This window comes from Roseateles sp. DB2, assembly GCF_051857535.1.
Taxonomy (GTDB): domain Bacteria; phylum Pseudomonadota; class Gammaproteobacteria; order Burkholderiales; family Burkholderiaceae_C; genus Roseateles_B.
Genome location: NZ_JBPZGY010000003.1, coordinates 280,219 through 504,518, shown reverse-complemented (window position 1 = coordinate 504,518; position 224,300 = coordinate 280,219). Strand labels below are relative to the sequence as shown.

Sequence of the window (224,300 nt, the reverse complement as noted above, 5' to 3'; positions counted from 1 at the left end):
CCATGGCGGCGCGCCAGGCGGCCGGGTCCTCGACTGCCCATGCGTCGATCTGGCTGCGACTCATGCCCACGGCCAACACGTCCACCGCAGCCACGGCGCGCAAGTTATGCGCCTCGCGCAACCAGCAGGCTGCGCAGCCCATCCACTCGCCCGCCTCGGCCAGACGGAACTGGCGCCATTCGCCCTGGCTGTCGTGGTGCCCCAGACAGACACTGCCCTCCAGCAGCAGCCACATGGTCTCGCAGTGCTCGCCCTGCTCGAACAGCGGCTGACCGGCCGGCACTCGGCGCCATTGGCCGGCCTCGATGAGCACTTCACGCAGCGGCGCAGCCACGCGTTCGGAAATATGGGGCTGAGCCATCGCGGCGGCACGCCGGCGATGCGTCCTTTCCAGGGCGCCCTCGGGTGCTGGCGCCGCCGTCGATGCGTAGTCGATCGATCCCATGCGGGTCTCCTCGGAGTCGTGCCACTGAATCGTGCACAAGCCGCACTTTGCGGCGCCACTCAGCGTTCGGGTTTGAGCGGCGTCAACGCCACCCCCTTCTGGCTGATCAGCGATTCCCCCAGGCCCCTGCACCACCTGCATTTGCGCGGGCGCAAAACCACGCCCCAATAAGGTTCATACATTCTGCAACTTTAAGAACGCTGGGCTCCGCCCATTCCATTCATGAGCCTGAACAAACCAGAACTGGTGTGCCCGGCCGGCAGCCTGCGCGCCCTCCAGATGGCGGTGGATGCAGGCGCCGATGCTGTCTACCTGGGCCTCAAGGACGCTACCAACGCCCGCAACTTCGGCGGCCTCAACTTCGATCTGGAGCAGGTTCGCAGCGGCATTGCCTATGCGCATCAACGCGGCCGCAAGGTGCTGATGGCCCTCAACACTTACGGCCAATCGCAGGACCTGACCCCCTGGATCGCCGCGGTGGATTGTGCTGCGGAGCTTGGCGCCGACGCGCTGATCGTCGCCGACAGCGCCGTCCTGGCCTACGCGGCCAAGGCCCACCCAGCGCTGCGCCTGCACCTCTCCGTGCAGGCCTCGGCCACCAGCTACGAGGCCATCAATTTCTACCGCGAGCGCTACGGCATCCAGCGCGCCGTGCTGCCCCGCGTACTGACCCTGCAGCAGGTCCAGCACGTGATCCGCCACACCGAGGTGGAGATCGAGGTCTTCGGCTTCGGCAGCCTCTGCGTGATGGTGGAAGGCCGGTGCGCCCTGTCCTCCTATGCCACCGGCCAGTCGCCCAACACGCATGGGGTCTGCTCGCCCCCCTCGGCCGTCCAGTGGCAGGAACGCGGCGATGGCGTCGAGGCCCGCCTCAACGGCGTGCTGATCGACCACTACGCGGCCGACGAAGCCCGCGGCTATCCCACCCTGTGCAAAGGCCGATTCGACGTACAGGGCCGGCGCGACTACGCGCTGGAAGAGCCCACCAGCCTCAACACCCTGGCCCTGCTGCCGCAACTGATCGAGTCCGGTGTACGGGCCATCAAGATCGAGGGGCGCCAGCGCAGCCCGGCCTATGTGTCCCAGGTCAGCAAGGTCTGGCGCGAGGCCATCGACCGCGCCGCCTCCAGCGATCGATACACCGTCGCGCCCGCCTGGCAACAGGCCCTGTCGCATTGGGCCGAGGGCCAGCAAAGCACCCTGGGCGCCTTTGACCGGCCTTGGCGATGAAGCGCAGCGAGTACAGCCCATGACTGATACACACGCACCCACCCTCACCGTCGGCCCCCTGCAGTACTGGTGGCCGCGCCAGACGCTGATGCACTTCTACGCCGAGCTGGCCGACAGCCCTGCCCACACCCTCGTGCTGGGCGAGGTCACCTGCTCTCGCCGCAACGAGTTCTCCCTGGAGGACTGGCTGGCCCTCGCCCGGGAGCTTCAGCAGGCTGGCAAGCGCGTGCGCCTGGCCAGCATGCCGCTTTTGATGTCCGAGGCTGAATTGCGCGGCATGCGCCGCCTGGCCGAGGCGGCCCTCAACGCCGAAACGCCCATGGACTTCGAGGCCGGCGATGCTGCAGCGCTCCGAGTCTGGCACAGGCTCACCTGCGAGCAGACTGCCCTGGCGTGCCGCAGCCAGTTGGTGCTGGGCCCTCACATCAACGTCTACAACCGCCCCGCGCTGGAAGAGCTGGCCAGCCTGGGGGCAAGTATCTGGGTGCCGCCGGCCGAGCTGTCGCTCGCGGCCATCGCGCGCTGCAACCCGGCGCCAGGCGCGGTGCAGGCGCAGGGACGGGCCCTCAGCACGGAGCTCCTGGTCTTCGGCCGCATGACCCTGGCCTTCTCGGCCCGCTGCTTCACCGCGCGCCACCACCGCCTCAGCAAAGACCAGTGCGACTTCCGCTGCCGCGACGACGCCGACGGCCTGCTGCTGCGCACCAGCGAGGGCCAGCCCTTCCTGGCGCTCAACGGCATCCAGACACAGTCGGCCGGCCTGCAGTGCCTGATCCAGGCGCGGACGCAAGTCCTTGCCACCGGCGTGCAGGCCCTGCGCCTCTCGCCCTGCAGCGGCGATTTCGCCCGCGCGCTGGCCCTGTTCGATGCCGTCTACCGGCAGGCGGCCGATGCCGACCAGGCCCTGGCCGAACTGCAGACCCTGGACCTTCCCGGCACCCTGGTCCATGGATTTGCCCACCAGCAGCCAGGCATGCTGGCCCTGGTCTGAGAGGAGATCCTCATGCAAGCCCCCCTGCGCGATCCCGCTTCCCACCCTTCGGCCCCCGCAGGCCTGCACAAGATGCTGCTGGACCACGTCCGCGGCGTGGTGCGGCGCCTGCCGGTGGAGCCGCCTTCCTTCGTTGCCGCGCGCCTGCTGGACCAGTTCCTGCTGCCGCGCCTGGATGCCAGCCAGCGCCAGGGCCTGTCGCACAAGGCCATGGAGCTGGAGCTGTTGGAGCCTGGCATCCGGCTACGCCTGCTGCTGGGTGATGCCGGCTTCACCCTGGCCCCGCGCGAGGCGCCGGTGCTGCTGCGCATCCGCGCCCGCACGCCGGCCCTGTGGCGGCTGCTGCGCGGCGAGGAGGACGCCGACCGTCTCTTCTTCGACCGCGCCCTGGTCATGGAAGGCGACACCGAGTTCGGCCTGATGCTCAAGAACACCCTCGACGCCATTGGGCCCCTGCTGCCCGCCACCGCCTTCGGGCGTCCGCTTTGAAGCCCTGCCGCCCCATCTGTCGGAGCACGCCATGCATCTCACCCAAGTCCTGCTGCAGGCCCTGAAGGCGCGCGGCGCCACGGAGGTCTTCGGCATCCCCGGGGACTTCGCCCTGCCCCTTTTCCTGGAAATGCAGAGGGCCGAAGTACTGCCCTTGCATCCGCTGTCCCATGAGCCCGCGCTGGCATTCGCGGCGGACGCGGCCTCGCGCGCGCGAGGCGGTCTCGGCGTAGCCGCAGTCACCTATGGCGCAGGGGCACTCAACCTCGTCAACGGCGTCGCCAGCGCCTATGCGGAGCGCGTGCCGCTGGTGATCCTCTCCGGCGCCCCGGCAGCGCACGAGGCGGCCAGCGGGCTGTTGCTGCATCACCAGGTCAAGTCCCTGGATAGCCAGTGGCGCATCTTCCAGGAGATCACCGTGGACCAGGCCCGCCTGGACGACCCGCGCTCCGCACCTGCCCAGATCGCCCGCGTGCTGGACTCGGCCTTGCGCGAGGCCGGCCCGGTCTATCTGGAAATCCCGCGCGACATGCCCGCCCGCCCCTGCGAACCCGCGCCTGCCCCTCAGATGCGGCCTGTGGACGCCGAACGCCTGGCCGCCTGCGCCGACGAACTGCTGGCTCGCCTGCGCCAGGCCCGACATCCGCTGATGCTGGTGGGCGTGGAGATAAGGCGCTACGGCATCGAGGCGCAGGTGGCCGAGCTGGCGCGGCGCCTGGACATCCCGGTGGCTACCACGCTCATGGGCCGGGGCCTGCTGCACGACGCCGGTGTCCCCTTGCTCGGCACCTACCTGGGCCTGGCGGGGGACGCGGCGCTGACCGAGCAGGTCGAGAACTCGGACGGCCTGCTGCTGCTGGGCGCCATCCTCAGCGACACCAACTTCGCCGCCGCCCGCCGACCCATCGACTTCCGCCATGGCATCCGCGTCTGGCAGGGCCGGGTCGAGATGGGCCATCACAGCTACCACGACGTGCCCATCAAGGACCTGGTCGAAGCCCTGCTGCTGCGCCTGCTGACCCGGCCGCTGCGGCCCTCCGCGCCCCCCCATTCCCGGCCCTCGCCCGAGCTGCCCGGGCCTGACTCGCTCCTGAGCCCCGGCGCCATCATCGCGGTGCTCAACGAGTTTCAGCAGCGCCACGGCGCCATGCCCGTGGCCAGCGACGTGGGCGACTGCCTCTTCAGCGCGCTGGAACTAGCCCCGGGCGACCTGCTGGCGCCGGGCTACTACGCCAGCATGGGCTATGGCGTGCCAGCCGGCCTCGGGCTACAGGTGGCCACCGGCCGTCGGCCGCTGATCCTGGTCGGCGACGGCGCCTTCCAGATGACGGGCTGGGAGCTGGGCAATGCCCGCGCCCTGGGCGCGGACCCCATCGTCGTGGTCTTCAACAACAGCAGCTGGGAGATGCTGCGCACCTTCCAGCCCGAAGGGCACTACCACGGCCGCGGCGACTGGGACTTCGCCGCCATGGCGCCCGGCATGGGCGGCAGCGGCTATCGCGTCGCCACCGTGGGCGAGCTGCGCGTGGCCCTGGACCAGGCCCTGCAGCAGCGCGACCGCTTCCAGCTGATCGATGCGAGACTGCCGTCCGGCTCCCTATCCCCCACGCTGAGCCGCTTCGTGAAGGCCGTCAAGCGCCTCTCCATGCCTGAGGACTGAGCCCCTCACCAAAGGCCGACGGTCGCCGCCACTTGACCCAGATCAAAAGAAACATTTCAGATGTTGATTTACACCGTTCCGCTCGGCACAATTCCTACATTCAAAATAGAGCTTTAAAGATGAACACCACCACAGCTCCCCACATCCACGTTCCCAGCTTGCCACCGCAGCAACGCCATCCGGCCATCTTCGGCGCCTTCGAGGCCCTGCCTGTCGGCGGCTGGCTGGAGCTCAGCAATGACCACAACCCCGAGCCCCTGCACCGGCAGTTCCAGGTCCTGTGGCCGGGCCAGTTCGACTGGGAAGCCCTGGAATCCGGCCCGGAGCAGTGGCGCGTGCGCATCTCCCGAAAGCCTGCGGGCAAGAGCTGCTGCGGCTGCTGTAGTTGAGCCTCCTGCAGGCCGCACCAGGCTGGAGGCCTGGTCCTTTGGCAGGCGCAAACGCCAAGGCGCTTGTATCCGCCCTCAGTCCCTGAGGGCGCGCCTGCAGGACTGGTGGGGCCATATCCTCGGGCGCCACTCGCTGTGGTCGGCTGACTGCGTTGATTTTTCTTGTGTCGAGCTGGAGCACTGACGCCATGAGTACTGTCCTGTTGCGCCTGGAAGAACCGCCTGTTCGGCGAGATGGCTTTGCCCTGTGGCAGCTGGGCTTCCGGCCCTTCTACCTGCTGGCCGCGCTGCAGGCCCTGCTGATGGTGCCGCTGTGGGCGCTGCAGTTCAGCGGCTGGCTGCCTCATGCCCTGATCAAGGGCGCGGCCTGGCATGCGCACGAGATGGTGTTCGGCTATGCGCTGGCAGTGGTGATCGGCTTTCTTTTCACGGCCGGGCGCAACTGGTCCGGCCAGGCCACGCCCACAGGCCGACCGCTGCAGGCCATGGCCGCCCTGTGGGTGCTGGCACGCCTGGCAGTCCTGGGGCCCTGGGGCTGGGCATCCCTGCTGCTCAATGTGGCCGTACCCTGGGCCGCCGCCTGGGGCCTGTGGCAGGCTCTGCACAAGGCGGGCAATCGGCGCAACTACTTCTTCGTCGGTCTGCTGCTGCTGATGGGCCTGGGCAGCGCACTGCTGCACCTGGGCAGCATGGGCCTGCTGGAGCTGCCCGTGCTGAGCAGCGCCGGTCTGCCACTGGGGCTGGACATCGTGCTCTTCATGATCGCAGTGATGGCCGGACGCGTGGTGCCCATGTTCTCCAACAATGGCGTGCCGGGCATGCAGGCGCGGCGCGAGCCCTGGGTGGAGCAGGCATCGTTGGGCAGCGTGATCGCCCTGCTGGTGCTGGACGCCCTGGGCGTGGGCGGCGGTCTGAGCTTTGCCGTGCTGTGCTTGGCTCTGCTGGCGCACAGCTGGCGCTGGATGCTGTGGCAGCCCTGGAAGACCTGGCGCAATCCGCTGGTGTGGGTGCTGCATGCAGCCTATTTGTGGCTGCCGGTGCACCTGGGCCTGCGCATCGCCGCGCTGCTGTGGCAGTTGCCCAGCGGCCCGGCCACCCACGCACTGACGGTGGGCGTGATCGGCATGATCACACTGGGCATGATCACCCGCACGGCCCTGGGTCACACCGGCCGCCGTCTGCAGGCCGGGCCCGTGGAGACCACGGCCTACCTCTGCATGTTCGCCGCAGCCCTGGTCCGCGTGGCCCTGCCGCTGCTGATGCCGCAATGGCTGATGGGCGCCGCGCTGGCCTCGGCCCTGCTGTGGAGCCTGTCCTTCGCGCTCTATCTGTGGCGCTATGCACCTTTCCTGCTGCGAACCCGTGCGGACGGGCAGCCCGGTTGAGCCCGTCAGGGAGAGAATGCCCCCATGCGCCTCACCACCATGACCGACTATGCGCTGCGACTGCTGATCTACCTCGGCAGCCATCCGGAGCGCCTGTGCACCACCGCCGAGATTGCCCAAGCCTATGGGATCTCGGAGGCCCACATGACCAAGATCACCCACCAACTGGGTTTGGGCGGCTGGATCACCACCGTGCGCGGCAAGGGAGGCGGCATGTGCCTGGCGCATGAGCCGTCGGCCATCAACCTCGGCGCCCTGGTAAGGGCCGTGGAGCCGGACTTCATGCTTGTCGAGTGCCTGGGCGACGACAGCGACTGCCGACTCACCCAGCGCTGCCGCCTGAGCAAGATCTTCCGCGACGCCCTCGACGCCTTCCTGGCCGAGCTGGACCAGCACACCCTGGCCGAGCTGCTCCCGCCGCCGGGCCGCAAGCTGCCCCTGCGTCCGCCCCCTGGCTTCTCCATACGGGCCCTCAAGGCCTGACCCTCTCCATGTCTTGCGCCGAGCCCCCTGCCGCCGACCACGCGGCCCGCCGCGTCATTCCCATCCAGGCCAGCGCCGCGCCGGCCGGCAGCTCGCTCTACGTGGCCGAGCAGAAGATCTACCCGCGCTCCGTCAGCGGCCGCTTCGCCAACTGGCGCTGGGCCCTGGTGGCGCTCACCCAGCTCTTCTTCTACGGCATGCCCTGGCTGCAGTGGGAAGACCGTCAGGCCCTCCTCTTCGATCTGGTGGGCGGGCGCTTTTACATCGGCGGCCTGGTCTTCTATCCGCAGGACCTGATCTACCTGGCCACGCTGCTGGTCTTCAGCGCCCTGCTGCTCTTCTTCTTCACCGCCGTGGCGGGGCGGCTGTGGTGCGGCTATGCCTGCCCGCAGACCGTCTACACCGAGCTTTTCCTCTGGATCGAGCGCCACACCGAGGGCGACCGCCAGGCCCGCATGCGCCTGGACACCTCGCCCTGGAGCCCCGAGAAGCTGGCGCGCAAGTCCGCCAAACATGCGGGCTGGGTCCTGCTGGCCTTGTTCACCGGCTTCAGCTTCGTGGGCTACTTCAGCCCCATCCGCGAGCTGGCTCAGGCGACGCTGCAGCTGGCCCTCTCGCCCTGGGAGCTGTTCTGGGTGCTGTTCTATGCCGGCGCCACCTACGGCAACGCGGGCTGGCTGCGCGAGCAGATGTGCAAGTACATCTGCCCCTACGCCCGCTTCCAGAGCGCCCTGATCGACGCCGACTCCCTCATCATCACCTACGACGCCAGGCGCGGCGAACCCCGCGGCGCGCGCTCGCGCAAGTCGGCCGAGGTGCTGGCCCAGGGCCGCGGCGATTGCGTGGACTGCACTCTGTGCGTGCAGGTCTGCCCCACCGGCATCGACATCCGCAAGGGCCTGCAGAACGAGTGCATAGGCTGCGCGGCCTGCATTGACGTCTGTGACCAGGTGATGGACAAGGTCGGTGCTCCGCACGGCCTGATCCGCTACGCCACGGAGAACGGCGTGTCGCAGGGCCTGAGCCGTGCCCAGATGTGGCGCCGCACCCTTAGGCCGCGGGTGCTGATCTATGGCGGCGCACTGGCCGTGCTGGGCGCGCTGATGGTCTGGCAGCTGAGCCAGCGCAGCGCGTTGCTGATCGACGTCATCAAGGACCGCGGCGTGATGGCCCGCCTGGTCGACGACGGCCAGATCGAGAACGTCTACCGCCTGCAGCTGCTCAACCGCAGCGAGCGCACCCTGCATCTGCGCCTCGATGCGGCCGGGCTGCCAGGCCTGCGCCTGCTGGGCGGCGAGCGGGTGGAGGTTGCACCCGCCGCCATCGTGTCCCTGCCTGTGCAGCTGCGCCTGCCGCCGGGTGTCGCGAACGGGAGCGGTGCACGCCGTGTGCAGTTGCTGGCTCACGACCTGGACCGCCCCGAGGCCACCGCCTTCCAGGCCGAGGCCAGCTTCTTCGTTCCGCGCTGAAGGCGCCAGACCGGAGCCGTCATGGACAGAGCAAGACCTGACCCCGATTCCGAGCATGTGCGGCTGATGGCTGTGCTGCGCCGCGTGGCCGATCCCGAGATCGGCGAGAGCATCGTGGACCTGGGCCTGGTGGACAGCCTCACCTTGGGCCCGGCCAGCGTGGCGCTGCGGCTCGTCCCCACCAGCGCGACCTGCCCCATGGCCGACGTGCTGATCGAGGATGCCGAGACCGCCCTGCGCCAAGCCTGTCCGCCGGACTGGACGGTGGAGGTGGAGGTGGACTGGGACGCCGTCTGGACCCCGCAGCGCATGTCCGTGGCCCTGCGCCTGCGCCTGGGCTGGGCCTGAGCAACACCAACATTGCAGCGCCGCCCGTGAACGCCACCGCCCGCCGCCCCTTGCCGACGGGCCTGCGCCTGGCGCTTCCCCTGGCCCTGCTGAACCTGCTGCTTGCGCTGGCTGGTGGCCTGCAGCGCCTGGGCGGTCTGCCGACGAGCCTGTCCTTCATCCCCCAGCAGGCGCTTCAGCACCATGGAATGCTCATGCTGGGCGGCTTCTTTGCCACCCTCATCTCGCTGGAACGCGCGGCCGCGCTGGGGCGCGGATTCGCGGTGCCGCTGACGTGCGGTCTGGCCGGACCGGCGCTGCTCGCCGGCCAAACCGGCCTGGCACAAGGCCTCTGGGCGGCCGCGGCCCTGGGGCTGTTGGGGCTCTACCTATGGGCAGGGCATTCGCGCGCCTGGTCCCTGCCGCTGGCAATCGAGGCAAGTGCCAGCCTGCCCCTGCTGCTGGCCGTGGCCGCGCAGACGCCGGGGGCAGACTTTGCCTTGCGCTGGAACGGTTCGCTCTTCCTGCTGCTGACCATCGCGGGCGAGCGGCGCGAACTGTGCCGGCTGCTGCCGCTGAGTGCCATGGCCCGCCGCAGCTTCCTGATGCTGTGGGCCGCTCTGCTGGCCACCGGCGCCCTGAGCCTCTGGCAGCCCGGGCTGGCAGCCCGGCTGGCCTGGCCGCTGCTGCTGGCCCTGGCCCTGTGGCTGCTGCTCTTCGACATCGCCCGCCATCAGTGGCGCGCCAAGGCCTGGGCCGGCCACACGGCGCGCTGCCTGCTGCTGGGCTATGCCTGGGCTGCGGCGGCAGCGCTGGCCGGCCTGCTGGGCCTGCCGCTGCTGGCCTGGCACTGGCTCTGGCTGGGCTTCGTGATGGCCATGGTCTTCGGGCACGCCCCCATCATGCTGCCCGCCCTGCTGCGCCTGCAGCCGCGCTACAGCCCCTGGGCGCTGGCCCCCCTGGGCCTGATGGCGATGAGCCTGCTGCTGCGGGCCCTGGGCCAGCAAGGCCTGGCTGCCTCGCTGCTGCTGCCCGGTGCAGCGTGGCTGCACGGGCTGGCCCTGCTGGCCTTCGCCCTGCTGATGGCAGGCCTGTGCCGCAGGCCACAGCGTTGAACCAACGGCCCGTGAGGCCGCTGACGGCGCTCAGGACTGCCCTGCAGGACCGGTGATCAGGGCAAGCGCCGCGGCGGCGCTTCGGCGTGGCAGATGAGCCCGCCGCCTGCCGTCTTGGCCCGGTACATGGCCTGATCGGCGGCCACCATGAGGGTTTCCGCATCCTGACCGTGCTCGGGGAAGCGGGCCACGCCCACACTGGCGCCGGCCCGCAGCTCGCGGCCCTCCCACAGCACGGGCTCGGACAGGGTATCGCGGACCTTGCGGGCGACCACGTCCACATCCTCGGGCTCGCCCACCTGGTCGATCAGGATGACGAATTCGTCTCCCCCGATGCGGGCCACGGTATCAGACTCCCGGACCAGATGCCGCAGACGCAGGGCCAGGGCCTTGAGCACGGCATCGCCGGCGGCGTGGCCCACGCTGTCATTGATTTCCTTGAAGCCATCCAGATCCACGAAGAGCATGGCCAGGCGCCCCTGGTCTCGTCGGGCATGGGCCAGCGCGTGCTCCAGGCGGTCCATGAAGAAACGGCGGTTCTGCAGGCCGGTAAGGCTGTCATGGCTGGCGAGGTGATCCAGCTCATGCTGCTTCTGGGCCAGCTTGGCGAACTGGCCGCTGATCTGCAGCTGCATGTGCTCGATGGAGCGGGCCAGCATGCCGATCTCGTCACGGCGCTCCGTGGGCAACTCATCGCTGCGAAGCCCCCCGACAAAGCCTTCCACCGCACGCACGATCTGCGCCAGCGGCCGGGTCAGGGCGCGGGCCAGCAAGGCCGCCATCAGCACCGCCAGCGCACTGAAGGCCGCCACAATGCGCAGCACCATGCGTCCCAGGCGGTCACTCTCTGAGAGCACCTCGGACAAGGGCTGGGAGAGCCCCAGCACGAAGTCCTCCTCCGCCTTGAGCACCGAGGCCGGCTGGCGCACGAAGGCCGCGACCTGTGCGCCAGCCTCGCTCCCCTCGGAGCGCGTGACCACCGTCTGCTCATCCTGGGCGGGCGGGTTCACCAGCAGCGCCCGCACGCCGGCGAACTCGTCCTGGACCAGAGAGGACTGCCCACGGTCGAAGGCAAAGGTCTTGCTCCGGTCTGGATGGATCAGGTATTCGCCCTGGGCGTTGGCGAGGTAGAGCTGAAGGCCCGGCGGGAGGTCGGCGGCCAACTGGCCGAAGAGACCGTTCAGATCCACATTGATCACGATCACGCCCAGCGCCACGCCCCGGGCGTCCATGACCGGCGCCGACACCTCCAGCGCCGGCTTGCCGTGCCCGGCATGGGCTCCGACCTCGTGGTTGATCACCGCCCGTGACACATAGACCTGGCCGGCCTGCAGGCGAAGGGCCTCGTAGACGTAGGGGTAGTGGCCCTTCTCCTGGAGATCATCGCCCTGAACGCGAGTCACGCCGAGGTCGTCTCGATCCACGCGCACGCGCTCGACGCCGTGGTTGGCGGCGTCCATCAGCCGCATCTGGAAGTACTCGGGATGCGTCTCCAGCATCTGCCGGAACAGCAGCGCCATGGTGGTCTCACTGCGGGCCAGCAGCTCGGGATCGGTGCGCAGCAGCAGGCGGGCAGAACCAGGATGGCCGGCCACCATCTGCACGTCACGGGCGGTGGCGTCCAGGCCCACCGCCAGTTGCCGGACCAGCACGCGGGTGGCAGTCACCAGGCGCCGCTCGGCGGCCGCCACCAGCAGCTGGCGACTGGCGCTGTAGGCGTAGTAGCCGGTGAGTCCGGCGGCCAGCACACCGCTGAGGGCCAAGGCCAGGCCCAGGCGCCAGGAGATGCCGCCCCTCATCGCTGCAGCACCTTGGACGGCCGGTCGCCAGACTGGATGCGGGCCCAGAGCTGCTCGCGCCGCTGTTCGTTCTCCACAGGCTCCAGCCAGCGCAGCGGTACCTGTGACGAGCTGCTCACGGATTCGCTGACGGTATTGGCCAGGCCCTGGCGCGTCACCAGAAGGCTGCTGGCAGGCTCCTCCAGCATGAAGTTGACCCAGGCATGGGCCAGCTCAGGGTCACGGGCGGCCGTCGAAATGGCCCAGCAGTCCAGCCAGGCCAGCGCCCCCTCACGCGGGATCACGTAGCCCACGTCGGCACCCGCCGCCTTCAGCAGATGCACTTGCTGCATGCCGTAATTGGCGTACATCAGCGCCACGCGGTGCCTCAGAAACAACTGCACGGACTCCTCAGGGAGGCTGTAGAAGCCCAGCACATTGCGCCGCAGGGCCACCAGCTTGTCGATGGCCGCCGGCCACCGCGATTCCTCCAGCTGGAAAGGTTGCGACTGGCCCAGGGCCAGCGCTGCCAGAGAGAAGTTGTGCGTGCCGCCAGCGTAGGCCAGGACCTTGCCTTTCCAGCGCGGGTCCCACAGCTCCTGCAGCGAGCTGGGCGGCGCGCTGAACTGGCGGCGGTCGTAGATCAGCCCCATCTCGGAGAAGGTGTAGGGCACGGCGAAGACCTGCAGCAGGCCGTCGCGTCTCCGGCTGAGCCCCGGGATGGCCGTCAGTTCACGGAAGCGCGCGAGCTGGCGCCGGGTATTGGGGATGCGCTGCAGCTCGATGGGCCGGGCCAAGCCCTGCTCGATGTACTGCTGCAACTCGGCCGTATTGAGCGCAAAGACGTCGAAGTCCGCGCCCTTGTTGGCCTGCAGGCGCTGGCGCATGGCCTCGTCGGAACCGACGATGGTGAGCTCTACCCGCGCCCCGGTGCGCTGGCTGAATCCCTGCAGTACCTCGGGATCGGCATAGCCCGGCCAGGCCAGCACGCGCAGCACCTTGGCCGCCGGCTGTGCCGCGGCCGGGCACCACAGGCCCAGGAAGCAGGACAAGACGAGCAAGATGCGCCGCACCATCTGACCATCGTAGAGGATGCGACCAGCCCGCGACCCGGGGCATGGGCGTCCACACCACAGGGACAAGCCTTGATCTGCGACAGATGCCTCGCTTTGAGCCCCTCGACAACCGCCCGGTCTGACACCCTGTCTGGCCGGGAGCCGCAGGGATCCGGAGGGGGTGGCATCGGACCTCCGGCTTCACGGTTTGAGAAAGCGCGCCTGGAGCTCGGCGATGCGCGCATGCTGGCGGGCAAGTTGCCCGCAGACCAGATCGCACAGCACATAGACAGAGGGATCGGCGATGCGGTAGTACACGCTGGTGCCCCGCCCCTCACGGTGCACCAGACCATGGCGCTGCAGCTGCGCCAGATGCCGCGAGATGTTGGCGGCACTGCTGCTGCAGGCCCGTGCCAGATCCCCCACGCACTGAGGCTGCTCTCGCAGCAGGTTGAGCACCCGCAGCCGGCTGGGTTCGGCCAGCATCTGGAAGAAGCCGGCGACCTGGGCCAGCGCTGCGTCAGGGAGATCTCGCATGCCGCAATGGGTGGCCTCAGCAGCCGCTTCCGGGGGCAAGGGCTGGGCGGTCCTGGGTCGGGGCTGGGGCATGGGAAGCTGGCCTGCGTCAGATGCAGCGCTCGCGGATCTGTCTACCGAGCGTCTGCAAATTCATTTGACTATTTGCGTGATTGCGCAAATAATAAACCCAACAAGCATCACATGTCCAGCCGCCAACGCCACACCATGTCCAAGACCCCATTCCCCCTCTCTCCGCTGAAGCGCCGGCCGATGCCTGCATGGCCTCCGGCTGCCACCGCGATGCTCCTGGCGCTGGCAATGGCGGGGCTGCAGGCCGGGTCAGTGTTGGCGGCCGAGCCCGCACTGCCCCACCTCAAGAGCTACACCGTGCAGGCCGGCACGGCTCCCCTGAGCCAGGCCCATGAGGCCCGCGTGGAAGCCCTGCGCCAGACCACGCTGGCGGCGCAGGTGGCTGGCGCCGTGGTGCAGTTGCTGGTCAAGCCGGGCGATGCCGTGAAAGCAGGCCAACTGCTCATGCGCCTGGATGCACGCAGCGCCGACCAGAGCGCCCAGGCCAGCGAAGCGCAAACCCAGGTGGCCCGCGCCCAGCTGGAGCTGGCCCGACGCGAACGCGACCGCCAGCAGCAGCTCTTCCGCCAGCATTTCATCAGCCAGGCGGCCCTGGACCAGGCAGAGGCTCAGTTCAAGGCCACCGAGGCCCAGGTGCAGGCGCAGTTGGCCCAGGCCGGCGCGGCGCGCAGCCAGAGCGACTGGTACCAGCTGCGCGCGCCCTATGCCGGGGTGATCTCGGAGGTGCCGGTGGTCCAGGGTGACATGGCCCTGCCCGGCCGCGGTCTGGCTGTGCTCTACGATCCTGCGGCCCTGCGCGTCACGGCCCATGTGCCGCAGGCCCAGGCACAGGCTGCCCAGGACCGGGACGGTGCCGTGCTGGTGGACCTCCCCACGCTCGGCGTGCAGGGCCTGATCCCCAGCCGCGTGCAATGGCTCCCCACCGTCGACAGCAGCAGTGGCACGGTGGAATTGCGGGCCGAACTGCCGTCCTCGTTGAAAGGCCTGGTGCCAGGCCAGTTGGCGCGCATCCGCCTGACGGGTCCCGCGAAGACGCCGACGCAGCCCGCGACGCTGCTGGTCCCCTCGCAGGCCGTGGTCCGCCGCGCCGAGATGACTGGGCTCTATGTGCTCAATGCCGAGGGCCGCCCCCTGCTGCGCCAGGTGCGCCTGGGAGAAAGCCGAGGCAGCCAGATCGAGATCCTCAGCGGCCTGAAGGCCGGCGAGCGCGTGGCCCTGGAGCCGCAGGCCGCCGCCAGGGTTCGTTGAGCAGGAGGGCCCATGGATTCAATGGACAAGCAGGCGCTGGGCATCTCGGGCCGCATCGCGGCCTATTTCCAGTCCGCCCAGATCACGCCTTTGCTGGCCCTGGTGGCCCTGCTGCTGGGCATCTTCGCGGTGATGGTCACGCCTCGCGAGGAGGAGCCCCAGATCAACGTCACCATGGCCAATGTGCTGGTGCCCTTCCCCGGCGCCTCGGCCAAGGACGTGGAGCAGATGGTGGCCAGCCCCGGCGAACAAGTGCTGTCGCAGATGGCGGGGGTCGAGCATGTGATGTCGGTCTCGCGGCCGGGACTCGCCGTGCTGACCGTGCAGTTCAAGGTGGGCGTGCCGCGCACCGAGGCCCTGGTTCGCCTGCATGACACCGTCAGCAGCAATGCCGACTGGCTGCCCACCGGCCTGGGTGTGCAGCAGCCCCTGGTCAAGCCCAAGGGCATCGACGACGTGCCCATCGTCAGCCTGACCCTCTTCAGCACCCAGCCCGAGACGGGGGCCCATGACCTTGAGCGCGTGGCCCACAGCCTGGAAAACGAGCTCAAGCGCGTGCCCGGCACCCGCGATGTGGTGAGCCTGGGCGGCCCCGGCCGCGCGGTGCAGATCCACATTGACGCCACGCGCATGGCCCGGGCCGGGCTGAGCGTGAGCGAGCTGCGCCAGGCCCTGCAGTCGGCCCAGATGGGCATGCCCCTGGGCGATCTGCTGCAGGGCGGCCAGGCCATCGCGCTGGAGGCCGGCCCCTGGCTGTCATCGGCCCGGGACCTGGAGGATCTGGTCGTGGGTGTGCGCGAGGGCAAGCCCCTGTTCCTGCGCGAGGTCGCCCGCATCGTCGATGGCCCGCTGACGCCCAGCCGCTACGTCTGGCATGGCACTGGCGGCGCGCCGCAGCCCGAAGGCGCGGCCTCCGGCGTGCGCGGTGAGTTTCCCGCCATCACCATCGCCATCACCAAGAAGGCCGGCGAGAACGCCATTGACGTCGCCAACGCGCTGATGCACCGCGTGAACACGCTGCGCAACACCGTCATTCCCGCCGAGGTCCTGGTGCAGGAGACGCGCAACTACGGCGCCACCGCCAACGACAAGGCGCAGAAGCTGATCCAGAAGCTGCTCTTCGCCACGGCCTCGGTAGTCGCCCTGGTCTTCATCGCACTGGGCCGGCGCGAGGCCGCCATCGTAGGCACGGCTGTGATCCTCACGCTGACCGTCACCCTCTTCGCCTCCTGGGCCTGGGGCTTCACGCTCAACCGGGTATCGCTGTTCGCGCTGATCTTCTCCATCGGCATCCTGGTGGACGACGCCATCGTGGTGGTGGAAAACATCCACCGCCACCAGCACCTGCATCCGGGCCGCAGCCTGGCCCAGCTGATTCCGGGTGCCGTAGACGAAGTCGGCGGCCCCACCATCCTGGCCACCCTGACGGTGATCGCCGCCCTGCTGCCCATGGCCTTCGTCAGCGGACTGATGGGTCCCTACATGGGCCCCATCCCCATCAACGCCAGCATGGGCATGCTGCTGTCCCTGGCCATCGCCTTCGTGGTGACGCCCTGGCTGGCCCGCCTGTGGATGAAGGCACTGCCGGCCGGCCAACACACAGATCCTGATGCGCTGCACGGTCTGTCCGCGAAGCTGGCCCCGCTCTTCAGCCGGCTCTTCGCGCCCCTGCTGGACGCGCAGCGCGGCCAACGCAGCCGCCGTCTGCTGGGCTTGGGCATTGCCGGGCTGATCGCACTCTCGCTCGCCCTGCCCGGGGCCGGCCTGGTGATGCTGAAGATGCTGCCCTTCGACAACAAGTCCGAATTCCAGGTGGTGGTGGACATGCCCGCCGGCACGCCAGTGGAACAGACTGCCGCAGTAATGCACGAGCTGGGTGCCTACCTGTCCACCGTGCCTGAGGTGCTGCACTACCAGGCCTATGCCGGCACGGCCTCGCCCATCAACTTCAACGGCCTGGTGCGCCAGTACTACCTGCGTGCCGGCAGCGAGCAGGGAGACATCCAGGTCAACCTGGTCGACAAGCACCACCGCAAGGAGCAGAGCCATGCCATCGCCACCCGCCTGCGACCGCCGCTGCAGACCATCGCCCGACGCTTTGGAGCGAACGTGAAGGTGGTGGAAGTACCGCCGGGGCCGCCGGTGCTGGCGCCCCTGGTGGCCGAGATCTACGGCCCGGATGATGCCGGCCGCCAGCAGCTGGCGCGCCAGGTCCGCCAGGTCTTCGAGCAGCAGGCAGGCCTGGTCGACGTGGATGACAGCAGCATCGCCGCCGCGCCACGCCAACTGCTGCTGGTGCAGCGCGCCCGGGCCGCGCAGTTGGGCGTGAGCCAGGCGTCCATTGTCAGCACCCTGCGCACAGCTCAGGCCGGCGAGGCCGTGATCTGGCTGCATGACCAGAGCAAGTATCCCAACGCTGCCTGGCTGCAGCTGCCGCCCGAGCAGCAGGGCAGCCTGGACGCCCTGCTCTCCCTGCGCGTGCGTTCAGCGCAAGGAGCGCTGGTGCCGCTGCGCGAGCTGGTGACGATCTCCGACACCCAGCGCGAACAGCCCCTCCACCACAAGGACCTGCTGCCGGTGAACTATGTGGTGGGCGACATGGCCGGCCGCGTGGAAAGCCCGCTCTACGGCATGTTCCAGATGCGCAGCGCCATCGCCCGCATCCAGGCACCGGACGGAGCCGGGGTGGACGAGCACTTCATCCACCAGCCCGACGACGCCTACCGAGGCTACGCTCTCAAGTGGGACGGCGAATGGCAGATCACCTACGAGACCTTCCGCGACATGGGCGCCGCCTACGCCGTGGGCCTGGTGCTGATTTACTTGCTGGTGGTGGCGCAGTTTGGCTCCTACCTGACGCCGCTGATCATCATGGCGCCCATCCCCCTGACCCTGATCGGCGTGATGCCCGGCCACGCCCTGCTGGGCGCGCAATTCACGGCCACCAGCATGATCGGCATGATCGCGCTGGCCGGCATCATCGTGCGCAACTCCATCCTGCTGGTGGACTTCATCAGGCTGCAGGTGCGTGCGGGCATGCCCTTCGAGAAGGCCATCCTGCGCTCCGCCGTCACCCGCGCACAGCCCATCCTGCTGACCGGTTTGGCGGCCATGCTCGGCGCCTTCTTCATCCTGGACGACCCGATCTTCAATGGCCTGGCCATCTCGCTGATCTTCGGCATCCTGGTCTCGACCCTTCTGACGCTGGTCGTCATCCCGACGCTCTACTTCGTCGCCTACCGCCATCGCCTGCACCTGCTGCAAGGCCCTGCCTCCACCCCCTCCCCCACTGAAGGAGACTGACATGACCTCCTGGCAAATCGTCCGCATCGCCGCCGGCTTCTTCGTCCTGATGTCCTTGGCCCTGGGCCTGCCGACCAGCCCTGTGTTCCACTCGCAATGGTGGCTGGCCTTCACGGCTTTCGTTGGGCTGAATCTGCTGCAAAGCGGCTTCAGCCGCTGGTGCCTGATGGAGTCCCTGCTGCGCAAGCTCGGGGTGCGCCCGGGCTGCTGAACCAAGGAGCTGTCCATGCATCTGGTCTGTGCCCATTGCGGTGCCACCAATCGCGTTCCCGCCGAGCGACTCCAGGACCAGCCGGTCTGCGGCCGCTGTGGTGCCGAGATCGCGCCGACGCATCCCCTGGCCCTGAGCGACGCCGTGTTCGCCGACTACATCAGCAAGACCGAGGCCCCCGTGCTGGTGGACTTCTGGGCGGCCTGGTGCGGTCCTTGCCGCATGATGGCGCCACAGTTCGAGGCCGCCGCCGCGCAGGCCCCAGGAGTGCGCTTCGTCAAGGTCGACACGGAGGCCTGCCCGCAGACCGCATCGCGGCTGAGCATCCGCAGCATCCCCACCCTGGCGCTGTTCCTCGGCGGCCGCGAGATCGCGCGCCAGAGCGGCGCCATGCCGGCGGCCGACTTGCTGCGCTGGCTTCAAACCCATCTCCCGAAAGGACATGCCTGATGAGCGATGAACTCGTTCGCGTCGACCTGGTCCAACAGGCTGACTACCGCTTCGACACCTGCTTCGGTGGCGAGGTCCCGGCCCTGCTGACGGATGAACCGCCCCCCCTGGGCACCGGCCAGGGCCCCTCGCCCGTACAGCTGCTGTGCGCGGCGGTGGCCAACTGCCTCTCGGACTCCCTGCTCTTCGCCCTGCGCAAGTACAAGCAGGCGCCAGAGCCCCTGCGCTGCAGCGTGGAGGCGCAGGTCGGCCGCAATGCCGAGGGGCGCCTACGGGTGCTGGCCATGCGCGCCCAGCTGCAGCTGGGCGTGCCCGCCGCGCAGCTGCAGCACCTGGATCGCGTGTTGAGCCAGTTCGAGGCCTTCTGCACCGTGACGCAGAGCGTGGGCCAGGGCATCGCCATCACCACCGAAGTGCGGGACGCCGAGGGCGCCCTGCTCAAGCCTGCCACCCCACTCACTCACTGAGCCACTGCCCCGCAAAGGAGAACCTTCATGCAAGCCAATATCGGAACCGTGGACCGCGCCATGCGCGTCATCGCCGGCACCATCCTCATCGCCGCCACCCTGCTGGGCTTCATCGGCGCCTGGGGTTGGATAGGCGTCATCTTCATCGCCACCGGCCTGCTGCGCTTCTGCCCGGCCTATCTTCCCTTCGGCATGAGCACCTGCAAGGCGCCGGACAACAAGTGAAGTGACGGGCCCGATCGCGACTCAGGGGTCAGGTCTTGCCTGAATCCCGGGCGATCTGCTCCTGCACCCAGCGTTGCAGCAGCTCTGACGGATTCGGGCTGTGCTGCAGCTCGTACAGCGGGCCTATGCTCACGAGCTTGCCTTCGGGGTTCAGCAGGGCGAAGGCCGGAAAACTGCTGACACCCAGGGATTGCAGGAAGGGCCTGGCCTGGGCATAGACCGGCCAGCGCAGGCCGTGGTCCTGCACGAAGCGCCGGCTGGTGGTCTCATCGTCGAAGGTGACGGCCGCCAGCCTCAGCTCCGGCATGTGGGCCTGCAGGCTGTTGAGGGCGGGAATTTCCGCCACGCAGGGTGCGCAGGTCGCGAAATAGAAGCTCATCAGCGTGTAGCGTCCCCTGAGCATCTCAGGAGTCAGTGCGGCCTGGTCCAGCGAGCGCAGCGAGAAGGCGGGCATTGACTCGCCGGGGGCCACTTTGAAGCGCCCGATCTCCGGTCTCTTGCCGGCTGCCTGGAGCTGCAGCGTCGCCTCCTGCGCGGTCTTGCGGACGGCAAGGCTCAGCTTGCCTTCGGCGCGGGACAGGCGCTCGTAGAAAACCTCGCGTGTCAGGCTTCGCCCGTCCTCGTCCTGGTACTTGAGCGGCATCTGCGGCGTCACGCCCACTGCAGCCAGGAAGGCCGGTTCATCGGCCGCCGACTGAAGGCGGACTGACGCTGCAGCCTGCGCCAGGTTCATGGCGGCACTGCAGGCCAGGATCGCAGCCAGCAGGGTCGGGCGAAGGCGATGGGTGCTCATGACGCTGATCATGGACGCTAGTGTGCCGCGCAGGGGCTGCACCCTGCCTTAGGAGCGCCTTAAGGCGTGCGGGCGGCACGACGGGTCCCGTCTTGTCGCCTCGGCGTCATTCTGCAGGGGAAGGCCCCAGGGCCCGGACGATGGCCGCTGAGTTAGTGTCCATGCATGAGCAGCACCCCGCCCCGCACCGTCTTCGAGGCCGAATTCACGACCGCCCTGTGCCAGATCTTCGAGGAGCACATCAGCTTCAACAAGGTGCTTGGCCTGCAGGTGACCGCCCTGGAGGCCCTGGCAGCGGAGGCTGCGGTGGCCATGCGCCCCGAGCTGATCGGCCATTTCGCCCATCACCGCATGCATGGCGGCGTCATCTCGGCCACGCTGGACGCCCTGGGCGGCCTGGCCGTGATGGCCGCCATCGGCGACCGGCATCGTGAGGAAGCGCCCGCCGCCCGCCTGCAGCGCTTCAACAAGCTGGGCACCATAGACCTGCGGGTGGACTATCTGCGCCCTGCCATCGGCGAGCATTTCCGGGCCCGCGCCGAGGTGCTGCGCCTGGGCAGCCGCGTGGCCAGCACACGCATGGAGTTCATGGACGCCCAGGGCCGCCTGCTGAGTACGGGTTCGGCAGCCTACATGGTCTCCTGAGCAAGGCCTTCGGGCCCTCGCTCACGAGCGGCGGTCGTGCGTCTGGGCGACGTAGTAGGCCCTTTTTTGCTCGTACATCATCGCGTCGGCGCGGTGAACCGCGGCCTCGATGCGCTCTGTGCCGCGCCACACGGCACGCCCCATGGACATCTCCAGCCGCGCCCCCGCATGGAACTGGTTGTTGAGCTCCAGCAACTCCTCGACCTGCGCCTGCAGGGCCTCCACCGCCGCCTCGTCTGCGCCTGGCAGCAGCAGCACGAACTCGTCCCCGCCGATGCGCGAGGCCGTCATCGGCGGCTCCACGGCCTTGGCCAGCACCTCGCCGGCGCGGCGCAGCACGGCATCTCCGGCCGCATGCCCGGTGTCGTCATTCAGGCGCTTCAGCCCGTTGACATCCAGCAGCAGAATGCCCACGGGCGCCAGGCCGCGGCGCTCCAGGCGATTGATCTCGTCGCTGAAGAAGCTGCGGTTGCGCAGCTTGGTGAGGGCGTCATGCTTGCCCAGGAACTCGAGGTAGGCCTCGGCCTTCTTGCGGGCACTGATGTCGGTCAGCGAGACCTGTACCAGGGACCAGTCATGCTCATGCCCTGGCAACACGCTGAACTGCAGGTGCACGTGGATCAGTTCGCCGTCCAGGGTGTAGTTGACTGTCTCGCGCTGCTGAAAGATCTGGCCGTTCCACAGCTCGATCAGTTGCTCGGTGAAGGGCCGGCGCATTTCGTCCCGGAACACATCGCTGAGGCGCGCCACCAGGGTGGCCTGGTCGGGTGAGCGGAACATGCGCAGAGTCTGGCGGTTGACGCGCAGCACGCGGATCTGGGCCATGCAGCGGTCGACGAAATCCGGGTGCACGTCGGTGAAGGTGCGGAAGTCAGTGATGCCCTGCTCGCGGGCTTCGTCCAGCAGGCGCTTGACGCCGCTGAAGTCCTCCACCCACAGCGAGACGGGCGAATGCTCGAAGAGGCCATTGGCGTAGCGCTCACTGGCCTGCAACTCCCGCTGGGCCTGGGTGCGGGTCGTCACGTCCTCCAGGGACAGCAGCACCCGAGACCAATCTTCCTCATGCCCAGGCAGCACTCGCACGGCCAGTCGCACGTCCAGGCGGCGGCCGTCGAGCGTGTAGTTGACCGTCTGGCTCTCGTAGCTCAGCTCGCCGCGCCACAGTCGCTCCAGGTCCTGCACATGGTGCTCCAGCATGTCGTCGCGGAACACGGCGCCCAGATTGGCCAGCAGATGGCCCTGATCCCGGGCGCCGAAGAGGCTCAGGGTCTTGCGATTGACGCACAGCACGCGGATGCCCTCGGTGCAGATCCGCAGGTCCTGCGGATGGCGCAGCAGGTGCGATCTGAGCTCGCTCACACCCTCCGACCGCAGGCGGCGGAACAGCTGGGCCAGGGCGCTGAAGTCCTCCAGCCACAAAGACACCGGCGCGAGCTCGAAGAGCGCAAACCACTCGTGGGCATCAGCGTGCCGGTCCAGGGCGGCACTGGCATCGGTAGACTTGTCGGCATTCATGGCGGGTCCGGCATCAGGGTTCTCATCCCAGTCTAGCGGTGATTTCCGGCAGGGAGACGACAAGGATTTGGCATAGAGTCCAGCCATATGCAGTACCCGCAGTCCCCGCAGGCCGGCCTCGCGCAAACGCAATCGCCGACGCCGGCCCCTACCGCCTCCGATCCACCGGCTGACGGCGACCGGCTGCTCGCCCGAGCCATCCAGTCCTGGCAGACCGGGGACCTCCTGGGCAGTTGCCGGCAGGCACTGGCCGCCGCCGCGGCCTTGAGCAGCGGTCCGGCCTCCACCGCGCTGCCTCATGCCCTGCGCCAGGCCGCCCTGGCCCTGTGCGAGTTCGGCCTCGCCGCAGAGGCCATGCCGCTGGCCAAGGCCTCCGTGCGCTACCTGGAGCGGGAGCAGTTCCATGAGCCGCTGTCCGCCTGCCTGAGCTGCCTGGGCCATGTGCATGCCCGCATGGGCAACCTGGACCAGGCCGAGTTGCTGCACATGCGTGCGCTGTCCCTGGCCCGTGAGTCCATCGACAGCGCGGATCGCATGAGGGCCTATACGAATCTGCTGGTCTCCATGACAGCCGCCCATGAACAGGCTCTGGAACGCGGCGATGACGAAGGCCGGGTGATGGCCCGGCTCGCCCTGCGCCGTGCCGAGCGCCACCTGGGCGGAGCCCGCTCTTTGGCCCAGGATGGGCGCCTGCATGCGGTCTTCCAGGGCGTGCTCAAGCTGGCGGTGGCACATCTGCTGGTGCTGCTGCATCGGCTTGATGAGGCCGACACCCTGCTGAACCAGCTGCTGGCCCAATGGTCGGTCGACGAGAAGACCCGCTACTGGCGCTGGTCGGCCCAGGAATCCATGGCCGAACTCCTGAATCGGCGCGGACGCCACGCCCAAGCCTGGCAACTGCTGGCCGGGCTGCTGTCAGAACCCGATTTGCAAAGCAATGTGCAGCTGCATGGCTCGGTGCTGCGCCAGGCGCTGCGCAGCCTGCGTGCCCTGGACAGCCCTCAGGCACAGGCCAGCATCAGCGTCCTCGAAGTCGAGCGCGGGCAGTGGGAACAGCGCTGCGCCCAGGCCTCCACCCAGGCGCGCGAGGCATTGGCCCAGGAGCTGCGCCAGCTCGAGCCCTGGCTGCATGCCGTGCTCAGGGGTGAGGACTGATGCGATAGGCACAGCGCCGTCCACCAGCAAGCTGGTGTTCGGTCCTGCGCACCTCTGCCCACGGTGCCAGGCAGCGCTGGAACAGGGCCAGTTCGGAACGACAGAAGCCCTGGCAGGCCTGCGCCGCGGCGCAGATGGGGCAGTGATCCTCGATCAGCAGCCAGTCGTGTCCCGTCCGCTCGATCCGCGCCATATAGCCCTCGCGCTCCCGCTCAGCGGCCAGGACCTGCAGGGCACTGCGCAGGCTGCGCTTGCCAGCCAGGGCGGCCAGGTAGCGGCGCTCGCTGTCCTGCTCGCGCGCATCGATCAGCCTCTCCAGTGCCGGCTCCCCCAGCAGACTTCGGACCTGCTGGATCAGCTGCACCGTGAGCTCGCCATGGCGGTCCGGAAACTGGGCATGGCCCGCCGCACTGAGCCGCCAGACCCGGCGCGGCCGGCCCACGACGCCGGCCTCGTCCCGCCACTGGAGCAAGCCTTCCTCAGCCAGCTGCTGCAGCTGCTTGTGCGCCCCCATGCCGCTCAGGTCCAGGCCGTCGGCCAGTTGCGCCGCCGTCTGCGGCCCCCCGCTCTTGAGCTGATGCAGCAGGCGCTGCCGGGCTTCGGTCTTCATGTTTGGTCTCTCAACTGGCTTTTCTTCTGCACTTCGAACCGTGCCAGGGCCACCAACTGCCAGGCCGCCAGCACGCAGGTCAGGCCGCCCAGCGCCATGATCCAGCGCGAGGACAGCAGGGCAAGACCTGAGCCCAGCAGGGCCACCACGACATTGGCCAGACAGAAGATGGTGGACAGCAAGCCCATCACCCGGCCCTGGCCGTGGCTGGCGAAGCGCTCTGACATCCAGGCCGGCATGACGGCGTTGTAGAGCGCCAGCGGCAGGCCCAGAAAAGCAATCATGAGCAGACCTGGCGTAGCCGGCAGCAGCGCCAGCAGGCACAGCCCCAGTGCCGCAAGCAGGGCCAGCCAGGCTGCATCACGCAGCGGCTGATGGCGCCGTCCGCTACCGAAGCGGCCGGCCAGCACGCTGGCCAGGGTCATGGTGGCGCACTGTGCGGCGGTGACGTAGGCGATGCCGCGGCTGTCCAGCCCGGCCTGCTCCAGCATCCACAACGGTGCGAACTCATACAGGGCCGTCACGCCCAAGGTATAGAGGAACTGCAGCCAGGCCAGGCGCCTCAGCACCGGATCCTCGCGCAGCAGTCCCAGCGCCTGCTGTTCGCGCATGGCCTGCAGCACATTCAAGGGACCAGATGTCCGGCGGCCTGCGGGCACGCCTGCGCTCAGGACCACCAGGCAAGGCAGCATGGCCATGCCTGCAAGCACGAAGGGCACTGGCGCACCCAGCCCCAGGGTCAGGCCGCCAAGCAGCGGCCCCAGCAGCCAACCGGCATAAAGACAGGCGTTGAGCCAGGCCAGGCCGCGGGTGCGGTCAATCTGGCCGTGCAGGTCGGCCACCAAGGCCCGGGCGACCGCCACATTGCCCTCTGTGATGCCGGTCAGGAAGCGTGCCAGCACAAAGACCACATACCAGCGCTGCTGCAGTGCGTAGGCCGTCAGCAGATAGCCCAGCAGCGTGGCCGTCAGCGTGACGCTGAGGGTCGCGCGGCGGCCATATCGGTCGGACAGCGGACCGATGAAGAGGCTGCCCAGCAGGATGCCCAGTGGATTGACCGCCAGAGCCAGGCCCATCAGCAGCTTGGGATCCAGGCCCAGGAATCGGGTGAAGGCATCAGGCGGCCCGTCGACAAAGATGGGGGCCAGGATGGGATAGGGCATGGACACGCCCACCGTGCTCATCAGCGCCAATGCACAGACGGCGCCCAGCACCCAGTAGGGATGGCGGATGCGCAGGGCCTCCGGCTCGGGCAGCGAAGGATTTGGGGTGGCACTCACGACTGGAGGGGCGCCGGCAGGGGCTGTGGCATCGTCATGCCGGCATCATGCAGACGCGCCTCCAATTTATCAACGAATTGTTTATTAACCATGAGCATGTCGCTGACATCACGGGCTGCCGAAGGCACAATTCCGCCATGGCATTCCGCGCACTCGAACTCCCTCCTGACATCAGCGGCCGGCTGTGGCTGCAGTCCATGCCCGGCCGGCTGGAGCCCTGGGGAGCCTTTCTGGACGAAGCCCGCTTGCGCCAGCTCAGCCTGGTCAGCTGCCTGAACCCCATGGATGAGGTGGCGCAGCTTTCACCGCTCTATCACAAAGCCGTCAGCGAGGGCCGCCTGCCTTTTCGCTGGCAGCACCTGCCCATGCGCGATTTCGGCCTGGGCGCCAACCCCGAGGCCTTTCGCCAGGGCGTGGAGCTGCTGGTCCACAGCCTTCGCGTGGGCGATCGCGTGCTGCTGCACTGCGCTGCCGGCATCGGCCGCACCGGCACCGTGGCCGCCTGCGTGCTCAAGGGCCTGGGGATGGACGTCGACGACGCCCTGCAGCGCGTGCGGCAGGCCGGATCCAATCCTCAGTCCGCCGTGCAGAGCGGCTGGGTGGAGCAGTTCTGAGCGCCGGGACTGCCCTGCCGCCGGCGCCGGCCCCCGAGGCCCTGCAGCTGGGCTGGGTGCATGTCGGCCCGGGCTGCGTGGTCGTCGACAAGCCCAGCGGCCTGCTGTCCGTGCCCGGCCGTGGCGAGGACAAGCAGGACTGCGCAGCCAGCCGCGTGCAAGCTCGCTTCCCGGAGGCGCTGGTCGTGCACCGCCTTGACATGGCCACCTCCGGCCTCCTGGTGTTCGCCCGCAGCCTCGAGATGCAGCGCCTGCTCAGCGATGCCTTCGCCACGCGCCAGGTCGAGAAGCGCTATGTGGCCGTGCTGGGCGGCCTGGTCGAGCCGGACGAGCAGGCCATAGCCCTGCCTCTGGTCACCGACTGGCCCAATCGCCCGCGGCAGATGGTCTGCCACCAACGCGGCAAGCCCTCGCAGACCAGGCTGCGGGTGCTGGCGCGCGACGCCGTGCGGCAGCAGACCCGCGTCGAGCTGTGCCCGCTGACAGGGCGATCCCACCAGCTGCGAGTGCACTGCCTGGCCATCGGCCATCCCATCGTGGGTGACGCGCTCTATGCACCGCCAGCCCTGCAGCTGGCCGCCCCGCGCCTGCTCCTGCATGCCTGCGAGCTGGGCCTGCCCGCCCTGGGGCCCGAGCCGGCCCTTCAGCTCCAGAGCCCTCCCCCGTTCTGAGCGGCCCCATCCACGGCGATCCGGCGCGAGAATGCACTCATGAACAGCCCCAAGCGTCACCTCTACATCGTCACCGGCAGCTCGCGCGGCCTGGGTCTGGCCCTGGCGCGCGAACTGCTCGCCAGCCCTGAGCATCAGGTGCTGGGCATTGCCCGGCGGGACAATGAATCGCTCTATGGCCTGGCCGCCTCCACCGGCAGCTCGCTGCAACAATGGCGTCAGGATCTCGCCCAGCCCTTGCCCGTGGCCCAGGCCCTGAAGCAGTGGCTGCAAGCTCAGTCCCTGGACAGCTTTGACACCCTCACCCTGATCAATAATGCCGGCGTGGTAACCCATCCCGGCGCCGTGCAGGACACCCCGCTGGCCGAGCTGTCCAACGCCTTGCGCGTGGGTGCCGAGGCGGCCCTGCTGCTCAGCGCGGCCTTCCTGGACGCCTGCCGCCAGGCGCCGGGCCAGCTCCGGGTGCTGAACATCTCGTCCGGACTCGGGCGGCGCGCCATGGCCGGCACGGCGGCCTATTGCGCGGCCAAGGCGGCCATGGACCACCTCTCCCGGGCCATGGCCCTGGACGAGGCACACCGGGCCAGCCAGGGTCTGGCATCGGCCCGCATCGTATCGCTGGCACCGGGCGTCATCGATACCGACATGCAGCAGCAGCTGCGCAGCGCCGCCCCGGCAGCTTTTCCCGAGCAGCCGCGCTTCCACGCCCTGAAGACCGACGCCCAGCTCAGCAGCCCGGCCCAGACGGCCTCCGCGGTGCTGCGCTACCTGGCGCGGGCGGATTTCGGGGAGCAGGTCATCGCGGACGTGCGCGAGGCCTGAGAAGCCCTGGGCCGGCACGATGGCAGGCCTGCGACAGGCACGCTGCGAAGGACGCAGTCATGCCCTCGCGATCAAGAGGGATCAGGGGGGGCAGAGGGTCATGGGGACGATCAGCCCAGCAGATTGGCCAGCGTGAGCAGGGCCAGCAGGAACATCCACAGCACCACGGAGCGCCAGACCAGGCCCACCACGCTCTGCAGATGGCCCAGGGCGGGTGCCATGCCAGGCGTGGAGCCTTCGGCGCGGGTGGCGTCCATGTCACCGCCGGCCTCGAAGGTCTTGCTGCGGTCTGGCGTGACACCCGGCGCGGCCGAGCCGCCCAGTTGCACGCCCAGGGCGCCAGCGGCCGAGGCCAGGATGATGCCCTCGTTGGGGTGCATCCACAGCCCAGCGTCGCGGCGCCAGCCGTTCACTGCCTCCTCGAAATTGCCGACGATGGCAAAGCCGGTGGCGGTCAGCCGGGCGGGCACATAGTCCACCCAGCCGAAGAACTGGCGGGAGATCTGCATCAGGCGCTCGTTGGTCGGGGCGTCGATGGTGCGGCTCTTGAAGGCCCAGTAGCGACTGGCGAATTCAGCCATGCGGTAAAGAATGGCCCCCGCCGGCCCCAGGCCCACCGTGGACAGCACGATGAACCAGAAGAACACGCCGAAGACATGCCGGTGCGCCGCCAGCAGCGAATGCTCGATCACGTGGCGCAGCAGCTCGGTGCGTGGCAGCTCGGTGGCATCCAGGTGGCGCCATTCGGCCAGCAGGCGGCGGGCCTCCATCTCGTCGGCGCGCTCCAGGGCGTCTCGAATGTCGGTGAAGTAATGACTGAATTGACGGAAGCCCAGGGTGAGGTAGAGGACCAGCACGTCCAGCCCCAGGGCACCCAGCACCGTGAAATGCCGCACCAGGGCATAGAGGCCGGCCGCCAGCAGGGCTGGTCCCAGCACCGTGATGCCCCAGACGACGAGGGCGTGGCGCTCCTTGCCGGCGTCGAAATTGCGGCCGGTCCAGCGCACCCAGCTGATCACGCCCTGATGCACCGCATTGCCATGCGGCAGCGGCTTGAGCTGCTCGCAGATCAGGGCCAACAGGACGGCGAAGAAGTTCATGGGCCCGCATGATAGCGGCCCCGCGCCCCTCAGGCCGAGAGGAAGCGATAGAAGTTGCGCAGCATGGCGGCCGTGGCGCCCCAGATGAAGTACTCGCGCGACACCCCGGCAAGATCTGACCCCGTCCAGGGCATGGACAGGAACTGCCGCTCGCCCTCCTGCCAGCGGAAGACATGGCGCTGGTGGTGGGCCGGATTCATCAGAAAGGACAACGGGACCTCGAAGGCCTCGGCCACCTCGAACTCGTCCAGCGCCAGGTCGAAGTCGGGCTGCACCAGGGCAACGACAGGGTGCACCATGAAGGCCGTCACCGTGCGGTAGATCGGCAACTGCCCCAGCACCTCCACATGGCGGGGATGCAGGCCGATCTCCTCCTGGGCCTCGCGCAGGGCAGTGGCGACGGCGTCTGCGTCCTCAGGTTCGGTGCGACCGCCGGGGAAGCTGACCTGCCCTGCGTGATCCCGCAGATGGGCCGTGCGCTGCGTCAGCAGCACCTGCAGGCCCTCGGGCCTTTGCACCAGCGGCACCAGCACCGCGGCCGAGGCGGGTTCTCGCTGGCTCAGCACCCCGCCGTCCCCCGGCAGCTCGGGCGACCAGGCCGGCGGCGTACGAAAGCGGGCACGCAGGGCCTCGGCAGACAAGGTATCGGCTGGCACGGCGGGCAGGCCCTCATCGCGAGCAGCCACGGGCACGGCACGGGGATCGAGGATGGGCGGGCGAGTCATGCGAGCAGCATAGCGCCACCCCCCTCCCCCCGGCTCGCGCTGGGGCATGCCATAGCCGAGACCGCTCGTGCACTCACCAGCACCAGCACCAGCACCAGCACCAGCACCAGCACCAGCACCAGCACCAGCACCAGCACCAGCACTAGCACTAGCACTAGCACTAGCACTAGCACTAGCACTAGCACTAGCACTAGCACTAGCACTAGCGCATGGATGCTCGCCTACCACGCATTGACGCCCATGCCTGCGTTATGCGGGCGTTTACGTAGGTGACTCCCCTGCGATGGCCTTGCTGGACAGCGTGTGCCGGCTCTTGCCTTGATGTAGGGCGCTTGCAGGAGCCGACGCAGGCTTATCGCGGATGCCATGCGCCCGGTTGACCAAGGGGCTGAGGGGGGTGCTCGGTGTTGCTGCGTGGCGGTGGTGGCGTCCTGGCTGGGCGCCTTGCGTGGCGCCGAGGAGCGCAGGGGGCTGGAGCGGCGCGCGTGAGCGCGCTTTGTTGTCTGACTGGGCGCGTTTGTTTGAGCGCAACGAGCGCAGCGAGTGGAGCGAGTTACGCGCCCGCTCCAGGCCACGAGCACCGCAGGGGAGCCGGCCCGCGAGGGCCGGCCGCCGCGCACTGCGCCCGGCCGGGACGCTGCCACCGCCGCGCTGCTCCGGCCCAGCCCAGCCCAGCCCACAAACAGCATGCGCCCCAAAAAGCAAAGCCCCGTGCATGCCTGCAACGGGGCTTCCTGGTCTTCACCCAGGCCGACGCAAGCCGGCCACAGGGGAAGGATCAACGCTCGGCGATGGGCTTCACGTTGCGGGGCGTCGCGCCCACGAAGAGCTGGCGCGGACGGCCGATCTTGTACTCGGGGTCAGCGATCATCTCGTTCAGCTGGGCGATCCAGCCCACGGTGCGAGCCAGCGCGAAGATGGCGGTGAACAGCGGCACGGGGATGCCGATGGCACGCTGCACGATGCCGGAGTAGAAGTCCACGTTCGGGTAGAGCTTGCGGGCGACGAAGTATTCGTCTTCCAGCGCAATCTTCTCCAGCTCCATGGCCAGCTTGAACAGCGGGTCGTTGTGCAGGCCCAGCTCGCCCAGGACTTCGTGGCAGGTCTCGCGCATCAGCTTGGCGCGCGGGTCGTAGTTCTTGTAGACCCGGTGGCCGAAGCCCATCAGCTTGACGTTGCTGCTCTTGTCCTTGACCTGCTTGATGAACTCGCCGATCTTGGCCACGCCACCCATCTGCTGGATGTCGTTGAGCATGTTCAGGCAGGCCTCGTTGGCGCCACCGTGAGCCGGGCCCCACAGGCAGGCCACGCCCGCGGCGATGGCTGCGAAGGGGTTGGTGCCGGAGGAACCGCACAGGCGCACGGTCGAGGTCGAGGCGTTCTGCTCGTGGTCGGCATGCAACGTGAAGATGCGGTCCATGGCGCGCACCAGCACGTCATTGGGCTTGTACTCCTCGCAGGGCGTGGCGAACATCATGCGCATGAAGTTGCCGGCGTACGAGAGATCGTTCTTCGGGTAGATGTAGGGCTGGCCGATGGTGTACTTGTAGGCCATGGCCACCAGCGTCGGCATCTTGGCGATCAGGCGGATGGCCGCGATCTCGCGATGTTCGGGGTTATTGATGTCGGTGCTGTCGTGATAGAAGGCCGACATCGCGCCCACCAGGCCGGTCATCACGGCCATCGGGTGCGCATCACGACGGAAGCCGCGCAGGAAGAACTGCATCTGCTCGTTGACCATCGTGTGGTGCATCACGCGGTTCTCGAACTCGGCCTTCTGGTCGGCGTTGGGCAGCTCGCCGTTCAGCAGCAGGTAGCAGGTCTCGAGGTAGTCGCAGTTCACGGCCAGCTGCTCGATGGGGTAGCCGCGGTACAGCAGCTCGCCCTTGTCGCCATCGATGTAGGTGATGGTCGAGTTGCAGGAGGCGGTCGACAGGAAGCCCGGGTCGTAGGTGAACTTGCCCGTCTGGCCGTAGAGCTTGCGGATGTCGATCACATCGGGACCCACGGAGCCCTTGTAGATGGGCAGGTCCATGCTGGGGCTGCCGTCGGAGAACGACAGGGTGGCTTTGACGTCAGACGGTGTCATGGGGCGTTCCTTGTGACTTCTTGGAAAAACAGGTCAGGGGCGGTGACAGATCAGAGGGGGGTCCTGAGCATGCCCAGGACCTCCAGGAATTCGGGCGTGGCCTGTTCGCCCTCGGGCTCCTTGCGTACCAGCAGCAGGTCCATCAGATCGTTGTCCGACAGGTCCATCAGCTGGCGCAGGCCTTCGGCCTGACGCTCAGTCAGGCTGGATTCGTAGCGCTTGAAGAACCGCTCAATGAAGAGGTCATTCTCCAGCAGGCCGCGGCGGCAGCGCCACTTCAGTTTGGAGAGTGCTCTCTCGTCAATGAGGGCATCGGTCAAGGTAGTCACGAATGGGGGCCTTTGCAAAGAATCCGAAGGCGGATCGGGTCATCAGACGGCGCGACGCACCATCAGTTCCTTGATCTTGCCGATGGCCTTGGTGGGGTTCAGCCCCTTGGGGCAGACGTCCACGCAGTTCATGATGGTGTGGCAGCGGAACAGGCGGTACGGGTCCTCGAGGTTGTCGAGGCGCTCCGCGGTGGCCTGGTCACGGCTGTCCGCGATGAAGCGGTAGGCCTGCAGCAGACCGGCGGGGCCCACGAACTTGTCGGGGTTCCACCAGAAGCTGGGGCAGCTCGTGGAGCAGCTGGCGCACAGGATGCACTCGTACAGGCCGTCCAGCTCCTCACGCTCCACCGGCGACTGCAGGCGCTCCTTGTCGGGCAGCGGCGTGTCGTTCACCAGGTAGGGCTTGATGGAGTGGTACTGCTTGAAGAACTGCGTCATGTCCACGATCAGGTCGCGCACGACGGGCAGGCCCGGCAGCGGCTTGAGCACCACCACCTGCGGCAGCGAGCGCATGTTCGTCAGGCAGGCCAGGCCGTTCTTGCCATTGATGTTCATGGCATCGGAACCGCAGACGCCCTCGCGGCAGGAGCGGCGGAAGCTCAGCGTGGGGTCCACGGCCTTGAGCTTGATCAGCGCGTCCAGCAGCATGCGCTCATTGCCCTCGAGCTCGATCTCGAGGGTCTGCATGTAGGGCTTGGCGTCCTTGTCCGGGTCGTAGCGGTAGATCTGGAAGGTACGTTTTTGGCTCATGTCTCAGTCCTCAGAAGGTACGCACCTTGGGCGGCACGGATTCCACGGTCAGCGGGGTCAGCTTGACCGGCTTGTAGTCCAGGCGGTTGCCTTCGGAGTACCACAGGGTGTGCTTCATCCAGTTCGCGTCGTCGCGGTTGGGGAAGTCGTCGTGAGCATGGGCGCCACGGGACTCCGGACGGGCGGCGGCCGAGGTCATCGTGGCCTTGGCGGCCTCGATCAGGTTCTCGACTTCCAGGGCCTCGACACGGGCGGTGTTGAAGACCTTGGACTTGTCCTTCAGGCCGATGTGCTTCACGCGCTCGGCGACTTCCAGGATCTTCTTGACGCCTTCGTCCATCACGGCCTGGGTGCGGAACACGCCGGCGTGCTTCTGCATGGTCGAGCGGATGTCATTGGCGACGTCCTGAGCGTATTCGCCATTGGAAGCCGACTCCAGGCGCGCCAGGCGGGCCAGGGTCTGGTCGGCGGCATCCTTGGGCAGGGGCTTGTGCTCGCGGTTCTTGAGGTTGAACTCGACGATGTGCTTGCCGGCCGCGCGGCCGAACACCACCAGGTCCAGCAGCGAGTTGGTGCCCAGGCGGTTGGCGCCATGCACCGACACGCAGGAGCACTCGCCCACCGCGTACAGGCCGTTGATGACCTCGTTCGGGTTGCCGTTCTTGGGCACGACCACCTGACCGTTGATGTTGGTGGGGATGCCACCCATCTGGTAGTGGATGGTCGGCACCACGGGGATCGGTTCCTTGGTGATGTCGACGTTGGCGAAGTTGTGGCCGATCTCGAACACCGAGGGCAGACGCTTCATGATCGTCTCGGCGCCCAGGTGGGTCATGTCCAGCAGCACGTAGTCCTTGTTGGGACCGCAGCCACGGCCTTCCTTGATTTCCTGGTCCATGGAGCGGGACACGAAGTCACGCGGGGCCAGGTCCTTCAGGGTCGGGGCGTAGCGTTCCATGAAGCGCTCGCCATTGGCGTTGCGCAGGATGGCACCCTCGCCACGGCAGCCTTCGGTCAGCAGCACGCCCGCGCCGGCCACGCCGGTGGGGTGGAACTGCCAGAACTCCATGTCTTCCAGCGGGATGCCGGCGCGTGCCGCCATGCCCAGGCCGTCACCGGTGTTGATGAAGGCATTGGTGGAAGCCGCATAGATGCGGCCGGCACCGCCGGTGGCCATCAGCACGGTCTTGGCCTGCAGGATGTGGACTTCGCCGGTTTCCATCTCCAGCGCGGTCACGCCGACGACGTCGCCCTCGGCGTCACGGATGACGTCCAGCGCCATCCATTCCACGAAGAACTGCGTCTTGGCCTTGACGTTCTGCTGGTACAGCGTATGCAGCAGGGCGTGGCCGGTGCGGTCGGCCGCGGCGCAGGCGCGCTGCACGGGCTTCTCGCCGTAGTTGGCCGTGTGGCCGCCGAAGGGGCGCTGGTAGATGGTGCCGTCGGCGTTGCGGTCGAAGGGCATGCCGAAGTGTTCGAGTTCGTACACGACCTTCGGGGCCTCGCGGCACATGAACTCGATGGCGTCCTGGTCACCCAGCCAGTCCGAGCCCTTGACGGTGTCGAAGAAGTGGTAGTGCCAGTTGTCTTCCGACATATTGCCCAGCGAGGCACCGATGCCGCCCTGGGCGGCCACGGTGTGCGAGCGGGTCGGGAAGACCTTGGACAGCACGGCCACGTTCAGGCCGGCCAGGGAGAGTTGCAGCGAGGCGCGCATGCCGGAACCACCGGCACCCACGATCACCACATCGAACTTGCGCTTTGCGAGCGAGCTTCCAACTTGCATTTTTTACAGCCTCCAGAGGACTTGGATCGCCCAACCCGCGCAACCCACCAACCAGACCAGGGTGAACACGTGCAGCGCCAGGCGCAGGCCGACCGGCTTCACGTAGTCCATCCAGATGTCGCGAACACCGACCCAGGCGTGGTACGCCAGGGCGATGATGGTCGCGAAGGTCACGAACTTCATCCACTGCTGGGAGAAGATGCCCGACCACAGCTCATAGCCCAGAGGCTGCTTGGTGAACAGGATCTGGGCCAGCAGCACGATGGTGAACAGGGCCATCAGCACGGCCGTCACGCGCTGGGCCAGCCAGTCGCGCAGGCCATAGTGCGCACCGCTGACGATGCGCTTGGTTCCGTAAGTACTCATTCTTTGCACCTCAATCTAGGTCGGCCGATCAGTACAGGCCAAAGAGCTTGGCACCCAGGGCCAGGGTCAGCAGCACGGACAGGGCCAGGGTCAGCACGGCGCTGGAATGGCCCTGCTCCTTGCTGACGCTGTGGGTCGCGTCCATCCACAGGTGGCGCACACCGGCGATGAAGTGATGCAGATAGCCCCAGATGAGTGCCAGCGCGACCAGCTTGACCAGCACGCCGGGGATGGGACCCAGGCCGGCCACGAAGGCGTTCTTGAACACATCGAAGGAAATCTCGGTGCTCAGGCTGGTGTCCAGCATCCAGATCACGAAGGGCAGCAGCAGGAACATCAGCAGGCCGCTGATGCGATGCAGGATCGAGACGATGCCTGCCGGAGGCAGCCGATAGGACACGATCTCCGTCACGTGGATGTTGCGGAAGACCGGTCGCAGCTTGGTGGTCTGTTTGGTTGTATCTGTCATACCCGACCTTTGGTAATCAATGTGAAACCTGAGGATTTTATTGCAACGCAACAGGGTCAGGCCTTGCCTTTCACTGCAGCGAACCTCTTTCTTTCAGAGGGTCAATTCAGATCGTTGCGATAAAAGTGCGTGGAAGTGTTGTAAAGGCCGCGCCGAAGTTCCACCGGGCGGTCGCCATAGGTGAAGGACAGCCGCTCCACACTCAGCAGCGGCGCGCCAACCTCGACCTGCAGCAGCGCGGCGACCTCGGCATCGGCCGCCACGGCACGGATCTTCTCCTGGGCACGGATCATCTGCACCCCGAACTCGGACTCGAACAAGCCATAGAAAGGACCGCGATGCTGGTTCAGCAGCTCGGTCGTCAAACCCTTGAACAGGCTGCCTGGCAGCCAGATGTCATCCAGCACCACCGGACGGCCCTTGCTGTGCAGCAGGCGGCGCACCTCGACCATGGCGTCGCCCGCACGCATCTGCAGCTGGCGGGCGATCCAGGCCGGCGCACGCTGCCGGCGGCAGTCCAGCAGCTGGCGCCCGAGGCCGGGATCCTGCTCTTCGTCAGGCATCAGGCGCAGGAAGCGGTACTGCTGCTTCTGCTCCGCATGCGTGGCGACAAAAGTGCCCTTGCCCTGGCGGCGAACGAGCAGATTCTCGGCGGCAAGTTCGTCAATAGCCTTACGGACCGTGCCCTGGCTCACCCCGAAGCTGGCCGCAAGGTCCATCTCGCTGGGGATGGCCTCGCCGGCCTTCCAGGCGCCGGCCTGCAAGCGCTGAATGATCAGCCCCTTGATCTGGCGATACAGCGGAGAGAAGGCGGGCGAGGCCTGCCCACCCGCCGATCCGGACGCAGCATCCCCGCGCTGGAGCTCAAGGCCAGGCGTGCTCGGGACTGCAGGTGGATTCGGCATGGGCGGGATTCGAGCACAGGCCACCCCGCGGCGTCGAGAGGAATCCACAAATCCTCTCAAAAATGTCTTCTATAAGACATAAGACAGTCAGTTTTGTGCAAAGGACTGCGCATAATCTCGCCCGAGCGGCTGCAAGTGGGAGCGTCTGCATGGGTCAATAGGGGAAACGCCCGGACTCTGGCCTACACTTGCGGCCTCCGCGCTGCCGCCTGCCCGCCCTTCGGTCTCGCTCGTTACAGGATGACCGCCGTGCACCGCAACCAGTGGCGCCACGAACAGCTTTTTCATCCTTTTCGGAGACCTCCATGAGCAAGAAACCCGTTCGCGTTGCCGTCACCGGCGCCGCAGGCCAGATCGGCTACGCCCTGCTGTTCCGCATCGCCTCCGGCGAAATGCTGGGCAAGGACCAGCCCGTCATCCTGCAACTGCTGGAGATCCCCGACGAGAAGGCCCAGAACGCACTGAAGGGCGTGATCATGGAGCTGGAAGACTGCGCCTTCCCGCTGCTGGCCGGCATCGAGGCCCACAGCGACCCGATGACCGCCTTCAAGGACACCGACTACGCCCTGCTGGTCGGCGCCCGTCCCCGCGGCCCCGGCATGGAGCGCTCGGATCTGCTGGCCGCCAACGCCCAGATCTTCACGGTGCAGGGCAAGGCCCTCAATGCCGTGGCCTCGCGCAACGTCCGCGTGCTGGTCGTGGGCAACCCCGCCAACACCAATGCCTACATCGCGATGAAGTCGGCCCCGGACCTGCCGGCCAAGAACTTCACCGCCATGCTGCGCCTGGATCACAACCGCGCCGCCTCGCAGATCGCCGCCAAGACCGGCAAGGCCGTGGCCGACATCGAAAAGCTGGCCGTGTGGGGCAACCACTCGCCCACGATGTACGCCGACTACCGCTACGCCACCATCGGCGGCCAGTCGGTCAAGGCCATGATCAACGACGAGCAGTGGAACCGTGAAGTGTTCCTGCCGACCGTCGGCAAGCGCGGCGCCGCCATCATTGCCGCTCGCGGCCTGTCCTCGGCCGCCTCGGCTGCCAACGCCGCCATCGACCACATGCGCGACTGGGCCCTGGGCACCAATGGCAAGTGGGTCACCATGGGCATCCCGTCCAAGGGCGAATACGGCATCCCCGCCGAGGTGATGTTCGGCTACCCCGTCACCTGCGAAGGTGGCGAGTACAAGATCGTCGAGGGCCTGGAGATCGATGCCTTCTCGCAAGAGTGCATCAACAAGACCCTGAACGAGCTGCTGGAAGAGCAGAACGGCGTCAAGCACCTGCTGTGATCGCCGCAAGGCCAGCCAGCATCACGAGCTGCCGTTCGTGATACGGTGAAGGGTCGGCACCCGTGCCGGCCCTTTTTCTTTTCCGCCACAGCTTCACGAATCCCGCCCATGAGCACCGCGCCGCACCCCCGCCTGGCCCTTTTCGAAGAGGGCGATGCCGCCACCCTGCTGCCCGTCGTCGACCACTACTGCGGCGTCGAGGCGCGCATGCGCAAGAGCCTGGAGCTTCAGGCCGAGATGGGCCCGGTCTTCGACATCACCCTGGATTGCGAAGACGGCGCGCCAGTGGGCGGCGAGCTTGAACATGTGCTGCTGGTCAATGACGTGCTCAACGACCCGCTGAACCGCCATGGCCGCGTGGGCGCCCGCGTGCATCCGCTCGGGCATGCCGCCTTCGAGGCCGATGTCGAAGGCCTGCTGGCCGGCGGCGGCGACCGCCTGGCCTATCTCATGGTGCCCAAGCCGCAATCCTTCGACGACGTGGATCGCGCCGTAGCCTTCATCGACGCCACCCGGGCTCGCCTGGGCCTGGAGCGCGAACTGCCGGTGCATGTGCTCATCGAGACCCACGGCGCGCTGCGCGACGTGCAGCGGATCGCAGCGCATCCGCGCATTGAATCACTCTCCTTCGGGCTGATGGATTTCGTCTCCGCCCACCGCGGAGCAATCCCGCGCGTGGGCTTGACGGTCGAGGGCCAGTTCAGCCACCCGCTGGTGGTGCGCGCCAAGCTGGAGATCGCCGCGGCGGCCCACGCCCACGGCAAGACGCCCTCGCATTGCGTGGTGACCGAGTTCAAGGATAGCGATGCGCTGGAGATGGCTGCCAGCCGCGCCGCGCGTGAGTTCGGCTACACCCGCATGTGGAGCATCCACCCCAACCAGATCCGCCCCATCATCGAGGCCTTCGCGCCACGCATGGCCGAGATCGACGAGTCCATCGAGATCATCCAGGCCGCCCAGGCCGCCTCCTGGGCACCCATCCAGCACCGCGACACCCTGCACGACCGCGCCAGCTATCGCTACTTCTGGCAGGTGCTCGAACGCGCCCACCGCACCGGACAGGCGCTGCCGGCCGAGATCGAGGCCGCCTATTTCAGCAGCTGAACTCCCCTGGCCGCCATCGAGTCGCCCGGCCCGGCTTTTGCCTTCACGTTTTATTGCAGATGAAGGGATTTCTGGCATAGACAGCCCCCCCTGACCGGGCGCATGCTTGCACCGGTCGTCACCAGGGCACGCCAAAGTACCCACAAATGGCACATTTGCTTGCACAATCAAGCATCTGCACAGGATTTCTCATGCAATACCTTCGCACCGCTCACCTCGCTCTTTGCGCCAGCATGCTGCTGATCGCCGGCCAAGCCCTGGCTGCCGCCAAGGAAACACCGCCTGCGCCCAAGAATCGCCTGGCAGCCAAGCTGAAGCCTCAGACTGCGGTGGCACCCCTGCCTCCGCCGGAGGAGGCCACGCTCACCGACGAGCAATTGGCCGTGGCGCCGCGCGTGCATGCTGGCGATGCTCAGTGCGAGTTCAACCAGCAAGTCCACGTCACCCCCCACCCGGACAAGCCAGGCCGCTTCCGCCTGCAGTTCGGCAAGATGGTCTACAACATGACGCCCGAGCCCACCACCACTGGCGCCGTGCGTCTGGAAGACAAGCACGCTGGCGTGGTGTGGTTGCAGATCCCGTCCAAGTCCATGCTGATGAACGCCAAGGCCGGCCAGCGCATGGTGGACAGCTGCCAGCACGCCGAGCAACGCGCCTTCGTGGCCAATGGCGCTGCCGCGCAGCAGCCGGGAACCGGCATCGGCATCACGCCGGGCACGACCACCAGCAACTGAGCGCCCCTCACCCGAATGCAAAGGAGGCTGCGGCCTCCTTTTTTCATGCCTTCTCGCACCCCTGCCAGCCTGCTGGCGCGGCAAGTCCGAGTACCCCAGTCGGGCTTGGGGAGACGTCGGAAGTACGTACAATCAATACATACTTTCAGCGGCATACCCAAGGAGCATGAGCATGGAAGCGACTGTTGCCGAACGCGGGCAGATCACCCTGCCCAAGGCCGTCCGCGACGCCCTGGGGCTGACCAAAGGCACCACGCTCAAGGTGGAGTTGGACGGCGGTCGCATCATCCTGCGCAAGGATGTGGGGGATGCCTTGTCGCGCATGCGAGGCCGCATCAAGTTGCCTCCAGGCACCAGCTCGGACGACGTCATGCGCGAACTCCGCGGCCGTGCCCCTGGTGATCCCTACCCGCCGCCGGACGAAGCCTGACCCCGCCACCTCCTCCCCCTGACTGGCACCCGAGTCCATGATTGCCGTCGATACCTCCATCCTCGTCGATTACATCGGCGACGGCCCCTTGGCCGATCAGGCCGAGCAGTTGCTGCGCGCGGCGCTCTCCGCGGGGCCCGTGGTGGCCTGCGAGGTCGTGATCAGCGAGGTCGTGGCCGGCCTGGGCCACAGCGACATCGTGCTGGAAACGCTGGAGGCCATCGGCATCAGCTACTCGCCGCTGGAACTCCGCGCAGCGTTGCGGGCCGGTGAAATGCAGCGCCGCTACCGCACGCGCCTTCAGGGCCAGTCCGAGCCCGCCCAGGCACGGCGTTCCGTGCCCGACTTTCTCATCGGTGCCCATGCCCTGCTGCAATGCCAGGGCCTGATCACCCGTGACGCCGGTTTCTTTCGTGACTACTTCAAGGGCTTGCGCGTCATTGCGCCCAAGCCTTGAGAGTCGTATTCCTTTTCTTGTCCCTGGAGTCCCCCATGCTGACTGCCTACCGCCAACACACCGCCGAGCGCGCCGCGCTGGGCATCCCGCCCCTGCCCCTGGACGCCAAGCAGGTGGCCGAGCTGATCGAGCTGATCAAGAACCCGCCGGCTGGCGAGGAGGCCTTCCTGGTCGAGCTGCTGACCCACCGCGTCCCCCCGGGCGTGGACGATGCCGCCAAGGTCAAGGCCAGCTTCCTGGCCGCCGTGGCGCACGGTGACATCGCCGTCGGTCTGATCTCCAAGGCCAAGGCCACCGAGCTGCTGGGCACCATGGTCGGCGGCTACAACGTCAAGCCCCTGATCGACCTGCTGGACGACGCCGCCGTGGCCGAAGTGGCCGCCGCCGGCCTGAAAAAGACCCTGCTGATGTTCGACGCCTTCCATGACGTCGCCGAGAAGGTCAAGGCAGGCAACGCACACGCCAAGGCCGTGATGCAGAGCTGGGCCGATGCCGAGTGGTTCACCTCGCGCCCCGAAGTCGCCCAAAAGATCACCGTCACCGTCTTCAAGGTGCCCGGTGAGACCAACACCGACGACCTCTCCCCCGCCCCCGACGCCTGGAGCCGCCCGGACATCCCGCTGCACTACCTGGCCATGCTGAAGAACACCCGTCCCGACGCGGCCTTCAAGCCCGAGGAAGACGGCAAGCGCGGCCCCATCCAGTTCATCGAGGACCTGAAGAAGAAGGGCAACCTGGTCGCCTACGTGGGTGACGTGGTCGGCACCGGTTCCTCGCGCAAGTCCGCCACCAACAGCGTGATCTGGGCCACCGGCGAAGACATCCCCTTCGTGCCCAACAAGCGCTTCGGCGGCGTGACCCTGGGCGGCAAGATCGCCCCCATCTTCTTCAATACCCAGGAAGACTCCGGCTCCCTGCCCATCGAGGTGGACGTGAGCAAGCTGGAGATGGGTGACGTCATCGACGTGCTGCCCTACGCCGGCCAGATCGTGAAGAACGGCGAGGTCATCGAGACCTTCGCGCTCAAGAGCGAAGTGCTGCTTGACGAAGTGCGCGCCGGCGGCCGCATCAACCTCATCATCGGCCGCAGCCTGACCGGCAAGGCCCGCGAGTTCCTGGGCCTGCCCGCCTCCACCCTGTTCCGCCTGCCCAAGCCCCCTGTGGACAGCGGCAAGGGCTACACCCTGGCCCAGAAGATGGTCGGCCGCGCCTGCGGTCTGCCCGAGGGCAAGGGCATGCGCCCCGGCACCTACTGCGAACCCAAGATGACCACCGTGGGCTCTCAGGACACCACCGGCCCCATGACCCGTGACGAGCTGAAGGACCTGGCCTGCCTGGGCTTCTCGGCCGACCTGGTCATGCAGTCCTTCTGCCACACCGCCGCCTACCCCAAGGCCGTGGACGTGAAGATGCACCGCGAGCTGCCGGCCTTCATCAGCAACCGCGGGGGCGTGGCCCTGCGCCCGGGCGACGGCGTGATCCACAGCTGGCTGAACCGCCTGCTGCTGCCCGACACCGTCGGCACCGGCGGCGACTCGCACACCCGCTTCCCCATCGGCATCTCCTTCCCCGCGGGGTCAGGTCTTGTCGCCTTCGGCGCCGCCACCGGCGTGATGCCCCTGGACATGCCGGAATCCGTGCTGGTGCGCTTCAAGGGCCAGATGCAGCCCGGCGTCACCCTGCGTGACTTGGTCCATGCCATCCCCCTGTACGCCATCAAGGCCGGCCTGCTGACCGTCGAGAAGAAGGGCAAGAAGAACATCTTCTCGGGCCGCATCCTCGAGATCGAAGGTCTGCCGGACCTGAAGGTGGAACAGGCCTTCGAGCTGTCCGACGCCTCGGCCGAGCGCTCCGCCGCCGGCTGCACGATCAAGCTGAATCCGGAACCGATCAAGGAGTACCTGACCTCCAACATCGTCCTGATGAAGAACATGATCGCCGACGGCTACGAGGACAAGCGCACCCTGGAGCGCCGCATCAAGGCCGTGGAAGCCTGGCTGGCCAAGCCGGACCTGCTGGAAGCCGACAAGGACGCCGAGTACGCCGCCGTGATCGAGATCGATCTGGCCGACATCAAGGAGCCCATCGTCTGCTGCCCCAACGACCCGGACGATGCCAAGTTCATGTCCGAAGTCGCCGGCACCAAGATTGACGAAGCCTTCATCGGCTCCTGCATGACCAACATCGGCCACTTCCGTGCGGCCGCCAAGGTCCTGGGCGGCGCCCGTGACATCCCGGTCAAGCTGTGGGTCGCCCCGCCGACCAAGATGGACCAGAACGAGCTGATCAAGGAAGGCCACTACGCCACCTTCGGCACCGCCGGCGCCCGCACCGAGATGCCGGGCTGCTCGCTGTGCATGGGCAACCAGGCCCAGGTGCGCGAAGGCGCCACGGTGATGTCCACCTCGACCCGCAACTTCCCCAACCGTCTGGGCAAGAACACCAATGTGTTCCTGGGCTCGGCCGAGCTGGCCGCCGTGTGCTCCAAGCTGGGTCGCATCCCGACCGTGGCCGAGTACCACGAGGCCGTGGGCGTGGTGAACAAGGATGCCGCCAGCATCTACAAGTACATGAACTTCGACCAGATCGAGGAGTACGCCGACACCGCCAAGGGCGTGAACGTCTGATGCACCTGAGCCGGCCGCCTGATGGCGGCTGGACAGGCCCTCCCACGACGGCTGGCATTACGCCTGCCGTCCCTGCCAGCACCCTGGACTGCAAGCGCAGCCAGGGTGTTGTTATTTGAGCAGCCCGCTCCTGGTGCTGACCTTGCACTGCCGCGCTTGCTGCGCAGCCAGTGAGCCGGGCACGAGCCCGGCCTGAAGCCGTCATGGGCCAGCCGCTGAGCTGTGGGGTACGCATTTGTCACGGTGGCGCTGCAATCCCCGAACTCCATCGGTGTTTTCCTGCTGACTGTCATCGTTCATTTGCGACACTCTGTCGTCCGTACTCATGCGCCCGTTGCCTTCTGCCAGGAGGAGCCCCGGGTGGTCTTGTTCAAGGTCCCTTCTTCCCGCCCCGATGCTCATTGCCGGCTACCGCCAGACCGACGTCATCTACGCCAATGCAGACACCGTGGTGGCTGCTGCCCTGGCGCCGGACGGCCGGCGCGTCGTCCTCAAGTACCCCGACAGCGAGCAACCGGCCCCCGAGTTGCTGGCGCGCTGGCGGCATGAGTTCAATACCCTTCAATCGATTGATTCAGAGTGGGTGATCAAGGCCCTCGCCCTGCATCAGGACGGTCGCAAGCTGGTGCTGGCCATGGAGGCCTTCGCCAGCAGCAGCCTGGCGCAGCTGATCGAGGGCCAGCACCTGGACCTGGGCGAGAAGCTGGGCCTGGCCCTGCAGCTGTGCCGGGCGCTGAGCGACGTGCACGCTCACCGCCTGATCCACGGTGACATTGCCCCCAAGAACGTGTTGGTGGACCTGCGCCAGATGCGGCTCAAGATCTGCGACTTCGCGCTGTCCTCGCCGCTGGATCGCGAGGAGGCACTGCCGGGTCCGGGCCTGCGGGGCACCCTGGACTACATCTCGCCCGAGCAGACCGGCCGCACCAGCCTGGATGTGGATTACCGCAGTGACTTCTACTCGCTGGGCATCACGCTCTATGAGCTGTTCGCGGGCCGTCGCCCCTTCCAGCTGAGCGACCCCATGGCCCTGCTGCATGCGCAGCTGGCCCTGATGCCCACGCCCCTGCATCTGCTGGACGAGAGCATTCCCGAGCCCTTGTCGCTGCTGGTGCAAAAGCTGCTCGCCAAGTATCCGGACGAACGCTACCAGAGCAGCTACGGCCTGCTCCAGGACCTCGAACGCTGCGCCCGCGACTGGGCAGACCGACGCCATATCGGCAGCTTCGAACTGGGCGGTCACGACACGCCAGAGCGCTTCTGCATCACCCAGCGGCTGTATGGCCGCGAGGCCGAAGCCGCCGCCATGCTGGCAGCCTTCGAGCGTGCCAGTGCCGGGCGGGCGGAGCTGCTGCTGGTCAGCGGTGCCTCGGGCATCGGCAAGACCGCCCTGGTGGCCGAGCTGCACCGGCCTGTCCTGGCCCGCCGTGGCTACTTCCTGCGCGGCAAGTGCGACCAGTACCGGCGCAACGAGCCCTACGCCGCGCTGTGCCAGGCCTTCCAACCCTTTGTCGAGCTGCTGGCTTCCGAAGGCGAGGACCGCCGCGGCTACTGGGGCGAGACCTTGCGCCGAGCACTGGGCGACACAGCCGGCTCGATCGCCGCACTGCTGCCGCAGCTGACGCTGCTCATCGGGGAGATCCCTCCGCTGCCGACCCTGCCGGCCGCGGAAAACGAACAGCGCTTCCATTTCGCCTTCGCGGCCTTCGCGCGGGCCCTGGCCAGCAGCGCCCATCCCATCGCCCTGTTCCTGGACGACCTGCAATGGGTGGACTGCCCCAGCCTGCGCCTGCTGCAGCACCTGCTCTCAGACCAGGAAGGCCATTGCTGCCTGCTCGTGGTGGGCGCCTTCCGCGACCAGGAGGTGGACGAGGGCCACCCCCTGCAACAGATGCTGATGAGCTTGCATCAGGCCGGCCATGCCAGCCCCGGCCACCTGCACCTGGACCATCTGCAGCCTGAACATGTCTCGCTGCTGATCGCCGACAGCCTGCACAGCAGCCCGGCGGAGATCAGCCCCCTGGCCGGCCTGTGCCTGGAAAAGACGCGCGGCAACCCCTTCTTCCTGAACCAGTTCCTGCGGCGGCTTCATGCCCTGGGCGACCTCCATTACGAGCGCCGCAGCGGACGCTGGACCTGGGACATCGCCCGCATCCGCCAGCGCGACATGACGGACAACGTCGTGACCCTGATGCTGGACGGCATGCGCGTCCTGGCACCGATCACGCAACACCTGCTGGCCAGCGCAGCCCATCTGGGTGAGAGCTTCTCGCTCAGCGAACTGATGGCCGTCAGCGAGCTTGATGGCGAAGCCTGCGCGCGTGCGCTGTGGCCAGCCCTGCAGGCAAGCCTGGTGCTGCCCCTGGACGAGGGCTACAAGTTCACCGGCACACCCACCCTGCTCGCGGAGGCGCGCTACCGCTTCCTCCATGACCGCGTGCAGCAGGCGGCGCATGACCTGACCCCGGCGCATGAGCTCGCGGCCCTGCAGTTGCGCTGCGGCCGCCGCCTGCTGGCCGCCAGTGACGAAGCCCAGCGCGAGCAGCGCCTCTTCAGCATCCTGGCCTGCCTCAATGCGGGGCGCGGCCTGATCCAGGACCCCGCAGAGCTCACCGTCCTGCGAGGCCTCAACCTGCGCGCCGGCCTGCGCGCCAAGACCGCCTCGGCCCATGCCACCGCGGTGGACTTCCTGCGCCACGCCCATGCGCTCCTGCCCGGTGATGCCTGGCAGCAGGAACCCGAAGGCACGCTGGCCCTCTACAAGGAACTGGCCGAGGCCGAGTACCTGGCTGGCAACTTCCAGGCCGCCGAGCTGCTGTATCCGCTGGCCCAGGCGGCCTGCCCCAGCGCCGAGGGCCGCGCACAGCTGGGCCTGGTGCAGGCGGCGCAGTACCACACCCAGGGGCGCTTCGCCGATGCCGTCGGCGTGCTGCTGCAGGGCCTGGCCGACATCGGCCGCCCCTTCCCGGCCACCGAGGAAGAGGCCCAGGCCCGCTTCCCGGGCGAATTCGCCAGCACCGAGCAGTTGCTGGCCGAGCAAGGCGAGGACGCCATCCTGCGCGCCCCCGAGATGCAGGACCCGCAGGCCCTGCTGGAGATGCGCCTGGGCATGGCCCTGGCCTACTCGGCCTACCAGGCCGGCCGCTTTGCCGCCTTCGCGCTCAATACCTGCCGCATGATGAGCACCACGCTGAGGCACGGCCAGTGCGATCTCAGCTGCGTGGCCTATGTTGCGCACATGACCTCGCGCTCGTTGATGCAGCGCCCCTATCCCGAGTGCTACGCCCTGGGCCGCCTGGCCCGCCAGTTGGCCGAGCAGCGGGACGCCGTCTATTTCCGCATCACCGTCTACCAGTACTTCAGCGCCTTCTACCAGCATTGGTGCGAGCCGCTGGCCCCAGCCATCACGCAGGTCGAGCTGGGCTGGGAGCTGGGCCAGAGCGGCGTCAATCCTGTCGCCGCGGGCTATTGCGCCCTGCTCAGCGCCGTCAACCACTTCGCCCTGGGCACGCCGCTGGAGAGCCTGGAGCTGGCCTGCGAGCGGGGCCTCAAGTTCCTGCACAAGACCCGCCAGCCGGCCACCGAGGCCATGCTGCGCCACGGCGTGCTGCAGCCCCTGCTGGCCCTGATGGGACGGACCGAGGCGCCGCTGAGCTTCGACACCCACAGCTGCCGCAGCAGCGAACTCCTGCAGGCCGATCCCCTTCGACCCAGCATTCCGCTGGCCTTGATGGTCGCCGCGCGGCTGCGTCACAGCTTCCTGCTGGACGACGCCCCAGGCTGGCGCCAGGCCCTGCCCTTGCTGCCCATGGTGGGCCTATGCCTGCCGGACAGCCCGTCCATGGTCGAGGCCAGCTTCTACTCGGCCTTGGGCCATCTGCGCGAGGGCTTCGCGGAGCAGGAGGCGCCCGTCGAGGTCGCACGCCAGTTGCTGGCCCGCTTCGAGGCCTGGGCCGCCCATGGGGAGAGCAACTTCGGGCACAAGCAGTTGATGATCGCGGCCGAACTGGCACGTGTGGAGGGCGACGGCAAGCGTGCCATGGATCTCTACGCCCGCGCCATCGACCAGGCCCAGGCCAGCGGCTTCACGCCCTGTGCTGCGCTGGCCAACGAGCTCTACGCACGCTTCTGGGCGGACCAGCACCAGCACCAGCTTGCCCGGAGCTTCATCCGCGAAGCGCACTACCACTACCGCCAGTGGGGTGCCCTGAGCAAATGCCGCCAGCTTGAGACCACCTGGCCCGGCGTGGCCTTCTCCAGTGCCCGCAGTCCGCAGGGCAGCCAGAGCCGTAGCAGCCCCACCTACCGCGACTCTCTGGACCAGATCAGCCGCATGGACCTCCATTCCCTGCTCAAGGCCAACCAGTTGCTGACGCAGGCGATCCAGCTCGATGCCCTGCTGCCGCAAATGCTGGGCGTGCTGCTGGAAAACGCCGGCGCAGAGCGCGGTGCCATCGTGCTGGACGACGAAGGCCGTCTGGTGGTCGAGGTGATCGGCGGGCTGGACGAGCATCACCGCATGGACTCCAGCCGCATCGGCCGCCCGCTGGATGAACTCAACAAAGGCCCCCAGGCCCTGCTGCCCAGCAGCCTGATCGAGTACACCAAGCTGAGCCGCCGTACCCAGCTGCTCAACCGACCGGCCGAGGATGAGCGCTTTGCCCAGAGCCGCTATCTGCGTCAGTACCAGCCCAAGTCCGTGCTGTGCATGCCGGTGCTCAACCAGGGCAAGCTGGTGGCCGTGATCTACCTGGAGAACCGCCAACTGGAGAACGCCTTCACCCCGCGCCATCAGCAGACCCTGGAGCTGCTGAGCTCGCAGGCGGCCATCTCCCTGGCCAATGCACGTTTGTACGAGCAGCTGGAAGAAAAGGTCGAGCGCCGCACGCAGGAGCTGCGCCAGATGAGCATGCGGGACGGCCTCACCGGCATTGCCAACCGCCGCGCCTTCGATGAGCGCCTGGCCATCGAATGGCGGCGCAGCCAGCGCCACGGCACGCCGCTGTCGCTGCTGATGCTGGACATCGACCACTTCAAGCAGTTCAACGACCACTACGGCCACCTGGAAGGTGACCGCTGCATCAAGACTGTCGCGCAGCTGCTGCAAGGCGTGGCCAGCCGAGGAAGTGACCTGGTGGCCCGCTACGGCGGTGAGGAATTCGCACTGCTCCTGCCGGACACCGACGCTGCCGCCGCCGAGCGCCTGGCCCAGGCCTGCCTGGAAGCCATCGAGGCCCTGGCCATTCCCCATGCCAAGTCCGCGGCAGCGGCGCATGTGAGCCTCAGCCTGGGCTGCAGCACGCTGCAGGCCAGTGAGGCCAGCACCCCCGAGATGCTGCTGAGCCATGCGGACCAGGCCCTGTACCGCGCCAAGCGTGCCGGGCGGCGGCGCTGGACACGTCTCGATCCGCAGGTCTGATCACCGGCCTCAGGCGAGGCCTGCCACAGCGCCCGGACTTCCGGCGGCCGTCCGGCGAGGACGTGCCGTGCAGGGCTTCAGCGCTCCAGTGACGTCTTCAGCGCGTCCAGCAGCTGCTTGACCAGGCCCTGGATGCGCTCATCCACCAGCTCGTTGTGCTCATCGAAAAGTCCTGGCGTGAAGGCACTGCAGAAGACCTCCGGCTTGTTGAGCACGCGGAGATCCAGGCACACCGCCACCTGGCGCAGGTGGTACTGGGCGCGCGAGGTGCCCATGCCGCCGCCAGCGCCCATCAGGGCCGCGGTCTTGCCGGCGAGCAGGTGGTTGTCCTTCTCGCGGGAGGCCCAGTCCAGCGCGTTCTTGAGCACCGGGGCGATGGAGTAGTTGTATTCCGGGCAGGCCAGCAGCAGGCCGTCGGCGGCGCGCAGTTGCTCGAAGAAGCGGGCCACGGGCGGGGGCGGCACCGGATGATCGGCGTTGTAGAAGGGGAACTGGCTGAGGTCCGCCATCTCCAGCTGCAGGCCTTCGGGCGCGTTGCGCAGGGCGTAGCGGGCCAGGGCCGTGTTGCGCGAGGCGGCCCGCAGGCTGCCGCTCATGACCAGGATCTTCTTCGTCATCGTCGTCTCTCCTTGCCATCCGGCCGGGGGCGGAACACCTGCCCCGCCCCGGCGGTCAGCGTCGATCAGATGCTGATGCTATTCGGGATCTGCGACGGCAGCTGGAAGGGGTATTCGACCGGACGCAGGCGGTTACGCTCACGGATCTCGCGCTCGGCCAGGGCCAGGTCGGTCTGGAACTCCGCCACCAGGGGAGCAACGCGCGGGTCCTGGAAGTAAGGATTGCGCGGGTTGTGCTCGTAGTGGCCGAAGGTATCGAACTGCACGCCGGACAGCAGGTACTCGAAGGAGAAGGTGTACAGCGACACGTCCAGCGGTGGGTACCAGCGGATGCAGTCCTGCTCGCTCTGCACCACCGTGCTGCGCGCAGGCGCCGGGTCGTAGAGCGTGCCAGCCACCGAGGGCATGTAGGACATCAGAGGGTACTGCGCATAGTTCACGGACGCATGCTGCGGGCCGGCGATGTAGATGATCTGCGCCACCACCTCGATCAGGTAGGCCAGGCTGTCGATGCGCCAGGGGCGCTTGGCGTCGCCGGTGGGGGTGAGCCCGCGCATGCCCTTGAAGCCGGCGAACTGCGGCGCCGTCATCTCGTGGATCCAGCCCTGCAGCTCGTAGTCCCCGGCCACCTCGGCGTCGCTGCTGTAGTAGACGCGCAGATAGCGCTCGACGAAACGGTGCGTGGCCTGCCACAGCAGCATCGTGTCATCGCGGAAGGGGAACTTGGGCAGGCCGTCCACGCCGCGGATGCGGAAGAGGCGCTCGGGATGGTTGTCATCCCAGCGGTAGGCCTGGTGGGCCTGGGCCAGCACGCCCAGGGTGCATTCGATGGCCGGCCCCACATTGGTGGCCACCACGCCGCCCGGGATGATGAGGCTGTGGATGGCGGAGTCGTTGATGTTGATGGTGAAGCGGAAGTGCGGCGCCAGCAGCTTCAGGATGGGGTGGTTCTCGGCGAGCTGGCGGCGCGCGGCCACCACGATGGGCTCGATGACGAGGTGGCAGGCGCCGAGGTGGGCGATGGCCTCGTGCTGGATGGCCGCGGCCACGTTGACGAAGTACTTGGCGATACGCCACTTGAAGCCCTGGGCATCGTTCGCGTTGCCGGCATCCTTGGGCGTGTAGATGGGCGCGCTCTCGGGATCGTGCTTCTGGGCCAGTTGCACGGCGATGGGCTGCAGCACGCCGTCAGGCAGCGAGGGATAGCCGGCGGGCGGCGTGGTGTTCCAGAAGAAGAGCGCGATGGGCGCGGCCATATAGCGCTGCTCGCCATGCAGGGGATCGGCCCAGGCGCCGTCCAGCAGGGCGTAGTCGCACACGAAGAGCCGGCCTTGCTCCGCCGCCTGTGCCAGGCTCAGGCCGGCCTGGCCGGTTTCCTTCTGCAGCATGGCGTCGGTGACCGGCATCTTGGCCAGCAGATCGGCCAGGGGCATCTTCTGGATGCCTTCCATGGGGTCGTCCACGTCCGGTGCCATGGCCACAGGCACCACGGCGCGCAGCAGCGTGGTGTTGTAGCCAGCGGTCTGCAGCCAGCCGAAGAACCAGTCTTGCTGGCAGGGCTTGCCCTGGCCTTGGGGCATCCAGGGCTGCTGCTGGATGGACAGCATCAGCGGCGTGGGCAGGCTGACGAAGAGGCGCTCGTAGTCCTCGATGGACTGGGCCTGCAGGTAGTTACGGCCGGGCTCTTCGCTGAGCATGTCGAAGAGCGTGGACTTCAGGAAAGCGGTGGGGCCGTTCTCCAGGAATTCCTTGAAGACCGCATCCAGTCCCACGGCCATCTTGGCCAGGTCCTTGGGCAGGTTGCCCAGGGTCTCCAGCGCAGCGGGCAGGCCGGCAAGGGCCTCGAAGAAGTCCTTGAGCTCCTCGATGTCACGCAGCGGGTGGAGGATGCTGAAGTCCTTGAGCTTGGCATAGGCCTCCTCCACACGGCGCAGCGCGGCAGTAGGCACGTCGGCCAGCAGCTCGCGCTCCAGCAACATCATCACCACACGCTTGAAGTTATCGGTCAGCGCGAGGAAAACCTGCACCACCTGCGCCTCGTAGTCCAGGCTGAATTTCTCGGACTCCGGCAGGTCGGCCGACAGGGGCACGCCTTCCAGGTAGCTCTGCATGTAGTTGTACTGCGTCCGCGCGATGGAGAGCTGGAAGGCGCGGGCCTTGCGGGCCTCTGCGTCGTGGTGCTGAGGCAGGCTGGGCGTCTGGGCCGGGCAGGCATTGCCGGCGATGGAGGTGATGATGTCGGGAAGGCTCATCGGCGTCGTCTTGTTGATGCGGCGGCTCACGATGCGAAGACTGCGGGCTCGTGCGCGCGCCAGGGCTGTTGAAATTGGGGCGCGCTCTAACAACTGCCTGGCGCGGCTGGGCAGCACGGTACCACCGAGCGACCGGGCCGAAAGGCAGAAAAATCCCGAGAGACGGCGAATGATCCGTTGATGCTTCACACACCGCCCCTGCACAAGGACGCAGGCCCGGCGGCGTGCCCATCCCTCTTCCGCGGGCACTTGCCAGCCCCACAATTCATACGTACTATCCAAAAAAATCATTTTTTCCTAGTTTTTAGGATAGCAAATGAAGATCTCCAAGCAGCAGCAAGACCAGAACCAGCGTCGCCTGCTCACGGCCGCGGTGGACCTGATGAGCCGCCAGGGCTTCGAGGCGACCAGCATGAAGCAGGTCGCCCGCGAGGCTGGTCTGGGCGACGCCACGATCTACAAGTACTTCCCCAGCAAGGAGAAGCTGGTGCTGGGCTATTACGAGCTGGCGCTGGCCGAGGCGCTGGCCAGCACGGAGCAGACCAGCGGCTTCGAGCGCTACACCCTGCAGGAGCGGCTGCAGCGCCTCGTCGACGCGGTGCTGGAGCGCCTGCTGCCTGACCGCGAGTTCGTGGCCCTCACCCGCCAGCTGGCGCAACAATCGCCGCTGCTGCTGCTGGGCGACGGCCTGCCTGGCAAGAGCGCCCTCAAGCGCGTGGTGAAGGACTGGCTGGCCGCCGCCGAAGCCGCTGGCGAGATCGCCCCCTGCGACTACCAGGGCCTGGTGGCCGGCCTTTTCACCGACGGGCTCTTCGGACTGATCACCTACTGGCTGGATGACGACAGCGAAGGCTTCGCCGACACCACCCAGCTCAGTGAGCTGGTGCTGGGCCTGCTGGTGATGGTGCTGCACAGCGGCGTGATCAACAAGCTAGGCGAGCTGGCCGCCTACCTGCTGCGCAACCAGTTGGCGCGCCTGCTGCAGGGCCAGCGCGGCGATCTGCTCCAGAAGGTTGCCCTGGCCGGACGCGGGATCGGCAAGGCCATGGCCGCCGCGGCCGGTGCATCAGCAGCTCGCACGCCTGAGCCCGCGCCCGCGCCTGAATCGAAAACGAGGCCGAAAGCGAAACCAGCGTCGCCGCCCGCCAAGCTCCGCCAGCGCACGGCACGGAGCAAGCCATGAAGGACCTGCGCATCGCCAAGATCCCCGTCCCGCCCGAAAGCCGGCTGGCGCCGTCCCTGGCCAGCGCCGACTTTGCCGACTGCTACGCCCTGCCCGACCCGCATCCGCAGCAGGACCTGCTGGCGCTGTGGCTGCAGCTGGCGGCCCGCAGCCCGCGCTGGATGGACCTGCTGCTGAACCTGCGCAACCGGGCGGTCCGCCTGGTGGGCCTGAAGCATCTCGGCCGCCTGAAGGCCGATGCCACCAAGCCGGCCGAAGCCTATCGGGTGGGCGACCGCGTCGGCATCTTCACGCTGGAGGGCCTGCATCCGGACGAGCTGCTGCTGGGTGACAAGGACCGCCACCTGCATGTGCGCCTCTCGCTGCGTCGGCTGCCCGCGCAGGACGGGCAGCCCCGGCTGGCGCTCAGCACCGTCGTGCACGAGCACAACCGCCTGGGCTGGCTCTACATGGCCGTTGTGGGCCCGGTCCACTCGCTGATCGTGCCCCTGATGCTGCGCCAGATCAGCCGCCGTCAGCGGCCCGGGGCATGACGGCCGCCGAACGCCCCCCGCGCAGTGGCCGCCTGGCGCGCAGCGCCATCGCGGGCCGCGCCCTGGTCCAGGCGGGCGCGAGCCGGTTGGTCCACAAGGCGCAAGACCTGGCACGCGACGAGGACGAACGGACCGCCGCGCGTGCCGCGCACGAGGCTCAGCTGGGCCGCATCCTCTTCGCCGCCCTGAACCAGCTCAAAGGCGTGGCCTTGAAGGCGGCCCAGATGCTGGCCAGCGAGCCCCAGCTGCTGCCCGAGGGCCTGCGCCAGCAGCTGGCACGCGCCTGCTACCAGGCCACGCCGATGAACCGGGCCCAGGTCGACCGCCAGCTGCGTCAGGCCCTGGGCCACGACTGGGCGGAGCGCCTGCCGGACTTCGACACCCAGGCCTTTGCCGCGGCCAGCCTGGGCCAGGTGCACCGGGCCCGGCTGGCCGACGGCCGTGACGTCGCGATCAAGCTGCAGTACCCCGGCATGGCGGCCACGGTGCGCAGCGACATGCGCCTGCTGCGGCTGCTGCTGGAGGGCCCCTTCACCGGCCTGCTCGACGAGGCCGGCGGCCTGCCGGCGCCCCAGCTCCTGGCCACGCTACTCGATGAGATCGAGCGCAGCCTGGAGGCCGAGCTGGACTATGCACAGGAAGCGGGCGCAATGCAGGCCTTCCGCGAGCAGCTGCGCCTGCCGGGCCTGGTGGTGCCTGCGGCCGTCCCCGAGTTCAGCACGCGCCAGGTGCTGGTCATGGAGGCGCTGGCCGGCAGGCATCTGCAGGAGTGGCTGGGCACCCGTCCCAGCCAGGCCCAGCGCGACCACTATGGCCAACTGATCTTCGACAGCTTCCTGCGCATGATCTTCGAGCTGCGCTGGCTGCATGCGGACCCGCATCCTGGCAATTACCTGTTCATGGCCGACGGGCAACTGGGCCTGCTGGACTTCGGCTGCACCCAGCGGCTGTCGGAGGGCTTCACCACCGGGCTGGCGCAGGCCTGGAACGCGGCCTTGCGTGCGGATGCCGATGAGGCGCTGCACCAGGCCTATCGCGACCTGCAGCTGATCAGTCCCGGGATGACACTGCAGCGCTTCCGCGAGGAACTGCGCCCGGCGCTGACGCCCTTGCTGGACTGGCAGCTCGCGCCCTTCCGCACCCCCGTCTACGACTTCGGACAGGACCGGCGCCTGCCGCGACTCCAGGCCGGGCCGCAGCGCACGGCCCTGCAGGCCCTGCACCAGTTGCCCACCGAGCTGGCCTTCTTCGACCGCAGCTACCTGGGCCTCAACCAGCTGCTCCACTGCCTGGGGGCACGGGTGCAGACCAGCAACCGCTGGATAGGCCCGCCCACCCCCGCACCCATGACCTGAAAGGAACTGCCCATGCCTCCCGCCATCACCCCCTCCGCCCTCGACACGCCACAGCCCCTGCGCCCCTCCCGCTGGCAGGCCTGGGAAGGCCCCTGGCTGCTCGCCGTCGCGGCGGTGCACAGCCTGTTCGGACTGCTCGTCTTCGCTCCGGTGCTGCGCGCCATGGTGGCGCAAGGCTGGTTCGACACCGTAGGCGCCGATCCGCTGCGCGGCGCCGTCAGCTGGTTCCTGCTGTTCGGGCTACCGCTGGCCCTGCTGGCGCTTTGCATCGGACCCCTGAGGCAGGCAGGCCAGGTCCGGCGCCTGCGCCTGATGGGCTGGGGCCTGCTGGGTCTTGGCGCCGTGGGGGCGAGCCTGATGCCCGCCTCTGGCTTCTGGCTCGTGCTGCCGCCGGCGCTGAGCCTCCTGCTGCCGCGAGGGCAAGGGCAGTGAACCCGCGGGCACTCCTCTGCTCGCCCGTGTCACCAGCATCTCAGAGGGATGCGCTGACGGTCCGGCAGCGGGCCAGCCGGGCACGTGCCCGTTCGGACATCAGATGCCAGCTTTCTTCCTCGTTCGACGCCTGTCATGCACAGGAAGGCGCCCTCGCCTTGTCGGGCAGCGAGCGCCGCAGGGCAGTTGCCCTTCGCGCCTCGGCGCCCGGGTGATGGGGCTGCGCCCGATGCCGGAGCTTGCAGCAACCGGCGCGGGTCGGGTCCTGGGTGAAGGGGTGCGCGCTGCCAGGCGCCTGGCGCGGCCGGGTGGCTCGCCAACGGAGGGGCGCCCATCAGCCGCACGGCCCACACGCCAGATCAGCAGGTCGCCCCATGATGCTGGAAAGGCTCAGCAGGGCGTCGCCATCCAGGCCCCTCAGCAGCGCCGTGTCGTCGCAGCCCTCGGGCCATCAGCCCACGGCCCGCACGGCAGGTCGACGGCGCAGGGACAGCACCATCGCGCCCACCCCCAGGCCCAGCAGTGCCAGGCTGCCCGGTTCCGGGACATCGATCACCTCGCGCGAGAACCAGCAGCTGGCGTCTTTGCAGGTGGCGGCAATGACGGGGGTATCGATGCTGGCCAGCCATTCGCCCTTGTCATCGACGCCGGTGAAGTTGAGGCTGATGTGGGTGCTGTACATGTACCAGGTGCCGGTCGAAGCATGCCCACCCTTGGGTGTGAATCGGCCGAACAGAAAGTCCAGGCTTTCCCCCGCAGCGAGGTCCATGCCGTTCTTGTAGATCAGTCCCGGCAGCGTGGGGCTGAAGGTCGTGGCGTATTCGAAGTCATAGGCGGTGGGAAAGCCGGTGGTGAAGCCGCCACCGATGTAGGCCTGATCAATCTGCGCGAAGGGCGCGTTTCGGTAGGTGCCGGTGGCAAAGTCGTACTGCCAGCCCAAGGTCGGCAGGTCCTCGGCCGCGAAGCCCAGCAGCGGGTAGCTGGAGAAGCGCAGGGCCGGGGAGTCTTCATCGAGCGTGAGGCGCAGCCAGACGTCGACGGACTCCGTGGCGCTGATGGTGCCCGACTGCTGCAGGTACTGCAGCTTGCCATGGGGAAGGCCGGCCCAGGCGGCATGAGCGAACAGGCAGGCGGCGGCGCACAAGGCGCGCTTGAGGACGTGGTGCATGGAACTCTCCCTCGGGATCTTGTAGATGGGCTCGGCAGGAGCCGGGGAGGATTATCTGCAGCGCTGCGCCCTGATGGACACGCCCCGTCCTGGGGATAAACCCGCAACCCTGCGGCCTGCTCAGCTCGCCCGCCTCACCAGCCCCCTCATCGGTTTGAGCATCGGCGCCACCACCGGCACCGTCAGCATGGTGCTGCCCACGGCCATCAGCAGCAGGGCGGTGAAGGTCTCGGGGGTGATGATCTGTTTGTCCAGCAGCACATTGGCAAAGATGATCATGATCAGCGCCTTGGTCTGCAACAGCCAGCCGATGAGGCTGGCCTCGCCGGGCGCCCAGCGCAGGATGCGTCCGGCGATCTGCAGACCCAGCAGCTTGCCAGCCACCGAGACCAGCAGCAGCAGACCTGCCACGCCGAACACCGCATAGCCCCCCATCTGCCAGTTGGTGCGCAAGCCGGTGGAAAGAAAGAACACAGGCATCAGCACCATCAGCACGTGGTGGCGCAGCAGGTCCATCTGCGCCTGGTCGAACCAGTCGGCGTCCATCACGGCACCTGCCAGGAAGGCGCCAACCATGAAGTGCAACCCCGACCAGTCCGCACCGAAGGACACCAGGGCCAGCCAGATCAGGCTCACGTACCAGCGGTCTCGCTCGGGCAGGCGCTTCATCAGAATCCGCAGGCCCCAGGTGGCCGCCGCGAACAGTGCCAGGAACAGGCCCTGGCGCCCCACCCGCGCCCAGTCCATCAGGATGAGGGCCAGCACGCCCCAGATGGCGATGTCGTCCAGGCTGGCATAGCGCAGGATGCGCTGGCCCAGAGGCTGGCGCAGGATCTCCAGCTTCTCCATCAGCAGGATCAGGATGGGCAGGGCCGTGACGGCGCAGGACATGCCCACGCCCAGCACGAACTGCCAGCTCTGGGCCTTCGCCCCCATCCAGCCGCCGCCGAGCAGGGCCAGCGCGGCCAGACTGCCGGCGATCAAGGGCGTGCCCAGTGCCAGGCCGGCGGTGATGCCGCTCTCCACGCGGTGCGTCCAGGCCTTCTTCAGGTCCAGCTCGATGCCGGCGATCCACACGAAGAGCATCACCGCCCACCAGGCCACACCGTTGAGCGACTGCACGACCTGCGGGTTGAAGACGAACTGGTAGTAGTCCGGAAACGCGTGCCCCAGCACGCCCGGCCCCAGCACGATGCCCATGATGATCTGCACCACGACCAGGGGCGCCCAGTAGTCGGTGCCCCCCAGGCGCCAGACGAGGTAAGGCACCGTGAAGATGATCGCCATGGCGATCAGGAAGACTTCGGTCGTGTTCATCGCGCCATGATGGCGATGAATCCAGACGCGGTGCAGCGGACTCACCCGGGGCAAGACACACCGGGTTTCATGCTAAGAAAGCGTTTTCATCCAGGCAACACCGGCCCGGGCCTGCCTGCATCAGGCCCTCAGGGCAAGCGCATCAAGGCCACATCCGCACGCCCGCTGGCCGCCGTGATCAGGCCCAGCACCCGGGCATGCTCGCTGTCAAGCATGTCCCAGCGCAGGCGCCAGGCCCAGTTGCCGCCCAGGATGCCAGGCACGTTCATGCGGTGCTCGCCGCCCAGGCCCAGCACGTCCTGCATGGGGAAGACCGCCATGTCGGCGACGGAATTGCAGCAGGCGCGGATCATGGCCCAGTGCACGTCGTGCTCGCCGCAGGCCAGGTAGGTGCCGGCGAAGGCCCGTTCGCGGGCGCTGGCGTTGCGCCACCAGCCCAGCACGGTGTCGTTGTCATGCGTGCCGGTGTAGGCCACGGCGGCGCGGGGCCACATCTGGGGCAGGAACTCGTGCCTGCCGTCGCCGCCGAAGCCGAACTGCAGGATCTTCATGCCGGGGAAGCCGCAGGCATCGCGCAGCTCGTGCACGTCCTCGGTGATGAAGCCCAGGTCCTCGGCCACGATGGGCAGCGGGCCCAGGGCCTGCTCGATGGCATCGAACAGGGCCTTGCCGGGGCCGGTGCGCCAGACGCCCTGCCTGGCGTCGGGGCTGCTGCCAGGAATCTCGTAGTAGCCGGCGAAGCCGCGGAAATGGTCGATGCGGAAGACATCGGCGCTGCTCAGGGCGCGGCGCACGCGGGCCGTCCACCAGGCATAGCCTTCGGCGGCCATGCGGTCCCAGCGGTACAGCGGATTGCCCCAGCGCTGGCCCTCGGCCGAGAGCGCATCGGGCGGCACGCCGGCCACGGTGACGGTCTGGAACTGCTCATCCAGGTCGTAGAGGTCCGGGCGGGCCCAGCAGTCGGCGCTGTCATGGGCCACGAAGATGGGCAGGTCGCCCATGATGCGCACGCCGCGCTCGTTGGCATAGCGCTTGAGGCCGGCCACCTGCCAGTCGAAGCACCATTGCACGAAGCGCCAGAAGGCGATCTCCGCGGCGTGCTCCCGGCGCGCGGCGGCCAGGGCCGCGGGCTCGCGGCGTGCCAGGTCTTGCGGCCACTGCCACCAGGGCTGGCCGCCGCGGGGGCTGCGGATGGCCATGAAGAGGGCGTAGTCCTCCAGCCAGTCCGCCTGCGAGGCGCACCAGGTGGCGAACTCGGCCTGCTCGGCCGCGCTGGCCTTGGCGCGGAAGCCGGCCTCCGCGGCACGCAGCTGCTGCTCGCGCCAGGGCAGCACGCGGCCGTAGTCCACGCGGGAAGCGTCGAAGCCGCCTTCGGGCAGCGGCGGCGCGCTCATCCAGCCCTTCTGCACCAGCGGCTCGAAAGCCACCATCCAGGGACTGCCCGCGAAGGCTGAAACGCCCTGGTAGGGGCTGTCACCGGGGCCGATAGGCGTCGAGGGCAGCCACTGCCACAAGCCCTGGCCGGCGGACTGCAGCCAGTCCACATAGCGGTAGGCATCCGGGCCGAAGTCGCCCATGCCGTGGGGGCCAGGCAGGGAGGTGATGTGCAGCAGCACACCGGCGAGGCGTTGGTTCAGGTCCATGCGCGCAAGTCTCGTACAAAAAGGTGTGGAGGGGAGTGGGCTGGGGGGCGTCGGCTCAGTCGGGCTGGGACTGCAGCAGCCAGAGGCTGTGGGCGGGCACCTCGAAGGCCAGGTCCAGGCTCAGGGCCTGCAGCTGCGGGCGGCCGTCGGCCTGGCTGCTGTCCAGCAGCAGACGCCAGGACCTGCCGCCGCATTCCGCGGGCGCCTGGAAGCGCCGGGGCTGGGCCTCGGGGTTGAACAGCAGGGCCAGCCGCGGCTGGTCGCCCGCGGGCAGAGCCGAGATCAGGCAGGCCAGGGCCTGCTCATGACCCAGGTGCCAGTCCTGCACCTGCATCTCGTGGCCCTGTGGCGAGAACCAGCGCAGCTGCGCGTCGCCCGCATGCGGCGCCCCGCCCTGCCCGGCCGACACGAACCAGCGCTCATGGCGCAGCAGCGGCTGGGCGCGGCGCAGCGCGCTGACGCGGGCAACGAAGGACTGCAGGGCAAGGCTGTCTTGCTGCCAGTCCAGCCAGCCCAGGGCGTTGTCCTGGCAGTAGGCGTTGTTGTTGCCCTGTTGGCTGTTGGCCAGCTCGTCGCCTGCATTGAGCATGGGCGTGCCCTGCGCCAGCAGCAGGGTGGCCAGCAGGGCCCGGCGCAGCCGCTCGCGCACGGCCTGTACCTCGGCCGGAGCGCCCTCACCTTCGTGGCCGAAGTTGTGGGCCAGCTCGCCGTCGCGGCCGTCGCGGTTGTCCTCGCCGTTGGCGTGGTTGTGCTTGCCGCTGTAGCTCAGCAGGTCATGGAGCGTGTAGCCGTCGTGCACAGCGATGAAGTTGACCGAGGCCGTGGGCAGGCGCTGCGCATGGTGGAACACATCGCTGGAGGCACTGAAGCGCCGCGCGAACTCGCCACGGCTGATGGCGTGGCCCAGGCGCGCCTGCGTGGCCTCGGGGCCGATCCAGTAGCCGCGCACCGCGTCGCGGAACTTGTCGTTCCATTCCATGAAGCGGCCGGGGAAGCGGCCCAGCTGGTAGCCGTCGTAGCCGGCATCCCAGGGCTCGGCGATCAGGTGCACGCCGGCCAGCACCGGATCCTGGCGCAGCGCCGTGAAGAAAGCCGCCTGCGGATCGAAGCCATGCGGGCCGCGGCCCAACACGGGCGCCAGGTCGAAGCGGAAGCCGTCCACACCCATCTCCTGCACCCAGAAGCGCAGGGAATCGAGCACGAACTGCGTGACCCGCGGATGCTGGGTGTTGAGCGTGTTGCCGCAGCCGGTGAGGTTCTCGGCGCGGCTGGCGTCGTCCGGCACGGCGCGGTAATAGCTGCGGTTGTCCAGGCCGCGCCAGGACAGGGTGGGGCCGAACTCGTTGCCCTCGGGCGTGTGGTTGTAGACCACGTCCAGCACCACCTCCAGCCCCGCCGCATGCAGGGCCTCGACCATGGCCCGGAACTCCGCAGCCACCAGGGCCGGATCGTGCCGCACGGCACAGCTCGCCAGGCGCGGGTCCGGCGCAAAGAAGCCCAGGGTGTTGTAGCCCCAGTAGTTGTGCAAGCCCTTCTCCCCGAGGTGGGGCTCGTCAATCGCGTAGTGCACCGGCAGCAGGGAGAGCGTGCTCACGCCCAGGCGCTGGAAATGCGCGATGGCGGCCGGATGGGCCAGGGCCGCGTAGCTGCCGCGCAAGGCCTCGGGGATGCCGGGGTGCGTCGCGGAAAAGCCCTTCACATGCACCTCGTACAGCAGCAGATCCGCCGCCGCGTGGCGGGGCGCCGAGGCGCGGGGGCTGGGCTGGCTGGCCGGCGCGGCCACGCGGGCCTTGAGCGCGTGCAAGGCGTTGTCCCGGGTGTCGAAGCTGCGCGCACCCTCGGGGTGGCCCAGCTCGTAGCCGTGGTGCTCGGCCTGCCAGCTGAAGTGGCCGATGATCTCGCGGGCGTAAGGGTCCAGCAGCAGCTTGTGCGGATTGAAGCGCTGGCCGCACTCCGGCGCGTAGGGGCCGTGGGCCCGCAGGCCGTAGACAAGACCTGACCCCAAGCCCGGCAAAAAGCCATGGAAGAGGCCGTCATGCGGGCCATGCAGGCGGTAGCGGCGCAGCTCGCGCTGGCCCTCGGCGTCGAACACGCACAGCTCGATGGCCTCGGCGTGCTCGGAAAAGACGGCCACGTTGACGCCGCCGTCGCGGGCCAGGGTGCCCAGGGGCTCGGTGCGGCCGGGGGCCAGATGGTCAGGCAGGGCGGTCTTCATGCGGCAGCAGCTTCCTGGCGGGCCAGCAGGGCCCGCAGCGGCAGCGCCAGGCGCTGGGCCCAGTGCTGCTCGGTGTGGTCCGCGCCTTCGAAGACGCGGGACTGGGTGAGCGGCGGACGGTGGCCCCGCTCGGCCAGCAGGGCGTCCACACGGGCCTGCGCCTCGTCATAGAGCGCATCCAGGCCGATGGTGCCGCGGTCCAGGTAGAGGCGATGGCTACCCGGCGCGGGCAGCTTGCGTTCGAGGTAGGCCCGCAGCGCGCCGGGGATCTCGGCATTGCGCTCGTACAGGCCGATCCAGTGCGTGCTCAGCGCCGCGGCGCCGCCGAAGACCTCCGGGTACTCGCACAGGCCGTAGAGGCTGATCAGGCCGCCCATGCTGGAGCCCATCAGAAAGGTCGAGGCGGGGCGGGGATCGGTGGCGTAGCGCGCATCGATGCGGGGCTTGAGCACATGGACCAGGCTGTGCAGATAGGCGTCGGACAAGGGCGGATGCTTCAGCTGACCGGCGAGGTAGCGCTGCCCGGCGGCCGTCTGCTCCACGGCGGGCCAGCAGGCCTGCGGGAAGAACTCGGCATGGCGCTGCCCGGCGTGGTTGTGCAGGCCCACCACGATGAAGTCGCGCAGCGTGCCCTCGGCGATCAGCGGCGCGGCGACGGCGTCCACCGCCCAGGCCTGGCGGTTCCAGGTGTGGCGGGCGTCGAAAAGCATCTGGCCGTCGTGCATGTAGAGCACCGCATGGGGCCGGTCCCCGCGGTAGCCCGGCGGCAGCCAGACGTCGACCGGGCGATCGCCCAGCTGCGCATCCTCCAGCACCAGCCGCTCCAGGCGGCCGGCGGACACCTGCGGCAGCAAGGCCTCTTCAGCGCCCACGGCCCCGGCTGCCGCCAGCGCCGCAGCACCCTGCATCAGCTGCCGGCGCCTCATGCGCCCTCCTCCACCGGCGCCAGCATCAGCGTGGCCAGCGGCGGCAGCAGCAGCTGCAGATGGCCGTCGACCACGGGCAGCACCGCCTGCTGGTTGCCCAGATTGCTGCCGCCGTAGTAGCTGGCGTCGGTGTTGATCACCTCGCGCCAGGCGCGCGGGCCTTCCGGCAGGGGAATGCGGTAGCCCTCGCGGGGCACCGGCGTGAAGTTGCAGATCACCAGGGTCTGCTCGCCGCCCGGCTCGCGGCGCAGCCAGGCGAAGACGGAATGGTCGCGGTCTTCGCTGACCAGCCACTGGAAGCCCGCGGCCTCGCAGTCCTGCCGGTGCAGGCTGGGTCGTTCGCGGTAGACGCGGTTGAGGTCGCGCACCAGCACCTGCACGCCGGCATGGGCCGGCTGGTCCAGCAGGGCCCAGGGCAGCTCGGCGTCATGGTTCCATTCGCTGTCCTGGGCGAACTCCTGACCCATGAACAGCAGCTTCTTACCGGGGTGGCCCCACATGAAGCCGTAGTAGGCCCGCAGATTGGCGAAGCGTTGCCAGGCGTCGCCCGGCATCTTGCCCAGCAGCGAACCCTTGCCATGCACCACCTCGTCATGCGAGAGCGGCAGCACGAAGTTCTCGCTGAAGGCATAGACGAGGCCGAAGCTCATCTTCTCGTGGTGCCATTTGCGGTGGATGGGGTCCTCGTGCATGTAGCGCAGGGTGTCGTTCATCCAGCCCATATTCCATTTGTAGTGGAAGCCCAGGCCGCCGGCCGAAGTGGGCGCGCTGACGCCGGGGAAGCTGGTGGACTCCTCCGCCACGGTGATGCCACCCGGCGCCTCGGCGCCGATCACCTCGTTCATGCGGCGCAGAAAGGCGATGGCCTCCAGGTTCTCGCGGCCGCCGTGCACATTGGGCACCCACTCGCCGGCCGGACGGGAGTAGTCGCGGTAGAGCATGGAGGCCACGGCGTCCACGCGCAGGCCGTCCACGCCCCACTGCTCCAGCCAGTAGAGGGCATTGCCCACCAGGAACTGCCGGGTCTCGAGGCGGCCGAAGTGGTAGATCAGCGTGTTCCAGTCACGGTGGAAGCCTTCGCGAGGGTCGGCGTACTCGTAGCAGTGGGTGCCGTCGAACTGCGCAAGGCCATGGGCATCAGCAGGGAAATGTGCGGGCACCCAGTCCAGCAGCACGCCCAGGCCCTGGGCATGGCAGGCCTCCACGAAGCGGGCCAGGCCGCGCGGATCGCCCAGGCGGGCCGTCGGGGCATAAAGACCCAAGGTCTGGTAACCCCAGGAGCCATCGAAGGGATGCTCGGAGATGGGCAGCAGCTCGATGTGCGTGAAGCCCAGGCCCGCGGCATAGCCCGGCAGCGTGGCGGCCAGGGTGTCCCAGTCGACGAAGTCCGAGGGGCCGCCGCCTGGGGGGCGGCGCCAGGACAGGGCGTGGACCTCGTAGATGCTGATGGGCGCGTCGCGCCGGTTGACCGGCCGGCGGTCGACAGGCAGGCGCATCTGGGGCGGCTCCGCGCAGACGATGCTGGCGGTGTCTGGCCGGAACTGGGCCTGGCGGGCATAGGGATCGGCCTTGAGCAAGACCTGACCCTCGGCGCCCAGGATCTCGAACTGGTAGCGATCGCCGGCCTGCACCGCCGGGATGAAGAGCTCCCAGACGCCGGCCTCATGACGGCGGCGCATGGGGTGGCGGCGGCCGTCCCACTGGTTGAAGCTGCCCACCACGCTGACACGCCGGGCATTCGGCGCCCAGACGGCGAAGCGCGTGCCGGCCACGCCGTCCACCTGCTGCAGATGGGCGCCCAGCACCTGCCAGGGCCGCAGATGCTGCCCAGCCGCGAGTTGCTGCAGCTCGGCTTCAGACAGCTGGGGGCCGAAGGCGTAGGCATCGTCCATGCGCTGCCAGGGGCCGCCGGCCTGCCACTGCACGAAGAGGCGGTAGGCAAAGGGTTTGCGGCGGCGCGGGACGATGGTCTCGAAAAAGAGGCCCGGCACGCGCGCCGTCATCGGGCACAGCGCGCGGCCGCTGGCGGCGTCCAGCACCTGCACCGCCTGCGCGCCCGGCAGGCAGGCGCGCAGCCACAGCCGCCCCTGCTCGTCGGCATGCTGGCCCAGCACGGCGAAGGGATCGCCATGCCGGGCGTCCAGCAGGGCCTGCAGGGTGCTGTCGTCGAGCATGCGCGCGCCCTGGGATCAGGCCTTCAGCGAAGCCGGCGACCAGACGCGCTCGACGTACTCGGCAATGGTGCGGTCCGAGGAGAACCAGCCCATGCCCGCCACGTTGCGGATCGCCTGCTCGCCCCAGGCCTGGGCGTCGCGGTAGACGGCGTCGACCTTCGCCTGGGTGGCCACGTAGTCGGCGAAGTCGGCCATCAGCAGGTAGGGGTCGGCGCCCAGCAGCTTGTCGACCAGGGGCTTGTAGCGGGCCGTGTCGCCGCCGCAGAAGTCGCCCTCGGCGATGGCGCGGATCACGCCCTGCAGCTGGCGGTTCTGCTCGACGTACAGGCGCGGGTCGTAGCCCAGGCTCTTGAGCCCGGCCACGGCCTCGGTGCGCAGGCCGAAGACGAACATCTGGTCCACGCCCATGTGCTCGGCCATCTCGATGTTGGCGCCGTCCCAGGTGCCGATGGTCAGCGCGCCGTTCAGCGCGAACTTCATGTTGCCGGTGCCCGAGGCCTCGGTGCCGGCGGTGGAGATCTGCTCGGAGAGGTCGGCCGCGGGGATGATGGTCTCGGCCAGCGAGACGCCGTAGTTGGGCAGGAAGGCGAGCTTGAGCTTGTCCCCCACGCGCGGATCGCTGTTGACCACGCGGGCCACGTCGTGCGCCAGCTGGATGATCAGCTTGGCCATGTGATAGGCCGAGGCCGCCTTGCCGGCGATCACCACGGTGCGCGGCACCCAGCCCTGACCGTCCACGCCTTCGGGGTGGGCGACGATGGCCTGGTAGCGGGCGATGACGTGCAGCAGGTTCAGCAGCTGGCGCTTGTATTCGTGGATGCGCTTGATCTGCACATCGAAGAGGCTGTCCACATTGACGGCCAGGCCCAGCTCGCGGCGGATGCGCTCGGCCAGGCGCTGCTTGTTGGCGCGCTTCACGCTGCGGAAGCGCTCGATCAGACCGGCGTCCTTGGCATGGGCCGCGAGGCCCTGCAGCCTGGAGAGATCCTGGCGCCAGGCCGTGCCGATGGCGCCGTCGATCACGGTGGACAGCGCCGGATTGGCCTGCTGCAGCCAGCGGCGCGGGGTCACGCCATTGGTCACGTTGTGGAAGCGCTCGGGGAAGATGCGGGCGTAGTCAGCAAAGATGGTCTGCACCATCAGCTCCGAGTGCAACGCGGCTACGCCATTGACGCGGTGCGAGGCCACGATGGACAGCGCGGCCATGCGCACCCGACGCTCGCCGCCGTAGTTGCCACCCTCGTCGATCAGCGAGACACGTGCAGCCAATGCATCGTCCCCCGGGAATCGCTGGCCCAGCTCCTGCAGGAAGCGGTGATTGATCTCGTAGATGATCTCGAGATGGCGCGGCAGCAGGGCCTCGAACATGCGCACGGGCCAGGTCTCCAGGGCCTCGGGCATCAGGGTGTGGTTGGTGTAGCTGACGGCCTGGCGGGTGATCGCCCAGGCCTCGTCCCAGGACAGGCCGTGCTCGTCCAGCAGCAGGCGCATCAGCTCGGCCGGAGCCAGGGCCGGGTGGGTGTCGTTGAGATGGATGGCGTTGGTCCGGCCGAGCTCCTGCAGCGAGCCGAACTCGCGCAGATGGCGCGCAATCAGGTCCTGCAGCGAGGCGCTGACCAGGAAGGCTTCCTGCTTGAGGCGCAGCTCGCGGCCAGCCTCGGTGGAATCATCGGGGTAGAGCACCCAGTTGAGCGAATCCGCCGCCACCTGGCGGCTGGCGGCGCCAGCGTAGTCGCCGCGGCAGAAGGCCTGGAAGTCGATGGGCGCGGCCGCCTGGGCATGCCACTGGCGCAGTGTCGAGACACGCTCGCTGTGGTGGGCCGGCACGATGAAGTCATAAGCCTGGGCCACCAGCACCTCGGCCGGCACCCAGCGGCGCGCGCCGCTGGCGTCCACCTCCACACGGCCGCCGAAGCCCACGCTGTAGCGCAGCTCCGGGCGCGGCAGCTCCCAGGGATTGCCCAGGCGCAGCCAGTCATCGGGGGATTCGACCTGGCGGCCGTCCTGGATGCCCTGGGCGAACATGCCGTACTGGTAGCGCAGGCCATAGCCGAAGGACGGCAGGCCCAGCTCCGCGAAGGAGTCGAGGAAGCAGGCGGCCAGACGGCCCAGGCCGCCATTGCCCAGGGCGGCGTCGGGCTCGCGCTCCAGCACGCCGGAGAGGTCCTGGCCCTGCGCCTGCAGCTGCGTCTGCAGCACGCCGTCCAGGCGCAGCGCGGCCAGGGCGTTGCTGAGGGCCCGGCCCATCAGGAACTCCATCGAGAGGTAGTGGACGCGGCGGCAGGCTGCATCGGCGCCGCGCTGGGCGTCAGCCGCCTGCGTGGCAGCCCAGCGCTGGGCCAGCAGCTCGCGGCTGGCTGCGGCGGCAGCGCGCATCAGCTCGTCGCGGCCGGGCGTGGCGCCCACCAGGGCGCGTTGCTGCAGCTCACGTTGCAGGGCCACCGTGAAGGCAGTCGTCAGGGGGGAGGAAGCGGAAGGGGAGTTCATGGCACCTCGCGCCGTGGATTTGGCCGCGTTGAAGAGCGTGGACAACATAGGAATTCATCCCTGGGGGCGGCCAAGGCCGGCCCCGCGCATTCGGCTGCAGACCCCGCGTTTCGGGCCCGCCGCCGCATCAGACACACAGCCCACAGGGTCCGGACCTGTGAGCGCGACGGTGAAAGTATCACCCAGCTCGTTGAATTTGTGTAGTTTCACTACAGCGGGTTAACCCGACATTCACTTTAAGTGGTTGATTTTCAATGAAAGCGATTCAGTGAGTCAGGGTGTCTCATGTTGTATGACTACATTTTGAACTGTATATTCTCTACAAACGAGGTCCTGGCCCCGCACGGACCATCCCATGAGCGAGACAAGCCGCCCTGCCCGCGCAGGCCGGCGGAGGTAGACAAGTGGCGAGCGTGTTGCTGCAGTCCGTGGCCAAGGCCTACGGCGAGACCCAAATCCTGCATGGCATCGACCTGGAGATCCGGGACGGTGAGTTCATGGTCTTCGTCGGTCCCTCGGGATGCGGCAAGTCCACCCTGCTGCGCTCCATCGCGGGCCTGGAGGACATCACCGGCGGCGAGCTGCGCATCGGCGGCCGCCTGGTCAACGACGTGCCGCCGGCCGAGCGTGGCATCGCCATGGTGTTCCAGTCGTATGCGCTCTACCCGCACATGAACCTGTACGACAACATGGCCTTCGGCCTGCAGCTGGCCAAGGTGCCCAAGGCCGAGATCGACACGGCGGTGCGCCATGCCGCGCGCATCCTGCACATCGAGCACCTGCTGGAGCGCAAGCCCAAGGACCTCTCGGGCGGCCAGCGCCAGCGCGTGGCCATCGGCCGGGCCATCGTGCGCAAGCCCGAGGTCTTCCTCTTCGACGAGCCCCTGTCCAACCTCGACGCCGCCCTGCGCGTGCGCATGCGCTACGAGTTCGCCAAGCTGCACGAGGAGCTCAAGACCACCATGGTCTACGTGACCCACGACCAGGTCGAGGCCATGACCCTGGCCGACCGCATCGTGGTGCTGCAGGCCGGCCGCATCGAGCAGGTGGGCACGCCGCTGGAGCTGTACGAGCACCCGTGCAATCTCTTCGTGGCCGGCTTCATCGGCAGCCCCAAGATGAACTTCATCGCAGGCGAGATCGCCGCCATCGAGCCGGGCCATGCCGACGTCCGCCTCGCAGGCGGCCTCACCATGCGCGCCCTGGTGGACGCCAGCCGCGCGCAGGTGGGGGACAAGGTCACCCTGGGCATACGCCCCGAGCACATCCGCACCAGCGGCGAGGGCAACCAGCTGGAGACCACGGTCACCTTCGTCGAGTCCCTGGGCGGCACCACCTTCGCCTATTGCCCCTTCCCCGGCATCGAGGAGGCCCTGACCTGCCAGTTCGAGGGCCGCAACGGCTGCGACCGCCTGCGCAGCGGGGACCAGCTCAAGCTGCGCTTCCCGCCCGAGGCGCTCTACCTCTTCGACGCCGAGGGTCAGGCCTTGCGCCGCCTGGCCGCGCCGGAGCTGGGCGCATGAGGGCCGCGCTGACAGCCTTGGCCCTGCTCGCGGGCGGTCTGGCCCAGGCCGCCACGCCACCCACCCTGCTGGTCTGGATCAACGGCGACAAGGCCTACAACGGCCTGCAGAAGGTGGGCCAGGCCTTCGAGAAGGTCTCGGGCGTCAAGGTGGTGGTCGAGCACCCCGTGGACGCGACGGACAAGTTCCAGCAGGCCGCCGGTGCCGGCAAGGGCCCGGACATCTTCTGCTGGCCGCATGACCGCGTGGGCGAGTGGGCCAAGGCCGGCCTGCTGACGCCGCTGCGGCCCTCGACCCAGCTGCGGGCCGAGATCGAGGAGACCGCCTGGCGCGCCTTCAGCTATCAAGGCAGGATCTGGGGCTATCCGATCGCCATCGAGACCACCGGACTGCTCTACAACAAGGCCCTGGTGCCTGTGCCGCCCAAGACCTTCGAGGAGGTGATCCAGCTGGACCGCCGCCTGCAAGACCAGGGCAAGCGCGCCATCCTGTGGCACTACAACAAGAGCTTCTTCAGCTGGCAGGTGCTGGCCGGCGCGGGCGGGCAGATCTACGGCCGCGATGCGCGCGGCGACTTTGATGCCGGGCAGGTCGGTGTCAACAACGACGGGGCCCTGGCCGGCGCCGAGATGATCAACCGCCTGGTGCGCGAGGGCCACATGCCCAAGGGCGCCAACTATGCCGAGATGGAAAGCGGCTTCGCCCGCGGCGAGGTGGCCATGATGATCTCCGGCCCCTGGGCCTGGGACAACGCGCGCCGCGCCCGCATCGACTTCGGCGTGGCCCCCGTGCCGGGCCTGAAGCCGGGGCAGTACTCCAAGCCCTTCGTGGGCGTGCTGGGCTGCATGATTTCGGCGCCCTCGCGTCAGAAGGACCTCGCCCGCGAGTTCCTGGAGCAGCACCTGCTGCGCCCCGAGGCCCTGAAGGTGCTGGACGCCGACGTGCCCCTGGGCGTGCCGGCCAACAAGGCCTTCTATGCCGAGCTCTCGGTCAATCCACTGATCAAGGCCAGCATGGAGAACGCCCGCCTGGGCGAGCCCATCCCCAACATCCCCGAGGTGGGCCGCTTCTGGACCGCCATGGACGCCGCGCTGGAGGCCATCAGCAATGGCCTGCAGAGCCCCAAGGACGCGCTGGACGGCGCTGCCGCCCGCATGCTCCTGAAGAAGTGAGCCGCGCATGAATTCCAACGCTGCTGCATCCTCCTCCCCGCTCGCCGCGGCCTACGGCACCCTGCCGCCCTCGATCTGGAGCCGCCTGGCCGCCATGCTGCGCTGGCCCGTCGTGGCGGCCCTGATGCTGGGCGCGCTGTACCTTATCTTCTCCATCTACGCCGCGGGCCAGACGGCCTGGGCGGCCGGGGCGCTGGCCCTGTTCGGCGGCGCCTTCTACATCTATCTGCGGGCCGGCTTCGCCTGGCGCTACCTCTTTCCCGGCGTGGCCGGCATGGCGGTCTTCATCGCATTCCCGCTGGTGTACACGGCGCAGATTGGCTTCACCAACTACTCCTCGGCCCACCTGCTGAGCCAGGCCCGGGTGCGGGCCTACCTGCTGGACCAGCACGAGGTGATCGAGTCCGGCGTGATGGGCTTCAGCCTGCATGCCGACGGCCCCGAGTTCCGCGTGGTGCTGAGCACCCCGGGCACGGCGCAGCCGCGCTACGTATCGCCGCCGCTGGCCCTGCGCAAGACCCGTGAGCCGCTCAAGGTCACGATGCAGGCCGCCAAGGACGAGCACCTGCCCCTGCAAAGCCCCCTGCAGGCCGCCCTGCCCCTGCGCGAGCTCGTCGAGCACCGCGAGGCCCTGGCTCAGCTGCAGCTGCTGCTGCCCGACCGCAGCGGCCCCGAGGCGCAGCTGCGCTACCTGGGCCTGCGCGAGTACGGCCCCGTGGCGCCGCATTACGTGGAGCAAGCGGATGGCAGCCTGCTGCGCGTGGCCGACGGCGTGCGCTACGCCCCTGACGGCAAGCTGGGCTACTACCGCAATGAGGCGGGCGAGATCCTCCAGCCCGGCTACAAGGTCCTGGTGGGCCTGCAGAACTACAGCCGCATGCTCTTCGACGCCGAGTTCCGCGGCCCCTTCGTGAGCATCTTCATCTGGACCGTGCTGTTCTCCCTGGCCACGGTGGCGGGCGCGACCTTCATCGGCATGTTCCTGGCCGTGCTGTTGAACTGGGAGGACCTCAAGGGCCGCACGGCCTACCGCACCCTGCTCTTCCTGCCCTACGCCGTGCCGGGCTTCATCTCCATCCTCGTGTTCAAGGGCCTGTTCAACCAGAACTTCGGGGAGATCAACGCCATCCTGGACGCGCTCTTCGGCATCAAGCCGGCCTGGTTCGCGGACCCGATGCTGGCCAAGCTGATGCTGCTGATCGTCAACATCTGGCTGGGCTACCCCTACATCATGATCCTGTGCTCGGGCCTGCTGAAGGCCATCCCCTCGGACCTCTACGAGGCCTCGGCCATCGTGGGCGCCGGGCCCTGGACCAACTTCTGGCGCATCACCGCGCCGCTGATCATCAAGCCGCTCTCGCCCCTGCTGATCAGCGCCTTCGCCTTCAACTTCAACAACTTCGTGCTGATCGCCCTGCTGACCGACGGCCGGCCGGACTTCCTCTCCACCAAGCTGCCGGCGGGGCAGACGGACATCCTGGTGTCCTACACCTACCGCATCGCCTTCCGCGACTCGGGCTCGGACTTCGGCCTGGCGGCGGCGATCTCCACGCTGATCTTCTTCCTGGTGGCGGCGATGTCCTTGCTGAACCTCCGCCTCATGCGCAAATCACAGCAGTAAGGAAACCCCATGGCCATCGTTCGAGGCAAGCAAGCGCGCTGGCGCACCTTCGCGGCCCACGCCCTGCTGTGGGCCTTCCTGGCGCTGACGCTGTTCCCGCTGCTGGCGGTGGTGTCCATCTCGCTGCGGCCGGGCAACTTCGCCACCGGCAGCCTGATCCCCACCGAGATCAGCCTGGAGCACTGGAAGCTGGCCCTGGGCATCCCCTACCAGGGCCCGGACGGCGCCCTGGTGCAGCCGCCCTTCCCGGTGCTGACCTGGCTGTGGAACTCCATCAAGGTCGCCACGATCTCAGCCTGTGCCATCGTGGCCATCTCCACCACGGCGGCCTATGCCTTCGCGCGGCTGAAGTTCCCCTTCAAGGCCGGCCTGCTCAACAGCATGCTGCTGCTGCAGATGTTCCCGCCGGTGCTGGCCCTGGTGGCGATCTACGCCATCTTCGAGACCATAGGCAGCCAGGTGCCCCTGCTGGGCCTGGAGACGCACGCCGGCCTGGTGCTGGCCTATCTCGGCGGTGTGGCCACGCATGTGTGGACCATCAAGGGCTACTTCGAGACCATTCCGACCGAGATCGAGGAGAACGCCAAGGTCGACGGCGCCAGCCACTGGCAGGCCTTCAGCCGCGTGCTGCTGCCCATGGCCCTGCCCATCCTGATGGTGTGCTTCGTGCTGGCCTTCATCGGCGCCATCATCGAGTACCCGGTGGCCTCGGTGCTGCTGCGCGAGGAGAGCAACCTGACCCTGGCCGTGGGCTCCAAGTACTTCCTGCACGACCAGCGTTTCCTGTGGGGCGACTTCGCCGCCGCGGCCGTGCTCTCGGGCCTGCCCATCACCCTGGTGTTCCTGCTGGCGCAGCGCTGGATCGTCTCCGGCCTCACGGCTGGTGGCGTGAAGGGATGAGGGCCCTCGTCCTTGCCACGCTGGCCCTGCTCGCGCCCGCCGCCCATGCCCGCCCCTGCCAGCCCGCGCCCTTCGGCGACACCGTGCTCTACCTGCGCGGCAGCCTCAACAACTGGGCGGCGCAGGACGAGCAGGCCTTCGAGTACCGCTGCGATGGCTACTACCTGAACCTGCGCGCCCAGGGCCCGCAGGAGTTCAAGATCGCCGACGAAGCCTGGACCTCGGACAGCACCCTGGGCGGCGACGCGCAAGGCCGCCTCGCACGCGGCGCGGCGGCGGTGGGCAACTACCGGCTGGACTTCCGCGGCGCCCACACCCTGCGCCTGCGCTTTGGCGCTGCGGGCCAGCCCACGCTGGACCTGGGCCCGCAGCGCTTCAAGCCCTCGCCCCCTGCGCGCATAACGGACGAGGCCGCGCTGAGCACGCACTTCGACTCGCGCTTCGAGGGCTCCAAGACGCCCTTCGGCGCCCAGCCCCAGGGCACGGAGATCCGCTTCTCCCTGGGCAGCAGCCGCCCCGGCCTGCTGCGCGCGACCCTGGTGCTGGAACGCCGCCTGCTCACGGGCAACCAGGAGCAGCTGAGCTACCAGCCCCTGCAACGCATCGCCATGACGCCCGAGGGCCGCGGCCTGGGCACCGGCTTCACGGCGACGGTGCGCTTCGACGAGATCGGCGTCTTCGGCTACTGGTTCGAGCTGGAAACCGACCAGGGCCGCTACGCCCTTCAGAACAACAAGGACACGGTGCACTGGACGCGCGAGAAAGGCAGCATGGGCCCGGCCGTGGTCGAGCGCCTGCCCGCGGACACCCGCCGCATCCGCCGCTACCGCCAGACCATCCACGCGGCCGACTACACCGTGCCGGCCTGGGCACAGGACGCCATCTACTACGCCATCTTCCCCGAGCGCTTCCGCAACGGCGACCCCGCCAACGACCCGCGTCCCGGCGGCGGCCGGGTGCAGGACCGCTACCAGGGCCACGACGTCGAGCGCCACGCCCGCTGGGTCGAGAAGCCCTTCAAGCCCGGCAGCGGCGACGGCTCAGATGGCGTCTACAACAACGACTTCTTCGGCGGGGACCTGGCCGGCATCATCGAGAAGCTAGACCACATCAAGGCCCTGGGCGCCAACACGATCTACCTCACACCCATCTTCCGCGCCGCCAGCAACCACAAGTACGACACAGCCGACTACACCGAGGTCGACCCCGCCCTGGGCAGCCAGGCCGACTTCGAGCGCCTTTGCGCCGAGGCCGCCCGGCGCGGCCTGCGCATCCTGCCGGACACCTCGCTGAACCATGTAGGCGCCGATTCGCTCTACTTCGACCGCTTCGCCCGCTACACCAGCCACGGCGCCTTCCGCGGCGGCCGCATCCAGCCGGACTCGCCCTATGCCGGCTGGTTCAGCTTCGACGCCAGCCAGGCCTCGCCCGAACAGCAGTTCAAGGGCTGGGTGGGCGTCACCGACCTGCCCGAGCTGGACAAGAACAGCCGCGCTTTCCGCGACTTCGCCTACGGCCGCCCCGACAGCGTGATGCAGCGCTGGCTGGACCTGGGCGCCGCCGGCTGGCGCATGGACGTGGCGCCCTGGGTGCCCGACGACTTCTGGCGCGAATGGCGTCGCGCCATCAAGGCCCACCGCCCGGACGCCCTCACCATCGCCGAGACCTGGTTCGACGCCAGCAAGTATTTCCTGGGCGACAGCTTCGATGGGACGATGAACTACATCTTCCGCAGCGCGGCCCTGGACTTCGCCGCGGGCGGCGACGCCCGGCAGCTGGCAGCCCAGTTGGAACTCATGCGCGAGGCCTACCCGCCGCAGTCGCTGCTGGCGAACATGAACCTGCTGTCAAGCCACGACCAGCCCCGCGCCCTCTTCGCCTTGGGCGAGCGGGACAACAGCAGCCCCGCCCAGCGCCGCCTGGCCCGCCAGCGCCTGCGCCTGGCCTGGCTGCTGCAGATGAGTGCCCCCGGTGCCCCCAGCATCTACTACGGCGACGAGGTCGGCGTGGGCGGCGGCGAGGACCCCTACAACCGCGCGCCCTATCCCTGGGCCGAGCAGGGCGGCCAGCCCGACGACAGCCTGCAGGCCGACCTGCGCCGCCTGACAGCCCTGCGCCAGCAGCATGCCGTGCTGCGCCAGGGCCTGCCGCAGGCGCCCCTGCTGGCCACGAAGCAACACCTGGCCCTGCCCCGCCGCCTGGGCGAGGCGCGAGCCCTGACCGTGCTCAGCAACGCCCCCACACCCGCCCGCATCAGCCTTGCGCTGGGCCACGAAATGCCCAGCCGCTGGCGCGACGCCCTCAGCGGTGAAGTCTTCCAGGCCGAGCAAGGCCGCCTGAACCTGCCGCTGCCTGCGCTGGGCGGGCGCATCCTCCTGAACGAATGAACGCTTCCGCCAATGCCCCGTCCCTGCTGCGCCCCTTCGGCCGCAGCGGCCTGCAGCTCAGCGCCCTGGGCTTCGGCGCCATGCACCTCAACGACGAGCGCAGCAGCGAGGCCGAGGCCGGCGCCCTGCTCCATGCGGTGCTGGACCTGGGCGTGACGCTGATCGACACCGCACGCTCCTATGGCCTGTCCGAGGAACGCATCGGCCGCCACCTGGCTCATCGACGTTCGGAGTTCCTGCTCTCCACCAAGCTGGGCTATGGCGTGGAAGGCGTGCCCGACTGGACCTACGACTGCATCGTGCAGGGCGTAGAGCGCGCCCTGCGCGTGATGCGCACCGAGGTGATAGACATCGCCCACCTGCACTCCTGCCCGCTGGAAACCCTCGAACGTGGCGAGGTCATCCGCGCCCTGGACGACTGCCGGCGTGCCGGCAAGATCCGTGTGGCGGCCTATTCGGGCGAGAACGCCGCGCTGGACTTCGCGCTGGCCGAACCGCTCTTCGGCGCCGTGCAGGCCTCGGTAAGCGTGTGCGACCAGGCCTGCGTGCCGGACCGCCTCGCGCGGGCCGCCGAGCGCGGTGTGGGCGTAATCGCCAAGCGCCCGCTCGCAGGCGCCATCTGGCGCCATGCCCATCGCCCGGAGGACTTTGCCGAAGGCCAGTACTGGGACCGCTGGCAGGCCATGGATCTGGAGGCCCTGAGGCAAGACCTGGCCCCCGATATGCCCCCTGACGAGATGGCCCTGCGCTTCGCCGCCTGGCTGCCTGGCGTGGGCTGCGTCATCGCTGGCACGCGGCGATTGGAGAATTTCAAGCGCAACCTTGCCGCCGTCGCCAAGGGACCGCTGCCGCAGGTGCTGCAGCAAGCCCTGCTCGAGCGCTTCGCGCCCCATGCGGCGCAGTGGCCGGGTCTGATCTAAGACCGCCCTCACCACCATCCAGGCGGGGCAAGGGGCGCCAGCCCCAAGAGGGCCGAGCACCGGGCCACACCAAGCCGCGCCCCTGGCATTGATGGCGGCTCGACGCCGCCATCAATGCCCTCCAGGCGGGGGCAAGGGGCGCCTGCCCCAAGGGGCCGAGCGCCGGGCCGCCCCAAGCCGGCCCACTTGGCATTGTTTGCGGCTCGAAGCCGCAAACAATGCCGTCCCCCCGGGGGACCGACCGGACTTGCCCGCGTTCAGCGCGGCAAGACCGGGCGAGGGGCTCACCTCATTCTGGCCAACGGACCGTCTCGCCATCGTCCTCGTAGGCGGGAAAGATGCTGAAGCTGGCAATCACGCCGCCCGCTTCCCAGAAGGCCACACCGGCGTCTGGGCATTCGTGGCAGCGCCCGCCGCCCTCCACGGCCTGCGCGCCCTTGAGACGGCCCAGCTTCAGGCCCTTGACCAGGCCGGGCAGGCGGTCCACCGGGCAGCCGACCACGGCCTCCTCGCCCAGGGTCCAGCGCCCGTCGGAGAACTCGAGTTCACCCAGGCGCCAGCCGTCCGCCTCGAAGAAGGAAGCCCCCACACCCTGTTCGGCGTAGTACCAGTACTCCATGGACTCCTGCTCGCCTTCGGCCGGCAAGGTCTCCAGCGAATCGGGCGTGCCGGCGCTGGCGCGCAGCTGCTCGCGGCTGGACCCCAGCGTGAAGGGGGTGTGGCCAAGATGGATCTGGATGGACGACATGGTGCTTTCCTCGGGAGGGTGCTCGTGAACGGCAGGATCATAGCGAGGCGACGCGTGCAGACAGGCTGGCACGTCAAGCTGGCGTTATGCTGCGCCCTCCACTTCGAGGACCTTCCATGCGCCTGACGCGCCCCGCCTCCGCACTCCTGCCGCCCCTGATGGCCTCCCTGCTGCTGGCGGCCTGCAGCCCGCAGGCATCGGCGCCCACGGGGGTGCCGCAAGCCGCTTCCGCCGGCAGCGAGGCCCAGGCCGCTACGCCCTCCGAGGCACAGATCAAGGCCCAGCTGCAGGCACAGGCCGATCGCTGGGACCAGGCCATCGTGGCCCGCCGCCGAGAAGACATCGCCGCCAACATCGCCGCAGACTTCCGGCAGATCGATGGCGAGGGCACGGTCGAGGACCGCGCCAGCTTCCTGGAAGGCCTTCTGGACCCCAAGCTCCAGATCGACCCCTACACCGTCGAGGACTTCGACATCCGGCTCTACGGCGATGTGGCCCTGCTCAGCGGCCGCACCCGCATGACGGGACGCTACGACGGCAAGCCCTTCAAGACCCACTACCGCTACCTCGACATCTACGTGAAGCGCCAAGGCGCTTGGCAGATCGTCAGCGTGCAGATCAGCAAGCTGCCGCCGGACAGCCCCTGAACTCCCGCAACCCGCAAGGAGATCCCATGAGATACAAAGCCAGCTGCCACTGCGGCCAGGTGGCCTTCACCTTCGAAGGCGAATTCAAGGAAGCCCTGGCCTGCAACTGCAGCATGTGTCAGCGCCGCGGTTCGCTGCTGTGGTTCATGCCACGCGAGCAGCTGCAACTGCTGACACCCGACGAGGCTGCGGCCAGCTACACCTTCAACAAGCACGTGATCCAGCACCGCTTCTGCACGCGCTGCGGCATCCATACCCACGGCGAGGGCAAGGACCCCAAGGGCCAGCAGGTGGCGGCGGTCAATGTGCGCTGCATCGAGGGCATGGACCTGGACAGCGTGTCCGTCCACCATTTCGACGGCCGCGCCCTGTGAAGCCGACGATGCACGACAAGCCTGGCAGGCGGCCTCCGCCGCCACGCCCTCTGCGTCCGGGGCTGCGTCGCGCAGGCCTGGCCCCCTACCTGGAGATCGGCCTGGCTGTCGTCCTGGCGGTCGGTCTGACCCAGGCCGCGCAGGCGCGCCCAGAGCCGCTCGGCAAGGGTGAGTTGCCACCTGCAGAGCTGGGCCAGCAACTGGACGGTACCCCGGTGTCCCTGGACCGCAGCAGCGGCAAGGCCTATGTCATCTCCTTCTGGGCCAGTTGGTGCGGGCCCTGCCGCGAAGAGCTGCCGGTGCTGATCAACATCCAGCAGATCGCCGGTCCCCAGAAGATGCAGGTCATCACCGTGAACATCGAGGAGCGCAAGGCCTACCGCAAGCTGGAGGCGGCCCTCAAGGAAGCCGGCCTGACACCAGCCTACGACCCCGACAAGCAGGTCCAGAAGGCCTACGGCGTGCACGGCATTCCGCACATGGTGATCGTGGGCCGTGATGGCCGCATCGTGGCCGTGCGGGTGGGCTACGCCAAGACCACGCTGGACGGGCTCGCCGAAGACCTCAACCGCGCGCTGGCGGCGCCGGCCGAGCAGCCGGCACAATGAGGGCTTCCTGCCCTCCCCTTCCCATGCTCCGCGATGCCTGCGCGCCTCACCCCTGACGACGTCGACTTCGTGGCCCTGCGCGCCCAGGGGCCGGGTGGGCAGAACGTCAACAAGGTCTCCAGCGCCGTGCAACTGCGCTTCGATGTGGCGGCCTCGGCCCTGCCGGACTGGCTGAAGACCCGTCTGCTCGCCCTGGCAGACCGGCGCCTGAACCAGGACGGCGTCATCGTCATCAAGGCCCAGACCGAACGCAGCCAGGAGCGCAACAAGGCCGAGGCCCTGGCCCGCCTGCAGGCCTTGGTCGATGCGGCCAGCCACGTGCCTGCCGTGCGCCGCGCCACCCAGCCCACCCGCGCCTCGCAACGGCGCCGGCTGGAGGCCAAGACCCAGCGGGCGGGCATCAAGGCCTTGCGGGGGCGTGTGGCGGAGTGATCCCCGCTCCAAGCTGACAGGGCGCGGCACGACTTTCCCCACCCCCAACAGCCCCCTGGGCAACGGCACAATCAGCAGTCCCCACTGCCGAGGAGCCCTCGCATGCCGACACCGCCCCCGATGCATCACTCCAGGCTGCGCCACGCCTGGCGGCTGTGGCTGCCCCTGATCGCCGGCCTGTCTCTGCAGGCCTCGGCACAGACCGCTGTGCCGGTGTCGCCGGCCTCGGCCGCGGCGCCGGGCCTCACGCGCACGACGCAAGACGTTCGCTTTGTCGTCTTCCACACGCCGGGCCCGGCTTGGCAGGCAGACCGCAGCGTGTTCGAGCAGCCGGGCATCCGTGCCCATATCGCGCATTACCGCCAATGGCTGGAGGCTGGCAAGCTGCAGCTGGGCGGCCCGCACCTGGACGCCCGGGGCGGCGGCATGATGATCCCCGCGGCGGGCATCCCCGAAGACGAAATACGCCGCTTCGCCGAAGCCGACCCCGCCGTCCAGTCAGGCCTGCTGCGCGTCGTGGTGCGACCCTGGCTCATCGGCATGGGAAGCTGAAGCATGCGGCTCACCATTGCCAACAGGAACTACTCCTCCTGGTCTCTGCGCCCCTGGCTGCTGCTGCGCATGCTGGAGCTGCCTTTCGAGGAGCGGCTGCTGCCCTTCGCCGCGTCCACGCAGGGGCTGGCCTATGTCGGGCTCACGCCCAGCGGCCGCGTACCCTGCCTGGAGGACGGCGGGCTTCTGGTGTGGGACTCCCTGTCCATCGTCGAGTACATCGCCGAGCTGGCCCCTCAGGCATGGCCCGCGGACCGCGCTGCCCGCGCCTGGGCCCGCAGCGCCTGCGCGGAGATGCATGCCGGCTTCGGTCGCCTCCGCGAGGTCTGCACCATGAACTGCGGCCTGCGCGTGCAGGTGCGGGACTGGACATCTGCCCTGCTGGCCGAGTGGGCTCGCATGGACGCCTTGTGGTGCGAAGGCCAGCAACGCTTCGGCGGCCCCTTCCTCGCGGGCCCGGCCTTTACGGCTGTCGACGCCTTCTTCGCGCCGGTGGCCCTGCGGGTCCAGAGCTACGCGCCGCCGCTGTCCCCCATCGCGCAAGCGTATGCGCAGCGCCTGCTGGCCCTGCCGCCCCTGCAGGACTGGTACCGGGCCGCCCTGCTGGAGCCCTGGCGCGATCCGCCGCACGAAGCCGAGGCCCAGGCCGCAGGCGAGTGGCTGCAGGACCTGCGCGTGCCGCCCGCTCCTTCCCACTCACATTCTTGAGACCGCCATGTACATCGCACTGCTGAGCTATATCCGCCCACTGGAGGAAGTGGACGCGCTGCTGCCCGCTCATCGCGACTACCTGGAGCGACATTTCGCAGCCGGCGTCTTCGTGGCCTCCGGCCGCCGCGAGCCGCGCACAGGCGGCGTCATCCTGGTGCGGGAGCATCCGCGGGCCCTGGTCACCGAGATCCTTGAGCAGGACCCCTTCGTCAAAGCGGGCGTGGCCCGCTATGAGCTGCTGGAATTCACGCCCAGCCGGATGCTGGCAGGCTTCGAGAACTACCTCTGAAAACGGTGCGCCTGCCTCAGGCGTCGGCCAGGGCCGCGCCATGCTCGCGCATCAGTTCGCGCAGCACCGAGCGGTGGCAGCGGGTTTCGTCCTCGCAGTAGCAGCCCATGGAGAAGGCGCTGCCGTGCGACAGTGCCGCCAACAGCTGCAGGCTGCGCTCGGCCTCGGGCTGGCTCATCTCGGCCTTGTACTTCCGGATGAACTGCGCCCATTGCGCGGGTGTCTCTGCGGTCTGGCCCAGCTTCATGGTCTCGACCGAGGGGGCCAGGTTGGGGTACCAGACGTCGTACCAGTCACCCGAGGCAAATTCGCTCCTGGGCACGCCGCGCGGCGGGCGCCGCACGGTGCCGATGCGAAGCCCTTCGTCGGGCGCCCGGGGGCTGCCCAGTCTGACGATGCGCAAGGCCATGGGATCTCTCCTGAAGTCAGCGATCGCCCAGCGAGTGCAGCAGCTGCGGGTGCCGCAGCCGGGCCGGGTCAGGCAGTTGCCGGCGCAGCGTGGCGCCACGCAGCCCTGCCAGGCCTTCGGCCGCCACCTGGGCCATCGCGGCCTCGCTGCGATCACTCAGCAAGAGCACGCCTTGCGGCACTGCCCTTGCTGCCGCAGGTCCAGGATCCAAGGCCTCATAGTGGCCGGCATAGACGATGTCGCCGTCCTGGATACGAAGCCTGACCCGCAGCGGGCGCAGTGAGCGGTCCACGCGGGCTGCATCGCCCGCCTGCTGGACCAGCTCGAAGTCATACAGCTCGTAGTCGCCTGCCGGCAGGGCCAACAGCATGAGCTCGCCCTGACCTTGCGGGTTGCGCCAGGGCCAGGTCTTGCCTCCCCAGCCGGGCTCCGAGGGATAGCGCAGCATCTGCATCGCCTTGCCGCCCCCCTCGACGGGAATCCCCCGCAGAGTCAGGGCACAAGAGCGGTAGGGCCGCTCGGCCCCCGTTCCCAGCCCCAGCAGCAGCCAGCCCGTGCCGGCCTGCGATGCAGCGGTCTGCGGCAACAGCATCGCCAGGGTGCCCGCCGTCAGTCCGCCCAGCCAGTGTCGTCGTTGCAGGAAAGACATTGCATCAGCTCCCGTCTATGGATTTCACCACTGTACGCTGGGACCGGAACTACCCTCGTCGGCGAGCGCATCCTGCAGGGTTCGAAGCAGGGCCAGCATCCCAGCCCGCAGCGCGGCATCCGCCAGCATCGCGGCCTCCGTCGGGCAGCCGCCCAGCAGAGGCAGGCTGAGGCAGGCCTGCCGCAGCAAGCGTGCGTTCATCGTGCACAGCACCTCCTGCAGGCTCTCGAAGGCATGATGGGCGCGCGGCGAAGTGTTGACCAGCACCACCGGCTTGTCCACGAAGCCCTCGAAGCTCACCAGCCAGTCCAGCGCGTTTTTCATCACCCCCGAAATGCCGTGGGCGTACTCGGGGCTGGCAATCAGCAGCACGTCCGCCGCCTGTACCGCCTCGCGCCAGTCGCGCACGCTGTCGGGCAGCGCGGCCTCCAGGTCAGGATTGAACAAGGGTAGGCGACCTGGATGTTCGCTGACCAACACCTGCCCAGGCGCCAGCTGTGCCAGGGCGCGGCAGCAGGCGGCATTGATGGAGGACTGGCGCAGGCTGCCGGGAATGGCCAGCAGCTTCATCGCCTGTCCTGATCCACGTCCCTGATGAAGCGCACCAGGCCCTGGAAGTAGGTCTTCTGGTCGTCGTACATGGACATGTGCGAGCCCTGGGGGCAATGCAGGTAGCGGCCCTTGGGCATCAGCGCGGCCATCTTCTCCATATGTTTGGGATCCATGGTGTCGTGCTGCCCGCCCACGGTCAGCGTGGGCACGGTGATCTTGCCGAGGTCGGCCACACGGTCCCATCTCTCGAGCTTGCCGCTGGAGCTCATCTCGCTCGGGCCCTGCATGGGCACGTAGACCTCGCGGTTGGTCTTGTCGAAGCCGCGCTTCACCGGGTCGGGCCACTGGTCGGCGGGCATGCGCAGAATGTGGTGCACGTAGTAGTGCGGGATCAGGAGCTCCATGTAGCGCGGGTTGTCGAAGTCCTTCTTCGCCTCCAGCTTGAGAATCTCCTTGAGCGCCTGCTGATCCATGGCGGGCATCAGCGTACGCTCGGCATAGCGCACGTACTCGGGAATGCTGGCCATCATGTTGGAGATGACCAGGCCCTTGAGGTGCTGCTGGTGCTTCAGCGCATATTCGATGGCCAGCAGCCCGCCCCAGGAATGGCCCAGAAGGTAGAAGTTGTCCTTGTCCAGCTTGAGAGCCTGGCGGACCTGCTCGACCTCGTCGACGAAGCGGTCCAGCTCCCACAGACTGCCGTCCTTGGGCTGGTCGCTGTAGGCGGAGCCCAGTTGGTCGTAGTAGTAGTACTCGATGCCCTCGCCGGGGAAGTAGCTGTCGAAGGCCTCGAAGTACTCGTGCGTGGCGCCGGGTCCGCCATGCAGCAGCAGCACCTTGATGCGCGGGTTGTGGCCCACACGCTTGGTCCAGACCTTGAACGTGCCCTTGGGCGTGGTGATGGGGATCAGGCGGACGCCGCCGCTCAGCGTGTCCTCGCTGCCGGTGTTGTCGTGATAACTGGCCAAGGTGGGCTGCACAGCCCCGGAGGCAGCCAGGGCTGGCTTGGCGGCACCAGGCACGGCATTGGGAGCGTGGCCAGCCGGCTGGCAGGACTGCAGCAACGGGGTCAAGGCAAGCATCATGAGCAGGCGGGCAGGCAGAAGAGGCATGGAGATCTCCGGGCACGGCAGCCGCCTTTGTAGAGCTTTGGCGGAGTGGCAGCCACCGGGTCTTCACGGTGTAGGCCGCGCCAGGACATGCTTGCCGTGCGCCAGGCGTGCGGGGCCTGGGGACTCAGCCCGGGATCTCCGGCTCCACCAGTTGCGCCAGCAGGACCAGCGACTCCTGCCACCCCATCAGGCAGGCTTCCTTGGGGATCACCGCAGGTATGCCTTCCTGCACCACCTCCAGCTCGGTGCCACAGAACACCTGGCGAAGGCGTATGGTGACCGTCAGCACACCCGGCAAGGCGGGGTCGTCGAACTGGTCCGTGTGGCGGATCAGCGTGGACGGCACCAGCTCCAGGTATTCGCCGCCAAAGCTGTGGCTGCCACCGCTGCTGAAGTTCGTGAAGGACATGCGGAAGCGCCCGCCCACCCTCGCGTCCAGCTCATGGACCTGACAGGTGAAGCCATGCGGCGGCAGCCATTTGCTCAGCGCCCTGGCATCGAGAAAGGCGCGGTAGACCCGCTCAGGCGGTGCGCGCAGGATGCGCTGAAGATGGACGGTATGGGTGTCGGGCATGTGCAGGCTCCTCGTGCAGCGTCTGGCGCATGCTAACCACCCGGCGCCGAACTGCAAGCCTTCAGCCGCGCCTGGAGGATCGGAGCAGGCACAAAAAAACGGCCGGGTGTCCCCGGCCGTCGCAAAAGGCATTGGTGCTTGAAGAAAGATCAGAGCTTGTAGTTCACGCCCAGCAGGGTCTGGCGACCGTACTTCTCCCAGCCGCGGTAGCGATCCTCGCTGCCCGAGAAGGTCTGGAAGGCCGCGTTCGTCAGGTTGTTGACCTGCAGCAGGAAGGACAGGCCCTTGTACGTGCCTTCCTGGATCTCGTAGCCCAGCTGCAGGTCCACCACCGTGTCCGCCTTGATGAAGGTCTTTTCGCTGGTGCCGCCGGGGCCGCCGATGGAGCCCAGGAAGTTGGAGCGATGACGCTGGCTGACACGCAGCGAGTAGCCATTGTTCTCGTAGTAGGCCGTCAGGTTCAGCACGCTCTTGGACAGGCCCGGCAGCGGCAGGCTCTGGTCGCCGAAGCGCGAGTCCTTGACGTTGATGGAGCTGTCGGTCAGCGACAGATTGCCCTGCACGCCAAAGCCCTTCAGCGAGGGGCTGACCATCTCCAGCGGCACAGACAGCGAGAACTCCAGGCCACGCAGCGAGCCGCCCTGGCCATTCTCCGGATGGGTGACTGTGCCAATGGTGGTGCTGGGCTTGATCGGCGTGCCATCGGGCGCGGTGCCGGTCAGCGGATAGTCCTTGAAGTCGAAGGGCGAGGTGACGTTGTAGATGTAGGACTTCAGACGCTTGTAGAAACCCGCCACGGACACATAGCCCTTGCTGCCGAAGTACTTCTCCCAGGACAGGTCCAGGTAGTCGGACTTCCAGGGATCCAGCTTGGGATTGCCGCCGCTGCCGCTGGGCGTGCCCGTGGTGCCGGCCGACAGGCCAACCTGGAAGGAGGCGTTCAGGTCATCCAGCTTGGGACGTGCGATGGACTGGCCGGCACCGAAGCGCAGCTGCTGCTGGTCCGGCAGGCTCCACGACAGGTTCAGGGTCGGCAACACATCGGTGTACTTCTTGCCGTCCTGGATGGGCACCAGCGAAGCCAGCGGCCATTGCAGCAGGGTGTTGGAGGTGGAGCTCTGGTCGGTGTTGACCACCTGCAGGCCGACATTGCCGCGCACCGGGCGACCGAACAGCTCAGTCTCCAGGTTGGCCTTGGCATAGACCGTGCTCACGTTCTCCTTGATCTGCCAGTTCTTGGTGGCACCCCAGGGATTCAGCACAGCCGGGGTGAAGGCCCCGAAGTTGTGTGCCAGCACCTTGTCGATGTCCCAGGCCAGGATGGCGGGCAGGCCCACACGGGACAGGTCGGTCGGCGACAGCAGGTCGGCGCTGGCGAAGTCAGACTTCAGGGCGTTGAAGCCCGTCTCCAGGTGCTGACGGCTCTTCTCGCGGCGCGAGTAGTTCAGGCCGAAGTCAACGCTGGTGATGACGCCGCCGTCGAAGTCACGCGAGAAGTCCAGGCGCACGGCATCCAGCTTGTCGCGGAAGCTGGGCACGTTGACATAGCCATTGCCGAAGGGGCCGCCCAGCTTGACCGTGGCGTTGCTGTCATAGGCCTTGCCGAACTTGAAAGTCGGCACCGGACCGGCGTAGTTGTAGGTGATGGTGTCGGCACCCAGCCCCGAGTTCATCTCGATCAGAGTCTCGTCGTGGTCGGCCGTGGAGTGGCTCAGGTCCAGCACCGCGGTCCACTTGTCGGACACCCACTTGTTGTTCCAGCCCACGGCACTGAGCTTGTCGTCACGCGTCAGGATGTTGTTGCGCACCACTGGCGTGGCCTGCACCGTGCCGGACAGGGCCAGGCCGTTGGTGATGGTGGTCGCGTTGAAGTTGGCACCCGACCAGTTCTCGAAGGGCACTTCCATGCCACGACGGGTCTCGTCGTAAGAGAACTTGGAATGGTAGACATCCAGGGTCGAGGTGAAACTGGTGTTCGGACGGTACTCCAGCACACCCATCACGCCATCACGCTTCTCGCGGCCGGTGTAGTTCAGGCCTTTGAAGCCCTGCGGATACAGGGCGCTGGCGTTGGCCGCACCGGCACCACTCAGGTTGCCGCCGTTCTTGACCCAGTTCCAGGTCTCGAACTGATAGCGGCTGACGGGGTGGTCGCTGTGGGCAAAGCCCAGGGCCACGCCCAGGGTCTTGTCAGCAAACTGGTCGACGTAGGAAGCGCTGACACGGTTGCCCGTCGAGGGAGCGCCGTCGGAGATGGCGCCGTTGGAGTTCTTCTCGCCGCGCACATTGAAGGCCACGGTGCGCTTGCCGAAATTCAGCGGTTTGACGGTCTGCAGGTTCACGGTGCCTGCCAGGCCCTGACCGACCAGGGAAGCATCGCCGGTCTTGTAGACAGTGACGGCGCTCATCAGCTCGGACGGGTACTGGTCGTACTCGACATAGCGGTCACCGCTGGTGCTGACCTGCTCGCGGCCGTTGAGCAAGGCGGAAGACAGATCCGGCGCCGTGCCACGAATGCTGATCTGCTGCGCCTGGCCGTTGACACGCTGGGCTGCCAGACCGGGCAGACGTGCGATGGATTCGGCGATGCTGATGTCGGGCAGCTTGCCAATGTCTTCGGCGGAGATGGACTCCACCACCGACGTGGCGTTCTTCTTCACGGAGATCGCGTCTTCGATGCCCTTGCGGATGCCAGTCACGGTGACCGTGTCCAGCTTGTTGTCACCCTGCGCCTGCTGTGCCTGGGCGCCCGCCGCCAGCATCAGCAGCGCGCAACCCGCCACGACGGGGCTCAAACGGAAAGTGTCGCGATGGACTTGCACTGTCTTCATCCTTGTCTCCTGTAGCTCTTTGAACAACTGCTGCCGCGCCCCTCAGGACGGCTGGGACTGCGGCGCCATGGAACCCTGTCACCGAAACAATTCTGTACTAAAACTAGATTCACACACAACACGAAGAAAACCCTTATCAGCGCGCGTCGATGCCAAAAAGCATCAAAATTTCCCGCAACATCAAGGGTGATTACCTAATTTTCACCACATAACAGGCCCAAATCAGGGTGACTTTGGCCACCCGCATGTAAGTCAACTACATCAATCAGGCGCAGCACTCGCTGAGAAGGGGACAGACTGCTCGATGGCCAGCGCCACGCCCCCCAGGGCGGCCAGCGTGTCAGTGATCAGTGCCGTGGGAATGCCCGCCAAGTAGGGTTGAAAGCGCCCCTTGGCCTCGAAGCGCTCCCGGAAGCGGGACTGAAAGAAGTAGTCCCCCAGGCGCGGCACGATGCCGCCCCCCACATAGACGCCGCCACGGGCGCCCAGGGTCAGCGCCACACTGCCGGCAAAGCCGCCCAGCATGGCGCAGAAGCAGTCCAGGGTGCGCTCGCACAGCGGGTCCTGGCCGGTCAGGCCGCGCTCCAGGATCAGCTCCGGCGTCAGCGCCATCACGGGCGGCTGGCCGGCCAGCACGACAGACACAGCCTCATGCAGGGTGGGCAGACCTATGCCCGAGAGCAGGCGCTCGGCCGAGACATGCGCATGCCGTCCCCGCACATGCGCCAGCAGCGCACTTTCGAAGTCATCGGCCGGCGCCAGGGTGGCATGCCCACCCTCCCCCGGCAGGGCCTGCCAACCCTGAGGCGTCTGCACCACCGCCGCCACGCCCAGCCCGGTGCCCGGGCCAATCACAGCCAGGCAGCCGGAGGCCGTGGGCGCCCCCCCGCCCCAGGCGCGCAACTGCTGCGCACGCAGGCGTGGCAGTGACAGCGCCAGGGCCTCGAAGTCATTCAGCACCCGCAGACCGCGCAACTGCAACGCTGCCTGCAGCTGTTGCCGGGAAAAGCGCCAGCGGCTGTTGGTGAGCACCACCTCGTCACCCGCAACAGCCGTCGCCACCGCCACAGCCGCGTAGCGAGGCGCCGGACAGCGGCGGCCTTGGGCTTGCTGCTCTAGGTCCAGATCCTGCAAGTAGCGCCGCGCCGCCTCCTCCAGACCGGGGAAGTCCTGGACGGCATAGCTGCGCAGCGAGCCCACCGGCGCGCCAGGCCCGTCCACCCAGCCGAAGCGGGCATTGCTGCCGCCGACATCCGCCAGCAGCCAGGGGTAATGATCCAGGGCGCCGCTCATGCAGCCCCCCAGCACCGTCGCAGGCACACAGTGCCCCGCGTGATCTGGGGCACCGGCACCGGCAGGCCCCAAACCGGCGGCCGCATCAACTTGTCTTGCATGGATATCTTTCGTGTCTTGGCAGGCCGGTGAACGACCTGCTGTGCACATGTAGTTTTACAAGCGCATCACATGCAGCGAAAGGTAGCAAAACTACATGTCGCTGACAAGCTATCGCTAGTCCCGCCTTGGTACCCAAGGGCCTGCAGGCGCGCTGCAGACCCTGTGTTGATGAAGAAATCTCAGGCAAGTGCCTGATCTTTCAAGGTTTCGTTCCACAATATGGCAAGCAACCCGCCCATCAAGGGCGATACAGCCGCAAGCAGCGGGCTTGCCCTGGGCATGTACCGATGCCCTCACCCTGTAGTTGCGTTACACCCTGAACCACCCCATGAGTTCCTACGACAGCCCCCGACTGATCGCCGACATCGGCGGCACCTACGCGCGTTTCGCCCTGGAGAGCAGTCCGGGTGAGTTCAGCCACAGCGCCTCGCTGCGCTGCGCGGACTACGCCGATTTCCACGCCGCCGTCTCCGCCTATCTGGACGGGCTGGGCGGGGCTCATATCGAGCACGCGGCCATTGCCATCGCCAACCCGGTGGAGGGTGACCAGGTCCGCATGACCAACTACCACTGGCAGTTCTCCATCGAGGAGATGCGCCAGCGCCTAGGGCTGGACACCCTGGTAGTGGTGAATGACTTCACCGCCCTGGCCATGGCCATTCCGCGACTGGGCCCCGGCGAACTGCACCAGATCGGTGGTGGTGAAGCCCGTCGCCAGAGCGTGGTGGGGGTGCTGGGCTCGGGTTCGGGCCTGGGCGTGTCCGGCCTGATCCCGGCGGGCGATGCCTGGATCTCCCTGGGTTCTGAGGGCGGGCACACCAGCTTCTCACCGCGCGATGAGCGCGAGCTGGCCATCCTGCGCTTTGCCTGGCGGCAGTTCGACCACGTCTCCTTCGAGCGTCTGGTCTCCGGCCCCGGCCTCGAACTGATCTACCGCGCCCTGGCCGACCGCGCTGGCGAGGCCGCCAAGCCCCTGAGCGCCCCTGACATCACCCAGGCCGCCCTGGACAGCCGGGATGCCGTCTGCGCCGAAGCCCTGGAGGTGTTCTGTGCCTTGCTGGGCACGGCAGCCGCCAATCTGGCGGTCACGCTGGGGGCTCTGGGCGGCATCTATATCGGCGGCGGCATCGTGCCGCGCCTGGGCGAGTACTTCGCCCGTTCCCCCTTCCGCAGCCGCTTCGAGGACAAGGGGCGCTTCAGCAGCTATGTGGCAGGCATTCCCACCTACGTGATCACGGCAGAGAACGCCACCTTCAAGGGCGCCTCGGCCATCCTGGAATCCCAGCTGAAGAGCCTGCAAGGCAGTGCTGGTGCCGCCATCCTGGGACAGATCAGGCGCGCACGCAGTGAGTTGTCACCGGCCGAACTGCGCGTGGCCGAGCATGTGCTGGCCCACCCGCGGGACGTGCTGAACGCGCCCATTGCCGACATCGCCCGCGCCGCCCAGGTCAGCCAGCCCACCGTGATCCGCTTCTGCCGTTCCCTGGGTTGCGAGGGTCTGTCGGACTTCAAGCTGCGCCTGGCCTCCGGCCTCACCGGCACCGTGCCGGTGACCCACACCCAGGTGAACATGGATGACTCCATGGTGGAACTGGGCGCCAAGGTGCTGGGCAACACGGCCTCGGCCATCCTGCAGGTTCGCAGCCAGCTCAACCGCGAGATGATTGACCGCGCCATCCAGTTGCTGCTGCAGGCCGGCCGGATCGAGTTCTATGCCGCCGGCCACTACGGCGTGGTGGCACAGGACGCGCAGTTCAAGTTCCTGCGCTTCGGCGTGTCCTGTGCCGCCTATACCGACCCAAGACTGCAGCAACTGGCCGCCGACGTCCTGCGTCCGAACGACGTGGCCGTGGTCATCAGCAGTTCGGGCCGCCTGCCCCAGCTTCTGGATGTGGTGGAACGAGCCCATGCACGCGGCGCCACGGTGATTGCCATCACGGCAAGCCAGTCACCGCTGGCACGCAAAGCCGATGCCGCGCTGATCATCGACCACGTCGAGGACGTCAGCACCCACCTGCCCATGGTGAGCCGCATCCTGCACCTGCTGGTGATCGACATCCTGGCGGTCGGCGTTGCCCTGCGGCGCAACCCCGAAGCCATGCAGTTGATGGACGACGATGACAAGGCCGCCCTCGAACTGCAGCGCGATGCCGGCGCACGCCGGGCCGCACCCGGCGTAGGCGTGGCGGCGCCCCTGGCCAAGCTGACCTCGCACACGCGCTGAGGCCGCCACCGCCTCGTCTGCCGGGCTTCGCACCCACACAGTGAGGTGGCTCGTGGCGGCAGCCGAGGGGCAGAGGCAGCGCTCAGCGGCAGGCGATCAGCGGCTCTTGGTGCCCGTCAGGCCGTTGATCCACGGACCGAGGGTCGCCTCGGCAGACGCCTGCAGACGCGCATCAGCCGGCAGACCGGCGGGATCCAGCACTGCGCAGCTCTGCTTCTTGTCCTTGCTCTCATACAAGAAGGTGATGCGGTGGGGCCCGCGCGAAGAAGTCCAGACAGCCGGCGCCTCGCCAGCCGGCTGGCACAGGGCCACGCCAGAAACGCCCGGCAGCATCCAGCGGAAGGCCCAGGGCAGCAGGCCTTTGATGTCGGTCACCAGGCCGCGCAACTGCGCCTCGGCCCGACCGACCTGCTCGGGCGTCACGGTGCCCACCTTGGGCACGATCTCCAGGTTCAGGCGCAGACCCATGCTGCCCTTGGGCTGGTTGGTCATGAGCTTGGCCGTCGCGGACTGCTCGGGCGCCAGCGGCGGCAGGCTCAGCGTGCCATCCTCGGCCATGCCCACGGGCATTTCCTCCTCGTTGGCCAGTTCCACCACCAGCTTCGTGCCTGGCGCGGGCAGCTTCTGCTTGCTCGCATGGGCCTTGAAATCCAGCCGGATCAACTCGCTGGCATGCTTGCGCGCCACGCCATCGATCATGTAGATGAATCTGGCGGGGATGATGGCCGGATCTGGCGCACGCTTGCCCTGCACGGCCACGGGCGCCAACACCAGTTCGGGCGTCGCAGACGCGGCCGCGGCGGGCGGCGCCGCGCTGGACTCGGTCGCCAGCGCCTTCATGGTCATTGCAGCCAGCAGCAGGCCGGTCAGGCCTAGGCGCACACCCTGACGCGCCCCCAGACGCACATCCACACCCGCGCCTTGGCGCGAAATCCGCAGCACACCGGCAGCACGGCATCCGCCGCAGCCCATTTTTTTATTGCTCATTGATCGCTCCTCGGCCCCGGCCCATGCCAGGCTCCCCGTGTTACGGGCCGCAGTGTAGACAAGGCCCTGGCCCGCCAGGGAGCCGGGGCGACCTGCTGCAGCGACGGGGGATTCAAGTGCGGATCGGCACGATGAGAGGCAGTCCCGTCAACAGGGTCAGGTCTTGCCTGTCGACGCAGGATGGGAGCGGTCGGTCCCCCACGCGCCCGCCAGCAGCGCAGCCAGGCGCTCGCGTGCCGCGCCCTGGGGCCGCCCACTACCGGCCAGCAGCTCAAGCTGACGCCGGCAGAGCCAGCGGTACAGCTGCAGGGCCTCCTCCCCCCGCGCCGCCATCACCCCCAGGTGGGCGGCCAGGACCTGTGAATCGCCCCGAGCGACAGGCCCGGCGACGGCACCGGGCAGGCCTCGCTGCGCGGCCGCATCCAGGGCGCCGCGGGCCAGAGGCAGCAGGGCAGCCAGGGCCTCCGCAGGCCCCAGGCCTAGGTCCTCAAACAGGCCGCTGGCCTCGCTGAGCACAGCCAGCAAGCCGCTCGCCGCGATGTTGGCGGCAGCGTGGTAGGCCGCTCGCTGCCCACCAGAGATCGCCAGCGGCTGCAGACCCAATCGAGCAGCCAGGCGCAGCAACTGTGTTCGCAGGTCCTGGTCCGGCGCCTCGATGGCCACCAGCGAGCCCGCCAGCCGCTCGCGGGCAGACTGGGGATCGGAAAAGATCTGCAGTGGATGAAAGCCCCCCACCATGGCGCCGGCCTGCCGCGCTGCGGACAAAGCCTCCAGCCCGGTGGCGCCGCTGCAATGCACGGCAGCCTGCCCGGCACGCCAGGGCAGGCTGGCGGTCAGCGTGGCGATGGCGTCGTCCGGCGTGCTGATGAAAACCAGATCTGCCTGGGCCACGCACTGCGCGGGCGTCAGGGCATGGCTGCCGGGCAGTTGGGCCGCCAGGCGACGCGCCGAATCTGGATCCCGGCTCGCCACGGCCACGATGGACTCACCCTGTTCAGCCAGGGCAGGCGCCAGGCACTGGGCCAGGCGGCCCGCACCGATGAAGGCAATGCGTGAAGTCATGCCCGCAGTCTAGAGGCTGGCCAGCAAGGCCCCCGACGCCGCCGAGCCCACCCCTCGGGGGCAGACGGCGGCGTGGTGCCGCGCTCAGAAGGCAGCGATGCCAGTCTGCGCGCGGCCCAGGATCAGGGCGTGGATGTCGTGGGTGCCCTCGTAGGTGTTGACCACCTCGAGGTTCACCAGATGGCGGGCAATGCCGAATTCATCGGAGATGCCATTACCGCCCAGCATGTCGCGCGCCGTGCGGGCGATGTCCAGGCTCTTGCCGCAGCTGTTGCGCTTCATGATGGAGGTGATCTCCACCGCCGCCGTACCTTCATCCTTCATCCGGCCCAGGCGCAGGCAGCCCTGCAGCGCGAGGGTGATCTCGGTCTGCATGTCGGCCAGCTTCTTCTGGACCAGCTGGTTGGCGGCCAGGGGCTTGCCGAACTGCTTGCGGTCCAGGGTGTACTGGCGCGCGGTGTGCCAGCAGAACTCGGCCGCGCCCAGGGCGCCCCAGGCGATACCGTAGCGGGCGCTGTTGAGGCAGGTGAAGGGGCCCTTCAGGCCGCGCACCTCGGGGAAGGCGTTCTCTTCCGGGCAGAAGACCTCGTCCATCACGATCTCGCCGGTGATGGAGGCCCGCAGGCCGACCTTGCCGTGGATGGCCGGCGCCGTCAGGCCCTTCCAGCCCTTTTCCAGCACGAAGCCACGGATGGCGCCTTCATCGTCCTTGGCCCAGACCACGAAGACATCGGCGATGGGGCTGTTGGTGATCCACATCTTCGAGCCCGTGAGGCTGTAGCCGCCGGGCACCTTCCTGGCGCGGGTGATCATGGAGCCGGGGTCGGAGCCATGGTTGGGTTCGGTCAGGCCGAAGCAGCCGATCCATTCGCCGGTGGCCAGCTTGGGCAGGTACTTCTGCTTGGTGGCTTCATTGCCGAACTCATGGATGGGCACCATCACCAGCGAGCTCTGCACGCTCATCATGGAGCGGTAGCCGGAGTCCACGCGCTCCACCTCGCGCGCCACCAGGCCGTAGCAGACGTAGTTGAGGCCGGCGCCGCCATAGGTCTCGGGGATGGTGGGGCCCAGCAGGCCCAGGGCGCCCATCTCGCGGAAGATGGCCGGGTCCGTCTGCTCATGGCGGAAGGCCTCCAGCACGCGGGGCATCAGCTGGTCGGAGCAGTAGTCGCGGGCGGCGTCGCGCACGGCGCGCTCGTCGGCCGTCAGCTGCTGGTCCAGCAGCAGGGGGTCGTCCCAGTGGAAGCTTGCCTTGGTGGCCATGGAGATCTCCTGTCTTGTCCTGTCTCGGTCTCGGGTGGCCTCATGGAGGCCACGCCGTGCTGGTCGGCAAGTATTCCGTGTGAGACGATTCGTGTCCAATACTCAGTAGCCATTCAACGATAGGCAATGAATATGGCAACCACGACAGCCGCCGCCGCTCTCTCCCGTGTGGAACTGCGCCATCTGCGCTATTTCCTGGCCCTGGCCGAGGAGCTGCATTTCGGGCGGGCGGCGCAGCGCCTGGCCATGTCGCAGCCGCCGCTGTCAGTGGCGCTGCAGCAGCTGGAGTCGGCCGTGGGCGCGCGCCTGCTGGACCGGGACAGCAAGGGCGTGCGCCTCACCCCCGCCGGCGAGGCCTTCCGCGCCAGCGCGCAGGCCCTGCTGGGCCGCTTTGAGGAAGCCTGCGCCCAGGCCCGCGAAGTGCAGGCCGGCGAGGTGGGCCGCCTGCGCCTGGGCTTTGTGGGCTCCACGGTCTTTCATGGCCTGCCCGACTGGCTGGCCGCCTTCCAGGCCTCCCATCCGCGGGTGGAGGTCGTGGTGATCGAGCTGAATTCCCAGGACCAGATCCAGGCCTTGCTGCAGGAGGAGCTGGACCTCGCCCTGCTCCATACCGACCGCCTGCCCCCTGCCCTCGCCTGCGAGCCGCTGTACGACGAACCCTTCCTCGCCTGCCTGCCCGCCTCGCACACCGCCGCGGGCAAGCGGCGCGTGGCGCTGGCGTCCTTGAGCGACCAGCCCTTCATCCTCTTCTCGCGCCGCGGCTCGCCGGACTACCACGCCCGCATCGTCGAGATGTGCCGCCAGCAGGGCTTCTACCCCCGGCTGCAGCACGAGGGGCGGCACTGGCTGTCGGTGGTGTCCCTGGTGGCGCGCGGGCTGGGCGTGTCCATCGTGCCGGCCGCCTTCCGCGATGCCGGCATCCAGGGCGCGGTGTTCAAGCCGCTGGCAGAGACCATGGAGCGCAGCCGGGTCTTTGCGGCCTGGCGGCTGGATGCGGCACCGGCGCTGAGGGAGGCCTTCCTGGGCGCCCGGCTGGGCCATCGAGGCGCCTGACAGGCAGGCGGCGCGCGGCCAGGACTGCACGAGGGCAGCGCAGACTCAGCCCTGCTGCGGCCTCAGCCACAGCAGCAGCTGCTGGTACACCGAGGCATCAGCCAGCAGGTCCAGGTGGTTGATGCCATAGCCGATCCACTGCCGCTCTGGCGGGAAGTCCAGCCTGCGCTGCGGGTCCTTGTGCAGGCCCAGCGCGCTGTCCAGCGGGACCAGGCCATCGCCCAGGACGCGGTCCTTCAGGTCACCCCGGCGCTGTCCGATGCTGCCGGCGACGGTGTAGCAGCGCAGTTGCGCAGGCAGCGGCAGATGGCGGGTGACGGCCGGCGCGTGGCTGAAGCGATCGCGCCCCTGCCAGTCCTCTTCCAGCAGGCTGGCGTGGCGCAGATCGGTGATGCCTTCGCTGCGCATCTGTCCCAGCTTGGCAAAGGGCGAGGCGTAGGGCGTCTGGCCCAGCAGCAGCTCGAACCAGTGCCCCAGGCGCTCCAGCGGCGCGCCATGGTGCGGCGTGCCCAGGAACACCAGGTCGCCGACGCGCCCAGGCCACTGGTGGCCCGCGGCGGCGGCATAGTGCAGGGCGCTGCGGGCCACCAGGCCGCCCATGCTGTGACCGAGCAGGGTCAGGCTTCTCACCTCGCGGGGCCATTGCGCGACCAGGCTCTCCAGCAGGGAGGCCAGGCCCTGGCCGTTGCGGGCGATGTGCAGCCCGGTGTTGTAGCGAAGGTAGAGCGGCGTGAACCCCAGATCCTGGGCCAGCGACGCCCCATGGTCGTGCCCCGCGCGCAGCCATTGCAGGTCGTTCATGCACAGGCCGTGGAGCATCAGCAGCAGGCGGTCACCGGCTTCTGGAAGGGCCGAGGCCAGCGCCGCCTTCTCCAGGACCAGGGCCGCGCCGCCGTGCCGCACCTGCATGGGCGTGGCCAGGCCGTTGTGTGTGCGCTCCAGGTGGTCGCCCAGCACGCCATTGAGGGCTGCGAGCAGGGCCTCCCCCTGCGGCAGGCGCTCGCCGGGGGCCAATGCAGGCTCCAGCCAGGACAGCAGATCATCGGCCCGCGCCCCGACCAGCTGGGTCACACCGCGTATCGATCGATAGACGAGGCCCGTCAGCCCCCCTGTGCGCCCCGGCCCGTCCGGCCCTGCCCGGGTCGGGCCGCTCAGGACGCGCGCGTGCACCGCCTCGACGAGATCGGCCAGCCCCAGCGTGGCCGTGGTGGTCAATTTCACGAGACCGCGGACCGGATGCCGGGAGCGCGGAGCTTCATCTGCCATTCACGCCGTCCCGTCTGATGGTGTGGGCGCATTCTGCCTCAGGCCGTGGTCAGGACCGTTACAGTGGGCCAAGCCCGCCGCCACAGTCCATCGCCGATGAGCCGGCTGCGGGGCCTTCTTGCCTGGGAGTGGCCATGTCCGGATCCCGTCGACCCCACAGCCGCAGCGATCTCGCCCGCATTGCAGGCGCCGTGATGGTGGAGCGCGGCCTCCAGCCCGACTTTCCCCCTGCGGTCGAGGAGCAGCTGCGGCAACTCAGCGCCCCGGATGTCGACGAGGACCCAGGCATCCTCGACCTCCGCGCGCTGTGCTGGTGTTCCATCGACAACGACGACTCCCGCGACCTGGACCAGCTCACCGTCAGCGAGGTCCTGCCAGACGGTGCCGTGTGCCTGCGCGTGGCCGTGGCGGATGTCGACGCCCTGGTGCCCAGGGACTCACCGATCGATCGCCATGCCTGGATCAACACCACCAGTGTCTACACCTCGGCCCGGCTGTTCCCCATGCTGCCGGAGCGCCTGTCGACGGACCTGAGCTCGCTCAACCCCGGACAGGACCGGCTGGCCCTGGTCACGGAAATGCAGGTCTCGCCGCAAGCCGAGGTGACCGAGGCCCGGGTCTACCGGGCGCGGGTTCACAACAAGGCCCAGCTGGCCTATGACGCGACCTCGGACTGGCTGGTCGGCGAAGCCGCCCTGCCCACGGCCGCGGCCCGGGTGCCCGGCCTGGAGCAGCAGTTGCGCATCCAGGACGAGGTGGCCCAGCGGCTGCGCGCCCGTCGGCATGCACAGGGTTCGCTGGAGCTGGAGACCTTCGAGCCCCGCGCGCTGTTCGACCAGGAGCGCGTCGTGGACATCCGCGAGCAGGTGCACAACCGGGCCCGCCAACTGATCGAGGAGCTGATGATTGCCACCAATGAGTGCATCGCCCGCTTCCTGATCAGCACCGGCGAGGCCTCCCTGCGCCGCGTCGTCCGGTCACCGGACCGCTGGATGCGCATCGTCGAGCTCGCCCGCCGCTATGGCACGCAACTGCCGCAGACGCCCTCCTCCCAGGCCCTGGGCGCCTTTCTCGCGCAGCGCCATCTGGCGGATCCCTTGCGCTTCCCCGATCTTTCCCTGGTCATCGTGAAGCTGATGGGGCCGGGCGAGTACGTGGTGGAGCGTGCGGGACAGACGCCCACCGGCCACTTCGGCCTGGCCGTGCAGGACTACATGCATTCCACGGCGCCCAACCGCCGCTACCCGGACCTCATCACCCAGCGCATGGTCAAGGCCCATCTCGCCGGCCAGCCCCAGCCCTACACGCTGGACGAGCTGCAGGCCCTGGCCGTGCACTGCACCGCGCAGGAAGACGCCGTGCGCAAGGTGGAGCGCCGCATGCGCAAGTCCGAGGCGGCGCTCGTCCTGGAGTCCCGCAAGGGGCAGCGCTTTGATGCCATCGTCACCGGCTGCACGGACAGCGGCACCTGGGTCCGCATCTTCAGTCCACCCGTCGAGGGGCGTCTGGTGGCCGGCACCGAAGGGCTGGAGGTGGGGCTCCGGCTGCGCGTGAAGCTGATCTTCACGGATGTGGAGAAGGGGTATGTCGACTTTGTGCGGGTGGGGTGAGGTGGGAGGGGGGTGGCTATCGACCCATAGCTGTCATCGGTCTGATCGGATTGAGCGACCGAAAGCTGACGCTCGTACCGTCGAGTCGGCGAGGCGGTGTCCGGCGGCCTCAACGGGCCGCGACGACTCCTTAGTGCCGGTTACCATCGCTCGCAAACAAATCTCAGGGAAGTCGCGATGGAAGGATTAGGTTTTGTTCGAGGCGACCACCTCTCGATTGCCGACGGCTGCTTTCTCCCCTACGCCGATCTTTTGGGACTGGTTCAAGCGCGGCTTCACGAGTTGGTCTTCAGGCATCCCGAGCTGAAGAACTATGTTCCGAACATGATGGATGTCGACGTATTCGTCACTTGGGACGGCGACAAGTTCATGCTCTTAATTTCCCCGGAAAAGCGTGGGCATCTTCCGGCCAGAGGCATGGAAACGAAACACCTGCCGAAGCTTCGCGAGCAAGGCAGAGATATCCTTGGCTCGTTGAATGAATTCGCGGACATCAGTGAGATGCGGACAACGAAGGAGATGTTTCAGGCGATGCACTTCACTGAGGGCTTTGGCGCGGCTGGCATCTTCCCTGCGGGTACGTACGATGACAGCTCGAAGGCAATGAAGGAGGCTGCTGGCCTCGCCGTTGCCCAACTCATGATTGCCTGGGCGCAGAAGCGGAGACACGCCATGGAGAACTCGCGGATTTTCTTGAGCCACAAGGGAGCGAACAAGCCCCTCATCGACAAGGTCGATCAGGCGCTCAGGCTGTTGGGTCTCAAGACTTGGTTTGACCGCGATGATCTCGCTGCGGGCGACCCGCTGGTACGGGGCGTCGACAACGCCTTCGTAGAATGCTCTGCAGCGGTATTCTTCCTGTCAGGTCAGTTTGCTGATGCAGGGGTCATTCAACGTGAAATCGACCGCGCGATCCACGAGCAGGCGATGCGTGCCGACGGGTTCAGGGTCATTCCCATCGTGCTGGCCCAACACGGCGGCTCCGACGATAGAGTTCCCGCCCCATTGAAAACGCTTGTCTGGAAGACCGTCGACGACATCGACATCGTGCCGACGATTTTGAAGGCGCTGCCAGAATCCGTGAAAGCACAGATCAAGTACACGCCGCACAAATGACGAAGGGGCCATCGGGCCTCATGACACTTTCGGCCAGACGTGCAAGCCTGGATGGCACGAGGCGCGTAGCCCGAAAGCTGTCATCTGCGACCATCCGCAGATGGCCGGAATCCGCCACCCGCCCCCCCTCACCCCACCACCGCCGTCACCTCAATCTCCACCTTCGCCCGATCCTCCATCAGCGCCGCCACCTGCACCGCGCTCATGGCCACGCCGTACTCGCGGCCCAGGACCTCACGGTAGACCTGGCCCACCTCGCGGCCGCGGGCCAGGTACTCGCGCTTGTCCAGCACGTACCAGGTCATGCGGCAGATGTGCTCGGGCCCGGCGCCGCCCTCGGCGAGCACGGCCTTGATGTTCTGCAGGGCCTGGCGGACCTGGTCGACGAAGTCGTCGCTCTCGAACTGGCACTGCGCGTTCCAACCGATCTGGCCGGCCACGAAGATCTGGCGGCCGCTGGCGGCCACGCCGTTGGCATAGCCCTTGGGCGCGGCCCAGCCGGCGGGTTGGAGAAGGGTCTTGGGGCTTGTGCTCATGGGGTGCTTTCCTGCAGGCCACCCCTGCCGCTCAGGGCAAGCAGGGCGCTGCGAACGTCATCGGGCAGAGGCTGGGCACGGTGCGTCTCCAGGGAGGTGCAGACCAGCGACTGGCGGAACCAGGCCCGGCGTCCGTCCGGGCCTTCGTAGTGATGGAAGAGGCGCAGGGAGCTGCGCCCGAGGTGCTCGAGGGCCACGCGCTGGCGCAGTACGTCGCCCATGCGGCTGATGCGCTCGAAGCCGCTGTCCAGCTGCACCGTGGGCAGGCCCACGCGGCGCACGCCCAGCAGCTGGTCGAAGGGGATGCGAAGGCCCAGGGTGAAGAAGTCCTCCACCACGGCATTGAGCATCTCGTAGTAGCGCGGGTAGAACACGATGCCGGCCGGGTCGCAATGCCCGAAGCGCACACGCTCCTCGCGCTCGAAGATGAATCGGGGGGCCGGTGTCCTGCTGATGTCCGTCTCGCTCATGCCTCGCTCCTCAGACACCCAGGTAGCGCTGCCACAGGGCCGGATCGGCCTCCAGCGCCGCGGAGTCGCCGTTCCACACGAGACGGCCGCGTTCCATGATGTGGTGGGCATCGCCCAGGCGCAGCAGGCGCTGCACGTACTTGTCCACCACCAGAATGGTCTGGCCCTGCGCGCGCAGCTCATGGAGCACGCGCCAGATCTCCTCGCGCACCAGAGGCGCCAGGCCCTCGGTGGCCTCGTCCAGGATCAGCAACTGGGGGTTGGTCATCAGCGCACGGGCGATGGCCAGGAGCTGCTGCTCGCCGCCCGAGAGCTGCGCGCCGCCGTGATGGCGCCGCTCGGCCAGGCGCGGAAAGGCCTCGTAGATACGGGCCAGGGTCCAGGGCTGCTGCAGGCCGCGGCGGTTGGCGGCGAAGGCGACCAGGTTCTCCTCGACACTCAGATTGGGAAAGATCTGCCGCCCCTCGGGCACCAGGGCCAGGCCTTGCCGGGCGATGCGCTCGGGCGCCCAGCCGGTGACGTCCTCGCCACACAGACGAATGCGCCCGGCGCTGGGCTTGAGCCAGCCCATCAGGCACTTGATCAGACTGCTCTTGCCCATGCCGTTGCGGCCCAGCAGGGAGCGGACCTCGCCCTGGCGCACTTCCAGGTCCACGCCGAAGAGCACCGGGCTGCGGCCATAGGCGGCTTCGAGGCCGCGGACTTCCAGCACCAGCTCGCTCATGCGGCCCCCTCCACTGGCAGCGCATCGACCACCTCATCCCCAAGGTAAGCCTCACGCACGCCTGCGTGGGCGCGGACGTGCTCAGGCGAGCCGCTGGCGATCACCCGCCCGCCCACCAGCACCGAGATGCGCGTGGACAGGCGGAAGACGGCGTCCATGTCGTGCTCCACCAGCAGCAGGGTCATGTTCAGGCGCAGCAGCTGCAGCAGCTCCAGCATGCGTTCAGATTCATCCGGCCCCATGCCGGCCATGGGCTCGTCCAGCAGCAGCAGGCGCGGCTTGGCGGCCAGGGCCAGGCCGATCTCCAGCTGGCGCTGCTCGGCATGCGAGAGGCTGCCGGCGGCACGGTCCAGCTGGGCACTCAGGCCGACCTTCTGGGCCAGGGCCTCGGCCTCGGCCAGCACCACGATCTGGCTCTTGCGCGACTGCCACCACTGCCGCGCACCGCCCCGGCGGGTCTGCACGGCCAGCACGAGGTTGTCCAGCACGCTGCAGCGCCCGAAGATGCTGGTGATCTGGTGGCTGCGCACCAGACCGGCCTGCACGCGGGCGGCCATGTCGAAGGGGGCCAGGTCTTGCCCCCGGAAGCGGATGCTGCCGCTGTCCGGCCGCAGATTGCCGGCGATCTGGTGGATCAGCGTGGTCTTGCCCGCGCCGTTGGGGCCGATGAGGGCGTGGACCTCCCCCTCCATGACCTCGAAGCTGGCCTCGTCCGTGGCCCGCAGGGCGCCGAAGCGCTTGACCAGGTTTTGCACACGCAGGAGTTCAGCCATGGGCACCCTCCCCTCGCTGCGCCAGGCGAGCGCGCAGGCCCGCCAGCAGGCCGGCCAGCCCCTGGGGCGCGACCATCACCACCGTCAGCAGCAGCACGCCCAGGGCCATCTGCCAGTGCAGGGTGTAGGCCGACAGCAGCTCCTCCAGCAGCAGGAACACGGCGGCGCCCAGCGGGCCACCCCACAGTGCGCCCGCACCGCCCAGGATCACCATCACCATCAGCTGGCCGGATTGCGACCAGTGCAGCATCTGCGGGCTCACCAGTCCGTTGAGATTGGCCAGCAGCGCCCCAGCCAGGCCGGCCTGCGCCCCGGCCAGGATGAAGGCGCCGCACTGCAGGCCGAAGACGGGGGCGCCCAGGGCGCGCATGCGTCCCTCGTTCTCGCGCAGTCCCTGCAGCAGCAGCCCGAAGGGCGCGTTCAGCAGCCGCTGCAGCAGGCCCATGCACAAGGCGAAGCAGGCCAGCACGCAGAGGTAGAAGCTGTTGTCGTCCTTGAGGTCGACGCCCGGCAGCAGCGAGCGCTGCGGCAGGGGCAGGCCGTCATCTCCTCCATAAGCCTTGAGGGACACGGCCAGGTAATAGAACATCTGCGCAAAGGCCAGCGTGATCATGATGAAGTAGACCCCGCGGGTGCGCAGCGCCACCAGGGCCACGAGGCCCGACGCACAGGCGCTCACCGCCATGGCCAGCGGCCAGGCCACCAGGGCCTGCTGGCCCAGCCCGCCGCCATTCATCAGGGCGCCCACCGTGTAGCCGCCCAGGCCCATGAAGGCCGCATGGCCGAAGCTCACCAGGCCACCAAAGCCCAGGATGAGGTTGAGGCTGCTGGCGGCGATGGCGAAGATCAGCACCCGGGTGGCCACCCCGGTGTAGAACTCCAGGCCCAGCAGCTGCAGCAGCCAGGGCAAGGCCCCCAGGGCCAGCAGCAGCAAGACCTGACCCCATGGGCCCAGACCGGGATGATCCAGCCGCAAGGGCGTGGCCGAGGAAATGGAGGAGGCAGTCATTCAGCGCCGTGCGGGAAAAAGGCCTTGCGGGCGCCAGAACAGCACCGCGGCCATCAACACATAGATCAGGATGGAGGCCAGCGCCGGGCCTAGGCTGGAGGCCAGCTCGGGCGAGGCCAGGGCGCGCAGCGTCATGGGCAGCAGGGTGCGGCTGGCGGTGTCCACCAGCCCCACCAGTAAGGAGCCGATCAGCGCGCCGCGGATGGAGCCTATGCCGCCGATCACGATCACCACGAAGGCCAGGATCAGGATGCTCTCTCCCATGCCCACCTGCACCGCCAGCAGCGGGCCGAGCAGGCCGCCGGCCAGCGCGCACAGGGCGGCGCCCAGGCCGAAGACCAGGGTGAAGAGGCGTCGGATGTCCACGCCCAGGGCCTGGGCCATGGCCCGGTTGGAGGCCCCGGCGCGCACCCACATGCCCACCCGGGTGCGGGTGACGCCCCACCACAGGCCCAGCGCCACCAGCAGGCCCACGCCGATGATCAGCAGGCGGTAGGCCGGATAGAACAGGCCCGGCAGCAGTTCGACAGGCCCCGACAGCGCGGCCGGCGTGTTGAGCATCAAAGGCTGCTCGCCCCAGATCATGCGCACGCCCTCGTTGATCATCAGGATCAGCGCGAAGGTGGCCAGCACCTGCGAGAGATGGTCGCGTTGGTAGAGCCGCCGCAGCAGGCTCAGCTCCAGCAGCATGCCCAGCACCGCCGTGCCCGCCACCGCGGCCAGCAGGCCCAGCACGAAGCTGCCCGTGACCGCGCCCACCGCCGCCGCCAGGTAGGCGCCGACCATGTACAGCGAGCCATGCGCCAGGTTGATCATGTCCATGATGCCGAACACCAGGGTCAGCCCGGCCGCCAGCAGGAAGAGCATGAGCCCGAACTGCAGCCCGTTCAGCAACTGTTCAGCGATGAGTACGAGGTCCATCAGAGGCAGGCACGATCAAGAAGGTGTCCCCAGCGGGGATCGCGGGTCCAGCGCAGTTGGCAAGGAAAGATCCCCTTCCCCGAAGCCGGCCGCCCCGCACGGCGCATGAGGATCCGGCTCCGCCGGTCCTGCATGCGCGCCCCCTCGAGGGGGCCGGCGCAGCCGGCAGGGGGTGGGCCACATCACTTCATCTTGCAGAACGGCGCATAGGCATCCGCATGCTGACTGAAGATCTTGCCCAGGGTCTTGTTGGTGACCCGGCCCTGGGCGTCCTTGCCGATGATGCGCAGGTAGTAGTCCTGGATGGGGTACTGGTTGTTGTTGAACTTGAAGGCGCCACGCACCGAGGTGAAGTGCGCGGCCTTCAGGGCCTTGAGAAGGGCCGGCTTGTCCTCGATCCGGCCCTTCACGTCGGCCACGGCGCCGTCGATGAGCATGGCGGCGTCGTAGCCCTGGCTGGCATAGAGTGAAGGCAGGCGCCCGTACTCCTTCTGGAAGTCGGCCACGAACTGCTTGTTGGCGGCGTTGTCCATGTCATGGGCCCAGTGCGAGCTGTTGAACATGCCCAGCATGGGCTCGCCCACGGCCTTGATCACGTCCTCGTCGGCCGAGAAGCCGGGGCCGAAGAGCGTGATGTCGCGGGAGAGGCCGGCGCCGACGAACTGCTTGATGAAGTTGATGCCCATGCCACCGGGCAGGAAGATGTACAGGGCGTCCGGCTTGGCCGCGCGGGCCTGCGCCAGCTCGGCGGCGTAGTCCAGCTGGCCCAGCTTGGTGTAGATCTCATCGGCCACGGCGCCCTTGTAGAAGCGCTTGAAGCCGGTGATGGCGTCCTTGCCCGCGGGGTAGTTGGGAGCGATCAGCACGACCTTCTTGAAGCCCTTGTCCGTCACCACCTTGCCCACGGCCTCGTGCAGGTTGTCGTTCTGCCAGGCCACGTTGAAGAAGTAGGGGTTGCACTGCTCGCCCGCGTACTGCGAGGGGCCGGCATTGGCGGAGACATAAGGCGTCTTGCTGTCGAAGATGCCCGGGCCCACGGCCAGCATGATGTTGGAGAACACCACGCCGGTCATCACGTCCACCTTGTCGCGCTTGAGCAGACGGTCCGTGGCCTGCTTGGCGGTATCGGGGTTCTGCTGGTCGTCGGCGATCACGACCTCGGCCGGCAGGCCGCCCAGCTTGCCACCCTTGTGCTTGAGCGCCAGGTTGAAGCCGTCGCGGATGTCCACACCCAGGCCGGCTCCGGCGCCAGACAGGGTGCTGAGCATGCCGACCTTGATCTTGTCGGCGGCCTGCGCTGCCGGTGGCAGCGCCGTCAGCACCAGGGCGGCCAGGGCCGCGAAGGCGGGGGTCAGGTCTTGCTTTCGGAACAGGCGGGGCAGGCTCATGCGGGTCTCCATCCGGTCAATGTGGGGCAAGAAACGAGAGGGCGGGCCCGGTTCAGGGCTGGCGCAGCTTGAAGCGTTGCAGCTTGCCGGTCTCGGTGCGCGGCAGGCTGGGCAGGAACTCTATCGCACGGGGGTACTTGTAAGGCGCAATCGTCGCCTTGACGTAGTCCTGCAACTGGCGCACCAGTTCCGGGCCCGCCTCATGGCCGGGCCGCAGCACCACGAAGGCCTTGACGATCTGCCCGCGCTCCTCGTCCGGCTGGCCGATCACGCCGCACTCGGCCACGGCCGGGTGGGCCAGCAAGGCCGACTCCACCTCGGGCCCGGCGATGTTGTAGCCGCCGGAGATGATCATGTCGTCCGTCCGGGCCTGGTAGACGAAGTAGCCGTCGGCGTCCTGCAGATAGGCGTCGCCGGTGAGGTTCCAGCCCTTGAGCACGTAGTTGCGCTGGCGCTCGTCGTCCAGGTAGCGGCAGCCTGTCGGCCCCTTCACCGCCAGGCGGCCGACGGAGCCTGGTGGCAAGACCTGACCCTTCTCGTCCAGCACACAGGCCTGGTAGCCGGGCACGACACGCCCCGTGGCGCCCGGCCGGGCGCTGGACTCGTCGTGCGAGATGAAGATGTGCAGCATCTCGGTCGCCCCGATGCCATCGATCAGCTCGATGCCCGTGGCCTCTTTCCACAGGGCCCGCGTGGCCGCAGGCAGGGCCTCCCCGGCGCTGACGCATTTGCGCAGCGAGGAGAGATCATGCTGCCCCACCTGCCCTGCCATCGCCCGGTAGCTGGTGGGCGCGGTGAAGCAGACGGTGGCGCGGTGCTGGGCGATGGCGCCCAGCAGCACATCCGGCGTGGCCTTCTCCAGCAGCACGCTGGAGGCACCCACGCTCATGGGGAAGAGCACCAGCCCGCCCAGGCCGAAGGTGAAGGCCAGCGGCGGCGAGCCGATGAAGACATCCTCCGCCGTGGCCTTCAGGCAGTGCGGCGGCCAGCAGTGGCAGATGGCCATCACGTCCCGGTGGAAGTGCAGGGTTCCCTTGGGCTGGCCGGTGGTGCCGGAGGTGAAGGCGATGAGGCAGACATCGTCCGAGGCGGTGTCCACGTTCTGGAACTGCGCCGGCTTGGTCGCCGAGAGTGCCTCCAGCCCCTCGGCCGCCTCCGAGTGATAGTGCACGATGTGCTGGAGCACCGCATGCTCGGCCTGCGCCCTGGCCAGCTCCTCGCTCAGGGCCGCATCACACAGGGCATGCGTGACCTGCGCCTTGGCGACGATCTGACCCAGCTCCTTGGCCCGCAGCAGGGGCATGGTGGCCACCGCGATCGCACCGGCCTTCTGGATGGCGAACCAGCAGGCCGCCAGCATGGGCGAATTGCCGCCGCGCAGCAGCACGCGGTTGCCGGGCTGCACACCCATGTCCTGCACCAGCACATGGGCGATGCGATTGGCCTCGGCCTGCAGCTGGGCGTAGGTCCAGCGGTGGCGGGTGCCGATCAGGCAAGACCTGTCCCCCAGGCCCTTGTCCACCCAGGCGTCCAGCAGCGCGCTGGCGCAGTTGAGGCGCTCAGGGAACCGCAGCGCGGGCAGATCGAACAGCAGTTCGGGCCACTGCTCGGGTGGCGGCAGCCGGTCCCGGGCAAAGGTGTCGACGTGGGCACTGCGATGCATGGACGGTCTCCTCGTGTTCTGTATGGTCGTCCGTCAATCGGGGATGGGCCAGTCTTCAGCCGTTCTTGAGCAGGTCGCGGCCGATGATCAGCTGCTGCACCTCGCTGGCGCCTTCGTAAATGCGCAGCGCGCGGATCTCGCGGTAGAGGGACTCGACCACCTCCCCGCTGCGCACGCCGCGCCCGCCGTGCAGCTGCAGGGCAGCATCGATGACCTGCTGCGCCGTCTCGGTGGCCATCAGCTTGGCCATGGCGGCCTCGCGGGTGATGGTCTGCCCCTGGTCGCGCTGCCAGGCAGCGCGGTAGACCAGCAGGGCCGAGCTGTCCACGCCGCAGGCCATGTCCGCCAGCTTGGCCTGGGCCAGCGGCAGGTCCGCCAGATGGCCGCCGAACATGGGCCGGGACTGCGCCTGGCTCAGGCCCTCCTGCAGCGCCCGGCGGGCAAAGCCCAGCGCCGCGGCGGCCACCGAGGTGCGGAAGACGTCCAGGGTCCGCATGGCGATCTTGAAGCCCTCGCCGGGCGTGCCGATCAGCTGGCTGCGCGGGATGCGGCAGTTCGTGAAGCGCAACCGCGCCAGGGGATGCGGTGCGATCACCTCGATGCGCTCGGCAATCTCGAAGCCCGGCAGGCCGGCATCGACGATGAAGGCCGAGAGACCGCGCGAACCCGGCGCCTCGCCGGTGCGGGCGAAGAGCACGTAGAAATCGGCGATGCCGCCGTTGGAGATCCAGGTCTTCTCGCCGTTGATCACGTAGGCGTCGCCGTCGAGCACGGCGCTGCACTGCAGGGCGGCCACGTCCGAGCCAGCGTCCGGCTCCGAGAGTGCAAAAGCCGCCAGCGCCTCGCCGGCGGCCACACGCGGCAGGTAGCGTGCACGCTGCGCCTCCGTCCCTGCCAGCGAGATCGCCCCGCTGCCCAGCCCCTGCATCGCGAACGCGAAATCCGCGAGGCCGTGATGCCGCGCCAGCGTCTCGCGCAGCAGACAGATGGACCGCGTGTCGATCACCTCCGCCGCCCCGCCCAGGGCGGTGCCCGCGACCGCATGCCGCAACCAGCCGCCCTGCCCCAGCGCCTTCACCAGCGCCCGGCATTCGGCATCGACATCCGCCCCATGCCCCGCCTGCAGATGCTCCGCGCACCAGGCCGCCAGGCCCTGGGCCAACTCCCGATGCCGCGCCTCGAAAAAGGGCCAGGCCAGATGCCTCAACGCCGCACGATCGTCATTCATCACTCATCCTTTGCAGTCCACAACTCACCGCGTGGAGACCAAGGATCCGGCTGCGCCGGTCCTCTGGTCTGCCTTGCAGGCCGCGCCGGGCCCAATGGCCCGGCCCTTCGCCAGGCGAAGGGAGTCCACCGGACTCCCTTTGTCCCGGCTCAGCCCCCTTGAGGGAGGTGGCGGAGCCAGCAGGGGGTGGTCCATCAATCGCCTTCAAAGACGGGCCTCTGCTTGGCCACGAAGGCGTGATAGGCCCGATGGAAGTCCTGGGTCATCATGCAGATGGCCTGCGCCTGTGCCTCGGCCTCGATGGCCTCGTCCACGCCCATGCTCCATTCCTGGTGCAGCATGCGCTTGGTCATGGCATGGCCGAAGCTGGGGCCGGTGGCGATCTCCGCCGCCCAGGCCAGGGTGTGTTCCAGCAGGTCGTCCGGCTCGACCAGGCGGTTGTGAAAGCCCCATTGCAGCCCCTCTTCACCGCCCAGCGAGCGGCCGCTGTAGAGCAGGTCCGAGGCTCGCCCCTGGCCCACGATGCGCGGCAGGATGGCGCAGGCGCCCATGTCGCAGCCGGCCAGGCCCACGCGGGTGAAGAGGAAGGCCGTCTTGGAACGCGCCGTGGCCACGCGCAGGTCCGAGGCCATGGCCATGATGGCGCCCGCACCGGCACACACGCCGTCAATGGCCGCGAACACCGGCTGCGGGCAGGCGCGCATGGCCTTGACCAGGTCGCCTGTCATGCGGGTGAAGGCCAGCAGGTCGGGCATGCTCATCTGGGTCAGCGGGCCGATGATCTCGTGCACGTCACCGCCGGAGCAGAAGTTCTCGCCCGCGCCCTGCAGCACGATGGCCTTGACCTCGTCCACATAGCAGAGACTGCGGAACAGGTCGCGCAGCTCGGCATAGGAGTCGAAGGTCAGCGGGTTCTTGCGCTCGGGGCGGTTCAGCGTGATCAGGCCGACGGCGCCGCGCTGCTCCCAGCGGAAGTGCTGGGGGGCATAGCCGGCCAGGCTGATCTTGTTGCCGTTGGCCAGGTGGGAACTGATGGGTTTGCTCATGGGCTTCCTTTGCGGCGCGGGGCCGGACTCGGGGTGGACGCCTTGCCAGGCTTGCCAGGCTTGCCTGCCTTGGGGGCCGGGCGGGCCTGCTCCAGACCCGCCAGATGCAGTTTCAGATGGGCCAGCAGACCGTAGACCTCGCCCTTCTGCGCGGCATTCCAGCCGCCCAGCAGCTCGACCACCCAGGCCTCGTGCGTGGCGGCCATGCGCCGGAAGAGGCGGCGGCCAGAGGGCGTGAGGGTCACGGTGAAGGAGCGGCGGTCGCTGGCGTGGGGCTGGCGTTGTACCAGGGATTCGGCTTCAAGCTGGTCCACCACGCCGGTGACATTGCCGCCCGTCACCATCAGGCGCTGCGAGAGCTCGCGCATGCTGAGGCCTTCCGGGTGGCGCTCCAGCTGGGCCAGCAGGTCGAAGCGCGGCAGCGTGGTGTCGAACTGCTGGCGCAGGCGGTTGCGGATCTGGTCCTCGACGCGTGTGGTGCAGGCCAGCAGGCGCAGCCAGAGCTTGAGGGCCTGGTGATCGTCGTCGACCACGCGGGACTCGAGGTCCGGCCCCAGTTGCGCAGCCTCGCCAGCCGCATCGGCGGTCTGTGCCTCGGCAGGCAGGTCGCTGTGAGGGCGGCTCATGTCACGCACTCGCCACCGTCGATGGCCAGGGCCTGGCCGTTGATGCCGGCCGCGGCAGGGCTGGCCAGCATCAGCACCTGCAGGGCGACCTCCTCGGGCTGGATGAGACGCCCCTGCGGATTGGCGGCGGCCAGTTCGGCGCGGGCCTCCTCGACGCTGCGGCCGGTCTTGGCCTGGATGGTGGCCACGGCGCGCTGCACGATCTCCGTCTCGGTGTAGCCCGGGCAGACAGCATTGACGGTGACGCCCTTGCGCGCCACCTCAGCCGCCATCGCGCGGGTGAGTCCCAGCACGCCGTGCTTGGCCGCGCAGTAGGCCGCCACATAGGCATAGCCCTTCAGCGCTGCGGTGCTGGCCACGTTGATGATGCGACCATGCCGCGCGGCCAGCATGCCCGGCAGCACCTCGCGGCTGCAAAGAAAGGTGCCGGTGAGGTTGACCTGCAGCATCTGCTGGAACTGGGCCAGCGTGGTGCGGGTCAGGGGCGCCGTCTCCACCTGGCCGGCGTTGTTGACCAGGATGTCCACGGCCCCCATGCGCTCCACGACCCGGGCGAAGGCGGACTGCACGCTGGCCTCCTCGCCCACGTCGCAGACCTCCTGGTGCAGGCGTTCCAGCGCGTGCGGGGTCAGGTCTTGCGCGGCGGCGGCCAGGCGCTGTGCATCACGGCCCATCAGCGTCACGCGGGCCCCCGCGGCCAGCAGCTGCCGGGCCACGGCCAGGCCAATGCCGCTGCCGCCACCGGTCACCACGGCGTGGCGGTCGTGCAGGTCCAGTGAGGCGAGCGGTGCCTGCGTCATCTTCAGACTCCCATCGCGCGGTTGGCCTGCTCCAGCGCGGAGAGACCCGACCCCTGCGCCGCCTGGGCACGCTGGCGCTCGTACTCCTTCTCCAGCTGACCCTTGCCGGAGAGATAGGGCCGGGGCCAGTCCAGGCCCGGGCCGGCCACATAGCCGATCTTCGCGGCCTCGTGCAGGGTCCAGGCCGGATTGGCGAGGTGGGGCCGGGCCACGGCGCAGAGGTCCGCCCGGCCGGCCGCGATGATGCTGTTGACGTGGTCCGCCTCGCTGATGGCCCCCACGGCGATGGTGGCGATGCCCACGCGGTTGCGGATGCTCTCCGAGAAGGGCGTCTGCCACATGCGGCCGTACACCGGCTTCTCGGCCTTGCTGACCTGGCCCGAGGACACGTCGATCAGGTCGGCGCCTGCGGCCTTGAAGGCGGCGGCGACCTGCACCGCGTCTTCCGGCGTGATGCCGCCCTCGACCCAGTCATGGGCGGAGATGCGCACGGACATGGGCCGCTCCTGCGGCCACACCTCGCGCAGCGCCGTGAACACCTCCAGCGGGTAGCGCAGGCGGTTCTGCAGAGAGCCGCCGTAGTCGTCCGTGCGCTGATTGGTCAGCGGGGAGATGAAGCTCGACAGCAGGTAGCCGTGCGCGCAGTGCAGTTCCAGCCAGTCGAAGCCCGCGGCGGCGGCGCGACGGGCGGCGGCGATGAAGTCGTCGCGCGTGCGGTCCATGTCCTCGCGCGTCATGGCCCGGGACCAGGCGCTGACGCCGTCCAGGTACTGCTGGGGCGAGGCCGAGACCAGCGGCCAGGCGCCCTGCTCCAGCGGCTGGTCTATGCCCTCCCAGGCCCGGCGGGTCGCGCCCTTGGCGCCCGCATGGCCCAGCTGCATCGCCACCTTGGCGCTGCTGTGCTGGTGGATGTAGCGCACGATGCGGGTCCAGGCGGCCTGCTGCTCGTCGGTGTAGAGGCCCGGGCAGCCCGGGGTGATGCGGCCGTCGGCGCTGGGCGCGGTCATCTCGGCGAAGACCAGGCCGGCACCGCCCATGGCGCGGGCGCCCAGGTGCACCAGATGATGGTCGCCCGGTACGCCGTCCTCGCAGCTGTACTGGGCCATGGGGGAGACCACCACGCGGTTCTTGAGCGTCAGGTCGCGAAGCCGGAAGGGCGTGAACATGGGCGGCACGGCCTGCTTGGGCAACCCCGCGCGCTCGGCCAGCCAGGCCTCGTAGCTGCCGACATAGCTCGCGTCCCGCAGGCGCAGGTTCTCGTGCGAGATGCGCTGCGAGCGGGTCAGCAGCGAGTAGGCGAACTGCTCAGGCGGCAGCTGGGCATGGCGCTCGATGTTCTCGAACCACTCGGTGCTGTTGCGCGCGGCGTTCTGGATGCGCAGGACCTCGATGGAGCGGCTGGCCTGGTAGGCCTCCAGGGCACGATCCAGGTCGCCCTGCGCATCGCCGAGGTCGCGGGCCAGGGCGATGGCATCCTCGAAAGCCAGCTTGGTGCCAGAGCCGATGGAGAAGTGCGCGGTGTGGGCGGCGTCGCCCATCAGCACCACCGGCACGCCGTCCTCGCGGCGATGCACCCAGGTACGGCAGACCACGCGCGGAAAGCGGATCCACTGCGCCGAGCCGCGCAGGTGCGAGGCATTGGAGATGAGCTTGTGGCCGTCCAGCACCTTGGCAAAGAGCTGCTCGCAGAAGGCGATGCCCTGCTCCTTCTCCATGCGGTCCAGGCCCGCGGCCTGCCAGACGCTGTCCGGCGTCTCGACGATGAAGGTGCTGTGCGTGCCGTCGAACTGGTAGGCATGGGCCTGGAACCAGCCCCATTCGGTCTTCTGGAAATCGAAGGTGAAGGCCTCGAAGCGCTTCTCGGTGCCCAGCCAGACGAAGCGGCACTGGCGCAGGTCGATGTCCGGCTGGTAGGTCGCGGCGTACTTGCTGCGGATGCGGCTGTTGAGGCCGTCGCTGGCGATGATGAGGTCGGCCTCGATGCCTTCGTCGTCCGGCTGGTCGTGCTCGTAGACCAGCTCCACGCCCAGCTGCTCGCAGCGCGCCTGCAGGATGTTCAGCAGCTTCTTGCGGCCGATGCCGCAGAAGCCGTGACCGCTGGAGCGCATGGTGCGGCCCTGGATGTGGACGTCGATATCGTCCCAGTGATTGAAGGCGGTCAGGATCTCCTCGGCCGTCTGCGGATCAGCTTCGCGCAGGCCGGCGAGGGTCTGGTCCGAGAAGACCACACCCCAGCCGAAGGTGTCACCGGGCTTGTTGCGCTCCAGCACCCGCACCTGGTGGGCGGGGTTCTGCTTCTTCATCAGGAGGGCGAAATAGAGGCCCGCGGGGCCGCCGCCGATGCAGGTGATGCGCATGATGTCCCGTCGCCTTTCAAGCTGGTCTGCGACGCACTTTAGGCATCGATAGTTTAGGTGTCAATTATTTTTGGAATGTGCCAGACTACGGACATTCCCTGGCCTGACGCGGTTTCAAGCCGACGCTCCGCGCCCAGTGAAGCCTGTTGGAATTAACCGACACCACAGCCCTGCAAAGCCCCTTAAGGTGCGCGCCGTTGACGAAAGACGCCCATGAAAAAGCTTTGGGACATCTCCCCCCTGGTGCACCCTGACGCATCCATCTTCCCTGGCGACGAGCCCTACCGCCTGCAATGGACAGCGCGGCTCTCGCCCCAGTGCCCGGTGAACCTGAGCGCGCTGACGATGTCGCCCCACGTCGGGGCTCATGCCGATGCGCCGCTGCACTACGCCGACGAGGCCCCGGACATCGCCACGGTCGACCTGGACGCCTACCTGGGCCCCTGCCGCGTGATCCATGCCATCGGCTGCGGGCCACTGATCCGCGTGGAGCACCTGGCGCATGCGGCCGAGGGCCTGCCGCCCCGCGTGCTGGTGCGCACCTGCGAGAAGGCCGACACCACCTGGCGCGAGGACTTCACCGCCTACGCGCCGGAGACCGTGGCCTGGCTGGCCGATCGCGGCGTGCGCCTCATCGGCCTGGACACCCCCAGCGTGGACCCCGCCACCAGCAAGAGCCTGGACAGCCACCAGCAGTTGCTGCGCACTGATCTGCGCGTGCTGGAGAACCTGGTGCTGGACGAAGTCCCCGCGGGCGACTATGAACTGCTGGCCCTGCCGCTGAAGCTGGCCGGCGCCTGTGCCTCACCCGTGCGCGCGGTGCTGCGCGAACTCTGAAGGAGCTCTCTTGATGAAGCAAAGACAAGACTGCCAGGCCCTGGACGCGGCCGATGCCCTGCGCCCGCTGCGCGACCATTTCAAGCTGCCCGAGGGCGTGATCTACCTGGACGGCAACTCCCTGGGCGTGCTGCCCGCCGCCACCGAGGCGCGGGTGCAGCAGGTGATCCGCCAGGAATGGGGCACGGACCTCATCAAGAGCTGGAACACCGCCGGCTGGATGGAGCTGCCCCGGCGCATCGGCAACAAGATCGCCTGGCTGATCGGTGCCGGCGAGAACGAGGTGGTGGTGGCGGACTCCACCTCGCTCAACCTCTACAAGGTGCTGGCCGCGGCCCTGCGCATCGCCGCCGAGGACCACCCCGAGCGCCGCGTGATCCTCTCGGAACGCAGCAACTTCCCGACCGACCTCTACATCGCCGAGAGCCTGGCCGCCCAGCACGGCTGCACGCTCAAGCTCTTCGACCATGTGGATGAGCTGCCGGCCCTGATCAACAGCGAGCTGGCCGTGCTCATGCTCACCGAGGTGAACTACCGCACGGGCTACAAGCACGACATGGCCGGCCTGACCCGCCTGGCCCATGCCGCCGGCGCCCTGGTGATCTGGGACCTGGCCCATTCCGCTGGCGCCGTGCCCGTGGACCTCAAGGACGCGGATGCCGACTTCGCCATCGGCTGCGGCTACAAATACCTCAACGGCGGCCCCGGTGCGCCGGCCTTTGTGTGGGCCCATCCGCGCCACGTGGACCGCTTCTGGCAGCCGCTGTCAGGCTGGCTGGGCCATGCCGCCCCCTTCCAGTTCACGCCCAACTACACGCCCGCGCCGGGCATCACCCGCTACATCTGCGGCACGCCGGCCATCCTCTCCACCGCCGCGCTGGAATGCGGCGTGGACGTCTTCCTGGCCAGCGAGCCCCTGGGCGGCATGCCCGCCCTGCGCCGCAAGTCCATCGCCCTGACCGAGCTCTTCATCGAATTGGTCGAGACCCGCTGCGGCATCAAGGCATCAGGGGCCCAGGGCCAGTTCCGCGACCTGGGCGTGCGCCTGGCCTCGCCGCGCGATGCGGCCCACCGCGGCAGCCAGGTCTGCCTGAGCCTGGAGGCCCCGCTGCACGAGGCGGGCTATGCGGTGGTCCAGGCCCTCATCGCGCGCGGCGTGATCGGGGACTTCCGCGCCGGGGACCCCAAGCGCCTCGCCGAGGTCCCGCACATCCTGCGCTTCGGCTTCACCCCGCTGTACATCGGCTTCACCGAAGTCTTCGATGCCGTCGAGCACCTGCGCCAGGTCCTCGCCAGCGGCGAATGGAAGCAGTCCCAGTTCAACCAGAAAGCGGCCGTGACATGACCTGCCCCCACCACTCCCCCTCCGACAGCGCCAACGCCACGGGCAGCGGCAGCACCGGTGAAGCCATCGTCCACGAGGAAGGCGCGCAGCTCGATTTCTCCTCGGACATGAGTTATGGCGACTACCTGAAGCTGGACCAGGTGCTCGCCGCCCAGCATCCGCTCTCGCCGGACCACAACGAGATGCTCTTCATCGTGCAGCACCAGACCTCGGAGCTGTGGATGAAGCTGATGCTGCACGAGCTGCAGGCCGCCGTGCGCTGCGTGCATGAGGACGCCCTGCCCGAGGCCTTCAAGATGCTGGCGCGGGTGTCGCGGGTGATGGAGCAGCTGGTCCACGCCTGGGACGTGCTGGCCACCATGACACCGCCCGAGTACACGGCCATCCGGCCCTATCTCTCCAACAGCAGCGGCTTCCAGAGCTGGCAGTACCGCCAGATCGAATTCATGATGGGCAACAAGAACGCGGCCATGCTGCGCCCGCACGCCCATCGGCCAGACCTGCTGGCCGCCGTCGAGAAGGCATTCACCTCGCCCTCCCTGTACGACGAGGTGCTGCGCCTCATGGCCCGCCGCGGCATCGCCGTGCCCGCCAGCCACACGGAGCGTGACTGGACACAGCCCTATGCCGCCAGCGAGGCCGTCAAGGCGGCCTGGCTGCAGGTCTACCGCGATCCCAAGGCGCACTGGGACCTCTACCAGATGGGTGAGGAGCTGGTCGACATGGAAGACGCCTTCCGCCTCTGGCGCTTCCGACACGTGACCACGGTGGAGCGGGTGATCGGCTTCAAGCGCGGCACCGGTGGCACGGGCGGCGTCAGCTATCTGCGCAAGATGCTGGACACTGTGCTCTTCCCCGAGCTATGGGCCTTGCGGACCGAGCTTTGAGCGCCGGGGCTGGGGCGTCATTCGCCGCCCCGGCTGGCCATTGATCCGCCAGACGGGCCATTCGCCGCAGGAGGGCGGCATGCGCAAGCGCCCACAGGCACATTGCGTTCATCCACCAAGGAGGAACGCCCCATGAGCCCCAAGACCCTCTCCCTGCTGATCAGCGCAGTCTGCACCCTGGCAGGCCTTGCGAGTGGCCTGGCCCCTGCACGCGCCGACGCTGAGTCAGTCGTCGTCAGCATGAAGGCCTCAACCCCCGCGACGGGCTATGCCGCGGCTGCCTTCTCGTCCATTCAGCGCCGGCCTGCCCAGGGATGAAGCGCCGCGCCAGGGCGCCGTTCCAGCCGGCCGATCCGTGCGCATTCCGGCCGCTTGCCGCAGATACGAAGGGCGTTTCGCCCCTGACGAATAGCCGGCGGCTGGCATATCTCTAGAATGCTTGGCTTTCGCGGTGTGCACGACCTGCGCGCCGAGGAATCCCTTCTCGCGCCATCCAGGACCGGCCCATGACGCCGGTCCAGCCTCCGGAGACAGCCATGGACACCCGCACTTCCGAGATCAGCCTGCGCATCGCGCGCGTTCGAGACGAACTCCGCGCAGCCGGCGCCCACGCCCTGCTGGTGCCCTCGGCCGATCCGCATCTTTCCGAATACCTGCCGGAGCGCTGGCAAGCCCGGCAGTGGCTGTCAGGCTTCACGGGTTCCGTCGCCACCCTGGTGATCGGCCTGGACCGTGCCGCACTGTTCGCCGACAGCCGCTACTGGACGCAGGCCGAGGTCGAGCTCGCCGGCACCGGCATCGAGCTGGTCAAGGTCATGAGCGCCGTGTCCCCAGACTTCATGCACTGGATCGGCAACGTCCTGCAGGCCGGACAGACCCTGGCAGTGGACGGGCAGGTGCTGGGCCTGGGCCTGGCGCACCAGCTCCGTGGGCTGCTGGGGGCCAAGGGCATCCAGGTGTCCACAGGCCATGACATCCTGCAGGCGGTCTGGACCGACCGCCCCGGCCTGCCTGCGGCCCCGGTCTATGAGCACCTGCCGCCTCAGGCCACCGTGAGCCGCGCCGCCAAGCTGGCCGATGTCCGCGCCGCCATGGCTCGCCACGGTGCCAGCCACCACTTCATCTCCAGCGTTGACGACGTGGCCTGGCTCTTCAACCTGCGCGGCAGCGACGTGGAGTGCAACCCTGTCTTCATCGCCCACGCGCTGCTGGACGCGACGCAGGCCACGATCTTCATCGCCGACGGCAAGATCCCCGCCGAGGTGGCCGCCCGCCTGGCCGCGGACGGCGTGCAGTTGCGTCGCTACGAGGACGCTGCGAGCGCGCTGCGCGCTCTGCCGGCCAGTGCCGTGGTGCTGATGGACCCGCGCCGCGTCACCCTGGGCCTGCGCGAGGCCGTGCCCAGCGCCTGTGCCGTGGTCGAGGCCATCAATCCCAGTACCCTGTTCAAGAGCCGCAAGACCGAGGCCGAAGCCGCCTTCGTGCGCGAGTGCATGGAGCAGGACGGCGCCGCCATGTGCGAGTTCTACGCCTGGTTCGAGCAGGCGCTGGGCCGCGAGCGCATCACCGAACTCACCATCGACGAGCGCCTCAGCGCCGAGCGCGCCAAGCGCCCGGGCTTCGTGGGCCTGAGCTTCTCGACCATCGCCGGCTTCAATGCCAATGGCGCCCTGCCCCATTACCGCGCCACACCCGCCGCCCATGCGGTGATCGAGGGCAAGGGCCTGCTGCTGATCGACTCCGGCGGGCAGTACCTGGGCGGCACCACCGACATCACCCGCGTCTGGCCCATCGGGGAGGTCAGCGCCGCCCAGAAGCGGGACTACACCCTGGTGCTCAAGGGCACGATCGCGCTCTCTCGCACCGTGTTCCCCCGCGGCACCCTGGGCCCCATGCTGGACGCCATCGCCCGCGCGCCGATGTGGGTGCATGGCCTTGATTACGGCCATGGCACCGGCCACGGCGTGGGCTACTTCATGAACGTGCACGAGGGCCCGCAGAACATCTCCAAGGCCCTGCCTGACCCCAATATGGCGATGGAGCTCGGCATGATCACCTCCATCGAGCCCGGACTCTACCGCCCCGGCCAGTGGGGCGTGCGTATCGAGAACCTGGTGCTGAACGTGCCGTGGGCCACGCAGGAGCATGGCGCCTTTGGCGAGATGCTGGCCTTCGAGACCCTGACGCTCTGTCCCATTGACACCCGCTGCATCGACACCAGTCTGCTCAGTGCTGAGGAAACGGACTGGTTGAACCGCTACCACGCCGAGGTACGCCGCCGTCTGAGCCCGCTGATCCAGGGCCCGGCCCTGGCCTGGCTGCTGGCCCGCACCGAGCCCATCTGAATCGCCGTAAGCGCCGGCTGGCGCCCGTGACTACGCGACTTCCGGGTCGCGTTTTTCATGCGCACCTCAGGACACCGGCACTGGAAGCGCGTCTACCCATGGCCTAAATTCAGACCAGCCCTGCTCCATGCACCGCAGGGCAGGAGCGCATCATGACCAGCAAGTCCCTGCATGAGTTCTCCGACAGCGGCCTGCACACGGCGCTGCTGGTGGTCCTGTTGCTGATGGCTGTGGTGGGCATCGTCGACGCCCTCTTCTTCACGCCGGAAGGCCGGACACCGGTGATCTGGCGGCTCGAGACAGTGGTGGTGGACGGCAAGGCCACACCGCGCTGAACCATCCCCACGGGCGCAGAGGAATTCTGGGCCAGCAGGGCTTGCCGTGCCGCGTCGGATGACGCGGCCGGCCCGGCTCACATCTGCCGGAAAAGATGCAGATAGCTGCGACTGACCGGCAATACCTCGTTGCGCTTCTTCAGATGCAGGTCCGCCGTCTCATTGGGGCCGCGCGTCACGTGGCTGATGGCGTGCAGATTGACGACCACGGAGCGGTGCACCTGCACGAAATACTGAGGATCGAGCTGCTCGATCAGCTCCCGGATCGGTGTGCGGATCAATGCCTCGCCTTCTTCCCACACCACCAAGGTGTATTTCTCGTCCGAGCGCATGAAGAGGATCTGCTCGACCGGAATGAGGCGCAGGGTGCTGCCCACGGACGCGCGGATCCACTGGAGATAAGCCCCCCCCGGGGTCGCGCTGCGCACGCTGCCCAAGGGCAGGCCACTGCCATGGGCCAGGCGCTGCGCCAGTTGCTCTATCACGGCATCCAGGCCCGCGGGTCCGGGGGCCTGCCCCGCGCGCTGCAGGCGTAGGCGATCTTGCAGCCTTTGCACGGTATCCTCCAGGCGCACCGGATCCACGGGCTTGACCACGTAGTCCAGGGCCCCCTGCTCGAAGGCCTGCACCGCATACTGCTCATAGGCTGTGACGAAGACCAGTTGCGCACGCCGGCCGATCTGGCGTGCCGCCTCGACGCCATTGATGCCAGGCATGTGCACGTCCAGAAAGACGATGTCCGGCGCATGGATCTCGAAGAGTTCCACGGCTTCACGGCCATTGCGGGCGGTGGCCACCACCGTCAGCTCGGGCCAGTGCTGCTGCAGGGCCCGACCGAGGCTTTCGCGCAGCAGGGGTTCGTCGTCGGCGATCAGGGCAGTGGCTGCAATCATGGGCTGAACTGGATCTGGGCACGCAGGCCGTGGGGCTGATTCTCGGCCAAATCCAGGGAGGCCGAGGGCCCGTAGAACACCTGCAGGCGCTCGCGCAGATTGCGCAGTCCGGTGCCCGTGCCCATGGACTGCGCCAGGCCGACACCGGTGTCGCTGACCAGCAGCACGACGCCCGCGCCCTGGCGTTCGCCACTGATCACGATGAGGCCCCCTTCCTCGCTGGGGTCTATGCCATGGCGCACCGCGTTCTCCACCAGGGTCAGCAGGGCCATGGGCGGAAAGCGCAGACTGTGCAGCCCGGCGGGCACCTCGATGCTGAAGCGCAGACGGTCCGGCATGCGCAGGTGCATCAGGTCCAGATAGGCCCGCACCAAGCTCAGTTCATCGCCCAGCGTGGCCAGCTCGTCATGCAGGCGGGGCATTGCCGCGCGCAGGTAGGCAATGAGGCTGTGCAGCACCGGTGCGGCCTGCGGCGAGCCGGTCTCCACCAGGGCGCGTACATTGGCCAAGGTGTTGAAGAGGAAATGCGGCTCGATCTGGGCCTGCAACAGGCGCAGGCGCACGTCCAGAGCCCGTCGCTCCAGTTCGCTGCGCTCGAGCTCGAATCGCAGGGCCTGCGAGCGCGCCTCGGCATCACGCTGCCGGTAGAGCGCACCCAGCGCGATCAAGGGGCCCAGCAGCAGGCCGGAACCGACGATCCACTGGAAGCCCAGGATGCGGCCTTCGCTCTGCAGCAGGCGGTCCACGTCGCCCCCCACCGCCGCAAGGTACACGATGGCGGTGCCCACCGGCACGGCCAGCACCACCACCAACACCTGCAGCAGCCAACGCTCGATCCAGCGCGGCAGCCGCCTGGGCCATTGCCCCGCCGCCAGGAAGGCGATCAGCGCCAGGATGGCGACGAACAGCGTCCTGCCCAGCAGGACCGGGAAGGGCGTGATGAAGATGGAATTGAGGAAGCCGGCGGCGACGGCGCCTAGGGCCAGGGCGACCCCGACGCGGCGCGGATTGAGTTCGGCAAAGAACGCACGCCGGGCTTCAGCGTGGCTGGGCACGGGCGGGCTGGTCATCTTCTCCGATTGCATGGAGCGAGACGATAGCCGCCCGACACGCCCTCACCAAGGCACCGGCCCCAAGGAGGCGATGAGCGACGGTATGGCAAGCCTGAAATACGCCCGCCACGCTCGATGACGGCACTCGGCCTGTGGATGTGTGTCCGGACGTGTGCCGCCTGCTCAGGCCACCAGCGCGCCGCAGGGGCGTTGCAAGGAACGGCTGCTCACGGCGCGCTGTCCTTCGCGCACGGCATGGCGCAAGGCCTCGGCCGGCGATGGCCAGCCGTAGCCGCCCGCCATGTTTTCGTCCCTGAAGACCTCCTGATGCGGCCGCCCCTGCTCAAGGCGCATTACCACCACCGCAGCCACGTAGCCGTAGGCACGCGTGCGCTCGATGGCGCCCGCATAGATTCGGTAGTTCCCATAATCGATTTCCTTGAAATGCATGACCCACTCCATCACAGCCCAGGCGGCAGGCTGCAGAACGGACTGTCCTCTCATGCCGTGGCCAGAGTGGGACTCTTTCGGGGGCCCCCGAAAGTGGGATGCCCAGGCGCCACACGTACAGACGCCCGAGGTCAGGGACAGCGGGCCCATGCGACGACGCAGGCCGTCAGGCGCCTGCGGCTGCCTTCGTTCTGCCACAGCTCGTGCAGGAACTGCACGCGCTTGAACTATCTGTCGACAAAGAGCTAGCTGGCGGTATCCGTGCCGTCCAGCTTCGGGACATCAGGCCAAAGGCCGCAAGCGAGACCGACGACCTCACAGAGGCGTCAAAGCTGCTTGGGCATACCAAGGAGCAGATCACTCGCACCGTCTACCGCCAGGTCCGTGAGAAGGCCAAACCGACCAGGTAGCAGTAGTTGCGGAAATGGGTTGCGGAAATGGGTTACGGAAATGGAGGCCGGAAAACAAAGAAGCCCGCTTGCTGCGGGCTTCTCAAGTCCTTGCTAGACAAGGAATTTTGGCGGAGAGGGAGGGATTCGAACCCTCGGTACGTTATTCACGTACGCCTGATTTCGAGTCAGGTACATTCAACCACTCTGCCACCTCTCCTGATTCGGTGCTCGCGTGGTTGTTAGCGAGTAAGCCCACTAGTATAGCGGCATTTTTCGCCCATCCAAGCTTTTTCAGCTTGGGTGAGCGAAATATTCAAGCCTTCAGCAAGGCTTGCCCTCCCAGGTAGGGGCGCAGCGCCTCGGGCACGGTGATGCTGCCGTCGGCGTTCTGGTAGTTCTCCAGCACGGCCACCAGCGTACGACCCACGGCCAGGCCGGAACCGTTGAGCGTGTGCACCAGCTCGTTCTTGCCTTGGGCGTTCTTGAAGCGGGCCTGCATGCGGCGCGCCTGGAAGGCCTCGCAATTCGAGCAGGAGCTGATCTCACGGTAGACGCCCTGCGCAGGCACCCACACTTCCAGGTCAAAGGTCTTGGACGCGCCAAAGCCCATGTCGCCCGTGCACAGGCTCATCACGCGGTAAGGCAAACCCAGTTTCTGCAGGATGGCCTCAGCGTGACCCACCATCTCGTCCAGGGCTTCGTAGCTCTTCTCGGGATGGACGATCTGCACCATCTCGACCTTGTCGAACTGGTGCTGGCGGATCAGGCCGCGGGTGTCACGTCCTGCGCTGCCCGCTTCCGAACGGAAGCAGGGGCTGTGAGCCGTCAGCTTGATGGGCAGTTGCGCTGCATCCAGCACCTGCTCGCGCACGGTGTTGGTCAGGGAGATCTCCGAGGTGGAAATCAGGTACTGCTCCGCAGCCTGGTCGTCACCGCCGCGCAGCACCCAGAACATGTCTTCCTTGAACTTGGGCAGTTGGCCGGTGCCTTCCAGCACCTCGCGGTTGACGATGTAGGGCGTGTAGCACTCGGTATAGCCATGCTCGCTGGTCTGCACGTCCAGCATGAACTGCGCCAGAGCGCGGTGCAGGCGCGCCGCCGGTCCCTTCAGGAAGGTAAAGCGCGAGCCGCTGAGCTTGGCACCGGTCTCGAAGTCCAGGCCCAGCGGAGCACCCAGGTCCACGTGGTCCTTCAGTTCGAAATCAAAGGTCTTGGGCGTACCCCAACGACGCACCTCGACGTTGCCCGTCTCATCTGCACCCACCGGCACCGATTCATGCGGCAGGTTGGGCACGCTCATCAGCATGGCGTGCAGTTCCTGCTGGATGGCGTCCAGGCGCTCGGCGCCGGCCTTCTGCTCGTCGCCGATGCCACCCACCTCCGCCATCTCGGCTGAGGCGTCTTCACCCTTGCCTTTCTTCATGCCGATCTGCTTGGACAGCGCATTGCGGCGCGCCTGCAACTCCTCGGTGCGGGTCTGCACCGCCTTGCGCTCGGCCTCCAGGGCCTTGAAGCGTTCAACATCCAGGAAGGTCTGGGGATTCTTGCGGCTGTGCAGACGCGCGATCACGGCGTCCAGGTCCTTGCGCAACAGGGTCAGGTCAAGCATGGGGGGTCCTCGTCTCAGGGAGGGAATTCTAGGCAGCGGGCCGGCCGACTCAGGCGCGCCCGCTCAAAAAATGGCCTTGGGGCCGATCAGGGAGCAGCCAGCATCAAGATCGGGAAGCGGCGTGCTCGGCCATGGACTTGTCGCCCAGGCCCAGGGGCAGCGGGAAGCGCACGTGCTCCTCCACACCCGGCAGGCTGCGCACAGTGGTGGCCCCCAGGGCCCGCAGCCGGGTGATCACGGCCTGCACCAGCACATCGGGCGCTGAGGCCCCGGCCGTCAGGCCCACGCGCTGACGGCCTTCGAACCAGGCGGCCTGCAGGTCCTCGGCACCGTCGACCATATAGGCAGGCGTGCCCAGGCGCTCTGCGAGTTCCCGCAGGCGGTTGCTGTTGGAGCTGGTGGGACTGCCCACCACCACCACCACGTCCACCTGCGGCGCCAACAGCTTGACAGCATCCTGGCGATTCTGGGTGGCGTAGCAGATGTCCTGCTTCTTGGGCTCGCGCACCTGTGGGAAGTGCTGCTTCACCGCAGCCAGGATCTCGGCGGCATCGTCCACGCTGAGCGTGGTCTGGGTGACCACGGCCAGCTTGGCGGGGTCCTTCACGCGCACGTGGGGCACGTCGCCGACCTCTTCCACGAGATAAATGCCATCGCTGAGCTGGCCCATCGTGCCTTCGACCTCGGGGTGTCCCTTGTGGCCGATCATGATGAACTCGTAGCCCTCACGATGCAGCTTGGCCACCTCCACGTGCACCTTGGTAACCAGCGGGCAGGTGGCGTCATAGACCTGGAAGCCGCGCTGGGCCGCTTCCTGGCGCACCGCCTGGCTGACGCCATGGGCGCTGAAGATCAGCGTGGCGCCCGGCGGCACGTCCGCCAGTTCCTCAATGAAGATGGCACCCTTGGCCTTGAGGTCATTGACGACAAAAGTGTTGTGCACAATCTCATGGCGCACATAGATCGGCGCGCCAAACTTCTGCAGGGCACGTTCGACGATCTCAATGGCGCGGTCCACGCCGGCACAGAAACCGCGCGGCTCGGCCAGCAGGACTTCTCCCAGGGATTGCAGGGCCTGCTCGCTCATCAAAGCACTCCGATGATCTGTACTTCGAAGCTCACCGGCTGGCCTGCCAGCGGGTGATTGAAGTCGAACAGCAGCCAATCCTCGCCGATCTCGCGCACCAGGCCCGCGTAGCTGCCGGTGCCATCCGGCGTGGGGAACTCGATCACATCGCCGACCGAATAGGTCTGGTCGGGATCACCGAGCTCATCGAGCAGGGAGCGCTTGACCCGCTGCAGCATCTCTGGATTGCGCTCGCCGAAGGCCTCGCCAGCCGCCAGCTCGAATCGGGTGCGCGTCCCCTCTGTCAGGCCGATCAGCCGGGCCTCGATGGCCGGCGCCAATTGGCCCGCACCGAGGGACAGGGTAGCGGGCTTGTCGTCAAAGGTATTGACGATGTCAGCACCATCAGGACCGGCCAGTCGGTAGTGCAGGGTTAAAAAGGACCCTTGTTGGATGAGATTCATGCTGTCCCGGCGCGCAGGCCGGTGTCTTTGTCGCTGAGGCTGATTTTAGGCTGGACGACAATGCGCTTCCGTCCGCGCCCACATTCATTCCAATTCCATGGTCCTGCGCATGCTCTTTGGCATGCCTGTCCGCATATCCGTCCCCAAGCCCATTGCGTCCCATGCTGCATGAACTCCCCGCCGCCGCCAGGCCCCGCGAGAAGCTGCTGTCCCGCGGTGCATCGGCCCTGGCCGATGCCGAGCTGCTGGCCTTGTTGCTGGGCACCGGGATGAAGGGCAAGCCGGTATTGAGCCTGTCTCAAGAACTGCTTGACCGCTTTGGCGGGCTCGCAGGCTTGATGCACGCCGACGCGAAGGTTCTGAAGTCCGTCAAAGGCCTGGGGCCGGCCCGCCTTGCCGAGCTGGCCGCAGTGCTCGAGATCGCGCGCAGGACCCTGCAGTCCCGCCTGCAGCGCGGCGTCAGCTTCGTGACCCCCGACACGGTGAAGGCCTATCTGCAGCTGCAGCTGGCTCACCTGGACCACGAGGCCTTCGCAGTGCTTTTTCTTGATGCCCAGCACCGGCTCATCCGCATGGAAATCCTCTTTCACGGCACCCTCACCCAGGCCAGCGTCTATCCGCGCGAGGTCGTCAAACATGCGCTGACCCTGGGCGCCGCAGCGCTGATCCTGGCCCACAACCATCCCTCCGGCGTGGCAGAACCTTCGCGGGCGGACGAACTGCTGACCCAACAGCTCATCAAGGCCCTGGCCTTGGTGGAGGTGCGGGTGCTGGACCACATCGTGGTGGCGGCCGGGCAGTCCGTCTCGATGGCTGAGCGGGGACTGATCTGACATGAGCCGAAAGCCTGCCAGCCCTGCGCTGCAATGCCTCCAGGATCTCGGCCTCCTGCACAAGGAACTGCTGCGCCGTCAGCGCGAGGAAGAGGCTCGCCAGGAACGCGAAGCTGCTCACCGGCGCCTCATGGAACGCGAAGCACGCCTCTTCGAACTGAGCGTAGGCCCCGTCACCCAGCTGCCGGACAGTGGCCGTGTGTTGCTGCGTGCGGCACCGCCCCAGCCCGAACCCCGCCAGCGCGAGCTGGACGAACAGGCCGTGCTGCGCCAGGCCTTGTCGGACGACTTCGATGTCGAATCCCTGCTGGAGACCGACGAGACCCTGTCCTTCCGCCGCCCCGAAGTCAGCCTGGAGGTGGTGCGCAAGCTCCGCCGTGGCCACTGGGCACTGCAGGCGCAGATTGATCTCCATGGCCTGCGTCGAGACCAAGCACGCGAGGCCCTAGGCACCTTCATCCATGACAGCGCCCGCCGCGGCATGCGCTGCGTGCGTGTGGTGCATGGCAAGGGCAATGGATCGCCGGGCCGGGAGCCGGTGCTCAAGACCCGGGTGCGACGCTGGCTGGTGCAGAAGCAGGAAGTGCTGGCCTTCGTCCAGGCCCGCCCCAGCGACGGCGGTGCCGGCGCCCTGATGGTGCTGCTCAACGGTAGTTGAAGGCCCAACTCGACGAGCATCCCGGCGCAAGCTGAACGCCAGCTTGCAAGGCGTGCTGCTGTCGATGCCAAGCCACAGCCAGGCAGCCGGACAGACGCCCGCATCGCTTCCGATTGACGCCCACTCAGCACTCTCGTTAGTCTGGCCCTGCGGCGTGCACCGTCGGGAGGTTTCCCCGGCGGCCCACCAGGCGACCGCCGGGACGGTGCCACCGTGTAGTTCTCATTGACCCCAATCCTGAGAGGACCGCACATGAGCGACTTGCACACACTGGAACTCCCGAAGAGGAGCGCCAAAGGCATCAGCCTGGTCATCCTGACCCACGCCTTGATCATCTGGGGCCTGGCTTCGGGCCTGGCCACCCACTTCACGAAGAAGGAACAGCCGCCGACCTTGCTGATCGAACGGCCCGAGAAGACCGTCAAGCTGGAGCCACCACCCCTCGACCCGCCCAAGCCTGTCTTCCAGACCGTCAGGCCCGACCTGATTCCTCAACAGGAAATCCGGATCGACCAGCCACAGCCCACCATCTCGAGCATCACTGACACCGAGCCCTCAGTCACCGACGTGCGACCAGGCACGGGCAGCAAACCCATCGACAACGGCCAGGGCCAGACCACCGCGCCCTCGACCACCGGACCGCTTCGTGCAGAAGCCGTGTGCGACGTGATGGCCATGCCCGAGATGCCGCCCGTGAACTGGAGTGGCCGCGCGTCGCTGAAGGTCCAGGCCAGGCTGGTGGCTGGCCGCGTTGCGGAAGTGCAATTCCTGAGTATGGCTGGCGGCATGGATGCGCGCACCCGTCGCGCACTTCAGACGGCGGTGCAGGCCGCGCTGGGCGCCTACCAGTGCCGAGGCAACCAGGCCTTCGAGCAGGAGTTCGTCTTCAGCATCCAATGAATCGGTGCAGCTGACACCCAATGAAATGCCAGCGGGGGCCTTCGGGCCCCTGTTTTCATCGTGGGCAGACGCGTCCATCTGAACCAAGCTGCGAGTTCAATGGCCGGCGTTCCCGGTTCCTCAGGCATCAGCCGCTGTTGTCGCGCGCTGGGATGGCAGCGGGGTCGCCCGCAGTCGCACCTGCCAGAGCAACTGCGCCGGCAAGAAAGCCGAGCGGGCTGCAGCCTGGGGGCTTAGCCACCGATATTGCGCATCCAGTCGGCAGTGCCCATGAAGGCCTCATCCAAGCGGGCCTGCAAGGCGGGATCCAGGGCCAGTTCGGCCATGGCCTGACGCATGCAGGCCACCCATTGGTCCCGCTCGCGGATGCCGATGCGAAATGGCAGGTGGCGGGCGCGCAGACGCGGATGCCCAAAGCGTTCGACGAAGTAGTCCGGCCCCCCGAGCCAACCGCAGAGGAACCAGAACAGCTTGTTGCGCGACTCCGTCATGTCGCCGGGATGCAAGGCCCGCAACTCGGCATAGGCCGGTTCCAGGTCCATGAGGTCGTAGAAACGGTCCACCAGGCTGCGGACCGACTCTTCGCCGCCCAGCCATTCATAGGCGCTGCGCGGCGTCGTCTCGTTCGGTGCGGAATCAGTCATCCCGCCAGCTTAGCAGTGCCGCCCGAAGCGGACACTGCTGCGAAGCTCAGCCGAGAAGGCGGTTGGCCAAGGCCTTGATGGACTGCGCAGCATCGCTGCCGGGGAAGTTCTCCAGCAGCAGCTGGCGCTTGAGCACGGCCTGGCGCACGGCCAGGTCCGACTTCACCTCCCCCAGCAGCTCCAGCTTGAAGCCCTGCCCGGGAATGGAGCCCACGAAGCGCTGCAGCACCTGCTGCAGCTGCCCGCAGATCAGCTTGCCCTCGCCGGGGCGCGAGGCCTGGTTGAGCACCAGGCCGACATGGCGGCGATCCTGCTGGGTGGCCAGCACCTTGATGGTGGCGTAGGCGTCCGTCAGGGACGTCGGTTCCGGCGTGGCAACGACGAGCACGTCAGTCGCCAGGGAGACGGCAAAAAGCACCACGTCCGAGATGCCGGCGCCGGTGTCCAGCAATACCCAATCAAAGCGCGGTTTGACGAGCTCGATGATCTGCAGGAGCTTCTCGCGGACCTCGGGCGTCAAGCGCGAGTACTCCACCATGCCCGAGCCCGCCAGCAAGACGTAGAAGCCGCCCGGCGCCGGGAGGATGGCCTGCTCCAGCGTCGCCTTCTCGGTGAAGACGTCATGCAAGGTGATCTTCGGATGCAGGTTCAGCACCACGTCCAGGTTGGCCAGCCCCAGGTCGGCGTCCAGGACAAGCACACGCTGGCCGCGAGCGGCCAAGGCTGCAGCCAGGTTGGCAGTCACGAAGGTCTTGCCGACGCCCCCTTTGCCGCTGGTGACGGCCAAGGTCCGGGCACCGCCTCGGCTGGGCCGGGTGGGAGATGCAGCAGGCGCTGGGGTGGTACTCATTCGCTTTCCTGTTGCGTTAGTGCAAACAACATGCTTTTTTCGTCGGCGCTGACCAGGGAGTCAGGCTGGGCTTCCAGGCAGGCGCGGTTGCGGCCTTCGGCCTTGGCCCGGTAGAGCTGGCGGTCGGCGCGCTCCATCCACAGCAAAGCCGAGGAGCGCACCCACTGCGGTGCGAAGGCGCCGCCCAGGCTGACCGTCACCTGCAGGGACTGGCCAGCTGTCACGGGGATGGGCAGCGACTCCACCGTTTCCCGGATCCGCTCCGCCACCGTTATTCCGAAGGTGGCCGGGCAGTTCGGCAGGATGATGGCGAACTCCTCGCCGCCCACGCGGGCCACGGTATCCATGGGGCGCACGGTCTGCATGAGTGCCTTGGCCACGCCCTGGATGACCACGTCGCCCGCGGCATGGCCGTAGGTGTCGTTGACCGCCTTGAAATGATCGATGTCCAGCACAAGCAGCAGGGCGGGCTCGCCGGACCGGGCCACCCGGTCCACTTCGCGCGACAGCGCCATCTCGAAGCTGCGCCGGTTGTCCAGATGGGTCAGGGCATCCTTGCTGGAGAGGTCGCACAAGGCATCCAGCACAGCTTGCAGCCAGGCCTGGCTGTGCGGCTCGGCGTCCGGCAGCATGGCGCCGGCTTGCTGCAGCAACTGCAGCGCGGGCTCCAGGCGAAGATCCTGGATGTCGATATGAGTACGGGATGGACTGGATGGCAAGAGCGTCCCCTGACGATGCCAGAGCAGTCTAGCAGCGCCCAAGTGCGCAAACTGGCACGAATTGGCCCATTCTCCCCCTCTAGTTTTTACATTCTTGCCACGGCAGGCTCACAGACACTGCAAAAGACCCGAGAATCGGTTCGACAGGGCCACAGAAGCCCTTGCCGACCAACCAGGAGCAGCGAGCAATATCCATGCGGCCCACCCTGCCAGCGTCCCCCGTTGCCGAGTCCGTGGACCACGAGTTCAGCTTCAGCCGCAGCGACTTCGACCGCGTGCGTCAACTGATCTACCAGCATGCCGGCATCAGCCTTCATGACGGCAAGCACGCCATGGTCTACAGCCGCCTGTCCCGCCGCTTGCGAGACACCGGCCACAACTCCTTCGCCAGCTACCTGCAGTGGCTGGAATCCTCCAGCGGCGCCCAGGGCGAGCAGGAGTGGCAGGAGTTCGTCAACTGCCTGACGACCAACCTGACCTCCTTCTTCCGCGAGGAGCACCATTTCCATGCCCTGGCCGATGATCTGAAGCCGCTGATGGGCAAGCCGGTGCGCATCTGGTGCTGCGCCGCCTCCACGGGCGAGGAACCCTATTCCATCGCCATGACCTGCTCCGAGGCCCTGGGCAGCAGTGCTCAGGTGCAGATCGTCGCCAGCGACATCGACACCAACGTGCTCAACACCGCCCGGCGTGGTGTCTACAACGCCGACTCCCGCGGCCTGTCGCCGGCGCGGCTCAAGAGCTTCTTCATGCGGGGCACGGGTGCCAACGAGGGCCGGATCCGCGTCAAGCCGGAACTGCAGCGCTGGATCGATTTCAAGACCCTCAACCTGATGCACAACCAGTGGCAGTTGGGCGAGCCCTTCCACATCGTCTTCTGCCGCAACGTGATGATCTATTTCGACGCCCCGACCCAGCGCAAAGTGCTGGAGCGCATCCACAAGGTGATGCGCCCGCACGGTCTGCTCTTCGTCGGCCACTCCGAGAACTTCACCGAATCCAAGGATCTGTTCCGACTGCGCGGCAAGACCATCTACGAGCGCGTCTGAGCCGGGCTGCGGCCCGCCCCTTCATTTTCTTGAGCCCTCCGGCCGAAACACCATCATGAGCACGCCTTCCCCCTCATCAGCCGTCAGCGCCTTGCAGGCCAGCGGCGTCGGCGCCGCGCGTGTGGCCCAGTTGAAGGCACAGCCCCGCAAGCAGGGTGAAGCCTCCTTCTTCTTCTACGACGCCCATTTCAAGAACGCCGCTGTCAAGGTCCTGCCCGGCGAGTACTTTGTCGACAGCGAAGACCTGCTGGTCATGACGACCCTGGGATCCTGCATCGCGGCCTGCCTGTGGGACCGCCACGCGCAGGTTGGCGGCATGAACCATTTCATGTTGCCCGAGGGCGCTGGTGATTCGGGACGCTACGGTTCCTTTGCGATGGAATTGCTGATCAACGAGATGATGAAGCGTGGAGCCTCCAAGGGCCGCATGGAAGCCAAGATCTTCGGCGGCGGCGCCGTGATCAGCGGCATGAACACCATCAATGTCGGTGAGCGCAACACCAATTTCGTGCTGGATTATCTGAAGGTGGAGCGCATTCCCGTGGTGTCGAAGGATGTCATGGATGTCTACCCAAGAAAGGTCTGCTTCCTGCCCCACAGCGGCAAGGCCATGGTCAAGCGGCTCGCCCCCACCAACACCGATGCCCTGCTGCAGCAGGACCGCGCCGCCGCCCAGAAGGCGCAGCCTGTTGTGGCGACCGGCGGCTCCATCGATCTGTTCTGAGGCGCAACAAGGGAAAGAGCAATGGCCAAGACCAAAGTCGTGGTGGTCGATGACTCCGCACTGGTGCGCAGCATCCTGACCGAAATCATCAATCGTCAACCGGACATGGAGTGCATAGGCGCGGCGGCCGACCCGCTGGCCGCCCGCGAGATGATCCGCAACCTCGATCCGGACGTCATCACGCTGGACGTGGAGATGCCCAAGATGGACGGGCTGGACTTCCTCTCGCGGCTGATGCGCCTGCGGCCCATGCCCGTGGTGATGGTGTCCACCCTGACCGAGCGCGGCGCCGAAGTGACGCTCAAGGCGCTGGAGCTGGGGGCCATCGACTTTGTGGCCAAGCCCAAGATCGGTGTGGCCGATGGCATCCGCCAACTGGCCCAGGACATCACCGACAAGATCCGCGTGGCCTCCAAGGCCCACATCCGTCGCCACCACGCCCCCGCACCGGCTGCGGCGCCCGGCGAGGCGCCCGTCGTTCCCAAGCCCGTCACTGTGGCCAACATCGGCCGGCTGTCGACGGAAAAGATCATCTTCATCGGCGCCTCCACCGGCGGCACCGAGGCCACCAAGGACGTGCTGGTCAACCTGCCCCCAGACAGCCCGGCCGTGGTCATCACCCAGCACATGCCCCCCGGCTTCACCAAGAGCTATGCGGCGCGCCTGGACGGCCTGTGCAAGATCCGGGTCAAGGAAGCTCAGGACGGCGAGCGCATCCTGCCCGGCCACGGCTACATCGCCCCGGGCGGCATGCACCTCAGCGTGGAACGCTCTGGCGCAAACTACATCGCCCGCGTGCAGGACGGCGAGCCCGTCAACCGGCACAAGCCCTCCGTCGAGGTGCTGTTCAATTCAGCCGCACGGGTGGTCGGCCCCAATGCCCTGGGCATCATGCTGACCGGCATGGGCGCCGACGGCGCACGGGCCATGAAAGTCATGAAGGACGCCGGCTCCTACAACTTCGTGCAGGACGAGGCCACCTGCGTGGTCTTTGGCATGCCGCGCGAGGCCATCAATGCGGGCGCCGCAGACGAGATCCTGCCCCTGGGCCAGATCGCCCCCCGCCTGATCGAACGCCTGCGCAGCACGGCCGGCTTCTCGACCAACCGCGTCTAGGCGCCGTTGCGCACCACCTGCCGCTCCCAGGCGGCGGGGGGCGTGCGGATTGCGGATTTATTCACGGCCTGACACGATTCGTATCACGTCAGGATCGGGTTCGTCAGTCTGTCATCGACAGCGACGACAGTGGCGGCCATGTCCCTGGCCTCTCCCGTTCTTGACACCGCCTGTGCCCCGACCAGCGTCCGAGCACTGATAGACAACGAGCAACTGCGCACCCTCTTCCAGCCCATCGCCTCACTGGACTGCAGCAGCATCCACGGGCACGAGGCCCTTGTGCGCGGGCCAGCGGGCAGCCTGCTGGAATTTCCCGATGCCCTCTTCGAAGCCGGCCGGCGTGAAGGCCTCAGCGTCGAGCTGGAAGTCCGCTGCGCCATGCTGGCCATGCGCGACTGGGCCCAGGCCCGGCTGCCCGGCAAGCTCTTCATCAACATCTCCGCCTCGGCGCTGTGCATGGCGCTCAGCGAGCAGAACTGGCAGCGCGGCCTGGGCCTGTGCGAGCGCTACGGCATCACGCCCTCTGACGTCGTCGTGGAGTTGACCGAGCACGAGCGCGTCAGCGACATCGACAGCCTGCGCCGCGGCCTGGTGCGCCTGCGCCGGCTGGGCGTGGGCATCGCGCTGGACGACTTCGGCGACGGGCGCTCCAGCCTGCGGCTGTGGTCCGAGATCCAGCCCAATCTCGTCAAGATCGACAAGTATTTCACCCAGCACCTGCCGGCCCACGCGGAGAAGCTGCAGACCTTCCGCGCCCTGCTCCAGTTGGCCGAGACCTTCGGCGCCCAGCTGGTGGCGGAAGGCATCGAGCAGCCTGAGGAGCTGCGGGTGCTGAGAGACCTGGGTGTTTCCTACGGCCAGGGCTGGCTGCTGGGCCGTCCCAGTGACGGCGGCGCACGCGAGTTGCTGCCGGCAGCCCGTGCAGTGCTGGCCAGTGCCGACATCGCGGTGCTGCCCGAGCTGCGCCGCGCCGGCGGCCCCGGCATCACGGCCGAAAGCCTGGCCCAGCAGGCGCCTGCACTGCCGCAGTCGACCACGCACGAGCAGCTCTACCGCTTCTTCAACGAGCAAGAAGGCCTGCAAGCCGTCGCCGTCCTGGACGCCCGGGACCAGCCCGTGGCCCTGGTCGATCGCAGCCAGTTCCTGAACCGCTGGGCCAAGCCCTTCTTCAATGATCTCTACGGCCGCCACGCCTGCACGCTGTTCGCCAACACCTCGCCCCTGGTCGTCGACGCCCAGACCGGCCTGGACGCCCTGACCCGCGTACTGACCTCGGCCGACCAGCGCTATCTGCGCGAAGGCTTCATCATCACCCGCGAAGGCCGCTACCTGGGCCTGGGCACTGGCGAGCAGCTCGTGCGCTCGGTGACCGAGGCCCGGATCGAGGCCGCTCGCCACGCCAATCCGCTGACCTTCCTGCCGGGCAACATCCCCATCAGCCAGCACATCGGCCGCCTGCTGGCCAGTGGTCGCAGCTTTGTGGCGGCCTATGCCGACCTGAACCACTTCAAGCCCTACAACGATCTCTATGGCTACTGGCGCGGCGACGAGATGATCCGCCTGGCCGCACGCGTCATGAGCAGCCACTGCGACAGCCAGCGGGACTTCCTGGGCCATGTGGGCGGCGACGACTTCGTCATCCTGTTCCAGAGCGACGACTGGGAAGCACGCTGCGAGCAGATCTGCGCCCGCTTCAACGAGCTGGCGCGCGGCCTCTTCGACCCCGAAGCCCTGGCGGCCGGAGGCATCATGGCCGAGGACCGACATGGCAATCTGCGCTTCCATCCCTGCACAACGCTGAGCCTGGGCGTGGTTTGCATCAGCCCGGGCACTTTGCACCGGGCTGAGGATGTCGCCAGCGCCGCCGCCAACGCCAAGAGGCATGCCAAGCATGCGCAGCAGAGCGTCTATGTGATGGCGGCCTGAGCGGACCGTGTTCAGGCGCTCAGGAACAGCTCCTGAAGATCGCTGAGGAAGTCGAAGCCCCGCGGCGTAGCGCAGACACGGGCCGGATCAGCCAGCAGCAGGCCCTTCTCACGGCCCGCCGCCATGGCCCGCGCGATGCTGGAGGGTGGCAGGCCGGTGCGCTCCAGGTACTGCTGCAGGCCCACGCCGTCCTTGAGGCGCAGGGCGTTGAGCATGAACTCGAAGGGCAGCTCGGATCGCTTCACCTCGTGCTCGTTGGACACGGCCTTGCCGGCCATCGCCTCACGCTGATAAGCCGCCGGTTCGCGCCAGCGGACCTGGCGCAGCACCCGATGCGGGAAGGACAGCTTGCTGTGCGCCCCCGCGCCGATGCCGAGGTAGTCGCCAAACTGCCAGTAGTTGAGGTTGTGGGCACAGCGATGCCCATCGCGCGCATAGGCCGAGACCTCGTAGCGCCGCAGGCCCTGGCTGCCGGAGCGCTCGGTGATCAGGTCCAGCATGTCGCTGGCCAGGTCGGCATCAGGCACAGGCGGCGGCTCGACGGCGAAGCGCGTGTTGGGCTCGATGGTGAGGTGATAGACCGAGAGATGCGGCGGACTGAAAGCCAGGGCCTGGCTCAGGTCCTGATCCAACTCGGCCAGGGTCTGGTCCGGCAGCGCGTACATCAGGTCGATGTTGAAGGTCTCGAAGACCTCGGCGGCTTCCGCCACTGCCGCAAGCGACTGTGCGCCGTCATGCACGCGGCCCAGGCGCTTGAGCTTGGCATCGTCGAAGCTCTGGACACCGATGGACAGGCGCGTCACGCCGGCCTCACGGAAGCCGCGGAAGCGGTCCTTCTCGAAGGTGCCGGGATTGGCTTCCAGCGTGATCTCGCAGCCAGGCTCCAGCGGCAGGCGGGCACGAATGTCCGACAGCAGCTCGGCAATCTGCTCGGGCGCGAAGAGGCTGGGCGTGCCGCCGCCGATGAAGATGCTCACCACGGGGCGGCCCCAGATCAGGGGCAGCGCGGCTTCGAGGTCAGCACGCAGCGCGGCCAGGTAGGCGCGCGCCGTCTCCACCGGCAGGCTGGCACTGCCACCGGCCTCGGCCCGCCATTCGTGCGAGTTGAAGTCGCAGTAGGGGCACTTGCGCAGGCACCAGGGCAGGTGCACGTACAGCGAGAGCGGCGGCAGGGCAGGCAGGCTCAGCGTGCCGGGACGCATCAGCTCGGTCAGCCGATCGGGATGGGACATGGTCAGACTCCTGGCGCCGCCCAGCGGCCGGCGACCATCACATTCAACGCAGCTGCCAGACCTCGCGGAACTGCTGCAGCAGACTGGCAGAGGCCAGCGCGCGGTGGCTCAGGCGGTTCTTGGTCTCAGCGTCCAGCTGAGCCACCGACTGCCCCAGCGCAGGGATGAACATCAGCGGATCGTAGCCAAAGCCGCCCTCGCCCGCAGCCTCGCGACGGATCTCGCCATTCCAGCGGCCCATGGCCACCAGGGGCTCCGGGTCGTCGGGGCTGCGCACGGCGACCAGGGCGCAGACGAAACGCGCGCTGAACGGCGCCGCCTGCGCGCCCTGGGCCAGCTGCTCCAGCAGCACGCGGTTGTTGTCGGCATCGCTCTTGGGCTGGCCGAAGAGCGTGGCATAGCGGGCGGAAAGCACGCCTGGCGCACCGCCCAGGGCGTCGACGCTCAGACCAGAGTCGTCCGCCAGCGCTGGCAGGCCGCTGGCCGCCGCGGCATGGCGTGCCTTGGCCAGGGCGTTCTCGACGAAGGTGTGATGCGGCTCCTCAGCCTCGGCAATGCCCAGCTCGCCCTGCGTGACGAGTTCCAGACCCAGGGGCTGGAACAGGGCCTGCAGTTCCTTCAGCTTCTTGGCGTTGTTGGAGGCCAGCACCAGCTTCATCGTCAGTTCCTCACGAATGCGTTCAGGCCAGGCCCAGGGCCTGGCGCTGGGCAGCGAGCAGTTCGCGGATGCCCTTGTCGGCCAGGTCCATCAGCGCATTCATTTCCGCACGGCTGAAGGCCGCGCCTTCGGCCGTGCCCTGCAGCTCGACGAAGCCACCGCTGCCGGTCATGACCACGTTCATGTCGGTGTCGCAGGCCGAATCCTCGATGTACTCCAGGTCCAGCAAGGGCGTGCCCTCGACGATGCCCACGGAGATGGCAGCCACGGCGTCCTTGATGGGAGAGCGCGAGATCTTGCTCTGCGCCAGCAGCCAGCTGACGGCATCATGCGCAGCCACATAGGCCCCGGTGATGGCGGCGGTACGGGTGCCGCCATCGGCCTGGATCACATCGCAATCCAGGTGGATGGTGCGCTCGCCCAGGGCGGCGAGGTCGAAGACGCAGCGCAGCGAGCGGCCGATCAGGCGCTGGATCTCCTGCGTACGGCCGCTCTGCTTGCCGCGGGCGGCCTCACGGTCGCCTCGGGTGTGGGTGGCGCGGGGCAGCATGCCGTACTCGGCGGTGACCCAGCCTTCGCCCGAGCCCTTCTTGTGCGGCGGCACGCGCTCCTCGACCGAAGCTGTGCACAGCACCTTGGTGTTGCCGAACTCGATCAGCACGGCACCTTCGGCATAGCGGGTGTAGTGGCGGGTGATGCGCACAGGGCGCAGGGCATCCGCGGCGCGCTCATCGGCGCGTCGGAAAGTCGCAGTCATGGGGAAACCTTTCAGGCTTGTTTCTTGCCAGCGCGGCGGATCGCTTCCTGGATCTCGCGCACGCTGTTCTCGATCTCGGCTTCGCTCAACTCGGCGCCGGCCTCGCCACGCGCCTGGATGGTGGAGGCGAAGGAGTCTTCGTCCAGGCCTTCAGTGGAGATGGAGTCCAGGGCTTCCTGTTCCTCGTCACCTTCCCATTCGACAGCCAGGGCGGTGACGTTGTCGCAGCGGGCGCCGCCATTGCGCAGGGCCTGCTCGACCAGCTCGGGCACGGCATCGGAGATGACGCGGGCCGAGAGGCATTGGGCGATGCTGGTGTCGGCCACGGTGCTCCACAGGCCGTCGGAGCACAGCAGGATGCGGTCCCCGGCTTCCAGCGGGATGGGGCCGCAGATGTCCACCATGGGCTTGCCGGGACTGCCCAGGCAAGTGAAGAGCACATTGCGGTTGAAGCGCTCGGCCCCCTGCGCGGCATGGCGGCCAAGGGCTTCCTGCAGCTCACTGTAGGAATGATCGCGGGTGCGGGCCATGAGCTCGCCGTTGCGCAGCATGTAAAGGCGCGAATCGCCACAATGGGCCCAATAGGCCACACCGCGCTGCATGGCGCAGACCACGATGGTGGTGCGCGGCGTGTCCGGCAAGCCCTTTTCCTGGCTGTAGCGCAGCAGTTGCTGGTGGGCGATCTGCACCGCGTCGTCCAGGAACTGGGTGGGATTCTTCAGCACGGGCTGGGCCTCGCGCTGGAACATGCTGGCCACCGTGACCAGGGCCATCTGCGCCGCCACCTCGCCCTCGGGGTGCCCGCCCATGCCGTCAGCCAGCACGAAGAGGCCCGCGTCGCGGGTGTAGCAATAGCCCATGCGGTCTTCGTTCTTCTCGCGACCGCCACGGCGACTCACCTGGTAGACGCCGAACTTCACGCCTTGGCTCCGGTCTTCAGATTCTCCAGCTGAAGCTTGAGACGCTCACTGAAGCTCAGCTTCGTGTAGCGCCGCTCGGTTTCACGAGCCAACTCCTTCTGCAACGCAAAGACGCTTTGCGGGCGGGACAGCGGGTCCAGAGACATGCACCATTCGGTGACTTCGATGAGATTGTCCGAATACACGTTGCGCAGGCGCGAGAGGCTGAGGCTGAGTCGGTCTTTTTCCAGACGCTGGGGAGCGTCGTTGGGCGGATAGCCCTGCATGCAGGCGTAGATGCAGGCGCCAATGGCGTAGATGTCGGTCCAGGGGCCCAGGGACCCATCACGGCGATACATCTCCGGCGCAGCAAAGCCCGGGGTGTACATGGGCCGGATGAAGTTGCCTTCCTTGGACAGCACTTCACGGGCCGCGCCGAAATCCAGCAGCACGGCCTTGTTGTCGTTGGTGATGAAGATGTTCGCCGGCTTGATGTCCAGGTGCAGCATCTTGTGCTGGTGCACGATGCGCAACCCCTTGAGGATCTCGTCAAACAGCGAGCGGATGGTGGATTCGCGGAAGACCTTGTCGCGCTTCAGGTCCCGGGCGGTCACGATGAAGTCCTGCAGGGTGTCCCCTTGCAGGTAGTTCATGACCATGTAGACGGTCTCGTTCTCGCGCAGGAAGTTCAGCACGGAAACGACGCTGGGGTGGGAGATCTGCGCCAGCGAGCGGCCTTCCTCGAAGAAGCTGCGCAGGCCCAGGCGGTACAGAGGCTGCTTCTCCGGCTTGACGCGCGGCGTCAACTCGCCGGGCGAACGCTCGGCCAGGGAGGCAGGCAGATACTCCTTGACGGCAACAAGGTGGTGGTCAGGATCTTCAGCGAGATAGACCACGCCGAAGCCGCCTGCTGCCAGTTTCTTGACGATCTGGTAGCCCCCAACCACGGTTCCCGCGGGCAAAGGCGCCGGTTTCGGCTTTGACATAATCGAGTTTTGCTTGCTCCACCGATAGCTCATGCCAGTTTACAGCATGACGGGTTACGCCAACGCCTGTGCGCAACCCGTCCCACACCCCGAAACCGGCGTCCAATCCGCTGCCAGCGTGAGCGTGGAGGCCCGTTCCGTCAATGGGCGTTTCCTCGATCTCAGCTTCCGCATGCCAGAAGACCTGCGTGGTCTTGAACCCGCATTGCGTGACATCGTCGGGCAACACATCAAGCGCGGCAAGATCGAGATTCGTATCAACACGCAACGAGATGCTGACAGTGCGTGGCCTCACCCCCAGCCCGAGCAGCTCAACCGGCTGGCCCGCCTGGAGGGCACCGTGCAAGCCTGGCTGCCCAAGGCCCAGGGCCTGACGGTGCATGAAGCCCTGCAGTGGTGTCGCGGCGGCACGCCCAGCGAAAAGCTGGACGAAGCGACCGTGGACGCCGCCCGGCGCTGCCTGCAGGGCCTGGTGGAAGCCCGGGAACGCGAAGGCGAGAAGCTTGTGGCCATCCTGATGGAACGCATCGACGTCCTGCGCCAGCTGGCCGACCAGGCAGAGCCACTGGTGCCGGCCGTGGTGCAGCGTCAGCAGCAGCGATTCCTGGAACGCTGGCAGGAAGCCCTGGCCAGCACTGGCGCCGCTCAGACCCTGCCGGAAGAGGCGTTGCGCGAGCGCGCCCTCAACGAAGCCGCTGCCTATGCCATCCGCATCGACGTGGCCGAGGAACTCGCCCGCCTGCGCGCGCACCTGGACGAGATCAGCCGCCTGCTCAAGAAGGGCGGCGAACTGGGCAAGCGCCTGGATTTCCTGATCCAGGAACTGCATCGCGAAGCCAACACCCTTGGCTCCAAGTCCGCCGCACTGGAGCTGACCAACGTCTCGGTGGAGATGAAGGTCGCCATCGAGCAGATGCGCGAGCAGGTGCAGAACATCGAGTGATTGCCCGAGGGTGTCCCGCATGCCGGGACACCCCAGTGGCGATTGAAGCCCCGGAGCGGCGCTCGGCCTCGGTGCCACGTCCTCGCTCGCAGGCTGCGCCAGCATGCCCTGCCCCGGCTGCTTCGCGATGAAGCAGTCCTGCGCCCCAGACGCCCTCGCCCGCCGCCCTTCGTGATGTGCCCGCTGGGCAGGCCAGACCACCACAACGACGCAAGCCCCTGCCCGAGGGCGGTTCGAAATCGCAACCCCCTCCCTTCGAATGCCGGCAGCAGCCGAGCTGCATTTCGCGAGGCGCGCTCCATTGAGCAAGGACGCTGACATTCAGCGTTACTTCATGGCATTTCACCGCGGCGTGAAGAGCTTTCAGTCCCGTCACGCAAGCCTCTGAGCCAGCGCTCCGTGACGCATGAACACACAGCGGCCCTCCCTGCCTGGAGAGGTGTCGCAGCACCAGACTGATTCCTAGACTGGCCTTGCCATATGCAGCGACTGGCGCATGGCTTCAACAGTCATTCATAGGAGAACCGTCTGATGAGCACGACCACCACTGAAATCAGCCAAACCCTGAAGGCATGCCTGAGCGGCCTGGCGCAGGGCGGCTCGGAAGTCGACCTGGTGAACGAGGACACCAACCTCTTCGACGTCGGCATCGACTCGATGAACATGACCGAGCTGGTGCTGCGCATCGAAGAGCGCTTTGGGCTGATGCTGATGCCCGAGGAGCTGTCTGCCGACCTTTTCACCCGCTACAGCCGCCTGGTTGATTTCGTCCAGCGGAAGCTGACCCATGAATGAGATCGGCATCGTCGCTTCCTCGGCCTATGTGCCTGCCGCCAGCCGCAGTCTGGCCCAGCTGCTGGCCGCAAAGCCCCCACGCGCCGCGAGCCGCACGGCTCGCTTCCTTCAGAAATGCTTCGAGGAAAACCTGCGCATGCACGGCATTGCGGGGACGGCGCTCAACGCTGCCCAGGCAGGCCATGACGCGCAGCGCCTGCAGGAGGCAACCGGAATGACCACGGTGGCACAGGAGCAGATCCTCGAGGCCTCAGAAATGCTGCTGCGGGTGACGCGCGAGTTGCTGCAGCCGGCCGAGGGAGCGGCGATGCCGGCAGCGTCGACCTTTCTGGTCTGCCATACCTGCCTGGAGAACGACGTCACCATCTCTGCCGCCTGTCGGCTGCAGTCCGAATTCCGCCAGGGCCGCGTGCCCTTCGCCATCGGGCAGCTCCAGGGCGCGACCTTTCTCATGGCCCTGTCCCTGGCGGCAGATCTCATGGCCACGAGCACGGACGACAGAGTCGTCATCGCCGCGGCTGAACGCTGGTCCTGGCCCTACACGCGGGTGGTGGGTCAGACCACGGTGCTTGGTGACGGTGCCGGCGCTGTGCTGATGGAACGTGGCTGCACGAAGGGCTGGATGCTGCGTGCCATCCGCGTGCAGACACCGCCGCCTGCGGCCGAGGTCTATCGCCACATCGTCCATGGCGCTGCGCTGCCTCTGAATCTGGACGGCCTGTGCGCGTTGATTTCGGACACCCTGCGCGACGCCGGCTGCAGCCCCAGGGACATTGCCATCCTCGTCCCCCACCAGATCAGCCGGCACCTCGCCGACTGCGTGCGCAGACGATGCGGGCTGCAGGCGGCCTGGTGCGGACCGGCCGACATCCTGGACGGTGGCTATCTGTGCGCCGCGGAAATTCCAGTCCGCATGCACAGGCTGCTGCAGCAGGCCGACGCCCACACGGGTGACCACATGCTGCTCTGGGGTGTGGGCTTCGAAGGCGCACTGGCCTGCGCGGTACTCGAATTCGTGGATCAAGGAGTGAGCCATGGGGAGCATTGAGAACCTGCCTGCAATCGGCATCCCGGACCTTGCCTGCTACCTCCCCGAGCGAGTGGTGTGCGTGGAGGAGTGGGGGCGGCGCACGGGGCAGTCCTTGCAACGCATCGAGGCCATGCTGTCCAACGGCGTGCGCTGCTTCCACGACGCAATGTCCCAGTCACCAGTAGACATGGGCATCAAGGCCGTCCGGCTGCTGCTGACCAAGGCCCGGATCGCGCCTCGCAGCGTGGACCTGCTGATCTACACGCACACCGTGCAGAGCAGCATTGCGCCGCCGCCCACCAGCACCGCCGGGCACATCCAGGCGGCCTGCGGGCTGCAGAACGCGCTGAGCTTCTCCATTGCGCAGCAGAACTGCGTGTCCCCGATGCTGGCCGTTCGCATCGTCCGGCAGATGATGGCGCGGCATCGGCATATCCAGCGCGCGCTCGTCGTGTCGGTGGACCTGATGGGCACGGCGGCGGATGGCATTCGCGGCATCCTGGACCTGTCGCTGCACAGTGACGGCTCCTGCGCCTTCCTTGTCGAGCGAGAGGCGCCCCGCAACCAGGTGCTGGGCTACCACTTCTTCACCGACGGGCGTTTCTTCCGCGGCACTGACGAGAACCACGAACTGGTGCCCGACGAGAAGTACCACTGGTCCTGCTTCGCCACCATGCGCTCGGCACTGCAGCAAGCGGGGCTGCGCGCAGAGGACCTCAACCGCATCCTGCCCAACCACGTGAACATGGACGGCTGGCGCCTCGTCCTGTCCATGCTGCGTCTGCCCCTCGAGCGGCTTTACGCCGCCAACTTCAGCCGCCTCGGTCACGTGTTCGGCAGCGACCCCTTCATCAACTTCCTGCACGAGCGCAAGGAGCCCGGCGGCCACTACCTGCTTTTCAGCAGCGGCCTTGCTGGCTGCTTCGGCGCCCTCGTCCTGAAACATTGAGCCCCCGACAGGCCCCCTCATGAACCGCTATACCTACAAGGCCCAGGCAAGCCGCAGGCCCTGGTTCGATGAAGCCCGCGCCTCCCTGTCCCTGAGCGGCCACCTGCTGCTGGGGCAGGTCTCGCTGATGCTGATGCCGGTGATGGACATCTTCGCGGTGGCCTCACTGGGCTCGTCCACGCTGGCAGCGGTAGGCCTGCTCAACAGCTTCAGCGCCTTGCTGCTGCTGTTCTGCTTTGGCGTGATGCAGGCCATGGCACCGCTGGCGGGTAGCGCACTGGCTTCGGCCGACGGTCAGCGGACCGCGCGGCAGATCCTGTCGCAGGGCCTGCTGCTGGCTTCAGCCATGGGCCTGACGGCAGCCATCGCCACCCACTGCTTTGCCTACATGATGCCTCGGCTCGGGCAGGAAGCCGCGGTCGTGCAGGCAGCGCGGCGCTATGCGGATGTGCTGGCGCTCGCCATGCTGCCGGCCGCCTGGCTCACGGCCTGGCGGGTCAGCTACCCCCTGCTGGGGCAGGCACGCCCGTTGGCACTCACCTTGATCGCCTGCACGCTGCTGCATGGAATGGCCAATCAGTGGTTCGTCCATGGCATGGGCAGCCTGGCGGGCCAGGGCATCGCCGGGCTGGGATGGAGCTATGTGCTGAGCTATGGCCTCGCGGCCGTCTGTTTCGCCATCCTGGATCGCAGGGCCGGTGCCAGGCACTGCATCGCGCGAACGGCCCCGTCGGAGAAGCCCCGCGAGCAGGCCTGGATCAGAAGGCTGCTTGCCATCGGGCTGCCCATCGGCGCCGTCATGGCCATCGAGTACACCCTCTTCACGGGCTCCACGCTGCTGATGGGTCGACATGGAGGTCAAGCCCTTGCGGCGCATGCCGTCGCGCTGCAGTGGGTCACCCTGGCCTTCATCGTCCCGCTGGCCATGTCCAACACGATGCTGACGCGGCTCTCGCTGGCCATCGGGAAGATGGACCCCGAGGAAGTCAGACGTGTGGTGTGGGTGTCGTGCAGCATCGCCCTGGGCTTTCACGCAGCCATCGCGGTGGTCTACGCCCTGGCAGCGCTCACCCTGGCGGGCTGGATGCTCCCCGCCAACAGCCAGGACCGCGAAGCCCTGATGGCCCTGACAGCACCTCTGATGCAGCTGGCCGCGCTGCTGCAGGCATTCAATGGCATGGCCGTGGTGTTGGCTGCCGTGCTGCGAGCCTGCCGGGACACCCGCGCCCCGCTGCTGCAGGTGTTTGCTGGCTACTGGATCGCCGGCCTGGGCAGCGCATGGATGCTGGGAACGCTGCTGGGCCCCATCGGCGTCTGGCTGGGCATGTGCCTGGGCTTCGGACTGACCATCGTTCTCCTGCTGCGCCGCGTGCGCCGGCGTCTGCTTCACCTGTCTGACATCTTCCCGCAATCGGAGGTAGCTCATGCGAAATCTCGTTGAACTCATCTGCAACAGTGCCGCGCGCACGCCAAGGGCCGAGGCCCTGGTCGACGGCGATCGCCGTATCGACTACGCCACCTTGCGCAACAGGGTGCTGGCCGCGGCGGCCGGACTCAGGGCTCGTGGGTTGGCGCGCGGTGAACGCGTCGGCCTGCTGCTGGACAAACGCCAGGAGACAGTCGAGGCCATCTTCGCGATTGCCGCTGCCGGCGGCGTCTGTGTGCCCATCAACCCACTTCTCAAGGCAGACCAGGTCTCCCACATCCTGAGCGACAGTGGCGCGCGCGGGCTCATCAGCTCAGCCACAAGGGTGGCCCTGCTCGCGGCCGACGGTCTTCAGCTGCCCGAACTCCGCGAGGTCTTCCTTGTCGACCAGGTACGCAGCACGCCCGTGACGCTGGGGCAGGCCGCCACCGTGCGGTGGTCGGTCCTGCTGGACCACGCCCCCGGCGATCCCGGCGACAGCGGCACGATCGACAGCGACCTCGCCGCCATCCTCTACACCTCCGGTTCCACAGGCATGCCCAAAGGCGTCATGCTGACCCACCACAACCTCCTGGAGGGAGCCTGGAGCGTGGCGCACTACCTCGGCAACAAGCCCGAGGACCGCATTCTGTCGGTGCTGCCGCTGAGCTTTGACGCAGGCCTGAGCCAGCTCACGACTGCCTTCCATGCCGGGGCTGCCGTGGTACTGCTCAACTACATCGCCCCCAACGACGTGGTCCAGCTGTGCGAGCGCGAACGCATCACCGGCATCACCGCCGTGCCGCCGCTCTGGATACAGCTCTGCGGTGCCAACTGGCCCGCGGCAGCGACCCGGCATCTGCGCTACTTCGCCAACACCGGTGGCCGCATGCCACGCCCCGTGCTGGAGCGCCTTCGCTCCCTCTTCCCCCAGGCCAGCCCCTTCCTGATGTACGGCCTGACAGAGGCCTTCCGCTCGACCTACCTGGATCCCAGGGAAGCGGACCGGCGTCCAGACTCCATCGGCAAGGCCGTGCCCAACGCGCGCATCCTCGTGGTCAGGCCGGACGGCAGTCCCTGCGCAGCCAACGAGGTGGGCGAACTGGTGCATGTCGGCGCCTTCGTCACCAAGGGCTATTGGCGCGATCCCGAGCGTACGGCCTTGCGATTCCGTCCCTCGCCAGAGCCCAGACTCTGCCCAGATATGCCGCCTGAAACCGCGGTCTGGTCCGGCGACCTGGTACGCCGCGACGCCGAGGGATTTCTCTATTTCGTCGGGCGCAACGACGGCTTGATCAAGACGTCCGGCTATCGGGTCAGCCCCGAGGAAGTCGAGGAAGCCGTGCTGGCCAGCGGGCTGGTGGGCGAAGTCGTCGCACTGGGCCTGCCGGACGACAGGCTCGGTCAGGTCATCACACTCGTCATGGCCCCCGTCCCCGGCCTCGCCGCGGATCCCGAGGCCATCCTGGCGCATTGCAGGCAAAGACTGCCTCCCTACATGGTCCCGCACAGTGTCCATGTGCGGGACGCCATCACCCGCAACCCCAATGGGAAGTTCGATCGCACAGGTCTGCTGCATGAGTACAGCGGCGGCAAGGAGTCGGCATGAGCATCTTTGAAAGCTTCAACGCACCGGGCGGCATTCTCGAGATCGGCGGGCTGCCACTGCCACGACTGGCAGAACGGGCCGGCCAGACGCCGTTCTTCGTCTACGACCGCAGCAAGCTCAACGAGCGCGTGGGCCTGCTTCGCCAGATGCTGGCACCGGAACTGCGGATCCACTACTCGATCAAGGCCAACCCCATGCCCGCCCTGGTGCAGCACATGGCGTCCCTGGTCGACGGCTTCGATGTGGCCTCTGCAGGCGAGATGCGCATGGCCCTGGATGCTGGCATGCAGGCCAGACATGTGTCGATGGCCGGCCCGGGCAAGTCCGACCATGACCTGCGCAGCGCCGTGGGCGCCGGCGTGACAGTCACGCTCGAATCAGCTCACCAGCTCGAAGCGGTGGAGCGCATCGGCCGTGACCTGGGCGTGCGGCCGCGCGTCGGCCTGCGCATCAACCCCGACTTCCAGCCCCGCAGCAGCGGCATGCGCATGGGCGGTGGTCCCCGCCAGTTCGGCGTCGATGTCGAGCAGGCACCGAGCCTGCTGAAGATCATTGCTGAACGCGACCTCGACTTCGTGGGCTTCCACGTGTTCTGGGGATCCCAGTGCCTGGACCCCGAAACCGTGATCGCTGCACAGCGTCATGTGGCTGAACTGGTGATCCGCCTGGCCGACTTCGCCAGGAATGGCCTGGAGTTCGTCAACATGGGTGGCGGATTCGGCATCCCCTACTTCGACAACGAGCGTCCGCTCGACGTCGGCGCCGTGGGCGCAGCCATGCAGGAATGGCTGACACCGCTGCGTCGGCGCCTGCCAGGCACGCGCCTGGTGCTGGAGTTCGGCCGCTATCTGGTGGGAGAGGCCGGACTCTATGTGTGCCGGGTGCTGGACAAGAAAGTCTCCCGTGGCGAGACCTTCCTGATCACCGACGGGGGCTTGCACCACCAACTGGCTGCATCCGGCAACTTCGGACAAGTCCTGCGGCGCAACTATCCCGTGGCCATTGGCAACAGGATGGGCTCAGGGCGTGCTGAGACCTGCCATGTCGTCGGCTGCCTGTGCACGCCGCTGGACCGGCTGGCCGACAACGTGGTCCTGCCGGCGGCTGAGATCGGCGATCTGTTTGTCGTGGCCCAGTCCGGTGCATACGGCCGCAGCGCCAGCCCCAGCGCCTTTCTGAGCCATCCCCTGCCGGTCGAGATGCTGGTGTAGACCCCGACGAGGAGCTGACATGCCGATTCAAACCGAGACCCAGGCGGCCGAGCAGGCCGGTCCTATCTTCTCTTTGCACATCAGCGACGACCAGCGCCAGATGCTGGAACCTGTGCGCCGCTTTGCACGCGAACGTCTGCAACCGCTGCTGAACGAGGCGGCCACTGACTCAAGACGTCAGGCAACCATGCACACGGTCAGCCAGCTCGGGCTGGGCGGCGCGATGATGTCCGAGCGACAAGGCGGCTTGGGCATCCAGGCCTTTGAGCTGTGCCTCCTTCTTGAAGAGCTGGCAAACGGCCCCCTGGGCCTCGCGGCAGAGCTGACGGTGTCCCTGCCAGCGCTGGCGGTCAGCCGCGATCACGAATGGATGAACCGCTTGCTGCCTCCGGACACCGAAGCCCTGCTCGGCGGGCAGCAGTCCTTGCCGCTGGCAGTGGCAGCGCCAGAACAGCGGCCCACCTTCGCTTTGCTGCCCAGGCAGTCGAGCGGCCTGCTGCTGCTGGCTCCCGACACGGCGGACCGCTGGCGCCTGCGCTGGCTGGATCCCGAGGCCATGCAGGAGCTGCTGACCAAGCCGGCAGCCGACTCAGCGACCGAGGGGCTCCGCCTGGTGCAACTGCCACCCGCTGCCGACATTCACGGCACCGGCTTCAGCACCGCACTGCCCGCCGGAGCCTGGCGCCCCGTTGTTGTCTGGCAGGGTCTGTGGCTCGCGAGACTTCTCGCGGGAGCCGCCCGCGCAGCCACCGCCTTTGCCTTCAGCTATGCACAGACCCGCACGGCCTTCCAGCGGCCCATCATCCATCACCAGGCCGTCTCGCTGAAGCTGGCTGACATGGCCATCGCCACCGACGGCCTTCGCTTGCAGGTCTGGGACGTCGCCACACGGCTGAGCTCGCATTCCCTGCCAAAGGGGCACTTCGCCGCGATGGCCAGACAGGTCGTCAGCGCCAGCCTGGAGATCCACCGCCATGCGGTGCAGGTCTGCGGCGGACACGGCTATGTGGAGGGATTCCCGCCCTCGCGCCGCTTCCAGGACGCACGGGTCCTGGGCCTGATGCTGCTGGAGCTCGCCCAGACCGCTGCGCAGGAGGAACTGCACTCTGATCCGGCCACAGAGGCCGCAGCCCATGCATGCAAGGACGGCTTGTGAACGGGCCCGCGCGCTTCTTCCTGCGCAGCCCAGGTCCGAACGACCTGTGCCAGGTGCGGGACTGGATGGAGGATCCGTCCGTCCATGGCTGGTTCGACTTCGGCCAGGGGCGCCAGCAGGTCAGCACGGTCGCCCTGTCCATGATGGCCCGCAGCCCTCAGTACTGCATGAAGGTCTTTGGCGAGCTGGGGGCGGACGCCCCCATGGGCATCGTGGTGCTGAGCGAAGTACTCCATCCCTTCGGCACTGCGCACTTCTGGGTGGTGCGGGATCGCAGTCGGTCGTCCTACCCGGGCCTCACGGCGGACGCCACCCGGGCATTGATGCATGAAGGCTTCAGCCGGCTGGGACGCAGTTCCATCAACGCCTGGGTGGTTGAAACCAACGAGCGCTCGCTGCGCCTCCTGCAAGGCGTTGGATTCCAGATCTACGGCATCCAGCAGGCCTGCCACCGGATGGGCGATCGCCTACTGGGCCGTGTGCACCTGGAGCTGCTGCCCGACCGCTTTTACAGACAGGCATAGAGAGCCGCCAGCAGGAGCTTCTCGTGCATTCGAAGGAGTTGTGATGAGTGAGATGTGGCGATGCACCGTGACAGGCAGCAGCCTGTGCCTTCCCCATACCCGGTCGTGGTTCCAGGGCCTTCGGGCACAACAGCGCACGCCCAGCAGCCTGTACCTGACCGAGCCCGGCAGCGAGTACAACCTGCCCTTCGGCCGCTGGGGCGATCCGCCCTTGCCCCCAATCGAGGCCATGCACACCACGGCCCCCATCCTGCTGCACATGGCCGAACCCGGCGTCAGTGCGTCGGACCTCGCCCTGATCGCTGCGCGCGCCGCGCTCAGTGAAACAAGGGCTGCCGGCCGCGACAAGCGCGGCGGGGTCGACATCCTCATCTACTGCCACACATCCGCCAACGAAGACATCGCCGACGCGATCGGCGGACGCCTGCAGTACGAGCTGGGACTCACCACGCCCTTGGTGTTCTGCCTCTCCCAAAACCTCTGCAGCGCCATGATGGCCTTGCGACTGGCCAACGCACTGCTTCAGGAGGAGCCGACCCTGGAGCGCGCCCTGATCGTGGCCTCGGAAAAGTGGATCTATCCCTTTGTTCGCAGCTTTGGCCAGGCGGCCGTCTTCGAGGATGGCGCGGCCGCCGTGCTGGTCGAACGGGCCGGCCGGCCGGGCTGGCAACTGGGTGAGATCTACCACGTCAATGCGCCAGAGGCCCCCTCACCCTTCGAGAGCACGGTCCCCGCCATGCTGCGCCTCATGAGCGAACAGGCGCCCAAAGCCATACGCAGCCTGCTCGAAGCTGAAGGCGTGGCCCCGGCCGACCTCAGCTTTGCAAGCTTGCCGTGCCTTGATGGTGCCCTGTGCGCCCAAGTGCTTAGAGACGCCGGCCTCGGTCACCTGCGCCTGATGCAGGACAGCGATAGGCGCGGGCACCTGGCATCGGCGGAAGCGTTGGCGAATCTGCACCAGGTCCGGCGCGGTGGGTCGACACACCGGGGCCAGATCGGCTTGCTCTGGGGTGTGGGCCTGCAGGGCGAGGCGGCCTGTTGCCTGCTTGGCCCCGCCCAGATCGAGAAGGAGGACCCACAATGAGCGCGCCGCGAAGCAGCTTCGGCATCGAGGCCGCCAGCCACTACCTGCCGCCCCGAGTCTCCTTGCAGGAGTGGGCCAGAGTGCACCAGGTCCCTGACGAAACCCTGCAAGTGCTGCACGACAACGGCATGCGCTACTTCCACCAGGCCGGCGACGCAACCGTAGAACAGATGGCCATATCGGCGCTGCGCAGCTTGCGTGAGCGTCACGACTTCGACCCGGCGTCCGTGGACCTGTTGATTTACGTCCACTCCCTGCCGACCAGCGCCCCCGCGGCCCCTTGCAGCCTGCCGGCGAAGCTGGCGGCGACCTTCGGGCTGAGCCAAGCCCGCAGCTTCGCCATGGCCGGACAGAACTGTGCCGGCCTCCTGGCCGCCCTGCGCATCATGCGCAGCCTGTTCATTGCTGACCCAAAGGTAAACAAGGTGCTGCTGGTCAGCGCTGATCGGGCGTGTGGCGAGCGTTATCGCGATGTGGGCACCTTCTCCTTCGAGAGCGACGGCGCCTGCGCGCTGCTGCTGTCCCGCCACCATCCTTTCAACAGGGCGATGGCTTTTGCCGGGCACGTCAACGGGAGGCATCACGGCGGCTTCAGGCGCCCGCAGGCACGCATTCACGAGTACCGTGCGATGTACGGCCTGGTGGCCCACCGCCTGATCAGCCGCACCGCACAGGCCTGTCAGCTGATGCTGGATGACTTTCGGCACCTCCTGCCCATCAACCTGGACCGGCATGTGTTCGAACGCCTGGCGATCAACCTGCACATGCCACCCGACTGGGTGTTCACTGCCAATATCGCCGAGCATGGGCACGTCATGTGTTGCGACGTGGTCGTCAACCTGCTGGATCTCTGGGATCGCCATGCCCTGGACACCAGAGAGAACCTGCTCTTCTTCATGTCCGGCAACAACGGGTCCTTTGCCACTATGGCACTTGGCAACTGTCAATCATTCCAAGGAGGTCAACCCCAGGCCTGTTGAATGCCAGTGTTAGCCTCAGTGCACTGTGAGCTGACACGCCGCGCATAGAGATCCTGCTTGACGGCTTGGACATGGAGGGCAAGGACTGACAAGGCCCCAATGGCCATCGATGTGCAACTCACCGGAGGGCCTGCGAGCTGATGCGGGAATCGTCGAAAGAACGATCCAGCGGCTCGCGATGTTGTGGGAGCTTCTGATGCGCGAATTCATCGAAGAATCTGGCCAGGCCAGTGATCTGGCCGACCTCGTCGAATCCTTCGAGCGAGCGATCCGCCGCTTGAACTTTGAGCACTATTCCTTCAGCTACTGTGTAGCAAAGCCCAACTCTGGTGCAGCATCGCAGCCTGAGCATCGCGTCCTCGCATTGAACTACCCGAGCCATTGGGTGGAGCACTACCGGGACCAAGACTACTTCCGCAGGGACCCGGTCATCCGGCATGCCCGCGCCACCGTCGCACCCTACCAGTGGACGGAGCTGCCGGTTCAATGCGACCGAGAGCTCCTTGTCCTGCAAGAAGCCAGCGATGCCGGCCTGCGCGAAGGCCTTGCCATTCCGATTCATGAACCTTGGGGCCGCGTCTTTCTGGCGACCTTGGCCACAAAGCAGGCCCAGACATCGCAAAGGGCGGCAGATGCACAAGTGCAGATCCAGGCCCATGTGCTGGCCGTCATCTTCCATTCACGCTATTCGGCACTTTGCGGCGCGCAAGCCCAAGACCCCCTGATCGGTCTGACGCCGCGCGAGAGCGAATGCCTAGGCTGGGTAGCGCAAGGCAAGTCGTCGTGGGACATTGGCCAGCTGATGGCGGTGTCCGAGCACACGGTCAATTTCCATCTCAAGAATGCCATGCGCAAGTTCGATACCGCCAGCCGGGTAACGGCAGCGGTGCGGGCCGCCAGCCTGGGCCTGATCGAGCTGCCCTGATCGCTGCCGGCACCGCCCTTTCGAGCTGACCGGGCGCCCCCGCCGCCTCATTCCCCTTGCCCTTGCACCCTCGGTCGAGCAAGCGATCGCGCTCGGGCCAGGCCGAGCTTGGCCGCGATAGGCCAGGGCGCTTTCCATGCCAGCCCCTTTCCGCCCTCAGCCACCTTTGCCCGAGCAGTCCCGGCCAGGCAATCCTTGAGCTGTCATGCAAGCGGCCCAGTCGCGTCATCGCAAGCCCTGCGCCGCATGGCCTGCTTGCACCGGCCTGGGCCAGGCGCGGACTCGCTCTCGTGGCAGCTACGCACGATCAAGCTATCTGCCTGGGTAGGTGACTGCGGGAAGCGGCTTTTTCTAGCATCCCCGCATACCTATGGGAGCCCTCCATGATTGAAGTCCATCAGGCCTTGCCCGCCGATTCCCCCGTGGCGCAGGATCTCTACCACTTCCGCTACCGAGTCTTCGTGAAGCATGCTGGCTGGAATCTGCCCTGCCAGCAGCAGCAGGAGCGGGACCAGTTCGACACCGACCGCGCCGTCCACCTGGTGAGCCGCGCGGCCAATGGGCGCATCGCGGGCCTGCTGCGGCTGCTCCCCACGACAGCGCCCTACATGATTGAAAGCCTCTGGGCCGATCTGCTGGGCCCCTACGCTGCGCCTCGGTCTCCAGAAATCTGGGAGGTCACGCGACTCGGCACCGATCCGGACCTGGCACATCGCGAGCGCGGCCAGACCGTCGCTGAACTCGTCACGGCCTGTCTGGAATACGGCCTGGACCAGGGCATCCGGCAAATGCTGGCCGTGATGACGGAGGAACACGCCCGCAAGGTCGTGCTGGGCCTGGGCTGGTCCTACGAGCGATGCGGACCCGTGCGCACGCTTGGGGACATGCCCGTCATCGCCCTTCGCCTCTTGCTCAGCGAAGGCGCACTCAGCAAGGTGCGTCAGCGCACGCGCCTGTGCCATCGCCTGTGCCAACAGATGCCCTCGTCGCGAAACCCGTTCGCCCCCGCCCTGCCCGCCTGAGAAAGGACCCTCGCCATGAATCTGAGTACCGACATGCAGCAGGACATGCTGCGCCAACGCCTTCAATCCCTCGGCCTGCCTGCGCAGACCCTTTGCACTGCCATGAAGCAGCATGCCGCGCGCACTGACGAGACCGGCGACATCCCTTCCAGTTTCTGGGAGCAGGTCAACGTCCGGGCGCTCAATCTGAACCTCGTGCCGCCTGAGCATGGCGGCGATGAAGGCCTGTGGCCGCTCATGCAGCGCGTGCTGCTGATGGAGCAGCTGGGCTATGCCGACCCTGCCCTGGCGCTGGCACTCCCGGGTCCTGGCCTGGCCACGCCCCCACTGCTGGCACTTGCCTCAAAGGAGCAGCAGCGTGCCCTGTTCGGTCGCTTCCAGAGTGATGCCCCCGTCTGGGGCGGATTTGCCATTACGGAGCCCGATGTCGGCTCAGACGCGACCGCCCTTCGCACCAGCGCCAGAGAATGCAGCGATGGCTACGTGCTGAACGGCACCAAGTGCTTCATTACCAATGGGGCGCGCGCCGACTTCGTCGTCACCTTCGCCACTGTGGACAAGGGCCGGGGGCGCTTCGGCGTGCGGGCTTTTGCTGTCGATCGCCGCACCCCCGGCTTCCAGGTCGTGCGTCTCGAAAAGATGCTGGGCCTTCGAGGGAGCCAGTTGGCGGTGTTGTCGTACGCCGACTGCCTCATTCCCAAGGAGAACTTGCTGCAGCGCGGGGATGAGAGCCGGCTTCATGATGCCTTCTCAGGCGCCCAAAGCTCCTGGGACTATTTCCGCCCGGTGCTGTCCTCGGTGATCGTTGGCAGTTGCGCGCGTGTGCGGGATGAACTGGCAGAGTATCTCGAGGCGGCCAGCCCAAAAGCCGTTCGCTGGCGGCGTCTCCACGTCGCCGACATGCTGAGCAGCATCAGCGGCAAGATCAGCGCGGCAAGGCTGCTATGCCACAAGGCAGCCTGGCGCTACGAGCAGGGTCTGCCTGTGTCCAAGGACTCGTCCATGGCCAAGGCCTACGCCTCCCGCATCGCCATGGAAATCGCAGAGGCCATTCTCCAGACCGTTGGGCTGGAAGGACTGCATGATCGCCCCGTGTTCGAGCGTTTCTACCGGGATGCCAAGGCCTACGACATCCTTGAAGGCACAGGTGACATGCAGCGCCTGATGGTCACGCGGCTTCATCAGCGTCAGGGCGTCGAAGACGGTCTGCTGGTGTGAGCAGCGCCATCGGCCTCAGGCACAGCGGCCGGCGCAGGCCGCCGGGCTGCTGCTCAAGCCTTGGGTTGCCTGCGCAGGGCCAAGGAGGGATCGCTCGCCCGCGGCAGCCCGGCTCCCAGGCGCAGCTCTGAGTCGAGGACAAGGCGGCTGCGCAAGCCCGCCTGCAGCAGATCCAGATGCCGCTGGTTCTCCACGATGTGAGCCAGCATTACTTTGCGTACCTGGTCGGCGTCGGCCTTGCGGATCGCGGCCAGTATCCTGCGATGGGCCAGCCAGGCGGCCTCACCCAGGCGTTGGTGCTCGTCCTGGGTGGCATGCAGGGAAGACACCACCATCGTTTCCAGCATGCGATTGATCAGCCGGCACTGGAATCGCAGGAAGGGGTTGGGGCAAGCTTCCGCCAGGATGTCATGGAAGTGCAGGTCCTCCACCCGCTGCATGGCCGCCGGGTGGGTGTTTTCCTGGCTCGGATTGGAGATTTCGATGCTGCGCTCCAGCGCTTCCAGATCGGCCTCGCTCAGGTGCGGTACCGCTAGCGCAGCCATCTCAGGCTCCAGTATGCGGCGCAGGGCGTAGATGTCGCCGATGGTGATGTCCTGGAAGAACAGGTAGTTCTGCAGGAACTGGAAGGTACGATCCAGTGTGACACGCTCGATCGTGGCACCACCTGCAGGCCCGGTACTGAGGCTGATCAAGCCCTGAACCTCCAAGGCCTTCAGGGCTTCCCGCATCGTGCCCCGGCTCACACCGAACATCTCCTGCAACTCGGCTTCTTTGGGGAGCTTTTCGCCTGGGTTCAAGTTCCGGCCGGTAATCCAGCGCTTGATTTCCTCAACGACCAAGTCCCCTCTCTTGAGGCCGCGCTGCGCAACCTGTTTCTTCGTCACCGCCGCTCCCGGCTGTTCTGGCTGCGGGCGATGATACCGTAGCACCTACCTGCGCCAGGGCCACGCGAGGGCTGCGCCACCTAATGCTGCGGCTGAATGCGGGCCAAGGGGCGCCCACCCTCAGCCAGCACCAGCGCGACCACGATCTCCCGAGGCAAAGGGGCGTCCGCGATGGAGAAGCTGACGGCATCGAAGTGGTCGAAGCTCCAGGGATCGAGGATGTTGTGGACAGGCACGTCGAGCACAGTGCCTGGCGACGCGCGCTTCACCGTCGAAGGCATCACGGACAGGGCCTGCATCAGGCGCGCCCGCACCGCCTTGCCGAAAAGGGGATGTATCAATGCAGCCGCATGCTCGAGCTCGCCAGAGGTGCCCACAATAGCGCCCTTGCCATAGGCTTCGACCACAGGCATGTCCCCGCCCAGCAGTTGGAGTGCAGACACCGTCAGCTGCTGACCAAGGTCCCGGCCGAGCCCGTAAAGCGCGGACAGATCCTCCTGCCAGCGGCCCGCATACTCGTTCTCTAGCACTGCTGCCGTGACTACGCGGCGCACCGGCCGACCGACCCCGCGCCCCTGCTCCTCGTGGATCTCCTCCAGTTGGCTGAAGAATTTACGAATCCTCATGACAGCTCCTCGCTCGCCAAAACCATGGGGGGCGCCGGAAAGGCACCGCGCGCACGCTCATAGCCGCGGCACACTCGCAGGACCAGCCCGTCGTGGAAACGCGGACCGATGACCTGCAGCCCTATGGGCAAGCCTTCCCTGCTCAAGCCGCAAGGCACGCTGGCCGCTGGCTGCTGGGTCTGGTTGCACCATGAGGTCAGGGGCGGTGCCATGCGCATGTTCGGCGGCAAGCCCGGCGTCGGCGGCGGCATGTGATGAAAGCTGGGGCAGACCAGCACGTCATAACGATCAAAGAAGGCATGCATGGCACTCGCCAGTTCCATGCGTGCCTGCAGAGCGTCCATGAGCCGAGGAGCACTCAGGCGCCGGCCGCAGTCCGCCAAGGCAAGAATCTCCGGGTCCATCAGCTGGCGCTGCGGCTCGGGGGTGCGCCTCACCAGTTGCTCGGAACGGGCCATCCAGAGAATCGAGTGCATCTCACTCTTCATATAGCCTTGCAGGGGCTCCACAGCTTCCAGCCAGCTCACGCGGGCCCCATGCTGTTCCAGGAGACGCGCAGCGTTGCAGGCGGCGCTTGCGATCTGCGGGTCCACCTCAATCACGCCCAGTGACACGCTGAAGGCCACCCGCAGCCCTTCAACGCCCCGGTTGAGCCCACGGCAGAAGTCCTCGACCGGACCGCCGAAGGACTGCCAGTCCGATGGCCAAGGCCGGGCCATGGCATTGAGCATGAGGGCCAGGTCTTGCACACAGCGTGCCATGGGCCCAACGTTGGAGAGTTCCCCCACGTTGTGAGGCTCCTGGGTGGGTACGCGCTTGAAAGAGGGCTTCAAGCCACAGACGCCATTCCAGGCTGCAGGCACCCGTATGGAACCACCACCATCCGTGCCCACGGCCAGCGGACCCATGCGTGCCGCCAGCGCAGCACCCGCGCCGCTGCTGCTGCCACCGGCGCTGAGCGACAGGTCCCAGGGATTGCGGGTCACTCCGGTCAACGGGCTGTCACTGACGATCTTGTTGCCAAACTCCGTGGTGGTGGTCTTGCCAAAGATCACCGCGCCTGCCCGACGCAGCAGGTCGACACACGGAGCATCGACATCCGACAGATGCCCCTGGGGAAGGGTGCAGGAGCCAAACATGGTTGACATGCCACGGGTGGCCACCATGTCTTTCACGGAGACAGGCACACCGTCTAGAGGGCCGCAGGGTGTCCCGCGCAGCCAGCGTTGCTCGGACGACGCTGCATCACGCAGCGCGCCCTCCTCGTCCACAACACGGAAGGCATTGATGTGGGGATCCAGGCTCTGTACCTGGTCAAGCACCGCACGCAGGACCTCGACAGGGGACAAGCTGCTCCCCCGATAGGCGAGCACAAGTTCGCTCGCAGACATTTCAAGCAGCTCGTTCATCATCCGGCCAGGCAGTGGACAGGGACGGTCGGCGTCGTGTCCAGCAATTGGAACGTGCCGTCCGCGCGAGCGCGCGCGACGAGCGCCACACCATTCAGATGTGATCCGCCCGGCCCCAGCACGACGCGGCCGCGCGGCGCGTTGATGACGACGCCCGTCACAGCGGCCTTGATGGAGGAGGCATCGGCTCTGCCCGTCTTGGCCACCGCCGCGGCAAACAGCTTGGCGCCGGTGTAGGTGCTCTCACCGTGAGGCAGCATCACGACATGCCCGCCAACGCGCAGCGGAGTGGAGTCCGCAAACTGCCGCGTATAGGCATCGAGAAAGCGCTGGTTCTCTGGCGTAGGCACGCCCATGAAATAGGGTGACACCCCGACGTTGCCAGAGGACGCGCCCTCCGTCGCCATGGCCAGGGACTCATGAGTGATGTCGGTGATCAACTGCGGCTTCATGCCGAAGCTGTTGTACTGCTTGACGAAGCTGACCGGGTCATCGCCAATGCTGTGCCAGACCACATCCGGCGCCAGGGTCTGGATTTGCTGCAGCACAGGGCCGTAGTCGCGCGTCCCGAAAGGAAAGTAGCGGGTGCCTACGAGCTTGCCGCCGCTGCGATCCACCGCAGCCTGGATCTGCGGCATCAACACACTGCGGTTGCTGCCGATGTCGGAAACCAGCACGAAAAAGGTCTTCCCCCCTTCCTTTGCTGCCCAGTCCACCAAGGGATCGACCCGCTGATTGCTGGACAGGCCTGTCGTCAGCAACAGGGGATGACAACGTCCTTCGTCAAAGTTGGGAAAGATCACCAGGCGCTGCACCCGCCCTGCCACTTGCAAGGCTGCTTCACGCTCGAAGGGCAGCACCATGCCGGTGATCATGGACACGCCGTCACCAATGAGCAGCTTGCGCGCCTTGTCCAGCGCCACCTTGGCCGACATCTGTGTGTCTTCGACGATGATCTTCACTGGCTGGCCCAGCAAGCCGCCTGCGGCGTTGATCTCGTCAACCGCCAGCTTCAGGCAGTTCCGGTTGGTCTCCGCCACGCGCGCCAGCGGACCGCTGAAGGGCGCCAGCAGACCGATACGCATCGGCTCGGCGGCCTTGACAATGGCCGGCGCTGCTCCGCAAGCAATACCGGCAAGCGCACCACGAAGCAGCGTGCGGCGATAGATGTCTGCATTGATCATGAGAGGATCCTTTCCTTGCATGGAATGGTTTGGGGTTGTCACGGGCATCGTCTAGACGCCCAGGAGTTTTTCGAGCGTCTCGATCTCGCCAAGGCCGTTGAGGCGGCCTTCATGAACGATGCGGCCCCGCTCCAGCACCAGCCAGCGCTGCGCCGCATTCATGACCAGGTCCAGGTTCTGCTCGACCAGAACGGCCGAGATCGACAGTTCCTTGCAGAGGCTGGGAATGAGTTCGCCCAGCATCTGGACGACGTTGGGCTGCACGCCGTCGGAGGGCTCGTCCAGCAGCAGCACCTTGGGCCTGGCGCACATGGCCCTGGCGATGGCCAGCATCTGCTGTTCGCCGCCGGACATGGTGCCGCCCATCTGCCGCAGGCGGTGCTTCAGTACGGGAAAGTAGCTGAAGATGATGTCGGGAGGTTCGGTCCTGGCGGGACATGCGGCCTGCAGGTTCTGAAGAACGCTCAGGCGGGGAAAGATCCAGCGCCCCTGCGGGACCAGGCTGACGCCGGCCCGCCCGATGCGGTAGGTGGGCAGCCCCAGCAGCTGCTGTCCTCGGAACTCGATGCTGCCGCTGGTCTGGGGCAGCATGCCCATCACGGCCTTGACCAGGGTGGACTTGCCGGCGCCATTGCGTCCGAGTATGCCCAGGACCTCACCCTTGGCCAGGTGAAACTGGACCCGGTCCAGCACCTGCACGCCGCCGTAGCCAGCGCTCAGATCACGCACGTCGAGCATGATGCACCTCCTTCCCACGGCCGAGGTAGATGCTCCGGATCTGCTCGTCCTGCTCGATGTCAACGAAGGCCCCCTCCCGAATGACCTCACCTTGATGCATGACCAGCGTGCGACAAGCCAGCTGGCGGACAAAGCCGATGTCATGCTCGATCACGACCACGGCGATCTCCCGTGCCAGCCGCCTCAGCAGGTCTGCCATGCGGCGGGTGCCGTCCACGCTCATGCCAGCGGCAGGTTCATCCAACAGGAGCAGACGGGGCTGGCACATCAGAGCCATGCCGATCTCCAGCCACTGACGTTCGCCGTGGGGCAGGCATTCCGCCATCTCGTCGGCACGGTGTCGCAAGCCCGTGAGGCCGAGGATGTCCTGGAGATCCGGCATCGGGACACTGCGGTCAGCCGCCACACCCTGGCCCGCGACGATGAGGTTGTCCCGCACGGTGAGCCACTGGAAGACGTTGGTCCCCTGGAACTTCCGGATCACGCCTCGCCTCGCGAATTCATGGGGCGGCTTGCGGGTCAGGTCCCTGCCGTCGACCAGCAGACGCCCCGAGTTCGGCCGAAGGGTCCCTGACAAGAGGCCCAGCAAGGTGCTCTTTCCTGCACCGTTGGGCCCGATGACACACAGCAGTTCCGCGGGCGCGATGTCCAGTTCGACCCCCTTGACGGCATGAATGCCGCCAAAGGCCACATTTACGCTCTGTGCCTGCAGCAAGCATGGGGCGTTCATGGCTCAACTCCTGCGCCAGCAACGGTGTCAGGCACCGGCGGCGGCTCGGCTCCGGCCTTCCTGCGAGATCGCAGCAAGCCCACGATGCCGTGCGGTAGCGCCAGCACGCACACCAGGAACAAGATGCCCAGGATCAGCGGCCACAGATCAGTGCTATAGCTGCTGACCTCCTGCTGGACACGGGTGAAGAAGACCGCAGCAATCACCGGCCCTATCAGCGTTCCTCGCCCGCCGACAGCCACCCAGAGAATGACCTCCGTGGACAGCAGAATGGAGAAGAGATCCGGCGCCACCACGCCTGCCGTACCCGCATACAAGGCGCCGCTGAATGCCGCGAGGGCTGCGGACAGCGTGAACACAAGCACCAGATGCCAGGAGGTATCAAAGCCGCAATGCTTGGCCCGGAATTCATTCATGCCGATGGCTGCAAGGACCAGGCCGTATCGCGTCCGGATCAGGGCCCAGACGAGCAAGAGGGCAAGGACAAGAGCGAGCAAAGCTGCCAGATAGGACGAGCGTTCATCCGAGAGATCGAGGCTCCAGCCCGGCAGGTCGATACGAATGCCAGGAATGCCCAGAATGCCCACGTCACCACCTGTCACGGATTGCCAGCTGGTCGCCAGTTGACGGGTGATGAGCAACACCGCCATGGTGATGATGGCGAAGAAGTGCAGGCGCACCCCTGCGTACAGCAGGAAATAGCCCACGGCGGCAGCCAAGAGGACAGCCGCAGCCAGCCCGATGCCCATGCCCTGAAGCCAGCTCCATTCCAGCTGCGTAGTGCCAATCGCCACGCCATAGGCCCCGACGCCGAAGAAGACCGCATGGCCCAGCGTGAGCACCATGGCCTTTCCCCACAGCAGGTCATAGCTCAAGGCGAAGATGGCCAGGATCAGGGCATCGCGCATGGCGGTGGTGGCATATGAGGAGAGAAGCCATGGAACGCTAGCCAGGGCGAGCACCAGCAGCCCGCCGACCCAGAGGCTTCGTTTCTCGCCGCGTGCAATGCTGGGCTGACTCAACAATGTGGTCAGCGCGTGCAGACGATGACGCATGGCTCACCCCTTGCCCAGCAGTTGGTGGGCGGCACTGAAGCCAGGCACCAGACCCTGTGGCCGGACCCGGATGAGAGCGATGGCCATGATCAGCACCAGGGCCGAAGCCAGTGAGGGGTCCACGTGGTAGTTCAGCAGCGTCTCGACACTGCCGATCAATGCGCTGCCCGTCACGGCCCCGAGCACAGAACCGATTCCGCCGACCACGATCACGAAGAAAGCCTTGCTGAGGTAGCTGAGCCCCAGATGGCTTTCCACCGAAACGAGCGGGGCCACAAGGACGCCGGCAAAGGCAGCCAGGGCCGCTCCCAGCGCAAAGGCGGAGCGGTTCATCTTTCGGGTATTGATGCCCAGGCCCTCGGCCATGCAAGGGTTCTGGATCACCGCTCGAAGGTGGATGCCGAAGCGCGTGCTCGTGAAAACCAACGCGCAGAAAGTGATCACCGCCAGACTCATGACGATGACAAAGATGCGATAGGCCGGGTACTCCGCACCAAGCAGGGCCAATGAGCCGCTCAGCGGTGTCTGGACCAACTGGGGATGCTTGCCGAAGCTCAGTTCCAGCAGCTTTTGCACGATGAGGCTGACCGCATAGGTCGCCAACAGGGTGTCCAGCGTCCGGTGATAGAGCAAGCGGATGACGCTGACCTCAAGCAGCCACCCGGCCGCGGCGCCGACCAGCGGAGCCACCACCAGCGCCGCCCAGTAGGCCTGGGACCCGCCGGCCTGCTGCATGGCCGCGAGCGTGAAGGCGCCCAGGGTGACGAAGTCACCGTGGGCAAGGTTGACGATGTCCATCATGCCGAAAACGATGGCAAGTCCCAGAGCGACCAGGGCCAGAACGCATACCTGGCTCAGCACATTGAGCAGCAGCACCACGCTCTCACTCATGGAACACCCCCCCGGTGCAAACCGCGACGGCCTCGCCAGGGCGCCCGAAGCGCTGAAGTCCATGACGCTGATTCCGCGCCGAGGCGCGCTGGACGAGCCAAGACCCCGGGTGCAACTCTCGTGAGGACTCTTGCACGAACCCGTGCGAGTGCTCTTGCCGCACCCCAGTCAGGCCGCCCGATCCCTTCTTCGATGCTCTTTTCATCTTTGCTCCTGTGTTAATTTATGATCATAATAGACATGTCAGCACAAAGAGTCAGATAGGTGCTTACCCTTTATCAAGGCCACCAATGCGGCACAAAGCAGAACAAAGCAGCACGAATCGGCATAGAAAAGTGGAAATGCAGGATCAGACAAGAACGAGGGGCATGACAAGCCCCGGGGAGAGTCTTTCTCATCAATCCTATTTATTAGCATGATTAACCTAAGGAACGACAATGCCACCGTTGCACCACCTGAGCGCCACTGAGCTGGTTGGCCACTACGCGACCAAGACCTTGTCACCTGTCGAAGTCGTTCGCGCCCTGCTGGACCGGCATGACGAACTGGCAGACGAACTCAACGCGTTCTGTTTCATGAACCGGGACAGTGCACTTCAGCAGGCGCGCGCCTCCGAGGCGCGCTGGCGCGCAGGCAAGGCCCTGAGCACGCTCGACGGCATTCCGGTGTCCATCAAGGACAACCTGGGCACGGACGACATGCCCACGCGCTTCGGCTCGTTGGCCGTAGACGCCGATCGCATCCAGTTGCCCGACAGTCCGGCGGTCCGGCGCCTGCGCGATGCCGGCGCGGTGATCTTCGGCAAGACGACCCTCCCGGACTTTGCCCACAAGATCACCACGGACAGCCTGCTCAGCGGCGTCACACGCAACCCCTGGAATCTGGCGCGCAGTCCGGGCGGATCCAGCGGCGGCGGCGCGGCCGCAGTGGCCGCCGGGCTGGGCCCGTTGGCACTGGGCACCGATGGCGGCGGGTCCATCCGCATTCCGGCTGCGTTCACCGGCATCTATGGCTTCAAACCCAGCTTCGGGCGCGTCCCCCACCACCCCCGCGGCGCGTTTGCAATGCTGAGTCATGTCGGCCCGATGGCGCGAACCGCGGAAGACGCGGCAGCCATGATGAACATCATTTCGCGCCCCGATCCCCGCGACTGGTACGCCCTGCCTTACGACCCGACTGACTACCGCTCCTCCCTGAGAACGCCACTGCCCCGCCTGCGGGTGGCCTTCAGCCCCTCGTTAGGTCTGGAAAAACAGGCCGATCCAGAAATTCAGGCCGCACTGAAGCGCAGTGCCCGCATCCTGGAGTCGATGGGCGCCCACGTCGAGATGAAAGACCCGCCCGCCGTGCTGCAGTGCCTGCAAATCCACGGTGTGCTGTGGAGCGCCTTTGCCGCGAGGCTCGCGGATTCACTGGGCGATGCCGCCCACAAGCTGGACCCCTCCTTGAAGGACTTGGTAGAGGCGGGCCAGCAACTACCTCCGCACTGCATCCTGGACGCCCTGGCGCGCCGGGGCGAGGCGGGCCGTGAAATCAACGAGTTCTTTACACAGTACGACCTCGTGCTTTGCCCGGTCCACCCAACTCTGCCGCCGACGCTCAGCACCGATTTGCGACTGAGCCCTCCCTATCCGGTCTACACCCCCTGGTGCAATCAACTCGGACTGCCGGCCGCCAGCCTCTATGCCGGCAACAGCGCCGAAGGCCTTCCCATAGGCCTGCAGTTGGTGGGGCGCCAGTACGACGACACCACGGTATTGAAGGCGAGCCACGCCTTTCAACAGGCTGTCGGCCATTCCAAGCTGGCCGAACCGCCCTTCAGGATGGAACCGGCTGACGCCCTACTCCAGGAACGGGATCGCAATCCAGCCTGACCCGCCCTTCCAGCGCACCAGGCTTCCGCCGCCAGAACGCCGCAGCGGCAGCCACTACCAGCATCGATGACAGCGCCAGCATCCCCCTCGCCGGCCTCCGTCGATGACGCCCTCCCTGCATAGAGGCCGCTGTACTTCCGACACATCCGGCGACTCTCACGCAGAGCCTCCGGCCAAAGCAGCGAAGCACTCAACGACCGCGAATTGACGGCCCATGTCTACTTTTCGCATCGCCAGTTCGGGTTTTCCCCGTCGGTCTATTTCTGATCATAAATATGATCCACAAGCACCCACTTCTGCATTCAAAGGGTGGGGGATCTTGTCAACTCAACAAAGGAAATCACTATGAAATGGACTTCTGCCATCAGCGCGGCGTCATCTTTATTTGTTGTAATGAATTCAGCCTACGCACAGAACAGCGTCAAGCTGTATGGGCTCGTCAATGCGGGCGTCGGCTCCTACCAATTGGCGGGAGCGAACCGGATCAAGGCCGTCAGTTCGGGAGACATGAGCACCAGCTTCTGGGGCATCAGCGGTGCGGAGGATCTGGGCAGCGGGCTCAAGGCCCAGTTCGCGCTGGAGAGCTTCATCGGCATGGACACGGGCGCCGCTGGGCGTTTCGCTGGCGATGCCATGTTCGCCAAGAATGCCTACGTCGGGCTCAGTGGTGGCTTCGGGCAACTGCGCGTGGGCCGTAACACCAGTCAGATGTTTGTTTCGCTGCTGCTGTTCAACAGCTTTGGTGACTCCTTTGGCTTTTCGCCGACGCTCCTGCATTACTACCTTGACGGCCGCGACATCCCCATCAGCAAGACAGCCCGCCTTCAGAACGACACCGCTTGGCGCAACTCGGTCAGCTACATCAGCCCCATGATGTCCGGGCTGCGCGTGAATCTGCAAGGAGCGCTGGGTGAAGGCACCGGCAAGTCCAGCTATGCCGCCACGCTGCAGTACTTCGGCGACCCGTTCAGCGCGACGCTGGCCTACCAGGCCGTCGGCACCGATGCCGCCGCCCCCACCAACGGCAATCGCGAAAAGACCTTCAATCTGGGCGCTTCCTACGACATCAGGGTCATCAAGTTCTATGCCCAGTACGGCCAGATCGACGATGAGTCCTACGGCAGCAAGCTGCGCATTTACGACATCAGCGCAGAGGTCCCCGTCAATGGCAACGGGAAGATACTGGCCGCCTGGGGCCACTCCAAGGTCCGCACAGGGACGTTCACCGGCATCATTCCCCTGCGGACAGGCAACACCCACAAGACACTCAGCCTCGGCTACGACCATTCCCTGTCCAAGCGCACCGATCTCTACGCCGTCTACATGAACGACAAGATCGACGGGCTCCACAACGGGAACAGCCTGGCCGTGGGCCTGCGCCACAGTTTCTGATCAACGCGGCCCGGCTTCCCCTTTCGTCTTCACGGCTCATCCGCCAGCGAAGCCGCGCGGGGCCGCGCAAGCTGCCCACAAGGCAGCCGCCACCCGCCAGGCCTGCCCCGCCGGGCTTGCTGGAGCCCCGGCTGCCAGGTGAGCGACAATCCGCAGATGGAATATCCTGGCAATCTCTTCGTGGTCGCCGCACCCAGCGGCGCCGGCAAATCCAGTCTGGTCAAGGCCTTGCTGGAACTGGACGCCAAGCTGGCAGTCTCGATCTCCCATACCTCGCGCGCACCTCGCGGCCAAGAGCAGCACGGTCGCGAGTATTGGTTCATCACGCCCGATGAATTCCGCGCCAAGACCCAGCGCGGTGAGTTCTTCGAGTGGGCCGAAGTGCATGGCAACCTCTATGGCACCTCCCGTGCCGCCATTGAGGAGCGCATGAAGCAAGGCGAGGACGTGGTGCTGGAGATCGACTTCCAGGGTGCCCTGCAGATCAAGCAACTCTTCCCCTACGCAGTGCTGGTCTTCATCCTGCCGCCGAGTTGGGAGGAACTTCGCCAGCGCCTGACGCGCCGCGGCGACACGGCCGAGGAGGTCATCGAACGCCGGATGGCCAATGCCCGCGTCGAGGTTGCCCAGGCGCACAAGTTCGATTTTGTCGTGGTGAATGCCGTGTTCGAGACCGCACTTTTCGACTTGAAGGCCATCGTGCACGCGCAGCGGTTAAAATACGCCTCTCAGCGTCGCAGCAAGTCCGCCGTCTTCAAGGCTCTGGACTTGCCCTAAGTCTGGGTTTCAGCCCTGAGACCCCGACTGCAGACCTCCCTGAACATCATCACTGGAACCCCCCATGGCCCGCATCACCGTCGAAGATTGCCTGACCAAGATCCCCAACCGCTTCCAGCTGGTGCTCGCTGCCACCTATCGCGCTCGCATGCTGAGCCAGGGTCACAGCGCCAAGATCGAGAGCAAGAACAAGCCGGGCGTGACCGCCCTGCGCGAGATCGCCGCAGGCGAAGTCGGCATCGAAATGCTGCGCAAGGTGCCGGTCTGAGGTTTGGCCGTGCAGGATGAAGGCGCCCAGACGGGCGCCTTTTTTCATGGTTTGCCCGCATCCGTGCGGCGGGCATGCAAGCTTCCCCGTCGCAATTTGTCCTGCTGCCTGCGGGCGGCCCTGGGCTTGTGTTAATTTCGCTCCATGGGTCTTCGCTCCTTTGCTGCCTCCTTGCCCGCCGCGCTGATGCCGGGCCTGCACAAGACCGCCCCCGAGCCCACACAGGCCGAGGCGGCGTCCTTTGACGCCCTGCTGCACCGTCTGAGCTACCTGCCCAAGTCCGACATCAAGCGCATCCGCGAAGCCTACAAGTTCGCAGACGAAGCGCATTTGGGCCAGTTCCGGGCCAGCGGCGAGCCCTATATCACCCACCCGATCGCCGTGGCCGGCATCTGCGCAGAATGGCGGCTTGACGCGCAAGCCATCATGGCCGCGCTGATGCATGACGCCATGGAGGACTGCGGCGTCACCAAGACGGAACTCATCGAGCGCTTCGAGGCCCCGACCGCCGAGTTGGTGGATGGCCTCACCAAGCTGGACAAGCTGCAGTTCTCCACCAAGGAAGAGTCGCAGGCCGAGTCTTTCCGCAAGATGCTGCTAGCGATGGCGCGAGATGTGCGCGTCATCCTGATCAAGCTGGCGGACCGTCTGCACAATATGCGGACCATGGGCCACATGGCCTTCGAGAAGCGCCGCCGCATCGCGCGCGAGACCCTGGACATCTACGCCCCCATCGCCCATCGCCTGGGCCTCAACGAGATCTACCGGGAGCTGCAGGAGCTGTCCTTCCAGTACATCCATCCCTGGCGCCATGGCGCCCTGTCCAAGGCCATCGCCAAGGCGCGCGGCAACCGGCGCGACCTGGTGTCGCGCATCGAGCGGGATGTGGTCAAGGCTTTTGCAGACGCCGGCCTGAAAGTCGAGATCCAGGGGCGCGAAAAGACGCTCTTCTCCATCTACAAGAAGATGCGCGAGAAGCACCTGAGCTTCGCGCAGGTGAGTGACATCTTCGGGTTCCGCGTTGTGGTGGACGAACTGTCCCAGTGCTATCTGGCCCTGGGCGTGCTGCACCAGCTGTACAAGCCGCAGCCTGGCCGCTTCAAGGACTACATCGCCATCCCCAAACCCAACGGCTACCAGAGCCTGCACACCACCCTGGTCAGCCCCCTGGGCACGCCGGTGGAGTTCCAGATGCGCACCGAGACCATGCACATGGTGGCCGAAAAAGGTGTGGCGGCACATTGGCTGTACAAGGCCAAGGGCAATCCACAGGCCGTGCAGCAGCTGGGCTCGCGCTGGCTGCAGTCCCTGATCGACATCCAGGACGAGACCCGCGACGCCAGCGAGTTCCTGGAGCACGTGAAGATCGACCTCTTCCCCGACGCGGTCTACGTCTTCACGCCCAAGAGCAAGATCATGGCCCTGCCGCGCGGCGCCACGCCGGTGGACTATGCCTACGCCATCCACTCGGACGTTGGCGACCACTGCGTCGCCGCCAAGGTCAACGGCGAACCCGTGCCCTTGCGCGCCGAGTTGCGCAGCGGTGACGTGGTGGAGATCATCACCGCCACCGGTGCCCGTCCGAATCCGGCTTGGCTCAGCTTTGTCCGCACGGGCCGCGCCCGCTCCAAGATTCGTCATTTCCTCAAGAACCTGGAGCAGGAGGAGTCGCGCGAGCTGGGCCAGAAAATGCTCGCCCAGGCCCTGCGCGCCGAAGGCCTGGCCCTGCCCAGCCTGGACATGGAAGACCACGAAGCGCATGCGCTGTGGCAAGACCTCGCCAAATGGGCCGGCAACCGCAATGTTCATGAGTTGCTGGTGGAGGTCGGCCTGGGTCGCAAGATAGCGACCATCGTGGCCAAGAAGATGGCTCGCATGCTGGCGGCTCAGGGCCAGCGGCCGGACGCGGTCACCCTCACCCTGGGGCGCTTCGGTGCCACCGATGACCAGACCACCCAAGGCCAGATCACGCTGGACGGCAGTGAGGGCGCTTCGGTGCGGTTGGCAAGCTGCTGCCGGCCCGTGCCGGGCGACGACATCAAGGGCTATCTGGGTCGCGGCGAGGGCCTGATCGTCCACACCGCGGAATGCCAGGTCGGCCGGCGCCTTTTCCAGCGCGACAGCGAGCACTGGATCGCCGTAGCCTGGGCCGACGAGATGACTCGCAGCTTCGAGGCTGCCATCGGCGTGCTGATGCGCAACGGCAAGGGTGTGCTGGCCCAGATCGCCACCGCTGTGAGTACCGCAGAAGCCGACATCACGCACATCTCCATGAGCGATGAATCACAGGCCCGGGAGACAGCCGAAATGCAGCTGCTGATCTCGGTACGCGATCGCCTGCATGTGGCGGAGGTGCTGCGCATGCTGAAGCGCTCGCCCGCAGTGCTTCGGGTCTGGCGCATCAAGCCCTGACGATCCTGGCGTCGTCTGCTTGGCCCATCCAGGGGGTCAGGTCTTGCCAGGTGCAGGGTAGCGAACCTCCAGCACCTCCAGCTGCTCCAGTCCGCCAGGCGTCATCAGCTGGACTTCGTCGCCTTCGCGAGCCTTGAGCAGAGCCCGGGCGATCGGTGAGACCCAGCTGACCTCGCCCTTGAGGCTATCCGCCTCATCGATGCCCATGATGGTGATGGTGCGCTCCTCGCCTTTGCTATTGGCATAGGTGACTGTCGCGCCGAAGAAGATCTGGTCGCTGCCATGGTGCAAGGCCGGGTCTGCGACCTCGGCGATATCCAGTCGTTTGGTCAGGAAACGCAGACGGCGGTCGATCTCTCGCAGCCGCTTCTTGCCGTAGAGGTAGTCGCCGTTCTCCGAACGATCCCCGTTCTTCGCGGCCCAGGATACCGTCTCTACGATCTTCGGACGCTCGACATCCAGCAGCTCCATGAACTCCGCGCGCAGCCGGGCATAGCCCTGGGGCGTGATGTAGTTGCGCGTGCCCGCCGGCAGCGGCGGCAGACCGGGGACGTCATCGTCGTCATCCCCGTCGTTTTCCTTGGTGAAGGCCTTGCTCATGCGTGTATTGTCTCGTCAAGTCACAAGAAAGCGCTGGGCCGCCCCAGGCCTCTCTGCCCGCTCGGGACAACTGGCACGAAAGGGCAAGTCCGAGGTCCGGCGACGAGGAAGCTTGGGGACATTCATTCGGTAGTCCGGTTCTAAAGGAGCAGCATGGCAGCGGGACCTTTAGCAGGTGTGCGAATCATTGAGCTGGCCGGCATAGGCCCCTGCCCGTTTGCCGGCATGCTGATGGCAGACATGGGTGCCGAGGTCATTGTGGTGGAGCGTCCGGCGGCGCAGCGCAGCCTGGGCGGCGGCGGAGCCATGAACCGTGGCAAGCGCTCCCTGGTGCTGGACCTGAAGAAGCCTGAGGCGCGGGAAGCACTACAGCGGCTGGTCCAGCGTGCCGATGGGCTGATCGAGGGCTATCGCCCTGGTGTCATGGAGCGCCTGGGGCTAGGCCCCGCCTCGTTCGAGCAAGACCATCCCCGCCTGGTATTCGGCCGGGTGACCGGTTGGGGCCAGACAGGCCCCCTGGCCCAGGCCGCTGGGCATGACATCAACTATGTGGCCCTCAGCGGTTTGCTAAGCCTCAGCCAGCGCCCCGGACAGGCGCCTACCCTCCCCGCTACCGTTGTGGGTGACATGGCCGGCGGCGGACTCTTGCTGGCCTTCGGCATGGTGTGCGCCCTGATGGAGGCCAGAATCTCTGGCCGCGGCCAGGTGGTGGATGCAGCCATGCTCGACGGCGCCAATCTGCTGGGCAGCCTGGTGCGCAGCCTGGCAGGTCAGGGCCATTGGCCTGACCTGCCCGCGCAGAATTTCTTCCTGCACAGCAGCCCTTTCTACGACAGCTTTGAATGCGCGGACGGGCGATTCCTGAGCCTGGGCGCCATTGAACCCGCCTTCTACCAGGAGCTGCTGCAGCGCCTCGAGCTCACGGATGTGGACCCGGCCTTGCAGATGTGCAACGAGCACTGGCCGCGCCTGCGGCAGCGGGTCGCACACCGGCTGAAGGAGAAACCCCTTGATGCCTGGGTGGCCCTGCTGGAAGGTACCGAAGCCTGCGCAGCCGGGGTATTGAGCCTGGACGAAGCACCCTTGCATCCCCATCAGCTGGCACGCCAGGCCTTCACCCAGGTCGGTGGGCAATGGCAGGCGCAGCCGGCGCCCCGCTTTTCGCGCAGCCACACCCGAAGCCCCGGCGCACCACCCCAGGCGGGCGAGCAGAGCGCGGACATTCTGTCCGAATTGAATCTACCTGAAGCCGTAATCGCTGTACTGCTCAAGGACAGCTTGCCCAGCGGACAGCCCTGAAGGCTGGAGGCGGTCCGCCCCGCCTCGTGGCGGGCAACGTCAGCACCTTCGGCACGAAGGCCAGCTTGCGCGCAGTGCAGGGGATTTGCCGGACACACTGCAGTGTTGAACGAAGGAATGGCGGTCGAGCGGAAGGCGGTCGAGCGATAAGGCGGTCGAGCAACAAAGCCGCCCGATAAAGACACCCGATAAAGCAGCAGCCCAAAACAAAAAAGGTCTGTGATTTCTCACAGACCTTTTCATTTCTTCTTGTTATTGGCGCGGCTGGCAGGATTCGAACCCACGACCCCTTGGTTCGTAGCCAAGTACTCTATCCAACTGAGCTACAGCCGCTTGTATTTAGTTGAGCCCTAGATTGTAGCGCGATTTTTGATTGAACCGCAAGCCAGAACTCATATTTTTATTCCGGAGTGTCTTGATACTTTTCAGTATCTCGACGCACACCTCAAACTCAAAACTCGTGAAAAACAGCGCCATGCAGCAGCAGTTTTTCGTCGCTTTCCGGAGTGCTTTCTGGAGATTTTCCAGATTTCCCAGATTGCTCAATTTTTGAAATTTTGGCGCGGCTGGCAGGATTCGAACCCACGACCCCTTGGTTCGTAGCCAAGTACTCTATCCAACTGAGCTACAGCCGCCGAAGCCTTGAACTATAGCATGGGTTTTTGAAGAGATGCAAGTTTCAGTTCATTTTTCCTCTTGCAGATCTCATCGGCACGCTATGCCCCCCCTGAGCACCCCTGAGCACCCGCCCGACGCCCGAGATGATCCCCGGGGCGCCCCCCCCCCCCAGAGTGCGCCCAATTCAAGCCAGCAGGGCCGCGGCCTCGAAGCAGCGGGCACGGCGCTCAGCATCGCCATCGTTCTCGGCAAGATCGGCCAGCTTGAGCCAGCTGCGGCGTCGCGCGGCAATGCCCAGTTGGCGGTCTTCGGCAGCCTGCTCCAGCATGAGCCTGGCCTTGCCCCAAAGTTGTCGCTCAGCAAGGGCATGGCCCAGCGCATACGACAGGCCCGGGTCACGCGCATGCCGCTGCATCAGCCCCTCCAGGCGCTGCAACCATTCCGGTCCCACGCCCGGCATGCACTGCACCAGAGCCTCGGCCAGCGCAGCACGTTCCTCGCCCTGCAGATCGCCGTAGTTGTCCCAGGACGGACGCAACCAGCCGCGGCCATCATCCGGCGCACCCAGGCCGGCAGCACATTGCGCCGCACGGGCAGCCACAAAAACATCGCGACGGTCCGCCGCATCCAGTTGCTGCCAGCTGGCGCGCAGTTGGTCGATGTCGCGGGAGGACTCCAGAGCCTCCACCGCGAGGGAACGCAGCAGGCCCTGGGCGGCCGATTTGGAGAAGCCCTGATGCTTGGCCAGCAGGCGCGCGGTGCGCAGGGCCTCCAGGGGCTGGCGGGCCAGGCGCGCGGCCTGAAGCTTGAGTCGCAGGGCCTGGGTGCGACGGGCGACACCGGGCGTCAACTCGGCGAGGATCTGACTGGCGCGATGGGCGTCGCGGTCGTCCAGAGCCCACTCAGCGGCCAGCAGCTTGGCGCCCTCTTCCTGGGCCTTGGCCTGGGAGGACGACTGCGCGAACTGCAGGGCCATCTGCAGTTGCTCATCCCGACGGCGCTTGTCCTGGAGCCTGTGGGCGCTCTGGGCCGCAAGCAGATGGCTCAGGGCCATGAAAGCCTGGTCCTGCGCCAGGTCAGGCGTCTGCGACTGGATGTTCAAGGCACGCTGCACCGCCTTCTGGGCGCGACCGTAACGGGCACCGAAATACTCGGCCAGAGCCTCGCGCAAGGCCAGCTGAGCGCTGCGCTCGCGCTGTGAAAGGCGCCACTCTCGGGCGCGACGCGGAAGGGAAACCAGGGAATTGACGGTCTGTATCAGCGTCACCAGCGCAAAGCAGCCCGCTACCAGGGTCAGCAAGAAGAGGTTGAGCGAGACGTCCAGCCGCCAGCCATTCCAGTAGAAGCTCGCCAGGCCATCATTGCTGCCCAGGGTCAGCGCGGCCACCACCGCCGCCGCAAAAAGCAGCACCAGCCAGATCACGGTACGCATGGACCTGCCTCCCTCAGCGACCAGCCGCGGCCAGGGCCGCGAGGCTGTCATCGGGACGCGGCACCGCCACCTGGCGCGCCTGCCCCTGCACTTGGCGAAGCAGCTCGGCGGCAGACTGGGCCTTGCGGGAACGCATGTCGACATAGCGATCCAGCAGGGCCAGGGCCTCGCGCAGGTCCGACTGCGCCGTGTCGTACTGGCGACTCAGCAGTGCCAGCCGCGCATTGAGCAGACGCAGTTTCAGGTTCTCACGGAGGAAATAGCCCTGTTCGGGGGTGATCAGTGCGGCCTCCGGATGGCTGATCCGCGTGACCCGCACCAGCGACTTGGTTTCCTGCCAGACCTGGCTGCTCAGCGCCTGCCAGCGGCTCTGGGCCAGGCCCCACCAGGCATCCCAGCCTTCCGGGGCTGCGGCCGGCCTGGCGCCGGGGCTGGCCACCTTGCGGGGCTTGGCGTCAGGCTTGGCTTCGGAGCGCGCCGCGCCCTCGGCCTGCACCGCCCTTTCGGCCACCGACAGCAAGGGCAGCTCATCGGTCAGGCGGGCGACCTCATCCAGCTTGATGCCCAGCGTGGCCACGTCGACCACGCTGACTGCCTTGACCCGGTCCAGGTCGCGGATCACCGCCCGGCGCACGCCCTCGAGCCGGGGCTGCTTGTAGCGCTGCAGGCGTTCGTCTGCCTGCTTGAGTGCAGACACCAGCGGCTCGGCGCTGCCGGTGATGCTGGTCTGCTGCAGTGCCACACGCAGCGAGGCCTCGATGTCGCCCAGCACGTTCTCGTCGCGCGAGCGGGACATGGACTGGATCAGTTCCTCCAATTGCCCCCGCTGCAGCGACACCTCGGCGAGCCTGGCGTCCACCAAGGCCAGCTTCGCTGACGTTTCCTGGGCAATCTCCTGCGCCCGGCTGGCCATGCTGCGGGCATCGGAAGCCTGGGTCTGGCTCTGCTCCTGGCGACGCACCAGCTCCTGCTCCAGTTGCCGTACACGGCTGTGCCCCTGCCAGGCCACGCCCAAGGCGCCCAGGGACAGCACACCCAGTGCCATCAGGACCAGGGTCAGCGAACCCGGCGTGCCGGCGCGGGCCGGCACTTTCTCGGGCAGCACGGAGGCGCTCTCGGGCTCGGAAGCCGGGGCGCTGCGGGGGATGTCTTGCTCGCTCACAGTGCCGCGGATTGTAGGGTTCAGTCCCAGGGGCCTTGCAGGGCCATGGCCACGGCTGCTGCGTCCGGTCGCGTCAAAACCACATGGCCCAGGCCCAGCCGCCTCGCGCGCTCGGCAATACGCTCATGCGTCCCGATGGCGCGGCTGTGAGACCAGTCCACTGACGCCCCCGCCAACTCGGGCAAGTGATCAATGGCTTCCGCGCTGCTGAAGAGCCAGACATGCGCCCGGGGCTGGGCCAGGGCACGATCCAGCACCGCCCGCTCCGCAGGCGTCCAGCGCGGTGGCTGCCGGCGGTAGACGCTCAGGGCCTCCACGCGGGCGCCGGCCTCCCTGAGGCGCTCTGCCAGCCACTCCCGCCCACCGTCGCCGCGAACCAGCAGCACCTGGCGGCCGCGCCAGTCCTCGGCGGACAGCACAGGCCACAGGTGCTCGGAATCCAGGCTCGGCGAATCGGCCGGGGGCTGCCGCAACAGCTCCGGCGGCACGCCCTGACGCAACAAGGCCTGCGCACTGCCCGGCCCGACCGTCGCGGCCAGGGTGCGTGCGGGCCAGCGCTGGCCTGCAGGCCGGGCGGCGAAGAAATGCTCGACCGCATTGGGGCTGACGAACATCAGCAGTGACTGCGCGCCCAGGCCTTCCCAAGCCTGGCGGACCGGCGCGGGATCCAGCGGCGCGATGTCCAGCAAGGGCAGGCAGTCGCAGGCCACACCCAGCCGGCCCATGCGCTCGACCCAATCCTGGGCCTGAGCGCGGGGACGGGTGAGGATGAGCCGCGGCACATCGCCGCGGGGATCCCCCGCCTGACCCGGCCTGAAGGGATCAGGCACAGCGCAGATAGCCCTCGGCTCCCTGCGCTCGCAGGGCGTCTGCGGCCTGCAGGCCCAGGGCGCGCGCGGCCGCCTCGTCAGCGGGGCTGCCCTGCAGCAGCGCCCTCAACAGTGGTCGCTCAGGCTGCTCCGGATGGCCCAGGGCCACATCCAGATGCAACTGCGCGCCCTGCCATTGCGCATGGGCAGCCAGGGGTACCGAGCAACTTCCGCCCAGGCTGCGCGAGACCGCGCGTTCGGCCTGCGTGGCCAGCCAGGTGCGAGGATCACTCAAGGTCGCCAGCGCCTGAGCAAGCGCCGAAGCGTCGGCACGGACCTCCAGGCCCAGCGCGCCCTGCCCCGCGCAGGGAATCATCTGGTCCACGGCAAAGCAGGACCGGATGCGCTGTTCCAGGCCCAGGCGCTTGAGCCCTGCCGCGGCCAGCACGATGGCGTCATAGCCGCCCTCGTCCAGCTTGCGAAGCCGGGTGTCCAAGTTGCCGCGCAGCGGTTCGACACGCAGGTCCGGCCGCAAGTTCTTGAGCTGCACCACGCGGCGCAGGCTGGAGGTGCCCACCAACGCGCCCTGCGGCAGTTCGTCCAGGCTGGCGAACTTGTTGGACACAAAGGCATCGCGCGGGTCCTCGCGCTCCAGGATGGCCACCAGGGCAAAGCCTTCGGGCAGGTCCATGGGCACGTCCTTGAGCGAATGCACGGCCAGTTGGGCGCGGTCTTCCGTCAGCGCCGTTTCCAGCTCCTTGACGAACAGGCCCTTGCCGCCGACCTTGGACAAGCTGCGGTCCAGGATCTGGTCCCCCCGGGTGGTCATGCCCAGGAGTTCCACGGCAGCCCCCAGGCGCTGTTCCAGCAAAGCCTTCACATGTTCGGCCTGCCAGAGGGCGAGCCTGCTTTCGCGCGTTGCGATCACTATCTTTTCCATCATGGTGGGATGCTAGCGCAGCGCCGTGGCCGCTCAGCCACGCTCCTGTCAAAGAAACTGATAAAGTCAAACAAAGGTAACTTGGTTACATTGCCGAGTCGAGGCCGAAATGCCTCGGCCATGGCAAGCACGCTACCCTCCGCAATTCCCAGCACCCGCGCTCCGGAACCCGTCTCCGGACGCCAACCCCGAGCCGCCATGCCAGCCCGTCCTGACGCTTCCGCCCCCGATCGAGCCCCTCGCGCCGCTGCCGCCAGCACCCCGTCTGGCACCCCGTCTGGCACCAGGGCCGGCACCAGGGCCGGCACCAAGACTACCGGCAAGGCAGCCAAGGTGCGCACGCTGACCCCGCGGCAAGCAGAGGACAAGAACCAGCCCCTGATGGAGGACATCCGCCTGCTGGGCCGCATCCTGGGCGAGGTGATACGCGAGCAGGAGGGTCGCGAGGCTTATGAGCTGGTCGAGCGCGTGCGCAAGCTCTCGGTAGCCTTTCGCCACAAGCACGATGCGCAGGCCGGCAAGACCTTCGACAAGCTGCTCAAGAGCCTCTCAGGTGAGCAGACAGTCAGTGTGATCCGCGCCTTCAGCTACTTCTCGCATCTGGCCAATATCGCTGAGGACCGCCACCATGTCCGCCGCCGTGAGATCCACGAGCGCGCCGGCAGCCTGCAGGCCGGCTCGCTGGCCTATTGCATGGAACGCCTGCACGAGGCCGGGGTGCGCCCCGCCGAAGTGGCCCGCACCCTGCAGCATGGCTTCATCTCGCCGGTGCTGACAGCCCACCCGACGGAAGTGCAGCGCAAGAGCATCCTGGACGCCGAGCGCGCCATCGCGGAGCTGGTCGAGCAGCGCGACCGCCTGCAGACCGAGCGCGAGCGGCGCGACAACGAAAACCTCATCCGCGCCCGCATCACCCAGCTGTGGCAGACGCGCATGCTGCGCTATTCCAAGCTGACGGTGGCCGACGAGATCGAGAACGCCCTCTCCTACTACCACGCCACCTTCCTGCGCCAGATCCCCAAGCTCTACGGCGAGCTGGAGGAGGCCCTGCCTGGCCATGAGCTCAACAGCTTCCTGCGCATGGGCCATTGGATAGGCGGGGACCGCGACGGCAATCCCAATGTCACCGCAACCACCCTGCGCCATGCGCTCAAGCGCCAGAGCGAGGTGGCCCTGCGCCACTACCTGACCGAGCTGCACGAGCTGGGCGCGGAGCTGTCCATCTCGGCGCGGCTGGCCCAGGTCAGCCCGGCCATGCAGGCGCTGGCAGAGCGCAGCCCCGATCGCAATGAACATCGCATGGACGAGCCCTACCGGCGCGCCCTCACCGGCATGTACGCCCGCATGGCCGCCACGCTGCACGCACTGACGGGCACCGAGGCATTGCGTCATGCCGTCGCGCCGCAGGACCCCTACCTGACGCCCGAGGAGCTGCTGGTCGACTTGCGCGTGATCGCCGACTCGCTCCAGACCCATCACGCCGGCGCCCTGATTGCTCCGCGCCTCAAGCCCCTGATCCGGGCTGTGCAGGTCTTTGGCTTCCACCTGGCCACCCTGGACCTGCGCCAGAGTTCGGACCAGCACGAGCTGGTGATCGCAGAGCTGCTGGCCACCGCCCGCGTCTGCCCGGACTACGCCACGCTGGACGAAGCCGCGCGCCGCCAGCTGCTGCTGGGCCTGCTCAACGATGCCCGGCCGCTGCGCGTGGTCGGCGCCGAGTACAGCGAGCGCTGCCAAGGCGAGCTGGCCATCTTCGAAGCAGCCCGCGAGTCCCTGCAGCGATTCGGCCGCGAGGCCATCCGCCACTACATCATCAGTCACACCGAGACCGTCAGCGACCTGCTGGAGGTGGCGCTGCTGTTCAAGGAGGTGGGCTTGCTGCGCGGGGTGCTTGACGGCGAGGCGATCAGCGACCTCATCGTCGTGCCCCTCTTCGAAACCATCGGCGACCTGCGCGAGGCGCCCTTGATCATGAGCGAGTACTACGCCCTGCCCGGCGTGGCCGCGCTGGTGAAGCGCTCTGGCGCCGAGCAGGACATCATGCTGGGCTACTCGGACTCCAACAAGGACGGCGGCGTCTTCACCAGCAACTGGGAGCTCTACCGCGCCGAGATCGCCTTGGTGGGCCTCTTTGACCAACTCAAGGCCCGCCATGGCATTACCCTGCGGCTCTTCCACGGCCGCGGAGGCACGGTGGGTCGCGGTGGCGGCCCCAGCTACCAGGCCATCCTGGCCCAGCCCCCGGGCACGGTGAACGGGCAGATCCGGCTGACCGAACAGGGCGAGGTGATCGCCTCCAAGTACGCCAACCCCGACATCGGCCGGCGCAACCTCGAGACCCTGGTGGCCGCGACACTGGAGGCCACGCTGCTGCACCCTACCAAGAGCGCACCCAAGTCCTTCCTGGATGCCGCCCAGCAGCTCTCGGATGCCAGCTTCGCGGCCTACCGCGGCCTGGTCTACGACACCAAGGGCTTTGCCGACTACTTCTTCTCGTCCACGCCCATCCGGGAGATCGCCGAGCTCAACATCGGCTCGCGACCGGCCTCCCGCAAGGCCACCCGTGCCATCGAGGACCTGCGCGCCATCCCCTGGGGCTTCAGCTGGGGCCAGTCCCGCGTGGCCCTGCCGGGCTGGTGCGGCTTCGGCTCGGGCGTGGCGAGTTTCCTGGAGGCTGATCCGGCCCAGCGGGAGCAACGACTGGCCCTGCTCAGGCGCATGCACAAGCAGTGGCCCTTCTTCCGCACCCTGCTGTCCAACCTCGACATGGTGCTGGCCAAGACCGATCTGGGCCTGGCCCAGCGCTACGTGGACCTGGTCGAGGACAGGAAGCTGGGCAAGCGCATCTTCGCGGCCATCGAGGCAGAGTTCCGCCGCACCCAGCAGGCGGTAGCCATGATCAGCGGCGAGAAGCACAACCTGGCCAGCAACCCGGCCCTGGCGCGCTCCATCGCGCACCGCTTCCCCTACATCGACCCCCTGCACCATTTGCAGGTCGAGCTGATGCGCCGCTACCGCGCCATCCCGATCGAGAAGCGGGCCGAGGACCCGAGCATGGAACGCGTGCAGCGCGGCATCCATCTCTCCATCAACGGCATTGCTGCCGGCCTGCGCAATACCGGCTGACAGGAGGTGGCGGGGCTCAGCGCCCTCCCGCCGCCGTGCCGCTGGCCAGCGCCTCCCTCACGACCGCTACCTGGCGCCGCGAGACCGACAGCCACTCATCCACCGGCGCCACGCGCACGGCCCAGCCCTCGCCGGACTCCGCATCCGGCTCGCCGCCAGGCTGGGCCAGGTGCCGCCCCAGCTCGCGCAGGGCCTTGCGTGCCACCAGGGCATTGCGATGGATGCGCAGGAATCGCTCGCACAGGCGCTGCTCCAGCTCGGTCAAGGAGCCTTCCATGATGTAGCTCTGCCCAGCGGTGCGCACGGTCAGGTACTTGAGCTCGGCCTTGAAATAGAGCACCTCGGCCAGGGGTACACGGATCAGCCGCCCTCGCTCAGCGATGGTCAGGAACTCTCCGTCCGGCAGTGCTTCAGTCTCGGCTTGCGCGCTCTGCCAGGTGGCGGCAGCCAGACGCTCGTGCAGGCGGGCGCGGGCACGCTCCACGGCCGACTGCAGCCGTTCGCGACGCACCGGCTTGGTCAGGTAGTCCAGGGCCTCGATCTCGAAGGCTCGCAGCGCATGGCCGGCGTGGGCCGTCACGAAGATCACGATGGGCCGATGAAGCAGCCCCTCCAGGGACTGCGCCAGCTGCAGTCCATCCGGCCCGGGCATCTGGATGTCCAGGAAGACGAGGTCACAGGCGTGCTCCTTCAGCCAGACTAGGGCCTGAGCAGAGGAAGCCGCCTCCCCCAGCACACGCACGGGCAGCCCGGGCAGGCCTTCCAGCAGGCCGCGCAGCCGCAGCCGCGCCAGGGGCTCGTCATCGACGATCAGCGTGCGCAAGGGGGCCTCACCGGGCGGCGTCATCACAGGCATCATCAGGACTGAAGAGGCAGCAGGATCTTCACGACATAGCGCCCGGCTTCGGCATGAAGCTCGAACTGGGCCGCCACATCATGCATCAGCAGCAGGCGCTCGCGGACGTTGTCCAGGGCCAGGCCATGCCCGGGTCGGGAAGGCCCCTGGCCCACGGTATTGCTCACGCGGACCTCGACCTGCCCCCCCCTGCGGCGGGTGAGCACTTCGATCTCGCCGCCCTCATCATTGGGCTCGACCCCATGGCGCACGGCGTTCTCCACCAGGGGCTGCAGCATCAGCGGCGGCACCTGCACGGCGCCGGCCTGCGGGTCCAGCCGCCACTGCACGCGAAGGCGCTCGCCAAAGCGTATCTGCTCGATCTCCAGGTAGCGCCGCGCCAGTTCTATCTCTTCGTCCAGGCTGACCGCAGCGCCGTTCTCGCTGAGCGCCACGCGAAAGAGCTCCGCGAGGTCCTCCAGCACCTTCTCGGCGCGCTGCGGATCCAGCTGAACCAGCACGATGGCAGAGTTCAGGGTGTTGAAGAGAAAGTGCGGCCGGATGCGTGACTGCAGCTCCACCAGTTGCGCCAGCGCTGCCGCCGGGCGTTGCCAGCGCTGCCGGCTGCGCAGCCACAGCCACAGCGACGAAGCCACGGCCCCACCGCTGAGCGCCACCGCCGTGAAGCGGAACAGGGTACCGGGTTCCCCGGCGGCCGCGTTGAGCAGGCGCCAGGCCAGGCTGGCACACAGCGCGCCCAGGGCGGACAGGATCAGCCACTGCCCGCCGCTGCCCAGGCGCCCCAGCAGGTGCTTGCCTGCGCAGACGAGGACCAGCCAGGCCAGGACCGCCGTCATGGAGACGAAGCTGGCACTGGACAGCTGCCATAGCCACTGCTGCAGGTCCGCCGCCTGCAGGGCGATGCCCAGGGACAGGAGGATCTGCACACCCAGCACGGCACGCAAGGCCAGCCCCATGTGGCAGACATCGAAGAGCTGGGCGCGGCGCGCCGCGTCCTCAGCCTGCGCCGCGCCGGGCGGCTCCGGGAGCATGGGCGGCAGCAGCGTCGTGCTGGTGTCCGGGACAGACGTGAGCGGAGACGAGGGCGGCTGCTTCATGAGCTTCGAAGGCTGGGCGGCGACAAGGCAGGGTCTGGCCTGGTGGGCAGTCTTTAGAATCGACGGCCATTCTCCCCCAGCCCAGGGGCCGCTTCGCCCGGAGCCCGCCCGTCGCCTTGCAACAAACCATGTCCGACAACCAACTCGCCAACAAGTCCCAAGCCTGGTCCGCGCTGTTTTCAGAACCGATGAGCGAGCTGGTCAAGCGCTACACGGCCAGCGTCTTTTTCGACAAGCGGCTGTGGAAGGCGGACATCGAAGGCAGCCTCGCCCACGCCGAGATGCTGGCCGCCCAGGGCATCCTGAGTGCCGAGGACCACGCGGCCATCCAGCGCGGCATGGCCCAGATCCGCGAGGAGATCGAAGACGGCCGCTTCGAATGGAAGCTGGACCTGGAGGACGTGCACCTGAATATCGAGGCCCGCCTGACCGAGCTCGTCGGCCTGGCCGGCAAGCGCCTGCATACCGGCCGCAGCCGCAACGATCAGGTCGCCACCGACGTGCGCCTGTGGCTGCGCGGCGAGATCGACGAAATCGCCCAGTTGCTGAACGCCCTGCAGCTGGCCCTGGTCGATGTGGCCGAGAAGAACGCCGAAACCATCCTGCCCGGATTCACCCATCTGCAGGTGGCCCAGCCCGTGGCCTTCGGTCACCACCTGCTGGCCTATGTGGAGATGTTTGCCCGCGACGCCGAACGCATGGCCGACGTGCGCCGCCGCGTGAACCGCCTGCCCCTGGGCGCCGCCGCCCTGGCCGGCACCAGCTACCCGCTGGACCGCGAGCGCGTGGCCCGCAGCCTGGGCATGGAGGCCGTGTGCCAGAACAGCCTGGATGCCGTCTCCGACCGCGATTTCGCCATCGAGTTCTCCGCAGCGGCTGCGCTGGTGATGGTGCATGTCTCGCGCCTGTCCGAGGAGCTGATCCTCTGGATGAGCCAGAGCTTTGGCTTCATCGACCTGGCCGACCGCTTCTGCACCGGTTCGTCCATCATGCCGCAGAAGAAGAACCCCGACGTGCCCGAGCTGGCCCGCGGCAAGAGCGGCCGTGTGGTGGGCCACCTGATGGGCCTGATCACCCTGATGAAGGGCCAGCCCCTGGCCTACAACAAGGACAACCAGGAAGACAAGGAGCCGCTGTTCGACACCGTCGACACGCTCAAGGACACCCTGCGCATCTTTGCCGAGATGGCTGCCGGCATCACCGTCAAGCCCGAGGCCATGGAGCGCGCGGCCATGCGCGGCTATGCCACCGCCACCGACCTCGCCGACTACCTGGTCAAGAAAGGCCTGCCCTTCCGCGATGCCCACGAGGTCGTGGCCCATGCGGTGAAGACGGCCATCGCCCAGGCCCGCGATCTCTCGGCCCTGAGCCTGGACGAGCTGAAAGCCTTCGATGCGCGCATCGAGGCCGATGTCTTCGAGGTGCTCTCGCTGCGCGGCTCGCTCAACGCCCGCAACATCCTGGGCGGCACGGCGCCGAACCAGGTGCGTGCCCAGGTGGCCCGTCACCGGGCACGCCTGGCCTGAGTTCCGGCGTCAGCCGCGACGGCGCCGCCGCGGCAGCAGGCTCAGCGCCAGCCCGGCCAGCGCCAGGCTGCCGGGCTCGGGCACAGCCCCGACCGTGGGGGCGAAGGTGCTGAAGAGGCCTGAGATGTGGGTGTGTCCCATGTCGGCCACGTCCATCAGGCCCGAGAAGTCGTAGGCGGTGGCGTCGGTATCCAGGAACATGAAGTAGGACGACTGGTCCGCGCCCAGGCCCGTCAGGCCGCCGGCGTCGTTCATGCGCTGGAAGTTGAAGTTGATGTCACCGCTCATGACGCCGGAGAAGCGGTGGGCATTGGCGGGGGCCTTGTCACCCAGGCCGTCATTGCGCCAGTTCACGCGGTACTCGCTGGTGAACAACTGGCCCAGGCGGAAGCTGCCGATGTCGTCCGCGGAGCCGGCGTCGCTGGTGACGCGCCAGTAGAAGTCCACCGTGCCGTCGATGGCCCGCACCACGCGCGACTGGATGCTGCCGGACACCGTGCCATGCGCGCTGCTGAAGCTGAAGGCATCGGTACGGTCCTCGACGATGGCGCCGGCCAGGTGGGGCTCGGCAGCCGCGCTGGTGCCCGTCAGCAAGGCCACGGTGGCGCCTTCCAGCAGCACATCGGCATGGGCCAGGGACGGCGCGGCCAGGGCCGCCGTCAGCGCCAGGGCGCCGCACAGGCGATTGAGCAGGGGCTTTTGAGCGTTCAGGACAAGATCGGTCATGGAACCTCCTGGGTTGTCGACTCGGGTGGTCCGAACCTTAGGGCCGATTCGCGGACACGCGTCCCCCTAGGTTTGCAGACTGCCCCGCAAGCAGGGGGCCTGGGCGTCGTCGACCAACGACGGCCGGCAGGCGGGCCAGATCCTTGATCGATCGCAAGATTCCCGCGGGCGGCGGGAGCGGCGCCAGGCTTTGTCAGGCAGCTCAGGTATCGTTCGGCCCATGAGCCTGATCACCTGGACCCCCGAGCTCGCGCTGCAGCACACCGAGCTGGACGACACCCACGAGGAATTCGTGGGCCTGCTGAACGACTTCGCCGCGGCCCTGGCCAGCGGTGACGACCCCATGCCCGCCTTCGAGGCCCTGCTGGCCCACACCGAGGCGCATTTCGCGATGGAAGAGCGCTGGATGGCCGCCACCGGCTTCGCGCCCGAAAACTGCCACAGCAAGCAGCACGAGATGGTGCTGGACACCCTGCGCGAGGTCCGGCGCTATGCCCTGGAGCTGAAGGACCTGGAGCCCATGCGCATCATCGGCCCCGAGCTGGCCCAGTGGTTCCCGGCCCATGCCGAGATGATGGACGCCGCCCTGGTCTTCCACATGCAGCAGGTGGGCTACGACAGCGCGACCGGCGTGCTGCTCAAGCCCGAGGCGAGCGAGGCGACGGCCGCCCAGGCCGGCCAGCCCGAGAAGGCCATCACCTCCTGCGGCAGCAGCAGCTGCGGGCACTGAGGCCAGGCCCTGATCAGCGCGCTGCTGACAGCGCCTGTCAGGGCGGCAGCGCGACAATGCCGCCATGACTGAGTTCAAGCGGCCCCTGGATGCGGCAGCGCCTCCCCGGCGCTGGATCGCCCATCTGGACATGGACGCCTTCTATGCCTCTGTGGAGCTGCTGCGCTACCCGGAACTCAAGGGCCAGCCGGTGGTGATCGGCGGCCGGCGCATGCATGCGCCGCGCACGCTGGAGGACGGCAGCCGGCAGTACGCGCGGCTGCGGGACTACACCGGCCGCGGCGTCGTCACCACCTCCACCTATGCCGCCCGCGCCCTGGGCGTGCATTCGGCCATGGGCCTGATGAAGGCCGGCCTGCTGGCGCCGGACGCCATCCTCCTGCCCACCGACTTCGACTCCTACCGCCACTATTCCCGCCTCTTCAAGGCCGCCGTGGCCGAGATCGCGCCCGTCATCGAGGACCGCGGCATCGACGAGATCTACATCGACCTCAGCGCCGTGCCCGGCGTGCAGGAATCCGTGGGTCACGACCCCCTGGGCGGCGTGCGGGCCGTGGCCCGCGAGATCAAGAACAGCGTCACTCGAGCGACCGGCCTGAGCTGCTCCATCGGCATCACGCCCAACAAGCTGCTGTCCAAGATCGCCTCCGACCTCGACAAGCCCGACGGCCTGACCGTGCTGACCGAAGAGGACATCCCCGGCCGCATCTGGCCGCTGCCGGTGCGGCGCATCAACGGCATCGGCCCCAAGGCGGCCGCGAAGCTGGAGACCCTGGGCATCCAGACCATCGCCGAGCTGGCGGCCGCCTCGCCGGCCCTGCTCCTCGAGCGTTTCGGGCGCAGCTACGGCGCCTGGCTGCATGAGGCGGCGCACGGGCGGGACGAGCGGCCGGTGGTGACGCACAGCGAGCCCGTGTCCATCAGCCGCGAGACCACCTTCGAGCGCGACCTGCACGCCAGGCACGACCGCGAGCTGCTGGGCCGCATCTTCACCGAACTCTGCGAGCAGCTCGCGGCGGATCTCCAGCGCAAGGGCTATCTGGGCCGCACCGTGGGCATCAAGCTGCGCTTCGAGGGCTTCCGCACCGTCACCCGGGACCAGACCCTGTCCCTGCCCATCCAGGACGCTGCCGCCATCCGGCAGGCTGCCGGCCAGTGCCTCAAGCGCGTGGACCTGAGCCAGCGCCTGCGCCTGCTGGGCGTGCGCATGGCTTCGCTGAGCCGGCCCGGCGACGCCCTGCCCCCGCCGGCCCGTGCCGCGCGGCCCGCGCAAGCCCGCATGGAGAACCTGTCGCTGTTCTGAGGCGCCCCCGGACTTGCGTGCTGGTCGCCGCCGCACACCCTCGGTATCCTGGAGGCCGAACCTGCCTGACAAGGGCTGCCAGGCGTCCAAGATCAAGGAGCGGCATGCAGCAGTACCAGCCCTCGCCATCCACCGGCCTCCAGCCGGACCAGCCCGGCCTGCCCCCCTGCGACGACGCCGCGGCGGCCGGCCTCATCCGGGCACTGGCCGTCGCCGGCATGCGACATCCGCGCTGCGCCCTGCCCCTTTACGAGCGCGCGCTGCAGCGTGCGCAAGACCTGCCCCTGCTGCGGCGCGTACAGCTGCTGCAGGGCCTGTTCTTCTCCAGCGAACGCCTGGGCCGCGCCGCCCCCTTGCGGCCCGCGCTGCATCAGGCCCTGGCCGAGGCCCAGGACGCTGGTCTCATCCGCCAGGTCACGCGTTTGCATGAGGCCCTGGGGCGGCTGAGCTACCAGGCAGCCGAGTACCAGCAGGCCAGCGCGCACTGGTCCGAGGCGCTGGACCTCGCCACCCTGCAGCCTGGCAGCCTCGAAGGCGTTGCCCCCTGCATAGGACTGGCTCAGCTGCACTTCGCCCTGGGGGACTGGCAGACCGGCCAGCACCTGCTGCTGGACGCACAGAGCCAGTTGCGCATCGGCGCCCCCCAACTCGCCGCGCGCTATCTGCAGGCCAAGCTGCTGATCAACCTGGGCGTGGCGCAGTTCAACCGCTCGGAATTCGCGCAGGCCCGCACCAGCTTCGAGCAAGGCCAGCGCTGGGCCCGCAGCATCGGCCACCGTGACTACGTGGCCGAGAGCCAGTGGCATCTGGCCCGCTGCGCCCAGGCCAGTGGGGAGGAGTCGGCGGCACGGCAGCTGTGCGAGCAGGCCCTGCAATCGGCGCGGCGCTGCGGCTATGTCTGGCTGGAGGCCATGGCCAGCGCCACGCTCACCGAGCTGGCCATGGAAGGCAAGGACTGGGACCACGCCATCCAGAGCGGCGAGCAGGCCCTGGCCCTGGCACGCAGCCTCGGAGCGCGCCGCCAACAGAGCAGCGCCCACAAGGCCCTGGCCCAGCTCTACCAGCATGCGGGACGGCTCAGCGAGGCCCTGGACCAGCTCTGGCAGCATCAAGCCCTGGAGGCCGAGCTCTACCGCCTGAGCCTCCCCGAGCGGCTCAGCGCCCTCGTGCGCTTCGACCACCTGCGCCAGGGCCCGGAGGAGCGCATGCTGGCGCTGTCCAACCAGCACTTCAGCGTGGAGACACCGGAGGATCTGCGCCTGGCCCTGCTGCAGATGCGTGAACAGGTCCTGGCCATCATGGGTCTGGATGACTGGACGGTCTGGTGGGACGAAGGCAGCCAGCAGCGGTTCGTCAGCATTGCCCAGGCCGGCAAGCCCGAGGACCTGGGCCTGGATGCCGAGCACTGCGGCGACTACCTCCAGATGTTGGCGGACACCCAGGAGCCGCTGGTGATCCGCGACATGCGCTTGCATCCCCACGGCGCGCTGCTGCTGCATCGACCACGTGCGCAGTCCAAGGGCGGGCGCATCGAGGTACCGCTGCGCCTGCAGCAGCAGCTGCGGGGCATCCTGTGGCTACAGCGCGAGAGCATGGACCGCGCCTGGACGCGCGAGGACCTGCTCAGCGCCAGCCACCTGGCCAAGATCTGCGAGCGCCTGCTGCTGTCGCTGGACCTCACCCGGGCCAAGGCGGCGCGCCAGGAGCTGGAGCAGGAGAAGTTTGCCTCGCTGGGCCGCATGGTCGCCAGCATCGCGCACGATGTGAACACGCCCATCGGCGTGGCCATCACCGCAGCTTCGGGCGTGGCCGACCATGCACGCCGCCTGGGCCGCGTCGCCGACGGCAGCGAGAAGCTGACCCGCAGCGAGCTGCAGGCCCTGGCTGCGCAGCTCTCCAATGCCGCGGATCTGGTGGACCGCAACCTGCAGCGGGCCGCCACGCTGATGGGCGACTTCAAGCGCATCGCCGTGGACCAGAACGCCGAGGCCCCGCAGCGCCTGGCGCTGAAGGACTATCTGCAGAGCGTGCTGTCGGTACACAGCCCGGCCCTGCGCCGCGCCCGGGTCGATTGCCGGCTGGAGGTGGAGGACAGCCTGCAGGTCCAGACCGTGCCAGGCCTGCTGAGCCAGATTCTCTCCAACCTCATCATGAACAGCCTGACCCATGCCTTCCCCGAGGGCCAGGGCGGCTGCCTGAGCCTGCGCGCACAGGCCTGCGGCCCGCAGTTGCGCATCGACTATGCCGACAATGGCGTGGGGCTCAGCGAGGCCGCCCGCACCCATGTATTCGAGCCCTTCTTCACCACGCGGCGGGGCCAGGGCGGCTCGGGCCTGGGCATGTACATCGTGGCCAACCTGGCCAAACGCCTGGGCGGCCAAGCTCTGCTGATGCGGCCCGACCGGGGCTTTGCGCTGCGGCTGGAGCTGCCGCTGCAGGGAATGCCTGCCTCAGGCGACGGCCGCTGAGCACCTAGCGGGCGTTCAGGCGCTCACGCGTGGGCAGCTTCCACATCCACAACCCCACAGCCAGGCAGCAGGCGGCCGGCACCCAGCACCAGGCAAGCGGCAGACGCCAGGCAGCCAGTGCCGAGCCCAAGGCCATCATGACCCAGGCGAGCTGCTTGGCCCGCCAGGGGATGGCGCGGTGGGCGCGCCAGTCGTGGATCATGGGACCGAAGCGCGGATGGCCCAGCAGCCAGGCCTCGCAGCGGCGGCTGCTGCGCGAGAAGCAGAAGGCCGCCAGCAGCACGAAAGGCGTGGTGGGCAGCAGGGGCAGGAAAATGCCGAGAATGCCCAGGCCCAGACTCAGCAGTCCCGCCACGCCCCACAGCACACGGCGCCACAGCGGCCGAGGTGCCATTGCCTCATCGTCGAAAGCCTTGTCCATGAATCCATCTTCGCATGCCCCGTCTCTGGCTCCGGACCTGCGCCTGCCCTCCCTCGAGGGCTTGCGCGCCTTCCAGGCCGTGGCGGCGCTGGGCATGCTGGACCCGGCCGCGGAGGCCCTGCACATCAGCGCCAGCGCGGTGGGCAAGCGCATCGGCGCTCTGGAGGAGCTGCTGGGCCTGGCCCTGTTCCAGCGCCAGGGCGGGCATTGGAGCCTCACGGCCGGGGGGCGCGAATACCTGGAGCAGGTGCGCGCGGCCCTGGACTTGCTGGCCGCGGCCCCCCAGCACCGGCGGCCGCAGCAGCGCCGCGAGCGCCTGCGCCTGTGCGCCCCACCCACCTTCGCGCGCCAGATCCTGGTGCCGGCCCTGCCCGCCTTCAGCCAGGCTTTCCCCCACCTGGAACTGGAACTCGTGCTGAGCGTGCCTTACCTGGGCGACGGCGCGCCGGAGGCCGAGCTGCAGGTCTACCACGCGCCCCAGCCGCCCACCACCGAGCTGCTGCTGCGCGACCGGGTGACGCCCCTGCTCGCCCCGGCCCTGGCGGCCCGCCTGCCCGAAGCGCCCCAGCCCGCCGAGCTGCTGACCCTGCCCCTGCTGCGCACGCCCCTGCAATCGTGGCTGCCCTGGCTGCAGGCCGCCGGCCTGCCGGCCCGGGAGCCCGACGATGGCCCGCGCTTCATCGACCTCGGCCTGGTGCTGCAGGCCGCCGAATGCGGTCAGGGCGCGGCCCTGGTGGGGCTCTCCCTGGCCCGCCGACTGCTGGATCAGGGCCTGCTTCTGCGCCCCTGGGCCCTGGAGGTCCCGGCCGCCCAGGCCTATGCCCTGCGCCCGCTGCCGGCCCACGCCTCGCCGGGGCTGCAGGCACTGGCGGACTGGCTGCGCCTGCATTGCCGCGCTCTCGCGCGAGGCTGAGCAGGAAACCGGAGCAAAGGGACTGATCTACCGATCCGATCCAGGTGACTGACACAGCACCATCGCCCTCGGAATCTCCTTCCTCAGTGCTCGGCAGCAGATTCCGCCCTGCGCCACAGGCCTGCCACTAGGATCGCGCCTGTACCCGAATTCCCCTGGCAAGCAAGCGGAGACCCCATGGCCGTCATCACCTGCATCGAAGACCTGCGTCAGCTGGCCCAGCGCCGCGTGCCCCGCATGTTCTACGACTATGCCGATTCCGGCAGCTGGACCGAAAGCACCTACCGCGCCAACGAGAGCGATTTCCAGTCCATCAAGCTGCGCCAGCGCGTGGCAGTGAACATGGAAAACCGCAGCACCGCCACCACCATGGTCGGCCTGGCCGTGTCCATGCCCGTGGCCCTGGCGCCCACCGGCCTGACCGGCATGCAGCACGCCGATGGCGAGATCCTCGCCGCCCAGGCCGCCGAGGCCTTCGGCGTGCCCTTCACGCTCTCAACCATGAGCATCTGCTCCATCGAGGACGTGGCCGCCCACACCAGCCAGCCCTTCTGGTTCCAGCTCTACGTGATGAAGGACCGCGGCTTCATCGAGAGCCTCATCGACCGCGCCAAGGCGGCCCGCTGCAGCGCCCTCGTGCTCACCCTGGACCTGCAGATCCTGGGCCAGCGCCACAAGGACCTGAAGAACGGCCTCTCCGCGCCCCCGAAACCCACGCTGGCCAACCTGATCAACCTGGCCACCAAGCCGCGCTGGTGTCTGGGCATGCTGGGCACGCCGCGCCGCCAGTTCGGCAATATCGTCGGGCATGTGAAGGGCGTGGACGACATGGGCTCGCTGTCTGATTGGACGGCCAAGCAGTTCGACCCCGCACTCTCCTGGGATGACGTGGCCTGGATCAAAGAGCGCTGGGGCGGCAAGCTCATCCTCAAGGGCATCCAGGACGTCGAGGATGCGCGCCTGGCCGTGCAAAGCGGGGCCGATGCGCTGATCGTCAGCAACCACGGCGGCCGTCAGCTGGACGGTGCCGAGTCCAGCATCCGCGCCCTGCCCACCATCGTCGAGGCCGTGGGCTCGCAGATCGAGGTCCACATGGACGGCGGCATCCGCAGCGGCCAGGACGTGCTCAAGGCCTGGGCCCTCGGCGCCCGCGGCTGCTACATCGGCCGCGCCTTCCTCTACGGCCTGGGCGCCATGGGCCGCCCCGGCGTGGCCAAGGTGCTGGAGATCATCCACAAGGAACTCGACCTCAGCATGGCCTTCTGCGGCCGCACCCGCATCACCGAGGTCGACCAGAGCATTCTGCTCAAGTAGCCCCAGCGCCCCCAGAAATGCAGAAGCCCTCCGTGGAGGGCTTTTTCCTTGGCCAAGCGTTTGAACTTGAACGGCCCCTGAGGCTCCGCGAAGCACGGCGCCCGCAGCAAAGCGCACGCCCAAAATACAAAACGGGACCCATCGTAGGTCCCGTTTTGTCCCCAGCGGCGCCCGAGGATCCGGCTTTGCCGGGCCTGCGGGCGCGCCCCCTGGGGGCTGAGGTCGGACACAAACGCCTTGGCGTTTGTGCCTACCGGAAGGGCCAGGCCTCTGGCCTGGCGCGGCCTGCAAGGCCGGCGAAGCCGGTAGGGGGGGTCAAAGTGCTTGCATTTCCTTGAGGAGACGGTCAGCGCGATCCACATACTTCATCTGCCACTGCATGTAGCGGGCGTCCAGGCAGATGCTGCGGGTGGTCTTCTCGTTGAAGTCCCAGTCCGAGATCACGGCGTCCAGGGTGCCGTCGAACAGCAGGCCCACCAGCTCGGCGTTCTTGTTCAGCACGGGCGAGCCGGAGTTGCCACCAGTGGTGTCCAGGGTGGCCAGGAAGTTGACCGGCACCGAGTTCAGGGACTTCATGCCGTACTTGCCGAACTCGCCAGCCTTGATGGCGGCCAGTTGCTCGGCAGGCGCGTCGAAGTCGCCCTTGCCCTGGTGCTTGGCCGGGATGCCGCGCAGGGTGGTGAAGGCGGTCCAGGTGCTGCCGTCCGCGCCGTCGCGGCCGGCGACCTTGCCGAAGCTCACGCGCAGGGTGCCGTTGGCGTCCGGATAGACGGCCTGGCCCTTGCTGCCCTTGAAGGCGATCAGGGCCTTCATCACGTCGGCATAGGCCTGCTGGATGTGGCCGCCGATCTCCTTGGCGCGGTTCTCGCGAGCCTCGGTGTCAGCGTGCAGGGCCACGGCAGCGGCGATGAAGCTGTCGCTGCTCTTCTCGAAGTCCTCGCTGCCGCGCTCGAACCAGGCCAGGCGCTCGGCCTTGTCGGACAACTTGCTGCCGGCATAGAGCGCGTCCACGCGGGCCTTGAGGGCGTCGGCAGGCATATTGGCCTGCAGGCCCAGGCCCTTGAGCACGGCCTGGTTGAGCATGTCGGCCGGCTGGGCCAGGTACTGGGCCAGGAAGTGCACGGTCTTGGCCTTGTCGGTCTGCTCGTCATAGCGACGATCCAGGGCTTCCAGACCCTGGCGGCGGCGCAGGGCGTCGCGCTCCTGGAAACCCAACTTGCGCTCGGCATCGGGCAGCTTGCGCTGCACGGCGCCTTCATACAGGCCGGCGGCGGTGTTCAGCAGCGTGGGCATGCTCAGGCCCAGCAGCACTTCGCGCTTGGCCAGCGCCTGGCGCTCGGCCAGCAGGCGGTCGACGTTCTCCAGGCTGGCGCCGAACTGCTCGCGGCGCTTGGCATCGGCGTTCACCCAGGCCTTCAGCTCGGCGTAGGCGGCGGACTTGCGGGCAAGGATGTCGCTGCCGTCGTAGCTGGCCTGCTGGCCTTGCCAGTTCTTGTAGGCATTGCCCAGGCCGGCCACGGTACCGGCCATCTTGATCTCGCCGTCGCGGCGGCCTTCGGTCTCACGCTTGATCAGGTCCAGGTACTCGCCGAAGGCCTTGATGCTGGTGGGGCGCTCCCAACCGAAGGTGAAATCCACCTCGGACGGCAGGCGATAGCGGTTGGTGCGGCCGGGGTAGCCGGTGACCATCACGAAATCGCCTTCCTTCAGCGGGCTGCTGGCCAGCTTCAGGAAGTGCTTGGGCTGGAAGGGCTTGTTGTCCTTGCTGTAGTCGGCCGGCTTGCCATCCGGGCCCACGTAGGCGCGGTAGAAGCTGTAGTCGCCGGTGTGGCGAGGCCAGATCCAGTTGTCGGTATCTCCGCCGAAGCGGCCGACCATGTCCGCCGGGGCGTGCACGAGGCGCACGTCACGGATTTCCATCTGCTTGATCAGCTGGAACACCAGGCTGCCGTAAAAGGCGCTGACGGTGCAGCGGTGGCCCTTGTCCTTCTCGCACTCGGCGATCAGGGACTTCTGCTTGGCCTCGATGGCATCGGTGCGGGCCTTGCCCTTGAGCGCCTGGACCTTGGCGTCCAGCACCTCGGCGCTGACGTCCTTGACGTCCACCGTCACGAAGACGCGGCTGCCCGGGGCAGCCGGCAGCTCTTCCTCGAAACTGTTGGCCAGGAAGCCCTTCTTGATCAGGTCACGCTGGGGGGTGGAGTTGTACTGGATGCTGCCGTAGGCGCAGTGGTGGTTGGTGACCACCAGGCCCTGGGGCGAGACGAAGGAGGCCGTGCAGCCGCCCAGGCTGATCACTGCGCCCATGGGGAACTCGGTCAGCTTGTTGAGCTTGGCCGGGTCCATGGCCAGGCCGGTGGCTTTGAGGTCCTTGGCGATCTGGGGCAGCTGCTGCGGCATCCACATGCCTTCGTTGGCATGCGCCAGGCCGGCGGCCAGCGCGAGAGGGGCCAGCGCGAAGCGGGTCAGGGTGACTGCGTTCATGGGTCGGGTCATGGATTGAGAAGAAGCCGCGACCATACACGCATTCCAGGCCCCGCAGATGTGTCGTCCGGCATTGGGTCATTCCCCGAAAGGCAGACGGCCGAGGCGGTGGCAAGACCTGTTCAGGGGACAGGCGCCAGGACAGGCGTCCTGGCGGATTCCAAGGCCATCGCCGATAAATAAACTGACGCGAAGCTGACGGAGAAGAGCCATGACCCTGAGCCAGTTGGCCAGCATCAAGCGCTGGCTGCTCCTGCATTCGGCGGCGCATGGCGTCGAGCTCTTCGCCTGGAACCTGGTGCTCACGAGCTGGCTGATGGGCTGGGTGGGCCTGCCCGGCACCTTGCTGTCCGGGGAATGGACGGCCCTGCCCCTGTGCTTCGCGGCCTCCATCAGCCCGCGCTGCTATGTGCAGGTGCGGCGCCGGCTGCACCGCAGCGGACGGCTGCGCTGCGACTGGCTGACAGCGATCTGAAGGCCGCAACGGAAACGACAAGGCCCTCGCAGGGAGGGCCTGGGGGGGATGCGGCGCAGCGCTCAGTGCATCAGCCCGATCCACTCCCCGCGCGCCTGGTAGGCGTCGAAGATGTGCAGGGCCATGCGCTGCAAGGCCTCGTTGCCGCTGCCATGGGCCAAGGCCAGGCAGTCGAAGGCGTAGAGGCGGTCGTAGATCATGCGGGTGGGCTGCAGGGGCAGACCCTGGGCTTCCATCAGGCGGCTGAAGGCCTGCAGTTCGGCCATGTCAATGCCGGTGCTCAGCGTCAGGCCCAGGCCCAGGCCGAGATCCGGCAGGTCCGCCAGGGCGCCGTGGACGTGCAGCTCGGGCGCCGCGGGGGCGCTCGCCTTGGGAACCAGGTGCAGGGGGAAGCTCATGGGGGACCTCGGATGGTGGTACTGCCTGGACCCATGATGCCGGCGCCCCGGAAAACTTGAGCGCGAAAAAGCCGGGTCTTGCCCGGCTATTTCGATTCAAGTGCCGCCCCGGAGGGTCGAGGATGCCGGCTGCTCAGGCCTTGGGCAGGGTAACGCCCACCTGGCCCTGGTACTTGCCGCCGCGGTCGCGGTAGGAGGTCTCGCAGACCTCGTCGCTCTCGAAGAACAACACCTGCGCGCAGCCTTCGCCCGCGTAGATCTTGGCCGGCAGCGGCGTGGTGTTGGAGAACTCCAGCGTCACATAGCCTTCCCATTCCGGCTCGAAGGGGGTGACGTTGACGATGATGCCGCAGCGCGCATAGGTGCTCTTGCCCAGGCAGATGGTCAGCACATTGCGCGGGATGCGGAAGTACTCGACGGTGCGGGCCAGCGCAAAGCTGTTGGGCGGGATGATGCAGACGTCGCCATGGAAGTCCACGAAGCTCTTCTCGTCGAAGTTCTTGGGGTCGACAACGGTGCTGTGCACATTGGTGAAGATCTTGAACTCCGGCGCGCAGCGGATGTCGTAGCCATAGCTGGACGTGCCGTAGCTGACGATCTTGCGGCCGTCGGCCTCCCGCACCTGGCCGGGCTCGAAAGGCTCGATCATGCCGTGCTGCTCGGCCATGCGGCGGATCCACTTGTCACTCTTGATGCTCATTGCTCGTCCTCTGGGCCCTGGGCCCATGTCCCCATGTCTTGCCCTCTGGCCGCCACGACTGGCGCCATCCGGGGTGTCCCACTGTTGCGCGGATTCTAGGCGCAGCTGCCGCCAGCTCCTTGCGGCAGCGCAGCCTCCCTAGAATCGCCGGCTGTCGCGGGATCTAGAGGCAGGAGCTGGCATGGGCCTGGCAGAGATGGTGAGGAAGTCGGTCTGGGGCCGGGGCTTGAGTGCCCTGGAGCTGGAGGCCGTGATCGCGCAATGCCACCAGAGCGAGGTCGCCGCCGGCCAGGCCATCGTGCGCGCGGGCGAGCCCGCCCTGCACTGGCTGGGCCTGATCAGCGGCGTGGCCTGCATGAGCGTCAGCATGCCCGACGGCAAGGAGACCAGCCTCGCCAGCCTGGCCGCGGGGGGCTGGTTCGGCGAGGGCACGCTGATCAAGCGCGGGCACTGGCAGTACGACGGCCGGGCGCTGAGCGACTGCCTGGTCGCTCTCATGCCCCTGGACTGCTTCGAGCACCTGCGCCGGACCAGCCTGCCCTTCAACCACTACCTGCAGCAGCTCATGAGCGCGCGCATGGGCGGCTTCATCGCCAAGCTCTGCGTGGATCGCATGCTGGACTCCACCGCCCGCATCGCCCAGTCCCTGGCCGGGCTCTACCAGCCCGAGGTCTATCCCGACCCAGGCCCCCTGCTCCACCTGAGCCAGGCCGAGCTGGGCCAGTTGGCCGGCGTCTCGCGCCAGCGGACGAACATCGCCCTGCAGACCCTGGAGCGCGCCGGCCTGATCAGCGTCAGCCGGCGGGGCATCCGGGTGCTGGACCTGGCAGGCCTACGCGCCTATCGCAGCAACGCGTCGGCGGCCGAAGCTCAGTAGTCCATCGCCGGCGTAGCGATCTCGCCAGGCACGCTGCGGCGTGCCAGCAGCACGTACATGGTGGGCACCACGAAGATGGTCAGCAGGGTGCCCAGGCTCATGCCGCCCACGATGACCCAGCCGATCTGCTGGCGGCTCTCCGCGCCCGCGCCCGTGGCCAGGGCCAGCGGCAAGGCGCCCAGCACCATGGCGCCGGTGGTCATCAGGATGGGGCGCAAGCGCAGGGCCGAGGCCTCGACCACAGCCGCCATGGTGTCCCGCCCCTGCTGGCGCAGCTGATTGCTGAACTCCACGATCAGGATGCCGTGCTTGGTGATCAGGCCCACCAGAGTGATCAGGCCGATCTGCGAATAGACGTTGAGCGTGCCGCCGCTCCACTGCAGCGCCGCCAGCGCGCCCACCATGGACAGCGGCACCGACAGCATGATGATGAAGGGATCGACAAAGCTCTCGAACTGCGCCGACAGCACCAGGAAGATGAACAGCAGGGCCAGGACGAACACAAGGCCCAGTGCACCGCTGGAGGCCTTGAACTCGCGGCTCACGCCGTTGAGCTCGGTGGCATAGCCCAGGGGCAGCACGCGCTCGGCGATGCGGTCCATGTCCTGCAGGGCCTCGCCCAGGGCATAGCCCGGGGCCAGGCCGGCCGTGATGGTCACCGCGCGGCGTTGGTTGAAGTGGTTGAGTTCCTTGGGGCTGACCGCTTCGCGCACCTTCACCACCGCAGACAACGGCACCAGCGCGTCCGTGCGGCTGCGCACATAGAGCTGCTCGATCTGCTGCGGCGTGCTGCGGGCCTGGGCCTCGGTCTGCACCAGCACGTCGTACTGCTCGGCATCGCGCTTGTAGCGGGTCACCACGCGGCTGCCCAGCATGGTCTCCACCGTGCGCGCCACCTGATCCACCTGCACGCCAAGGTCGGCCGCGCGCTCGCGGTCCACTTCCATGAAGATCTCGGGCTTGTTGAGGCGCAGGTCGTTGTCCACCTGCACGAAGCCGGGGTTCTTGGCCATCTCGGCCTGGAACTGCTGCACGACCTTGTTGAGGTTCTCGTAGCTGTCCCCGCTGACCACCACATAGCTGATGGGCCGTGCATTGAAGCCCTGGCCAAGGCTGGGCGGGGTGATGGGAAAGGCATTGACGCCCGGCAGTTGGCTCACCTGAGGGATCAGGGCGCGTGCCAGGTCTTGCGTGCTGCGCTTGCGCTCATCCCAGTCGACCGTGCGCAGGATGGACATGCCCTGGGACACCGTCGAGCCGCCGGCAAAGAAGAAGCGGCGCTCGAACTCCGGGTACTGCGAGGCGATGCGCTCGACGGCATCGAGGTAGCGGGCGGTGAACTCCAGCGTCGCGCCATCGGGCGCGGTGATGGGCATCACCACCACGCCGCGGTCCTCCATGGGCGCCAGCTCGCTCTTGGCATGGGTGAACAGCCACCAGCTGCCGCCCGCGGCACCGGCCATCACCAGCAGCACCAGCCAGCGCTGGCCCAGGGCGAAGCGCAGGGCTGAGGCGTAGCGATCGCTGATCCAGACCAGGATGCGTTCCATGCCCGCGTCAAAGCGCGTGGGCTGCTCCACATGCCGCAGCAGCTTGGAGCACATCATGGGCGTGAGCGTCAGGGCCACGAAGCCCGAGACCAGCACCGCACCGGCCAGGGTCAGCGCGAACTCCACGAAGAGCCGGCCGGTGCGGCCCGGCGTGAAGGCCAGCGGCGCGAAGACCGCGGCCAGCGTCAGCGTCATGGCCACCACGGCGAAACCGATCTCGCGCGCGCCGCGCAGCGCGGCCTGGAAGGGCGACAGCCCCTCTTCGATGTGGCGAAAGATGTTCTCCAGCACCACGATGGCATCGTCCACCACCAGGCCGATGGCCAGCACCAGGGCCAGCAGGGTCATGGTGTTGACGGTGAAGCCGGCCGCCGCCATCAGGGCGAAGGAGCCGATCAGGCTCACGGGAATCGTCACCAGCGGAATGATGGAGGCCCGCACCGTGCGCAGGAACAGGAACACGACCAGGGCCACCAGCACCACGGCCTCGGCGATGGTGTGGTAGACGGACTTGATGGAGCGGTCGATGAAGATGGCGTTGTCGCTGGCCGGCCGCACGGTGATGGCGGGGGGCAGGTCTTGCTGCAGGCGCGGCATCATGGCCGTCACCGCCTCCGAGACCTCCAGCGGATTGGCCGTGGCCTGCTTGATCACGCCCAGCGAGACCGAGGGGATGCCGTTGAGCCGCACCCGTGAGCGCTCGCTGGCCGCCGCTTCCTCGATGCGGGCCACGTCAGACAGCTTGACCGTGTAGCCATTGAACTGGCGCAGCGCGATGCCACGGAACTGGGCGACGGTGTTGAGGTCGGTGCGCGCGGTGACGTTGAACTCGCGCTGCTGGCTTTCCACACGGCCGGCCGGCACTTCGAGGTTCTGCCTGCGCAGCGCGTCCTCGATGTCCTGCACGCTCAGCCGGTAGGCGGCCAGGCGGTCGGCGTCCAGCCAGATGCGCATGGCGTAGCGGCGGTCGCCGCCGATCTCGACATCGGCCACGCCGGGAATGGTCTGCAGGCGCGGCTTGACCACGCGGTTGACGAGGTCGGTGACCTCCAGCGGATCCATGGTCTCGCTGGTGAAGGCCATGCGCAGCGTGGGCTGGGCGTCGGCCTCGACCTTGGCGATCACCGGCTCGTCCACGGCCGTAGGCAGGCGACCGCGCACGCGGGCCACGCGGTCGCGCACGTCGGCGGCGGCGTTGTCGGGGTTCTTCTCGAGCTTGAAGCGCACCGTGATCTGGCTCTGCTCGGAGCGCGAGATCGAGGTGACGGTGTCCACGCCCTCGATGCCGGCGATGGAATCCTCCAGCGGCTTGGTGACCTGGCTCTCGATCACCTCGGAGGAGGCGCCGGTCAGCCGGGTGTTGACGGTGACCACGGGTTCGTCGATGCGCGGGTACTCGCGCAGCGAGAGCTTGGAGAAGGACACCATCCCCACCAGCAGCAGCATCAGGGACATGACGGTCGCGAAGACCGGGCGGCGGATGGAAATCTCGGACACACGCATGGGGGCTCCTCGCTCTGCCGCTTCAGCCCTTGGACGGCGCGCTGGCCGGAGCACCCGCCGAGGCACTCGCGGCACCGGGCCTCGCGCCCTGCTGGTCCACGTCCACCCGCTTGACGGCCTGGCCGTCGCCGCGCATGAGCTTGGCCTGCCCGGCGGTGACCACCCAGTCGCCCGGCTTCAGGCCTTCGGTGATCTCGACAAGACCTGGCACCCGCAGACCCAGCCGGGCCTCCAGGCGCTGGGCGACCTGGCCCTGGCCTTCAGGGGCCGGCACCAGCTTGATGAGGTACTGCTTGCCGCCCATAGGCACCAGGGCCTCCTCGGGCACGACCACGGCCTGCTGGCGCTCGCCCAGGCTCAGGCGCACGCGGGCGAAGAGCCCGGAGCGCAGCTCGGGCCCGGGCTTGAGCACCTGGGCCCGCACCAGCAGGGAGCGGCCGTTGGCGTCCAGCTGGGCGTCCAGGGCCTGCACGCGGGCCTCGAACTGCCGGCCGGGCAAGGCGTCCAGACTCAGCTGCAGAGGCTGGCCGGGCCGCACGCGCGGGGCCTCGCGCTCGGGCAGTCGGAAATCGACCCAGACGGTGGAGCTGTCTTCCAGCGAGACCAGTTCGGCGCCGTCCTTCACATAGTCCCCCAGGCTCACCGTGCGGATGCCGGCCACGCCGTCAAAGGGGGCCAGCACGCGCATGCGGGCCAGTTGGGCACGGGCCAGGGCCAGCTGGGCCTCGGCCACGTCCAGGGTGGCCTGGGCCTGGTCCAGGGCACTGGGGGTGACGAATCCCTGGGCCAGCAGCTCCTTGTTGCGCTGCAGCTGGGTGCGGGCGATGTGGGCCTGCGCCTCGGCCTGCTGCAGCTGGGCGGCCTGGAGGCTGTCGTCCAGCTGGATCAAGACCTGACCCTTGCGCACCCGCTGGCCATCCTGGAAACCCAGCTTGACGATGCGGCCGGCCGACTCGGGCTTGAGCACCACGGACTGATGCGCGCGCAGGCTGCCCACGGCCTGGGTGTCGTCGCTGAGCGTGCGCAGCTGGACCTGCCGGGCCTCGACAGGCACGGGGCCGGCAGCCTTGGCGTCCTTGCCGTCCCTGGGGGCAGGCGCGGCCTTGTCGGCAGCCTTGCCAGCCTGCAGCCCCAGCAGCGCGCCCGGCCGCTGCCAGACATAGGCCACGCCCACCGCGGCCAGCAGACCGACCACCACCAAACCCTTGTGCAAGCTCTTCTTCATGCGCGACATCCTGGAGAGATCGCGCAATGTAGCGGCGGCGGGCTCACGCGGCGCTGACATGTCCCTTGAAATGCGCCAGGGCACGCAACGGGCGGCATGAATGGCGGTCGGCCTTGCCGCCCGCCTGCGGCGCCCCCATCAGCGGCGGCCGGCCTCCGCGACGCCCTTGTTGGCCAGCGCATCCGCGCGCTCATTGCCCGGGTCGCCCGCATGGCCCTTGACCCAGCGCCAGTCCACCTCGTGCAGCTTGCGCAGCGCATCCAGGCGTTGCCACAGCTCGACGTTCTTGACCGGCTTGCCGTCGGCCGTCTTCCAGCCCCGGCGCTGCCAGCCCTGGATCCATTCGGTCATTCCCTTGCGGACGTATTCGCTGTCCGTGTAGAGCGTGATCTTGCAGCTGCGCTTGAGCGAGGCCAGGGCCTCGATCACGGCGGTGAGCTCCATGCGGTTGTTGGTGGTGCCCATCTCGCCGCCAAAGAGCTCCTTCTCGTGGCCCCCCGAACGCAGCCATGCGCCCCAGCCGCCCGGGCCGGGATTGCCCTTGCACGCGCCATCGGTGTAGATCAGCACCTCGGGCTTGGCGATGGTGGGGGCGGGCTTCTTGTCGGTGTCGCTCATGAATCAGGGGAGTGGAGATCGCGGGGATGGGGATGCATGGCCACGGCCGGCGCGGCCTTGGCGGAAAGCTTCTTGTTGCGGGCCAGGCCCACCAGGCGCATGCCGTGCACGCGCTTGACGGCCACCATGAAGTAGACGGCGCCCAGCACCGTCCACCAGCGCATGCCGGCGCCCTCCATCCACTGCCAGCGCTTGAGCCAGGGCTCGGTGCGCAGGGGCGGACGGTAGCAGCCGAACTGCGCGCGCTCGACCTCGAAGTTGAGCAGGCGCAGCCAATCGCGCAGGCGCCAGTAGCCGATGAACTCACCGGCCCGCGGCAGGAACAGGCCCTCGGGGCTGCCCGGCCACACATGGCGGCGCAGGCGGCCCAGATTCTGCCTCAGGCCCCAGAGGCTGGCCGGATTCAGGCCCAGCACCACCAACCGCCCTTCCGGCCGCAGCACGCGCTCGACCTCGCGCAGGGTCTGGTGCGGATCGTCGGCCAGCTCCAGGGCGTGAGGCAGCACGATGAGGTCCAGGCTGTTGGACTCGAAAGGCAGGGCATCGAAGGCGCAGCGCAAGGTGGGCGCGGCTTCCATCAGCAGGCTGCTGCTGTCGAACTGGCTGAAGCAGGCCTGCTCGGCCGGCTCCGCGCCGTCGGGCGCTGGCGGCGCCGGCAGGGCGAACTGCTCAGGGCTGTCCAGGGCCAGCCAGCGGTGGCGCATGCGGTTGGCGCGCAGGCCCTGGAGTTCCGGCAGGCCCAGTTGCAGGGCATTGAAGCCGAAGAGGTCCACCACGGCCTCGTCCACCTGGCGCTGCTCCCAGTCCAGCAGATAGCGGCCGGGCGGCGTCTGCAGCCAGCGGGCCAACTCTACAATCTGCGCTTCCCGACTGCTCACCCCCGCCCCTCCCCATGCCCGCAGCCCTTGAGCTGATCGCCCTCCCGGCCTTCACGGACAACTACATCTGGATGCTGCACGATGGTGTTCAAGCCCTGGTGGTCGATCCGGGCGAGGCCGCGCCGGTGCTGGATGCGCTGCAGGCCCGGGGCCTGCGGCTCGCCGCCATTCTAGTGACGCACCACCACGGCGATCACATCGGCGGTGTGGCGGGCCTGCGCGCCGTGCTGGAGGGTCAGGTCTTCGCCCCGCCCCATGCGCTCAATCCGCAGCCCTGCGAAGCCGTGCAGAACGGCCAGGTGCTGACCTTGCTGGGCCAGCGCTTCGAGGTGCTGGGCACGCCCGGCCACACGGCGGACCATGTGAGTTACCTGCTGAAACAAGCGAGCGAGGCGCCGCTGCTGTTCTGCGGGGACACGCTGTTCTCTGCCGGCTGTGGCCGCGTCTTCGACGGCAGCCTGGCCCAGTTGCACGCCTCGCTGGAGCGCCTGGCCGCCCTGCCAGATCAGACCCGCATCTGCTGCGCCCATGAATACACCTTGTCGAATCTGCGATTTGCGAGGACCATTGAGCCCGCCAACGAAGCCCTGGCCCGACATGAGGCCTGGTGCGAGGCCCGCCGGGCGGGGCAAGACCCGACCCTGCCGGCCCTGCTGGCGACCGAGTTGTTGATCAATCCATTCCTGCGCTGCCGGGAACCTGCCGTGAAGTCTGCGGTCCAGGCCCGGCTCGCCTCCGAACCTTGCGCCGTCAATGGCGATGCGGACGAGCCCCTGGCCGTCTTCAGCGCCCTGCGTCTGTGGAAGAACGAATTCAGATGATGAAGCTGCCCGCCCTGCCCCTGCTGTCCCAGCCGCGAAGCGCTCTTGGCCTGTGCGCCCTGCTCCTGCTCGGTGCCTGCGCCCAGGCCCCGCGTACGGCAGACGGCCTGGCGGCCGGCGCAATGGTTCCCACTGCCGCCGGCCCGGCCGGCAGTGCCACCGAGCTGCCTCCCATCGTCCAGCACGCTCCCGCTGCCCTGGACTACGGCCTGCTCGAGGACACCCTGAATCCCGGCGAGAAGATCGACCTGGCCGACGCCAACGCCCGCGCCGACCTCTGGGCCCGCGTGCGCAAGGGCTTTGCCATGCCCGAGCTGAGCAACGAGGGCGTGCGCAAGGCCGAGGCCTGGTATGCCGCCCGCCCTGACTACGTGCAGCGCATGACCGAGCGCGGCAGCCGCTACCTCTACCACGTGGTGGAAGAGGTCGAGAAGCGCGGCATGCCCACCGAGCTGGCCCTGCTCCCCTTCGTGGAGAGCGCCTTCCGCACGGACGCCCAGTCCACCGCCAAGGCTGTGGGCATGTGGCAGTTCATGCCGGCCACGGGCCGCGACTTCGCCCTCAAGCAGAACATCTTCCGCGACGACCGCCGTGACGTGCTGGCCTCCACCCGCGCTGCGCTGGACTACCTGGGCCGCCTGAACAAGATGTTCGACGGCGACTGGCAACTGGCCCTGGCCGCGTACAACTGGGGCCCGGGCAATGTGCAGAAGGCCGTCAAGCGCAACCAGGCCGCTGGCCTGCCCATCGACTACGACAGCCTGCGCATCCCCGACGAAACCCGCTACTACCTGCCCAAGCTGCAGGCCGTGAAGAACATCGTGCTGCGCCCCGAGGCCTATGGCCTGGCCCTTCCCGAGGTTGCCAATCACCCCTACTTCCTGACCGTGCGCATCGAGCGCGACATGGACGTTGACGTGGCTGCCCGCCTGGCCGGGATGGAGGTCGAGGCCTTCAAGGCCTTCAATCCGCAGATGAACAAGCCGGTGATTCTGGCCGCCAGCACGCCGCAGATCCTGCTGCCCTACGACAACGCTGGCGCCTTCGTGGCCAATCTGGCGGCCCACGAAGGCCCGCTGGCCACCTGGACGGCCTGGGTCGTGCCCAAGACCATGAGCCCGGCCGATGCGGCCAAGCACGTGGGCATGCACGAAGGCCAGCTGCGCGAGGTCAATACCATCCCGCCTCGCATGCTGGTGAAGCAGGGCTCCACCCTGCTGGTGCCACGCACCGCGCACCGAGACCAGGACGTCTCCGAGCACCTGGCCGAGAACGCCAGCATGGCCCTGACGCCCGACACCCCTCCCCTGCGCCGCCTGCAGTTCAAGGCCGCCCGCGGCGACACCGTGGCCAGCCTGGCAAGCCGCTACCGCGTCAGCGTGGACCAGTTCGCACAGTGGAACAAGCTGAGCAGCAAGTCCTCGCTGAAGGCCGGCCAGCTCCTGGTGGTCTACAGCACCAGCGCTGCGCCGGTGCGCGTGGCAGCCAATGGTGCCTCCACCAGGAAGTCCGGCAAAGCCACGACGGCGAGCCGCGTCACCAAGGTCGGCAGCAGCAAGCCCAGCGGCACTCGCCTGGCCCTCAACGGCCGCAACAGCCCGACCATGGCCCAGCGCTGAGCCTGCGGTTCACGGCATGGGCCCATGCTCCGGGCTCATGCAGCCCGTGCAGGGCGATCAGCGCAGGAAGAACAGCCCGATCGAGCACGCCAGGCCCAGGGCCCAGACCAGCGATCGCAGGGTGGCCAGGTCAGCCAGATAGACGCCGATGTAGGCCAGGCGAATCCCGATGAAGGCCGCCGCCAGCAGATCGATGCGATCCTGCGGCGCCTGCATCTGCTGGGCCGCCAGCACACCGGCGATGAACAGCGGCAGTGCCTCGAAGCTGTTGGCCTGGGCGGCATTGGCCCGTGCCTGCCAGCCCTGCAGGCCGGCCATCCAGGCACGCGGGTCGTGGTTGTCATAGCCACCGTCGCGGCGCCGCTTTCCGAAGCCCCGGGACTTGGCCAGACCGGCGCAGACAATGGGCAGCAGCGCTGCGATGATGATGCAGGTATTGGCGAGGGTCATGTCTTGCCTTTCAAGGCCGGATGCGGGGCCTGGCGTGCCGCAGCAGGTCTGCGGCGATCAGCGACGATCCACCAGGGCGTGCGCGATGGTACCCAGATCGACGTATTCCAGCTCGCTGCCCACCGGCACGCCGCGTGCCAGGCGGGTGGCCCTGACCCCGCGCGAGCGCAGGGCCTGGGCCAGCACATGAGCCGTGGCCTCGCCTTCGGCGGTGAAACTGGTGGCGAGGATGACTTCCTCGAGCGCGCTGTCCTGCACCCGTTCCAGCAACTGGCTCACGCCGATCTCTCGGCCGCCAATGCCGTCCAGCGGGCTCACCCGGCCCTGCAGCACGAAGTAATAGCCGCGATAGGATCCGGTACGCTCCAGCGCCGCCTGGTCCGCTGGCGTTTCCACCACGGCCAGCAGCCGGGCGTCCCGCGCCTCGTCCTGGCAGATTTCGCACAGGGCGGCCTCGCTGAAGGTGTAGCAGCGTTCACAATGCCCCACCCGCTCCCCTGCCGCCCGCAAGGCCTCAGACAGGCGCGTCGCGCCAGCCCGGTCATGCTGCAGCAGGTGGTAGGCCATGCGCTGCGCTGACTTCTGCCCCACACCCGGCAGGCATCGCAGCGCGTCGATCAATTGCTCAAGTGCGTTCAATGACGTGACTTCCGGGAATCCGACTGCGCCGCCCCTGCGCATCGGCCTCCTCGATAGAACAGGCGAGGCCCGAAGGGCCAATGCCTGCACATCCAGCGACATCCGAGGATCCGGCTCTGCCGGTCCTACGGATGTGCCCCCTGGGGGGCGGGCGCAGCCCGTAGGGAGGGGACCTTAAAACGGAAACTTCATTCCCGGCGGCAGCGGCATCCCTGCGGTGAGCTTGCCCATCTTCTCGGTGCTCACCTGCTCGGCGCGGCGCACGGCGTCGTTGAAGGCGGCGGCCACCAGGTCCTCCAGCATGTCCTTGTCATCGGCCAGCAGGCTGGGATCGATGGTGACGCGCTTGACGTCGTGCTTGCAGGTCATGACGACCTTGACCAGACCGGCGCCGGACTGGCCTTCCACCTCGACCAGGGCCAGTTCATCCTGGGCCTTCTTGAGGTTGTCCTGCATGGCCTGGGCCTGCTTCATCAGGCCGGCGAGTTGTCCCTTCAACATGATTTACTCCTAATTCGTTCAGTCGGTGTGGGGAGTGAGCGGCTGGGCCGGACGCCCAGATGCTCAGTGAGGCTTGATGGACCCGGGCACGATGCGCGCCGTCTTGAACTGCGCCAGCAGTTCCCGGACCAGCGGGTCTTCAAGAATGATTTGTTCGGCGCGGCGCTGACGGGCCTGAGCCTCGGTGGCGTCGCGCAAGGCCGGGGAGTCGGTGGCAATGCCGGCTTCGAGCTCGATGCGCACGTCCGCTTGCAGGTGCGCGGCCAGCGCGGCCTGCAGCTTGTCTTTGAGCGCCGGCTGGCGCAGGGAGTCACGCTCCACGCGGAAGCGCCACTGCTGCGGCTGCACGCTGTCATCGATGGCCAGGCACTCGGCCTGCATGCCCAGTTCGCGCGGGAGGGCGGTGAGGCCCAGTTGCTTCATGATGGCGGCCCAGCGCTCCCCCAGAGGCGTGCCTTGCAGGGCGATGGTTGCGCCAGCGGTCGAGGCATAGCCCCCGTCGCTACGCGGCGAAGGGTCTGGAAGGTCCAGGCCCGCATCGCCAGACATGACGGCCCCCTCCTCGTCGGCCGGCGGAGCGTCCAGCCAGGGCGGCGGCTCATCGCCCGCGGCCTCCGGCGACTCCACATGCACCACCGGGCGCGGGCGAAGCCGGGCGCTGGGAGAGACGGCATCGCCCGCTCGCGTGCGGGCCAGCAGCGAGGGCGCGGGCTGGACAGCGGCCGGCACCGACGCTGGGGATGGCATGCCGGCCGGCGAGGCCGCATTGGCGGGCGGCTCCACCGGGACGGCGTCAGGCAGCACGGTGGCGGCCGGAGGCATGGCAGCAGGCTCATCCGCCGGCAAGGCGTGTTCAGCAGGCGACGCCGCCACCGATTGCAGGGCCTCCGGGGCGAGATCAGCCCTCGCAACAGGGGTCAGGTCTTGCGCCACCGGGGGCGCATCGTCCACGACGGGGGGCGTCGCAGCCACTGCAGGTTCAGCAGCGGCGGCCTGCGCAGGTATGGTGGCGGGGGTGGTGGCGGGCGCAGGCATGCGCGCCGGTACGGCCATCGCCGCCGCGGCAGCAGGGCGCAGCAAGGGCGCGGCAGCAGTTGCTGATGCCGTCACCATGCCGGCCGCAACCGACGCCGCCCCGCCCGCATTCAGCGCAGCGCCGCCCTTGGGGCGAAACGCCAGCATGCGCAGCAGCACCATCACCAGACCGGCATATTCATCCGGCGCCAGCGGCAGCTCCTGGCGGCCATGCAGGGCCATGCTGTACATCAGCTGGATCTCATCGGGTGGCAAGGCAGCGGCCAGGCGCTGGGCCTCGGCGCTGTCCGGGTCCTGCGGATCCAGGGCGCCCGGCGCGGCCTGGGCGATGGCCATCTGCTGCAAGGTCGTCGCCAGATCCTCCAAGGTGCCGGCGGCCGAAAGGCCCAGGTCCCGCAGGCGGTCCGCCGCGGCAACCACGGACGGGCCGTCCGCGGCGATCAGGGCATCGAGGATGGCAATCACATGGCTGCGATCCACCGTACCCAGCATCTGGCGCACACCCTCCTCGCTCAGCGAGCCCGAGCCGAAGGCGATGGCCTGGTCGGTCAGCGAGAGCGCATCCCGCATGGAGCCGCGCGCCGCGCGGGCCAGCAGGCGCAGGGAGCCTGTATCCACAGGCACCTGCTCGGCCTCCAGCACGCGGCCCAGGTGCATCTGCACGTTCTGCGGCGCCATGGGGCGCAGATTGAACTGCAGGCAGCGCGACAGCACGGTGACCGGCACCTTCTGCGGGTCGGTGGTGGCGAGCACGAACTTGAGGTACTCCGGCGGCTCCTCCAGCGTCTTGAGCATCGCGTTGAAGGCGGTGTTCGAGAGCATGTGCACTTCGTCGATCATGTAGACCTTGAAGCGCCCCACCACCGGCTTGTAGACCGCCTGGTCCAGCAGCTGGGAGATTTCCTCGACTCCGCGGTTGGAAGCGGCATCAAGCTCCACATAGTCCACGAAGCGGCCGGCGTCGATGTCCCTGCAGGCAGGGCACACACCGCAGGGCTGGGCCGTGATGCCGCCCTGGCCGTCCGCGCCGGTGCAGTTCAGGCTCTTGGCCAGGATGCGCGAAACCGTGGTCTTGCCCACGCCGCGGGTCCCGGTGAAGAGGTAGGCATGATGCAACCGCTGCTGCGTGAGCGCATTGGCCAGCGCCTGCACGACGTGCTCTTGGCCCACCAGTTCCTCGAAACGGTGGGGGCGGTACTTGCGGGCGAGAACCTGGTAGCTCATGGCGGCGGATTCTACGGGGCGACAGGCCTGCCGCCGGACGCTTCGGGGAAGTCCCGGCCATGACCGATAATCCCGCCCCATGAGCACGCACGCCCCCTCCTCTCCCGACACGCTGAGCTACGAACAGGCCGGCGTCAACTACGACCTCATCGACCCCCTGAAGATCAGCGCCCAGCGCGCCGCCGCGGCCACCGCGGCTCACCTGGGCGGCCATGGCTTCACTGAGGTGAAGGCCTCGCGCGGCGAGTCGGCCTATGTTGTGGACGTGGGCCCCTTCTACCTGGCCTCCATCGTCGAATGCCTGGGCACCAAGACCCTGGTGGCCGACGAGATGTCCAAGCTGACCGGCAAGAGTTTCTACGCCGGCATCGCGCAGGACACCATCGCCATGGCCATCAACGACCTGATCACCGTGGGCGCCACGCCCCTGGTGGTGCAGGCCTACTGGGCCGCCGGCGGCTCGGACTGGTTCGGTGACACGCTGCGCGCCCAGGCCCTGGTCGAGGGCTGGAAGAAGGCCTGCGACACCTGCCAGGTCGCCTGGGGCGGCGGCGAGACACCCGCGCTGGCCGGCATCGTCGAGGAAGGCCGCATCGACCTGGCCGCCTCCTGCACCGGCCTGATCAACCCCAAGGAACGCCTCTCGGTGGGCGACAAGCTCGGCGCTGGCGACGCCATCGTGCTGCTGGCCTCCAGCGGCATCCATGCCAACGGCCTGTCCCTGGCCCGCAAGCTGGTCGAGCGCCTGCCCCAGGGCTACCTCACCGAGATCAGCCCCGGCCTGAGCTATGGCGAGGCCCTGCTGGCCCCGACGGTGCTGTACTCGCCCGTCACCGAGGCCCTCTACAAGGCTGGCATCATCCCGCACTACTGCGCCAACATCACGGGCCACGGCTGGCGCAAGCTGCTGCGCCACCCCGGCCAGTTCACCTATCGCATCCACACGGTGCCGCCGGTCACGCCGGTGCTGAAGTTCATGCAGGAGCATGCCAAGCAGGACGACCGCGAGGCCTATTCCACGCTGAACATGGGCGCGGGCTTCGCCATCTTCGTGCCGGCGGACCAGGCCGCGAAGGTGGTCGAGATCTCCAAGGCCTGCGGCATCGACGCCTGGGTCGCGGGCCAGCTCGAGGACGGCGAGAAGCAGTTGCTGATCGAGCCCCTGGACATCCGCTTCAGCGACAACGACCTGCAGCTGCGCTGATCCCCACCGGTTCCGCCCAAGACCTGCCCAGGCATGCTGCCTCGGCAGGTTTTTTCATGGCTGGATCCTGGCCTGCCCGGCTTGACAGCGCCTTGCCCAACGGCACAAGCTCCCCCAGGAGAGGAGACACGACAAGATGGACTGGTTCTACAGCCAGATGGTGTTCATTCACAGCCTGCTGGCCTGGTGCAGCGTAGCGCTGTTCCTGGTGCGCGGCCTGGCCTTCCAGTTCGGGGCCGAGTGGTCCATGGACGTGCGGCTGCGCGCTGTGGTCTTCGGCGTGGACACCATGCTGACGGTCTGCGGCCTGAGCCTCTGGGGCTCTATCGGCTACTCCCTCACCCGCGACACCTGGCTCACCGCCAAGCTGCTGGCCTTGGTGGGCTACACGGCCTGCGCCCACTGGGCCATGGGCCGCGGCGAGTTCCGCCTGCTGGGCTACCTGCTGTCCCTGCTGCTGCTGGCCTACATGATGGGCGCATCGATCACGCGGTCGGCTTGGCTGGGGATGTGAGCCCCTCGCCCAGGCCCGCCCCGCTGGACGCGGGCGGGCCTGGGCGGTCCCCCGAGGGGACGGCATTGCTTGCGGCCGTGAGGCCGCAAGCAATGCCAAGGGGGCCGGCTTGGGGCGGCCCGGCGCTCGGCCCTTTGGGGCTGGCGCCCCTTGCCCCCCGAGGGTGGCATTGGTTGCGGCGTTGAGCCGCAATCAATGCTGGCGGGGTCGGCAGGCTTTATGAAACTGCCGGGGCGGGCGCATGCGCTGGAAAGGTTGTGGCGCGGGGTGGTCCATCCCTCGGCCCTTTGGGGCTGGCGCCCCTTGCCCCCCGAGGGTGGCATTGGTTGCGGCGTTGAGCCGCAATCAATGCTGGCGGGGTCGGCAGGCTTTATGAAACTGCCGGGGCGGGCGCATGCGCTGGAAAGGTCATGGCACGGGGCGGGCGGGTGGCGTGGTCTCGTGAGCGGCAGGACAGGACCCGGCCCTCAGGCTGACAGCCGCCAGCCCTGTGTCCACAGAGCCTGCACAGCGGCGCGGCGCAGGGCCTGCAGCAGCTCGGCAGGTCGTTCGCCAGCACGGGCGGACAGCGGTGGGCTGATCCACAACGGGCCGGTGTCGCGGCCCAGACGGGGCTGGCCGTGGCGGTCCGCGCGGAACAGCGCAAGGCGCCAGACGGGATTCAGCGCGGGCTGTGCGCCCTCCTCGGCCAGCGCACCACACCAGTCGCCAGCTTGCAGGCGATGGGCTGCGGCAAGGATCTCCACCAGGCTGGGCTGGCCCTGCCAGTGGCCGACGACCTGTCCCTGCGGATCACGCAGCACGCGGGGCGGGAGGACGGGAGCGGCCTGTCGACGCAGCCAGTGGCGCGAGGAAGCGACGTGGCCGCTGAGAAGGCGATCGAAATCGGCGAGACCGTGCATGAAAAAACTCCGAGTGCCCTCATCACCGGCGTTTGCCGGCCCGGGGCATCATCGGAGCCGCAACGCTTTAGCCGTACTTGTTGACCGCCCGCAAGTAGTTGGTAAATCGGCGGTGTGCCAGACGCAGGTCTCAGCACGGGCCGGATTCTACAGACCTCGCGCCCGGCAATGGAAGCCCCCGCTTGTCCATTCGTGCGCCACGCACACGGGCAGGTCAGGGGTCTGTGCAATCCTGCGCACACGGCCAGGAAGCCTCCCTCGGTGCAGGAGCGCACCGGGCTTTCCCTGGAGCGGCCGCGCAATCGCATACAATGCGCGCTGACGGGCCTCCTCGCATGGAAGCGCGGCCAACCGGGTCAGGTGGGGAACCAAGCAGCCCTAACCGTTGTGACCAGTGCCGGGGGTAAGGCTCGTCAACCCCAACACCAGTGAATGCCGCCCCCGGCGGACTTCATGCAGCAAACCCGGCCTCGGCCGGGTTTTTTGTTGCCCGGCCCCTGATGCCCGGCCCTGCGCCGATCGCGCATTCAGCTCGCCTGCTTGAAGGCCATCACGGCCTGGTTGCGCAGGGTGCGCAATAGGGAGAGTTCCTTTTCGTCCAGCGTCAGGCTGCCGGCTTCGACGCGGTCTGCATAGATCATCGCAAAGCTGCTGCCCTTCATCACCAGGGGCAGGATCAGGAAGCTGGCGCCATGCACGCTGCCCTGGAACCAGGCCGGCAGGCGCTCGGCGATGCGAGGCTGCGAGGCGTCGGCAATCAGGGTGTCAGCCCCCTTCTGGCAAACAGCGGTGAACAGATCGGCCTGCCGCCCCTCCGCCACCTGCAGCGGCACCCGGAACAGCGACACCACCTGCTCCACCTGTTCACCCAGGCCGAAGCGGCCCGTCAGCACATTGCTGCGAGGGTCACGCAGGCAGAACACCACGCGGCGGAAACCCAGGCCGCGGTAGATGGTCTCCAGAATCATGCGCAACACTTCATTGAGCTTGAAGTTCTCCACCATGACGTTGGTGACATCGTGGATCCCTGCCGCCAGCACCTCAGCCGCAGGCGGTCGCGGCGCGGTCTCATGCGCCAGCACCTGGGTGGGCTCGTAGAGAGCTGTCGCGTGCAGTTCCAGCGGCGACAGGCTGTCGTCGTCCGCCGCCGCCAGCGGCGCCAGAAGACGCTGGGCCTGCGAACTCTTGGGCAGGCGGATCTCCATGGCGTCAGCCAACTGGGACAATCGCTGCCGAGCTTGGTCAGTGGCCTGGTCGACGCGTTCGGCGCTCAGGCCCAGCGCCCGCGCGTAGCGTTGCCCCATGTGGCGCACCTTGGCATGGGCTTCGGTGGGCTCGCTGTGCAGGATCACATCCGTCACGTCGTTGGCGGCCCGTGCCAGCCAACGCAGGCGCTCGGTGCCCTGCTCCAGCAGCCGCGGCGGGGCTTCCCCCTCCGGTCGGCTCATCCCGCGCTGAAGTGCATCAGGCAGCCCCCATTGGCGGGCCACGCCCAGGCCCAGTTGCTCGAAGCTGAGGCCCAGCACCTGCTGCGAGGCCGCGGCCTCGCTGATGGGAGCCGCCGCCGCCGCCCCCTGCCCGCGCTCGGGCCGCACGAAGCGCCGGATCTGCTGCGCCTCCTCGGGGAAGTAGAACTCGGTCAGCAGCCGCCCCAGGTTCTGCAGCATGCCAACGAGAAAAGCTTCCTCGCTCTCTCGCTCCGAGGGGCACAGCTCTCGCGCCAGCGAAGCTGCCATCAGCGAGCGCAGAAACTCCTCGCGCAGCACCCGCGCATGTGCCTTGTTCTCCATGCGCTCCAGAAGGATCAGGGACAGTGCCAGGTTGCGGATGCCCGCAAAACCGATCAGCGCCGCCGCACGCGACACCGTGCTGATGCTGCCCCCGCCGGCATGCGTGTATTGCACTGTATTGACCAGGCGGAGCAGCTTGTGGGTCAGGGCCACGTCCTTGAGGATCTCGTTGGACAGGCTGTTGAGACTTTCGTTCTCCGACGAGGTGATGCGCTGGATGCGCGTCATGGACTCAGACATCGCCGGGAAGTCCGAACGATGGCGCATACGCCGCATCAGGAAGTCCAGGGTGCCGTTGTCCGCCGGACTGCTGCTGCTCATCACTGGCGGATGCAGCCACTCGGCCAGGGCGTCATGCAGGGCGCGCGCCGAGGGCCAGCGCAGCGCCGGGTCGCGGGCCAGGCCACGCTGGACGATGGCCCTCAGTGCGTCGTCCACGTCCGGGTCCAGGCCCTCGGGCAGTTGCAGGTCCTCATCGACCACGCGGCGCACCGCCTTCCAGGGATCTGGGTCGTAATTGAGACGGCGGCCACTGAGCATCTCGGACAGCATCACAGCCACGGCAAAGACGTCCATGGCCGGCGAGGGGGCAAAGCCCTGTGCCGCCTCGGGCGACAGATAGCCCGGCGTGCCCACCACGCGGCGACGATGGCCGGGGTCGCTGGTCCAGTCGGCAATGCCGAAGTCCAGGATGCGGGCCCGGCCCTTGGCATCGACGAGGATGTTGCTGGGCTTGAGGTCGCGGTGCACCACGCCGGTCTCGTGAGCGGCCATCAAGCCGTCGAGCACGCCCAGCATCAGCTCCACCGCCTCGCGCGCCTTCATCACCGGATTGCGCTGCAGCTTCTCCGTGAGGGTGAGGCCCGCCACGTACTCGAAGACCATATAGGCCTGGCCGTCCTGCTGGTCGGCCTCGAAGACCGGCACGATGTGCGGATGCATGAGGCGGGCAACCGCACGCGCCTCATGCAGGCCGGCATCAATGAGCGCCGGGTCCGCCGCGGGCGCCAGCACCTTCAGGGCAACGTCTCGATCCAGTCGCGGGTCATGCGCCAGCCAGACCGTGGCTTGCGCACCTCGCCCGAGTTCACGCAACACGCGGAATCGTCCGATTTGCGGTGCTTGGTCGGGGCTGGTGCTTGGTGGCATGAAAGGCTGCTGAGTGACGGCGCTGCGGCGAGCGGGGATCAGCTCCGCTCAGGAAGTGGGCTGGACGTGCCGTCCTCGCCCGCCCCGGCGAGGCGCTTGCGCAGGGCGGAGGCCTGTGCGCCGTCGGTCGGTGCAGAGGGAACGAGGGGAGGGATGTCCAGATTGGCCGTGAGGGTGAGATTGGCCGAGCCAATTTCCCGCGCGGCCTCTGGGCCGTGGCTGACGGCCGCCTCCTTGCGCGCCGTCTCTGGCTTCAGGGCCTCCATCACCTCGCGCAAGCCCAGACCCAGCACCCGGGCGTAGCGCCGCGTGGCCAACTCCAGCGCCTGCTTGCGGCGGCCTTCGGGCTGCACCATGGCATCGACCAGTTCGTTGGCGAAACTGCAGGTGAGCCGGATGATGTCGGTGTCATGGCCGGCATGGCGCACCGGCGCGTCAGGCGAGGCCCGGTGCATCATGTGCTGCACGTCCTCGTCCAGGCCCCAGTACCGCGCCACGGCGCTGCCCAGCGCGTCCAGGTCGCAGCCCAGCACGGCATAGGCCGCGGCTTGCTCTCCCATGCCCGTGGGGTGCGGCCTGTCTTCCGTGGGCTCGGGTGGCAGCATCAGCTGGCGGATCTGCTGCGCGTCGTCCGGGAAGTGGTACTGAAGCAGCAAGCGCCCCAGGTTCTGCAGCAGGCAGACCAGGTAGATCACCTCGGGGTCGTAGCCCGCCGGACGCAGGTTCTGCGCGATGAGGCCCGCGCGGTGCACCCGCCTCATCAGGCTGCGCATCACCGTGGCCTGCAGTTCCGACAGCGGGCCCGGCCAGGGCTTGAGCGAGCGCACTGCCGCCTGCAGGCCGTTCAATCCGATCATGGCCACGGCACGCTGCATATTGAGCATGGTGCCGCTGTTGGAGGCACCGCTCTGCTTCAGCGCATTGTTGACGCGGCGCAGCAGTTCGAGGGCCAGGGCCATGTCGTCCAGCACCAGGCTGGACAGGGCCGCCGCATGCTGCCCTTCGAGACCGGCAGCGCCCAGGATGCGCGACAGGCGGGTCGAACTCGCGGGCAGGTGGCCAAAACGCTGCAGCTTGTCCATCAGCAGGGCGATGGGCCCGCCCTCGTCATGAGCAGCCGCCGTGCGCCAGCCTTCAAGGGCGCGCAAGAAGGTGCGGGCCTGGTGGTAGCGCTGACTGGCCTGGCGGTCGGTCGAACGGTTGGCGATGGCGCGCAGGGCCTCGGGAATCGGGTGAGGTGTTTCCCAACCCAGGCGGATCAGCTCACGCCCCTGGGGCTGCATGAGGTCCAGGACCATGCGCAGGTCGGTCTGATCCAGGACCGGCTTGCCGCTCAGCAGGCGATGCAGCAGCAGGCCCACGCACAGCACGTCCTGCTCGGCAGCCTCGCGAACCGCGCTGCGGCTTTGCGTGTTGAAGTCCTGTGCCGGGCCAGCCGGGTCCTGCGCCACCTCCAGGCCCAACAGGCGAATCTGGTCCGTGGCGTTGATCAGCACATGGGCCAGCTGAAGGTCGCGGTGCACATGGCCGGCCTCGTGGGCATAGGCCAGGCCCTCCAGCAGCTGGCAGACCCAGGCGGCCACGTCCAGCGGCAGCGGCGTGGGCTGGCGGCGCAGGCGCTCCTCCAAGGTTTCGCCCAAGGCCCGGTCATAGGCCAGGTAGGGCCACAGTTCCACCTCGCCCTGCTCGACGACATGGGCCAGGTTGGGATGGCTGATGCGGGCGCCAGCGTCAGCCATGCGCTTCCACTGCACCAGGGCTTGCGCACTGGCGGGCTTTTCCCGGGGCATGGCCAGCAGCAGGTCCTGGCCGTTGCGGGGGTCGAACACCAGCCACAGCAGGCTGCGCGGCGTCTTGCTGAGCAGGGCACGCAACTCGAAGCGGCCGAAACGTCGCAAGGGTGCAGCCGGTGCAGCAGTGGCGGTGGAGGCGGGCGTAGAAGACACGGACTGACTCTGGACCTAGGTAATGTGGCCGGGACCCGAGCGGCCCGACCCCCAACTTGCTCTATTTGAGCGCGAAGCGCCAGCCGGGCATAGCCTGAACTGGTGCCGCCATGACAGCTTTTTCAGCTTCTCGGCCCTGGCGTGGCGAATTCACGCCCTCGGCTCAGGGACTGCTTCCTGGCTCAGTGGCTCAGCTGCGTCCAGACCTTCTCCAGGCGCTTGACGCTGACCGGCTGGGGCGTGCGAAGTTCCTGCGCGAAAAGGCTGACGCGCAACTCTTCCAGCTGCCAGCGGAAATCATCCATGCGCGCATCTGCAGCCCCCTTGAGCTCGCTCAGCCGGCGCTGCCAGCGCTGCTCCAGCGGTCGGTACTCGGCCATCCACTTCGCGTCCCGGGCGGCATCGGCCCTCAGCTTGTCCAGCCGCAGGGTGATGCCCTTCAGGTAGCGCGGGTAGTGCTGCAGCTGGGTCCAGGGAGTCTGCAGCACAAAGCGCTTGCCGCACAGGCGCTGAAGCTGGGCCTGGATGTCCTCGGCCACCTCCTTGGGGGCCCTGCTGTCCTTGAGCTTGCGCAATGCCGCCTGGTACTCGATCAGCACCGTGCCGCTCAGACGTGCCACCTCCTGAGCGATGAGGTTGAGCCGTGTGCGGCCCTCCTCGATGCGGGCCTTGAAGCTGAACTCGTCCGTGGGCAGAGGGTCGCCCAGGAAGGCGCGGTCCAGGGCCACGTCGATGATCTGGTCGCGCAGTTCCTCGGCCGTGCCCAGGCTCATGAAGGCCACGGCCATCTTCTGGAGATCCGGGATGTTCTTCTCCAGGTACTTCAGCGGCTCGCGGATCTGCAGGGCGACGAGGCGGCGCAGACCGGCGCGGTGCCGCGCGGCCGCCACCTCGGGCTCGTCGAAGACCTCGATCTCCACCTGCGCACCCTTGTCGATCAGGGCCGGGAAGCCGATCAGCGTCTGCCCGCCCTTCTGGATCTCCATCAGCTCGGGCAGTTCGCCGAAGGTCCAGGCGGTGTAGGCCTGGGCCGCCTGCTGCGGCTTGGGCGCGGGCATGCGGACCTCGGCACGCAGTGCCCTGCCGCCACCCGCGGTGCTGATGGGTGCGGGCGGGGGCGCAGCTTCAGGCGTGGCCTGCCCCTGCAGCTTCAAGGCCGCCAGGGCTTGGAACGCGGAACGAGCCTGCGCGCCGAGTTCGGCCTTCAGGCCGGCCAGGTTGCGCCCCTGCCCCAGCTGGCGGCCGTGCTCGTCCACCACGCGGAAGTTCATGAAGAGGTGCGGCGGCACCTGCTCCAGCTTGAAGTCGTTGCGCTGCACGGCGATCTGGCTGCGCTCGCGCACCGCCTTCACCAGCACCTCCATGAGGCTGCCCTGGGCGAAGGGATTGAGTTCCACGAACTCGGCCACGAAGTCCGGCAGCGGGGTGAGCCGAGCGCGGGGCTTCTGGTAGAGACTCTTGAGCAGAGCCAGGACCTTGGCCTCCAGCATGCCCGGCACCAGCCACTCGCACTGGTCCTCGTTGACCTGGTTGAGCGCGAAGATGGGCACGGTGACGGTCACGCCGTCGCGCGCATCGCCGGGCTGGTGCAGGTACTCGGTCTTGCAGTCCACGCCGCCCAGACGAAGCATCTTGGGGAAGGCATTGCTGGTGATGCCGGCGGCCTCGTGACGCATCAGCTCGTCGCGGCTCAGGTGCAGCAGGCGCGGATTGCCCCGGCTCGCCTCGCGATACCACTTCTCGAAGCTCGCGCCTGAGCACACCTCGGCCGGCAGCTGCTGGTCGTAGTAGGCGTAGATCAGGCCCTCGTCCACCAACACGTCCTGACGGCGCGACTTGTGCTCCAGCTCCTCGACCTTGGCGATCTGCTTCTGGTTGTGGCTCAGGAAGGGCAGCCGGGTGTCCCACTCGCCGTTGACCAGAGCCTCGCGGATGAAGATGTCGCGCGCAGCCACAGGATCCACCCGGCCGAAGTTCACGCGGCGGTTGTTGTAGATGACGATGCCATAGAGCGTGGCCCGCTCCAGCGCCACCACCTCGGCCGCCTTCTTCTCCCAGTGCGGCTCCAGCAGCTGGGTCTTGAGCAGGTGGCCGGCCATGGGCGCGATCCAGTTGAGGTCGATGTTGGCGAGCCCGCGACCATAGAGGCGCGTGGTGTCCACCAGCTCGGCGGCCACGATCCAGCGCCCCGGCTTCTTGGACAGATGCGCGCCGGGATGTCGCCAGAACTTGATGCCGCGCGCGCCGAGGTACCACTCGTCCTCGTCACTCTTGCAACCGATATTGCCCAGGAAGCCCGCCAGCATGGACAGATGGACCTGGTCGTAGGTGGCCGGGCTGCCATTGAGGCGCCAGCCGTGCTCGGCCACCACGGTGTGCAGCTGCGAGTGGATGTCCCGCCATTCACGCACGCGGCGTGGGCTGACGAAGTTGTCACGCAGCAGCTGCTCGTAGCGGCGGTTGGAGAGCTTGTGCTCGCCCTGCCCTCCGCGCGACTCCTCGATCCATTTCCAGAGCTTGAGATAGCCCATGAACTCCGACTTCTCGTCGTCGAACTTCTTGTGCTTCTCGTCCGCCTGCTGTTGTTGCTCCATGGGGCGGTCGCGCACATCCTGGCCGCTGAGGGCGCTGGCGATGATGAGCACCTCGGAGAGCGCATCGCGGCGCCTGGCCTCCAGGATCATGCGGCCCACGCGCGGGTCCAGCGGCAGCTTCGAGAGCTCCTTGCCGATGTCGGTCAGCTCGTTGCGTTCGTCCACTGCGCCCAGCTCGGCGAGGAGTTGGTAGCCGTCGGCGATGGCCTTGCGGGGTGGCGGCTCGATGAAGGGGAAGTCCTCCACCGTGCCCAAGTGCAGGGCCTTCATGCGCAGGATCACGCCGGCCAGGGAGGAGCGCAGGATTTCCGGGTCGGTGAAGCGCGGCCGGCCGAGAAAGTCCTTCTCGTCGTAGAGCCGGATGCAGATGCCGTTGGCCACGCGGCCGCAGCGGCCGGCGCGCTGGTTGGCCGCTGCCTGGCTGACGGGCTCGATCTGTAGCTGCTCGACCTTGTTGCGGTAGCTGTAGCGCTTGACGCGGGCCGTGCCGGCGTCGATCACGTAGCGGATGCCCGGCACCGTCAGCGAGGTCTCGGCCACATTGGTGGCCAGCACGATGCGCGGCGCACCGCCGGTCTCGAAGACGCGGTCCTGCTCCGGCTGCGACAGCCGTGCGAAAAGGGGCAGCACCTCCACGCCGGGCGGGTGGTGCTTGCGCAGGGCCTCGGCGGCCTCGCGGATCTCGCGCTCGCCGGGCAGGAACACGAGCACATCGCCCGAGCCTTCGCGCCACAGCTCGTCCACGCCGTCGCAGATGGCGTTGTTGAGGTCGTACTCGCGGCTCTCCTCGAAGGGCCGGTAGCGCTGCTCGACGGGGAAGGTGCGGCCCGAGACCATCACCACCGGCGCCGGCCCCTTGGCCGAGGCAAAGTGCGCGGCAAAGCGCTCGGCATCGATGGTGGCCGAGGTCACGACCACCTTCAGCTCGGGCCGCCGGGCCAGGATCTCGCGCAGATAGCCCAGCAGGAAATCGATGTTGAGGCTGCGCTCGTGGGCCTCGTCGATGATGAGGGTGTCGTAGGCCTTGAGCAGCGGGTCGGTCTGGGTCTCGGCCAGCAGGATGCCGTCCGTCATCAGCTTGACGCTGGCGCCGGGCTGCAGGCGGTCCTGGAAACGGACCTTGTAGCCCACCACCTCGCCCAGCGGCGTTTTCAGCTCCTCGGCAATGCGCTTGGCCACGCTGGAGGCTGCGATGCGCCGCGGTTGCGTGTGGCCGATCAGCCCGCCGCCGTTGGCCCGGCCGCGCCCCAGGGCCAGGGCGATCTTGGGCAGTTGCGTGGTCTTGCCCGAGCCCGTTTCGCCGCAGACGATGATCACCTGGTGCTCGCTCATCAGCCGGGCGATTTCCTCGCGCCGCGCCGAGACCGGCAGGCTCTCGGGGAAGGTGATGGGTGGCAGCGGGTTGGCCGGCGTCTCGCGCTGCGGGCGCCGCTCCCGCGGCTTGTCCGGTTGGGCGCTGCGCGTCTCCGGCCTGGCGACCGGGGTGGCGCTGTCACCCGACGCCCCCCCACGGGCGCCACGATCACCCGAAGGCCGCGGACCGCCCCCTCGCGGCCGATGTCCGCCAGCCTCTGTGCCCGCCGCCCGTGAAGGCCTGCGCTGCGGATGAGCAGGCCCTGGCTCCGCAGGCGGCGTCTGCGCTGGATGGCTGGGGCGTGCAGGCGCGGCGGCAGGCGTCGGCGGCTCGACGGGAGGGCGTGACGCGGCCTCGGCAAAGGCCGCGGCGAGCGCGGAGGGGGGAGTCTTCTTGGAATTCACGGCGCGCGGATTATCCGTGCCCCGCGCCGGGCCGCCAGAAAGACAGGCCTCCGCTCGTCAGCCCTCACGGGGAAAGTAGCTGATCACGCTGATGGCAGCGCCCTGCGGGTCCTGGATGCAGGCCATGCGCCCGACCGTCGGCACGTCCATGGCCGGCATCAGCACCTTGCCGCCCAGGGCCTCGCAGCGTCGGACGGCGTCGTCCACATCGGCTACCGTCACGTAGCAGCTCCAGGCCGGTGGCATGGCGGGAGCGCCCTCGGGGCAACTGGCCATGCCACCCACAGCCACCTCGCCCACTTTGGCCACGTAGTACTTGCCCATGGGCATGTCCATGGCCTCGATGCTCCAGCCGAAGAGGCTGCCGTAGAACTCAGCCGCCCGTGCGGGGTCCTGGGTCATCAGTTCCGACCAGCTGAAGGCACCGGGGGTATTGAAAACGTCCATGATCAATCTCCTGCCAGGGATGAAGTCTGGGGAGGGCCATCCTCCTGCCATGCGTGACCGTGCGCAAGTGCCTGCCGGCAGGGTCGCCGGCCCGCGAACTGCCGGCGCCTGCGGCACAATCGCGCCCCATGAGTCTGGTATTCCCCCACACCTTCGTGCCCTGGTTCCGCGCCGTGGCGCCCTATATCCACGCCTATCGCGGTGAAACCTTCGTGATCGGCATGACGGGGGAGCTGGTGGCAGCAGGCAAGCTCAATGCCTTCGTGCAGGATCTGTCCATCATGCACGCCATGGGCATCAACATCGTGCTGGTGCACGGCTTCCGCCCCCAGGTGAACGAGCAACTGGCTGCCAAGGGCCAGTCCTCGCGCTACAGCCACGGCATGCGGGTGACAGACGCCATCGCCCTGGACTGCGCCCAGGAGGCCGCCGGCCAACTTCGTTTCGAGATCGAGGCGGCATTTTCTCAAGGCCTGCCCAATACCCCCATGGCCAATGCCGCCGTTCGGGTGGTGTCGGGCAATTTCCTGACGGCGCGGCCAGTGGGTATCGTCGACGGCGTAGATTTCCAACACAGCGGCCTGGTCCGGAAGGTGGACGCCACCGCCATCCAGCGAGCCCTGGATACCGGCGCCGTGGTGCTGCTGTCGCCATTCGGTTTCTCCCCGACAGGCGAAGCCTTCAATCTCAGCATGGAAGATGTGGCGACCAGCACCGCCATTGCCCTGCAGGCGGACAAACTGTTGTTCGTGTGTGAAGTGGCCGGCGTGCCGGAAAATCCCAATGACCCCGAAAGCGCCATCGATACCGAGCTGGCCCTGGCCGATGCTGTTCGCATGCTGGCCGGCAAACCCGCGCCCACGGATCCGCTGGACGTGAATTTCTACCTCCAGCATTGCGTCAAGGCCTGCCAAGCCGGCGTGGAACGATCCCACATACTGCCGCTTTCTGTGGACGGCGCCCTGCTGCAAGAGGTTTACACCCATGACGGCATCGGCACCATGGTGGTGGACGAGAAACTCGAAAGCCTGCGCGAGGCCACGTCCGACGACATCGGCGGCATCATTGCGCTGATCGAGCCCTTCGAGCGTGACGGCACCCTGGTCAAGCGCGACCGTACGGAAATCGAGCGGGATATCGAGCTCTATTCCGTGATCGAGCACGATGGCGTGATATTCGGCTGTGCGGCCCTCTATCCCTATGTGGAAGCCAAGACCGCCGAAATGGCAGCCCTGACCGTCTCGCCTGCCGTACAAGGCCAGGGCGACGGGGATCGCATCCTCAAGCGAGTGGAACAGCGCGCCAAAGCCATGGGCCTCAGCAGCATCTTCGTGCTGACCACCCGCACCATGCACTGGTTCATCAAGCGAGGCTTCGCACAGGTCGATCCCGACTGGCTGCCGGAGGAGCGCAAACGCAAATACAACTGGGATCGCCGCTCCCAGGTTCTGGTCAAGAAGCTCTGAGGCGCACCGCGCCCAGCGCGCCTGCGACCCTGGTTTCCCCAGGTTTTCTGCCACACGCTACAGTGCGGCATCGCATTCAACCCCACCGATTTCGAAGAGGAATACCATGGCCCGCACCGTGCAATGCACCTATCTGAACAAGGAAGGCGAAGGCCTGGACTTTGCGCCCTACCCTGGCGAACTGGGCAAGCGCATCTACGAGAACGTCAGCAAGGAAGCCTGGCAGCTCTGGATGAAGCACCAGACCATGCTGGTCAACGAAAACCGCCTCAATCTGGCCGACCAGCGTGCCCGCCAATATCTGGCCCGCCAGATGGAACAATTCTTCTTCGGCGGCGGCGCAGAACAGCCCGCCGGATACGTGCCGCCCTCGGCCTGAGTCGGGATACTCCCGCACCCACGCTGCACTGCAGGCCAGGTACCCCTGGCCTTTTTTTCGCCTTCTTGGCTCCCTGATGGCCGTAGAAATAGGGGGCCGCAGATTCCCCGTGAATGCAGTCGCCTCGTTGCAAAAAAATCAAATCGGGCCGGAACATATTCGTCGGCACACGCAAACGGGAATATTTATCTACAATCCGCGGCAGAGACAATTGGTTCTCGGTACCGCGCGAGGGTTGAAAAATGGCTTCACTGAAGGAATTGCTGGCTCAACGAGCCGCGCTGGATCAGCAAATCGCTGAAACCAAGGACAAGGAGCGTAGCGAGGCCATCGCCAAGGTTCGCTCGCTGATGGCCGACTACGGCCTGACCGTGGCGGATCTCGGCACGCGTCCGCCCAAGGCCGTGAAGGCGGCCAGCAAGGTGGCTGCCAAGTACCGCAACCAGGCCACCGGGGAAAGCTGGAGTGGTCGGGGCCTGCAGCCCAAGTGGCTGAAGGCAGCCATCGCTGCCGGCGCCAAGCTGGAAGATTTCCACGTCTGAATGCCTGGCTGACCGCACTGCACGCAGGCGGGAGACAGTTCATCTGAAAGCGGCTACGGCCGCTTTTTTCATTCCGGACGTCAGCCAGGCGCAGGAACAAGCCATCCGCTGCACTCCCAGCAAGGCGCTCCCCTGCGTCTGCCTGCCATCGGTGCAATCCCGCCCCTTGCCTGAGTGCCCGGCAGCTAGACCGGGGCATAGACCCTGCTGCTAGCATGGCCTGCTCCCCCCCATGCGCCCGCAGTGGGGCGCTTCATACTTCCGAGTCAGCCTCGCTTGACTGTCCGCAACGCCAGGCCGGCGCGCCACGCCAGCAGTCCCATCACACAAAGCCTTGCCGTCGCGGCGGGGGTCTGGGTGCTGCTTTATCTGCTGATCCGGCTTTCGCAGCGCTTCCATTTGCCCGTCGACCATGCCTGGCCCCATGCCGGCCTGGTCAGTCTGTTCCTGATCGGCCTGCTGCGCGGACGCTGGATCACGCTGCCGATGATGGGGCTCAGCGGGCTCGCGGTGCTCCAACTGCATGCCAACACTGCCATGGCAGCCCTCAGCCAGATCGGCAATGCCCTGCTGGCCGCAGCAGCAGCCCATGCCTTTCTCCGCAGGCAAAACTTCAAGCAATCACTGGACGAGAGCCGGGACCATGAGCTGAGCCTCGTGGCTTGCCTGGGCATCGCTGCGCCCCTGGCCGGCCTGCTGCCCTGGATGCCCGGCATGGAAGGGTTCGAGCAGCTCTGGACTGCCTGGAAGAGCGACCCCGGTGACGCCAGCCTGGCCCTGCTGTTTCGCTGGGCGGCAAGCAGCACGGCCATGACGCTGACCCTGCCTTTGGTATTGAGCCTCTACCCGCGCCCGGGCAGCCCACGTGAGCCAGCCTCCACCGGCGCCATTGCGGCCGCCCTGGCCCTGACTCTGTGCCTGGCTTCCAGCTGGCTGCTGCACTGGCCGCCCTTGCCTGCCCTGTGGCTGGTACTGCTGACCTTGCTGGCCTGGCAGGCCCCGCCCTGGATCAGCAGCCTCGCCGCCCTGGCCGTGGCGACCAGCCTCGGACTCCACCACGAGGCCGGAGGACGGCCTGATGGGGCGGTGCATGGCGAAGAAGCCGCGCTGGAAATGGCCTGCGAGCTGCTGGCCGCAGCCATGCTGCCCATGATCGTGCAGCTGATGCGGGCGCGGCAGCGTCAGCAACTGCAGCAATGGCAATCGCTGTTTGACGCCAGCGGGCTGGGGCTCATGGTCTGGCGCGCCAGCGAACAGCTGCCCCGTCTCAGCTTGCGCTGGCAGGCCCTGAGCGGCAGCCGGGGAGGCAAAGACCTTGAACAGTGGCTGGAGCATGCCCATCCGCTGGACCGGCCTCGTCTGGCCCAGGCTCAGGAGTGTTTGCTGCAAAGTGAGGCGGGCGATGCCCGCAGCGCCAGCCTGGAGCTCCGCGTGCGGCCTGCCGGCGACTGGCGCTGGCTGCATTGGCAGGCGCAGGTCATGGAACGAGACACCTACGGCCACCCCTCCCTGCTGGTGGCCAGCCTGCGCGACATCACCAGCCTCAAGGTTGCCCGCGAGCGCGAGCAGCTCAGCGCCCACCTGTTCCAGACCGTGCACGAGGGCATTCTGATGAGCGACCCGCAGCACCGCATCGTGGACATGAATCCCAGCAGCTGCGCCATCCTGGGCCACGACCGCGAGTCCTTGATCGGCACGCCCTGCCAGTTGGTGGATCCGGAGGTGCTGCAGCACAACGGCATCCAGCCGGACACACTGACCGATGCCTTGTCCCAGGAAGGACGCTGGGAGGGCCCGCTGCGCCTGCGCAATGCCCTGGGGCAGACCAAGGTGCTGCAGGTGCGCCTGAACCTGCTCCATGACGACGACGGCCTGCTGCGCTACCACGTCTTCGCCCTGCAGGACCGCACGCAGGAAGAGTGGCAGCAGAGCCTGCTGCTGCGCCAGAACCAGTTTGATGCCCTGACCGGCCTGCCCAACCAGACCAGCTTCGTCGCCCAGCTGGGCCAGGCGCTGGAGCTGGCACGCCGCGAGGGATTCATGCTGTGCGTCTGTAATCTGGACCTGGACCACTTCAGCGCCCTCAACGAGCGTCAGGGCCGCACGGCGGGCGATCAGACCCTGGTCGAGATGGCCCGCCGCCTGCGCAGCAGCCTGCGCCGCACAGAGCGATGGACCGACCAGATGGCGCGCATCGGCGGCGATGGTTTCGGCCTGGTGCTGCGCTGCCGAAGTGAAGAGGAGGCGAAGCTGGCGCTGGGCCGCCTGCTGGACGTGGTGCGCGCACCGCTCTACGACATCGCCCCTGGCAGCCCCCTGCACCTCACGGCCAGCCTGGGTGCAACGCTGTTTCCACAGGACGCTTCGGACACCGAGACCCTGATGCGACACGCTGCCCATGCCCTGTATCGGGTCAAGCGCTCCGGCCGGGACGGCTTCGAGCTCTTCGACACCGACAAGCGCCAGCGCAGCGAGGCCAAGGTACTGGCCCTCGGCCGCATGCAAGAAGCGCTGGACCTGGGCGAGCTGCAGCTGCACTTCCAGCCCAAGGTGGACCTGCGCCGTGGCAAGGTCCTCGGCATGGAAGCGCTGCTGCGCTGGCACGACCCCGAGCGCGGCCTGCTGCTGCCGGGCCATTTCCTGCCCCTGGTCGAGCATACCGGGCTGGGCGTACGCATTGGGGACTGGGTCATCGAGCAGGCCTTGAAGCAGGCCGAGCAATGGGCTGCCGACGGCCGCCCGCTGCGAGTGGCGGTCAACGTCACGGCGCGGCACCTGCAGTCGCCGGACTTCGCGCAGCGCCTGGACGAGCTGCTCGCACGCCACCGCCCCGGCCTGGCCCGTCTGCTGATGCTGGAGGTGCTGGAGTCTGCGGCGCTGGCCGACGTGGCAGCAACCCAGCGCCTGATCCAGCACTGCCGCGGCCTGGGCGTGCAGTTCGCGCTGGATGACTTTGGCACCGGCTACTCCAACCTCAGCTACCTCAAGCAGCTGCCTGTGGACCTGCTGAAGATCGATCGTTCCTTCGTCCAGCAGATGCTCAGCGATGCCCACGACCGGGCCCTCGTCGAGGGGGTGATCGGCCTGGCGCGCACCTTCGGCTGTGACGTGATTGCGGAAGGCGTGGAGTCATCCGCCCATGCCCAGGCCTTGCTGGCCCTGGGCTGTGAGCAGGGCCAGGGCCATGGCATCGCCAGTGCAATGCCGGCGGAGCTGGTGCCCCTCTGGGTGCAGGCCTTCGAACGCTCGCCGGACTACGACGGCCGCATCGGCGTGCCAACACCCCTGGGCGAGTTCGCCGGAGCCAGCCAGGGCTAGGGCCGGGCGGTACACCCCTGCTTTCCGATAGACTGCCGCGGTGATTCCACCCGGCTTTATCCAGGACCTGCTCGCACGCGTCGACATCGTCGACATCGTGGGCCGCCACGTCGAGCTCAAGAAGGCAGGCATCAACCACAAGGGCCTGTGCCCTTTCCACGGGGAGAAGTCTCCCAGCTTCATCGTCAGCCCCAGCCGCCAGACTTACCACTGCTTCGGCTGCGGCGTGCACGGCAACGCCATCGGCTTCCTGATGGAGCATACCGGCGCAGGCTTCATCGAGGCCGTCGAGGACCTCGCCCAGCAGGTGGGCATGCAAGTGCCACAGGACGAGCGCAGCCCTGCAGAGATCCAGCGCGCCCAGGCGCAGAAGGCTCACCAGCTGAGCCTCACCGATGTGCTGGCCAAGGCGACGGAGCACTACCGAAAGCAGCTCAAGGGCAACGCCAGAGCTGTCGACTACCTCAAGCGGCGCGGCCTGACAGGCACCATCGCCGCTCATTTCGGCCTGGGCTATGCCCCCGACGGCTGGCGTGCCCTGGCCAGCGCCTTCCCCGCTTATGACGACCCGCTGCTGGTCGAATCCGGCCTGGTGATCCTCCAGGACGATCCGGGCAAGAGCGCCGAGGAGCAGCGCCGCTACGACCGCTTCCGCGACCGGATCATGTTCCCCATCCGCAGCGTTCAGGGGGAGGTCATCGGCTTTGGAGGCCGGGTGCTGGACAAGGGCGAGCCCAAGTACCTCAACTCACCCGAGACGCCGGTATTCAGCAAGGGGCGCGAACTCTACGGCCTCTACGAGGGCCGCACGGGCCTGCGCCAGCGAGGCTACGCCCTGGTGGTCGAGGGCTATATGGACGTGGTGGCCCTTGCCCAGCACGGCTTCAACAATGCCGTGGCCACGCTGGGCACGGCCTGCACGGCGGACCATGTCCACAAGCTGTTCCGCTTCACCGAGTCCGTGATCTTCAGCTTCGATGGCGATGCCGCGGGACGCCGCGCCGCTGGCCGCGCGCTGGAGGCCGCCCTGCCCCACGCCACAGACACTCGCAGCATCAAGTTCCTCTTCCTGCCCAGCGAGCATGACCCCGATTCCTATGTTCGCGAACTGGGCAGCGAGGCCTTCGAGCGCTGCGTGGAGCGCGCCATCCCGCTGTCACGCCAGTTGGTCGACCACTGCGGCGACGGCCTGGACCTGGGCAGCGCCGAAGGCCGCGCCCGCTTGCTGGCCAACGCCAAGCCGCTGTGGCAGCAGCTCCCCCAAGGCCTGCTCAAGCGCCAACTGCTGGGCGAGCTGGCCCGCATGGCGCAACTGCCGGACCAGGAGCTGATGGACCTGTGGCAGGCCACGGAAGGCCGTCGCCCGGCCGCCCGGCAAGAGCGCCGCAGCAGCCCAGCCTCCGACGACGCACCTTGGGACGGCCCCCCGCCTGACCTGGATGAGCTGGCCTATGTCCAGTCCGGCCAGGGCGAGTTGCCTGATGCAGGCGCAGCGCCTGCCGGCAGCCCGCCCGCCCGCAAGGCCAGCGGTGGCGAGAAGAAGCCCTGGCGCTCGGATCGCAAGGACTGGAAGGAATGGAAGAAGCGCGAGCAGGACGAAACCTACGGCCTGCCCCGCCACCAGCCCGCCTCGCCGCGCGACCACGCCCTGCGCATGCTGCTGCTGCACTGCGCCTGGTGGGAGTTGCTGAGCGACCAGGACCACCAGTTGCTGCATGAGCTGCCGGGCGAGCATGGCGAGGTGGTGGCCTGGCTGGAGCGCTATCTGGTCAACCATGGGCCAGGCCCCTGGTCCGTGCTCCAGGCGGCCCTGGAAGAGGACGGCCTGCTGGAGCTGGCGCAGCGCGCCAGCGGCGGTCGCCTGCATGCCAGCGACGACGAACTGCAGCTGGAGGACTTCCAGCGCCTGCTGCGCAAGCTGTGGATCTCGCGGCTGGAGGAGGAGTCCCGCCAGCTGAGTGCCGGCCCAGTGACGCCGTCAGTGCTGGAGCAACTGCGAAGCCTGCGCCAGCGCATCCAGGAACTCAAGGCGGACTGATCTGCCGCGGGCGGGCAAAGTGCCGCCCCGGGCTGCCGCGGGCGGGCAAAGTGCCGCCCCGGGCAAGTCCTCAGGGCCCTCTCTTTGAAAAGCACCCGTTCTTGATGGATAATTAAGGGTTTTCGCGCGTCAAGAGTGACGGCAGCGCCTCCCGGACCCGGCCACCCACTGACCCTGGGCACCAAATGAAGGTATCAAGGCCACCTTTATCCGCTTGAGGGCTGCACTCTCCAACGTACACGCTAGCCTTGTACGCGCAAAGCCCTGGCACTCGCCTTGAATGGCTGGCTCACGCCACCATCTGGGTAGAACCGGGGCCCATGTTTGTGCCGCCTGGGCGGCGCCTGACA

General features: G+C 67.6%; 200 protein-coding genes, 3 tRNA genes and 1 other RNA gene (1 of these 204 running past the window's edge). 101 read left to right on the top strand and 103 right to left on the bottom strand.

Annotation, left to right across the window (positions count from 1 at the left end):
• Positions 1-445: the 5' portion of a Crp/Fnr family transcriptional regulator gene (locus ACS5PK_RS07315; protein WP_439439570.1), read on the bottom strand. Its footprint begins 332 nt before the window's first position; 445 of the gene's 777 nt are visible here — the first part of the coding sequence; it begins with the start codon at positions 443-445; the stop codon falls past the left edge of the window.
• A 222-nt stretch (positions 446-667) separates the two neighbouring features.
• On the opposite strand from ACS5PK_RS07315, the gene ubiU reads away from it, so the two are divergent.
• The 10 genes from ubiU to ACS5PK_RS07265 all read left to right on the top strand — a co-directional run bounded on the left by ubiU (position 668) and on the right by ACS5PK_RS07265 (position 9,983).
• Positions 668-1,675, top strand: coding sequence for a ubiquinone anaerobic biosynthesis protein UbiU (gene ubiU, locus ACS5PK_RS07310; protein ID WP_439439569.1), 1,008 nt, complete (start codon positions 668-670; stop codon positions 1,673-1,675).
• 19 nt (positions 1,676-1,694) lie between these two features.
• The gene (locus tag ACS5PK_RS07305; RefSeq protein ID WP_439439568.1) at positions 1,695-2,666 is read left to right on the top strand and encodes a U32 family peptidase; all 972 of its coding nucleotides are present in this window, start codon (positions 1,695-1,697) and stop codon (positions 2,664-2,666) included.
• A gap of 12 nt (positions 2,667-2,678) precedes the next feature.
• The gene (gene ubiT / locus ACS5PK_RS07300) at positions 2,679-3,155 is read left to right on the top strand and encodes a ubiquinone anaerobic biosynthesis accessory factor UbiT (RefSeq protein WP_439439567.1); all 477 of its coding nucleotides are present in this window, start codon (positions 2,679-2,681) and stop codon (positions 3,153-3,155) included.
• Positions 3,156-3,186: 31 nt separating this feature from the next.
• Positions 3,187-4,815 carry an indolepyruvate/phenylpyruvate decarboxylase gene (ipdC, locus tag ACS5PK_RS07295; RefSeq protein ID WP_439439566.1) on the top strand — a complete coding sequence of 543 codons (1,629 nt, stop codon included), beginning with the start codon at positions 3,187-3,189 and terminating at the stop codon, positions 4,813-4,815.
• 119 nt (positions 4,816-4,934) lie between these two features.
• Positions 4,935-5,204 (top strand): DUF2249 domain-containing protein, encoded by a 270-nt coding sequence (locus ACS5PK_RS07290; RefSeq protein ID WP_439439565.1) that lies wholly within the window; start codon positions 4,935-4,937, stop codon positions 5,202-5,204.
• 188 nt (positions 5,205-5,392) lie between these two features.
• Complete coding sequence (locus tag ACS5PK_RS07285; RefSeq protein ID WP_439439564.1) at positions 5,393-6,589, top strand: NnrS family protein; 1,197 nt, start codon at positions 5,393-5,395, stop codon at positions 6,587-6,589.
• 24 nt (positions 6,590-6,613) lie between these two features.
• Positions 6,614-7,072: an RrF2 family transcriptional regulator gene (locus ACS5PK_RS07280; RefSeq protein ID WP_439439563.1), complete on the top strand. Its 459-nt coding sequence runs from the start codon at positions 6,614-6,616 to the stop codon at positions 7,070-7,072.
• Positions 7,073-7,080: 8 nt separating this feature from the next.
• A complete protein-coding gene (gene ccoG / locus ACS5PK_RS07275; RefSeq protein WP_439439562.1) occupies positions 7,081-8,541 on the top strand; it encodes a cytochrome c oxidase accessory protein CcoG in 1,461 nt (486 codons plus the stop codon).
• A gap of 21 nt (positions 8,542-8,562) precedes the next feature.
• Positions 8,563-8,889, top strand: coding sequence for a metal-sulfur cluster assembly factor (locus ACS5PK_RS07270; protein ID WP_439439561.1), 327 nt, complete (start codon positions 8,563-8,565; stop codon positions 8,887-8,889).
• 26 nt (positions 8,890-8,915) lie between these two features.
• Positions 8,916-9,983, top strand: a complete 1,068-nt coding sequence (locus ACS5PK_RS07265; protein WP_439439560.1) for a hypothetical protein — start codon at positions 8,916-8,918, stop codon at positions 9,981-9,983.
• 56 nt (positions 9,984-10,039) lie between these two features.
• On the opposite strand, the gene ACS5PK_RS07260 is transcribed toward ACS5PK_RS07265, so the two are convergent.
• The 3 genes from ACS5PK_RS07260 to ACS5PK_RS07250 form a co-directional block, all read right to left on the bottom strand.
• Entirely contained in the window at positions 10,040-11,782 is a 1,743-nt protein-coding gene (locus ACS5PK_RS07260) for a diguanylate cyclase domain-containing protein (RefSeq protein WP_439439559.1), read from the bottom strand.
• Positions 11,779-12,837, bottom strand: coding sequence for an ABC transporter substrate-binding protein (locus ACS5PK_RS07255; RefSeq protein WP_439439558.1), 1,059 nt, complete (start codon positions 12,835-12,837; stop codon positions 11,779-11,781). The genes ACS5PK_RS07260 and ACS5PK_RS07255 overlap by 4 nt, the downstream gene beginning before the upstream one ends.
• A gap of 180 nt (positions 12,838-13,017) precedes the next feature.
• Entirely contained in the window at positions 13,018-13,353 is a 336-nt protein-coding gene (locus ACS5PK_RS07250; RefSeq protein WP_439439557.1) for an ArsR/SmtB family transcription factor, read from the bottom strand.
• A gap of 183 nt (positions 13,354-13,536) precedes the next feature.
• On the opposite strand from ACS5PK_RS07250, the gene ACS5PK_RS07245 reads away from it, so the two are divergent.
• The 6 genes from ACS5PK_RS07245 to ACS5PK_RS07220 are packed head-to-tail and all read left to right on the top strand — an operon-like array spanning position 13,537 to position 19,329.
• On the top strand, positions 13,537-14,673 hold the full coding sequence (locus ACS5PK_RS07245; protein WP_439439556.1) for an efflux RND transporter periplasmic adaptor subunit: 1,137 nt from the start codon (positions 13,537-13,539) through the stop codon (positions 14,671-14,673).
• Between the two features lie 21 nt (positions 14,674-14,694).
• On the top strand, positions 14,695-17,976 hold the full coding sequence (locus ACS5PK_RS07240) for an efflux RND transporter permease subunit (protein ID WP_439439600.1): 3,282 nt from the start codon (positions 14,695-14,697) through the stop codon (positions 17,974-17,976).
• A gap of 1 nt (position 17,977) precedes the next feature.
• Positions 17,978-18,187, top strand: a complete 210-nt coding sequence (locus ACS5PK_RS07235) for a YgaP family membrane protein (protein ID WP_439439555.1) — start codon at positions 17,978-17,980, stop codon at positions 18,185-18,187.
• A 15-nt stretch (positions 18,188-18,202) separates the two neighbouring features.
• Positions 18,203-18,637 (top strand): thioredoxin TrxC, encoded by a 435-nt coding sequence (gene trxC, locus ACS5PK_RS07230; protein WP_439439554.1) that lies wholly within the window; start codon positions 18,203-18,205, stop codon positions 18,635-18,637.
• Positions 18,637-19,104, top strand: a complete 468-nt coding sequence (locus ACS5PK_RS07225) for an OsmC family protein (protein WP_439439553.1) — start codon at positions 18,637-18,639, stop codon at positions 19,102-19,104. The genes trxC and ACS5PK_RS07225 overlap by 1 nt, the downstream gene beginning before the upstream one ends.
• Positions 19,105-19,131: 27 nt before the next feature.
• Positions 19,132-19,329, top strand: coding sequence for a YgaP family membrane protein (locus ACS5PK_RS07220; protein ID WP_439439552.1), 198 nt, complete (start codon positions 19,132-19,134; stop codon positions 19,327-19,329).
• 28 nt (positions 19,330-19,357) lie between these two features.
• Here the strand turns inward: ACS5PK_RS07220 and ACS5PK_RS07215 are convergent, their stop codons facing one another.
• Positions 19,358-20,122, bottom strand: a complete 765-nt coding sequence (locus tag ACS5PK_RS07215) for a TlpA family protein disulfide reductase (RefSeq protein ID WP_439439551.1) — start codon at positions 20,120-20,122, stop codon at positions 19,358-19,360.
• A gap of 165 nt (positions 20,123-20,287) precedes the next feature.
• Here ACS5PK_RS07215 and ACS5PK_RS07210 point away from each other — a divergent pair, with 165 nt between their 5' ends.
• Positions 20,288-20,767, top strand: coding sequence for a thioesterase family protein (locus ACS5PK_RS07210; RefSeq protein WP_439439550.1), 480 nt, complete (start codon positions 20,288-20,290; stop codon positions 20,765-20,767).
• A 21-nt stretch (positions 20,768-20,788) separates the two neighbouring features.
• On the opposite strand, the gene ACS5PK_RS07205 is transcribed toward ACS5PK_RS07210, so the two are convergent.
• A complete protein-coding gene (locus ACS5PK_RS07205; protein WP_439439549.1) occupies positions 20,789-22,282 on the bottom strand; it encodes a sensor domain-containing diguanylate cyclase in 1,494 nt (497 codons plus the stop codon).
• An 87-nt stretch (positions 22,283-22,369) separates the two neighbouring features.
• On the opposite strand from ACS5PK_RS07205, the gene ACS5PK_RS07200 reads away from it, so the two are divergent.
• Positions 22,370-23,437 (top strand): hypothetical protein, encoded by a 1,068-nt coding sequence (locus ACS5PK_RS07200; RefSeq protein ID WP_439439548.1) that lies wholly within the window; start codon positions 22,370-22,372, stop codon positions 23,435-23,437.
• Here the strand turns inward: ACS5PK_RS07200 and ACS5PK_RS07195 are convergent.
• Both ACS5PK_RS07195 and ACS5PK_RS07190 read right to left on the bottom strand, forming a co-directional pair.
• Positions 23,421-24,047: a helix-turn-helix transcriptional regulator gene (locus ACS5PK_RS07195; protein WP_439439547.1), complete on the bottom strand. Its 627-nt coding sequence runs from the start codon at positions 24,045-24,047 to the stop codon at positions 23,421-23,423. The two genes, ACS5PK_RS07200 and ACS5PK_RS07195, sit on opposite strands and share 17 nt — an antisense overlap.
• Positions 24,044-25,327, bottom strand: a complete 1,284-nt coding sequence (locus ACS5PK_RS07190; RefSeq protein WP_439439546.1) for an MFS transporter — start codon at positions 25,325-25,327, stop codon at positions 24,044-24,046. Before ACS5PK_RS07190 ends, ACS5PK_RS07195 begins: the two co-directional genes overlap by 4 nt.
• Positions 25,328-25,464: 137 nt before the next feature.
• Between ACS5PK_RS07190 and ACS5PK_RS07185 the strand changes: the two genes are divergently transcribed.
• From ACS5PK_RS07185 to ACS5PK_RS07175, 3 genes are read left to right on the top strand one after another with little or no spacing between them, the layout of a single operon-like run.
• Positions 25,465-25,941 carry a protein-tyrosine phosphatase family protein gene (locus tag ACS5PK_RS07185; protein WP_439439545.1) on the top strand — a complete coding sequence of 159 codons (477 nt, stop codon included), beginning with the start codon at positions 25,465-25,467 and terminating at the stop codon, positions 25,939-25,941.
• A gap of 56 nt (positions 25,942-25,997) precedes the next feature.
• On the top strand, positions 25,998-26,612 hold the full coding sequence (locus ACS5PK_RS07180; RefSeq protein WP_439439544.1) for an RluA family pseudouridine synthase: 615 nt from the start codon (positions 25,998-26,000) through the stop codon (positions 26,610-26,612).
• Positions 26,613-26,651: 39 nt separating this feature from the next.
• Positions 26,652-27,434, top strand: coding sequence for an SDR family NAD(P)-dependent oxidoreductase (locus ACS5PK_RS07175; protein WP_439439543.1), 783 nt, complete (start codon positions 26,652-26,654; stop codon positions 27,432-27,434).
• A gap of 110 nt (positions 27,435-27,544) precedes the next feature.
• Here the strand turns inward: ACS5PK_RS07175 and ACS5PK_RS07170 are convergent, their stop codons facing one another.
• From ACS5PK_RS07170 to ACS5PK_RS07125, 10 genes are all read right to left on the bottom strand, one after another.
• On the bottom strand, positions 27,545-28,534 hold the full coding sequence (locus ACS5PK_RS07170; protein WP_439439542.1) for a CobD/CbiB family protein: 990 nt from the start codon (positions 28,532-28,534) through the stop codon (positions 27,545-27,547).
• A gap of 29 nt (positions 28,535-28,563) precedes the next feature.
• Complete coding sequence (locus tag ACS5PK_RS07165; protein ID WP_439439541.1) at positions 28,564-29,259, bottom strand: CoA pyrophosphatase; 696 nt, start codon at positions 29,257-29,259, stop codon at positions 28,564-28,566.
• Positions 29,256-29,414 (bottom strand): hypothetical protein, encoded by a 159-nt coding sequence (locus tag ACS5PK_RS07160; protein ID WP_439439540.1) that lies wholly within the window; start codon positions 29,412-29,414, stop codon positions 29,256-29,258. Before ACS5PK_RS07160 ends, ACS5PK_RS07165 begins: the two co-directional genes overlap by 4 nt.
• 623 nt (positions 29,415-30,037) lie before the next feature.
• A complete protein-coding gene (gene gltA / locus ACS5PK_RS07155; protein WP_269632581.1) occupies positions 30,038-31,348 on the bottom strand; it encodes a citrate synthase in 1,311 nt (436 codons plus the stop codon).
• 50 nt (positions 31,349-31,398) lie between these two features.
• Positions 31,399-31,668: a succinate dehydrogenase assembly factor 2 gene (locus ACS5PK_RS07150; RefSeq protein WP_439439599.1), complete on the bottom strand. Its 270-nt coding sequence runs from the start codon at positions 31,666-31,668 to the stop codon at positions 31,399-31,401.
• Positions 31,669-31,719: 51 nt separating this feature from the next.
• Positions 31,720-32,427 carry a succinate dehydrogenase iron-sulfur subunit gene (locus ACS5PK_RS07145; RefSeq protein ID WP_183102877.1) on the bottom strand — a complete coding sequence of 236 codons (708 nt, stop codon included), beginning with the start codon at positions 32,425-32,427 and terminating at the stop codon, positions 31,720-31,722.
• Between the two features lie 10 nt (positions 32,428-32,437).
• Positions 32,438-34,213: a succinate dehydrogenase flavoprotein subunit gene (gene sdhA, locus ACS5PK_RS07140; RefSeq protein ID WP_439439539.1), complete on the bottom strand. Its 1,776-nt coding sequence runs from the start codon at positions 34,211-34,213 to the stop codon at positions 32,438-32,440.
• 3 nt (positions 34,214-34,216) lie between these two features.
• Positions 34,217-34,579 carry a succinate dehydrogenase, hydrophobic membrane anchor protein gene (sdhD, locus tag ACS5PK_RS07135; RefSeq protein ID WP_439439538.1) on the bottom strand — a complete coding sequence of 121 codons (363 nt, stop codon included), beginning with the start codon at positions 34,577-34,579 and terminating at the stop codon, positions 34,217-34,219.
• 28 nt (positions 34,580-34,607) lie between these two features.
• A complete protein-coding gene (gene sdhC / locus ACS5PK_RS07130; protein WP_439439537.1) occupies positions 34,608-35,048 on the bottom strand; it encodes a succinate dehydrogenase, cytochrome b556 subunit in 441 nt (146 codons plus the stop codon).
• A 101-nt stretch (positions 35,049-35,149) separates the two neighbouring features.
• Positions 35,150-35,953: a GntR family transcriptional regulator gene (locus ACS5PK_RS07125; RefSeq protein WP_439439536.1), complete on the bottom strand. Its 804-nt coding sequence runs from the start codon at positions 35,951-35,953 to the stop codon at positions 35,150-35,152.
• Positions 35,954-36,258: 305 nt separating this feature from the next.
• Between ACS5PK_RS07125 and ACS5PK_RS07120 the strand changes: the two genes are divergently transcribed.
• The 7 genes from ACS5PK_RS07120 (at position 36,259) to ACS5PK_RS07090 (ending at position 48,016) form a co-directional block, all read left to right on the top strand.
• Positions 36,259-37,245 (top strand): malate dehydrogenase, encoded by a 987-nt coding sequence (locus ACS5PK_RS07120; protein ID WP_439439535.1) that lies wholly within the window; start codon positions 36,259-36,261, stop codon positions 37,243-37,245.
• Positions 37,246-37,353: 108 nt separating this feature from the next.
• Positions 37,354-38,349, top strand: coding sequence for an HpcH/HpaI aldolase/citrate lyase family protein (locus tag ACS5PK_RS07115; protein WP_439439534.1), 996 nt, complete (start codon positions 37,354-37,356; stop codon positions 38,347-38,349).
• 191 nt (positions 38,350-38,540) lie between these two features.
• On the top strand, positions 38,541-39,083 hold the full coding sequence (locus ACS5PK_RS07110) for a hypothetical protein (RefSeq protein WP_439439533.1): 543 nt from the start codon (positions 38,541-38,543) through the stop codon (positions 39,081-39,083).
• 172 nt (positions 39,084-39,255) lie between these two features.
• The gene (locus ACS5PK_RS07105) at positions 39,256-39,513 is read left to right on the top strand and encodes an AbrB/MazE/SpoVT family DNA-binding domain-containing protein (RefSeq protein WP_183102869.1); all 258 of its coding nucleotides are present in this window, start codon (positions 39,256-39,258) and stop codon (positions 39,511-39,513) included.
• 37 nt (positions 39,514-39,550) lie between these two features.
• Positions 39,551-39,970, top strand: coding sequence for a type II toxin-antitoxin system VapC family toxin (locus tag ACS5PK_RS07100; protein ID WP_439439532.1), 420 nt, complete (start codon positions 39,551-39,553; stop codon positions 39,968-39,970).
• Between the two features lie 35 nt (positions 39,971-40,005).
• Positions 40,006-42,597: a bifunctional aconitate hydratase 2/2-methylisocitrate dehydratase gene (acnB, locus tag ACS5PK_RS07095; protein WP_439439531.1), complete on the top strand. Its 2,592-nt coding sequence runs from the start codon at positions 40,006-40,008 to the stop codon at positions 42,595-42,597.
• 394 nt (positions 42,598-42,991) lie between these two features.
• Complete coding sequence (locus tag ACS5PK_RS07090) at positions 42,992-48,016, top strand: diguanylate cyclase domain-containing protein (RefSeq protein WP_439439530.1); 5,025 nt, start codon at positions 42,992-42,994, stop codon at positions 48,014-48,016.
• Positions 48,017-48,093: 77 nt separating this feature from the next.
• On the opposite strand, the gene ACS5PK_RS07085 is transcribed toward ACS5PK_RS07090, so the two are convergent.
• Positions 48,094-48,633, bottom strand: coding sequence for an NADPH-dependent FMN reductase (locus tag ACS5PK_RS07085; protein ID WP_439439529.1), 540 nt, complete (start codon positions 48,631-48,633; stop codon positions 48,094-48,096).
• Positions 48,634-48,698: 65 nt separating this feature from the next.
• On the bottom strand, positions 48,699-50,885 hold the full coding sequence (locus ACS5PK_RS07080) for a lipoxygenase family protein (RefSeq protein ID WP_439439528.1): 2,187 nt from the start codon (positions 50,883-50,885) through the stop codon (positions 48,699-48,701).
• A 316-nt stretch (positions 50,886-51,201) separates the two neighbouring features.
• Here ACS5PK_RS07080 and ACS5PK_RS07075 point away from each other — a divergent pair, with 316 nt between their 5' ends.
• From ACS5PK_RS07075 to ACS5PK_RS07060, 4 genes are read left to right on the top strand one after another with little or no spacing between them, the layout of a single operon-like run.
• Positions 51,202-52,068: a TetR family transcriptional regulator gene (locus ACS5PK_RS07075; RefSeq protein ID WP_439439527.1), complete on the top strand. Its 867-nt coding sequence runs from the start codon at positions 51,202-51,204 to the stop codon at positions 52,066-52,068.
• Positions 52,065-52,601 carry a DUF2867 domain-containing protein gene (locus ACS5PK_RS07070; protein ID WP_439439526.1) on the top strand — a complete coding sequence of 179 codons (537 nt, stop codon included), beginning with the start codon at positions 52,065-52,067 and terminating at the stop codon, positions 52,599-52,601. The genes ACS5PK_RS07075 and ACS5PK_RS07070 overlap by 4 nt, the downstream gene beginning before the upstream one ends.
• Complete coding sequence (locus tag ACS5PK_RS07065; protein WP_439439525.1) at positions 52,598-53,956, top strand: ABC1 kinase family protein; 1,359 nt, start codon at positions 52,598-52,600, stop codon at positions 53,954-53,956. The genes ACS5PK_RS07070 and ACS5PK_RS07065 overlap by 4 nt, the downstream gene beginning before the upstream one ends.
• A gap of 12 nt (positions 53,957-53,968) precedes the next feature.
• Complete coding sequence (locus ACS5PK_RS07060; RefSeq protein WP_439439524.1) at positions 53,969-54,388, top strand: DUF6463 family protein; 420 nt, start codon at positions 53,969-53,971, stop codon at positions 54,386-54,388.
• A gap of 451 nt (positions 54,389-54,839) precedes the next feature.
• Here the strand turns inward: ACS5PK_RS07060 and ACS5PK_RS07055 are convergent, their stop codons facing one another.
• The 7 genes from ACS5PK_RS07055 to ACS5PK_RS07025 all read right to left on the bottom strand — a co-directional run bounded on the left by ACS5PK_RS07055 (position 54,840) and on the right by ACS5PK_RS07025 (position 66,318).
• Positions 54,840-55,556: a PEP-CTERM sorting domain-containing protein gene (locus ACS5PK_RS07055; RefSeq protein WP_439439523.1), complete on the bottom strand. Its 717-nt coding sequence runs from the start codon at positions 55,554-55,556 to the stop codon at positions 54,840-54,842.
• A gap of 120 nt (positions 55,557-55,676) precedes the next feature.
• Entirely contained in the window at positions 55,677-56,873 is a 1,197-nt protein-coding gene (locus tag ACS5PK_RS07050) for a cation:proton antiporter (protein ID WP_439439522.1), read from the bottom strand.
• 128 nt (positions 56,874-57,001) lie between these two features.
• Entirely contained in the window at positions 57,002-58,516 is a 1,515-nt protein-coding gene (malQ, locus tag ACS5PK_RS07045; RefSeq protein ID WP_439439521.1) for a 4-alpha-glucanotransferase, read from the bottom strand.
• A 55-nt stretch (positions 58,517-58,571) separates the two neighbouring features.
• Positions 58,572-60,731: a glycogen debranching protein GlgX gene (glgX, locus tag ACS5PK_RS07040; protein ID WP_439439520.1), complete on the bottom strand. Its 2,160-nt coding sequence runs from the start codon at positions 60,729-60,731 to the stop codon at positions 58,572-58,574.
• Complete coding sequence (locus ACS5PK_RS07035; RefSeq protein WP_439439519.1) at positions 60,728-61,657, bottom strand: alpha/beta hydrolase; 930 nt, start codon at positions 61,655-61,657, stop codon at positions 60,728-60,730. Before ACS5PK_RS07035 ends, glgX begins: the two co-directional genes overlap by 4 nt.
• The gene (gene glgB, locus ACS5PK_RS07030) at positions 61,654-63,831 is read right to left on the bottom strand and encodes a 1,4-alpha-glucan branching protein GlgB (RefSeq protein WP_439439518.1); all 2,178 of its coding nucleotides are present in this window, start codon (positions 63,829-63,831) and stop codon (positions 61,654-61,656) included. The genes ACS5PK_RS07035 and glgB overlap by 4 nt, the downstream gene beginning before the upstream one ends.
• 15 nt (positions 63,832-63,846) lie before the next feature.
• A complete protein-coding gene (locus ACS5PK_RS07025) occupies positions 63,847-66,318 on the bottom strand; it encodes a glycogen/starch/alpha-glucan phosphorylase (RefSeq protein ID WP_439439517.1) in 2,472 nt (823 codons plus the stop codon).
• 404 nt (positions 66,319-66,722) lie between these two features.
• On the opposite strand from ACS5PK_RS07025, the gene ACS5PK_RS07020 reads away from it, so the two are divergent.
• Genes ACS5PK_RS07020 through ACS5PK_RS06995 form a run of 6 tightly spaced genes read left to right on the top strand, consistent with a single transcriptional unit; the run spans position 66,723 to position 74,841 of the window.
• Positions 66,723-67,841: an ABC transporter ATP-binding protein gene (locus tag ACS5PK_RS07020; protein ID WP_439439516.1), complete on the top strand. Its 1,119-nt coding sequence runs from the start codon at positions 66,723-66,725 to the stop codon at positions 67,839-67,841.
• Positions 67,838-69,013: a maltose/maltodextrin ABC transporter substrate-binding protein MalE gene (gene malE, locus ACS5PK_RS07015; RefSeq protein ID WP_439439515.1), complete on the top strand. Its 1,176-nt coding sequence runs from the start codon at positions 67,838-67,840 to the stop codon at positions 69,011-69,013. The genes ACS5PK_RS07020 and malE overlap by 4 nt, the downstream gene beginning before the upstream one ends.
• Before the next feature lie 7 nt (positions 69,014-69,020).
• Positions 69,021-70,634, top strand: a complete 1,614-nt coding sequence (gene malF / locus ACS5PK_RS07010; RefSeq protein ID WP_439439514.1) for a maltose ABC transporter permease MalF — start codon at positions 69,021-69,023, stop codon at positions 70,632-70,634.
• A 9-nt stretch (positions 70,635-70,643) separates the two neighbouring features.
• On the top strand, positions 70,644-71,534 hold the full coding sequence (gene malG, locus ACS5PK_RS07005) for a maltose ABC transporter permease MalG (protein ID WP_439439513.1): 891 nt from the start codon (positions 70,644-70,646) through the stop codon (positions 71,532-71,534).
• Complete coding sequence (locus ACS5PK_RS07000; protein ID WP_439439512.1) at positions 71,531-73,921, top strand: alpha-amylase family glycosyl hydrolase; 2,391 nt, start codon at positions 71,531-71,533, stop codon at positions 73,919-73,921. The genes malG and ACS5PK_RS07000 overlap by 4 nt, the downstream gene beginning before the upstream one ends.
• Positions 73,918-74,841: an aldo/keto reductase gene (locus tag ACS5PK_RS06995; RefSeq protein WP_439439511.1), complete on the top strand. Its 924-nt coding sequence runs from the start codon at positions 73,918-73,920 to the stop codon at positions 74,839-74,841. The genes ACS5PK_RS07000 and ACS5PK_RS06995 overlap by 4 nt, the downstream gene beginning before the upstream one ends.
• Positions 74,842-75,130: 289 nt before the next feature.
• Here the strand turns inward: ACS5PK_RS06995 and ACS5PK_RS06990 are convergent, their stop codons facing one another.
• A complete protein-coding gene (locus ACS5PK_RS06990) occupies positions 75,131-75,589 on the bottom strand; it encodes a hypothetical protein (protein ID WP_439439510.1) in 459 nt (152 codons plus the stop codon).
• A gap of 116 nt (positions 75,590-75,705) precedes the next feature.
• Here ACS5PK_RS06990 and ACS5PK_RS06985 point away from each other — a divergent pair, with 116 nt between their 5' ends.
• From ACS5PK_RS06985 to ACS5PK_RS06955, 7 genes are all read left to right on the top strand, one after another.
• Positions 75,706-76,236 (top strand): DUF4440 domain-containing protein, encoded by a 531-nt coding sequence (locus ACS5PK_RS06985; RefSeq protein WP_439439509.1) that lies wholly within the window; start codon positions 75,706-75,708, stop codon positions 76,234-76,236.
• A gap of 26 nt (positions 76,237-76,262) precedes the next feature.
• Positions 76,263-76,610, top strand: a complete 348-nt coding sequence (locus ACS5PK_RS06980; RefSeq protein WP_439439508.1) for a GFA family protein — start codon at positions 76,263-76,265, stop codon at positions 76,608-76,610.
• 8 nt (positions 76,611-76,618) lie between these two features.
• Positions 76,619-77,218 carry a TlpA disulfide reductase family protein gene (locus ACS5PK_RS06975; RefSeq protein ID WP_439439507.1) on the top strand — a complete coding sequence of 200 codons (600 nt, stop codon included), beginning with the start codon at positions 76,619-76,621 and terminating at the stop codon, positions 77,216-77,218.
• Positions 77,219-77,251: 33 nt separating this feature from the next.
• On the top strand, positions 77,252-77,650 hold the full coding sequence (gene arfB, locus ACS5PK_RS06970; RefSeq protein WP_439439506.1) for an alternative ribosome rescue aminoacyl-tRNA hydrolase ArfB: 399 nt from the start codon (positions 77,252-77,254) through the stop codon (positions 77,648-77,650).
• A 102-nt stretch (positions 77,651-77,752) separates the two neighbouring features.
• Positions 77,753-78,202: a YciI family protein gene (locus ACS5PK_RS06965; protein WP_439439505.1), complete on the top strand. Its 450-nt coding sequence runs from the start codon at positions 77,753-77,755 to the stop codon at positions 78,200-78,202.
• A gap of 3 nt (positions 78,203-78,205) precedes the next feature.
• Positions 78,206-78,910: a glutathione S-transferase gene (locus ACS5PK_RS06960; protein ID WP_439439504.1), complete on the top strand. Its 705-nt coding sequence runs from the start codon at positions 78,206-78,208 to the stop codon at positions 78,908-78,910.
• 7 nt (positions 78,911-78,917) lie between these two features.
• Positions 78,918-79,202 (top strand): YciI family protein, encoded by a 285-nt coding sequence (locus ACS5PK_RS06955; RefSeq protein ID WP_439439503.1) that lies wholly within the window; start codon positions 78,918-78,920, stop codon positions 79,200-79,202.
• 16 nt (positions 79,203-79,218) lie between these two features.
• Here the strand turns inward: ACS5PK_RS06955 and ACS5PK_RS06950 are convergent, their stop codons facing one another.
• From ACS5PK_RS06950 to glk, 7 genes are all read right to left on the bottom strand, one after another.
• The gene (locus ACS5PK_RS06950) at positions 79,219-79,611 is read right to left on the bottom strand and encodes a DUF488 domain-containing protein (RefSeq protein WP_439439502.1); all 393 of its coding nucleotides are present in this window, start codon (positions 79,609-79,611) and stop codon (positions 79,219-79,221) included.
• Between the two features lie 16 nt (positions 79,612-79,627).
• On the bottom strand, positions 79,628-80,260 hold the full coding sequence (locus tag ACS5PK_RS06945) for a hypothetical protein (protein ID WP_439439501.1): 633 nt from the start codon (positions 80,258-80,260) through the stop codon (positions 79,628-79,630).
• A gap of 24 nt (positions 80,261-80,284) precedes the next feature.
• Complete coding sequence (locus ACS5PK_RS06940) at positions 80,285-80,830, bottom strand: NADPH-dependent FMN reductase (RefSeq protein ID WP_439439500.1); 546 nt, start codon at positions 80,828-80,830, stop codon at positions 80,285-80,287.
• On the bottom strand, positions 80,827-81,924 hold the full coding sequence (locus tag ACS5PK_RS06935) for a proline iminopeptidase-family hydrolase (RefSeq protein WP_439439499.1): 1,098 nt from the start codon (positions 81,922-81,924) through the stop codon (positions 80,827-80,829). Before ACS5PK_RS06935 ends, ACS5PK_RS06940 begins: the two co-directional genes overlap by 4 nt.
• 124 nt (positions 81,925-82,048) lie before the next feature.
• The gene (locus ACS5PK_RS06930; RefSeq protein WP_439439498.1) at positions 82,049-82,498 is read right to left on the bottom strand and encodes an SRPBCC family protein; all 450 of its coding nucleotides are present in this window, start codon (positions 82,496-82,498) and stop codon (positions 82,049-82,051) included.
• Positions 82,499-82,647: 149 nt separating this feature from the next.
• Positions 82,648-85,329, bottom strand: a complete 2,682-nt coding sequence (locus ACS5PK_RS06925; RefSeq protein WP_439439497.1) for a TonB-dependent receptor — start codon at positions 85,327-85,329, stop codon at positions 82,648-82,650.
• 261 nt (positions 85,330-85,590) lie between these two features.
• A complete protein-coding gene (glk, locus tag ACS5PK_RS06920; protein WP_439439496.1) occupies positions 85,591-86,622 on the bottom strand; it encodes a glucokinase in 1,032 nt (343 codons plus the stop codon).
• A gap of 430 nt (positions 86,623-87,052) precedes the next feature.
• On the opposite strand from glk, the gene ACS5PK_RS06915 reads away from it, so the two are divergent.
• Complete coding sequence (locus tag ACS5PK_RS06915) at positions 87,053-88,948, top strand: glucokinase (protein WP_439439495.1); 1,896 nt, start codon at positions 87,053-87,055, stop codon at positions 88,946-88,948.
• Between the two features lie 96 nt (positions 88,949-89,044).
• Here the strand turns inward: ACS5PK_RS06915 and ACS5PK_RS06910 are convergent, their stop codons facing one another.
• The 3 genes from ACS5PK_RS06910 to ACS5PK_RS06900 all read right to left on the bottom strand — a co-directional run bounded on the left by ACS5PK_RS06910 (position 89,045) and on the right by ACS5PK_RS06900 (position 92,260).
• On the bottom strand, positions 89,045-89,935 hold the full coding sequence (locus ACS5PK_RS06910) for a hypothetical protein (protein ID WP_439439494.1): 891 nt from the start codon (positions 89,933-89,935) through the stop codon (positions 89,045-89,047).
• 156 nt (positions 89,936-90,091) lie between these two features.
• Positions 90,092-90,997 (bottom strand): Rossmann-like and DUF2520 domain-containing protein, encoded by a 906-nt coding sequence (locus tag ACS5PK_RS06905; protein WP_439439493.1) that lies wholly within the window; start codon positions 90,995-90,997, stop codon positions 90,092-90,094.
• 84 nt (positions 90,998-91,081) lie between these two features.
• Entirely contained in the window at positions 91,082-92,260 is a 1,179-nt protein-coding gene (locus ACS5PK_RS06900) for an acyl-CoA dehydrogenase (RefSeq protein WP_439439492.1), read from the bottom strand.
• A gap of 126 nt (positions 92,261-92,386) precedes the next feature.
• On the opposite strand from ACS5PK_RS06900, the gene ACS5PK_RS06895 reads away from it, so the two are divergent.
• Positions 92,387-93,313 carry a LysR family transcriptional regulator gene (locus ACS5PK_RS06895; protein ID WP_439439491.1) on the top strand — a complete coding sequence of 309 codons (927 nt, stop codon included), beginning with the start codon at positions 92,387-92,389 and terminating at the stop codon, positions 93,311-93,313.
• Positions 93,314-93,358: 45 nt separating this feature from the next.
• Here the strand turns inward: ACS5PK_RS06895 and ACS5PK_RS06890 are convergent, their stop codons facing one another.
• Positions 93,359-94,534, bottom strand: a complete 1,176-nt coding sequence (locus ACS5PK_RS06890) for an esterase/lipase family protein (RefSeq protein WP_439439490.1) — start codon at positions 94,532-94,534, stop codon at positions 93,359-93,361.
• 179 nt (positions 94,535-94,713) lie between these two features.
• Here ACS5PK_RS06890 and ACS5PK_RS06885 point away from each other — a divergent pair, with 179 nt between their 5' ends.
• Positions 94,714-96,189 carry an RNB domain-containing ribonuclease gene (locus ACS5PK_RS06885; RefSeq protein WP_439439489.1) on the top strand — a complete coding sequence of 492 codons (1,476 nt, stop codon included), beginning with the start codon at positions 94,714-94,716 and terminating at the stop codon, positions 96,187-96,189.
• Positions 96,190-96,366: 177 nt separating this feature from the next.
• A complete protein-coding gene (locus tag ACS5PK_RS06880; protein WP_439439488.1) occupies positions 96,367-97,305 on the top strand; it encodes a toll/interleukin-1 receptor domain-containing protein in 939 nt (312 codons plus the stop codon).
• A gap of 128 nt (positions 97,306-97,433) precedes the next feature.
• Here the strand turns inward: ACS5PK_RS06880 and ACS5PK_RS06875 are convergent, their stop codons facing one another.
• From ACS5PK_RS06875 to ACS5PK_RS06815, 13 genes are all read right to left on the bottom strand, one after another.
• Positions 97,434-97,841 carry a RidA family protein gene (locus ACS5PK_RS06875; RefSeq protein WP_439439487.1) on the bottom strand — a complete coding sequence of 136 codons (408 nt, stop codon included), beginning with the start codon at positions 97,839-97,841 and terminating at the stop codon, positions 97,434-97,436.
• Positions 97,838-98,311: an acyl-CoA thioesterase gene (locus tag ACS5PK_RS06870; RefSeq protein WP_439439486.1), complete on the bottom strand. Its 474-nt coding sequence runs from the start codon at positions 98,309-98,311 to the stop codon at positions 97,838-97,840. The genes ACS5PK_RS06875 and ACS5PK_RS06870 overlap by 4 nt, the downstream gene beginning before the upstream one ends.
• Positions 98,312-98,321: 10 nt before the next feature.
• A complete protein-coding gene (locus ACS5PK_RS06865) occupies positions 98,322-99,023 on the bottom strand; it encodes an ABC transporter ATP-binding protein (RefSeq protein ID WP_439439598.1) in 702 nt (233 codons plus the stop codon).
• An 8-nt stretch (positions 99,024-99,031) separates the two neighbouring features.
• Entirely contained in the window at positions 99,032-99,808 is a 777-nt protein-coding gene (locus ACS5PK_RS06860; RefSeq protein ID WP_439439485.1) for an ABC transporter ATP-binding protein, read from the bottom strand.
• A complete protein-coding gene (locus tag ACS5PK_RS06855; protein ID WP_439439484.1) occupies positions 99,801-100,817 on the bottom strand; it encodes a branched-chain amino acid ABC transporter permease in 1,017 nt (338 codons plus the stop codon). Before ACS5PK_RS06855 ends, ACS5PK_RS06860 begins: the two co-directional genes overlap by 8 nt.
• Complete coding sequence (locus tag ACS5PK_RS06850) at positions 100,818-101,738, bottom strand: branched-chain amino acid ABC transporter permease (protein WP_439439483.1); 921 nt, start codon at positions 101,736-101,738, stop codon at positions 100,818-100,820.
• A gap of 182 nt (positions 101,739-101,920) precedes the next feature.
• Positions 101,921-103,126: an ABC transporter substrate-binding protein gene (locus tag ACS5PK_RS06845; RefSeq protein WP_439439482.1), complete on the bottom strand. Its 1,206-nt coding sequence runs from the start codon at positions 103,124-103,126 to the stop codon at positions 101,921-101,923.
• Positions 103,127-103,178: 52 nt separating this feature from the next.
• Complete coding sequence (locus tag ACS5PK_RS06840; protein WP_439439481.1) at positions 103,179-104,789, bottom strand: AMP-binding protein; 1,611 nt, start codon at positions 104,787-104,789, stop codon at positions 103,179-103,181.
• Positions 104,790-104,844: 55 nt separating this feature from the next.
• On the bottom strand, positions 104,845-106,017 hold the full coding sequence (locus ACS5PK_RS06835; RefSeq protein ID WP_439439480.1) for an acyl-CoA dehydrogenase family protein: 1,173 nt from the start codon (positions 106,015-106,017) through the stop codon (positions 104,845-104,847).
• A 194-nt stretch (positions 106,018-106,211) separates the two neighbouring features.
• Positions 106,212-107,063, bottom strand: a complete 852-nt coding sequence (locus tag ACS5PK_RS06830; protein WP_439439479.1) for an enoyl-CoA hydratase family protein — start codon at positions 107,061-107,063, stop codon at positions 106,212-106,214.
• On the bottom strand, positions 107,060-107,689 hold the full coding sequence (locus ACS5PK_RS06825) for a MarR family winged helix-turn-helix transcriptional regulator (RefSeq protein WP_439439478.1): 630 nt from the start codon (positions 107,687-107,689) through the stop codon (positions 107,060-107,062). The genes ACS5PK_RS06830 and ACS5PK_RS06825 overlap by 4 nt, the downstream gene beginning before the upstream one ends.
• A complete protein-coding gene (locus ACS5PK_RS06820) occupies positions 107,686-108,489 on the bottom strand; it encodes an SDR family NAD(P)-dependent oxidoreductase (protein WP_439439477.1) in 804 nt (267 codons plus the stop codon). Before ACS5PK_RS06820 ends, ACS5PK_RS06825 begins: the two co-directional genes overlap by 4 nt.
• Positions 108,490-108,491: 2 nt before the next feature.
• The gene (locus ACS5PK_RS06815) at positions 108,492-110,846 is read right to left on the bottom strand and encodes a bifunctional salicylyl-CoA 5-hydroxylase/oxidoreductase (protein WP_439439476.1); all 2,355 of its coding nucleotides are present in this window, start codon (positions 110,844-110,846) and stop codon (positions 108,492-108,494) included.
• Between the two features lie 213 nt (positions 110,847-111,059).
• On the opposite strand from ACS5PK_RS06815, the gene kynB reads away from it, so the two are divergent.
• The 6 genes from kynB to ACS5PK_RS06785 all read left to right on the top strand — a co-directional run bounded on the left by kynB (position 111,060) and on the right by ACS5PK_RS06785 (position 116,595).
• A complete protein-coding gene (gene kynB / locus ACS5PK_RS06810; protein ID WP_439439475.1) occupies positions 111,060-111,683 on the top strand; it encodes an arylformamidase in 624 nt (207 codons plus the stop codon).
• A gap of 13 nt (positions 111,684-111,696) precedes the next feature.
• Positions 111,697-113,028: a kynureninase gene (kynU, locus tag ACS5PK_RS06805; protein WP_439439474.1), complete on the top strand. Its 1,332-nt coding sequence runs from the start codon at positions 111,697-111,699 to the stop codon at positions 113,026-113,028.
• The gene (gene kynA / locus ACS5PK_RS06800) at positions 113,025-113,915 is read left to right on the top strand and encodes a tryptophan 2,3-dioxygenase (RefSeq protein WP_439439473.1); all 891 of its coding nucleotides are present in this window, start codon (positions 113,025-113,027) and stop codon (positions 113,913-113,915) included. The genes kynU and kynA overlap by 4 nt, the downstream gene beginning before the upstream one ends.
• A 132-nt stretch (positions 113,916-114,047) precedes the next feature.
• Positions 114,048-114,233: a hypothetical protein gene (locus ACS5PK_RS06795; RefSeq protein WP_439439472.1), complete on the top strand. Its 186-nt coding sequence runs from the start codon at positions 114,048-114,050 to the stop codon at positions 114,231-114,233.
• A 218-nt stretch (positions 114,234-114,451) separates the two neighbouring features.
• Positions 114,452-116,260 (top strand): aminopeptidase P family protein, encoded by a 1,809-nt coding sequence (locus ACS5PK_RS06790; protein ID WP_439439471.1) that lies wholly within the window; start codon positions 114,452-114,454, stop codon positions 116,258-116,260.
• A gap of 152 nt (positions 116,261-116,412) precedes the next feature.
• Positions 116,413-116,595 carry a hypothetical protein gene (locus ACS5PK_RS06785; RefSeq protein ID WP_439439470.1) on the top strand — a complete coding sequence of 61 codons (183 nt, stop codon included), beginning with the start codon at positions 116,413-116,415 and terminating at the stop codon, positions 116,593-116,595.
• Between the two features lie 77 nt (positions 116,596-116,672).
• Here ACS5PK_RS06785 and ACS5PK_RS06780 read toward each other — a convergent pair whose 3' ends face one another.
• The 7 genes from ACS5PK_RS06780 to ACS5PK_RS06750 form a co-directional block, all read right to left on the bottom strand.
• Positions 116,673-117,488, bottom strand: coding sequence for a LytR/AlgR family response regulator transcription factor (locus ACS5PK_RS06780; protein WP_439439469.1), 816 nt, complete (start codon positions 117,486-117,488; stop codon positions 116,673-116,675).
• Positions 117,485-118,558, bottom strand: coding sequence for a sensor histidine kinase (locus tag ACS5PK_RS06775; RefSeq protein ID WP_439439468.1), 1,074 nt, complete (start codon positions 118,556-118,558; stop codon positions 117,485-117,487). Before ACS5PK_RS06775 ends, ACS5PK_RS06780 begins: the two co-directional genes overlap by 4 nt.
• 165 nt (positions 118,559-118,723) lie before the next feature.
• A complete protein-coding gene (locus ACS5PK_RS06770) occupies positions 118,724-118,990 on the bottom strand; it encodes a hypothetical protein (protein ID WP_439439467.1) in 267 nt (88 codons plus the stop codon).
• A 518-nt stretch (positions 118,991-119,508) separates the two neighbouring features.
• Positions 119,509-119,599 (bottom strand) — tRNA-Ser (locus ACS5PK_RS06765).
• A 96-nt stretch (positions 119,600-119,695) separates the two neighbouring features.
• Positions 119,696-120,991, bottom strand: a complete 1,296-nt coding sequence (gene serS / locus ACS5PK_RS06760) for a serine--tRNA ligase (RefSeq protein WP_439439466.1) — start codon at positions 120,989-120,991, stop codon at positions 119,696-119,698.
• Between the two features lie 103 nt (positions 120,992-121,094).
• On the bottom strand, positions 121,095-122,078 hold the full coding sequence (gene ispH / locus ACS5PK_RS06755; protein ID WP_439439465.1) for a 4-hydroxy-3-methylbut-2-enyl diphosphate reductase: 984 nt from the start codon (positions 122,076-122,078) through the stop codon (positions 121,095-121,097).
• Positions 122,078-122,521, bottom strand: coding sequence for an FKBP-type peptidyl-prolyl cis-trans isomerase (locus tag ACS5PK_RS06750; protein ID WP_439439464.1), 444 nt, complete (start codon positions 122,519-122,521; stop codon positions 122,078-122,080). The genes ispH and ACS5PK_RS06750 overlap by 1 nt, the downstream gene beginning before the upstream one ends.
• A 161-nt stretch (positions 122,522-122,682) precedes the next feature.
• On the opposite strand from ACS5PK_RS06750, the gene radC reads away from it, so the two are divergent.
• The 3 genes from radC (at position 122,683) to ACS5PK_RS06735 (ending at position 124,912) form a co-directional block, all read left to right on the top strand.
• Positions 122,683-123,354, top strand: a complete 672-nt coding sequence (gene radC, locus ACS5PK_RS06745; protein WP_439439463.1) for a RadC family protein — start codon at positions 122,683-122,685, stop codon at positions 123,352-123,354.
• 1 nt (position 123,355) lies between these two features.
• Positions 123,356-124,012 carry a Smr/MutS family protein gene (locus ACS5PK_RS06740; protein WP_439439462.1) on the top strand — a complete coding sequence of 219 codons (657 nt, stop codon included), beginning with the start codon at positions 123,356-123,358 and terminating at the stop codon, positions 124,010-124,012.
• A gap of 252 nt (positions 124,013-124,264) precedes the next feature.
• Positions 124,265-124,912 (top strand): hypothetical protein, encoded by a 648-nt coding sequence (locus tag ACS5PK_RS06735; protein WP_439439461.1) that lies wholly within the window; start codon positions 124,265-124,267, stop codon positions 124,910-124,912.
• A gap of 233 nt (positions 124,913-125,145) precedes the next feature.
• Here the strand turns inward: ACS5PK_RS06735 and ACS5PK_RS06730 are convergent, their stop codons facing one another.
• From ACS5PK_RS06730 to ACS5PK_RS06720, 3 genes are read right to left on the bottom strand one after another with little or no spacing between them, the layout of a single operon-like run.
• Complete coding sequence (locus ACS5PK_RS06730; protein WP_439439460.1) at positions 125,146-125,556, bottom strand: group II truncated hemoglobin; 411 nt, start codon at positions 125,554-125,556, stop codon at positions 125,146-125,148.
• A 46-nt stretch (positions 125,557-125,602) separates the two neighbouring features.
• The gene (locus tag ACS5PK_RS06725) at positions 125,603-126,406 is read right to left on the bottom strand and encodes a MinD/ParA family protein (protein WP_439439459.1); all 804 of its coding nucleotides are present in this window, start codon (positions 126,404-126,406) and stop codon (positions 125,603-125,605) included.
• Positions 126,403-127,125, bottom strand: coding sequence for a GGDEF domain-containing protein (locus tag ACS5PK_RS06720; RefSeq protein ID WP_439439458.1), 723 nt, complete (start codon positions 127,123-127,125; stop codon positions 126,403-126,405). The genes ACS5PK_RS06725 and ACS5PK_RS06720 overlap by 4 nt, the downstream gene beginning before the upstream one ends.
• Before the next feature lie 194 nt (positions 127,126-127,319).
• Here ACS5PK_RS06720 and ACS5PK_RS06715 point away from each other — a divergent pair, with 194 nt between their 5' ends.
• The 4 genes from ACS5PK_RS06715 (at position 127,320) to ACS5PK_RS06700 (ending at position 131,940) form a co-directional block, all read left to right on the top strand.
• A complete protein-coding gene (locus ACS5PK_RS06715; RefSeq protein ID WP_439439457.1) occupies positions 127,320-128,174 on the top strand; it encodes a CheR family methyltransferase in 855 nt (284 codons plus the stop codon).
• A 55-nt stretch (positions 128,175-128,229) separates the two neighbouring features.
• Complete coding sequence (gene cheD, locus ACS5PK_RS06710; protein ID WP_439439456.1) at positions 128,230-128,898, top strand: chemoreceptor glutamine deamidase CheD; 669 nt, start codon at positions 128,230-128,232, stop codon at positions 128,896-128,898.
• A 21-nt stretch (positions 128,899-128,919) separates the two neighbouring features.
• Positions 128,920-130,014 (top strand): protein-glutamate methylesterase/protein-glutamine glutaminase, encoded by a 1,095-nt coding sequence (locus tag ACS5PK_RS06705; protein WP_439439455.1) that lies wholly within the window; start codon positions 128,920-128,922, stop codon positions 130,012-130,014.
• A 138-nt stretch (positions 130,015-130,152) separates the two neighbouring features.
• Positions 130,153-131,940, top strand: a complete 1,788-nt coding sequence (locus tag ACS5PK_RS06700) for a GGDEF domain-containing protein (protein WP_439439454.1) — start codon at positions 130,153-130,155, stop codon at positions 131,938-131,940.
• 11 nt (positions 131,941-131,951) lie between these two features.
• Here the strand turns inward: ACS5PK_RS06700 and hemW are convergent, their stop codons facing one another.
• Genes hemW through ACS5PK_RS06675 form a run of 5 tightly spaced genes read right to left on the bottom strand, consistent with a single transcriptional unit; the run spans position 131,952 to position 136,472 of the window.
• Positions 131,952-133,172, bottom strand: a complete 1,221-nt coding sequence (hemW, locus tag ACS5PK_RS06695) for a radical SAM family heme chaperone HemW (RefSeq protein ID WP_439439453.1) — start codon at positions 133,170-133,172, stop codon at positions 131,952-131,954.
• A 43-nt stretch (positions 133,173-133,215) separates the two neighbouring features.
• Positions 133,216-133,830 (bottom strand): RdgB/HAM1 family non-canonical purine NTP pyrophosphatase, encoded by a 615-nt coding sequence (rdgB, locus tag ACS5PK_RS06690; protein WP_439439452.1) that lies wholly within the window; start codon positions 133,828-133,830, stop codon positions 133,216-133,218.
• Between the two features lie 22 nt (positions 133,831-133,852).
• Positions 133,853-134,587 carry a ribonuclease PH gene (gene rph / locus ACS5PK_RS06685; protein WP_439439451.1) on the bottom strand — a complete coding sequence of 245 codons (735 nt, stop codon included), beginning with the start codon at positions 134,585-134,587 and terminating at the stop codon, positions 133,853-133,855.
• An 11-nt stretch (positions 134,588-134,598) separates the two neighbouring features.
• Entirely contained in the window at positions 134,599-135,507 is a 909-nt protein-coding gene (locus ACS5PK_RS06680; RefSeq protein WP_439439450.1) for a PP2C family protein-serine/threonine phosphatase, read from the bottom strand.
• Complete coding sequence (locus ACS5PK_RS06675; RefSeq protein ID WP_183102784.1) at positions 135,504-136,472, bottom strand: serine/threonine protein kinase; 969 nt, start codon at positions 136,470-136,472, stop codon at positions 135,504-135,506. Before ACS5PK_RS06675 ends, ACS5PK_RS06680 begins: the two co-directional genes overlap by 4 nt.
• Positions 136,473-136,503: 31 nt before the next feature.
• Between ACS5PK_RS06675 and ACS5PK_RS06670 the strand changes: the two genes are divergently transcribed.
• From ACS5PK_RS06670 to ACS5PK_RS06605, 14 genes are all read left to right on the top strand, one after another.
• Positions 136,504-137,415, top strand: a complete 912-nt coding sequence (locus ACS5PK_RS06670) for a YicC/YloC family endoribonuclease (RefSeq protein WP_439439449.1) — start codon at positions 136,504-136,506, stop codon at positions 137,413-137,415.
• A 531-nt stretch (positions 137,416-137,946) separates the two neighbouring features.
• Positions 137,947-138,210, top strand: a complete 264-nt coding sequence (locus ACS5PK_RS06665; protein WP_269629515.1) for an acyl carrier protein — start codon at positions 137,947-137,949, stop codon at positions 138,208-138,210.
• A complete protein-coding gene (locus ACS5PK_RS06660; protein ID WP_439439448.1) occupies positions 138,203-139,258 on the top strand; it encodes a 3-oxoacyl-[acyl-carrier-protein] synthase III C-terminal domain-containing protein in 1,056 nt (351 codons plus the stop codon). Before ACS5PK_RS06665 ends, ACS5PK_RS06660 begins: the two co-directional genes overlap by 8 nt.
• Positions 139,245-140,189: a 3-oxoacyl-ACP synthase gene (locus ACS5PK_RS06655; protein ID WP_439439447.1), complete on the top strand. Its 945-nt coding sequence runs from the start codon at positions 139,245-139,247 to the stop codon at positions 140,187-140,189. Before ACS5PK_RS06660 ends, ACS5PK_RS06655 begins: the two co-directional genes overlap by 14 nt.
• 19 nt (positions 140,190-140,208) lie before the next feature.
• Positions 140,209-141,630: an MATE family efflux transporter gene (locus ACS5PK_RS06650; protein WP_439439446.1), complete on the top strand. Its 1,422-nt coding sequence runs from the start codon at positions 140,209-140,211 to the stop codon at positions 141,628-141,630.
• On the top strand, positions 141,614-143,203 hold the full coding sequence (locus ACS5PK_RS06645; protein WP_439439445.1) for an acyl-CoA ligase (AMP-forming), exosortase A system-associated: 1,590 nt from the start codon (positions 141,614-141,616) through the stop codon (positions 143,201-143,203). Before ACS5PK_RS06650 ends, ACS5PK_RS06645 begins: the two co-directional genes overlap by 17 nt.
• The gene (locus ACS5PK_RS06640; RefSeq protein WP_439439444.1) at positions 143,200-144,414 is read left to right on the top strand and encodes a pyridoxal-dependent decarboxylase, exosortase A system-associated; all 1,215 of its coding nucleotides are present in this window, start codon (positions 143,200-143,202) and stop codon (positions 144,412-144,414) included. Before ACS5PK_RS06645 ends, ACS5PK_RS06640 begins: the two co-directional genes overlap by 4 nt.
• Before the next feature lie 19 nt (positions 144,415-144,433).
• On the top strand, positions 144,434-145,570 hold the full coding sequence (locus tag ACS5PK_RS06635; RefSeq protein WP_439439443.1) for an acyl-CoA dehydrogenase family protein: 1,137 nt from the start codon (positions 144,434-144,436) through the stop codon (positions 145,568-145,570).
• Positions 145,552-146,094, top strand: a complete 543-nt coding sequence (locus ACS5PK_RS06630; protein WP_439439442.1) for a GNAT family N-acetyltransferase — start codon at positions 145,552-145,554, stop codon at positions 146,092-146,094. Before ACS5PK_RS06635 ends, ACS5PK_RS06630 begins: the two co-directional genes overlap by 19 nt.
• 43 nt (positions 146,095-146,137) lie before the next feature.
• Positions 146,138-147,178, top strand: a complete 1,041-nt coding sequence (locus tag ACS5PK_RS06625; protein WP_439439441.1) for a hypothetical protein — start codon at positions 146,138-146,140, stop codon at positions 147,176-147,178.
• A 110-nt stretch (positions 147,179-147,288) separates the two neighbouring features.
• Positions 147,289-148,158, top strand: a complete 870-nt coding sequence (locus ACS5PK_RS06620; protein ID WP_439439440.1) for a hypothetical protein — start codon at positions 147,289-147,291, stop codon at positions 148,156-148,158.
• A gap of 196 nt (positions 148,159-148,354) precedes the next feature.
• Positions 148,355-149,083, top strand: coding sequence for a LuxR family transcriptional regulator (locus tag ACS5PK_RS06615; RefSeq protein WP_439439439.1), 729 nt, complete (start codon positions 148,355-148,357; stop codon positions 149,081-149,083).
• Between the two features lie 383 nt (positions 149,084-149,466).
• The gene (locus tag ACS5PK_RS06610) at positions 149,467-150,105 is read left to right on the top strand and encodes an acyl-homoserine-lactone synthase (protein ID WP_439439438.1); all 639 of its coding nucleotides are present in this window, start codon (positions 149,467-149,469) and stop codon (positions 150,103-150,105) included.
• Between the two features lie 15 nt (positions 150,106-150,120).
• Positions 150,121-151,323 (top strand): acyl-CoA dehydrogenase family protein, encoded by a 1,203-nt coding sequence (locus ACS5PK_RS06605; protein ID WP_439439437.1) that lies wholly within the window; start codon positions 150,121-150,123, stop codon positions 151,321-151,323.
• Between the two features lie 53 nt (positions 151,324-151,376).
• Here the strand turns inward: ACS5PK_RS06605 and ACS5PK_RS06600 are convergent, their stop codons facing one another.
• The 8 genes from ACS5PK_RS06600 to ACS5PK_RS06565 all read right to left on the bottom strand — a co-directional run bounded on the left by ACS5PK_RS06600 (position 151,377) and on the right by ACS5PK_RS06565 (position 158,843).
• On the bottom strand, positions 151,377-152,210 hold the full coding sequence (locus ACS5PK_RS06600) for a FadR/GntR family transcriptional regulator (protein WP_439439436.1): 834 nt from the start codon (positions 152,208-152,210) through the stop codon (positions 151,377-151,379).
• Between the two features lie 80 nt (positions 152,211-152,290).
• The gene (locus ACS5PK_RS06595; protein WP_439439435.1) at positions 152,291-152,836 is read right to left on the bottom strand and encodes an amino acid synthesis family protein; all 546 of its coding nucleotides are present in this window, start codon (positions 152,834-152,836) and stop codon (positions 152,291-152,293) included.
• Positions 152,833-154,227: an amidase family protein gene (locus ACS5PK_RS06590; protein ID WP_439439434.1), complete on the bottom strand. Its 1,395-nt coding sequence runs from the start codon at positions 154,225-154,227 to the stop codon at positions 152,833-152,835. Before ACS5PK_RS06590 ends, ACS5PK_RS06595 begins: the two co-directional genes overlap by 4 nt.
• Positions 154,228-154,244: 17 nt before the next feature.
• Positions 154,245-155,429 (bottom strand): ABC transporter substrate-binding protein, encoded by a 1,185-nt coding sequence (locus ACS5PK_RS06585; protein WP_439439433.1) that lies wholly within the window; start codon positions 155,427-155,429, stop codon positions 154,245-154,247.
• A 51-nt stretch (positions 155,430-155,480) separates the two neighbouring features.
• Positions 155,481-156,167, bottom strand: a complete 687-nt coding sequence (locus tag ACS5PK_RS06580; protein WP_439439432.1) for an ABC transporter ATP-binding protein — start codon at positions 156,165-156,167, stop codon at positions 155,481-155,483.
• Positions 156,151-156,897 carry an ATP-binding cassette domain-containing protein gene (locus ACS5PK_RS06575; RefSeq protein ID WP_439439431.1) on the bottom strand — a complete coding sequence of 249 codons (747 nt, stop codon included), beginning with the start codon at positions 156,895-156,897 and terminating at the stop codon, positions 156,151-156,153. The genes ACS5PK_RS06580 and ACS5PK_RS06575 overlap by 17 nt, the downstream gene beginning before the upstream one ends.
• Positions 156,894-157,952 carry a branched-chain amino acid ABC transporter permease gene (locus ACS5PK_RS06570; protein WP_439439430.1) on the bottom strand — a complete coding sequence of 353 codons (1,059 nt, stop codon included), beginning with the start codon at positions 157,950-157,952 and terminating at the stop codon, positions 156,894-156,896. Before ACS5PK_RS06570 ends, ACS5PK_RS06575 begins: the two co-directional genes overlap by 4 nt.
• Before the next feature lie 3 nt (positions 157,953-157,955).
• Entirely contained in the window at positions 157,956-158,843 is an 888-nt protein-coding gene (locus ACS5PK_RS06565; RefSeq protein WP_439439429.1) for a branched-chain amino acid ABC transporter permease, read from the bottom strand.
• A 437-nt stretch (positions 158,844-159,280) separates the two neighbouring features.
• Between ACS5PK_RS06565 and ACS5PK_RS06560 the strand changes: the two genes are divergently transcribed.
• The 5 genes from ACS5PK_RS06560 (at position 159,281) to ACS5PK_RS06540 (ending at position 165,566) form a co-directional block, all read left to right on the top strand.
• Positions 159,281-160,717, top strand: a complete 1,437-nt coding sequence (locus tag ACS5PK_RS06560; RefSeq protein WP_439439428.1) for an amidase family protein — start codon at positions 159,281-159,283, stop codon at positions 160,715-160,717.
• A 393-nt stretch (positions 160,718-161,110) separates the two neighbouring features.
• A complete protein-coding gene (locus ACS5PK_RS06555; RefSeq protein ID WP_439439427.1) occupies positions 161,111-162,109 on the top strand; it encodes a porin in 999 nt (332 codons plus the stop codon).
• 156 nt (positions 162,110-162,265) lie between these two features.
• Positions 162,266-162,886: a guanylate kinase gene (gene gmk / locus ACS5PK_RS06550; RefSeq protein WP_439439426.1), complete on the top strand. Its 621-nt coding sequence runs from the start codon at positions 162,266-162,268 to the stop codon at positions 162,884-162,886.
• A 64-nt stretch (positions 162,887-162,950) separates the two neighbouring features.
• Positions 162,951-163,154, top strand: a complete 204-nt coding sequence (gene rpoZ, locus ACS5PK_RS06545) for a DNA-directed RNA polymerase subunit omega (RefSeq protein WP_183102758.1) — start codon at positions 162,951-162,953, stop codon at positions 163,152-163,154.
• A gap of 144 nt (positions 163,155-163,298) precedes the next feature.
• Positions 163,299-165,566 (top strand): RelA/SpoT family protein, encoded by a 2,268-nt coding sequence (locus ACS5PK_RS06540; RefSeq protein WP_439439425.1) that lies wholly within the window; start codon positions 163,299-163,301, stop codon positions 165,564-165,566.
• A 36-nt stretch (positions 165,567-165,602) separates the two neighbouring features.
• On the opposite strand, the gene greB is transcribed toward ACS5PK_RS06540, so the two are convergent.
• A complete protein-coding gene (gene greB / locus ACS5PK_RS06535; protein ID WP_439439424.1) occupies positions 165,603-166,166 on the bottom strand; it encodes a transcription elongation factor GreB in 564 nt (187 codons plus the stop codon).
• A 153-nt stretch (positions 166,167-166,319) separates the two neighbouring features.
• Here greB and ACS5PK_RS06530 point away from each other — a divergent pair, with 153 nt between their 5' ends.
• Positions 166,320-167,465 carry a CaiB/BaiF CoA transferase family protein gene (locus ACS5PK_RS06530; RefSeq protein WP_439439423.1) on the top strand — a complete coding sequence of 382 codons (1,146 nt, stop codon included), beginning with the start codon at positions 166,320-166,322 and terminating at the stop codon, positions 167,463-167,465.
• Positions 167,466-167,721: 256 nt separating this feature from the next.
• Here ACS5PK_RS06530 and ACS5PK_RS06525 read toward each other — a convergent pair.
• The 7 genes from ACS5PK_RS06525 to hemC form a co-directional block, all read right to left on the bottom strand.
• Positions 167,722-167,798, bottom strand: a tRNA-Arg gene (locus ACS5PK_RS06525).
• Positions 167,799-167,916: 118 nt separating this feature from the next.
• Positions 167,917-168,051 (bottom strand): hypothetical protein, encoded by a 135-nt coding sequence (locus ACS5PK_RS06520; protein ID WP_439439422.1) that lies wholly within the window; start codon positions 168,049-168,051, stop codon positions 167,917-167,919.
• A tRNA-Arg gene (locus ACS5PK_RS06515) sits at positions 168,024-168,100 on the bottom strand. The genes ACS5PK_RS06520 and ACS5PK_RS06515 overlap by 28 nt, the downstream gene beginning before the upstream one ends.
• A gap of 167 nt (positions 168,101-168,267) precedes the next feature.
• Positions 168,268-169,515: a heme biosynthesis HemY N-terminal domain-containing protein gene (locus ACS5PK_RS06510; RefSeq protein ID WP_439439421.1), complete on the bottom strand. Its 1,248-nt coding sequence runs from the start codon at positions 169,513-169,515 to the stop codon at positions 168,268-168,270.
• 13 nt (positions 169,516-169,528) lie between these two features.
• Positions 169,529-170,677: a uroporphyrinogen-III C-methyltransferase gene (locus ACS5PK_RS06505; protein ID WP_439439420.1), complete on the bottom strand. Its 1,149-nt coding sequence runs from the start codon at positions 170,675-170,677 to the stop codon at positions 169,529-169,531.
• 20 nt (positions 170,678-170,697) lie between these two features.
• The gene (locus tag ACS5PK_RS06500) at positions 170,698-171,459 is read right to left on the bottom strand and encodes a uroporphyrinogen-III synthase (RefSeq protein ID WP_439439419.1); all 762 of its coding nucleotides are present in this window, start codon (positions 171,457-171,459) and stop codon (positions 170,698-170,700) included.
• A 40-nt stretch (positions 171,460-171,499) separates the two neighbouring features.
• A complete protein-coding gene (gene hemC / locus ACS5PK_RS06495; RefSeq protein ID WP_439439418.1) occupies positions 171,500-172,429 on the bottom strand; it encodes a hydroxymethylbilane synthase in 930 nt (309 codons plus the stop codon).
• A 117-nt stretch (positions 172,430-172,546) separates the two neighbouring features.
• Here hemC and ppc point away from each other — a divergent pair, with 117 nt between their 5' ends.
• Positions 172,547-175,552, top strand: a complete 3,006-nt coding sequence (gene ppc / locus ACS5PK_RS06490) for a phosphoenolpyruvate carboxylase (protein WP_439439417.1) — start codon at positions 172,547-172,549, stop codon at positions 175,550-175,552.
• A gap of 16 nt (positions 175,553-175,568) precedes the next feature.
• Here ppc and ACS5PK_RS06485 read toward each other — a convergent pair whose 3' ends face one another.
• Positions 175,569-176,399, bottom strand: a complete 831-nt coding sequence (locus ACS5PK_RS06485; protein WP_439439416.1) for a LytR/AlgR family response regulator transcription factor — start codon at positions 176,397-176,399, stop codon at positions 175,569-175,571.
• A gap of 11 nt (positions 176,400-176,410) precedes the next feature.
• Positions 176,411-177,505, bottom strand: coding sequence for a sensor histidine kinase (locus tag ACS5PK_RS06480; protein ID WP_439439415.1), 1,095 nt, complete (start codon positions 177,503-177,505; stop codon positions 176,411-176,413).
• Between the two features lie 128 nt (positions 177,506-177,633).
• On the opposite strand from ACS5PK_RS06480, the gene argH reads away from it, so the two are divergent.
• Positions 177,634-179,031 (top strand): argininosuccinate lyase, encoded by a 1,398-nt coding sequence (argH, locus tag ACS5PK_RS06475; protein ID WP_439439414.1) that lies wholly within the window; start codon positions 177,634-177,636, stop codon positions 179,029-179,031.
• A gap of 9 nt (positions 179,032-179,040) precedes the next feature.
• Here argH and ACS5PK_RS06470 read toward each other — a convergent pair whose 3' ends face one another.
• Positions 179,041-179,757, bottom strand: a complete 717-nt coding sequence (locus tag ACS5PK_RS06470) for a hypothetical protein (RefSeq protein ID WP_439439413.1) — start codon at positions 179,755-179,757, stop codon at positions 179,041-179,043.
• A gap of 220 nt (positions 179,758-179,977) precedes the next feature.
• Here ACS5PK_RS06470 and ACS5PK_RS06465 point away from each other — a divergent pair, with 220 nt between their 5' ends.
• From ACS5PK_RS06465 to ACS5PK_RS06455, 3 genes are all read left to right on the top strand, one after another.
• Positions 179,978-180,487 carry a hemerythrin domain-containing protein gene (locus tag ACS5PK_RS06465; protein WP_439439412.1) on the top strand — a complete coding sequence of 170 codons (510 nt, stop codon included), beginning with the start codon at positions 179,978-179,980 and terminating at the stop codon, positions 180,485-180,487.
• Between the two features lie 64 nt (positions 180,488-180,551).
• Positions 180,552-181,790, top strand: coding sequence for a DNA polymerase IV (gene dinB / locus ACS5PK_RS06460; RefSeq protein WP_439439411.1), 1,239 nt, complete (start codon positions 180,552-180,554; stop codon positions 181,788-181,790).
• 104 nt (positions 181,791-181,894) lie between these two features.
• Positions 181,895-184,258 (top strand): ATP-binding protein, encoded by a 2,364-nt coding sequence (locus ACS5PK_RS06455; protein WP_439439410.1) that lies wholly within the window; start codon positions 181,895-181,897, stop codon positions 184,256-184,258.
• A 4-nt stretch (positions 184,259-184,262) separates the two neighbouring features.
• Here the strand turns inward: ACS5PK_RS06455 and ACS5PK_RS06450 are convergent, their stop codons facing one another.
• Positions 184,263-184,679, bottom strand: a complete 417-nt coding sequence (locus ACS5PK_RS06450) for a YbaN family protein (RefSeq protein ID WP_439439409.1) — start codon at positions 184,677-184,679, stop codon at positions 184,263-184,265.
• On the opposite strand from ACS5PK_RS06450, the gene ACS5PK_RS06445 reads away from it, so the two are divergent.
• A complete protein-coding gene (locus tag ACS5PK_RS06445) occupies positions 184,678-185,592 on the top strand; it encodes a LysR substrate-binding domain-containing protein (RefSeq protein ID WP_439439408.1) in 915 nt (304 codons plus the stop codon). The genes ACS5PK_RS06450 and ACS5PK_RS06445 overlap by 2 nt on opposite strands.
• 177 nt (positions 185,593-185,769) lie before the next feature.
• A complete protein-coding gene (locus ACS5PK_RS06440) occupies positions 185,770-186,906 on the top strand; it encodes an alpha-hydroxy acid oxidase (protein WP_439439407.1) in 1,137 nt (378 codons plus the stop codon).
• 315 nt (positions 186,907-187,221) lie between these two features.
• Here the strand turns inward: ACS5PK_RS06440 and ACS5PK_RS06435 are convergent, their stop codons facing one another.
• Positions 187,222-189,390, bottom strand: a complete 2,169-nt coding sequence (locus ACS5PK_RS06435) for a S46 family peptidase (RefSeq protein ID WP_439439406.1) — start codon at positions 189,388-189,390, stop codon at positions 187,222-187,224.
• A gap of 211 nt (positions 189,391-189,601) precedes the next feature.
• Between ACS5PK_RS06435 and ACS5PK_RS06430 the strand changes: the two genes are divergently transcribed.
• Positions 189,602-189,865 carry a hypothetical protein gene (locus ACS5PK_RS06430; RefSeq protein ID WP_439439405.1) on the top strand — a complete coding sequence of 88 codons (264 nt, stop codon included), beginning with the start codon at positions 189,602-189,604 and terminating at the stop codon, positions 189,863-189,865.
• Positions 189,866-189,927: 62 nt separating this feature from the next.
• Here the strand turns inward: ACS5PK_RS06430 and ACS5PK_RS06425 are convergent, their stop codons facing one another.
• Both ACS5PK_RS06425 and dcd read right to left on the bottom strand, forming a co-directional pair.
• Entirely contained in the window at positions 189,928-190,263 is a 336-nt protein-coding gene (locus ACS5PK_RS06425; protein ID WP_439439404.1) for a hypothetical protein, read from the bottom strand.
• A 133-nt stretch (positions 190,264-190,396) separates the two neighbouring features.
• Complete coding sequence (dcd, locus tag ACS5PK_RS06420) at positions 190,397-190,963, bottom strand: dCTP deaminase (RefSeq protein WP_183102741.1); 567 nt, start codon at positions 190,961-190,963, stop codon at positions 190,397-190,399.
• Between the two features lie 181 nt (positions 190,964-191,144).
• Between dcd and ACS5PK_RS06415 the strand changes: the two genes are divergently transcribed.
• The gene (locus ACS5PK_RS06415; RefSeq protein WP_439439403.1) at positions 191,145-191,840 is read left to right on the top strand and encodes a Crp/Fnr family transcriptional regulator; all 696 of its coding nucleotides are present in this window, start codon (positions 191,145-191,147) and stop codon (positions 191,838-191,840) included.
• Here ACS5PK_RS06415 and ACS5PK_RS06410 read toward each other — a convergent pair.
• From ACS5PK_RS06410 to ACS5PK_RS06395, 4 genes are all read right to left on the bottom strand, one after another.
• Complete coding sequence (locus ACS5PK_RS06410) at positions 191,834-194,893, bottom strand: efflux RND transporter permease subunit (protein ID WP_439439402.1); 3,060 nt, start codon at positions 194,891-194,893, stop codon at positions 191,834-191,836. The genes ACS5PK_RS06415 and ACS5PK_RS06410 overlap by 7 nt on opposite strands.
• Before the next feature lie 22 nt (positions 194,894-194,915).
• Positions 194,916-196,118 (bottom strand): efflux RND transporter periplasmic adaptor subunit, encoded by a 1,203-nt coding sequence (locus ACS5PK_RS06405; protein WP_439439401.1) that lies wholly within the window; start codon positions 196,116-196,118, stop codon positions 194,916-194,918.
• A 138-nt stretch (positions 196,119-196,256) separates the two neighbouring features.
• On the bottom strand, positions 196,257-196,736 hold the full coding sequence (gene rnhA, locus ACS5PK_RS06400) for a ribonuclease HI (RefSeq protein WP_439439400.1): 480 nt from the start codon (positions 196,734-196,736) through the stop codon (positions 196,257-196,259).
• A complete protein-coding gene (locus tag ACS5PK_RS06395; protein WP_439439399.1) occupies positions 196,733-197,614 on the bottom strand; it encodes a class I SAM-dependent methyltransferase in 882 nt (293 codons plus the stop codon). Before ACS5PK_RS06395 ends, rnhA begins: the two co-directional genes overlap by 4 nt.
• Positions 197,615-197,628: 14 nt before the next feature.
• Here ACS5PK_RS06395 and gloB point away from each other — a divergent pair, with 14 nt between their 5' ends.
• On the top strand, positions 197,629-198,435 hold the full coding sequence (gene gloB / locus ACS5PK_RS06390; RefSeq protein ID WP_439439398.1) for a hydroxyacylglutathione hydrolase: 807 nt from the start codon (positions 197,629-197,631) through the stop codon (positions 198,433-198,435).
• The gene (locus ACS5PK_RS06385) at positions 198,432-200,054 is read left to right on the top strand and encodes a transglycosylase SLT domain-containing protein (RefSeq protein ID WP_439439397.1); all 1,623 of its coding nucleotides are present in this window, start codon (positions 198,432-198,434) and stop codon (positions 200,052-200,054) included. The genes gloB and ACS5PK_RS06385 overlap by 4 nt, the downstream gene beginning before the upstream one ends.
• Positions 200,055-200,111: 57 nt before the next feature.
• Here the strand turns inward: ACS5PK_RS06385 and ACS5PK_RS06380 are convergent, their stop codons facing one another.
• From ACS5PK_RS06380 to dnaX, 4 genes are all read right to left on the bottom strand, one after another.
• A complete protein-coding gene (locus ACS5PK_RS06380; protein ID WP_439439396.1) occupies positions 200,112-200,504 on the bottom strand; it encodes an MAPEG family protein in 393 nt (130 codons plus the stop codon).
• A gap of 57 nt (positions 200,505-200,561) precedes the next feature.
• Positions 200,562-201,185 carry a recombination mediator RecR gene (recR, locus tag ACS5PK_RS06375; RefSeq protein ID WP_439439395.1) on the bottom strand — a complete coding sequence of 208 codons (624 nt, stop codon included), beginning with the start codon at positions 201,183-201,185 and terminating at the stop codon, positions 200,562-200,564.
• Positions 201,186-201,317: 132 nt separating this feature from the next.
• Complete coding sequence (locus ACS5PK_RS06370; protein ID WP_439439597.1) at positions 201,318-201,647, bottom strand: YbaB/EbfC family nucleoid-associated protein; 330 nt, start codon at positions 201,645-201,647, stop codon at positions 201,318-201,320.
• A gap of 60 nt (positions 201,648-201,707) precedes the next feature.
• Positions 201,708-203,903, bottom strand: coding sequence for a DNA polymerase III subunit gamma/tau (gene dnaX / locus ACS5PK_RS06365; protein ID WP_439439394.1), 2,196 nt, complete (start codon positions 203,901-203,903; stop codon positions 201,708-201,710).
• Between the two features lie 79 nt (positions 203,904-203,982).
• Here dnaX and ACS5PK_RS06360 point away from each other — a divergent pair, with 79 nt between their 5' ends.
• Positions 203,983-205,107, top strand: coding sequence for an AIR synthase-related protein (locus ACS5PK_RS06360; protein ID WP_439439393.1), 1,125 nt, complete (start codon positions 203,983-203,985; stop codon positions 205,105-205,107).
• Positions 205,108-205,243: 136 nt separating this feature from the next.
• Positions 205,244-205,621, top strand: coding sequence for a SirB2 family protein (locus tag ACS5PK_RS06355; RefSeq protein WP_439439392.1), 378 nt, complete (start codon positions 205,244-205,246; stop codon positions 205,619-205,621).
• Between the two features lie 467 nt (positions 205,622-206,088).
• Here ACS5PK_RS06355 and ACS5PK_RS06350 read toward each other — a convergent pair whose 3' ends face one another.
• Positions 206,089-206,523: a hypothetical protein gene (locus tag ACS5PK_RS06350; RefSeq protein ID WP_439439391.1), complete on the bottom strand. Its 435-nt coding sequence runs from the start codon at positions 206,521-206,523 to the stop codon at positions 206,089-206,091.
• 320 nt (positions 206,524-206,843) lie between these two features.
• Here ACS5PK_RS06350 and ffs point away from each other — a divergent pair.
• An RNA gene (gene ffs / locus ACS5PK_RS06345) (signal recognition particle sRNA small type) lies at positions 206,844-206,941 on the top strand.
• Between the two features lie 109 nt (positions 206,942-207,050).
• Here ffs and ACS5PK_RS06340 read toward each other — a convergent pair.
• From ACS5PK_RS06340 to ACS5PK_RS06325, 4 genes are all read right to left on the bottom strand, one after another.
• The gene (locus ACS5PK_RS06340; protein WP_439439390.1) at positions 207,051-209,462 is read right to left on the bottom strand and encodes a protein kinase domain-containing protein; all 2,412 of its coding nucleotides are present in this window, start codon (positions 209,460-209,462) and stop codon (positions 207,051-207,053) included.
• Positions 209,463-209,500: 38 nt separating this feature from the next.
• Positions 209,501-211,408 (bottom strand): serine/threonine protein kinase, encoded by a 1,908-nt coding sequence (locus ACS5PK_RS06335; RefSeq protein ID WP_439439389.1) that lies wholly within the window; start codon positions 211,406-211,408, stop codon positions 209,501-209,503.
• 182 nt (positions 211,409-211,590) lie between these two features.
• The gene (gene hrpA, locus ACS5PK_RS06330; protein WP_439439596.1) at positions 211,591-215,400 is read right to left on the bottom strand and encodes an ATP-dependent RNA helicase HrpA; all 3,810 of its coding nucleotides are present in this window, start codon (positions 215,398-215,400) and stop codon (positions 211,591-211,593) included.
• Positions 215,401-215,817: 417 nt separating this feature from the next.
• Positions 215,818-216,207, bottom strand: a complete 390-nt coding sequence (locus ACS5PK_RS06325) for a VOC family protein (RefSeq protein WP_439439388.1) — start codon at positions 216,205-216,207, stop codon at positions 215,818-215,820.
• A 128-nt stretch (positions 216,208-216,335) separates the two neighbouring features.
• Here ACS5PK_RS06325 and argA point away from each other — a divergent pair, with 128 nt between their 5' ends.
• The 5 genes from argA (at position 216,336) to dnaG (ending at position 223,950) form a co-directional block, all read left to right on the top strand.
• Positions 216,336-217,673, top strand: coding sequence for an amino-acid N-acetyltransferase (argA, locus tag ACS5PK_RS06320; protein ID WP_439439387.1), 1,338 nt, complete (start codon positions 216,336-216,338; stop codon positions 217,671-217,673).
• Between the two features lie 106 nt (positions 217,674-217,779).
• Positions 217,780-218,052, top strand: coding sequence for an oxidative damage protection protein (locus tag ACS5PK_RS06315; protein WP_183102724.1), 273 nt, complete (start codon positions 217,780-217,782; stop codon positions 218,050-218,052).
• A 242-nt stretch (positions 218,053-218,294) separates the two neighbouring features.
• Positions 218,295-218,594 (top strand): H-NS histone family protein, encoded by a 300-nt coding sequence (locus ACS5PK_RS06310; protein WP_439439386.1) that lies wholly within the window; start codon positions 218,295-218,297, stop codon positions 218,592-218,594.
• Positions 218,595-218,870: 276 nt separating this feature from the next.
• Positions 218,871-221,912, top strand: coding sequence for a putative bifunctional diguanylate cyclase/phosphodiesterase (locus tag ACS5PK_RS06305; protein ID WP_439439385.1), 3,042 nt, complete (start codon positions 218,871-218,873; stop codon positions 221,910-221,912).
• A 40-nt stretch (positions 221,913-221,952) separates the two neighbouring features.
• Positions 221,953-223,950, top strand: coding sequence for a DNA primase (dnaG, locus tag ACS5PK_RS06300; protein ID WP_439439384.1), 1,998 nt, complete (start codon positions 221,953-221,955; stop codon positions 223,948-223,950).
• Positions 223,951-224,300: the final 350 nt, after the last annotated feature.

Excerpts from the sequence above, each read along its gene's own strand:
- ubiU (WP_439439569.1), top strand. The coding sequence starts at position 668 with ATGAGCCTGAACAAACCAGAACTGGTGTGCCCGGCCGGCAGCCTGCGC.
- ACS5PK_RS07305 (WP_439439568.1), top strand. The coding sequence starts at position 1,695 with ATGACTGATACACACGCACCCACCCTCACCGTCGGCCCCCTGCAGTAC.
- ubiT (WP_439439567.1), top strand. The coding sequence starts at position 2,679 with ATGCAAGCCCCCCTGCGCGATCCCGCTTCCCACCCTTCGGCCCCCGCA.
- ipdC (WP_439439566.1), top strand. The coding sequence starts at position 3,187 with ATGCATCTCACCCAAGTCCTGCTGCAGGCCCTGAAGGCGCGCGGCGCC.
- ACS5PK_RS07290 (WP_439439565.1), top strand. The coding sequence starts at position 4,935 with ATGAACACCACCACAGCTCCCCACATCCACGTTCCCAGCTTGCCACCG.
- ACS5PK_RS07285 (WP_439439564.1), top strand. The coding sequence starts at position 5,393 with ATGAGTACTGTCCTGTTGCGCCTGGAAGAACCGCCTGTTCGGCGAGAT.
- ACS5PK_RS07280 (WP_439439563.1), top strand. The coding sequence starts at position 6,614 with ATGCGCCTCACCACCATGACCGACTATGCGCTGCGACTGCTGATCTAC.
- ccoG (WP_439439562.1), top strand. The coding sequence starts at position 7,081 with ATGTCTTGCGCCGAGCCCCCTGCCGCCGACCACGCGGCCCGCCGCGTC.
- ACS5PK_RS07270 (WP_439439561.1), top strand. The coding sequence starts at position 8,563 with ATGGACAGAGCAAGACCTGACCCCGATTCCGAGCATGTGCGGCTGATG.
- ACS5PK_RS07260 (WP_439439559.1), bottom strand. The coding sequence starts at position 11,782 with ATGAGGGGCGGCATCTCCTGGCGCCTGGGCCTGGCCTTGGCCCTCAGC.
- ACS5PK_RS07255 (WP_439439558.1), bottom strand. The coding sequence starts at position 12,837 with ATGGTGCGGCGCATCTTGCTCGTCTTGTCCTGCTTCCTGGGCCTGTGG.
- ACS5PK_RS07250 (WP_439439557.1), bottom strand. The coding sequence starts at position 13,353 with ATGCGAGATCTCCCTGACGCAGCGCTGGCCCAGGTCGCCGGCTTCTTC.
- ACS5PK_RS07245 (WP_439439556.1), top strand. The coding sequence starts at position 13,537 with ATGTCCAGCCGCCAACGCCACACCATGTCCAAGACCCCATTCCCCCTC.
- ACS5PK_RS07240 (WP_439439600.1), top strand. The coding sequence starts at position 14,695 with ATGGACAAGCAGGCGCTGGGCATCTCGGGCCGCATCGCGGCCTATTTC.
- ACS5PK_RS07235 (WP_439439555.1), top strand. The coding sequence starts at position 17,978 with ATGACCTCCTGGCAAATCGTCCGCATCGCCGCCGGCTTCTTCGTCCTG.
- trxC (WP_439439554.1), top strand. The coding sequence starts at position 18,203 with ATGCATCTGGTCTGTGCCCATTGCGGTGCCACCAATCGCGTTCCCGCC.
- ACS5PK_RS07225 (WP_439439553.1), top strand. The coding sequence starts at position 18,637 with ATGAGCGATGAACTCGTTCGCGTCGACCTGGTCCAACAGGCTGACTAC.
- ACS5PK_RS07220 (WP_439439552.1), top strand. The coding sequence starts at position 19,132 with ATGCAAGCCAATATCGGAACCGTGGACCGCGCCATGCGCGTCATCGCC.
- ACS5PK_RS07215 (WP_439439551.1), bottom strand. The coding sequence starts at position 20,122 with ATGAGCACCCATCGCCTTCGCCCGACCCTGCTGGCTGCGATCCTGGCC.
- ACS5PK_RS07210 (WP_439439550.1), top strand. The coding sequence starts at position 20,288 with ATGAGCAGCACCCCGCCCCGCACCGTCTTCGAGGCCGAATTCACGACC.
- ACS5PK_RS07205 (WP_439439549.1), bottom strand. The coding sequence starts at position 22,282 with ATGAATGCCGACAAGTCTACCGATGCCAGTGCCGCCCTGGACCGGCAC.
- ACS5PK_RS07200 (WP_439439548.1), top strand. The coding sequence starts at position 22,370 with ATGCAGTACCCGCAGTCCCCGCAGGCCGGCCTCGCGCAAACGCAATCG.
- ACS5PK_RS07195 (WP_439439547.1), bottom strand. The coding sequence starts at position 24,047 with ATGAAGACCGAAGCCCGGCAGCGCCTGCTGCATCAGCTCAAGAGCGGG.
- ACS5PK_RS07185 (WP_439439545.1), top strand. The coding sequence starts at position 25,465 with ATGGCATTCCGCGCACTCGAACTCCCTCCTGACATCAGCGGCCGGCTG.
- ACS5PK_RS07175 (WP_439439543.1), top strand. The coding sequence starts at position 26,652 with ATGAACAGCCCCAAGCGTCACCTCTACATCGTCACCGGCAGCTCGCGC.
- ACS5PK_RS07170 (WP_439439542.1), bottom strand. The coding sequence starts at position 28,534 with ATGAACTTCTTCGCCGTCCTGTTGGCCCTGATCTGCGAGCAGCTCAAG.
- ACS5PK_RS07165 (WP_439439541.1), bottom strand. The coding sequence starts at position 29,259 with ATGACTCGCCCGCCCATCCTCGATCCCCGTGCCGTGCCCGTGGCTGCT.
- gltA (WP_269632581.1), bottom strand. The coding sequence starts at position 31,348 with ATGACACCGTCTGACGTCAAAGCCACCCTGTCGTTCTCCGACGGCAGC.
- ACS5PK_RS07145 (WP_183102877.1), bottom strand. The coding sequence starts at position 32,427 with ATGAGCCAAAAACGTACCTTCCAGATCTACCGCTACGACCCGGACAAG.
- sdhA (WP_439439539.1), bottom strand. The coding sequence starts at position 34,213 with ATGCAAGTTGGAAGCTCGCTCGCAAAGCGCAAGTTCGATGTGGTGATC.
- sdhD (WP_439439538.1), bottom strand. The coding sequence starts at position 34,579 with ATGAGTACTTACGGAACCAAGCGCATCGTCAGCGGTGCGCACTATGGC.
- sdhC (WP_439439537.1), bottom strand. The coding sequence starts at position 35,048 with ATGACAGATACAACCAAACAGACCACCAAGCTGCGACCGGTCTTCCGC.
- ACS5PK_RS07125 (WP_439439536.1), bottom strand. The coding sequence starts at position 35,953 with ATGCCGAATCCACCTGCAGTCCCGAGCACGCCTGGCCTTGAGCTCCAG.
- ACS5PK_RS07120 (WP_439439535.1), top strand. The coding sequence starts at position 36,259 with ATGAGCAAGAAACCCGTTCGCGTTGCCGTCACCGGCGCCGCAGGCCAG.
- ACS5PK_RS07115 (WP_439439534.1), top strand. The coding sequence starts at position 37,354 with ATGAGCACCGCGCCGCACCCCCGCCTGGCCCTTTTCGAAGAGGGCGAT.
- ACS5PK_RS07110 (WP_439439533.1), top strand. The coding sequence starts at position 38,541 with ATGCAATACCTTCGCACCGCTCACCTCGCTCTTTGCGCCAGCATGCTG.
- ACS5PK_RS07105 (WP_183102869.1), top strand. The coding sequence starts at position 39,256 with ATGGAAGCGACTGTTGCCGAACGCGGGCAGATCACCCTGCCCAAGGCC.
- ACS5PK_RS07100 (WP_439439532.1), top strand. The coding sequence starts at position 39,551 with ATGATTGCCGTCGATACCTCCATCCTCGTCGATTACATCGGCGACGGC.
- acnB (WP_439439531.1), top strand. The coding sequence starts at position 40,006 with ATGCTGACTGCCTACCGCCAACACACCGCCGAGCGCGCCGCGCTGGGC.
- ACS5PK_RS07090 (WP_439439530.1), top strand. The coding sequence starts at position 42,992 with ATGCTCATTGCCGGCTACCGCCAGACCGACGTCATCTACGCCAATGCA.
- ACS5PK_RS07085 (WP_439439529.1), bottom strand. The coding sequence starts at position 48,633 with ATGACGAAGAAGATCCTGGTCATGAGCGGCAGCCTGCGGGCCGCCTCG.
- ACS5PK_RS07080 (WP_439439528.1), bottom strand. The coding sequence starts at position 50,885 with ATGAGCCTTCCCGACATCATCACCTCCATCGCCGGCAATGCCTGCCCG.
- ACS5PK_RS07075 (WP_439439527.1), top strand. The coding sequence starts at position 51,202 with ATGAAGATCTCCAAGCAGCAGCAAGACCAGAACCAGCGTCGCCTGCTC.
- ACS5PK_RS07070 (WP_439439526.1), top strand. The coding sequence starts at position 52,065 with ATGAAGGACCTGCGCATCGCCAAGATCCCCGTCCCGCCCGAAAGCCGG.
- ACS5PK_RS07065 (WP_439439525.1), top strand. The coding sequence starts at position 52,598 with ATGACGGCCGCCGAACGCCCCCCGCGCAGTGGCCGCCTGGCGCGCAGC.
- ACS5PK_RS07060 (WP_439439524.1), top strand. The coding sequence starts at position 53,969 with ATGCCTCCCGCCATCACCCCCTCCGCCCTCGACACGCCACAGCCCCTG.
- ACS5PK_RS07055 (WP_439439523.1), bottom strand. The coding sequence starts at position 55,556 with ATGCACCACGTCCTCAAGCGCGCCTTGTGCGCCGCCGCCTGCCTGTTC.
- ACS5PK_RS07050 (WP_439439522.1), bottom strand. The coding sequence starts at position 56,873 with ATGAACACGACCGAAGTCTTCCTGATCGCCATGGCGATCATCTTCACG.
- malQ (WP_439439521.1), bottom strand. The coding sequence starts at position 58,516 with ATGGACCTGAACCAACGCCTCGCCGGTGTGCTGCTGCACATCACCTCC.
- glgX (WP_439439520.1), bottom strand. The coding sequence starts at position 60,731 with ATGAAGACCGCCCTGCCTGACCATCTGGCCCCCGGCCGCACCGAGCCC.
- ACS5PK_RS07035 (WP_439439519.1), bottom strand. The coding sequence starts at position 61,657 with ATGAGGCGCCGGCAGCTGATGCAGGGTGCTGCGGCGCTGGCGGCAGCC.
- glgB (WP_439439518.1), bottom strand. The coding sequence starts at position 63,831 with ATGCTCGACGACAGCACCCTGCAGGCCCTGCTGGACGCCCGGCATGGC.
- ACS5PK_RS07025 (WP_439439517.1), bottom strand. The coding sequence starts at position 66,318 with ATGAACTCCCCTTCCGCTTCCTCCCCCCTGACGACTGCCTTCACGGTG.
- malE (WP_439439515.1), top strand. The coding sequence starts at position 67,838 with ATGAGGGCCGCGCTGACAGCCTTGGCCCTGCTCGCGGGCGGTCTGGCC.
- malF (WP_439439514.1), top strand. The coding sequence starts at position 69,021 with ATGAATTCCAACGCTGCTGCATCCTCCTCCCCGCTCGCCGCGGCCTAC.
- malG (WP_439439513.1), top strand. The coding sequence starts at position 70,644 with ATGGCCATCGTTCGAGGCAAGCAAGCGCGCTGGCGCACCTTCGCGGCC.
- ACS5PK_RS07000 (WP_439439512.1), top strand. The coding sequence starts at position 71,531 with ATGAGGGCCCTCGTCCTTGCCACGCTGGCCCTGCTCGCGCCCGCCGCC.
- ACS5PK_RS06995 (WP_439439511.1), top strand. The coding sequence starts at position 73,918 with ATGAACGCTTCCGCCAATGCCCCGTCCCTGCTGCGCCCCTTCGGCCGC.
- ACS5PK_RS06990 (WP_439439510.1), bottom strand. The coding sequence starts at position 75,589 with ATGTCGTCCATCCAGATCCATCTTGGCCACACCCCCTTCACGCTGGGG.
- ACS5PK_RS06985 (WP_439439509.1), top strand. The coding sequence starts at position 75,706 with ATGCGCCTGACGCGCCCCGCCTCCGCACTCCTGCCGCCCCTGATGGCC.
- ACS5PK_RS06980 (WP_439439508.1), top strand. The coding sequence starts at position 76,263 with ATGAGATACAAAGCCAGCTGCCACTGCGGCCAGGTGGCCTTCACCTTC.
- ACS5PK_RS06975 (WP_439439507.1), top strand. The coding sequence starts at position 76,619 with ATGCACGACAAGCCTGGCAGGCGGCCTCCGCCGCCACGCCCTCTGCGT.
- arfB (WP_439439506.1), top strand. The coding sequence starts at position 77,252 with ATGCCTGCGCGCCTCACCCCTGACGACGTCGACTTCGTGGCCCTGCGC.
- ACS5PK_RS06965 (WP_439439505.1), top strand. The coding sequence starts at position 77,753 with ATGCCGACACCGCCCCCGATGCATCACTCCAGGCTGCGCCACGCCTGG.
- ACS5PK_RS06960 (WP_439439504.1), top strand. The coding sequence starts at position 78,206 with ATGCGGCTCACCATTGCCAACAGGAACTACTCCTCCTGGTCTCTGCGC.
- ACS5PK_RS06955 (WP_439439503.1), top strand. The coding sequence starts at position 78,918 with ATGTACATCGCACTGCTGAGCTATATCCGCCCACTGGAGGAAGTGGAC.
- ACS5PK_RS06950 (WP_439439502.1), bottom strand. The coding sequence starts at position 79,611 with ATGGCCTTGCGCATCGTCAGACTGGGCAGCCCCCGGGCGCCCGACGAA.
- ACS5PK_RS06945 (WP_439439501.1), bottom strand. The coding sequence starts at position 80,260 with ATGTCTTTCCTGCAACGACGACACTGGCTGGGCGGACTGACGGCGGGC.
- ACS5PK_RS06940 (WP_439439500.1), bottom strand. The coding sequence starts at position 80,830 with ATGAAGCTGCTGGCCATTCCCGGCAGCCTGCGCCAGTCCTCCATCAAT.
- ACS5PK_RS06935 (WP_439439499.1), bottom strand. The coding sequence starts at position 81,924 with ATGCCTCTTCTGCCTGCCCGCCTGCTCATGATGCTTGCCTTGACCCCG.
- ACS5PK_RS06930 (WP_439439498.1), bottom strand. The coding sequence starts at position 82,498 with ATGCCCGACACCCATACCGTCCATCTTCAGCGCATCCTGCGCGCACCG.
- ACS5PK_RS06925 (WP_439439497.1), bottom strand. The coding sequence starts at position 85,329 with ATGAAGACAGTGCAAGTCCATCGCGACACTTTCCGTTTGAGCCCCGTC.
- glk (WP_439439496.1), bottom strand. The coding sequence starts at position 86,622 with ATGAGCGGCGCCCTGGATCATTACCCCTGGCTGCTGGCGGATGTCGGC.
- ACS5PK_RS06915 (WP_439439495.1), top strand. The coding sequence starts at position 87,053 with ATGAGTTCCTACGACAGCCCCCGACTGATCGCCGACATCGGCGGCACC.
- ACS5PK_RS06910 (WP_439439494.1), bottom strand. The coding sequence starts at position 89,935 with ATGAGCAATAAAAAAATGGGCTGCGGCGGATGCCGTGCTGCCGGTGTG.
- ACS5PK_RS06905 (WP_439439493.1), bottom strand. The coding sequence starts at position 90,997 with ATGACTTCACGCATTGCCTTCATCGGTGCGGGCCGCCTGGCCCAGTGC.
- ACS5PK_RS06900 (WP_439439492.1), bottom strand. The coding sequence starts at position 92,260 with ATGGCCACCAAGGCAAGCTTCCACTGGGACGACCCCCTGCTGCTGGAC.
- ACS5PK_RS06895 (WP_439439491.1), top strand. The coding sequence starts at position 92,387 with ATGAATATGGCAACCACGACAGCCGCCGCCGCTCTCTCCCGTGTGGAA.
- ACS5PK_RS06885 (WP_439439489.1), top strand. The coding sequence starts at position 94,714 with ATGTCCGGATCCCGTCGACCCCACAGCCGCAGCGATCTCGCCCGCATT.
- ACS5PK_RS06880 (WP_439439488.1), top strand. The coding sequence starts at position 96,367 with ATGGAAGGATTAGGTTTTGTTCGAGGCGACCACCTCTCGATTGCCGAC.
- ACS5PK_RS06875 (WP_439439487.1), bottom strand. The coding sequence starts at position 97,841 with ATGAGCACAAGCCCCAAGACCCTTCTCCAACCCGCCGGCTGGGCCGCG.
- ACS5PK_RS06870 (WP_439439486.1), bottom strand. The coding sequence starts at position 98,311 with ATGAGCGAGACGGACATCAGCAGGACACCGGCCCCCCGATTCATCTTC.
- ACS5PK_RS06860 (WP_439439485.1), bottom strand. The coding sequence starts at position 99,808 with ATGGCTGAACTCCTGCGTGTGCAAAACCTGGTCAAGCGCTTCGGCGCC.
- ACS5PK_RS06855 (WP_439439484.1), bottom strand. The coding sequence starts at position 100,817 with ATGACTGCCTCCTCCATTTCCTCGGCCACGCCCTTGCGGCTGGATCAT.
- ACS5PK_RS06850 (WP_439439483.1), bottom strand. The coding sequence starts at position 101,738 with ATGGACCTCGTACTCATCGCTGAACAGTTGCTGAACGGGCTGCAGTTC.
- ACS5PK_RS06845 (WP_439439482.1), bottom strand. The coding sequence starts at position 103,126 with ATGAGCCTGCCCCGCCTGTTCCGAAAGCAAGACCTGACCCCCGCCTTC.
- ACS5PK_RS06840 (WP_439439481.1), bottom strand. The coding sequence starts at position 104,789 with ATGCATCGCAGTGCCCACGTCGACACCTTTGCCCGGGACCGGCTGCCG.
- ACS5PK_RS06835 (WP_439439480.1), bottom strand. The coding sequence starts at position 106,017 with ATGAATGACGATCGTGCGGCGTTGAGGCATCTGGCCTGGCCCTTTTTC.
- ACS5PK_RS06830 (WP_439439479.1), bottom strand. The coding sequence starts at position 107,063 with ATGAGCAAACCCATCAGTTCCCACCTGGCCAACGGCAACAAGATCAGC.
- ACS5PK_RS06825 (WP_439439478.1), bottom strand. The coding sequence starts at position 107,689 with ATGAGCCGCCCTCACAGCGACCTGCCTGCCGAGGCACAGACCGCCGAT.
- ACS5PK_RS06820 (WP_439439477.1), bottom strand. The coding sequence starts at position 108,489 with ATGACGCAGGCACCGCTCGCCTCACTGGACCTGCACGACCGCCACGCC.
- ACS5PK_RS06815 (WP_439439476.1), bottom strand. The coding sequence starts at position 110,846 with ATGCGCATCACCTGCATCGGCGGCGGCCCCGCGGGCCTCTATTTCGCC.
- kynB (WP_439439475.1), top strand. The coding sequence starts at position 111,060 with ATGAAAAAGCTTTGGGACATCTCCCCCCTGGTGCACCCTGACGCATCC.
- kynU (WP_439439474.1), top strand. The coding sequence starts at position 111,697 with ATGAAGCAAAGACAAGACTGCCAGGCCCTGGACGCGGCCGATGCCCTG.
- kynA (WP_439439473.1), top strand. The coding sequence starts at position 113,025 with ATGACCTGCCCCCACCACTCCCCCTCCGACAGCGCCAACGCCACGGGC.
- ACS5PK_RS06795 (WP_439439472.1), top strand. The coding sequence starts at position 114,048 with ATGAGCCCCAAGACCCTCTCCCTGCTGATCAGCGCAGTCTGCACCCTG.
- ACS5PK_RS06790 (WP_439439471.1), top strand. The coding sequence starts at position 114,452 with ATGGACACCCGCACTTCCGAGATCAGCCTGCGCATCGCGCGCGTTCGA.
- ACS5PK_RS06785 (WP_439439470.1), top strand. The coding sequence starts at position 116,413 with ATGACCAGCAAGTCCCTGCATGAGTTCTCCGACAGCGGCCTGCACACG.
- ACS5PK_RS06780 (WP_439439469.1), bottom strand. The coding sequence starts at position 117,488 with ATGATTGCAGCCACTGCCCTGATCGCCGACGACGAACCCCTGCTGCGC.
- ACS5PK_RS06775 (WP_439439468.1), bottom strand. The coding sequence starts at position 118,558 with ATGACCAGCCCGCCCGTGCCCAGCCACGCTGAAGCCCGGCGTGCGTTC.
- ACS5PK_RS06770 (WP_439439467.1), bottom strand. The coding sequence starts at position 118,990 with ATGCATTTCAAGGAAATCGATTATGGGAACTACCGAATCTATGCGGGC.
- serS (WP_439439466.1), bottom strand. The coding sequence starts at position 120,991 with ATGCTTGACCTGACCCTGTTGCGCAAGGACCTGGACGCCGTGATCGCG.
- ispH (WP_439439465.1), bottom strand. The coding sequence starts at position 122,078 with ATGAGCGAGCAGGCCCTGCAATCCCTGGGAGAAGTCCTGCTGGCCGAG.
- ACS5PK_RS06750 (WP_439439464.1), bottom strand. The coding sequence starts at position 122,521 with ATGAATCTCATCCAACAAGGGTCCTTTTTAACCCTGCACTACCGACTG.
- radC (WP_439439463.1), top strand. The coding sequence starts at position 122,683 with ATGCTGCATGAACTCCCCGCCGCCGCCAGGCCCCGCGAGAAGCTGCTG.
- ACS5PK_RS06740 (WP_439439462.1), top strand. The coding sequence starts at position 123,356 with ATGAGCCGAAAGCCTGCCAGCCCTGCGCTGCAATGCCTCCAGGATCTC.
- ACS5PK_RS06735 (WP_439439461.1), top strand. The coding sequence starts at position 124,265 with ATGAGCGACTTGCACACACTGGAACTCCCGAAGAGGAGCGCCAAAGGC.
- ACS5PK_RS06730 (WP_439439460.1), bottom strand. The coding sequence starts at position 125,556 with ATGACTGATTCCGCACCGAACGAGACGACGCCGCGCAGCGCCTATGAA.
- ACS5PK_RS06725 (WP_439439459.1), bottom strand. The coding sequence starts at position 126,406 with ATGAGTACCACCCCAGCGCCTGCTGCATCTCCCACCCGGCCCAGCCGA.
- ACS5PK_RS06715 (WP_439439457.1), top strand. The coding sequence starts at position 127,320 with ATGCGGCCCACCCTGCCAGCGTCCCCCGTTGCCGAGTCCGTGGACCAC.
- cheD (WP_439439456.1), top strand. The coding sequence starts at position 128,230 with ATGAGCACGCCTTCCCCCTCATCAGCCGTCAGCGCCTTGCAGGCCAGC.
- ACS5PK_RS06705 (WP_439439455.1), top strand. The coding sequence starts at position 128,920 with ATGGCCAAGACCAAAGTCGTGGTGGTCGATGACTCCGCACTGGTGCGC.
- ACS5PK_RS06700 (WP_439439454.1), top strand. The coding sequence starts at position 130,153 with ATGTCCCTGGCCTCTCCCGTTCTTGACACCGCCTGTGCCCCGACCAGC.
- hemW (WP_439439453.1), bottom strand. The coding sequence starts at position 133,172 with ATGTCCCATCCCGATCGGCTGACCGAGCTGATGCGTCCCGGCACGCTG.
- rdgB (WP_439439452.1), bottom strand. The coding sequence starts at position 133,830 with ATGAAGCTGGTGCTGGCCTCCAACAACGCCAAGAAGCTGAAGGAACTG.
- rph (WP_439439451.1), bottom strand. The coding sequence starts at position 134,587 with ATGACTGCGACTTTCCGACGCGCCGATGAGCGCGCCGCGGATGCCCTG.
- ACS5PK_RS06675 (WP_183102784.1), bottom strand. The coding sequence starts at position 136,472 with ATGTCAAAGCCGAAACCGGCGCCTTTGCCCGCGGGAACCGTGGTTGGG.
- ACS5PK_RS06670 (WP_439439449.1), top strand. The coding sequence starts at position 136,504 with ATGCCAGTTTACAGCATGACGGGTTACGCCAACGCCTGTGCGCAACCC.
- ACS5PK_RS06665 (WP_269629515.1), top strand. The coding sequence starts at position 137,947 with ATGAGCACGACCACCACTGAAATCAGCCAAACCCTGAAGGCATGCCTG.
- ACS5PK_RS06660 (WP_439439448.1), top strand. The coding sequence starts at position 138,203 with ATGAATGAGATCGGCATCGTCGCTTCCTCGGCCTATGTGCCTGCCGCC.
- ACS5PK_RS06655 (WP_439439447.1), top strand. The coding sequence starts at position 139,245 with ATGGGGAGCATTGAGAACCTGCCTGCAATCGGCATCCCGGACCTTGCC.
- ACS5PK_RS06650 (WP_439439446.1), top strand. The coding sequence starts at position 140,209 with ATGAACCGCTATACCTACAAGGCCCAGGCAAGCCGCAGGCCCTGGTTC.
- ACS5PK_RS06645 (WP_439439445.1), top strand. The coding sequence starts at position 141,614 with ATGCGAAATCTCGTTGAACTCATCTGCAACAGTGCCGCGCGCACGCCA.
- ACS5PK_RS06640 (WP_439439444.1), top strand. The coding sequence starts at position 143,200 with ATGAGCATCTTTGAAAGCTTCAACGCACCGGGCGGCATTCTCGAGATC.
- ACS5PK_RS06635 (WP_439439443.1), top strand. The coding sequence starts at position 144,434 with ATGCCGATTCAAACCGAGACCCAGGCGGCCGAGCAGGCCGGTCCTATC.
- ACS5PK_RS06630 (WP_439439442.1), top strand. The coding sequence starts at position 145,552 with ATGCAAGGACGGCTTGTGAACGGGCCCGCGCGCTTCTTCCTGCGCAGC.
- ACS5PK_RS06625 (WP_439439441.1), top strand. The coding sequence starts at position 146,138 with ATGAGTGAGATGTGGCGATGCACCGTGACAGGCAGCAGCCTGTGCCTT.
- ACS5PK_RS06615 (WP_439439439.1), top strand. The coding sequence starts at position 148,355 with ATGCGCGAATTCATCGAAGAATCTGGCCAGGCCAGTGATCTGGCCGAC.
- ACS5PK_RS06610 (WP_439439438.1), top strand. The coding sequence starts at position 149,467 with ATGATTGAAGTCCATCAGGCCTTGCCCGCCGATTCCCCCGTGGCGCAG.
- ACS5PK_RS06605 (WP_439439437.1), top strand. The coding sequence starts at position 150,121 with ATGAATCTGAGTACCGACATGCAGCAGGACATGCTGCGCCAACGCCTT.
- ACS5PK_RS06595 (WP_439439435.1), bottom strand. The coding sequence starts at position 152,836 with ATGAGGATTCGTAAATTCTTCAGCCAACTGGAGGAGATCCACGAGGAG.
- ACS5PK_RS06590 (WP_439439434.1), bottom strand. The coding sequence starts at position 154,227 with ATGTCTGCGAGCGAACTTGTGCTCGCCTATCGGGGGAGCAGCTTGTCC.
- ACS5PK_RS06585 (WP_439439433.1), bottom strand. The coding sequence starts at position 155,429 with ATGATCAATGCAGACATCTATCGCCGCACGCTGCTTCGTGGTGCGCTT.
- ACS5PK_RS06580 (WP_439439432.1), bottom strand. The coding sequence starts at position 156,167 with ATGCTCGACGTGCGTGATCTGAGCGCTGGCTACGGCGGCGTGCAGGTG.
- ACS5PK_RS06575 (WP_439439431.1), bottom strand. The coding sequence starts at position 156,897 with ATGAACGCCCCATGCTTGCTGCAGGCACAGAGCGTAAATGTGGCCTTT.
- ACS5PK_RS06570 (WP_439439430.1), bottom strand. The coding sequence starts at position 157,952 with ATGCGTCATCGTCTGCACGCGCTGACCACATTGTTGAGTCAGCCCAGC.
- ACS5PK_RS06565 (WP_439439429.1), bottom strand. The coding sequence starts at position 158,843 with ATGAGTGAGAGCGTGGTGCTGCTGCTCAATGTGCTGAGCCAGGTATGC.
- ACS5PK_RS06560 (WP_439439428.1), top strand. The coding sequence starts at position 159,281 with ATGCCACCGTTGCACCACCTGAGCGCCACTGAGCTGGTTGGCCACTAC.
- ACS5PK_RS06555 (WP_439439427.1), top strand. The coding sequence starts at position 161,111 with ATGAATTCAGCCTACGCACAGAACAGCGTCAAGCTGTATGGGCTCGTC.
- gmk (WP_439439426.1), top strand. The coding sequence starts at position 162,266 with ATGGAATATCCTGGCAATCTCTTCGTGGTCGCCGCACCCAGCGGCGCC.
- rpoZ (WP_183102758.1), top strand. The coding sequence starts at position 162,951 with ATGGCCCGCATCACCGTCGAAGATTGCCTGACCAAGATCCCCAACCGC.
- ACS5PK_RS06540 (WP_439439425.1), top strand. The coding sequence starts at position 163,299 with ATGGGTCTTCGCTCCTTTGCTGCCTCCTTGCCCGCCGCGCTGATGCCG.
- greB (WP_439439424.1), bottom strand. The coding sequence starts at position 166,166 with ATGAGCAAGGCCTTCACCAAGGAAAACGACGGGGATGACGACGATGAC.
- ACS5PK_RS06530 (WP_439439423.1), top strand. The coding sequence starts at position 166,320 with ATGGCAGCGGGACCTTTAGCAGGTGTGCGAATCATTGAGCTGGCCGGC.
- ACS5PK_RS06510 (WP_439439421.1), bottom strand. The coding sequence starts at position 169,515 with ATGCGTACCGTGATCTGGCTGGTGCTGCTTTTTGCGGCGGCGGTGGTG.
- hemC (WP_439439418.1), bottom strand. The coding sequence starts at position 172,429 with ATGATGGAAAAGATAGTGATCGCAACGCGCGAAAGCAGGCTCGCCCTC.
- ppc (WP_439439417.1), top strand. The coding sequence starts at position 172,547 with ATGGCAAGCACGCTACCCTCCGCAATTCCCAGCACCCGCGCTCCGGAA.
- ACS5PK_RS06485 (WP_439439416.1), bottom strand. The coding sequence starts at position 176,399 with ATGACGCCGCCCGGTGAGGCCCCCTTGCGCACGCTGATCGTCGATGAC.
- ACS5PK_RS06480 (WP_439439415.1), bottom strand. The coding sequence starts at position 177,505 with ATGAAGCAGCCGCCCTCGTCTCCGCTCACGTCTGTCCCGGACACCAGC.
- argH (WP_439439414.1), top strand. The coding sequence starts at position 177,634 with ATGTCCGACAACCAACTCGCCAACAAGTCCCAAGCCTGGTCCGCGCTG.
- ACS5PK_RS06470 (WP_439439413.1), bottom strand. The coding sequence starts at position 179,757 with ATGACCGATCTTGTCCTGAACGCTCAAAAGCCCCTGCTCAATCGCCTG.
- ACS5PK_RS06465 (WP_439439412.1), top strand. The coding sequence starts at position 179,978 with ATGAGCCTGATCACCTGGACCCCCGAGCTCGCGCTGCAGCACACCGAG.
- dinB (WP_439439411.1), top strand. The coding sequence starts at position 180,552 with ATGACTGAGTTCAAGCGGCCCCTGGATGCGGCAGCGCCTCCCCGGCGC.
- ACS5PK_RS06455 (WP_439439410.1), top strand. The coding sequence starts at position 181,895 with ATGCAGCAGTACCAGCCCTCGCCATCCACCGGCCTCCAGCCGGACCAG.
- ACS5PK_RS06445 (WP_439439408.1), top strand. The coding sequence starts at position 184,678 with ATGAATCCATCTTCGCATGCCCCGTCTCTGGCTCCGGACCTGCGCCTG.
- ACS5PK_RS06450 (WP_439439409.1), bottom strand. The coding sequence starts at position 184,679 with ATGGACAAGGCTTTCGACGATGAGGCAATGGCACCTCGGCCGCTGTGG.
- ACS5PK_RS06440 (WP_439439407.1), top strand. The coding sequence starts at position 185,770 with ATGGCCGTCATCACCTGCATCGAAGACCTGCGTCAGCTGGCCCAGCGC.
- ACS5PK_RS06435 (WP_439439406.1), bottom strand. The coding sequence starts at position 189,390 with ATGAACGCAGTCACCCTGACCCGCTTCGCGCTGGCCCCTCTCGCGCTG.
- ACS5PK_RS06430 (WP_439439405.1), top strand. The coding sequence starts at position 189,602 with ATGACCCTGAGCCAGTTGGCCAGCATCAAGCGCTGGCTGCTCCTGCAT.
- ACS5PK_RS06425 (WP_439439404.1), bottom strand. The coding sequence starts at position 190,263 with ATGAGCTTCCCCCTGCACCTGGTTCCCAAGGCGAGCGCCCCCGCGGCG.
- dcd (WP_183102741.1), bottom strand. The coding sequence starts at position 190,963 with ATGAGCATCAAGAGTGACAAGTGGATCCGCCGCATGGCCGAGCAGCAC.
- ACS5PK_RS06415 (WP_439439403.1), top strand. The coding sequence starts at position 191,145 with ATGGGCCTGGCAGAGATGGTGAGGAAGTCGGTCTGGGGCCGGGGCTTG.
- ACS5PK_RS06410 (WP_439439402.1), bottom strand. The coding sequence starts at position 194,893 with ATGCGTGTGTCCGAGATTTCCATCCGCCGCCCGGTCTTCGCGACCGTC.
- ACS5PK_RS06405 (WP_439439401.1), bottom strand. The coding sequence starts at position 196,118 with ATGAAGAAGAGCTTGCACAAGGGTTTGGTGGTGGTCGGTCTGCTGGCC.
- rnhA (WP_439439400.1), bottom strand. The coding sequence starts at position 196,736 with ATGAGCGACACCGACAAGAAGCCCGCCCCCACCATCGCCAAGCCCGAG.
- gloB (WP_439439398.1), top strand. The coding sequence starts at position 197,629 with ATGCCCGCAGCCCTTGAGCTGATCGCCCTCCCGGCCTTCACGGACAAC.
- ACS5PK_RS06385 (WP_439439397.1), top strand. The coding sequence starts at position 198,432 with ATGATGAAGCTGCCCGCCCTGCCCCTGCTGTCCCAGCCGCGAAGCGCT.
- ACS5PK_RS06380 (WP_439439396.1), bottom strand. The coding sequence starts at position 200,504 with ATGACCCTCGCCAATACCTGCATCATCATCGCAGCGCTGCTGCCCATT.
- recR (WP_439439395.1), bottom strand. The coding sequence starts at position 201,185 with ATGCGCAGGGGCGGCGCAGTCGGATTCCCGGAAGTCACGTCATTGAAC.
- dnaX (WP_439439394.1), bottom strand. The coding sequence starts at position 203,903 with ATGAGCTACCAGGTTCTCGCCCGCAAGTACCGCCCCCACCGTTTCGAG.
- ACS5PK_RS06360 (WP_439439393.1), top strand. The coding sequence starts at position 203,983 with ATGAGCACGCACGCCCCCTCCTCTCCCGACACGCTGAGCTACGAACAG.
- ACS5PK_RS06355 (WP_439439392.1), top strand. The coding sequence starts at position 205,244 with ATGGACTGGTTCTACAGCCAGATGGTGTTCATTCACAGCCTGCTGGCC.
- ACS5PK_RS06350 (WP_439439391.1), bottom strand. The coding sequence starts at position 206,523 with ATGCACGGTCTCGCCGATTTCGATCGCCTTCTCAGCGGCCACGTCGCT.
- ACS5PK_RS06340 (WP_439439390.1), bottom strand. The coding sequence starts at position 209,462 with ATGCCACCAAGCACCAGCCCCGACCAAGCACCGCAAATCGGACGATTC.
- ACS5PK_RS06325 (WP_439439388.1), bottom strand. The coding sequence starts at position 216,207 with ATGGACGTTTTCAATACCCCCGGTGCCTTCAGCTGGTCGGAACTGATG.
- argA (WP_439439387.1), top strand. The coding sequence starts at position 216,336 with ATGAGTCTGGTATTCCCCCACACCTTCGTGCCCTGGTTCCGCGCCGTG.
- ACS5PK_RS06315 (WP_183102724.1), top strand. The coding sequence starts at position 217,780 with ATGGCCCGCACCGTGCAATGCACCTATCTGAACAAGGAAGGCGAAGGC.
- ACS5PK_RS06310 (WP_439439386.1), top strand. The coding sequence starts at position 218,295 with ATGGCTTCACTGAAGGAATTGCTGGCTCAACGAGCCGCGCTGGATCAG.